The 198344-nt window shown below is 72.5% G+C and carries 184 protein-coding genes, 7 tRNA genes, 2 pseudogenes and 1 riboswitch; of the genes and pseudogenes, 138 read left to right on the top strand and 55 right to left on the bottom strand.

From position 1 onward, the window contains the following. Positions 1 to 914 precede the first annotated feature (914 nt). Positions 915 to 1901, top strand: a complete 987-nt coding sequence (locus tag ADL34_RS27015; RefSeq protein WP_234375115.1) for a hypothetical protein — start codon at positions 915 to 917, stop codon at positions 1899 to 1901. Then, positions 1898 to 3127, top strand: coding sequence for a type VII secretion-associated serine protease mycosin (gene mycP / locus ADL34_RS27010; protein WP_079034370.1), 1230 nt, complete (start codon positions 1898 to 1900; stop codon positions 3125 to 3127). The genes ADL34_RS27015 and mycP overlap by 4 nt, the downstream gene beginning before the upstream one ends. Before the next feature lie 3 nt (positions 3128 to 3130). On the opposite strand, the gene ADL34_RS27005 is transcribed toward mycP, so the two are convergent. Continuing rightward, positions 3131 to 3916 carry a hypothetical protein gene (locus ADL34_RS27005; protein WP_062671995.1) on the bottom strand — a complete coding sequence of 262 codons (786 nt, stop codon included), beginning with the start codon at positions 3914 to 3916 and terminating at the stop codon, positions 3131 to 3133. A gap of 72 nt (positions 3917 to 3988) precedes the next feature. Here ADL34_RS27005 and ADL34_RS27000 point away from each other — a divergent pair, with 72 nt between their 5' ends. Continuing rightward, positions 3989 to 4717: an SseB family protein gene (locus ADL34_RS27000; protein WP_062672002.1), complete on the top strand. Its 729-nt coding sequence runs from the start codon at positions 3989 to 3991 to the stop codon at positions 4715 to 4717. A gap of 17 nt (positions 4718 to 4734) precedes the next feature. On the opposite strand, the gene ADL34_RS26995 is transcribed toward ADL34_RS27000, so the two are convergent. Next, a complete protein-coding gene (locus ADL34_RS26995) occupies positions 4735 to 5112 on the bottom strand; it encodes a DUF1844 domain-containing protein (protein ID WP_062671993.1) in 378 nt (125 codons plus the stop codon). A gap of 334 nt (positions 5113 to 5446) precedes the next feature. Here ADL34_RS26995 and infC point away from each other — a divergent pair. The 10 genes and pseudogenes from infC (at position 5447) to ADL34_RS26945 (ending at position 16390) form a co-directional block, all read left to right on the top strand. Continuing rightward, a pseudogene (gene infC, locus ADL34_RS26990) lies at positions 5447 to 6128 on the top strand (translation initiation factor IF-3). A 109-nt stretch (positions 6129 to 6237) separates the two neighbouring features. Continuing rightward, positions 6238 to 6432 carry a 50S ribosomal protein L35 gene (rpmI, locus tag ADL34_RS26985; RefSeq protein ID WP_004933563.1) on the top strand — a complete coding sequence of 65 codons (195 nt, stop codon included), beginning with the start codon at positions 6238 to 6240 and terminating at the stop codon, positions 6430 to 6432. Between the two features lie 102 nt (positions 6433 to 6534). Continuing rightward, positions 6535 to 6918, top strand: a complete 384-nt coding sequence (gene rplT, locus ADL34_RS26980; protein WP_006141703.1) for a 50S ribosomal protein L20 — start codon at positions 6535 to 6537, stop codon at positions 6916 to 6918. A 181-nt stretch (positions 6919 to 7099) separates the two neighbouring features. Then, the gene (locus ADL34_RS26975) at positions 7100 to 7948 is read left to right on the top strand and encodes a TrmH family RNA methyltransferase (RefSeq protein ID WP_062671989.1); all 849 of its coding nucleotides are present in this window, start codon (positions 7100 to 7102) and stop codon (positions 7946 to 7948) included. 53 nt (positions 7949 to 8001) lie between these two features. Beyond that, a complete protein-coding gene (locus tag ADL34_RS26970) occupies positions 8002 to 9126 on the top strand; it encodes a sensor histidine kinase (RefSeq protein ID WP_062671988.1) in 1125 nt (374 codons plus the stop codon). Between the two features lie 146 nt (positions 9127 to 9272). Beyond that, positions 9273 to 10394: a phenylalanine--tRNA ligase subunit alpha gene (pheS, locus tag ADL34_RS26965; RefSeq protein WP_062671986.1), complete on the top strand. Its 1122-nt coding sequence runs from the start codon at positions 9273 to 9275 to the stop codon at positions 10392 to 10394. Beyond that, positions 10394 to 12907 (top strand): phenylalanine--tRNA ligase subunit beta, encoded by a 2514-nt coding sequence (pheT, locus tag ADL34_RS26960; protein ID WP_062671984.1) that lies wholly within the window; start codon positions 10394 to 10396, stop codon positions 12905 to 12907. Before pheS ends, pheT begins: the two co-directional genes overlap by 1 nt. A 190-nt stretch (positions 12908 to 13097) precedes the next feature. Further along, positions 13098 to 14138: a PP2C family protein-serine/threonine phosphatase gene (locus tag ADL34_RS26955; RefSeq protein ID WP_062672000.1), complete on the top strand. Its 1041-nt coding sequence runs from the start codon at positions 13098 to 13100 to the stop codon at positions 14136 to 14138. A gap of 258 nt (positions 14139 to 14396) precedes the next feature. Continuing rightward, positions 14397 to 15737 (top strand): hypothetical protein, encoded by a 1341-nt coding sequence (locus ADL34_RS26950; protein ID WP_062671982.1) that lies wholly within the window; start codon positions 14397 to 14399, stop codon positions 15735 to 15737. 77 nt (positions 15738 to 15814) lie between these two features. Further along, a complete protein-coding gene (locus ADL34_RS26945; RefSeq protein WP_079034368.1) occupies positions 15815 to 16390 on the top strand; it encodes an NUDIX hydrolase in 576 nt (191 codons plus the stop codon). An 8-nt stretch (positions 16391 to 16398) separates the two neighbouring features. Here the strand turns inward: ADL34_RS26945 and ADL34_RS26940 are convergent, their stop codons facing one another. Together ADL34_RS26940 and ADL34_RS26935 are read right to left on the bottom strand one after the other, a co-directional pair. Next, a complete protein-coding gene (locus tag ADL34_RS26940; RefSeq protein ID WP_062671979.1) occupies positions 16399 to 16656 on the bottom strand; it encodes a hypothetical protein in 258 nt (85 codons plus the stop codon). 285 nt (positions 16657 to 16941) lie between these two features. Continuing rightward, entirely contained in the window at positions 16942 to 17814 is an 873-nt protein-coding gene (locus ADL34_RS26935; protein WP_062671977.1) for a 3-hydroxybutyryl-CoA dehydrogenase, read from the bottom strand. 200 nt (positions 17815 to 18014) lie between these two features. Here ADL34_RS26935 and ADL34_RS26930 point away from each other — a divergent pair, with 200 nt between their 5' ends. Then, positions 18015 to 19277, top strand: a complete 1263-nt coding sequence (locus ADL34_RS26930; protein WP_199835639.1) for a glycoside hydrolase family 10 protein — start codon at positions 18015 to 18017, stop codon at positions 19275 to 19277. A gap of 87 nt (positions 19278 to 19364) precedes the next feature. On the opposite strand, the gene ADL34_RS26925 is transcribed toward ADL34_RS26930, so the two are convergent. After that, complete coding sequence (locus ADL34_RS26925) at positions 19365 to 19565, bottom strand: DUF1918 domain-containing protein (RefSeq protein ID WP_062671975.1); 201 nt, start codon at positions 19563 to 19565, stop codon at positions 19365 to 19367. A 95-nt stretch (positions 19566 to 19660) separates the two neighbouring features. After that, positions 19661 to 20596 carry a DMT family transporter gene (locus ADL34_RS26920; protein WP_062671973.1) on the bottom strand — a complete coding sequence of 312 codons (936 nt, stop codon included), beginning with the start codon at positions 20594 to 20596 and terminating at the stop codon, positions 19661 to 19663. Here ADL34_RS26920 and ADL34_RS26915 point away from each other — a divergent pair. From ADL34_RS26915 to ADL34_RS26905, 3 genes are all read left to right on the top strand, one after another. Then, positions 20595 to 22037, top strand: coding sequence for a PLP-dependent aminotransferase family protein (locus ADL34_RS26915; RefSeq protein WP_062671971.1), 1443 nt, complete (start codon positions 20595 to 20597; stop codon positions 22035 to 22037). The two genes, ADL34_RS26920 and ADL34_RS26915, sit on opposite strands and share 2 nt — an antisense overlap. Positions 22038 to 22112: 75 nt before the next feature. Next, positions 22113 to 22547, top strand: a complete 435-nt coding sequence (locus ADL34_RS26910) for a GNAT family N-acetyltransferase (protein WP_062671969.1) — start codon at positions 22113 to 22115, stop codon at positions 22545 to 22547. A gap of 130 nt (positions 22548 to 22677) precedes the next feature. Beyond that, complete coding sequence (locus ADL34_RS26905; protein ID WP_055622931.1) at positions 22678 to 23271, top strand: histidine phosphatase family protein; 594 nt, start codon at positions 22678 to 22680, stop codon at positions 23269 to 23271. Here the strand turns inward: ADL34_RS26905 and ADL34_RS26900 are convergent. Beyond that, the gene (locus ADL34_RS26900) at positions 23253 to 23696 is read right to left on the bottom strand and encodes a DUF6314 family protein (protein ID WP_062671967.1); all 444 of its coding nucleotides are present in this window, start codon (positions 23694 to 23696) and stop codon (positions 23253 to 23255) included. The genes ADL34_RS26905 and ADL34_RS26900 overlap by 19 nt on opposite strands. Positions 23697 to 23857: 161 nt before the next feature. Here ADL34_RS26900 and argC point away from each other — a divergent pair, with 161 nt between their 5' ends. Genes argC through ADL34_RS26875 form a run of 5 tightly spaced genes read left to right on the top strand, consistent with a single transcriptional unit; the run spans position 23858 to position 28697 of the window. Beyond that, the gene (argC, locus tag ADL34_RS26895) at positions 23858 to 24886 is read left to right on the top strand and encodes an N-acetyl-gamma-glutamyl-phosphate reductase (RefSeq protein ID WP_062671965.1); all 1029 of its coding nucleotides are present in this window, start codon (positions 23858 to 23860) and stop codon (positions 24884 to 24886) included. Then, positions 24883 to 26034 carry a bifunctional glutamate N-acetyltransferase/amino-acid acetyltransferase ArgJ gene (gene argJ / locus ADL34_RS26890; protein WP_062671963.1) on the top strand — a complete coding sequence of 384 codons (1152 nt, stop codon included), beginning with the start codon at positions 24883 to 24885 and terminating at the stop codon, positions 26032 to 26034. The genes argC and argJ overlap by 4 nt, the downstream gene beginning before the upstream one ends. Further along, entirely contained in the window at positions 26031 to 26942 is a 912-nt protein-coding gene (gene argB / locus ADL34_RS26885) for an acetylglutamate kinase (RefSeq protein ID WP_062671962.1), read from the top strand. The genes argJ and argB overlap by 4 nt, the downstream gene beginning before the upstream one ends. Beyond that, the gene (locus ADL34_RS26880) at positions 26939 to 28135 is read left to right on the top strand and encodes an acetylornithine transaminase (protein ID WP_062671960.1); all 1197 of its coding nucleotides are present in this window, start codon (positions 26939 to 26941) and stop codon (positions 28133 to 28135) included. The genes argB and ADL34_RS26880 overlap by 4 nt, the downstream gene beginning before the upstream one ends. Before the next feature lie 7 nt (positions 28136 to 28142). Continuing rightward, positions 28143 to 28697 carry an arginine repressor gene (locus ADL34_RS26875; protein ID WP_062671958.1) on the top strand — a complete coding sequence of 185 codons (555 nt, stop codon included), beginning with the start codon at positions 28143 to 28145 and terminating at the stop codon, positions 28695 to 28697. A gap of 20 nt (positions 28698 to 28717) precedes the next feature. Here ADL34_RS26875 and ADL34_RS26870 read toward each other — a convergent pair whose 3' ends face one another. The 6 genes and pseudogenes from ADL34_RS26870 to ADL34_RS26845 all read right to left on the bottom strand — a co-directional run. Next, positions 28718 to 29455 carry an FAD:protein FMN transferase gene (locus ADL34_RS26870; protein WP_062671955.1) on the bottom strand — a complete coding sequence of 246 codons (738 nt, stop codon included), beginning with the start codon at positions 29453 to 29455 and terminating at the stop codon, positions 28718 to 28720. 55 nt (positions 29456 to 29510) lie between these two features. Beyond that, positions 29511 to 30314, bottom strand: coding sequence for an FMN-binding protein (locus tag ADL34_RS26865; protein WP_062671954.1), 804 nt, complete (start codon positions 30312 to 30314; stop codon positions 29511 to 29513). A 46-nt stretch (positions 30315 to 30360) separates the two neighbouring features. Then, positions 30361 to 31743 carry a ferric reductase-like transmembrane domain-containing protein gene (locus ADL34_RS26860; RefSeq protein WP_062671952.1) on the bottom strand — a complete coding sequence of 461 codons (1383 nt, stop codon included), beginning with the start codon at positions 31741 to 31743 and terminating at the stop codon, positions 30361 to 30363. Between the two features lie 90 nt (positions 31744 to 31833). Then, positions 31834 to 32532 carry a L,D-transpeptidase family protein gene (locus ADL34_RS26855; RefSeq protein WP_062671950.1) on the bottom strand — a complete coding sequence of 233 codons (699 nt, stop codon included), beginning with the start codon at positions 32530 to 32532 and terminating at the stop codon, positions 31834 to 31836. A gap of 3 nt (positions 32533 to 32535) precedes the next feature. Further along, positions 32536 to 33123 carry a pyridoxamine 5'-phosphate oxidase family protein gene (locus ADL34_RS26850; protein ID WP_062671948.1) on the bottom strand — a complete coding sequence of 196 codons (588 nt, stop codon included), beginning with the start codon at positions 33121 to 33123 and terminating at the stop codon, positions 32536 to 32538. Positions 33124 to 33276: 153 nt separating this feature from the next. Further along, positions 33277 to 33711, bottom strand: a pseudogene (locus ADL34_RS26845) (hypothetical protein); the annotation flags it as partial. 268 nt (positions 33712 to 33979) lie between these two features. On the opposite strand from ADL34_RS26845, the gene argH reads away from it, so the two are divergent. From argH to ADL34_RS26825, 4 genes are all read left to right on the top strand, one after another. Further along, positions 33980 to 35410, top strand: a complete 1431-nt coding sequence (gene argH / locus ADL34_RS26840) for an argininosuccinate lyase (protein WP_062671944.1) — start codon at positions 33980 to 33982, stop codon at positions 35408 to 35410. 77 nt (positions 35411 to 35487) lie between these two features. Beyond that, positions 35488 to 36459: an aldo/keto reductase gene (locus tag ADL34_RS26835; protein ID WP_062671942.1), complete on the top strand. Its 972-nt coding sequence runs from the start codon at positions 35488 to 35490 to the stop codon at positions 36457 to 36459. A gap of 93 nt (positions 36460 to 36552) precedes the next feature. After that, positions 36553 to 37104, top strand: coding sequence for a TetR/AcrR family transcriptional regulator (locus ADL34_RS26830; protein ID WP_062671940.1), 552 nt, complete (start codon positions 36553 to 36555; stop codon positions 37102 to 37104). Beyond that, entirely contained in the window at positions 37101 to 38633 is a 1533-nt protein-coding gene (locus ADL34_RS26825; RefSeq protein WP_062671939.1) for an MFS transporter, read from the top strand. Before ADL34_RS26830 ends, ADL34_RS26825 begins: the two co-directional genes overlap by 4 nt. A 10-nt stretch (positions 38634 to 38643) precedes the next feature. Here the strand turns inward: ADL34_RS26825 and ADL34_RS26820 are convergent, their stop codons facing one another. Beyond that, complete coding sequence (locus ADL34_RS26820) at positions 38644 to 39318, bottom strand: lysophospholipid acyltransferase family protein (RefSeq protein WP_062671937.1); 675 nt, start codon at positions 39316 to 39318, stop codon at positions 38644 to 38646. 364 nt (positions 39319 to 39682) lie between these two features. On the opposite strand from ADL34_RS26820, the gene ADL34_RS26815 reads away from it, so the two are divergent. The 3 genes from ADL34_RS26815 to ADL34_RS26805 all read left to right on the top strand — a co-directional run bounded on the left by ADL34_RS26815 (position 39683) and on the right by ADL34_RS26805 (position 41985). Further along, positions 39683 to 40858, top strand: a complete 1176-nt coding sequence (locus tag ADL34_RS26815; RefSeq protein ID WP_062671935.1) for a glycerophosphodiester phosphodiesterase — start codon at positions 39683 to 39685, stop codon at positions 40856 to 40858. A 74-nt stretch (positions 40859 to 40932) separates the two neighbouring features. Next, positions 40933 to 41442, top strand: a complete 510-nt coding sequence (locus tag ADL34_RS26810) for an RNA polymerase sigma factor (RefSeq protein ID WP_062671932.1) — start codon at positions 40933 to 40935, stop codon at positions 41440 to 41442. A gap of 45 nt (positions 41443 to 41487) precedes the next feature. Then, on the top strand, positions 41488 to 41985 hold the full coding sequence (locus ADL34_RS26805) for a GNAT family N-acetyltransferase (RefSeq protein WP_062739823.1): 498 nt from the start codon (positions 41488 to 41490) through the stop codon (positions 41983 to 41985). Here ADL34_RS26805 and ADL34_RS26800 read toward each other — a convergent pair. Further along, positions 41975 to 42412 carry a hypothetical protein gene (locus ADL34_RS26800; RefSeq protein WP_062671919.1) on the bottom strand — a complete coding sequence of 146 codons (438 nt, stop codon included), beginning with the start codon at positions 42410 to 42412 and terminating at the stop codon, positions 41975 to 41977. The genes ADL34_RS26805 and ADL34_RS26800 overlap by 11 nt on opposite strands. Further along, positions 42393 to 42752 (bottom strand): hypothetical protein, encoded by a 360-nt coding sequence (locus tag ADL34_RS26795; protein ID WP_062671917.1) that lies wholly within the window; start codon positions 42750 to 42752, stop codon positions 42393 to 42395. Before ADL34_RS26795 ends, ADL34_RS26800 begins: the two co-directional genes overlap by 20 nt. Before the next feature lie 71 nt (positions 42753 to 42823). Between ADL34_RS26795 and ADL34_RS26790 the strand changes: the two genes are divergently transcribed. From ADL34_RS26790 to ADL34_RS26750, 9 genes are all read left to right on the top strand, one after another. Beyond that, complete coding sequence (locus tag ADL34_RS26790) at positions 42824 to 43471, top strand: HAD-IA family hydrolase (protein WP_062671915.1); 648 nt, start codon at positions 42824 to 42826, stop codon at positions 43469 to 43471. 376 nt (positions 43472 to 43847) lie between these two features. Next, on the top strand, positions 43848 to 44885 hold the full coding sequence (locus ADL34_RS26785; RefSeq protein WP_062671913.1) for a methionine ABC transporter ATP-binding protein: 1038 nt from the start codon (positions 43848 to 43850) through the stop codon (positions 44883 to 44885). Continuing rightward, a complete protein-coding gene (locus tag ADL34_RS26780) occupies positions 44882 to 45607 on the top strand; it encodes a methionine ABC transporter permease (protein WP_062671911.1) in 726 nt (241 codons plus the stop codon). The genes ADL34_RS26785 and ADL34_RS26780 overlap by 4 nt, the downstream gene beginning before the upstream one ends. Positions 45608 to 45683: 76 nt before the next feature. Further along, the gene (locus ADL34_RS26775) at positions 45684 to 46517 is read left to right on the top strand and encodes a MetQ/NlpA family ABC transporter substrate-binding protein (RefSeq protein ID WP_062671910.1); all 834 of its coding nucleotides are present in this window, start codon (positions 45684 to 45686) and stop codon (positions 46515 to 46517) included. A gap of 162 nt (positions 46518 to 46679) precedes the next feature. Further along, positions 46680 to 47318 carry a GNAT family N-acetyltransferase gene (locus ADL34_RS26770; protein WP_062671908.1) on the top strand — a complete coding sequence of 213 codons (639 nt, stop codon included), beginning with the start codon at positions 46680 to 46682 and terminating at the stop codon, positions 47316 to 47318. A 115-nt stretch (positions 47319 to 47433) separates the two neighbouring features. Then, entirely contained in the window at positions 47434 to 48645 is a 1212-nt protein-coding gene (cbiE, locus tag ADL34_RS26765; protein WP_062671906.1) for a precorrin-6y C5,15-methyltransferase (decarboxylating) subunit CbiE, read from the top strand. 368 nt (positions 48646 to 49013) lie between these two features. Then, positions 49014 to 52865: a nicotinate-nucleotide--dimethylbenzimidazole phosphoribosyltransferase gene (cobT, locus tag ADL34_RS26760; RefSeq protein ID WP_062739822.1), complete on the top strand. Its 3852-nt coding sequence runs from the start codon at positions 49014 to 49016 to the stop codon at positions 52863 to 52865. Between the two features lie 169 nt (positions 52866 to 53034). Next, positions 53035 to 54279: a uroporphyrinogen-III C-methyltransferase gene (cobA, locus tag ADL34_RS26755; protein ID WP_062674203.1), complete on the top strand. Its 1245-nt coding sequence runs from the start codon at positions 53035 to 53037 to the stop codon at positions 54277 to 54279. Between the two features lie 63 nt (positions 54280 to 54342). After that, positions 54343 to 55161: a TrmH family RNA methyltransferase gene (locus ADL34_RS26750; protein ID WP_062674205.1), complete on the top strand. Its 819-nt coding sequence runs from the start codon at positions 54343 to 54345 to the stop codon at positions 55159 to 55161. A 52-nt stretch (positions 55162 to 55213) separates the two neighbouring features. Here ADL34_RS26750 and ADL34_RS26745 read toward each other — a convergent pair whose 3' ends face one another. Beyond that, positions 55214 to 56626 (bottom strand): serine/threonine-protein kinase, encoded by a 1413-nt coding sequence (locus ADL34_RS26745; protein ID WP_062674207.1) that lies wholly within the window; start codon positions 56624 to 56626, stop codon positions 55214 to 55216. A 613-nt stretch (positions 56627 to 57239) separates the two neighbouring features. Here ADL34_RS26745 and ADL34_RS26740 point away from each other — a divergent pair. From ADL34_RS26740 to ADL34_RS26730, 3 genes are all read left to right on the top strand, one after another. Continuing rightward, positions 57240 to 57437, top strand: coding sequence for a hypothetical protein (locus tag ADL34_RS26740; RefSeq protein ID WP_062674209.1), 198 nt, complete (start codon positions 57240 to 57242; stop codon positions 57435 to 57437). Positions 57438 to 57655: 218 nt separating this feature from the next. Continuing rightward, complete coding sequence (locus tag ADL34_RS26735) at positions 57656 to 58600, top strand: phosphotransferase family protein (protein WP_062674211.1); 945 nt, start codon at positions 57656 to 57658, stop codon at positions 58598 to 58600. Positions 58601 to 58681: 81 nt separating this feature from the next. After that, positions 58682 to 58972: a zf-TFIIB domain-containing protein gene (locus ADL34_RS26730; protein WP_079034483.1), complete on the top strand. Its 291-nt coding sequence runs from the start codon at positions 58682 to 58684 to the stop codon at positions 58970 to 58972. 51 nt (positions 58973 to 59023) lie between these two features. On the opposite strand, the gene ADL34_RS26725 is transcribed toward ADL34_RS26730, so the two are convergent. The 5 genes from ADL34_RS26725 to ADL34_RS26705 all read right to left on the bottom strand — a co-directional run bounded on the left by ADL34_RS26725 (position 59024) and on the right by ADL34_RS26705 (position 59493). Next, a tRNA-Val gene (locus ADL34_RS26725) sits at positions 59024 to 59095 on the bottom strand. Between the two features lie 34 nt (positions 59096 to 59129). Beyond that, a tRNA-Val gene (locus ADL34_RS26720) sits at positions 59130 to 59201 on the bottom strand. Between the two features lie 34 nt (positions 59202 to 59235). Further along, positions 59236 to 59307: transfer RNA gene (locus tag ADL34_RS26715), tRNA-Val, on the bottom strand. Position 59308: 1 nt separating this feature from the next. Beyond that, a tRNA-Cys gene (locus tag ADL34_RS26710) sits at positions 59309 to 59382 on the bottom strand. Between the two features lie 38 nt (positions 59383 to 59420). Further along, positions 59421 to 59493: transfer RNA gene (locus tag ADL34_RS26705), tRNA-Gly, on the bottom strand. A 179-nt stretch (positions 59494 to 59672) separates the two neighbouring features. On the opposite strand from ADL34_RS26705, the gene ADL34_RS26700 reads away from it, so the two are divergent. From ADL34_RS26700 to ADL34_RS26690, 3 genes are read left to right on the top strand one after another with little or no spacing between them, the layout of a single operon-like run. After that, a complete protein-coding gene (locus ADL34_RS26700; RefSeq protein ID WP_062674216.1) occupies positions 59673 to 60719 on the top strand; it encodes a chorismate-binding protein in 1047 nt (348 codons plus the stop codon). Then, entirely contained in the window at positions 60716 to 61537 is an 822-nt protein-coding gene (locus ADL34_RS26695) for an aminotransferase class IV (RefSeq protein WP_062674218.1), read from the top strand. The genes ADL34_RS26700 and ADL34_RS26695 overlap by 4 nt, the downstream gene beginning before the upstream one ends. A gap of 49 nt (positions 61538 to 61586) precedes the next feature. Next, positions 61587 to 62411 (top strand): GNAT family N-acetyltransferase, encoded by an 825-nt coding sequence (locus ADL34_RS26690; protein ID WP_062674220.1) that lies wholly within the window; start codon positions 61587 to 61589, stop codon positions 62409 to 62411. 6 nt (positions 62412 to 62417) lie between these two features. Here ADL34_RS26690 and ADL34_RS26685 read toward each other — a convergent pair whose 3' ends face one another. Then, positions 62418 to 62942: a DsbA family protein gene (locus tag ADL34_RS26685; protein WP_062674221.1), complete on the bottom strand. Its 525-nt coding sequence runs from the start codon at positions 62940 to 62942 to the stop codon at positions 62418 to 62420. A gap of 178 nt (positions 62943 to 63120) precedes the next feature. Here ADL34_RS26685 and ADL34_RS26680 point away from each other — a divergent pair, with 178 nt between their 5' ends. Continuing rightward, the gene (locus ADL34_RS26680; RefSeq protein ID WP_062674223.1) at positions 63121 to 63564 is read left to right on the top strand and encodes a hypothetical protein; all 444 of its coding nucleotides are present in this window, start codon (positions 63121 to 63123) and stop codon (positions 63562 to 63564) included. 156 nt (positions 63565 to 63720) lie between these two features. Further along, complete coding sequence (locus ADL34_RS36445) at positions 63721 to 63873, top strand: hypothetical protein (protein WP_004002639.1); 153 nt, start codon at positions 63721 to 63723, stop codon at positions 63871 to 63873. A 61-nt stretch (positions 63874 to 63934) separates the two neighbouring features. Here ADL34_RS36445 and ADL34_RS26675 read toward each other — a convergent pair whose 3' ends face one another. Beyond that, positions 63935 to 64495, bottom strand: coding sequence for a CGNR zinc finger domain-containing protein (locus ADL34_RS26675; RefSeq protein ID WP_062674225.1), 561 nt, complete (start codon positions 64493 to 64495; stop codon positions 63935 to 63937). Positions 64496 to 64819: 324 nt separating this feature from the next. After that, a complete protein-coding gene (locus ADL34_RS26670; RefSeq protein ID WP_004002642.1) occupies positions 64820 to 65233 on the bottom strand; it encodes an SsgA family sporulation/cell division regulator in 414 nt (137 codons plus the stop codon). Between the two features lie 191 nt (positions 65234 to 65424). Between ADL34_RS26670 and ADL34_RS26665 the strand changes: the two genes are divergently transcribed. Further along, positions 65425 to 65883 (top strand): TIGR02611 family protein, encoded by a 459-nt coding sequence (locus ADL34_RS26665; RefSeq protein ID WP_062674227.1) that lies wholly within the window; start codon positions 65425 to 65427, stop codon positions 65881 to 65883. 85 nt (positions 65884 to 65968) lie between these two features. Next, positions 65969 to 66040, top strand: a tRNA-Val gene (locus ADL34_RS26660). A 374-nt stretch (positions 66041 to 66414) separates the two neighbouring features. Here ADL34_RS26660 and ADL34_RS26655 read toward each other — a convergent pair. Then, positions 66415 to 68808, bottom strand: a complete 2394-nt coding sequence (locus ADL34_RS26655; protein WP_199835638.1) for an SCO7613 C-terminal domain-containing membrane protein — start codon at positions 68806 to 68808, stop codon at positions 66415 to 66417. 104 nt (positions 68809 to 68912) lie between these two features. On the opposite strand from ADL34_RS26655, the gene ADL34_RS26650 reads away from it, so the two are divergent. Together ADL34_RS26650 and ADL34_RS26645 are read left to right on the top strand one after the other, a co-directional pair. Next, entirely contained in the window at positions 68913 to 69371 is a 459-nt protein-coding gene (locus tag ADL34_RS26650; RefSeq protein ID WP_062674231.1) for an SRPBCC family protein, read from the top strand. Positions 69372 to 69410: 39 nt separating this feature from the next. Then, positions 69411 to 69482 (top strand) — tRNA-Val (locus tag ADL34_RS26645). Positions 69483 to 69528: 46 nt separating this feature from the next. On the opposite strand, the gene ADL34_RS26640 is transcribed toward ADL34_RS26645, so the two are convergent. After that, the gene (locus tag ADL34_RS26640; protein ID WP_062674233.1) at positions 69529 to 70254 is read right to left on the bottom strand and encodes a 3'-5' exonuclease; all 726 of its coding nucleotides are present in this window, start codon (positions 70252 to 70254) and stop codon (positions 69529 to 69531) included. Between the two features lie 166 nt (positions 70255 to 70420). On the opposite strand from ADL34_RS26640, the gene ADL34_RS26635 reads away from it, so the two are divergent. The 3 genes from ADL34_RS26635 to thrS all read left to right on the top strand — a co-directional run bounded on the left by ADL34_RS26635 (position 70421) and on the right by thrS (position 74315). Beyond that, positions 70421 to 70987, top strand: coding sequence for a DUF4365 domain-containing protein (locus tag ADL34_RS26635; protein WP_062674235.1), 567 nt, complete (start codon positions 70421 to 70423; stop codon positions 70985 to 70987). Beyond that, positions 70984 to 72213, top strand: a complete 1230-nt coding sequence (locus tag ADL34_RS26630) for a hypothetical protein (RefSeq protein WP_062674236.1) — start codon at positions 70984 to 70986, stop codon at positions 72211 to 72213. The genes ADL34_RS26635 and ADL34_RS26630 overlap by 4 nt, the downstream gene beginning before the upstream one ends. Positions 72214 to 72338: 125 nt before the next feature. Next, entirely contained in the window at positions 72339 to 74315 is a 1977-nt protein-coding gene (thrS, locus tag ADL34_RS26625) for a threonine--tRNA ligase (protein ID WP_062674238.1), read from the top strand. A gap of 30 nt (positions 74316 to 74345) precedes the next feature. Here the strand turns inward: thrS and ADL34_RS26620 are convergent, their stop codons facing one another. Then, positions 74346 to 75005: a potassium channel family protein gene (locus ADL34_RS26620; protein WP_062674241.1), complete on the bottom strand. Its 660-nt coding sequence runs from the start codon at positions 75003 to 75005 to the stop codon at positions 74346 to 74348. 78 nt (positions 75006 to 75083) lie between these two features. On the opposite strand from ADL34_RS26620, the gene ADL34_RS26615 reads away from it, so the two are divergent. Further along, the gene (locus ADL34_RS26615; protein ID WP_062674243.1) at positions 75084 to 75632 is read left to right on the top strand and encodes an HIT family protein; all 549 of its coding nucleotides are present in this window, start codon (positions 75084 to 75086) and stop codon (positions 75630 to 75632) included. A 120-nt stretch (positions 75633 to 75752) separates the two neighbouring features. On the opposite strand, the gene ADL34_RS26610 is transcribed toward ADL34_RS26615, so the two are convergent. Then, positions 75753 to 77414, bottom strand: a complete 1662-nt coding sequence (locus ADL34_RS26610; RefSeq protein ID WP_062674245.1) for a hypothetical protein — start codon at positions 77412 to 77414, stop codon at positions 75753 to 75755. 321 nt (positions 77415 to 77735) lie between these two features. Further along, a complete protein-coding gene (locus ADL34_RS26605; RefSeq protein ID WP_062674246.1) occupies positions 77736 to 79934 on the bottom strand; it encodes an elongation factor G-like protein EF-G2 in 2199 nt (732 codons plus the stop codon). Between the two features lie 305 nt (positions 79935 to 80239). Here ADL34_RS26605 and pgsA point away from each other — a divergent pair, with 305 nt between their 5' ends. The 15 genes from pgsA (at position 80240) to relA (ending at position 95662) form a co-directional block, all read left to right on the top strand. Continuing rightward, positions 80240 to 80926, top strand: coding sequence for a phosphatidylinositol phosphate synthase (pgsA, locus tag ADL34_RS26600; protein ID WP_062674248.1), 687 nt, complete (start codon positions 80240 to 80242; stop codon positions 80924 to 80926). Then, the gene (locus ADL34_RS26595) at positions 80923 to 81831 is read left to right on the top strand and encodes a phosphatidylinositol mannoside acyltransferase (RefSeq protein WP_062674250.1); all 909 of its coding nucleotides are present in this window, start codon (positions 80923 to 80925) and stop codon (positions 81829 to 81831) included. The genes pgsA and ADL34_RS26595 overlap by 4 nt, the downstream gene beginning before the upstream one ends. Continuing rightward, positions 81828 to 83006, top strand: a complete 1179-nt coding sequence (locus ADL34_RS26590; RefSeq protein ID WP_062674252.1) for a glycosyltransferase family 4 protein — start codon at positions 81828 to 81830, stop codon at positions 83004 to 83006. The genes ADL34_RS26595 and ADL34_RS26590 overlap by 4 nt, the downstream gene beginning before the upstream one ends. Positions 83007 to 83342: 336 nt before the next feature. After that, a complete protein-coding gene (locus ADL34_RS26585; RefSeq protein ID WP_055623800.1) occupies positions 83343 to 83885 on the top strand; it encodes a hypothetical protein in 543 nt (180 codons plus the stop codon). 129 nt (positions 83886 to 84014) lie between these two features. After that, positions 84015 to 84920, top strand: a complete 906-nt coding sequence (pdxS, locus tag ADL34_RS26580; RefSeq protein WP_062674254.1) for a pyridoxal 5'-phosphate synthase lyase subunit PdxS — start codon at positions 84015 to 84017, stop codon at positions 84918 to 84920. Continuing rightward, positions 84920 to 85525, top strand: coding sequence for a pyridoxal 5'-phosphate synthase glutaminase subunit PdxT (gene pdxT / locus ADL34_RS26575; RefSeq protein WP_062674256.1), 606 nt, complete (start codon positions 84920 to 84922; stop codon positions 85523 to 85525). The genes pdxS and pdxT overlap by 1 nt, the downstream gene beginning before the upstream one ends. A gap of 48 nt (positions 85526 to 85573) precedes the next feature. Continuing rightward, complete coding sequence (locus ADL34_RS26570; protein WP_062674258.1) at positions 85574 to 86326, top strand: YebC/PmpR family DNA-binding transcriptional regulator; 753 nt, start codon at positions 85574 to 85576, stop codon at positions 86324 to 86326. Positions 86327 to 86438: 112 nt separating this feature from the next. Continuing rightward, positions 86439 to 86978 carry a crossover junction endodeoxyribonuclease RuvC gene (ruvC, locus tag ADL34_RS26565; RefSeq protein ID WP_062674259.1) on the top strand — a complete coding sequence of 180 codons (540 nt, stop codon included), beginning with the start codon at positions 86439 to 86441 and terminating at the stop codon, positions 86976 to 86978. Next, positions 86975 to 87580: a Holliday junction branch migration protein RuvA gene (gene ruvA / locus ADL34_RS26560; protein ID WP_062674261.1), complete on the top strand. Its 606-nt coding sequence runs from the start codon at positions 86975 to 86977 to the stop codon at positions 87578 to 87580. Before ruvC ends, ruvA begins: the two co-directional genes overlap by 4 nt. Before the next feature lie 73 nt (positions 87581 to 87653). Continuing rightward, positions 87654 to 88727 carry a Holliday junction branch migration DNA helicase RuvB gene (gene ruvB, locus ADL34_RS26555; RefSeq protein WP_062674263.1) on the top strand — a complete coding sequence of 358 codons (1074 nt, stop codon included), beginning with the start codon at positions 87654 to 87656 and terminating at the stop codon, positions 88725 to 88727. A gap of 174 nt (positions 88728 to 88901) precedes the next feature. Further along, on the top strand, positions 88902 to 89393 hold the full coding sequence (yajC, locus tag ADL34_RS26550) for a preprotein translocase subunit YajC (RefSeq protein WP_062674265.1): 492 nt from the start codon (positions 88902 to 88904) through the stop codon (positions 89391 to 89393). Between the two features lie 131 nt (positions 89394 to 89524). After that, entirely contained in the window at positions 89525 to 91243 is a 1719-nt protein-coding gene (secD, locus tag ADL34_RS26545) for a protein translocase subunit SecD (protein ID WP_079034486.1), read from the top strand. 1 nt (position 91244) lies between these two features. Further along, positions 91245 to 92369 carry a protein translocase subunit SecF gene (gene secF, locus ADL34_RS26540; RefSeq protein ID WP_062674269.1) on the top strand — a complete coding sequence of 375 codons (1125 nt, stop codon included), beginning with the start codon at positions 91245 to 91247 and terminating at the stop codon, positions 92367 to 92369. After that, positions 92366 to 92905 carry an adenine phosphoribosyltransferase gene (locus tag ADL34_RS26535; protein ID WP_062674271.1) on the top strand — a complete coding sequence of 180 codons (540 nt, stop codon included), beginning with the start codon at positions 92366 to 92368 and terminating at the stop codon, positions 92903 to 92905. The genes secF and ADL34_RS26535 overlap by 4 nt, the downstream gene beginning before the upstream one ends. A 225-nt stretch (positions 92906 to 93130) precedes the next feature. After that, positions 93131 to 95662: a GTP pyrophosphokinase gene (relA, locus tag ADL34_RS26530; protein ID WP_062674273.1), complete on the top strand. Its 2532-nt coding sequence runs from the start codon at positions 93131 to 93133 to the stop codon at positions 95660 to 95662. Between the two features lie 105 nt (positions 95663 to 95767). Here the strand turns inward: relA and ADL34_RS26525 are convergent, their stop codons facing one another. Further along, positions 95768 to 96997 (bottom strand): DUF349 domain-containing protein, encoded by a 1230-nt coding sequence (locus ADL34_RS26525; protein ID WP_062674275.1) that lies wholly within the window; start codon positions 96995 to 96997, stop codon positions 95768 to 95770. Positions 96998 to 97132: 135 nt separating this feature from the next. After that, a complete protein-coding gene (locus ADL34_RS26520) occupies positions 97133 to 97957 on the bottom strand; it encodes a peptidylprolyl isomerase (RefSeq protein ID WP_062674277.1) in 825 nt (274 codons plus the stop codon). A gap of 180 nt (positions 97958 to 98137) precedes the next feature. Between ADL34_RS26520 and ADL34_RS26515 the strand changes: the two genes are divergently transcribed. The 19 genes from ADL34_RS26515 to nusB all read left to right on the top strand — a co-directional run bounded on the left by ADL34_RS26515 (position 98138) and on the right by nusB (position 117599). Then, positions 98138 to 98851 carry an MBL fold metallo-hydrolase gene (locus tag ADL34_RS26515; protein ID WP_062674279.1) on the top strand — a complete coding sequence of 238 codons (714 nt, stop codon included), beginning with the start codon at positions 98138 to 98140 and terminating at the stop codon, positions 98849 to 98851. Positions 98852 to 98862: 11 nt separating this feature from the next. After that, positions 98863 to 100125 (top strand): histidine--tRNA ligase, encoded by a 1263-nt coding sequence (gene hisS / locus ADL34_RS26510; RefSeq protein WP_062674281.1) that lies wholly within the window; start codon positions 98863 to 98865, stop codon positions 100123 to 100125. A 197-nt stretch (positions 100126 to 100322) separates the two neighbouring features. After that, positions 100323 to 100979, top strand: a complete 657-nt coding sequence (locus tag ADL34_RS26505) for a vitamin K epoxide reductase family protein (protein WP_062674283.1) — start codon at positions 100323 to 100325, stop codon at positions 100977 to 100979. Between the two features lie 43 nt (positions 100980 to 101022). Further along, positions 101023 to 102378: a replication-associated recombination protein A gene (locus tag ADL34_RS26500; protein WP_062674284.1), complete on the top strand. Its 1356-nt coding sequence runs from the start codon at positions 101023 to 101025 to the stop codon at positions 102376 to 102378. Between the two features lie 291 nt (positions 102379 to 102669). Then, the gene (rpsD, locus tag ADL34_RS26495) at positions 102670 to 103284 is read left to right on the top strand and encodes a 30S ribosomal protein S4 (protein ID WP_062674288.1); all 615 of its coding nucleotides are present in this window, start codon (positions 102670 to 102672) and stop codon (positions 103282 to 103284) included. A gap of 199 nt (positions 103285 to 103483) precedes the next feature. Beyond that, on the top strand, positions 103484 to 103933 hold the full coding sequence (locus ADL34_RS26490; protein WP_179199199.1) for a DUF948 domain-containing protein: 450 nt from the start codon (positions 103484 to 103486) through the stop codon (positions 103931 to 103933). A gap of 8 nt (positions 103934 to 103941) precedes the next feature. Next, the gene (locus ADL34_RS26485) at positions 103942 to 104292 is read left to right on the top strand and encodes a hypothetical protein (RefSeq protein ID WP_062674292.1); all 351 of its coding nucleotides are present in this window, start codon (positions 103942 to 103944) and stop codon (positions 104290 to 104292) included. Beyond that, a complete protein-coding gene (alaS, locus tag ADL34_RS26480; RefSeq protein WP_062674293.1) occupies positions 104292 to 106964 on the top strand; it encodes an alanine--tRNA ligase in 2673 nt (890 codons plus the stop codon). The genes ADL34_RS26485 and alaS overlap by 1 nt, the downstream gene beginning before the upstream one ends. A 35-nt stretch (positions 106965 to 106999) precedes the next feature. Continuing rightward, entirely contained in the window at positions 107000 to 107464 is a 465-nt protein-coding gene (gene ruvX, locus ADL34_RS26475; protein ID WP_055623832.1) for a Holliday junction resolvase RuvX, read from the top strand. Between the two features lie 545 nt (positions 107465 to 108009). Then, positions 108010 to 109770 (top strand): endolytic transglycosylase MltG, encoded by a 1761-nt coding sequence (gene mltG / locus ADL34_RS26470; protein WP_062674295.1) that lies wholly within the window; start codon positions 108010 to 108012, stop codon positions 109768 to 109770. A gap of 29 nt (positions 109771 to 109799) precedes the next feature. Next, positions 109800 to 110636 carry a shikimate dehydrogenase gene (locus ADL34_RS26465; RefSeq protein WP_062674297.1) on the top strand — a complete coding sequence of 279 codons (837 nt, stop codon included), beginning with the start codon at positions 109800 to 109802 and terminating at the stop codon, positions 110634 to 110636. A 53-nt stretch (positions 110637 to 110689) separates the two neighbouring features. Beyond that, positions 110690 to 111031, top strand: coding sequence for a hypothetical protein (locus tag ADL34_RS26460; protein WP_062674299.1), 342 nt, complete (start codon positions 110690 to 110692; stop codon positions 111029 to 111031). A 193-nt stretch (positions 111032 to 111224) separates the two neighbouring features. Next, positions 111225 to 112409 carry a chorismate synthase gene (gene aroC / locus ADL34_RS26455; RefSeq protein ID WP_107115763.1) on the top strand — a complete coding sequence of 395 codons (1185 nt, stop codon included), beginning with the start codon at positions 111225 to 111227 and terminating at the stop codon, positions 112407 to 112409. Next, positions 112406 to 112924 (top strand): shikimate kinase, encoded by a 519-nt coding sequence (locus tag ADL34_RS26450; RefSeq protein WP_062674303.1) that lies wholly within the window; start codon positions 112406 to 112408, stop codon positions 112922 to 112924. Before aroC ends, ADL34_RS26450 begins: the two co-directional genes overlap by 4 nt. Then, on the top strand, positions 112921 to 114012 hold the full coding sequence (gene aroB / locus ADL34_RS26445; RefSeq protein WP_062674305.1) for a 3-dehydroquinate synthase: 1092 nt from the start codon (positions 112921 to 112923) through the stop codon (positions 114010 to 114012). The genes ADL34_RS26450 and aroB overlap by 4 nt, the downstream gene beginning before the upstream one ends. Before the next feature lie 168 nt (positions 114013 to 114180). Continuing rightward, complete coding sequence (locus ADL34_RS26440; RefSeq protein WP_079034491.1) at positions 114181 to 115044, top strand: Pro-rich N-terminal domain-containing protein; 864 nt, start codon at positions 114181 to 114183, stop codon at positions 115042 to 115044. Positions 115045 to 115437: 393 nt separating this feature from the next. Then, positions 115438 to 116544 (top strand): aminopeptidase P family protein, encoded by a 1107-nt coding sequence (locus ADL34_RS26435; protein WP_062674309.1) that lies wholly within the window; start codon positions 115438 to 115440, stop codon positions 116542 to 116544. 51 nt (positions 116545 to 116595) lie between these two features. Then, positions 116596 to 117162, top strand: coding sequence for an elongation factor P (efp, locus tag ADL34_RS26430; RefSeq protein ID WP_006131211.1), 567 nt, complete (start codon positions 116596 to 116598; stop codon positions 117160 to 117162). 2 nt (positions 117163 to 117164) lie between these two features. After that, entirely contained in the window at positions 117165 to 117599 is a 435-nt protein-coding gene (gene nusB, locus ADL34_RS26425) for a transcription antitermination factor NusB (protein WP_055623771.1), read from the top strand. Positions 117600 to 117790: 191 nt separating this feature from the next. Here nusB and bldD read toward each other — a convergent pair whose 3' ends face one another. Beyond that, a complete protein-coding gene (gene bldD / locus ADL34_RS26420; protein WP_004002691.1) occupies positions 117791 to 118294 on the bottom strand; it encodes a transcriptional regulator BldD in 504 nt (167 codons plus the stop codon). Positions 118295 to 118547: 253 nt separating this feature from the next. On the opposite strand from bldD, the gene pyrR reads away from it, so the two are divergent. From pyrR to ADL34_RS26350, 14 genes are all read left to right on the top strand, one after another. Beyond that, positions 118548 to 119120, top strand: a complete 573-nt coding sequence (pyrR, locus tag ADL34_RS26415) for a bifunctional pyr operon transcriptional regulator/uracil phosphoribosyltransferase PyrR (protein WP_062674310.1) — start codon at positions 118548 to 118550, stop codon at positions 119118 to 119120. 99 nt (positions 119121 to 119219) lie between these two features. Then, the gene (locus tag ADL34_RS26410) at positions 119220 to 120197 is read left to right on the top strand and encodes an aspartate carbamoyltransferase catalytic subunit (RefSeq protein WP_062674313.1); all 978 of its coding nucleotides are present in this window, start codon (positions 119220 to 119222) and stop codon (positions 120195 to 120197) included. 5 nt (positions 120198 to 120202) lie between these two features. Further along, positions 120203 to 121489, top strand: a complete 1287-nt coding sequence (locus ADL34_RS26405) for a dihydroorotase (protein ID WP_062674432.1) — start codon at positions 120203 to 120205, stop codon at positions 121487 to 121489. Next, entirely contained in the window at positions 121486 to 122067 is a 582-nt protein-coding gene (locus tag ADL34_RS26400; protein ID WP_062674315.1) for a hypothetical protein, read from the top strand. The genes ADL34_RS26405 and ADL34_RS26400 overlap by 4 nt, the downstream gene beginning before the upstream one ends. Next, positions 122064 to 123221 (top strand): glutamine-hydrolyzing carbamoyl-phosphate synthase small subunit, encoded by a 1158-nt coding sequence (gene carA / locus ADL34_RS26395; RefSeq protein WP_062674317.1) that lies wholly within the window; start codon positions 122064 to 122066, stop codon positions 123219 to 123221. The genes ADL34_RS26400 and carA overlap by 4 nt, the downstream gene beginning before the upstream one ends. Continuing rightward, positions 123214 to 126522, top strand: a complete 3309-nt coding sequence (gene carB / locus ADL34_RS26390) for a carbamoyl-phosphate synthase large subunit (protein WP_062674318.1) — start codon at positions 123214 to 123216, stop codon at positions 126520 to 126522. The genes carA and carB overlap by 8 nt, the downstream gene beginning before the upstream one ends. A 52-nt stretch (positions 126523 to 126574) precedes the next feature. Beyond that, a complete protein-coding gene (locus tag ADL34_RS26385; RefSeq protein WP_062674321.1) occupies positions 126575 to 127681 on the top strand; it encodes a quinone-dependent dihydroorotate dehydrogenase in 1107 nt (368 codons plus the stop codon). Beyond that, on the top strand, positions 127678 to 128517 hold the full coding sequence (pyrF, locus tag ADL34_RS26380; RefSeq protein ID WP_062674323.1) for an orotidine-5'-phosphate decarboxylase: 840 nt from the start codon (positions 127678 to 127680) through the stop codon (positions 128515 to 128517). Before ADL34_RS26385 ends, pyrF begins: the two co-directional genes overlap by 4 nt. Positions 128518 to 128804: 287 nt before the next feature. Further along, positions 128805 to 129128: an integration host factor gene (locus ADL34_RS26375; protein ID WP_003977346.1), complete on the top strand. Its 324-nt coding sequence runs from the start codon at positions 128805 to 128807 to the stop codon at positions 129126 to 129128. Between the two features lie 60 nt (positions 129129 to 129188). Beyond that, the gene (gmk, locus tag ADL34_RS26370; RefSeq protein WP_079034488.1) at positions 129189 to 129782 is read left to right on the top strand and encodes a guanylate kinase; all 594 of its coding nucleotides are present in this window, start codon (positions 129189 to 129191) and stop codon (positions 129780 to 129782) included. 50 nt (positions 129783 to 129832) lie between these two features. After that, on the top strand, positions 129833 to 130105 hold the full coding sequence (rpoZ, locus tag ADL34_RS26365) for a DNA-directed RNA polymerase subunit omega (RefSeq protein WP_003988945.1): 273 nt from the start codon (positions 129833 to 129835) through the stop codon (positions 130103 to 130105). Positions 130106 to 130210: 105 nt separating this feature from the next. After that, entirely contained in the window at positions 130211 to 131422 is a 1212-nt protein-coding gene (coaBC, locus tag ADL34_RS26360) for a bifunctional phosphopantothenoylcysteine decarboxylase/phosphopantothenate--cysteine ligase CoaBC (protein WP_062674327.1), read from the top strand. Positions 131423 to 131653: 231 nt separating this feature from the next. Next, entirely contained in the window at positions 131654 to 132862 is a 1209-nt protein-coding gene (gene metK / locus ADL34_RS26355) for a methionine adenosyltransferase (protein ID WP_062674329.1), read from the top strand. Positions 132863 to 133001: 139 nt separating this feature from the next. Beyond that, positions 133002 to 135152 (top strand): primosomal protein N', encoded by a 2151-nt coding sequence (locus tag ADL34_RS26350; RefSeq protein WP_062674331.1) that lies wholly within the window; start codon positions 133002 to 133004, stop codon positions 135150 to 135152. Positions 135153 to 135450: 298 nt separating this feature from the next. On the opposite strand, the gene ADL34_RS26345 is transcribed toward ADL34_RS26350, so the two are convergent. After that, the gene (locus ADL34_RS26345) at positions 135451 to 135993 is read right to left on the bottom strand and encodes a hypothetical protein (RefSeq protein ID WP_062674333.1); all 543 of its coding nucleotides are present in this window, start codon (positions 135991 to 135993) and stop codon (positions 135451 to 135453) included. 293 nt (positions 135994 to 136286) lie between these two features. On the opposite strand from ADL34_RS26345, the gene fmt reads away from it, so the two are divergent. Together fmt and ADL34_RS26335 are read left to right on the top strand one after the other, a co-directional pair. Beyond that, positions 136287 to 137219, top strand: a complete 933-nt coding sequence (gene fmt / locus ADL34_RS26340; RefSeq protein WP_062674335.1) for a methionyl-tRNA formyltransferase — start codon at positions 136287 to 136289, stop codon at positions 137217 to 137219. 75 nt (positions 137220 to 137294) lie between these two features. After that, positions 137295 to 138713, top strand: coding sequence for an RsmB/NOP family class I SAM-dependent RNA methyltransferase (locus tag ADL34_RS26335; RefSeq protein WP_062674337.1), 1419 nt, complete (start codon positions 137295 to 137297; stop codon positions 138711 to 138713). A 13-nt stretch (positions 138714 to 138726) separates the two neighbouring features. Here ADL34_RS26335 and ADL34_RS26330 read toward each other — a convergent pair whose 3' ends face one another. Further along, the gene (locus tag ADL34_RS26330) at positions 138727 to 140838 is read right to left on the bottom strand and encodes an MMPL family transporter (protein WP_062674339.1); all 2112 of its coding nucleotides are present in this window, start codon (positions 140836 to 140838) and stop codon (positions 138727 to 138729) included. Positions 140839 to 140972: 134 nt separating this feature from the next. Here ADL34_RS26330 and rpe point away from each other — a divergent pair, with 134 nt between their 5' ends. The 9 genes from rpe to ADL34_RS26285 all read left to right on the top strand — a co-directional run bounded on the left by rpe (position 140973) and on the right by ADL34_RS26285 (position 151029). Further along, a complete protein-coding gene (rpe, locus tag ADL34_RS26325) occupies positions 140973 to 141659 on the top strand; it encodes a ribulose-phosphate 3-epimerase (protein WP_062674341.1) in 687 nt (228 codons plus the stop codon). 79 nt (positions 141660 to 141738) lie between these two features. Beyond that, positions 141739 to 142782, top strand: coding sequence for a sugar-binding transcriptional regulator (locus ADL34_RS26320; protein WP_062674343.1), 1044 nt, complete (start codon positions 141739 to 141741; stop codon positions 142780 to 142782). Between the two features lie 71 nt (positions 142783 to 142853). Continuing rightward, positions 142854 to 143171, top strand: coding sequence for a barstar family protein (locus ADL34_RS26315; RefSeq protein ID WP_062674345.1), 318 nt, complete (start codon positions 142854 to 142856; stop codon positions 143169 to 143171). A gap of 128 nt (positions 143172 to 143299) precedes the next feature. Then, positions 143300 to 144742, top strand: coding sequence for a GuaB1 family IMP dehydrogenase-related protein (locus tag ADL34_RS26310; protein WP_062674434.1), 1443 nt, complete (start codon positions 143300 to 143302; stop codon positions 144740 to 144742). A gap of 307 nt (positions 144743 to 145049) precedes the next feature. After that, positions 145050 to 146522, top strand: coding sequence for an amino acid permease (locus ADL34_RS26305; RefSeq protein ID WP_062674347.1), 1473 nt, complete (start codon positions 145050 to 145052; stop codon positions 146520 to 146522). Between the two features lie 10 nt (positions 146523 to 146532). Beyond that, positions 146533 to 146985, top strand: coding sequence for an Lrp/AsnC family transcriptional regulator (locus tag ADL34_RS26300; RefSeq protein WP_062674348.1), 453 nt, complete (start codon positions 146533 to 146535; stop codon positions 146983 to 146985). A gap of 124 nt (positions 146986 to 147109) precedes the next feature. Next, complete coding sequence (locus ADL34_RS26295) at positions 147110 to 148300, top strand: MFS transporter (RefSeq protein ID WP_062674350.1); 1191 nt, start codon at positions 147110 to 147112, stop codon at positions 148298 to 148300. A 192-nt stretch (positions 148301 to 148492) separates the two neighbouring features. Continuing rightward, positions 148493 to 149281, top strand: coding sequence for a carbon-nitrogen hydrolase family protein (locus tag ADL34_RS26290; RefSeq protein ID WP_062674352.1), 789 nt, complete (start codon positions 148493 to 148495; stop codon positions 149279 to 149281). Positions 149282 to 149328: 47 nt separating this feature from the next. Continuing rightward, positions 149329 to 151029 (top strand): flavin monoamine oxidase family protein, encoded by a 1701-nt coding sequence (locus ADL34_RS26285; RefSeq protein WP_062674353.1) that lies wholly within the window; start codon positions 149329 to 149331, stop codon positions 151027 to 151029. Positions 151030 to 151034: 5 nt separating this feature from the next. Here ADL34_RS26285 and ADL34_RS26280 read toward each other — a convergent pair whose 3' ends face one another. Further along, positions 151035 to 151964 carry an LLM class F420-dependent oxidoreductase gene (locus ADL34_RS26280; protein WP_062674354.1) on the bottom strand — a complete coding sequence of 310 codons (930 nt, stop codon included), beginning with the start codon at positions 151962 to 151964 and terminating at the stop codon, positions 151035 to 151037. Positions 151965 to 152044: 80 nt separating this feature from the next. Then, on the bottom strand, positions 152045 to 152731 hold the full coding sequence (locus tag ADL34_RS26275) for a DUF5995 family protein (protein ID WP_062674357.1): 687 nt from the start codon (positions 152729 to 152731) through the stop codon (positions 152045 to 152047). Between the two features lie 173 nt (positions 152732 to 152904). On the opposite strand from ADL34_RS26275, the gene ADL34_RS26270 reads away from it, so the two are divergent. After that, entirely contained in the window at positions 152905 to 154029 is a 1125-nt protein-coding gene (locus ADL34_RS26270; RefSeq protein ID WP_062674358.1) for a glycoside hydrolase family 6 protein, read from the top strand. Here ADL34_RS26270 and ADL34_RS26265 read toward each other — a convergent pair. After that, complete coding sequence (locus ADL34_RS26265) at positions 154011 to 155420, bottom strand: uracil-xanthine permease family protein (RefSeq protein ID WP_062674360.1); 1410 nt, start codon at positions 155418 to 155420, stop codon at positions 154011 to 154013. The genes ADL34_RS26270 and ADL34_RS26265 overlap by 19 nt on opposite strands. Positions 155421 to 155563: 143 nt before the next feature. On the opposite strand from ADL34_RS26265, the gene ADL34_RS26260 reads away from it, so the two are divergent. Beyond that, positions 155564 to 156022, top strand: coding sequence for an acyl-CoA thioesterase (locus tag ADL34_RS26260; RefSeq protein WP_062674362.1), 459 nt, complete (start codon positions 155564 to 155566; stop codon positions 156020 to 156022). On the opposite strand, the gene ADL34_RS26255 is transcribed toward ADL34_RS26260, so the two are convergent. Continuing rightward, the gene (locus ADL34_RS26255; RefSeq protein ID WP_062674364.1) at positions 155982 to 157193 is read right to left on the bottom strand and encodes an MFS transporter; all 1212 of its coding nucleotides are present in this window, start codon (positions 157191 to 157193) and stop codon (positions 155982 to 155984) included. The genes ADL34_RS26260 and ADL34_RS26255 overlap by 41 nt on opposite strands. A gap of 129 nt (positions 157194 to 157322) precedes the next feature. Here ADL34_RS26255 and ADL34_RS26250 point away from each other — a divergent pair, with 129 nt between their 5' ends. Next, positions 157323 to 158522: an ROK family transcriptional regulator gene (locus ADL34_RS26250; protein WP_062674366.1), complete on the top strand. Its 1200-nt coding sequence runs from the start codon at positions 157323 to 157325 to the stop codon at positions 158520 to 158522. Here ADL34_RS26250 and ADL34_RS26245 read toward each other — a convergent pair. Beyond that, entirely contained in the window at positions 158519 to 159268 is a 750-nt protein-coding gene (locus ADL34_RS26245) for an SDR family oxidoreductase (RefSeq protein WP_062674368.1), read from the bottom strand. The genes ADL34_RS26250 and ADL34_RS26245 overlap by 4 nt on opposite strands. Positions 159269 to 159666: 398 nt before the next feature. Beyond that, positions 159667 to 159797: riboswitch (FMN riboswitch) on the top strand. A gap of 147 nt (positions 159798 to 159944) precedes the next feature. Here ADL34_RS26245 and ADL34_RS26240 point away from each other — a divergent pair. From ADL34_RS26240 to ADL34_RS26200, 9 genes are all read left to right on the top strand, one after another. Further along, the gene (locus ADL34_RS26240; RefSeq protein WP_062674370.1) at positions 159945 to 160562 is read left to right on the top strand and encodes a riboflavin synthase; all 618 of its coding nucleotides are present in this window, start codon (positions 159945 to 159947) and stop codon (positions 160560 to 160562) included. After that, positions 160559 to 161200, top strand: coding sequence for a nicotinamide mononucleotide transporter family protein (locus ADL34_RS26235; RefSeq protein WP_062674373.1), 642 nt, complete (start codon positions 160559 to 160561; stop codon positions 161198 to 161200). The genes ADL34_RS26240 and ADL34_RS26235 overlap by 4 nt, the downstream gene beginning before the upstream one ends. After that, entirely contained in the window at positions 161197 to 162561 is a 1365-nt protein-coding gene (locus ADL34_RS26230) for a bifunctional 3,4-dihydroxy-2-butanone-4-phosphate synthase/GTP cyclohydrolase II (RefSeq protein WP_062674375.1), read from the top strand. The genes ADL34_RS26235 and ADL34_RS26230 overlap by 4 nt, the downstream gene beginning before the upstream one ends. 25 nt (positions 162562 to 162586) lie before the next feature. Continuing rightward, the gene (gene ribH, locus ADL34_RS26225; RefSeq protein WP_062674377.1) at positions 162587 to 163072 is read left to right on the top strand and encodes a 6,7-dimethyl-8-ribityllumazine synthase; all 486 of its coding nucleotides are present in this window, start codon (positions 162587 to 162589) and stop codon (positions 163070 to 163072) included. A gap of 34 nt (positions 163073 to 163106) precedes the next feature. Next, positions 163107 to 163379 (top strand): phosphoribosyl-ATP diphosphatase, encoded by a 273-nt coding sequence (locus tag ADL34_RS26220; RefSeq protein WP_003988914.1) that lies wholly within the window; start codon positions 163107 to 163109, stop codon positions 163377 to 163379. A 48-nt stretch (positions 163380 to 163427) separates the two neighbouring features. After that, positions 163428 to 164279: an ATP phosphoribosyltransferase gene (gene hisG, locus ADL34_RS26215; RefSeq protein ID WP_062674379.1), complete on the top strand. Its 852-nt coding sequence runs from the start codon at positions 163428 to 163430 to the stop codon at positions 164277 to 164279. A gap of 32 nt (positions 164280 to 164311) precedes the next feature. Then, entirely contained in the window at positions 164312 to 164767 is a 456-nt protein-coding gene (locus ADL34_RS26210) for a PH domain-containing protein (protein WP_062674436.1), read from the top strand. A 265-nt stretch (positions 164768 to 165032) separates the two neighbouring features. Next, positions 165033 to 166358 (top strand): hemolysin family protein, encoded by a 1326-nt coding sequence (locus ADL34_RS26205; protein WP_062674381.1) that lies wholly within the window; start codon positions 165033 to 165035, stop codon positions 166356 to 166358. Then, the gene (locus tag ADL34_RS26200) at positions 166355 to 167443 is read left to right on the top strand and encodes a hemolysin family protein (RefSeq protein WP_062674383.1); all 1089 of its coding nucleotides are present in this window, start codon (positions 166355 to 166357) and stop codon (positions 167441 to 167443) included. The genes ADL34_RS26205 and ADL34_RS26200 overlap by 4 nt, the downstream gene beginning before the upstream one ends. A 24-nt stretch (positions 167444 to 167467) precedes the next feature. On the opposite strand, the gene ADL34_RS26195 is transcribed toward ADL34_RS26200, so the two are convergent. Further along, on the bottom strand, positions 167468 to 169327 hold the full coding sequence (locus ADL34_RS26195) for an AAA family ATPase (RefSeq protein ID WP_062674385.1): 1860 nt from the start codon (positions 169325 to 169327) through the stop codon (positions 167468 to 167470). A 430-nt stretch (positions 169328 to 169757) separates the two neighbouring features. Beyond that, a complete protein-coding gene (locus ADL34_RS26190; RefSeq protein ID WP_079034489.1) occupies positions 169758 to 170432 on the bottom strand; it encodes a uridine kinase family protein in 675 nt (224 codons plus the stop codon). Positions 170433 to 170626: 194 nt separating this feature from the next. Between ADL34_RS26190 and ADL34_RS26185 the strand changes: the two genes are divergently transcribed. The 5 genes from ADL34_RS26185 to ADL34_RS26170 all read left to right on the top strand — a co-directional run bounded on the left by ADL34_RS26185 (position 170627) and on the right by ADL34_RS26170 (position 175817). After that, complete coding sequence (locus ADL34_RS26185; RefSeq protein ID WP_199835637.1) at positions 170627 to 171580, top strand: hypothetical protein; 954 nt, start codon at positions 170627 to 170629, stop codon at positions 171578 to 171580. A 36-nt stretch (positions 171581 to 171616) separates the two neighbouring features. Continuing rightward, a complete protein-coding gene (locus tag ADL34_RS26180; RefSeq protein ID WP_062674389.1) occupies positions 171617 to 173158 on the top strand; it encodes an amino acid permease in 1542 nt (513 codons plus the stop codon). Positions 173159 to 173398: 240 nt separating this feature from the next. After that, positions 173399 to 174766: a peptidase C39 family protein gene (locus ADL34_RS26175; protein WP_062674390.1), complete on the top strand. Its 1368-nt coding sequence runs from the start codon at positions 173399 to 173401 to the stop codon at positions 174764 to 174766. Positions 174767 to 174869: 103 nt separating this feature from the next. Next, positions 174870 to 175010, top strand: a complete 141-nt coding sequence (locus tag ADL34_RS35845; protein WP_107115766.1) for an SCO1431 family membrane protein — start codon at positions 174870 to 174872, stop codon at positions 175008 to 175010. Between the two features lie 147 nt (positions 175011 to 175157). Further along, positions 175158 to 175817 carry a TetR/AcrR family transcriptional regulator gene (locus ADL34_RS26170; RefSeq protein ID WP_062674393.1) on the top strand — a complete coding sequence of 220 codons (660 nt, stop codon included), beginning with the start codon at positions 175158 to 175160 and terminating at the stop codon, positions 175815 to 175817. Positions 175818 to 175898: 81 nt separating this feature from the next. Here the strand turns inward: ADL34_RS26170 and ADL34_RS26165 are convergent, their stop codons facing one another. Beyond that, positions 175899 to 177137: a glycoside hydrolase family 18 protein gene (locus ADL34_RS26165; RefSeq protein WP_062674394.1), complete on the bottom strand. Its 1239-nt coding sequence runs from the start codon at positions 177135 to 177137 to the stop codon at positions 175899 to 175901. Between the two features lie 335 nt (positions 177138 to 177472). On the opposite strand from ADL34_RS26165, the gene ADL34_RS26160 reads away from it, so the two are divergent. Then, positions 177473 to 178645 (top strand): acyl-CoA dehydrogenase family protein, encoded by a 1173-nt coding sequence (locus ADL34_RS26160; RefSeq protein WP_062674395.1) that lies wholly within the window; start codon positions 177473 to 177475, stop codon positions 178643 to 178645. 425 nt (positions 178646 to 179070) lie between these two features. On the opposite strand, the gene ADL34_RS26155 is transcribed toward ADL34_RS26160, so the two are convergent. After that, entirely contained in the window at positions 179071 to 179508 is a 438-nt protein-coding gene (locus ADL34_RS26155; RefSeq protein WP_062674396.1) for a hypothetical protein, read from the bottom strand. A gap of 265 nt (positions 179509 to 179773) precedes the next feature. On the opposite strand from ADL34_RS26155, the gene ADL34_RS26150 reads away from it, so the two are divergent. The 4 genes from ADL34_RS26150 to fxsA all read left to right on the top strand — a co-directional run bounded on the left by ADL34_RS26150 (position 179774) and on the right by fxsA (position 183892). Then, positions 179774 to 180214: an Lrp/AsnC family transcriptional regulator gene (locus ADL34_RS26150; RefSeq protein WP_016434164.1), complete on the top strand. Its 441-nt coding sequence runs from the start codon at positions 179774 to 179776 to the stop codon at positions 180212 to 180214. A gap of 93 nt (positions 180215 to 180307) precedes the next feature. Continuing rightward, complete coding sequence (locus ADL34_RS26145; protein WP_062674401.1) at positions 180308 to 181912, top strand: amidohydrolase; 1605 nt, start codon at positions 180308 to 180310, stop codon at positions 181910 to 181912. Positions 181913 to 182459: 547 nt separating this feature from the next. Further along, positions 182460 to 183275: a polyprenol monophosphomannose synthase gene (locus tag ADL34_RS26140; protein WP_062674403.1), complete on the top strand. Its 816-nt coding sequence runs from the start codon at positions 182460 to 182462 to the stop codon at positions 183273 to 183275. A gap of 62 nt (positions 183276 to 183337) precedes the next feature. Then, on the top strand, positions 183338 to 183892 hold the full coding sequence (gene fxsA / locus ADL34_RS26135) for an FxsA family membrane protein (protein WP_062674405.1): 555 nt from the start codon (positions 183338 to 183340) through the stop codon (positions 183890 to 183892). Positions 183893 to 183988: 96 nt separating this feature from the next. Here fxsA and ADL34_RS26130 read toward each other — a convergent pair whose 3' ends face one another. The 4 genes from ADL34_RS26130 to ADL34_RS26115 all read right to left on the bottom strand — a co-directional run bounded on the left by ADL34_RS26130 (position 183989) and on the right by ADL34_RS26115 (position 187475). Then, entirely contained in the window at positions 183989 to 184363 is a 375-nt protein-coding gene (locus ADL34_RS26130) for an RNA polymerase-binding protein RbpA (protein ID WP_003977404.1), read from the bottom strand. A 277-nt stretch (positions 184364 to 184640) separates the two neighbouring features. Then, a complete protein-coding gene (locus ADL34_RS26125) occupies positions 184641 to 185999 on the bottom strand; it encodes an MFS transporter (RefSeq protein WP_062674407.1) in 1359 nt (452 codons plus the stop codon). A 55-nt stretch (positions 186000 to 186054) separates the two neighbouring features. Further along, complete coding sequence (locus tag ADL34_RS26120; RefSeq protein ID WP_062674409.1) at positions 186055 to 186825, bottom strand: glycerophosphodiester phosphodiesterase; 771 nt, start codon at positions 186823 to 186825, stop codon at positions 186055 to 186057. Continuing rightward, a complete protein-coding gene (locus tag ADL34_RS26115; protein WP_062674411.1) occupies positions 186822 to 187475 on the bottom strand; it encodes a YczE/YyaS/YitT family protein in 654 nt (217 codons plus the stop codon). Before ADL34_RS26115 ends, ADL34_RS26120 begins: the two co-directional genes overlap by 4 nt. Positions 187476 to 187574: 99 nt before the next feature. Between ADL34_RS26115 and ADL34_RS26110 the strand changes: the two genes are divergently transcribed. Further along, on the top strand, positions 187575 to 189074 hold the full coding sequence (locus tag ADL34_RS26110) for a PLP-dependent aminotransferase family protein (protein ID WP_062674413.1): 1500 nt from the start codon (positions 187575 to 187577) through the stop codon (positions 189072 to 189074). 45 nt (positions 189075 to 189119) lie between these two features. Here ADL34_RS26110 and ADL34_RS26105 read toward each other — a convergent pair whose 3' ends face one another. Together ADL34_RS26105 and ADL34_RS26100 are read right to left on the bottom strand one after the other, a co-directional pair. Further along, entirely contained in the window at positions 189120 to 190760 is a 1641-nt protein-coding gene (locus tag ADL34_RS26105; protein WP_062674415.1) for a hypothetical protein, read from the bottom strand. A gap of 41 nt (positions 190761 to 190801) precedes the next feature. Then, positions 190802 to 190996 carry a hypothetical protein gene (locus ADL34_RS26100; RefSeq protein WP_004002760.1) on the bottom strand — a complete coding sequence of 65 codons (195 nt, stop codon included), beginning with the start codon at positions 190994 to 190996 and terminating at the stop codon, positions 190802 to 190804. Positions 190997 to 191307: 311 nt separating this feature from the next. Here ADL34_RS26100 and ADL34_RS26095 point away from each other — a divergent pair, with 311 nt between their 5' ends. Then, positions 191308 to 191700 carry an ankyrin repeat domain-containing protein gene (locus ADL34_RS26095; protein WP_062674417.1) on the top strand — a complete coding sequence of 131 codons (393 nt, stop codon included), beginning with the start codon at positions 191308 to 191310 and terminating at the stop codon, positions 191698 to 191700. A 300-nt stretch (positions 191701 to 192000) separates the two neighbouring features. Next, on the top strand, positions 192001 to 193419 hold the full coding sequence (locus ADL34_RS26090) for a hypothetical protein (protein ID WP_062674419.1): 1419 nt from the start codon (positions 192001 to 192003) through the stop codon (positions 193417 to 193419). A gap of 442 nt (positions 193420 to 193861) precedes the next feature. On the opposite strand, the gene ADL34_RS26085 is transcribed toward ADL34_RS26090, so the two are convergent. Genes ADL34_RS26085 through ADL34_RS26065 form a run of 5 tightly spaced genes read right to left on the bottom strand, consistent with a single transcriptional unit; the run spans position 193862 to position 198277 of the window. Next, positions 193862 to 194728: a biotin-dependent carboxyltransferase family protein gene (locus ADL34_RS26085; RefSeq protein WP_062674421.1), complete on the bottom strand. Its 867-nt coding sequence runs from the start codon at positions 194726 to 194728 to the stop codon at positions 193862 to 193864. Then, the gene (locus tag ADL34_RS26080; RefSeq protein ID WP_062674424.1) at positions 194725 to 195342 is read right to left on the bottom strand and encodes a 5-oxoprolinase subunit B family protein; all 618 of its coding nucleotides are present in this window, start codon (positions 195340 to 195342) and stop codon (positions 194725 to 194727) included. Before ADL34_RS26080 ends, ADL34_RS26085 begins: the two co-directional genes overlap by 4 nt. Further along, a complete protein-coding gene (locus tag ADL34_RS26075; protein ID WP_062674426.1) occupies positions 195339 to 196097 on the bottom strand; it encodes a LamB/YcsF family protein in 759 nt (252 codons plus the stop codon). Before ADL34_RS26075 ends, ADL34_RS26080 begins: the two co-directional genes overlap by 4 nt. A 27-nt stretch (positions 196098 to 196124) precedes the next feature. After that, positions 196125 to 196964 (bottom strand): putative hydro-lyase, encoded by an 840-nt coding sequence (locus ADL34_RS26070; protein WP_062674428.1) that lies wholly within the window; start codon positions 196962 to 196964, stop codon positions 196125 to 196127. Continuing rightward, a complete protein-coding gene (locus ADL34_RS26065; RefSeq protein ID WP_062674430.1) occupies positions 196961 to 198277 on the bottom strand; it encodes an MFS transporter in 1317 nt (438 codons plus the stop codon). The genes ADL34_RS26070 and ADL34_RS26065 overlap by 4 nt, the downstream gene beginning before the upstream one ends. Between the last annotated feature and the right edge of the window lie 67 nt (positions 198278 to 198344).

Here is a 198344-nt window from a genome sequence, read left to right as displayed (position 1 = left end):
CCCCCCCGCCCCCCCCCACCCCCCCCCCCCGGCCGCCCCCGCCCCGGCCGGCGGCCCCTCCCCTCCCCACGGAACCCCCGGCCCCCTCGGACGACGCCCCGGTCCCCGCACCGCCGACCGGCGACAGCGCCCCGCCTCCGCCCCGCGCCTCGGCCCGCTTCCCGGACACCCCCCCGACGGCGGGCCGCCAGGACACCCCGCCGCCCCCTCGGGACGCCGGCCACCAGAGCGCGCCCGCGCAGTCCCCGGCCCACCCGGCCACCTCCCGCGTCGGCACCGGCGTTCCGCTGCCCGCCGAGGCCACCGACCGTGCCACCTCGCCGCCCGCCGCCCACCCACAGTCTCCGTCCCACCCGGGCACGTCCCTCCGTGGCGCCGGTGCGACGCCTTCCGGGCCGGAGCGCCGGGACACCCCGCCGCCCGCCGGCCACCCGAGCGCGCCCGCGCAGTCCTCGTCCCGTCGTGGCGCCGGTACGTCGCCTTCCGGGTCCGAGCGCCGGGACCCGTCGCCGACCGTCGGCTATCCGAGCGCGTCGGGGCAGTCTCCGTCCCAGCCGGGCACGTCCGGCCGTAACGCCGGTACGACGCCTGCCGGGTCCGAGCGCCGGGACCCGTCGCCGACCGTCGGCTATCCGAGCGCGCCCGCGCAGTCTCCGTCCCAGCCGGCGACGTCCGGCCGTGGCGCCGGTACGTCGCCTTCCGGGCCGGAGCGCCGGGACCCGTCGCCGACCGTCGGATACCCGAGCCCGCCCGCCCGCCCGGCCACGCCGCCCCCCGCCCGCCCCGCGCCCGGTGCAGCCTCCGGTCGGGCCGCCGGCCCTCGCCCGCCGGCGCCGCGGCAGCCCGAGTCGGGCGTTCAGCCTCGTCGTGCCCCTGCCGAGACGTCGGCCGAGACCACTTTCCGGCTCCGGCCCGTGCCCACCGAACCGGCCGCCGGAGGCACCGGCACCAGTACGCCCAGCCGGCCCGCGCCCGGCGCGTTCGGCGCGCCCCCCGTGCCTCCGCGGACCGCCTCCCCCGAGGCGTTCGCGCCCGACCCCTCTCTCTCCTGGAACGCGCCGACGCCCCCGCCCCCCGGCCGGCCCGTCGTGTCGTTCGGGGAGCCCGAGGGGTACGACGAGCGCGCCCGACCGCGCCCTCTCGGCCTGCGCGTCCGGCCCCGGATCGCCCTGGCCGCCGCCTGCGTCGTCCTCGGCCTCGGGCTCATCGGCGGCGCCCTGACCGGGAGCTGGCTGGTCGGCGAGCCCGGCGACGACGGAGTCCAGGGCACCTTCGCCGCGGCCGGGAGCCTGTGGCACAGCATCCCCGTCGACCGGCTGTTCCCGCCCACCGTGGACGGCAAGGGCGCCGGCCCCGGCGGCGCGGACCGGACCTGGACCCGGATCGCCGTGGCTCCCGACACCGGCTGCGCGAACGCCTTCGACCCGCTGCTGCGCAAGGCCCTCGCCCCGGCCGGCTGCCGCCGCCTGCTGCGCGCCACCTACCTCGACGCCACGCAGAGCCATGTCACCACCGTCGGCCTGCTGTTCACCAAGGCCGACCCGGCGACCATGCGCGCGCTCGACGCCCGCTTCACCCGGGACGGCCTCGACCGGCGCGCCGACCTCGTCCCGCGCCCCTACGCCCCCAAGGACACCCTGGCCGCCGGCTTCGGCGACGCGCAGCGGGCCTCCTGGACCGTCTCCGTGCTCACCGACGCGCCCGTCGTCGTCTACGCCGTCTCCGGCTGGGCCGACGACCGCGTGGTCGCCCGGCCCGAGCCCGCCGAGCAGGCCATGGGTTCCGGCGCCACCTCCGCCGTGGCCCAGGCCGGACTCGGCCACGAGGCGCGCGGCCTCGCCGACCGCGTCGAGCGCACCCTGCGCAGAAACGTCGGCCCGTCCGCGGAGCCGTCGTCATGACCGCCCCCGTGAACAAACCGGCGCCCACCGCCGTGACCAGAACCGTGAAGACCTTCCCGACCCGGCGCACCGCCCCCCTCGCGGCCCTGCTCGGCGCCTGCCTGGCCGTCCTGCCCGCCACCACCGCGCACGCCGACTCCATACGCGCCCAGCAGTGGGCCCTGGAGGCCATGCACACCCAGGAGGCCTGGCGCACCACCAAGGGCGCCGGCGTCACCGTCGCCGTGCTCGACACCGGCGTCGAGAACACCCACCCCGACCTCGCGGGCAACGTCCTCACCGGCAAGGACATGGTCGGCTTCGGTGCCAAGCGCGGCGACCGCGCCTGGGCCCGCCACGGCACCGCGATGGCCGGCATCATCGCCGGTCACGGACACGGCGAGGGCAACGGCGACGGCGTCCTGGGCATCGCCCCCGAAGCCAAGATCCTCCCCGTGCGGGTCATCCTCGAGGACGGCGACCCCGCCCGCGCCAAAGCCCGCAACACCCGCGGCAACGCCCTCGCCGAGGGCATCCGCTGGGCCGCCGACCACGGCGCCGACGTCATCAACCTCTCGCTCGGCGACGACTCCAAGTCCGCCCACCCCGAGGCCGGCGAGGACGAGGCCGTCCAGTACGCGCTGCGCAAGGGCGCCGTCGTCGTCGCCTCGGCGGGCAACGGCGGCGAGAAGGGCGACCACATCTCCTACCCGGCCGCCTACCCGGGTGTCATCGCCGCGACCGCCGTCGACCGCTACGGCACCCGCGCCTCCTTCTCCACCCGCCGCTGGTACGCCACCGTCAGCGCGCCCGGCGACAAGGTCGTCATCGCCGACCCCGACCGCAAGTACTACGAGGGCTGGGGCACGAGCGCGGCGGCCGCCTTCGTCTCCGGGGCGGTCGCCCTGATCAAGGCCGCCCACCCCGCACTGACCCCGGCCCAGGTGAAGAGGCTCCTGGAGGACACGGCCCGCAACGCCCCCACCTCGGGCCGTGACGACTCCCGCGGCTACGGCTTCGTCGACCCGGCCGCGGCCCTCGCCAAGGCCGCCCGGATGAAGCCGCGGCAGCTGAAGCCGGTCGCGCACGGCGAGGAGTACTTCGGCGCGGGCCCCGACGCGGCCACCTCCGACGACGGCCCGGCGGGCTGGACGGCGTGGCTCGCGGGCGGCACCGGAGTCGTCCTCCTCGGCGCGGCCGTCGCGATCTGGCGCGGCCGGCGCGGCCGCTTCGGCCTCGGGGCGTGACGCTCACTCCGCGGAGACATCCCTGGAGACACCCCTCCCGGAGAACACCGACACCGCGGCCACCGCCGCCGCCTCCACCACGGAGATCCCCCGCGGCCAGGTCGTATGGCCGTCCGACAGCACGGCCACCAGCAGCTCACGGCCCCCGGCCATCACCCGTCCGACGCTGTTGACGACCCACAGCCCGGTGGCCGTACGCGGCAGCCAGCCGTTCTTCAACGCCCACCCCGGGCCGTCGGCGGCCGCCCGCACACCCCAGCGCTGCCCCTCGGCGATCCGGCCCATCAGCGCCCGCGCACACGCCCGCGACGCCGCGCCCAGCTCCGAGTCCTCGCCGAACACCTGCCGCAGCAGCCGGAGCCGGTCGGCGGCCGTGGTGCGGGTCAGCCCCCACAGTCCGTCGTCGCCGCCCTCGGTCTCCGTGAGGCCGAACCTCCCGTTCGCGGCGTCGAGCCCCGCGGCTCCGCCGATCGCCCGCCACAGCCGGGACGCGGAGGCGTTGTCGCTGTGCTCGATCATCACGGCCGCGTCCGTCTGCTCCGCGGGCGTCAGCCCCCGCCCCTCGTCCTGGGCGCCCAGCAGCAGCGCGCACAGGATGTCGACCTTCACCACGCTCGCCGTGACGAAGGCGCCCCTCCCGTACGTGGCGCTCTCCCCGGACGCCAGGTCCAGCACCCCGGCCGACAGCCGGGCCCCGTCCGGGACGTCGACCGCCCGGAGGGCGCGCGCGAGCAGCGCGTCGCGGTCCACCGCGGGCCGTGCCGTCCCCTCCGCCGCAGCCTCCCTCATCCGCGGCCTCCTCGTGCCCCGGGCCCGGGCCCGCACACGCGTGGCGGGATCCCCCCGATAGGGTCGGTGACCGTGGTGAACAAGAACATTCCCGACTCCCCCTTCTCCGACGACGACGGCTCCGCCGACCCCGCGCTGAGCGCCGCGCTCGCCGCCTGGGCCGAGGACCGCTCCGCCGAGGGCCCGGTGCTGCGGGCGCTGAGCGAGGCCCGGCTGCTCGTCCCGGTCGTGGCCGTGCTCGGCGAGGTGGAGGAGGACGAGAAGGGGCTGCGCCGGGAGAAGACCAGCGACATGGCCGTCCCGACCCTGAAGGCCGGGAACCGCACCGCGCTGCCCGCGTTCACCTCCACCGAGTCCCTCGCCCGCTGGGACCCGGCCGCCCGCCCGGTCGCGGTCCCGCTGCGCTCGGCCCTGGAGGCCGCCGCGCACGAGAAGGCGGACACGATCGTCCTGGACCTGGCCGGTCCGGTGCCCTACGAGCTGACCGGCCGCTCCCTGCTGGCGCTGGCCGAGGGCCGGACGAGCACGGACCCGCTGGCCGACCCGGCCGTCCGGGACGCCGTACGGGCCGTCGTCGCCGCGGAGCCCGCAGTCCTGCGCGCCCACCTGGGGCCGGGCCGGGCCGACGGCACCCTGGCCCTCGTCATCGACGCGGCCGAGCCCGCGGAGGCGGCCCGCTCGGTCGCCGCGCGGCTGGCCGCCGACGAGACACTGAGGGCCCGCCTGGTGCGCGGTCTCGACCTGGCACTGCTGCCGGCCGGGACCACGCCGCCGGGCGAGCCCCTGTACGTACGCGGATGACCTGAGGACGGAACGGCTCAGCCGTAGACGGCGCCCGTGTACTTCTCGCCCGGCCCCTTGCCCGGCTCGTCGGGGACGACGGACGCCTCGCGGAAGGCGAGCTGCAGCGACTTCAGGCCGTCGCGCAGCGGGGCGGCGTGGAAGGAGCTGATCTCGGTCGTGCTCGCGTCCAGCAGGCCGGCGAGGGCGTGGATCAGCTTGCGGGCCTCGTCGAGGTCCTTGTACTTGTCGCCCTCCTCGGTCAGACCGAGCTTCACGGCGGCCGCGCTCATCAGGTTGACCGCGACCGTCACGATCACCTCGACCGCCGGCACCTCGGCGATGTCGCGGGTCATGGCGTCGAAGTCGGTGGAGCCGGAGGTCTCGGGGCTGTCCGAGGGGGAGGTGTCACTCATGCCCCACACGATAGGCCCCGGTGCGGGCCGGTTCGCGCCGCCCCCGGGTTGCTGCTAACCTTGTGTAACGACCGGCTGGAGACTCATGTCACCAGCCCACAAGTGGAGGCTCCGATCTCCCACCTGACCGTCCCCCGGGACGGCGGGTCACCCGGTCAGGCGGCCACCATCGTTCCGTACGGACGATGGAGCCGCCCGAATGGCGCCCCGCGGTATCGCGGCGGTGCTCCGGAAGTGCTTGGAGCCCCGCCTGTGATCGTCCGGGGCATTTTTTGTGCTTCGGCGCGGTTAGGTCTGTCTAACAGAGACATACGCGACGGTCCGCCAGACCGCCGTGTGGTGCTAACCGAGGAGGATCCATCAGCGCCGAGCCCCGCATCAACGACCGGATTCGCGTTCCCGAGGTGCGACTTGTCGGTCCCAGTGGCGAGCAGGTGGGCATCGTCCCCCTGGCCAAGGCACTGGAGCTTGCGCAGGAGTACGACCTGGACCTGGTCGAGGTCGCGGCGAACGCCCGTCCGCCCGTGTGCAAGCTCATGGACTACGGGAAGTTCAAGTACGAGTCGGCCATGAAGGCCCGTGAGGCGCGCAAGAACCAGGCGCACACGGTCATCAAGGAGATGAAGCTCCGGCCGAAGATCGACCCGCACGACTATGACACCAAGAAGGGTCACGTCGTCCGGTTCCTCAAGCAGGGCGACAAGGTCAAGATCACGATCATGTTCCGTGGTCGCGAGCAGTCCCGGCCCGAGCTGGGCTACCGACTGCTGCAGCGTCTCGCGGAGGACGTCCAGGACCTCGGTTTCGTCGAGTCGAACCCGAAGCAGGACGGCCGAAACATGATCATGGTTCTCGGTCCGCACAAGAAGAAGACCGAGGCGATGGCCGAGGCCCGCCAGGCGCAGGAAGCCCGCAAGGCAGACGCGAAGGCCAACCCCGGCAAGTCGCAGAACGCCGCGGAAACCGAGAACGCCGTGGAGTCCGAGGCTCCTGCCGAGGCCTCCGCCGAGGCGTGATCCCGGGGGACACCGTCCCCAGGACATAACCGACAAACGAGCGACGCTCCACCGTGCCCGGTTTCACGACCGGGCACCGGAGCGCCACCCACGAGGAGAGAACGGCGCTATGCCGAAGAACAAGTCGCACAGCGGTGCCAGCAAGCGCTTCAAGGTCACCGGCTCCGGCAAGGTGCTCCGTGAGCGCGCCGGCAAGCGCCACCTGCTCGAGCACAAGTCGTCCCGTGTGACGCGTCGCCTCACCGGCAACGCCGAGATGGCCCCGGGCGACGCCGCGAAGATCAAGAAGCTTCTCGGCAAGTGACGTACGCGGCGCTCCGCCTGAGCGCCGTACGTCTGGACCGGGACCCCATCGATTCCGGGCCGTGTGAGTCCAACCGCGGCCCCGCTACAAGGAGTTAAACAAGTGGCACGCGTCAAGCGGGCAGTCAACGCCCACAAGAAGCGCCGGGCGATCCTCGAGCAGGCCTCCGGCTACCGCGGTCAGCGTTCGCGCCTGTACCGCAAGGCCAAGGAGCAGGTCACCCACTCGCTGGTCTACAACTACAACGACCGCAAGAAGCGCAAGGGTGACTTCCGCCAGCTGTGGATCCAGCGCATCAACGCCGCTGCCCGCGCGAACGGCATCACGTACAACCGCTTCATCCAGGGTCTGAAGGCCGCGAACGTCGAGGTCGACCGCAAGATCCTGGCCGAGCTGGCCGTCAACGACGCCAACGCGTTCGCCGCGCTCGTCGAGGTCGCCCAGAAGGCGCTCCCGAGCGACGTCAACGCCCCGAAGGCGGCGTGACGCTGCGCTGGCTCTGAGCCGACGTGACCGGACCCGCAGGCTGTGACGCCTGCGGGTCCTGTCGTTGCCGTCCGGCCCGGCCCTCGGGTGCCGGCACGTCGTGGACGGTCGCCCAGCACCCCGCGCCCCCGAGGGGCGCGCCCGCACCCGGCGTCGACTACTTGTGAAGGTGAAGAAACGCATGCGTCCCCCCGCCCCCGAGCTGATCTCCCCCCGTTCCCAGCGTGTGCTCGCCGCGCGGCGCCTGGCGAAGCGGAACTTCCGGGGCAAGGAGCGGCTGTTCCTGGCCGAGGGGCCGCAGGCCGTGCGGGAGGCCGCCGCGTACGGCGACACGCTCGTCGAGCTGTTCGCCACCGTAGAGGCGGCCGAGCGGTACGCCGACATCGTCGGCGAGGCACGCACCGCCGGCGCCCGGGTGCACCTGGCCGACGAGCAGGTCATCGCCGACATCTCCACCACCGTGACGCCCCAGGGGCTCGTCGGGGTCTGCCGTTTCGTCGACACCCCCTTCGAGGACGTCCTCGCCGCCCGGCCCAAGCTGGTCGCCGTCCTCGCCCACGTCCGCGACCCCGGCAACGCCGGGACCGTGCTGCGCTGCGCCGACGCCGCGGGCGCCGAGGCCGTCGTCCTCACCGACGCCTCCGTCGACCTCTACAACCCCAAGGCCGTACGGGCCTCCGTCGGCAGCCTGTTCCATCTGCCGGTCGCCGTCGGTGTGCCCGTGGAGCGGGCCGTGGCCGGACTGAGGGACGCCGGGGTGCGGGTCCTCGCCGCGGACGGCGCGGGCGACCACGACCTCGACGCCGAGCTCGACGACGACGCCATGGGCGGGCCCACCGCCTGGGTGTTCGGCAACGAGGCGTGGGGGCTCCCGGAGGAGACCCGCGCGCTGGCGGACGCCGTCGTGCGCGTCCCCATCCACGGAAAGGCCGAGAGCCTGAACCTGGCCACCGCCGCGGCCGTATGTCTCTACGCGTCGGCCCGTGCACAGCGCGCCTCCGGAGGGTGCCGCTCCGTCACCGAGAGCTAGTAGGGTGACCAGCTCGGGGGCCCCTCAGCCGTCGTGAGAGGTGGGGTACGGGGATGAGTGTCGGCACGAGCAGCGCACCGGGGGCACAACGGGTGCGGCCGCCTGCCGAGGACGCCGCCGGCCCCGGCGTCGACCCCGACGACCTGCCCGACGGCCTCGTCGTCGCCGACGAGCACGGGCACGTGATCTGCTTCAACGCCGCCGCGGAACGCATCACCGCCGTCCCGGCCGCCACCGCCCTCGGACAGCGCCTGGAGACGGCGCTGCCGCTGGAGGACCTGGAGGGCCGGCGCTGGTGGCAGCTGACCGACCCCTACGGCGGCCTCGCCATCCGCAGCCGGCAGCCCGAGCGCAATCTGCTGCTGCCCGGCGGCCGCGAGGTGCTGGTCGCCGCCCGCTACGTCCGCGCCGAGCCGGCCGGGCCCGTCCGCCGGGTCGTCGTCTCGCTGCGCGACACCGAGGCCCGCCGCCGTACCGAACGCAGCCACGCCGAGCTGATCGCGACCGTCGCACACGAGCTGCGCTCGCCGCTCACCTCCGTCAAGGGCTTCACCGCGACCCTGCTCGCCAAGTGGGAACGCTTCACCGACGACCAGAAGCGGCTGATGCTGGAGACCGTCGACGCCGACGCCGACCGGGTGACCCGGCTCATCGCCGAACTGCTCGACATCTCCCGGATCGACAGCGGCCGCCTCGAGGTGCGCCGCCAGCCCGTCGACATCGGCGCGGCCGTCGGCCGGCACATCCAGGCGTACGTCGCCGCCGGGCAGCCCGCCGACCGGTTCCTGCTCCGCGTCGAGCAGCCGCTGCCCGCCCTGTGGGCCGACCCCGACAAGATCGACCAGGTGCTCAGCAACCTCATCGAAAATGCCGTGCGGCACGGCGACGGAACGGTCACCATTGACGTCACGGCCTCGCCGTCCCCCCGCGAGGGAGAGGACACCGGCACGTCGGTCACCGTGAGCGACGAAGGCCCCGGCATTCCGGAGGAGTCCATGAACCGCGTCTTCACCCGCTTCTGGCGGGGCAGCAAGCGCGGCGGCACCGGCCTCGGGCTCTACATCGTCAAGGGCATCGTCGAAGCCCACGGCGGCACCATCACGGTCGGGCGCGCCCCCGGGGGCGGCGCACTGTTCCGATTTACGTTGCCCGTGGCGGCACCGGCGTACCTCACCTGAGAGCCGGACCGGCCCCCACGGGCGCATTCGCTCACCTCAACCCCGTTAGACTCGGCCTTTGGCACCTTTGTGTCCCCATGACCGAGACGAGTTGTCCGCGAGTCGGTACGGGGCCATCCGCCAGCCAACCGGAAGCACGGGAAGAGATGTCGGCACCGAACAAGTCGTACGACCCTGTCGAGGTCGAGGCACTGAAACCAGAAGAGATCGAGCGCATGCGGGACGAGGCGCTCGCCGCCTTCGCCGCCGCGGACTCCCTCGACGCGCTCCAGGAGGCCAAGACCGCCCACATGGGCGGCGCCTCCCCGCTGGCCCTCGCCAACCGCGAGATCGGCGCCCTGCCCCCGCACGCCAAGGCCGACGCCGGCAAGCGCGTGGGCCAGGCCCGCGGCGCGGTGAACAAGGCGCTCGCCGCCCGCCAGGCCGAGCTGGAGGCCGAGCGCGACCAGCGCGTGCTGGTCGAGGAGGCCGTGGACGTCACGCTGCCCCACGACCGCGTGCCGGCCGGCGCCCGCCACCCGCTCACCACCCTGTCGGAGCGCATCGAGGACATCTTCGTGGCCATGGGCTACGAGGTCGCCGAGGGCCCGCAGGTCGAGGCCGAGTGGTTCAACTTCGACGCCCTGAACATCGGCCCGGACCACCCGGCCCGCGGCGAGGCCGACACGTTCTTCGTGGAGGGCCCCGACGGCGGCGCCGACTCGGGCGTGGTGCTGCGCACCCACACCTCGCCCGTGCAGATCCGCTCGCTGCTGGAGCGCGAGCTGCCGGTGTACGTGATCTGCCCCGGCCGCGTGTACCGCACCGACGAGCTGGACGCCACGCACACCCCCGTCTTCCACCAGGTCGAGCTGCTCGCCGTGGACGAGGGCCTGACCATGTCGGACCTCAAGGGCACCCTGGACCACATGGTCCAGTCGCTGTTCGGCGAGGGCATGAAGACCCGGCTGCGGCCGAACTTCTTCCCCTTCACCGAGCCCAGCGCCGAGATGGACATGCTCTGCTACGTCTGCAAGGGCGCGTCCGTCGGCAACCCCGACCGGCCCTGCCGCACCTGCTCGTCCGAGGGCTGGATCGAGCTCGGCGGCTGCGGCATGGTCAACCCGCGGGTGCTCACCGCCTGCGGCGTCGACCCGGAGAAGTACAGCGGCTTCGCCTTCGGGTTCGGCATCGAGCGGATGCTGATGTTCCGCCACAACGTCGAGGACATGCGAGACATGGTCGAGGGTGACGTCCGGTTCACCCGGCCGTTCGGGATGGAGATCTGATGCGGGTCCCGCTTTCTTGGCTGCGGGAGTACGTCGACCTGCCGGCCACCGAGACCGGCCGCGACGTGCAGGCCAAGCTCATTTCGGCCGGCCTCGAGGTCGAGACCGTCGAACAGCTCGGCGCCGACCTCAAGGGTCCGCTGGTCGTCGGTCAGGTGCTGACCATCGAGGAGCTGGAGGGCTTCAAGAAGCCGATCCGCTTCTGCACCGTCGACGTCGGCCAGGCCAACGGCACGGGCGAGCCCCAGGAGATCGTCTGCGGCGCCCGGAACTTCGCCGTCGGCGACAAGGTCGTCGTGGTCCTGCCCGGCGCCACCCTGCCCGGCGGCTTCTCCATCAGCGCCCGCAAGACCTACGGCAAGACGTCCCACGGCATGATCTGCTCCAGCGACGAGCTGGGCATGGGCGACGACGGCACCAAGGGCATCATCGTGCTGCCCCCGGAGACCGAGGTCGGCAAGGACGCCATCGAGCTGCTCGAACTGGTCGACGAGGTCCTGGACATCGCCGTCACCGCCAACCGCGGCGACTGCCTGTCCATCCGCGGCGTCGCCCGCGAGACCGCCATCGCCTACGGCCTGCCGCTGCGCGACCCCGCGCTGCTCGACGTGCCCGGCCCGAACGCCTTCGGCTACCCGGTGCAGGTCGCGGACCCGCTCGGCTGCGACCGCTTCACCGCCCGCACCGTGACCGGTGTGAGCCCCGAGGCGCGCTCGCCGATCTGGCTCCAGCGCCGGCTGCAGAAGGTCGGCATGCGCCCGATCTCGCTCGCCGTCGACATCACCAACTACGTGATGATGGAGCTCGGCCAGCCGCTGCACGCCTACGACCGGAGCCGCGTCCAGGGCGCCATCGGTGTCCGCCGGGCCGAGGAGGGCGAGAAGCTCGTCACCCTCGACGGCGTCGAGCGCACGCTCCACTCCGAGGACCTGGTCATCACCGACGAGCGCGGCCCCATCGGCCTCGCCGGCGTGATGGGCGGCGCCAACACCGAGATCGCCGATCACGACGACGTGGAGACCGCCTCCACCGAGATCGTCATCGAGGCCGCCCACTTCGACCAGGTGTCGATCGCCCGGACGGCCCGCCGGCACAAGCTGTCCTCCGAGGCGTCCCGGCGCTTCGAGCGCGGCGTCGACCCGGCCGCCGCCGCGGCCGCCGCGCAGCGCACCGTCGACCTGCTGGTGCTGCTCGCGGGCGGCACCGCCGAGGCCGGTGTCACCGAGGTCGTCACGCCGTCGGCGCCGCACACCATCACGGCCCCCGCCGACCACCCCGACAAGGTCGCGGGCGTCGAGTACGGCCGGGAGACCGTCGTGCGCCGGCTGCAGCAGATCGGCTGCGACGTGTACGGGCAGGACGAGCTGATCGTCACCGTGCCGTCCTGGCGTCCCGACCTGCTGGAGCCGAACGACCTCGCCGAGGAGGTCATCCGGCTGGAGGGCTACGAGAACCTGCCCTCCACCCTGCCGAAGCCGCCGTCCGGCCGCGGTCTGACGGCCCGCCAGCGGCTGCACCGCCGGGTCGGCCGCGCGCTGGCCGGAGCCGGCTACGTCGAGGCGCCGAACTACCCGTTCGTCAGCGAGCACGTCTTCGACCAGCTCGGCCTGGAGGCCGACGACCCGGCCCGCCGCGTCGTCAAGCTGGTCAACCCGCTCAACGACGAGGAGCCCGCGCTGCGCACGTCGCTGCTGCCGGGCCTGCTCGCCGCGCTGCGGCGCAACGACGGACGCGGTACGCACGACCTCGCGCTGTTCGAGACCGGCCTGGTCTTCCAGCCCCGCGACGGGCGGGCCGCCGCCGGCCACCTGCCCGTGGACCGGCGCCCGACCGACGAGGAACTGGCCGCGCTGGACGCCGTGCTGCCCGAGCAGCCCCGCCACGTGGCCGTCGTCCTCGCCGGTGCCCGCGAGCAGGCCGGCTGGTGGGGCGCCGGGCGTCCCGCCGGATGGGCCGACGCCGTCGAGGCCGCGCGCCTCGTCGCCCGTGAGGCGGGGGCCGCGCTGACGGTCCGCGCCGGCCAGTACGGACCGTGGCACCCGGGCCGCTGCGCCGCCCTGGTGATCACCGCGGACGGGACGGAGCGGGTCATCGGTCACGCCGGTGAACTGCACCCGCGGGTCCTGAAGGCACTCGGTCTGCCCGCGCGCACCTGCGCGATGGAGCTGGACCTGGACGCGCTGGAGCAGGTCGGCGACGACACGCCCCAGGCGCCCGCCATCTCGACGTTCCCCGTCGCCACGCAGGACGTCGCCCTGGTCGTCGACAAGCCGGTCCCGGCCGCCGAGGTCGAGGCCGCGCTGCGCGAGGGGGCCGGCGAACTGCTGGAGGGCATCCGGCTGTTCGACGTGTACGAGAACGAGGAGCAGCTCGGCGACGGCAAGAAGTCGCTGGCGTACGCCCTGCGCTTCCGCGCGGGTGACCGGACGCTGACGGTGGACGAGGCGTCGGCCGCGCGGGACGCCGCGGTGGCCCTCGCGGGCGAGCGCACCGGAGCGGTGCTGCGGGGCTAGGGCCTGTTTCGCCCCACCGCCGGGTGACTCCCTTGCGTCCCCCCGTGGACGTCAGGGGGTCACCTCACTCGATGGGGTGACTTCCCCGGGCGATCTCGTCGTTCCGGGGCATCTGCCGACAGAATCGGACCGGCCTTTCGAGGCCGGTCCGATTCTGCGTCGTCAGGGCCTTTCCTGGGGGGCCATGCGCATGTTCCGCATCAAGGCTCGGGTTCCCCGCACAGCGCCGGCCGTCGGGCTCCCCGCGGCCTGGGGCGCCACGGTGCTCACCTACGAACTGGCCTGTCCGCTCGCGCAACGCGAAGGACTGTGCGCCCGCGTCGTCTCCGGCGCCGTCCTCCTCGCCGTGGGCGCCGGCCTCCTCCTGCACACCCGGCGCACCCTGCTGCGGGAGCTGCGGCGGGCCCGGAGGGTCGCCGGTGCCGCGCAGAGCGTGCTGCTGCGCCCGCCGCCCGCCCGCGTCGCCGGGGTGCGGATCGCCGCCGGCCAGCTGTCCGCCGACCGGGGCGCCCGGGTCGGCGGCGACCTGTACGAGGTCGCCGCAACCGAACACGGCGTACGCGTGCTCATCGGGGACGTCCGCGGTCATGGCATCGGCGCCCTGGGCACGGTGGCGGCCGTCCTCGGCAGCTTCCGCGAGGCCGCCCACGACGAGCCCGACCTCGGCGGGGTGCTGCGCAGACTCGACCGCGCCCTGGCCCGGCACCTGGCCGAGCGGGCCCACGACGAGCCCGGCGAGGACTTCGTCACCGCGCTGCTCCTGGAGATCCGCCCGGACGGCGAGCTCAGCGCGCTCAACTGCGGGCACCCCTGGCCCTTCCTGCTGGGCGACGGCCGCGTCGAGCCCTTGGCTCGGGCCGACCCGCTCCCTCCGGTGGGCCCGTTCCCGCTCCCGGGCGACCTGGTGCCCGTGCGGTGCGGCGCGTTCCCGCCGGGCGACGTCCTCGTCCTGTACACGGACGGTGTCGAGGACGCACGGGACGCCGCCGGCCGGTTCTTTCCGCTCCACGCGACCCTGACCGGACTGGCGAGCCGTCTCCCGGCCGCTCCCGAGACCACGCTGCGCCTCCTCTTCTCCGCGCTCCTGCGGCACACCCGGGGCCGCCCGGCGGACGACGTGGCCCTCGTCGTCCTGCGCAACGACCGGGCGCGCGTGACCTGCGGCCCGCTCGGGGCAGGGGTCTCCGACGCGGAGGGCTCCGTCCCCGGCACACGGCCGGCCGCCACCTGACCCGCTCGGCGTCGGCGGCGCCGTCCGCCCCGCCACGGAGTGTCGGGCAGGCAGCCGGGCGGACGGCGCGGAAGCGGGCCGCCGCACTGTATGAGGGGGAGCCGGCGGCCCGGCCGGCCTCTTGCGAGGCATTTCAGTCAACCGGTAGGAAACTCTCCGCGACAGCGCGCGCACCCTACGGATTCGCGCACTCCGTTCACACCCCGTGTGAACCGGTTCGCACTAGTCTGTCGGCACCGAGCCACCCGGGGGGCATCCATGCAGCCCAACACTCTGCTCGACGCGATCCTCGACGAGGCGGGGATCTCGCACGCGGGGCTGGCCGCACACGTGAACCAGGCGGGGCGGGCGCGCGGGCTCGCCCTGAGATACGAACACACGGCCGTCGCAAGGTGGTTGAAGGGGCAGCGGCCGCGTGGGCAGGTCCCGGACCTGATCTGCGAGGTGCTCGCCGGACGGCTGCGCCGGACGGTCACGCTCGACGACATCGGGCTGGGCGTGCCCGGCGAGCAGTCGGTCGCGCACACCACCTCGCTGTCCGGCTTCGTCGAGCGGGCCACCGCCCTGTGGCGCTCCGACGAGCAGCAGCGCCCCCACATCCTGGGCGCCCCCGCGGTCACCGGCACCCCCGCCGTCATGCCGGTGTGGGAGTGGGAGAACCCGCCCGAGGACGTCGACGTCTCGCGCGGCGGCCGGCACCGGGTCACCGCCGCCGACATCGAGATGCTGCGGTCCGCGCGCGCCCACTACGAGCAGATGTACCGCAAGGCGGGCGGCATGGCGACGCGCACCAGGATCGTCGGCTTCCTCAACGCGGAGGCCGCCCCGCTGCTGCGCGGCAGCTACACCGACGCGACGGGCCGTCAGCTGCACCGCGCGACCGGCGGGCTGGTGGCCATCGCGGGGATCTGCGCGTACGACTCGGACGCGCACGGGCTGGCGCAGCGCTACTTCCACCAGGCGCTGCGGCTGGCGAAGGCCAGCGGGGACCGGGGACTCGGCGCCTATGTGATCGCGCTGCTCGTCAACCAGGCGCTGTTCATGCGGGAGTTCCGCCAGGCGGTGGCCTTCGCCGAGGCCGCGCTGCGGGCCGCCGGCAAGCACATCACCCCGGCGCTCGCCTCCGATCTGTACGCGATGCAGGCGAAGGCGTACGCCCACCTCGGGGACGGCACGAGCGCGTTGTCCTGCATCCGGCGTGCCGAGCAGGCCGCCGAACGCATCCGGCGCGGCTACGAACCCGACGAGACGGGCTATGTCCAGCCGGGCCTCGTCAACGTGCAGGTGGCGGAGGCCCTGCTGAGCCTCGGGGAGGTTGCGGCCGCGCGCGAGCACGCCGCGGCGGCCGTGGACAACCCCGCGCACGACCGGGGCCGGGTGCACCGGCTCGCCATGCTCAGCACGATCGAACTGCGCCAGGGCAACGCGGACAACGCCGTGGCCATCGCGGTGCAGATGGCCGAACAGGCGCGCGGAATGGAGTCGCAGCGGCTGCGCGACAGACTCCGGGCGGTGCGCGAACACCTGGTGCGCAGCGGCTGCGCGGGGACCTCCGAGGCCGCGGCACTCATCGACGGGGCACTGCGCGTACCGCTCTAGACCTCCGACCGCTTCCCGGCACAACTTCGGGTCGCTGCTGCGATATTGCCACTTACTCGACGGAAGGTGGCAGAACCGTGCAGTGGACGAAACAGAACGAACAAACTGTGTATGAAAACCGCTGGTTCACCGTCAACCTGGCAGACGTGGAGCTGCCCGACGGCCGGCACCTGGACCACTTCCTGATACGGCTGCGGCCGGTCGCCGTGGCCACCGTGGTCAACGAGGCCAACGAGGTCCTCCTGCTGTGGCGCCACCGTTTCATCACCGACAGCTGGGGGTGGGAACTCGCGGCGGGCGTCGTGGAGGACGGCGAGGACATCGCCGGCGCCGCCGCCCGCGAACTGGAGGAGGAGACCGGCTGGCGGCCGGGACCCCTGCACCACCTGATGAGCGTGGAGCCGTCCAACGGGCTCACCGACGCCCGGCACCACATCTACTGGGCCGAGGAGGGCGAGTACGTCGGGCATCCGGTGGACGACTTCGAGTCGGACCGCCGGGAGTGGGTCCCCCTCAAGCTCGTTCCCGACATGGTCGCCCGAGGGGAGGTCCCGGCCGCCAACATGGCGGCCGCGTTACTGCTGCTGCACCATCTCCGGCTGGGGCAGGACGTCCTGGGCCGGCGCACGGACCTGCCCTGGCGCGCCCCCTGAGGCGTGCTCTAGTGCCCGACGGCCTGCCAGACGGCCACGATCAGGGCGCCCACGGCGACGAGGGCGGCGACCGCGGGCAGCGGCCAGCGCGCGTGTTCCAGTGTCGTGATCCGGGAGCCGAGCTCGTCCAGCTCCTTGGCGCTCTCCTCGGTGCGGTGCGTCAGCAGAGTCAGCCCGCCCTCCACACGGGCGTAGGCGACGTCGAGCCGGCGTCGTAACTCTGCGAGTTCCCCCTGAACGGCGGGATGCTCGGGATCGGCGGTCACGTGTCCGCTCCTTTCCGCAGTCGTCTTCCATCCCTGGCGTGCGCAGCAAAGTGAACTCGCCTGGTGGACGCGTGGGGAGCGTGTGCGAACGGCATATGCGGGCCCGGCGCGCACACCGGGTGCGAAGCGCGCGGGCCCGGCACCTTTTCCGGTGCCGGGCCCGCGTGTCTGGCCGGAATCTGACGGTCAGTAATCAGCCGTCGGAGCGGAGGCCGTCAATCCGAGGCCGTCGATCCGAGGTCGTCGGGCGGCACCCGGTCATCGGCATCCGTCAGTCGGGGGACGTCAGTTGTATGCGTAGAAGCCCGAGCCGGTCTTCCGGCCGAGCCGGCCCGCGTCGACCATCCGCTGCAGCAGCGGGGGAGCGGCGTACAGCGGCTCCTTGTACTCCTCGTACATGCTCTGCGCGACGGACGCGACGGTGTCCAGACCGATCAGGTCGGACAGCTTCAGCGGGCCCATCGGGTGGGCGCAGCCCATCTCCATGCCGTTGTCGATGTCCTCACGGCTGGCGATGCCGGTCTCGAACATCCGGATCGCGGAGAGCAGATACGGGATGAGGAGGGCGTTCACCACGAAGCCCGAGCGGTCCTGGGCGCGGATGGCGTGCTTACCGAGCAGCTTCTCGGCGAAGTTCTGCGCGCGGGCGATCGTGCCCTCGGAGGTGGTGAGCGCGGGAATCAGCTCGACCAGCTTCTGCACCGGCGCCGGATTGAAGAAGTGGACACCGATGACCTGGTCCGGGCGCGAGGTGGCGACGGCCAGCTTCACCAGCGGGATCGAGGAGGTGTTGGAGGCGAGGATCGCGTCCGGCCGGGTCACGACCTGGTCGAGCACCTGAAAGATCTCCGTCTTCACCTGCTCGTTCTCGACGACGGCCTCGATCACCAGGTCCCGGTCGGCGAACTCGCCCAGGTCGGTGGTGAAGGACAGCCGCGCCACGGTCGCGTCCCTCTCCTCCTCGCTGATCTTGCCGCGTTCGGCGGCCTTGGCCAGGGAGTTGAGCAGCCGGGTGCGGCCGATCTCCAGGGCCTCGCCGGTGGTCTCGGCGACCTTCACGTCCAGCCCGGAGCGGGCGCAGACCTCGGCGATGCCCGCCCCCATCTGGCCGCAGCCCACGACACCTACGCGTGCAATATCTCCGGAGATGCCGGTCACATCGTCCCCTTCGCTGATCCACGACTGCGGCAGGTCCGCCGTGGTTCGGCGCCTGCTCCAAAAGGGCACGTTACCTTCGGCGCAGCTTGATCGATCGTTCGGGTGCCTCATGAAAGGCTGACGCCGGACCGGTCCTGTTCGTCCGGATCTGTCCTGGAACGGGGGTCCTTGACCGCGTCACCACGGGAGGTACGAAGACGATGCTGCACCGGAAGTCACCGCTGTCACGACGGGCGTTCACCGTCACCGCCCTGTCGGCACTCGTGGCGTCGGGCGGTGCCCTGACGGCGGGGACCGCCGTCGCGGGCGGCACCGACCGTGACCGACGCCACGCGGCCCGGGAGATGCGCGGGATGTGGCTGGCGACCGTGGCCAACCGCGACTGGCCCTCCCGGCAGGGCCTGAGCGCCCGGCAGCAGCGCACCGAACTCCTCGCCCACCTGGACACGGCCGTGAAGCGCCGGCTCAACACGGTGATCTTCCAGGTGCGCCCCACGGCGGACGCGCTGTGGCCGTCGCCGCACGAGCCCTGGTCGCAGGTTCTCACCGGCACCCAGGGCCGCGACCCCGGCTGGGACCCGCTGGGCACGGCCGTCACCGAGGCCCACAAGCGCGGACTCCAGCTGCACGCCTGGTTCAACCCGTACCGCATCGCCAACCACGGCGACCTCGGCCGGCTCGTCGCCTCCCACCCCGCCCGCAAGAACCCCGACTGGGTGGTGCCGTACGGCGGCCGCCTCTACTACAACCCCGGGCTCCCGGACGTCCGGGCGTTCGTGCAGCGGGCGATGCTCGACGCCGTCGAGCGGTACGCGGTCGACGCGGTCCACTTCGACGACTACTTCTACCCGTACCCGGTCGCCGGGCAGTCCTTCGACGACGACGACGCCTACGACGCGCACGGCGGCGCCTTCCCGGTCCGGGCGGCGTGGCGGCGGGACAACATCGACAGGCTGATCCGGGAGATGGCAGCGGCCGTCAAACGGATCAGGCCCGCCACCCAGTTCGGCGTCAGCCCGTTCGGGGTGTGGCGCAACGCCGCCACCGACTCCCGCGGCTCGGACACCCGCGCCGGGGTGCAGACGTACGACGACCTGCACGCGGACACCCGCACCTGGGTGCGCGAGGGCTGGATCGACTACATCTGCCCGCAGCTGTACTGGAACATCGGCCTGGCCGCCGCCGACTACGCGAAGCTCGTGCCGTGGTGGGCCGCGGTGGCGAAGGGCAGCCGGACGCGGCTGTACCTGGGGGAGGCGCTGTACAAGGCGGGTGACCCGGCGCAGCCCGCCGCCTGGCGGGACCCGGCGGAGCTGTCACGGCATCTGACGCTCGCCAAGAAGCACGCGCAGGTGCGCGGCCATGTCTTCTTCGCCGCCGAGGAGGTGGCGGCGGACCCGATCGGGGCCGTCTCCCGTGTGGTCGCGGACCACTACGGGCAGCGCGTGCCGCCCCCGGTGTGACCGGCCCGGCCGGCTGGTGCCGTGCCGGGCGCCGCGAGCCGGTGAACCTTTCCGGTCACGGCACTGGCGCCGGGCCGGCGCACACGGTCAGTGGGACATCTCCTGGTGACGGTGGCGGATCTCGGTGTCGGGGCCGGGGGAGCACAGTCCCTCGTGCCCGTCCTCGAAGCGGACGCGGTACGGAGGATTGCCCTCCGGGCCCAGGATCTCCACGATCTCGCCGACCTTGTCGTGCTGTCCGACCACCCTGCCGTGCTGGACAAGCTGGTCGCCCACGGTTGCGCGCATAGGTTGGGCCTCCTCAGCAGATGCCGGAGCAGCGGTCCGTGGCCTTGAGTCCACGGCGCCAGGCGGGAGCGGGAGGCGGGCCGGAACGGACCCGCTCAGCCACGTGCCCGCTGGGTCACGGCGATGCAGACGAGCACCGCCACGGCCGTGAGGGGGGCGGCCACCGTCAGGTGCTCGCCCAGCAGGAGCACCGACCACACCAGTGTGAGCAGGGGCTGCGCCAGCTGCAACTGGCTGGCCTTCGGGATGCCGATGGCGGCCATGCCCCGGTACCAGACGACCAGGCCGAGGAACTGCGACCCGGCCGCCACCCACACCAGCCCCGTCACGCCGTGCCAGGTCCAGTGGACGGGCTCGTGCGCCAGCGCCACCGCGGCGGCGGGCAGACCCAGCGGCAGGCACAGCACCAGCGCCCAGCCGATCACCTGCCAGCCCGGCATGGTCCGGGCCAGCCGGCCGCCCTCGGTGTAGCCGGCCGCGCACACCAGCAGCGCCGCGAACAGGTACAGGTCGGCCGTGGTCAGGGCGCCGCCGCTCTGCTGGACGGTGAAGGCGACCACGGCGGCGGCGCCCGCGAGCGCCGCCAGCCAGAAGGTCCGCGACGGGCGGGTGCCGACCCGCAGCGCGGAGAACAGGGCCGTCGTCAGCGGCAGCAGACCGACGACCACGGCGGCGTGCGCGGTGGTGGAGGACTGGAGCGCGAGCGTGGTGAGCAGCGGAAAGCCGAGGACGACGCCCGCCGCGACCACCGCGAGAGCCGCCCAGTCCCGGCGGGCGGGGAGCGGCACGCGCAGCGCCAGCAGACAGCCGCCCGCGATCAGCGCGGCCAGCACACTGCGCACGGCCACCAGCGACCACGGACCGAACCCCTCCAGACCCCAGACGGTGGCGGGAAAGGTCAGGGAGAAGGCGGCGACCCCGAGGCCGGCCTGGAGCGTGCCGCGGACGGCCGGGGTGGCCGGAGCGGCCGGGTCGGCGGAGCTGCTGACTGCTATCGGGCTCGGCGCGGTAGCGCTATTCTCGGTCCTCATGCAAGAGCGTAGCAGCGTGGGAGAGCTGGCGAATCAGTTGCGACGAGAGTTGGACCGCTACTCTCCTGGTGGAAAGCTGCCGTCGAGCAGGGCCCTCGTCGAGCGATTCCGGGTGAGCCCGGTGACCGTCTCCCGGGCCCTGGCCCAGCTGGCGGCCGAGGGGCTCGTCGTCACCCGGCCCGGCGCCGGCGCCTTCCGCGCCGAGCGGCCCGGACCGGCCGCCGCCACCGGGGACACCTCCTGGCAGGAGGTGACGCTCAGCGCGGACAGCGCCACCGAACTCGTGCCGCGCTCGGTGGACGCCTCGGGGGTGCTGGTCTCGCTGGCCGCCCCCTCGCACGGCGTCATCGAGTTCAACGGCGGTTATCTGCACCCCTCGCTCCAGCCCGAACGCGCGATGGCCGCCGCGCTGTCCCGCGCCGGACGTCGGCCCGGCGCCTGGGGACGCCCGCCCATGGAGGGCCTGCCGGAGCTGCGCGAGTGGTTCGCGCGCGGCATCGGCGGACCGGGCGGCCCGGTCACGGCCGCCGAGGTGCTGATCACCGCCGGCGGCCAGTCCGCCCTGACGACGGCGCTGAAGGCCCTCGCGCCCCCCGGGGCCCCGGTCCTGGTCGAGTCGCCCACCTACCCGGGCATGCTGGCGATCGCCCGCGCCGCCGGACTGCGCCCGGTCCCGGTGCCGGTCGACGCGGACGGCGTACGGCCCGCCCTGCTCGCGGACGCCTTCCGGGCCACCGGCGCCCGGGTGTTCGTGTGCCAGCCCCTGTTCCAGAACCCGACCGGCGCCCTGCTCGCGCCCGAGCGGCGCCGCGAGGTGCTGCGCATCGCCCGCGAGGCCGGCGCCTTCGTCGTCGAGGACGACTTCGTACGGCGGCTGGTGCACGAGGACGCCGGGCCGCTGCCGCGTCCGCTGGCCGCCGACGACACCGACGGCGTCGTCGTGCACGTGTGCTCGCTGACCAAGGCGACCTCGCCGAGCTTCAGGGTGAGCGCCCTCGCCGCCCGGGGCCCGGTGCTGGAGCGGTTGCGCGCGATCCAGGTCGTCGACAGCTTCTTCGTGCCGCGGCCGTTGCAGGAGGCGGCGGTGGAACTGGTCGGCTCGCCCGCCTGGCCCCGGCATCTGCGGGCCGTCGCAGCGGAACTGAGGGCGCGCCGGGACACCATGACCGCCGCCCTGCGGCTGTCCCTGCCCGAACTCGTCCTCCCGCACATCCCCTCCGGCGGCTACCACCTGTGGCTGCGCCTGCCCGACGGCACCGACGAGACGGCCCTGACCACGGCCGCCCTGCGCGCCGGAGTCGCGATCACACCCGGCCGCCCCTACTTCAGCGCCGAACCCCCGGCCCCGCACATCCGGTTGAGCTTCGCGGCCGTGGCGGGGGCGGGGGAGATCACGGAGGGCGTACGGCGTCTGCGGGCCGCCTGCGACGAGGCGCTGTGACCGCTGCGGTGCCGATCGGTCCCACCTGGTGAAAAACGCTCGACGGCGCCTGCCGGGCCCTGCGAATCTCGGCGCATGACCGACACCCCGCCCCTCGCCGAGGGCTACGAGATCTCCACCGACGCCGCACGCCTCGACCGCGAGCGGGTGCACCGCTGGCTGTCCACCGACGCCTACTGGGCGCTCGGACGGGCCCGGGAGAAGCAGGAGGAGGCGATCGACGGGTCGCTGAACTTCGCGGTGTACGACACGGCGTCGGGGGAGCAGGCCGCGTACGCCCGGGTCGTCACCGACCGGGCCACCTTCGCCTGGCTCTGCGACGTCTACGTCGACCCGTCGGTACGCGGCAAGGGCATCGGGACGGCCCTCGTCGGGGCGGTGCGCGAGCATCTGCGCCCGTACGGCGTCCGGCGGATCCTCCTTGCCACGCACGACGCCCACGGGGTGTACGCGAAGCTCGGGTTCGCCGCGCTGGAGACCCCGGGCCACTGGATGGCGCTGTACCTGTAACGGGCCGTGCGGCCCGTTTTGGGAGGATCCACCCGCCTGGTCCCGACCGCGCTGTGAGGGTGCGTCCACCGTCGGTGACATGGGAACGGTCCCTCTTGACCTGGTCACCTTCCCGTCACACCATCACCGCATGTCGCTTCGGGTCACGTTCGTCGCCGCCGCGCGCAGCTCGTCGCTGCTCGCCGAGCGCTTCCAGGACGACCGGCCGCTGGACCAGGCCGGCTGGGACGAGGTGCAACACGTCGCCCGCGACCTGCTGCCGCTGGCGGCAGCCGACCTGCGCTACTGCTCGCCCACCCCGCGCAGCCGTGCCACCGGCGACGCCCTCGGCTACGCCCCGCTGGTCCAGCTGGCCCTGCGGGACTGCGACATGGGCCGCTGGCGCGGGCTCACGCTGGGCGAGGCGATGGCCCGGGAGCCCGACGCGGTGGACGCCTGGCTCGCCGACCCGCGCGGCACCCCGCACGGCGGCGAGTCGCTGATCGCCTTCATCTCCCGGGTCGGCGGCTGGCTCGACACCCGGCCCGTGGAGGACGGCGACCGGATCGTCGCGGTGGCCGAGCCGTCCGTGATCCGTGCCGCGCTGGTCTACGCCCTGAAGGCGCCGCCGTCGACGTACTGGAACATCGATGTCAGACCGCTGTCGGCGACCACGGTCATCGGGCACGCCGGCCGCTGGAACCTGCGCCTGGAGGGCACCTCGGCTCAGACCACGCGCGCGTAGTCCGTGGTGAGGACCAGGTCCTTGGCCGGGCCGCGCACCCGCCACACGGTCCGCCAGTTCTCCGCGTCCCGGACCGTGAAGTCGCCCCGGTAGAGGTCCGCCGAGCACGGGTGGTCGGCGATGTGGCGGCCGTCGCGCAGGTCGAGGTCGTGGAACGGGCGACCGTCCGCGAACCGCACGTCGGCCGTGCCGGGCACGGCACCCGGCAGGAACCGCAGGGTGCGCTCCGCCGGCCGGGCCACCCCGCGCCACACGAACTCGCCGGACTCGTGGTGCAGCAGCCCGCCGTCCTCCAGCGGACCGAAAGCCGTCGTACCGGTGAAGGCGCCCTCGTCGCCGCTCGCGAGGTCGCGCACGGAACGCGCCACCCGCCACTCGCCGGCCAGATAGGCCAGCACCTCCGGCACCGGCCAGAACTCGCCCATCCCTGCCCTCTCTCCCGGCGCTCTCCAGGCACCTCGGGGTCCGCGGGACCCGTGGATGCTCGTCGTCCTCCCCATCCTGCCGCCCGGAAGCCGTCCCGAGGAACGCGATTGCATAAAACTGCGGCGATACGTATAGTCATGCCATCGAGGAGGAGGCATCCATGGCGGTACGTGCGGCAGTGGCCGGAGCGAGCGGATACGCGGGCGGGGAACTGCTGCGCCTGCTCCTGGCGCACCCCGAGGTCGAGATCGGCGTCCTGACCGGCAACAGCAACGCGGGACAACGGCTCGGGTCCCTCCAGCCGCATCTGCTGCCGCTCGCCGACCGGGTGCTGGCCCCCACCACGCCCGAGGCGCTGGCCGGGCACGACGTCGTCTTCCTCGCCCTGCCGCACGGACAGTCCGCCGCCGTCGCCGAGCAGCTCGGCCCCGACGTTCTGGTGGTCGACATGGGTGCCGACTTCCGGCTGAAGGACGCCGGCGACTGGGAGCGGTTCTACGGCTCCCCGCACGCCGGGACCTGGCCGTACGGCCTGCCCGAGCTGCCGGGCGGCCGCGCCGCGCTGGAAGGGTCCCGGCGTATCGCGGTCCCCGGCTGCTACCCGACCGCCGTCTCGCTGGCCCTCTTCCCCGCCTACGAGGCCGGCCTCGCCGAACCGGAGGCCGTGATCGTCGCCGCGTCCGGCACGTCCGGTGCCGGCAAGGCGCCCAAGCCCCACCTGCTGGGCAGCGAGGTCATGGGCTCCATGACGCCGTACGGCGTCGGCGGCGGGCACCGGCACACCCCCGAGATGATCCAGAACCTCAGCGCGGCCGCGGGGGAGCGGGTCTCCGTCTCCTTCACGCCGACCCTCGCGCCGATGCCCCGCGGCATCCTCGCCACGTGCAGCGCCCGCGCCAAGGACGGCGTGGGCGCCGGGGCGGTGCGCGCCGCGTACGAGAAGGCGTTCGCCGACGAGCCGTTCGTCCACCTCCTCCCCGAGGGGCAGTGGCCCGCCACCGCGTCGGTGTACGGCTCGAACGCCGTCCAGGTGCAGGTCGCGTACGACGCCGCCGCGGGCCGCGTCCTCGCGATCAGCGCCATCGACAACCTCACCAAGGGCACCGCGGGCGGTGCCGTCCAGAGCATGAACATCGCCCTGGGGCTCGACGAGAGCACCGGGCTTTCCACGATCGGAGTCGCGCCGTGAGTGTGACGGCAGCCAAGGGATTCACGGCGGCGGGCATCGCCGCCGGGATCAAGGAGAACGGCAACCCGGACCTGGCCCTCGTGGTCAACACCGGGCCCCGCCGAGCCGCCGCGGGCGTGTTCACCTCCAACCGCGTCAAGGCCGCACCCGTGCTGTGGTCCGAGCAGGTCCTCAAGGGCGGCCAGGTGTCGGCCGTCGTCCTCAACTCCGGCGGTGCCAACGCCTGCACCGGACCCAAGGGCTTCCAGGACACCCACGCCACCGCCGAGAAGGCCGCCGAGGTGCTCGGCCGGGGCGCCATCGAGATCGCCGTGTGCTCGACCGGCCTGATCGGCGTCCTGCTGCCCATGGACAAGCTGCTCCCCGGCATCGAGACCGCCGCCGGGCAGCTTTCCGAGCACGGCGGCGAGAAGGCCGCCATCGCCATCAAGACCACCGACACCGTCCACAAGACGTCCGTGGTCACGAAGGAGGGCTGGACCGTCGGCGGCATGGCCAAGGGCGCCGGCATGCTCGCCCCCGGCCTCGCCACCATGCTGGTCGTCCTCACCACGGACGCCGACCTCGACGACGCGGCGCTGGACAAGGCGCTGCGGGACGCGACCCGGGTCACCTTCGACCGGGTCGACTCCGACGGCTGCATGTCCACCAACGACACCGTGCTGCTGCTCTCCTCCGGTGCGTCCGGCGTCACCCCGGCCCACGAGGAGTTCGCCGAGGCGGTCCGGCAGGTCTGCGACGACCTCGGGCAGCAGCTCATCCGCGACGCCGAGGGCGCCAGCAAGGACATCAGGATCGAGGTGGTCAACGCCGCGACGGAGGACGACGCCGTCGAGGTGGGCCGCACCATCGCCCGCAACAACCTCCTGAAGTGCGCCGTCCACGGCGAGGACCCCAACTGGGGCCGGGTGCTGTCCGCGATCGGCACCACGAAGGCCGCCTTCGAGCCGGACCGGCTCAACGTCGCCATCAACGGCGTCTGGGTCTGCAAGAACGGCGGCGTCGGCGAGGACCGGGAGAAGGTCGACATGCGCTACCGCGAGGTGCACATCGTCGCCGACCTCGCGGCCGGCTCCGAGACCGCCACGATCTGGACCAACGACCTCACCGCGGACTACGTCCACGAGAACAGCGCGTACTCGTCATGAGCAACACGACGCGGAAGCACACCGCGCTCCCCAAGGCCCAGATCCTCATCGAGGCGCTGCCCTGGCTCGTCCGCCACAACGGCAGGACGGTCGTCATCAAGTTCGGCGGCAACGCCATGGTCGACGAGGACCTGAAGGCCGCGTTCGCCCAGGACGTCGTGTTCCTGCACCACGCCGGGCTCAAGCCGGTCGTCGTGCACGGCGGCGGCCCGCAGATCAGCGCCGCCCTCGACAGGCACGGCATCGTCAGCGAGTTCAAGGCCGGCCTGCGCGTCACCACCGAGGACGCCATGGACGTCGTACGGATGGTGCTCGCCGGGCAGGTCCAGCGCGAGCTGGTCAACCTGCTCAACCAGCACGGTCCGCTCGCCGTCGGTCTGACCGGCGAGGACGCGCACACCATCACCGCCACCAAGCACCAGCCCGAGATCGACGGCGAACCGGTCGACATCGGGCGGGTGGGCGAGATCACCGAGATCGACACGGGCGCGATCGAGGCCCTGCTCGCCGACGGCCGCATCCCGGTCGTCTCCTCCATCGCCCGCAGTCAGGACGACGGGCATGTCTACAACGTCAATGCTGATACGGCGGCTGCGGCACTCGCGGCTGCGCTGGGAGCGGAGACTCTCATGGTCCTCACGGACGTCGAGGGCCTCTACGAGGACTGGCCGGACAGCGACGAGGTGATCAGCCGCCTCACCGCATCCCAGCTGGAGAAACTGCTGCCAGAACTGAGCTCGGGCATGGTGCCGAAGATGGAGGGCTGCCTGCACGCCGTACGCAACGGCGTCACCACCGCCCGCGTCATCGACGGCCGGGTCCAGCACTCGATCCTGCTGGAGATCTTCACCGATGAGGGAATCGGCACGATGGTCGTGCCGGACGGGCCGGAGGGGGACGCGCAGTGACCGCCAACCAGGAGTACGCCCAGCGGTGGCAGGGTTCGCTCATGAACAACTACGGCACCCCGCGGCTCCCCCTGGTGCGCGGCGAGGGCCTGAAGGTCTGGGACGCCGAGGGCACGCGATACCTCGACTTCGTCGGCGGCATCGCCACCAACGCGCTCGGCCACGCCCACCCGGCGATCGTCGAGGCAGTCAGCCGGCAGATCGCCTCCCTCGGCCACATCTCCAACTTCTTCATGGCCGAGCCCACCGTCGCCCTCGCCGAACGGCTGCTCCAGCTCTTCGGCCGGGACGGCAGGGTCTTCTTCTGCAACTCCGGCGCCGAGGCCAACGAGGCCGCGTTCAAGCTGGGCCGGCTCACCGGCCGCACCCATGTCGTCGCCACCGACGGCGGCTTCCACGGCCGCACCATGGGCGCCCTCGCGCTGACCGGCCAGCCCGGCAAGCGCGACCCCTTCCTGCCGCTGCCCGGCGACGTCACCCATGTCCCCTACGGCGACGCGCAGGCCCTGGCCGCCGCCGTCACCGACGAGACGGCACTCGTGATCATCGAGCCCATCCAGGGCGAGAACGGCGTCGTCGTCCCGCCGCCGGGGTATCTGAAGGCCGCGCGGGCCATCACGGCCGCCACGGGCGCGCTGCTCGTCCTCGACGAGGTGCAGACCGGCATCGGCCGCACCGGCCACTGGTTCGCCTACCAGGCCCACGAGGGCGTCCTCCCGGACGTCGTCACCCTCGCCAAGCAGCTCGGCGGCGGACTGCCGCTCGGTGCCACCGTCGCCTTCGGACGGGCCGCGGACCTGCTCCGGCCCGGTCACCACGGCACGACCTTCGGCGGCAACCCGGTCGCCTGCGCCGCGGGCCTCGCCGTCCTGGACACCATCGCGGGGGAAGGGCTGCTGGAGAACGTCAAGCGGCAGAGCGAGAAACTGCGCGACGGCGTCGAGGCCCTCGGCCACCCGATGATCGACCATGTCCGGGGCGCGGGACTGCTCCTGGGTATCGTGCTCACCGGGCCGCACGCCGCCGGTGTGCAGCAGGCGGCCCAGGATGCCGGTCTCCTGGTGAACGCGCCCGCCCCCGATGTCGTACGGCTGATGCCGCCTCTGAACCTGGGGGACGACGAAGTGGAGGCGCTTCTTCAGGGCCTGCCCGGCATCCTGGACGTGGCCGCAGGGGACGGATCCGGAGAATGAGACGACGATGAGCCAGGCGCAGGACCACGGGCACAACGGGGCGAACGGGGCCCACGGGCCCGCCGTGCCGCAGACCCGCACCGCACGTCACCGCCGGATCGTGGACATTCTCAACCGGCAGCCGGTGCGGTCGCAGAGTCAGCTGGCGAAGCTGCTCGCCGACGACGGGCTGAGCGTCACCCAGGCGACGCTCTCCCGCGACCTCGACGAGCTGAACGCGGTCAAGATCCGCAACAACGACGGCGACCTCATCTACGCGGTGCCCAGCGAGGGCGGCTTCCGCACGCCCCGCGCCCCGCTCGGGGAGTCCGCCAAGGAGGAGCGGATGCGGCGGCTCTCGCAGGAGCTGCTGATCTCCGCGGAGGCCTCGGCGAACCTCGTGGTCCTGCGCACCCCTCCGGGGGCGGCCCAGTTCCTGGCCTCGGCCATCGACCAGGCCGAACTGCACGACATCCTCGGCACGATCGCCGGCGACGACACCCTGATGCTGATCAGCCGCAACCCCACGGGCGGCCAGGCGCTCGCCGACCACTTCCTGCGGCTGGCCCAGAACACCCACTGAGCCGGGGGCCGGAAGCCCCCTCAGCCCAGGCGGGCCGCCAGCCCGCCCGTGCAGCGCACCTCGTCGCCCGCGGTGATCAGCAGCGCCTCCACGTCCGGCAGCGACTCCAGCCAGGCCAGGCCCTCCCGCGACCCCATGGCGAAGGCCGCCGTCGCCCAGCAGTCCGCCCAGGTCAGCCGAGGAGCCGTCACCGTCACGGCCACCAGGTCCGTGACCGCCGAGCGGCCCGTGCGCGGGTCGACGATATGGGCGCCGCGCTCGGCCGTGCCGGAGGTGGCCACCGCCAGCTCGTCCAGGCCGGCCGCGGAGACCACCGCGGCGAGCCCCCCGGGACGCAGCGGATCGGCCACACCCACCCGCCACGGGCGGGGCCCCGGCAGGCCGAGCAGCTGCACATCGCCGCCGCCGTTCACGCTCACACCGGTCACCCCGGGGACCCCGGCGAGACTCCGCGCCGCGCGCTCGACCGACCAGCCCTTGACGATGCCCGTCGGGTCCACGCTCCCCGCGTACGACGTGCTGAACCAGCCGTCGCTCAACCGCTGCGCCTCGGCGCCGAGTTCGAGCACCTCGGCCACCTCCGGGTCGCAGGCGTCCAGCGTGATCTCCCCGCGCGCCAGCCGGGACACCTGGCTGTCGTCGCGGTACGTGCTGAACACCTCGTCCACCCGGTGCAGCCCGGCCACCGCCTCGTCCAGGGCCGACCGGACGGTGTCGGGATCCCCGCCGCGGACGTCGAAGGAGACGACCGTCCCCATGACCTCCTCCGCACGACGTACCGCGGCGGGAGCTGGTGTCGGTTCCACCACCGTGTCAGCCACCGGCCTGGTCCAGGGCCGACTGCAGGGACTCCTTGTACCCGGCGCTGGTGTAGGTCGCCCCGGACACCGCGTCGATGTCGGCGCTGCCGGCCGCCACGGCCGCCTGGTTGAGCTTCGGCACCGCGTTGGCGGTGACGGTGGTGCTCTGCCCGCCGCTCGGCGCCTTCACGGCCTCCGCCTTGGTGATCTTCCCGCCGCTGACCGTGACACGGACCTGGACCGGCCCGTACTGCGTCTGGGACACGGCCCCGGTCACGGTACGGGCCTGCGCGGCGCCCGAGCCCGACCCCTGCTCGCCCGGCCCCTGCCCGCCGGAGCCCTGCGAGCCCGAGCCCTGCCCGGCGCCCGCGGCGGCGTTGGCCTTGTCGATGGCCGACTGGAGGGACTGCTTGTACCCGGCGCTGGTGTACGTCGCCCCGGACACGGCGTCGATGTCGGCGCTCTGCGTCGCGACCGCCGCCTGGTTGAGCTTCGGCACCGCGTTCGCGGTGACCTGGTCGCTCTGGCCGCCCTTGGGAGCCTGGACGGCCTCCGCCTTCGTGATCTTTCCGCCGGCCACGGTCAGCCGGACCTGGACCGCGCCGTACTGGGTGCGCGCCGCGTCACCGGTGACCGTGCCCGACCCGGCGGCCTGCGCGCCGCCCTGCGGCGAGGCCGCGACCGGGGGCGCCGCGCCGCCGGCCGCCTGGGCGGACGCCGGGTCGGTCGCCGGCTTCAGCGACAGCAGCAGCACGATCCCCGACACGGTGGCCGCACCGGCCAGCACGAAACGCCGGATGGGGTGGCTCTTCCTCATGGCTTTCCACAGCTCCTGGAGTGGTGATGACTCGAAGTCCGGTCGCTCACATCTCGAACGACTCGTGGTGGATGCGGCGGGCGGGCACTCCGGCGCCGCGCAGCGCCTCGTACACGGACTGCGCGAACCCGGGCGGGCCGCAGAGGAAGACGTCGTGCTGGTCGATGTCCGGCAGCTTCTGCCGCAGCCGCTCCGCCGAGATGTCCGGACGCTCGCCGTCCGGGCTGTTGACCGCGTACATCAGCCGGGCACCGCGCTCGTCGGCGATGGCCGAGAGCTCGTCCCACAGCGCCAGGTCCTGGGTGCTGTTGGCCCGGTAGAGCAGGGTGATGTCGCCGGAGGCGCCCGGCAGCGTCTCGAACAGGGCCCGCATCGGCGTGATGCCGACACCGCCGGCCACCAGCAGCACCTTGCCGCGGCTGCGGCGCTGGGCCGTCAGGGCGCCGTAAGGGCCTTCCGCCCACACCTTGGTGCCGGGCTTCAGCTCGCGCAGCCGGGACGTGTGGTCGCCGATCGCCTTGACCGTGATCCGCAGCATGTCCGGGCGGGGCGCGGCCGACAGCGAGTACGGGTGGGAGCTGAAGCGCATGCCCGGCGCCTTGAACCGCCAGCGGAAGAAGTGGCCCGCCTCGGCGCCCATCCGGTGCAGCTTGCGCCCTCCGATCAGCACCGACACGATGCCGGGCGTCTCCTCGATGACGGCCTCGACGTACATCCGGTGCCGCAGGTTCAGGCGGACCGGGGTGATGACCCGGTACCAGAGCACCAGCGCGGTGACCGCGCCGTACAGCCCGTACCAGAAGGTCTTCGCGGTGGGCTCGACGGCGAACTCGTTGCCGGTGGTGATCTGGTGCCAGAACGTCAGGAACACCGCCGCGTACGTCAGCAGGTGGACGTGGTACCAGCTGTCGTAGGGGATGCGGCGCCGGATGCCGCCGATCGAGATGAACGCGATGACGAACAGCAGCCCGGTGCCGATGGCCGCCTTGCCCATGTCGGGCAGCGTGTTGACGGAGTCGATGGTCTGCTGGACGACGTCGCCGAGGGTCCGGCCGCTCTGCAGGGCGTAGGCCCACATCGTCAGGAAGACGTGCGCGATCACCAGGCAGACCGTGTAACGGCCGCTCATCGCGTGCCAGCGGGCGACCCGGTCCGAGCCGACCCGCCGCTCCAGCGCGGGCACCCGCGCCATCTGCAGGACGACCAGCGCCATCAGATAGCCGGCGAGAAGACCGGTGATGCGTCCGGCGGCGAGGATCTTCGCCGTGTTGTCCGCGAGGGACGGCGTGTTGTCCCACCACAGCCACAGCACCGCCGCCGCGCCCGCCCACAGGGCGACGACCAGCGGGACGGCCGGGGAGCGGCGCGGACGGATGCGGCGCATCGTCTGGCGTCGGGCGGCACGGCCGCCTGCGAGCGTGGTGGTCACGGTTCCTCCGGGGACGGGAGCAAGGGGGTTGACGTGGTCCCTTGGCCCAGAGATACGTGCGGGGAGGCCCGTGTGTTCAGCGGTTCCGGGTCAGTACCGGGTGATCGCGGTGGAGCCGGACGCGGTGCCGATCGCGATGTGCGGCTTGCGTCCGGGATCGGCCCATGCGAGGAGGCGTTTCATGGTGTCCCGCGGCACCGACACACAACCCGCCGTCGCTCCCCGCCCGTTGACATGAAGGAAGATCCCGGCGCCGCGCCCCTTCACCGGACGGGTGTAGTTGAAGCCGATGACGAGGGCGTGCGCGTAGCGGGAGCCGTAGGTGATCAGGTGCTCCGACTCGGCGGGCCGGCAGTCGCGGGCGAGTGGCTGGCTCCAGCGGTTGTACGCGCGCGAGTCGTTGTCCTGGCACCACCAGGAGTTCTCGCGGACCCGGCGGTAGGTGTACGCCGTCCCGGGCGGCGCGGCCTCGATGCCGAAGGCGTACGGCAGCCGGAACAGCCCGGTCGGCGTCGTGTTCGTGCCCTGCTTCCGGCGCGCCCCCTCGACCAGGCCCTTCGCCCCGAACCGCGCCGACGCCGAACCCGCCCGCACCCAGCGCCCGCCGACGCGGTCCCACCAGGTCAGCGTCCCCTTGGTGGAGCCGGTCCGCGGCGCGACGGCGGTGATCAGCTGGGTGCCGCCCCCGGTGTCGGCCATCCGGCCCGGCAGAGGACCCGGCGCTCCACCCGGCGCGGCGCCGAGCGCGAGGACGGACACGGACACGAGGGCGAGGGCGGCACGGCGCATGCCTCAGAAGCTAGAGGGAGGCAGCGGCAACGGCAGCCCGGGTAGTCCGTCCAGGCTGGTCGCGACGTACTCCTTCTTGGTGAAGTACGCGTCGAGCGAGGCGTCGTCCTCCCGGGAGAAGCGCTTTCCGTGCAGGTCGCGGTCCTCGTCGTACGTCATCAGGGGGACGGCGTACCCGCAGGTGTCCCGGATGTGCTCGGCGTGGACGACGACGACGGCGCGCAGGCCGTGCTGGGCCGGGTCGATGCCGGGGAAGTGCCCGAGCAGTTCGGGGAAGCGGGGGTCGTCGCGGAAGACGGCCTCGCCGCGGCCGTGCACGCGCACGATGTTCGGCGGCCCCTGGAAGGCGCACCACATGAGGGTGATCCGGCCGTTCTCCCGCAGGTGCGCGATCGTCTCGGCGTTGGAGCCCGCGAAGTCCAGGTAGGCCACCGTACGTTCGTCGAGGACCACGAAGGAGCCCTTCAGGCCCTTGGGGGAGAGGTTGACGGTGCCGTCGGCCGCGAGCGGCGCGGTGGCGGTGAAGAAGAGCGGCTGCTCCTCGATGAACGTGCGGAGTCTGCCGTCGATGCGTTCATATGTTTTACCCACGTCAACCGATTATGGGTGGCGTTCGTTCGGCTGTCTAAGGAATTCCCGTGCCGCCGTAGCGCCGCCGCCGCACCCCGCCCCCCGTGGGTCACCGTGGCCGCCCCGGCCGGCGTGCCAACGGGGCGGCCACGGCTGCCTGTCACGTCACCGGGTGAGCGTGCAGGCGGCGAACGCCTCCAGGCCGTCGGGCTTGGCTGCCGCGCGGCCGATGGCGGTCTCGATGCGGTTGAGGGCGGCGACGCGCTTGTCCTTGAGCGGGCCGAGGATGGCGTTCTGGACGAAGTCGGGGCCGCCCTGTCCGGCGGTGTCGGCGAGGCGCTGGTTGGCCTCGTCGATCTGGGTCCGGAGCTGGGCGAGGTTGCGGTCGACCTCGGCCTGGGCGGAGGCGGGGACGGCGGGCAGCTTCCCGGTGAGGTCGGGGCAGGTGATCGTGCCGGGACCGGCCAGGGTGCGGGCGGAGTCGGCGGCCCGTCCGTCCTCGCCGGCCAGGGCGAATCCGGCGATCACCGTGCCGGACAGCGCCACCGCGGCGGCGCCGCCGACGAACGCGACACGACGCTTGTTGTACATCGGAAGAGCCCTGGACATACGGATGCCTCACTCGGGTTCGGAGTGTCGTCGGGTGCGAACGCGGCGCCTGCGCTCGCCGGGAGATACGAGTAAGCGGTTACTCGTGTTCAACAGGAGCCCGCGCACTCCGCTCCGGTCCGGCTCGGATTGACGAATCATGCAGACCTCTGCATACTCATGCATGCCGATACGTGGTGAGCCATCCGGTGCCCACCAGCGTGGCGACGGCCCCTCGTGCACGCCAGGGCGGGCGACGCCACACCCAGACCTCCGAGGAGCACAGCGAGTGAGCAGCAACAGCGGTGACGTCCGGCTCTGGGGCGGCCGTTTCGCAGACGGTCCCGCCGAGGCCCTGGCCAAGCTGTCCGCCTCCGTCCACTTCGACTGGCGGCTGGCGCCCTACGACATCGCCGGGTCCCGTGCGCACGCGCGCGTGCTCCACGCGGCGGGACTGCTCACCGAGGACGAGCTGACCCGCATGATCGCCGGCCTCGACCAGCTGGAGGCCGACGTCGCCGACGGCTCGTTCGTGGGCACCGTCGCCGACGAGGACGTCCACACGGCCCTGGAGCGGGGCCTCCTGGAGCGCCTCGGCCCCGACCTCGGCGGCAAGCTGCGCGCGGGCCGGTCCCGCAACGACCAGGTCGCCACCCTCTTCCGGATGTACCTGCGCGACCACGCGCGGATCATCGGCGGCCTGATCGCCGACCTCCAGGACGCGCTGATCGGGCTGGCCGAGGCCCACCCGGACGTGGCCATGCCCGGCCGCACCCACCTCCAGCACGCCCAGCCGGTGCTCTTCGCCCACCACGTCCTCGCCCACGTGCAGGCCCTGTCCCGGGACGCCGAACGGCTGCGGCAGTGGGACGAGCGGACGGCGGTCTCGCCGTACGGCTCGGGCGCGCTCGCGGGCTCCTCGCTCGGCCTGGATCCGGAGGCGGTGGCCAGGGACCTCGGGTTCGAGCACGGCTCCGCCGCCAACTCGATCGACGGCACGGCCTCCCGTGACTTCGCCGCCGAGTTCGCCTTCATCACCGCGATGATCGGCGTGAACCTCTCCCGGATCGCGGAAGAGATCATCATCTGGAACACGAAGGAGTTCTCCTTCGTGACGCTGCACGACGCCTTCTCCACGGGCTCGTCGATCATGCCGCAGAAGAAGAACCCGGACATCGCCGAGCTCGCCCGGGGCAAGAGCGGCCGTCTCGTCGGCAACCTCACGGGTCTGATGGCCACGCTCAAGGCGCTCCCGCTGGCCTACAACCGCGACCTCCAGGAGGACAAGGAGCCGGTGTTCGACTCCTGCGACCAGCTGGAGGTCCTGCTCCCCGCCTTCACCGGCATGATGGCCACCCTCACGGTCAACCGCGCGCGCATGGAGGAACTGGCCCCGGCCGGCTTCTCCCTGGCCACCGACATCGCCGAGTGGCTGGTCAAGCAGGGCGTCCCCTTCCGGGTCGCCCACGAGGTCGCCGGCGAGTGCGTGAAGGTCGCCGAGGCCGAGGGCAAGGAGCTCGACGAGCTGACGGACGAGCAGTTCGCGAAGATCTCCGCCCATCTGACGCCCGAGGTGCGGACCGTGCTGAACGTGCCCGGCGCCCTGGCCTCCCGCAGCGGGCGGGGCGGCACCGCCCCGAGCGCGGTCGCCGTCCAGCTCGCCGAGGTCAAGGCCGACGTGGCCGCCCAGCACGCCTGGGCCACGGCCAAGAACGGCTGAGGCCCGCCCCGTGGGCCGGGGCGTCGCGGGTTACGTTGGTCGGGCAGCGGTACGCAGCCGACCGAACGGAGCCCGCGATGCCCTTCGCCCGACTGGCGACAGCGACGACCCCGACCTGCCACATCGGACTCGGCCTCGCCGCCGTCGGCCGCCCCGGCTACATCAACCTCGGCCGGGACGAGGACCTCGGAGCCGACCGCAGCGTCGAGGCGCTGCGCGCCCGCACCCACGAACTCCTCGACGCCGCCTACGCCCAGGGCGTGCGCTACTTCGACGCCGCCCGTTCCTACGGCCGTTCGGAGGAGTTCCTCGCCGGCTGGCTGACCGCCCGCCCGGACGTCGGCGACGTCGTCGTCGGCAGCAAGTGGGGCTACACCTACACCGCGGACTGGACGACGGACGCCGAGCGGCACGAGGTCAAGGACCACAGCCTCGCCACCTACGAGCGCCAGCGCTCCGAGACCGCCGCGCTGCTCGGCGACCGTCTGGACCTCTACCAGATCCACTCGGTCACCCCGGACAGTCCCGCGCTCACCGACAAGGAGCTGCACGCGCGCCTCGCGGAGGCCGCCGCCCAGGGCGTGACCGTCGGGTTCTCCACGAGCGGCCCGGCCCAGGCGGACGCCGTGCGCGCCGCCCTCGCCGTGACGGTCGACGGCGAACCCCTCTTCCGTACCGTCCAGTCGACGTACAACGTCCTGGAGACCTCGGTGGGCCCCGCCCTCGCCGAGGCGCACGACGCCGGGCTGACGGTGATCGTCAAGGAGGGCATGGCCAACGGGCGGCTCGCCGGCCCGGGCGCCCCCGAGGCGCTGCGGGCCGTGGCCACCGAGACGTCCCAGGGCTGCGACGCGGTCGCGCTCGCGTTCGTCCTGCGCCGGCCCTGGGCCGGAGTCGCCCTGTCGGGCGCGGCGACCACCGCGCAGCTGGCGTCCAACCTGCACGCCGCCGTGGTCGACCTGGACGAGGAGCGGCTGGCCCGGCTCACGTCCCTCGCGGAGGAGCCCGCCGCGTACTGGGAGAAGCGCGGCCGCCTGCCCTGGCACTGATCACTCGCTGCGGCGACCGGTGATGGGCCGCACGCGTGAGCCGCACGCGCCCTGAATGAGACATCGCTGTCTCACGTGCGCTACTCTCGTGTCATGGCTGTCGATCGTGACCACGTGCTGCGCAGTGCCGCGGCCCTGCTGACCCGCAAAGCCACCGCCACCATGGACGAGGTCGCCAAGGCCGCCGGGATCAGCCGCGCCACCCTGCACCGGCAGTTCGCGGGCCGTGACGCGCTCGTCCGCGCCCTGGAGTCGCTGGGCATCGCCGAGTGCGTGGCCGCCCTGGACGCGGCCGACCTCGACAACGGCTCCGCCTCGGACGCCGTACGCCGCCTCGTCCGCGCGATCGAGCCCGCCGCCGGACTCCTCGCCTTCCTCTACACCGAGAACCAGCTCTACGAGGGTGAGGAGATCAACCCCGGCTGGACCGCGATCGACGACCGCATCGCCGCCCTGTTCCGGCGCGGGCAGCTCGGCGGTGAGTTCCGCATCGACCTGACCCCGGCCTGGCTCACCGAGGCGCTGTTCGGCCTGATGGCCTCCGGCGCCTGGATGGTGCAGAGCGGCAAGGGAGCCCCCAGGGACTTCCACCACATGATCGTCGGGCTGCTGCTCGGCGGCGCACTCCGGAGAGAGGAATCATGACCAGCACCCTGCGGCCGGCGGAGACGACCGAGGCGGTGACCAGCCGTCCGGGCCGTTGGCTCGCGCTGTCCGTCCTCGTCCTCGCCGTGCTGCTGGTGGCCGTCGACGCGACCGTCCTCGGTCTCGCGACCCCCTACATCAGCGAGGACCTCCAGCCCTCCGGCACCCAGCTCCTGTGGATCGGCGACGTCTACTCGTTCGTGATCGCGGGCCTGCTCGTGTCGATGGGCAGCCTCGGCGACCGCATCGGCCGCAAGCGGATCCTGCTCGTCGGCGCCACGGCGTTCGGCGCGCTGTCCGTCCTCAACGCCTACGCCACGAGCCCCGAGATGCTGATCGCCGCCCGGGCCCTGCTCGGCGTCGCGGGCGCCACCCTGATGCCGGCGACCCTCGCCCTGATCCGCAACCTCTTCCACGACCCGCGCGAGCGCAGCCTCGCCATCGGCATCTGGGGCGCCACGGCGTCCGCGGGCACCGCCGTCGGCCCGATAGCCGGCGGATTCCTGCTCGAACACTTCTGGTGGGGTTCGGTCTTCCTGATCAACCTGCCCGTGATGGTGGTCCTGGTCGTCGTCGGCGTCCGGCTGCTGCCCGAGTCCCGCGACCCGGCCCCGGGCCCCTGGGACCTGCCCAGCGTCCTGCTGTCCCTGCTCGGCATGATCGGGGTCGTCTACGCCGTCAAGGAGGCCGCCGCGCACGGCTTCACCTGGCTCACGCTCGCCGCGGGCCTGGCGGGCGCCGGCGCCCTGTACGGCTTCGTCCGGCGCCAGCTCACTCTGCCGGCACCGCTGCTCGACATGCGGCTGTTCCGCCACCGGGGCTTCAGCGGTGCCGTCCTGGCCGACCTGCTCACCATCCTCGGCCTGTCCGGCCTGGTGTTCTTCCTGTCGCAGTTCCTGCAGTTGGTGCAGGGCAGGGGACCCCTCGAAGCCGGTCTGGCGGAACTTCCCGCGGCGATCGGCGCCGTGGTCGCCGGGCTGGTCGCGGGACGCGCGGCCCGCCGCTTCTCGGTCCGGGCCGTCGTCTCGGCCGGCCTCGCCGCGATCGGCGTGGCGCTCGCCGTGCTCACGGTGATCGACCGCGGCACGGGCTACCCCCTGCTGGGCGCGGCCCTCCTCGTGGTGGGCGTCGGCGCGGGCTTCTCCTTCACTGTGACGTCCGACGTGATCCTGTCCTCCGTGCCGAAGGAACAGGCGGGCGCCGCGTCGGCGGTGTCGGAGACGGCGTACGAACTCGGCGCGGCCCTCGGCATCGCGGTGCTCGGCTCGATCGTCACCGGCGTCTACCGGGGCTTCACCGGTCCGGCCGGCACCCCGGCCGCGGCCCACGAGTCCCTCGGCGGCGCGGTGGAGGCGGCGGCGGGCCTGCCCGCCCGGACCTCCGAGGCGATGCTGGACGCGGCCCGCACCGCCTTCGTGGACGGCCTCGCCCTGGCGGCGGGCGCCGGAGCGGCCGTCCTGCTGGCGGCGGCGGTGGCGGCCTGGTTCCTGCTGCGCGGTCAGCGACTGGACGACTCGGCGTCGCGGTGAGCCCCGAGGGTCACGCCGCTTCCTTGGCCTTGCTGGCGTACATGTCCACGTACTCCTGGCCGGACAGCCGCATGACCTCGGCCATCACGGAGTCGGTCACCGCCCGCAGCACATAGCGGTCGCGGTCCATGCCCTCGTACCGGGAGAACTCCATCGCCTCGCCGAAGCGCACGGTCACCTTGCCCGGGCGGGGCATGCCGGCGCCGTTCGGCTGGAGCTTGTCCGTGCCGATCATGGCGAAGGGCACGACCGGCGCGCCCGTCATCAGCGTCAGGCGGGCGATGCCGGTGCGGCCCCGGTACAGCCGCCCGTCGGGGGAGCGCGTGCCCTCGGGGTAGATGCCGAAGACCTTGCCCTCCTCCAGGATCCGGCGCCCTGTCATCAGCGCGGCGACACCGCCGCGGCCGCCGTCCCGGTCCACCGGGATCATGCCGACGCCCGTGAAGAACCAGGCCATGAGGCGGCCCTTGAGGCCCTTGCCGGTGACGTACTCGTCCTTGCCGATGAAGTAGACCTGCCGGTCGCACACCAGCGGAAGGATCATCGAGTCGATGAACGTGAGGTGGTTGCCGGCCAGGATGACCGGACCGTCGCCAGGGATGTGCTCCACGCCCTCCACCTGTGGGCGGAACATCAGGCGCATGATCGGTCCGAGCACTGCCTTGATGAGCGCGAAGCGGGACAACGGGCCCTCCGGTGTCAAGGGATTCATCTATGTCTGTGCAGGTGAGGACGATACTCGCGGTCACCGCGATCACGCACATCGGGTACGCCGACTTCACCCAGGTCTTACTCGCCGTTGACCTGCGTTCACCTGCGGTGACGCGGCGCCGATGGGCCGTAACGCGGCCGCAACGGTGTGACGGACGTCGCTCGGGCGACGCATTCCGGGTTCCCCGCCCGGGCGTGGCGAATCCGACGCCCCGTCACCTCGTAGCCCTCACACGCCATCCCGTGTCACCCGTGTGTTCGGCCCGGGGTCTCCCCTCTGTCATGGACGCGCACCTACGATCGGCGCGCACCGACGCATCGAGGCAGGAAGGGCGCTCATGGGAACCCAGGACAACGAGCAGACCGCCACCACCGGACGGCGGACTCTTCTCGGCGCGGCCGTACTCGGGGCGGGAGGCGTCCTCGGGCTCTCCGCTCAGGCGGCCGCCGCCGGCGGCGGGCACGGCGGAGGCGGCGGGCACGGCGGGGGACTGAAGAGCCTGCCGAAGCCGACGGTCATCGGACACCGCGGCGCCAGCGGCTACCGGCCCGAGCACACCCTCGGCTCCTACCAGCTGGCCCTCGACCTCGGCGCCGACATCGTCGAGGCCGGCGACCTCGTCCCCACCCGGGACGGGCACCTCGTCTGCCGGCACGAGCCGGAGATCGGCGGCACCACCGACGTCGCGAGCCACCCCGAGTTCGCCGGCCGCAGGAAGACCAAGTCGCTCGACGGCGTCCCGACGACCGGCTGGTTCACCGAGGACTTCACGCTGGCCGAGCTGAAGACCCTGCGGGCGACCGAGCGCATCCCGGCCAACCGCCCGCACAACACCCTCTACGACGGCCGCTGGGAGATCCCCACCTTCGAGGAGGTCCTCGCCTGGCAGGACGAGCAGACCCGCAGGCGGGGCAGGCAGGTCTGGATCTACCCCGAGCTCAAGCACCCCACCTACTTCCGCGAGCAGGGCCTCGGCCTGGAGGAGCGGGTTGCGGGGGTGCTGCGCCGGCACGGCAAGGACCGCAAGGACTCGCCCGTCATCCTCCAGTCCTTCGAGCCCACCTGCATCCAGCGCATGGACAAGCTCGTCGGCAACCCGCTCGTCGTCCTGCTCTCCGGCGCGGACACCCGCCCCTGGGACTTCGGGACGACGGGCGACCCGCGCACCACCGCCGACCTGGTCACCCCGGCCGGGCTGCGGGAGATCGCCTCCTACGCCCAGGGCATCGGCCCCACGCTGGACCTCGTCATCCCCAAGGACGCGGCCGGGAGGCTCACCACCCCCACCACCCTGGTCCGGGACGCGCACCGGGCGGGCCTCCTCCTGCACCCCTACACGATGCGCAACGAGAACCCGTTCCTGCCCGCCGAGTTCCGCAAGGGCACCGACCCGGACGCCTACGGCGACGTCTTCGGCGCCTACCGCGTGTACTTCGCCACCGGGATCGACGGGGTCTTCACCGACAACCCCGACACCGGCCTGCTGGCCCGCCAGGACTTCGTCAACCGCTGAGGCGCGGGCCCCGGTTGGGGTGAGCCGCGGCCGCCCGGGCAACCCCGCGCCCGGCCGGCCGCGTCGTGCCGCACATGAGGGACGACCTGGTGACCACCCTGCGCCCGCTGCTCGCCGCCGAGGCCCGGGCCGAGGCGTCCGCCTCCGGAGCCGAGCCCGCCGACCTGGAACAGGCGGTGTGGCTGCGCCTCCTGGAACACCTCGACGCGGACGGCCCGCCCGCCGACCCGCACGCCTGGCTGCGCCGCGCCGTCCGCGCGGAGTCCCGCCGCTGCCGCCGTACGGCCCGGCACGAACGGCCCTACGAGCGCGAGCCCGTCGCCGACACCGACCGGCACGACCCCGAGGGTCTGGCGCTGGCCGCCGCCCGCCGCCGCGCCCTGCGCGACGTGGTCCGCCGGCTGCCCGGCCGCTGCCCCCGTCTGCTGGAGGCGCTGCTGTCCCCGGACGACCCGACCTACCGCGAGATCGCGGGGGAGTTGGGTATCTCACAGGGCAGTCTCGGCCCGGAACGTTCCAGATGCCTGGGATGTCTCCGACGATTGCTCACGCCGGAGGTTGCGGCCCGCGGTGCGCGGGGATAGGAGTGAGGGACTACCGGTGATCAGGTGAGCGGGAGGCGTGCGCACATGGGCATGAGCGTGACCATCTCTGCGGCGACCGAGCAGGACGCTGAGCAGATCTTCAGGCTGCAGTACCTGTGCTTCCAGAGCGAAGCCGCGCTGTACGGCAACTACCGCATCGCCCCGCTGTTCCAGAGCCTGGACTCGGTCCGGGCCGAGGTCGCCGCGGACTGCGTCTTCGTGGCCCGTCTCGGCGAGGAGGTCGTCGGCTCGGTCCGCGGCCATGTCACCGAGGACGGCGCCGCCGCCATCGGCAAGCTCTGCGTCCACCCCCGTCTCCAGGGCCACGGCATCGGCGCCCGGCTGCTGCGCGCGGCCGAGGCCGCCCTCGCCGAGCAGCGCGGCGCCAAGCGGTTCCGCCTGGAGGCCGGTCACCGCAGCGAGGGCAACCTCCGCCTCTACCGCAAGGTGGGCTACGCGACGGTGGGCACCGCCCAGGGCGCCGACGGCGTCCCGATGATCGTCCTGGAGAAGGAGGCGGGCGCCTTCGCCACTACGGCGTGACGGCGCGGGCCCCGCGGAGCCAGTACAGGGCCGACAGCGGCAGCAGGACCGGGATGAAGAGATAGCCCATGCCGTAGTCGGACCAGACGGTCGCGTCGGGGAACGCCGAGGGCTCCACCAGGGTCCAGGTGCCGACGACGAGGACGCCCACGAGCTCGGCGGCGCAGCACACCAGCGCCGCCCTGCGGGCCCGTTCCCCGCCCCGCACCAGCGTGTACGTGATGAAGCCGTACACCACGCCGGCCACCGCGGACAGCGTGTAGGCGAGCGGCGCCCGGCCGAAGTCCGTCGCGATCTGGTACGCCGAGCGCGACACCGCGCCGACCACCATCACGCCGTACAGCCAGACCAGCAGCACGCCGGGCCCGCTGATCAGCCGCGCCGGCCTGTCCTCGGTGGTGGCCACCTCAGCCTCCCCAGATGTCATAGAGCCGCACCTCCAGCACGGCCAGCACCACGCCGCCCGCGGCGACCGTCACCGAGCCCCACTTGGACCGCTCCGCCAGCGACATGAAGCCCGCCGCCGGCACGCACGCGAACGCGCCCAGCAGATACGCCACGAAGATCGTCGTGCCCTGCTCCGGCTTCTCGCCCCGCGCCAGCAGCACGATCCCGACGACCAGCTGCACCAGCGCCAGCACCGTCACGACGGCCATGCCGATGAAGTGCCAGTCCTTCGTCGGCTGGTCACGGTGGGCGGCCCAGCCGCACCACGCGGCGAGCAGCAGCGCGGCGACACCGGTCACCAGCATCAGGGCAGCGAACATGCCGGTGAGCCTATTACGGGCCAAAAGACCTGATGCGGCCGCCCCCGGACAGCGGTCGTAGGGTCGGGGCCATGAAGATCCGTGCACATGCCCTCCTGTTCGACAACGACGGCACCCTCGTCTCCTCCCTCGCCTCCGTGGACCGCTGCTGGACGCGCTGGGCCGCGGAGTACGGCGTCACGGAGGCGTTCGGCAGGATCGAGCTGCACGGGCGCCCCGCCGTCGAGATAGTCGCCGACCTGCTGCCCGCCGCACGCGTCCCCGAGGCACTCGCCCGGATCGAGGCGCTGGAGGTCGAGGACGTGCCGAACGACGGCGTCCACCTGCTGCCCGGCACCCGGGCCTTCCTCGACGCGCTGCCCGCCGACCGCTGGGCCGTCGTCACCTCCGCCACCCGCCGGCTCGCCGAGGCCCGGCTCGACGCCGTCGGCATCCAGCCCAAGACGATGGTGACCGCCGACGACATCACGCGCGGCAAGCCGGACCCCGAGCCCTATCTGCTCGCCGCCCGTGAGCTGGGCGTCGATCCGGCCGACTGCGTCGTCTTCGAGGACGCCCCCGCGGGTCTCGCGGCCGGCCGGGCCGCCGGCATGACCACCGTGGCGTTGACCACAACCCACCGGGCCGACGAGCTGGATGCCGACCTCGTGGTGAAGGACCTATCGGCCCTGTCCGCGCTGGTCGGCGAGGGCTTCGTCGAGGTTTCCGGCCGCGCCTGACTCCTGTCCGCCGCTGTCCAGCATGCGGACAGCGGCGGCAGGTAAGGACCGTACGTCTGCTTTACTGATCGCATGACCACCACGAGCAGCCGCATTCCCGCGACCGAGGCGCCCCTGACGCCCGGTGCTCGTTGTATGTGTCGAATGTGCGCCTTCTAGAGGGCCCCCGCACCAACCGAGCCTCGCGCCCCGAAGCGAGCCCGCTCAGGTCCGCCCGTCCCGGGTTCCAGGACTGAGCCACGCCCCGCGCACACGTTCTCCGCGTTCCCCTTTTTACGGTTTCACGGAACCGTGCTGCGTCCGGCTGCCTTCGACCACGTATGCCCCGTGCCCGGCGACCACGACGCGCCGCGCACTCGACAGTGACGGAACTCCAGTGATCACCACTTCGGGCCTCACCAAGGTCTACCGCTCGCGCGGCCGCGAGGTCACCGCCCTCGACGGCGTCGACCTGCACGTCCGCGAGGGCGAGGTGTACGGCGTCATCGGCCAGTCCGGCGCCGGCAAGTCCTCGCTCATCCGCTGCGTCAACCTGCTCGAACGCCCCACCGCCGGCACCGTGACCGTCGCCGGTCAGGACCTCACCGCCCTGGCCGGGCGCGGACCCCGGGCCGGCAAGGAGCTGCGGCGGGCGCGCAGCCGTATCGGCATGGTCTTCCAGCACTTCAACCTGCTGTCCTCGCGGACCGTCCAGGACAACGTCGAGCTGCCGCTCGAAATCCTCGGCACGTCCGGGAAGGAACGTTCCCGCAAGGCGCTGGGACTGCTCGACCTGGTGGGCCTCGCCGACAAGGCGAAGTCCTACCCGGCCCAGCTCTCCGGCGGCCAGAAGCAGCGCGTCGGCATCGCCCGCGCCCTGGCCGGCGACCCCAAGGTGCTGCTCTCCGACGAGGCAACCAGCGCCCTCGACCCGGAGACCACCCGCTCGATCCTCCAGCTGCTGCGCGACCTCAACCGGCAGCTGGGCCTGACCGTCCTGCTCATCACGCACGAGATGGACGTCGTGAAGTCGATCTGCGACTCCGCCGCCCTCATGGAGCGCGGCCGGATCGTCGAGTCCGGCACCGTCGGCGAACTGCTCGCCACCCCCGGCTCCCAACTGGCCTCCGCCCTCTTCCCGGTGGGCGGCGAGGCCTCCGCCGACGACCGCACCGTCGTCGACGTCACCTTCCACGGCGAGGCCGCCACCCAGCCGGTCATCTCCCAGCTCTCGCGCACCTACAACATCGACATATCGATCCTGGGTGCCGCGATCGACACCGTCGGCGGCCTCCAGGTCGGCCGGATGCGCATCGAACTGCCCGGCCGCTACGAGGACAACGTCGTACCGATCGGCTTCCTGCGCGAACAGGGACTCGAGATCGACGTCCTGGGCCAGGAGCCCGTACTGCTGAAGGAAGGTGCCCGGCTGTGACCTGGTCCGAGATGCAGCCCCTGCTGGAGCAGGCGTGCTGGGACACCCTCTACATGGTCGGCTGGTCCACCGTCATCGCAGTCGTCGGCGGGCTCCCGCTCGGCGTCCTGCTCGTCCTCACCGACCGTGCCGGACTCCTCCAGAACGTCCTGGCCAACAAGGTCATCGGGCAGATCGTGAACGTCGCCCGCTCGATGCCCTTCATCATCCTGATGGTCGCGCTGATGAGCTTCACGCGCTGGGTCACCGGCACGACCATCGGCCGCGAGGCCGCCATCGTGCCGCTCGCCATCGGCGCCATCCCGTTCTTCGCGCGCCTGGTCGAGACGGCCGTCCGCGAGGTGGACGGCGGACTCGTCGAGGCCGTGCAGGCGATGGGCGGCAACACCTGGACCGTCGTGCGCAAGGTCCTCGTCCCCGAGTCGCTGCCGTCCCTCATCGCCAGCACCACGACCACGATCGTCGCCCTCATCGGCTACTCCGCCATGGCCGGCACGGTCGGCGCCGGCGGCCTCGGTGACATCGCCATCCGCTACGGCTTCCAGCGCTTCGAGAGCGAGCTGATGTGGATCACGGTGGCGATCCTCGCCGTCGTCATCTCCCTCATCCAGGCCGCAGGCGACTTCGCCGCCCGCTCCCTGCACCACCGGGGCGGCCGCGCCGGGCCCGCGCCGAAGCTGCGCCTGCTGAAGGCCGCCACCGCCACGAGCAAGACCGTCTAGGCCCCCTGCTCGCACCCCCCTGAACTCCCCGGGCACCCATGCCGGGGTCGCACCACCCCTAGGAAAGGCACTTTTCGTGCGTAACACCGCCAAGATCACCACCGCCGCCCTCGCCGTCGGAGCCCTCACCCTCGGCCTCTCCGCCTGCGGCTCGGACAAGGACTCCGATTCCGACGCGAACGCCCCGCTGAAGGTCGCCGCCACGCCGACCCCGCAGGGCGAGATCCTCACCTACATCAAGGACAACCTCGCGAAGAAGGCCGGCCTCGAACTCGAGGTCAAGGAGTTCACCGACTACGTGACGCCGAACACGGCCGTCCAGCAGGGCGAGGTCGACGCCAACTACTTCCAGCACCAGCCGTACCTGGACGACTTCAACAAGAAGAACGGCACCGACGTCGTCGCCGTGCCGAACGCCACGGTGCACCTGGAGCCCCTCGGCGTCTACTCGCAGGGCGTCAAGAAGCTCGCGGACCTGAAGAAGGGCGCCACGGTCGCCCTCCCGAACGACACCACCAACGAGGCCCGCGCGCTCAAGCTGCTGGAGGCCAACGGCCTGATCGAGCTCAAGGCGGGCGTGGGCTACGAGGCGACCCCCAAGGACATCGCCTCCAACCCGAAGAACCTGAACTTCAAGGAGCTGGAGGCGGCCCAGCTGCCCCGCTCCCTCGCCGACGTCGACGCCGCCGTGATCAACGGCAACTACGCGCTCGAGGCCGACCTCAGCCCCGCCAAGGACGCCATCGCGGCCGAGTCCCCCAAGGACAACCCGTACGGCAACTTCCTCGCGGTGAAGAAGGGCAACGAGGACGACCCGCGCGTCGAGAAGCTCGCGAAGCTGCTCACCTCGCCCGAGGTGAAGAAGTTCATCGAGGACAAGTACAACGGCGCCGTCGTCGCCGCCTTCTGAGCCGTCGGAGCGTCATCTGACGGGGCGTTCGACGCGTATCGCCCACCACGGGGTCCCCACCTCCATCGGGTGTGGACCCCGTGGTGCGGTTCAGTGCTTTCATGCTGCATGCTGGGCAGTTCGCAGGCCCTGAAGGTTTTTCCGACGGTTACGGAGCGGCGCATGACTGGCACCTTCCCCACCATCTCCATCAGCACGGAGCGGTTGGTGCTGCGTCCCCTCGACGAGGACGACGTGCCCGCACTCGCCGAGATGATGAACGACGAACAGGTGGGCGCATGGACGGACGTGCCCCAGCCGTTCACCGAGGACCGCGCGCGCACCTGGATCACCGAGTACGCCCCCGCCGAACGGGAGGCCGGCCGCGGACTCGACCTCGCCGTCACCGAGTTCCTCACCCAGCGCCTGGTCGGCATCGTCCAACTGGCCAAGACCAACTGGCACGTACGCGCCACCGAACTCTCCTACATCGTCGCCCCCTGGGCCCGCGGCGAGGGCTACGCCTCCGAGGCCGCCCTCGCCACCGCCCAATGGCTGTTCACCGACCAGAAGTTCGAGCGCATCGAGCTGCGCACGGCCGCCGACAACACCGCCTCCCAGCAGGTCGCCCAGAAGATCGGCTGCATCAGCGAGGGCGTCCTGCGCAACGCCTGCATAGCCCACGTGCGCACCGAGGACGGCACCTGGACCGACGTGCGCACCGACTTCATCGTCTGGAGCCTCCTGCCCGAGGACCTCGACGGCGCCGGGGACCACCTGGCCGGATCCGACGGCTTCACCTCCTACGGCGAGTGGAACTGACCGGGACCCGGCCCCCCGGGCCCGGGCGGCGGCCGCGCCACGACCAGGTACCCTCACGAGGCCCGGTCCCCGGGCTCCCCATGACGACCTGCGCGCACCCAGGAGACTGACGACGATGGCCGACCGCGTCACGGTGATCGGCTGGGACGGCTCGCCGCTGACCGCCGCGGCACGATCCGCCCTCGGTGCGGCCACCCTCGTGGCCGGCGCCGCCCACCATCTGGCGCTCCCTGAAGTGCCGCCCGCCGCCGAGCGCATCCGCCTGGGCAGCGTCGCCCTCGCCGCCCGCCGCATCGCGGGCCACCGGGGCACCGCGGTCGTGCTCGCCGACGGCGACCCCGGTTTCTTCGGCGTCGTACGCACGCTGCGCGCCCCCGAGTTCGGCCTCGAGGTCGAGGTCGTCCCCGCCGTCTCCTCCGTCGCCTCGGCCTTCGCCCGCGCCGGAATGCCCTGGGACGACGCACAGGTGGTCGTGGCACATCCGCGCACCCTGCGACGCGCGGTGAATGTGTGCCGCGCCCACACCAAGGTCGCCGTGCTGACCTCGCCGGGCGCCGGCCCCGCCGAACTCGGCCTGCTCCTGGAGGGCGTCCACCGCACCTTCGTGATCTGCGAGGAACTGGGCACCGACCGTGAGCAGGTCACCGTCGTCACCTCCGACAAGGCCGCCGACCACACCTGGCGCGACCCCAACGTCGTGATCGTCGCCGGCGGCACCACCCCCGCGCCCGACGGCATCGGCTGGATCGCCGGGCGCGACCCGTCCACCGGCCCCCGCGGCTGGACCCTGCCCGCCCAGGCCTACGGCGGCCTCATGGGCGAGGGCGAGCTCGAACCGCTGCGCGCGGCCCAGCTCGCCCGGCTCGGCCCGCGCGTCGGCGACCTCGTCTGGGACATCGGCTGCGGCAGCGGCGCCTTCGCCACCGAGGCCGCACGGGCCGGCGCCGCCGTCATCGCCGTCGACAGCGACCCGCGGGCCTGCGAGCGCACCGAGGCCAACGCGCGCGCCTTCGGCGTCCAGACCCAGATCGTCCACGGCACCGCGCCGCACGTCCTGGAGGACCTCCCCGAACCGGACGTCGTGCGCGTCGGCGGCGGGGGAGCGGCCGTCGTCTCCGCGGTGGCCGACCGGCGCCCTCAGCGCATCGTCACCCACGCCGCCACCCGCGACGCCGCCGAACTCATCGGCCGCGACCTCATGGAGCACGGCTACGACGTCGAGTGCGCCCTGCTGCAGTCCGTCGAACTCGACACGCGGGCCTGGACGGAACGCGAGCGGAGCGTCGCGTTCCTGCTCAGCGGGGTTCTCCCCGATCGCTCGGTGTGACCGTCCGACCATCCCCGTGATCCTGTTGTCGTACCGCTCGCGGTAGGCTGGCCGACTGTTGTACCGCATGCGGGCGCCCGGCAGTTCGTCGGCCAATGTCCGGAAAAACGCTCCCGGTTCGGGGCGGGTGTGGTACGGCGAAACCGGAGGACGCGCAACGTGGCGCAGTCCACAGCGGCCCGTCGCGGATCAGCCTGTCGCGACGGCCCAACGGCCAGGACAATGCCACTCAATGGCTTTGTCGCCTTTTTTGGGCGGGTCGTTCGTGCCGCTGGGCTCGGACGCTCGTTCTTCATGGCGGGGGCGGTCGGTGCGCCGTCCCCGGTGAGCAGGTCGTGGAAGCACTAACCGATGGGCGAGGGGTACGCATGACCGACACCGGCCAGGTCCCGGGCGAGGGACTGCCGGAGAGCGCAGGCATGGTGGAGCAGCCGGGCGTCCCCGGGGCGCCGGATGCGTACAGCTACCTCTCCGAGACTCCCGCCGAGGAAGAAGACCTGCTCCTGCCCGGCTCCCAGGGCGCCTGGGGCAACGAGGTCGCCCCGCCCGCCCCGGAGCCGGTCGTCGAGGCCGTGCACGAGCCCGACGCGCACGAGCTCTCCGGCCGCGACAGCGGCTCCGTCGACCTGACCGGCGTGCGGCTGCCCGGACCCTCGGCGCCGGCGCCCACGGCCCCCACGACGCCGATCCCCCCGATCACGCCCCGGCGCCCCCTGCACCTGGGCCCGCCCATCCCGGACGCCTCCGCCAGCCCGGTCCGTTCGCTGGCCGACCGGGGTGCCGTCGGCATGCCGGCCCGGCAGCCGGGCCACGCCGTCCCCGAGTACGCCGAGACGCAGGCCCCGCCGCAGGCGGCCGCCTGGGGGGCGCCCGCCCCCGCCCAGGTCGGCACGGAGGCCCAGGCTGCCGAAACGGTTGTCCCGGCCGCCGAGCCCGTCGGGGCCGCGCAGGCGGTCGTGGCGCGCGTCGCCACCGAGGCCGGTGCCGCCACGGGCGTCCCGCAGGCCGCCGAGGCCGGTGCCGTCGCACAGGTGGCCGAGGGCCAGACGCCCGTCGCCCAGGACGGGACGTACGGCGCACCCGAGCCGTCGCCCGAGCACGCCGCGGCCGTCCCCGGCCAGGCCGGTGCCCCGGCCCCGGTCGCCCACGAGCCCCAGGGCCCCCACGAGAACGCCGCCGCTTCGGCCATGACCGGCGGGAACGCGCAGGACGCCGCCGAGCCCCAGGCCGTCGCCGCCACCCCGCAGGACGCTCGGCCCGGCGAGCCCGCGCAGGTCCCGGCCGGTCCCGAAGTGTCCGAAGCTCCCGAGGCCCAGCAGGGCGCCGAGACGCCGGTGCCGGAGGCCGCGCCCGTCGCCGCCGAGCCGGCGGAGCCCGAGGCCGTCGCGCCTGATGCCGTGATGTCCGAGGCCGCCGCGCCCGCGGACGCCCGGCCCGTCGCCGAGTCGGCGCCCGCGGCAGCGGTCCAGGAGGCCCTGGCTCAGGAAACCCCGGTTCCGGAAGCCCCGGCTCAGGAAATCCCGGTTCCGGCAGCCCCCGCCCCCGTCGCCGAGGCCCCCGAGCCCGCCCCGCATGACGTCGAGGCGCCGGCCGGCGTAGCGGCCCCCGTGGCGGAGGCCGCCGAGGCACAGCCCCAGCCCGAACCGGCCCAGACCCCCGAGCCCGCCCCGGAGCCCCTGGCCGAGACGTACGCCCCGGAGCCCGTGGCCGAGGCGCACACCCCCGAGCCCGCCCAGGCGCTCCCGCCCCAGGTCCAGCCCTCGGAGGACGTCCCCGCCGAAGCGCCGGACGTATCGGACGTTCCGGAACAGGCCGAGCCGCGGCCCGCCGCGACCGCCGTACCGGAGCAGCCCGAGCCGGAAGCCCTCGCCGAGGCCCCCGAACCGGCCGCCCAGGCCCCCGCCGCCGAGGAGGCCGCCGTGCCACCGAGCGAGCCCGGCCCGGCCGAGCAGCCGGCCCAGATCCCGGACGCCGTGGCGGCCCAGCCCGAGCAGCCGCTGCCTGAGGCCCCCGAGGCCGTCCCCGCGGAGGCCGTCCAGCCGCTCGCGGCGGCCGCCGCCCCCGAGCCGGTGACAGTCGAGCAGTACGCGGCCGAGCAGTACGCGGCCGAGCAGTACGTCGCCGAACCGGCCGGCCCGCAGCTCAGGCAGGCCGCCGGGCCGGACGACGTCCTGGCCGTGATGCCCGGTGCCGTCCCCCAGGAGCCCCCGCCCGGCCAGCCCCTCGGCCAGTTCGTCCCGGTCGAGGGCACCGTGCCGACCACCCCGCACCTCGCGCCCACCCCGCCGCAGCCGCTGGTCCTGCCCACCGAGGAGTCCCCGGCCCCCGCCGCCGAGGTGCCCGCCCCCCGCGAGGCCGACCCCGGGCTCGTCCAGCACGCCGACGACCTGGACACCCGGGTCGCCGACGAGGACCGGGCCGACGAGGAGGCGCGGGCAGAAGAGGCGCAGGACGCCCCGGCCGAGGAGGAGCCGCACCGGCCCGGCGGCCCCGCCGCACCCGCGTACGACGACGCCGAGCGCGAGGCCGTCCTCAAGGTGATGCGCGAGCGCCGCGACATCCGCAACGGCTTCCGCAGCGACCCCATCCCGCACGAGGTGCTGCTCCGGGTCCTGGAGGCCGCCCACACGGCGCCCTCGGTCGGCCACTCCCAGCCCTGGGACTTCGTCGTCATCCGCTCGTCGGAGACCCGGCGCACCGTGCACGAACTGGCCATGCGCCAGCGCGAGGCATACGCCAAGTCCCTGCCCAAGGGCCGTGCGAAGCAGTTCAAGGAACTGAAGATCGAGGCCATCCTCGACACCCCGGTCAACATCGTCGTCACCGCCGACCCCACGCGCGGCGGCCGCCACACCCTCGGCCGGCACACCCAGCCGCAGATGGCGCCGTACTCCGCCGCCCTCGCCGTCGAGAACCTGTGGCTCGCCGCCCGCGCCGAGGGCCTCGGCGTCGGCTGGGTCAGCTTCTTCGACGAGCGCGAGATGGTCCGCGCCCTCGGCCTGCCCGAGCACCTGGAGGTCATCGCCTACCTCTGCGTCGGGTACGTCGACGAGTTCCCGGACGAGCCCGAGCTGCTCCAGGCGGGCTGGTCCAAGCGCCGCCCGCTGTCCTGGGTCGTCCACGAGGAGACGTACGGCCGCCGCGCCCTGCCCGGCGAGGAGCCGCACGACCTGCTCGCCGAGACCGTCTCCCAGATCCGGCCGCTGGACGCCAAGGCGCTCGGCGAGGCGTGGGAGCGGCAGAAGCGCATGACCAAGCCGGCCGGCGCGCTGGGCATGCTGGAGATCATCTCCGCGCAGCTGTCCGGCCTGTCCCGGCAGTGCCCGCCCCCGATCCCGGAGCCCGCGGCCGTCGCGATCTTCGCCGGTGACCACGGCGTGCACGCCCAGGGCGTCACCCCGTGGCCGCAGGAGGTCACGGCCCAGATGGTGGCCAACTTCCTCGGTGGCGGCGCCGTCTGCAACGCCTTCGCCGCCCAGGTCGGCGCCGAGGTCTGCGTGGTCGACGTGGGCGTGGCCGCCGATCTCCCGGCCACCCCGGGCCTGCTGCCCCGCAAGGTCCGCGCCGGCACCGCCGACATGACGACCGGCCCCGCGATGACCCGCGAGGAGGCCAAGCAGGCGGTCGAGGTCGGCATCGAGACCGCCCGCGACCTGGTGGCGGCCGGCAACAAGGCGCTGCTGACCGGTGAGATGGGCATCGCCAACACCACGGCGTCCGCCGCGCTGATCTCCCTCTACACGGGCACCGACCCGGCCGAGGTCACCGGCCGCGGCACCGGCATCAACGACGAGACGCTGGCCCGCAAGACCGAGGTCGTCCGGCGCGCCCTGGAGTTCCACCAGCCCGACCCGGCCGACCCGATCGGGGTCCTCGCCGCGATCGGCGGTCTGGAGCACGCCGCGCTCGTCGGCCTGCTCCTCGGCGGCGCCTCCCTGCGCACGCCGGTGATCCTGGACGGCGTGAGCGCCGGCGCCGCCGCCCTGGTGGCCCGCGCGATCGCCCCCGAGGTGCTGGCCGCGTGCATCGCGGGCCACCGCAGCGCCGAGCCCGGACATGTGGCCGCTCTGAACAAGCTGGGCCTGCGCCCCCTGGTCGACCTCGACCTGCGGCTCGGCGAGGGCACGGGCGCGCTCCTGGCCCTCCCGCTGGTCCAGAGCACGGCCCGGGCGATGCACGAGGTGGCGACGTTCGACTCGGCGGGCGTCACCGAGAAGTAGCCGGGTGCCTGGGGACCCGGAGCCGCGCGCCCCGGGTCCCCTCGCCCTGCGCGCGGCGGCCCACAGGCCGCCCAGCCCTCGGACACCCGAACCGCCGTTGCCGTCCGCAGCATAAAATCCGCACGTCAGGGCATCGCCCCGCCGCCACCCCCAAGGGAGCCGTACCCTCATGGCCGAACACCCCGCCTATCCCGTAGGCCTGCGCCTCACCGGTCGCCGGGTCGTCGTCCTCGGCGGTGGCCAGGTCGCCCAGCGCCGCCTCCCGGCGCTCGTCGCTGCGGGCGCCGACATCCGGCTGGTGTCCCCGGAGGCGACGCCGTCGGTCGAGGCGATGGTGGACGCGGGGGAGATCACCTGGCACCGGCGCCGCTACGAGGAGGGCGACCTCGCGGACGCCTGGTACGCCCTGATCGCCACCAGCGACCCGGAGGCCAACACGGCCGCCTCCGCCGAGGCCGAGCGGCACCGCGTGTGGTGCGTCCGCTCCGACGACGCCGACGCCGCGACGGCGTGGACGCCGGCCACCGGGCACAGCGAGGGCGTCACCGTCGCCGTGCTCACCACCGAGGCGCGCGGCCGCGACCCCCGGCACACCGCCGCCATCCGGGACGCCGTCGTCGAGGGCCTGCGCGACGGCACCCTCGTCGCCCCGCACCACCGCACCCGTAAGCCCGGCGTCGCCCTCGTCGGCGGCGGCCCCGGCGACCCCGACCTGATCACCGTGCGCGGCCGCCGGCTGCTCGCCGAGGCGGACGTGGTCATCGCCGACCACCTCGGCCCGCGCGACCTCCTCGCCGAACTGCCGCCGAGCGTCGAGGTCATCGACGCGGCGAAGCTGCCGTACGGCCGGTTCATGGCCCAGGAGGCCATCAACGAAGCGCTGATCGAGCACGCCCGGCAGGGCAAGTCGGTGGTACGGCTCAAGGGCGGCGACCCGTTCGTCTACGGCCGTGGCATGGAGGAGGTCATCGCGCTCGCGGAGGCAGGCATCCCGTGCACGGTCGTGCCCGGCATCTCCAGCTCGATCTCCGTGCCGGGCGCCGCCGGCATCCCCGTGACGCACCGGGGCGTGGCCCATGAGTTCACGGTGGTCAGCGGCCATGTCGCCCCCGACGACGAGCGGTCCCTGGTGGACTGGCCGTCGCTCGCCAGGCTCACCGGCACGCTCGTGATCCTCATGGGCGTCGGCACCCTCGGCAAGGTCGCCGAGACGCTCATCGCGCACGGCAAGTCCCCGGACACCCCGGTGGCCCTGGTCCAGGAGGGCACGACGGCCGGGCAGCGCCGGGTCGACGCGACGCTCGCCACGGCCGGCGCCGCGGTGGTCGAGCACGAGGTGAAGCCGCCCGCCGTCATCGTCATCGGCGAGGTCGTGAAGGCGGGCCCGGCCCCCACAGCCCGAGCCATTCCGTAACCCGGGGTAACAGACCCTCTCCGCACCGTTGGCACCGCACCCAGGACAAGGCAGTATCACTCTGTGGCCGATCTCATCACCGTCGACGACCCCGACGACCCGCGTCTGCGCGACTACACGGGCCTGACCGACGTCGACCTGCGCCGCCGCCGCGAACCCGCCGAGGGCCTGTTCATCGCCGAGGGCGAGAAGGTCATCAGACGGGCCAAGGAAGCCGGCTACGAGATGCGCTCGATGCTGCTGTCGGCCAAGTGGATCGACGTCATGCGGGACGTCATCGACGAACTCCCGGCACCGGTCTACGCGGTCAGCCCCGACCTCGCCGAACAGGTCACCGGCTACCACGTGCACCGCGGTGCGCTGGCGTCCATGCAGCGCAAGCCGCTGCCCGGCGCCACCGACCTGCTCCACAACGCCCGCCGGGTCGTCGTCATGGAGTCGGTGAACGACCACACCAACATCGGCGCGATCTTCCGCTCCGCCGCGGCTCTCGGCATGGACGCCGTGCTGCTCTCCCCGGACTGCGCCGACCCGCTGTACCGCCGCAGCGTCAAGGTCTCGATGGGCGCGGTCTTCTCCGTGCCGTACGCCCGTCTGGAGACCTGGCCCAAGGCGCTGGAGACGGTCCGCGAGGCCGGCTTCTCCCTGCTCGCGCTCACCCCGGACGAGAAGGCGAAGTCCCTCGACGAGGCCGCCCCGCACCGGATGGACCGGGTCGCCCTGATGCTCGGCGCCGAGGGCGGCGGCCTGTCCACGCAGGCCCTGGTCGCCGCCGACGAATGGGTCCGCATCCCCATGTCGCACGGTGTCGACTCCCTCAACGTGGGCGCCGCGGCCGCCGTCGCCTTCTACGCGGTGGCCACGGGCCGCCCCGAGGTCTAGGGGGCGTCTTGCCGATCAGGCCGGGCTCCCGGTCACAGCACTAGCCGCGCACCTACTCCTGCTCCGGGATCTGGAACTCCGAGGAGTACCGCTCGTCCATCGTCCCGTGGTCCGGCGCCACCCGCTCCTGCGTGGGACGCCCGCCGCCGGTGCCGCCGAGGCCCCGGTCCGGACCCTGGCAGCCCTGGGCGGCCGCGATGCCGAGCGCGACGAGCAGCGTCACCACGACGAACACGAACAGCCGCTGCCGCAGCAACTGCGGATTGGCGGGCCTGCGCCCGGTCCCGGTGTTCCGCGGAGCCGTACGGCCGGTGCCGCCGCGCGTAGCGGGCCGGCCGCCGTTGCGGGAGGTGCCGCGCGGCGCGGGCGTCGGACGGGACCCCGCGCGGGACGCGGAACCGCCGGATCCCGCGCGGGACGCGGAACCACCGCCGGTCCTCGGCGCGGAACCGTCCCGGGCGGGCCCGGGCACCCGGCCCGCACCGCCGCCGCGCGGCCCGGCCGCGCCCCGGGGCGGGGGAGTGCCCGGCGAGCGCCGCTGCACCCGCTGCGGTTCCGGATACGTGTCGGCGAGCCGTCCGGTGGCCCGGTCCGCCTCGGCGGCGCGCTGCGCCGGAGGACGCACGTCCCCGAGCCCCTGCGCCTCCCGCGCGGCGATCTCCTTCAGGCGCAGCGACAGCTGGAGGGTGCTGGGCCTTTCCCCGGGGTCCTTCGCCAGACAGGCGCGCACGAGCGGGGCGAGGGCGTCCGGCACCCCGTGCAGCTGCGCCTCCTCGTGCACGACGCGGTACAGCATCACCTCGGAACTGCCGTGCCCGAACGGGGAGTCACCCATGGACGCGTACGCGAGCGTGGCGCCCAGGGAGAAGACGTCCGTGGCCGGGGTGACGGCGGCGCCCCGCACCTGCTCCGGGGCGAGGAAGCCGGGCGAGCCGACCGCCGTGCCCACGTGCGTGAGGGTCGAGGCGCCGGTGGCCCAGGCGATGCCGAAGTCGATGATCCGCGGTCCCTTCGGGGACAGCAGGATGTTGGACGGCTTCAGATCCCGGTGTACGACCCCGGCCTCGTGGACCGCGACCAGCCCCTCGGACAGGGCGGCCCCCACGGCGGCGACCTCCGCGGCCCCGAGCGGGCCCTCGTCGGCGACCTTGTCGTGCAGGGAGGGGCCGGGCACGTACTGCGTGGCGAACCAGGGACGCTCCGCCTCCAGATCGGCGGCCACCAGCCGGGCCGTGCACCCGCCCCGAATGCGTCGTGCCGCCGAGACCTCCCGCGCGAACCTGGAGCGGAACTCCTGGTCCTCCGCCAGGTCGGGCCGGATCACCTTGAGCGCGACCCGCTGCCCCTTCTTGTCGGAGCCCAGGTACACGACGCCCATTCCGCCCGCGCCCAGCCGTCTGTGAAGCCTGAACGATCCGACGACGCGCGGGTCCTCGCGCCTCAGGCGCATCATCGCCATGTTCATCCCCGCTGCCCGGTCCGTGTGACGTGCCACAGCTTACGTTTCCACGGGCCGCCGCGCGCAGAGGCCGCGCCCTCTCGGCCCGGTGGATTGTCGGGTGCGGACCGCGAAGGTGAAAGGCGGTCAGAGTGCTGACGGGTCAAGCGACTTCACCACCCCCAGCGAGTCAACCCGTAACAAGGCCAGGGAGGTTGGGTCCGCCGAGGGGAGGGACAGGACGAGGGAGGCGGGCGGGCGGGACGCCGGCCGTACCCCGCCACCGGCGGCGGGCGGGGACGGGCGTGCCCCGAAGATCACGGCCCTGTCGTCCGGCACCGAGTGAGAGAAGTCACCCGGTGGGGCCTGCCGGAGTCCTGGGGGGCACCCCGGAGAAAACGGGCGGACCGGACGTCCCCTCCGGGAAGACCCCGAGACCCGCACGCCGGTCTCCACCCAGGGGAGTACTCCGCCCGCGAGGGCTCATCCTCCGGGAGGCCCGCCAATCGGTACGAGGGCATGACGTGCGGAAGGGGACGCGCCCCTAGATTTGAGGTCAAGCGGCGGGTGCAGCACTCGTCCCCCGAGGTCAGACGCCCGCCGCTGTATACGAGATCCGACACAGGTCAGGAGAGGGACCATGGCCCAGACGGCACCGCGGGCACTGCTCCGCACCCAGGCGCGCTTCCTGCCGCGCCCCCGCCGCCAGGGCCGCCGCCACCCGCTGGTGGCGACGCTCATGGCCCTTCCCCTGGCGGCCCTGCTCCTCCTCGTCTTCGACGGGTGGGAGACCGTGGCCACACAGGCGTCGTCCGTGGGTGTGATGCTGGGGCGCTGAGCGGCGACCCCAGGCCCGGAAGAGCGGTCCGGGCGGGGACATCCATCCATGAAACCCCGTGGGGACGGGGGTGCGGCGGACGGCACAGATGCCGGCGCAGCTGGGGAGCTGCGCCGGCATTGCTCTGTCCGGCCCCGGCTCGCTCCGGCACCGGCTCTGTCCAGCACTCGCGGCGGACGCGTACGCTCACCCCAGCCGACCCGCCTCCGAGGGACCCCGTGACGCCGAACCGCCTCCTGCCCGACCTCGCCGCGCACGCCGAGGCCACGGCGCACACCCTCGCCCCGGCCTGCGGCTCCTGCATGGCCGTCACCCTCGCCGACCGCCCCGACGCCACGGTCGTCCGACACGCCGACACCGTGGCCAAGGCCCACCCCCCGGACAGCGTCCCGGCCGATCTCGTCCCCCGCCTCACCGCCGCCGCGCGGCTCCCCGGCCTCCTCCTGCCCCCGCTCACCCCCGCGCCCGCCGACCTGCACGGCCGACTCGTCAGCTACTGGCCGTACGGCCGCCCCGTGGACCCGGCCGACCCCGACGCGGCGCCCTGGGAGGACGCGGCCGCGCTGCTCGCCGGACTGCACCGCGCACCCGCCCCGGCCGGCCTGCCCGCGATGCGGGGCCCGGTGAAGGCCGCCCGCGCCGTGAAGCGGCTCCGCTCCGCCACCGCCGCCCCGCGCGCAGCGGCCACCGCCGTCCTGCGCGCCTGGGACACCGTCCCGGCCTGGGCCCGCGCCGAGGCCCCGCAGCCGGTGCCGGGCGCCCTGTGCCACGGCGACTTCCACCTCGGCCAGCTCGTCCGGCACCCGGCGCCGGACGGCCCGTGGCTGCTGATCGACGTAGACGACCTCGGCACCGGCGTGCCCGCCTGGGACCTGGGCCGCCCCGCCGCCTGGTACGCCTGCGGGCTGCTCCCGCCCGACGAGTGGAGCCGCTTCCTGGCGGCCTACCGGGCCGCCGGCGGCACCGCCGTCCCCGCCGCGGGCGACCCCTGGCCCGCGCTGGACGTCCCGGCCCGCGCTCTCACCGTGCAGACCGCGGCCAGGGCGATCACCAAGGCGCAGGAGGAGGGCCGCCCGCTCGACGAGGCCGAGCAGTGCCTGGTGGACGCCTGTGACCGAATGGTGCCTGTCCCGCCCGAGTTGGCCCAGGGTTCCCCGAAGTAGGGTGCAACCGACCGCAGCCGGGCAGAGTCTGTCCTGGCGAGACGCGAAGCAGGACCGACCGGCGAGGAGTTGAGCCGAACGATGCAGTGTCCGAAGTGCCATGCGCCGATGCACACCTACAACCGCAACGGCGTCCAGATCGAGCAGTGCAGCGGCTGCCGCGGGATCTTCCTGGACTACGGCGAGCTGGAGGCCCTGACCCGCCTGGAGTCCCAGTGGACCCAGCCGGCCCCGCCGCCCCCGGCCGCTCCGCAGTCCTACCCGGCCGCCGCCCCGCAGGCCCCGGCTTGGGGTGCCCCGCACGGCGGTCACGGCGCCCAGTACGGCCACCGCCGCCACAAGAGCTTCGGCCACATGCTGTTCTCCAGCTGAGCCGCCGGGCCACGAAGAAGCCCCCGGTCGACGACCGGGGGCTTCGGTGTGTGGACGATACTGGGATTGAACCAGTGACCTCTTCCGTGTCAGGGAAGCGCTCTCCCGCTGAGCTAATCGTCCTCGGGACCACGGCCCGGGGGCCGTGGGCACTGCGTGCGCGATACTGGGATTGAACCAGTGACCTCTTCCGTGTCAGGGAAGCGCTCTCCCGCTGAGCTAATCGCGCGGGTCAGACCTTCGATGATCGGTCGAAGATCCAGTGGACGATACTGGGATTGAACCAGTGACCTCTTCCGTGTCAGGGAAGCGCTCTCCCGCTGAGCTAATCGTCCTTGGAGGTGGAGACGGGATTTGAACCCGTGTAGACGGCTTTGCAGGCCGTTGCCTCGCCTCTCGGCCACTCCACCAGGAGTGAGGGGGTCGGGAAGATCCCCTTGTTCCTTCGAGCGGACGACGAGGCTCGAACTCGCGACCTCAACCTTGGCAAGGTTGCGCTCTACCAACTGAGCTACGTCCGCTTGTCGTTTCCGTCCCGCTCGCGCGGCCCGGCGACGAGTTGAACTCTAGCGGATTCCGGGGCCAGCACAAAAACGCGTTTGCGCAGCGTGCTGCGCCTCACCTGCTCGGCGAGCCGGGGGACCGTGCGGAACGGACGGGGCCAGGTCGCCGCGGCGGCACCGGTCATAGACTCGACGGCGTGCACGACCTCCCGCCTCTCGCCCGATTCGGCGACCGCGTCGCCACCGGTCTCCTGGACGTCACCAGTGACCCCGCGGCCCTCGACTCCAGCGGCTTCTGGGCCGTATGCGCCGACTTCGAGGGCGCTCTGACCTGCGCCCGCTTCCGGGACGTACGGCGGGAGGAGGTGCCCGCCCCGGTGCCGGGTGCCTGGACCGGACCGGCGGCCGGTGACTGGACGTCATCTCTCGACCGCGCGGCGTACACGGCCGGTGTGCGGCGCATCCGCGAGCACATCGCGGCCGGCGAGGTCTACCAGGCCAACCTCTGCCGTGTGCTGAGCGCGCCCGTCGGGGCGGACGCCGACGTCGACGCGCTGACCGCCCTCCTCGCGCGCGGCAACCCCGCGCCGTACGCCGGAACGATTCGGCTGCCCGGGCACGGTGTGGAGATCGCCACCGCCTCGCCCGAGCTGTTCCTGCGCCGCGACGGGCGTGTCGTGGAGTCCGGACCGATCAAGGGCACCGGCCGCACCGAGGCGGACCTCCTGGACAAGGACTACGCCGAGAACGTGATGATCGTCGACCTGGTGCGCAACGACATCGGCCGGGTCTGCGCGACCGGCTCGGTCTCCGTCCCCGATCTGTGCGCCGTGGAGAAGCACCCGGGCCTCGTGCACCTGGTCTCCACCGTCCGCGGCGAACTGCGCCCCGGCGCGGGCTGGCCCGAACTCCTCGGCGCCGCCTTCCCGCCCGGCTCGGTCACCGGCGCGCCCAAGTCCAGCGCGCTGCGGATCATCGACGCGCTGGAGACGGCACCGCGCGGACCGTACTGCGGAGGGATCGGCTGGGTCGACGCCGACCGCGGCACCGGCGAGCTCGCCGTCGGCATACGGACCTTCTGGATCGACCGGGAGGCGGGCGCGCTGCGTTTCGGCACCGGCGCTGGGATCACCTGGGGGTCGGACCCGGAAGGGGAGTGGCGGGAGACCGAGCTGAAGGCGTCCCGGCTGCTCGCGGTAGCGTCGGGCACGTACGAGGTGAGTGGAGAGGGACTGCAACCGTGAAGATCTGGCTCGACGGCGGGCTGAAGGACATCGAGACCGCCCGCGTCTCCGTCTTCGACCACGGTCTGACCGTGGGCGACGGCATCTTCGAGACCGTGAAGGCGGTGGACGGCCGGCTGTTCGCGCTGACCCGGCACCTCGACCGGCTGACGCGCTCGGCGCTGGGGCTCGGCCTGCCCGCCCCCGACCACGACGAGGTGCGCCGCGCGTGCGCCGCCGTCCTGGAGGCCAACCCGATGCCGCTCGGCCGGCTGCGCATCACCTACACCGGCGGGCAGGGCCCGCTCGGCTCCGACCGCGGCGAGCACGGCCCCACGCTCGTCGTCGCCCTCGGCGAGACCAGCCGCCGCCCCGACACCACCGCCGTGATCACGGTGCCCTGGACCCGCAACGAGCGGGGCGCGCTCACCGGCCTGAAGACCACCTCGTACGCCGAGAACGTCGTCGCCCTCGCCCGTGCCCACGAACACGGCGCGTCCGAGGCCCTGTTCGCCAACACCGTCGGGCAGCTCTGCGAGGGCACCGGCTCCAACGTGTTCGTCGTCCTGGACGGCGAGATCCACACGCCGCCGGTCGCGTCGGGCTGCCTCGCGGGCATCACCCGCGCCCTCACCGTCGAGTGGACCGGCGCCAAGGAGACCGACCTGCCGCTGGACGTGCTGGAGCGGGCCGACGAGGTCTTCCTCACCTCCACCCTGCGGGACGTGCAGGCCGTGCACCGCGTCGACGACCGCGAACTGCCGGGCGCGCCGGGACCGGTGACCGCCAAGGCCATGCGGATCTTCGAGGAGCGCTCCGGCGACGATCTCGACCCGTGACCGGGAATTCGGCTGCCGCCGGCCCGGTCCGCTGGGTAGAACTCACCTGATGACCACGACCCTGCGGCCGACCGAGCCGCTTCAGCACCACACCGACGGAACCCGTTCGCGCCGCTACCAGGTGTGTGTGAACGGGCGCCCCGTGGGCGTCCTCCTCCTGGGCACGCACCCCGTCTTCGGCGAGGGCGTGGCCCGGATAACGGAACTGCGCATCGAGGAGGCCGACCGGCGGCGCGGCCGGGCCACCGTCGCCGCTCTCGCCGCGGAGGAGGTGGCGCGGGGCTGGGGCTGCCACCGCATCGAGGTGACGGTCCCCGGGGACGCCGTACCGGCGCTGCGCCTGGTGACCGCCCTCGGGTACCTCCTGCGCAACCGCGGCATGGCCAAGGCGCTCGGCGACGCCCCGCCCCCGCTCCCGGAGGGCACCCGGGCGCGGCCCATGACCGGGCCCGAGTTCGAGACATGGCTGGTCAAGAGCGACGAGGACTACGTCCGCAGCTGGGTCGAGCGCGGCGTCCCCGAGGACGAGGCGCGGGTGAAGTCGCAGCGGGACCACGAGGCACTCCTGCCCCAGGGCCTGCGCACGCCGGGCGCCTCCATCGACGTCCTGGAGCACGAGGGGACACCGGTGGGCACCGTCTGGGTCGGCACCCGGCAGGGCCGTGCCTACGTGTACGACGTCGAGACGCGTCCGGAGCACCGGGGCCGGGGCCACGGCCGCTCGCTGATGCTCCAGGCCGAGGGCCGGGCGATCGCCGCCGGGCACCGGTTGCTCGGCCTCAACGTCTTCGCGGGCAACACCGCGGCAGAGCGGCTGTACGACTCGCTCGGTTACGAGACGACGGTGTACGCCCTGTACAAGGCGCTGCTGTAGCGGCCGTCAGGCCCCCGCCTGCTCCGCCAGCAGCCGGTCCACGATCTCCTCGACGCGCTCGCGCAGCCCCTCCTGGCTCTTGCCGCCGTCGAGGCGCTCGCCGTCGATCACATAGGTGGGGGTGCCGGTCACGCCGATCGCCTTGCCCTCGGCCTGGTCGGCGTCGACGATCAGGATGTGCCGGCCGTCGATCAGCGCGGTGTCGAACTCCTCCGCGTCCAGGCCCAGTTCCCGGGCCACCTCCATCAGGAAGGGCTCGCCCTGGCGGTCCAGCTCCTCGACCCGGCCGAGCACCGCCTCGATGTACGGCCACCCCTGCCCCTGCTCAAGCGCCTCCTCGGCGGCCTGCGCCGCGGCGAAGGCGTGCTTGTGCTTCTCCAGCGGGAAGTGCCGCAGCCGCAGCTCCAGCCGGTCGCCGTAGCGGGCGCGCAGGGCGCGCAGATCGTCGAGGGCGCTGCGGCAGTCGGGGCACTGGAGCTCGCACCAGAAGTCGAGGACGACGGCGGCGCGGTCGGGAGAGGAGTCGTTCATGGTCCCAGTCTCCCAGCCGCGCACCAGGCGGCCCAATCCGGCCCGCGACCGGCACCTCCGGAGGAGACGACCCGGAGATCTCCCTGATCTCGGTGCGAGCCGTGGCCGCGCGGGGTGGCGACGGTGCAGGATGGAAGGGACGAAAGCCCTGTCGGACGCAGCCCGCCTGGAGGACCGGATGATTGCCGAGACCGTCTGTTCCGCCGTCGCCGCGGCCGGCCTGGGCATCGCGGCGGTCACGGCGTACCGCAAGCGTTACCTCTCGGCCACGCGCATCGCGGCCTACGCGCTGGTGCCCCTGGGGCTGGTGATGACCGGCGTTGTGGAGTGGCTGGCCGACACCGCCTTCAGCCCGACGGCCTGGGCGGGCTTCGGGGTCCTCGGGGTGGCCTGGGTGCTGTTCGCGAGCACCCGTGCGGTGGAGCGCCGCCGCGGCGGCACCCGCAAGGAGCGCAAGGAGGCCCGCGCGGCCGAGCGCCGCGAGGCGGTGGCCCCGGCGGCCTCCGCGCCCTCGCTGGGGGAGGGGGCCAAGCCGTCGAAGCGGCCCACGACCGGCCCCCGCGCCGAGCCCGCCGACGACTTCAGCGACATCGAGGCCATCCTGAAGAAGCACGGCATCTGACCAGGGGACACCCGGGCGGAAGCGACACAGTGGGTCGCCCTGCGGCCCTGAACGATCACGATTCGGACCGGACCTCACGGATTACGGCGAACACCCGCTCATTCCGGGCGCGTTGATCGCGAAGCGGGCCTGATCTGCGCCATCATCGCCCGCGAGATGCTGGACACGACACAGAGCGAGGCCGCGCCACCTCAGGACGAGCCTCGTGGGTGCCTCTTCGCCCTTTCCCAGCCACCGCTGATGATCTTCCTTGCGGTGATCGGGTGTCTGCTGCTCATGGCTGCGCTGCACGATCTGCTGCTGCTCTGAGCCGTACCCGCGGTCCCCGGCGCCACCCGCCGGGGCCCGCGTCGACACTCCGTCCGGCGTCTCAGCCGGTGGCCTCCTTGCGGCGCGCCCGGTAGGCGGCCACGTGCAGGCGGTTGCCGCAGGTACGGCTGTCGCAGTACCGGCGGGAACGGTTGCGCGAGAGATCCACGAAGGCGTGCCGGCAGTCCGGTGCCTCGCAGCGGCGCAGCCGCTCCTGCTCCCCGGCCACCACGAAGAAGGCCAGCGCCATGCCGCAGTCCGCCGCGAGATGGTCCGCCACGGACGCGCCGGGGGCGAAGTAGTGCACGTGCCAGCCGTGCCCGTCGTGATCGGTGAGGCGCGGTGTGGTGCCCGCGGCCGCCACGAGCTCGTTGATCAGCCCGGCCGCGGCCCTCGGGTCCGCCGCCGCGAAGATCGACGCGAACCGTCCGCGCACCTTGCGCACCGCCGACAGGTCGAACTCCGACAGCACCCCGACATCGCTGATGTCGTGCTTTCGCACGAAGTCACCAAGGCTCGTGATGTCCGACAGCCCGTCCTCGGCGCCGTCCTCGTCCGGCGCGGTGTTCACCAGATCCACCACGACATCGAGTGCGCACCGGGCGTCATGGGTGATCAGCACGTTCTGCTCCCTGGCCTGGGGTGGGCGTGGGCGCCCGCCGATGCTGGCCGATGGTAGTGGCTCACACGCCAGGCACACCGCCCTCGTCCGCACATGGCTTCGAATACAACGCCCGGGGAGCGCTCATGGTTCCCAGGGCGGCTCCGGACCGGCCGCCGGGCCCTCAGGCGGCGCACCACGGCCCCCGGACCGCTCAGGGGCCCCGAGACACCGGCGCCGCCCTCGCGACAGCGAGGACGGCGCCGGTGGCCTGCCTATGCGGTTGTTCTGGCCCGAGCCGTCACCCCGAGTCGACGGCGCCGGGCGGCTTGCGGGGATCTCGCCCTAGCTTTCCGCCAGGATGTGCGAGAGCTCCTGGTCGAGGTCGAAGTGACGGTGTTCCGTACCGGGGGGCACGGCGGCGTCCGTCCGCTTCAGGAAGGACTCCAGGGCTCGCGCGGGGGCCTCGAGCAGTGCCTCGCCCTCGGGAGAGCTCAGGGCGATGCAGACGACCCCCTGACCATGACTGCGCGACGGCCAGACACGGACGTCGCCGGTACCGGTGGGCCGGTGGAGGCCCTCGGCGAGGAGGTCGCGGGCGAACACCCACTCGACGGTCTCCTCGGCTCCGGTGTGGAAGGTGGCGTGCACGGCGTAGGGGTCGGCCGTGTCGTACCGCAGGCCTGCGGGGACAGGCAGGGAGGACTCGCTCGACACAACGAGGCGCAGGTGCAGCTCGCAGCTGACCGTGGTGTTCATAAGCGCCAGGGCCTTTCGCTCAGTGTGCGCTCGGGGATTCGCACGTCGGCGAAATCGACATGCCACCTACGGTGCCGTTGTAAACCCCTCTGAGTGTTTTGCGTGGGATTACGTAACTCTTCCGGCCGAGAACCCGTTCGTGCGGTACGACCATTTCGGTGACCGGATTCGGTCCGGTAGGGTTTGGCCGCATGAATACGGGGAGTGACGAGTCCGGAGGAGCCGTCGTGGCGTCCGAAGGGGCCCAGGTGAGCAAGGCGCGGGACGACGGCGAGCGGGCCCTGGGCTCGCGGGCGCCCGAGTTCGTCAAGGAGCGGCGCCTGCTGCACCTGAGCTGGCAGGTGGGCGTCTTCATCATCGGCCTGGCGGTCGTGGTCGCGGGCATCATCATGCTGCCGCTGCCCGGGCCCGGCTGGGTCGTGATCTTCGGCGGCATGGCCATCTGGGCGACCGAGTTCGTCTGGGCCCAGCTGGTGCTGCGCTGGACCAAGCGCAAGGTCACCGAGGCGGCGCAGAAAGCGCTCGACCCGAAGGTGCGCCGACGCAACATCGTCCTGACCTCGATCGGCCTGGTGATCATCGCCGTGCTGGTCGGGATCTACGTGTGGAAGTTCGGCGTCGCCATGCCGTGGAAGATCAAGGACCAGTGAGCGCGCGGGGTGCGGATGCCCTCCGGGCCGGCTCCGGGGCGGTCACCCGCACCCCCTGACATGGGGTAATGTTCTTCCTGCGCCGGGGCGATTAGCTCAGTGGGAGAGCGCTTCGTTCACACCGAAGAGGTCACTGGTTCGAACCCAGTATCGCCCACCCGGATCCGACGGCCCGCCTGTGAGACCACAGGCGGGCCGTCGGCGTGAGTGGACACGGCTGCAGCCGCGCGCACCGGACGGTGACGATCCGTTACATGGGGTGAGGTGCCGAGGGGGCACCGAAAGGATCAACGAGACCGTCGCGCTCTTCAAGAAGAAGTATCCGAAGATCAGGTCAAGACGGACTTTCGGCCGTACCCGGACTTCCGGGAGAACTTCAACACCCGGACGTCCGGCGGGAATTCGCCGGACGCCTTCCGGAATGCGATCGGATTACCGCGCCAATAGGACGCGAGCAATGTGCTGCTCGATCTTCGTCGGCAGGTCGAGGCGGGAGGGGGGACCGCGCGGGCGCGCGGTCCCCCCTCTTCGTCAGCGCATGGTGCCCAGGAACTCCCGCACCCGCCGGGCGTCCCGCAGACGCTGTTCGTACGTCGCCCCGACGGCCAGCAGCAGGAGGCCGGCGAGCGCGGGCGGCACCCAGCGGGGGAGCGCGTCGGTCACCTGGACGATGTACGGGGCGAGTTCGTGCAGGGCGTCCAGGGCGAGCACCGTCCCGCCCAGCAGGAGCGGCGCCTGCAGATGGTGACGGGCGCCCAGCAGGGTGACCGCCAGCGCGGCCACGCCCAGCAGGAGGGGGCGCGCCCAGTGCGTGTCGCCCCAGGCGGCCAGCAGGCTCGGCACGAGCGTCGCGGCGAGCCCGGGACCGTACGCCGTCCAGGACGAGACCTGCCCGTCGCGGCGCCTGCCGAGGGCGCCGACGACCAGGGCCGGAACGGTGACCGGCAGCGTGTACGCCTCCGGCGTGCCGACGTCCCACGCCGCCAGGCGCACCCACGCGGCCAGCACGAACAGCGCGGTGCCCGCGAAGGCGACCGGACGGCGGCCGGGGCGCAGCGCGGTCCCGGACGCGATCACCCCGCACAGGGCCAGCACGAGGGCCAGCATCGGCAGGTCGCCGGAGGCGACGGCCAGGCCGAAGGCGAGCAGCGCGGCCGCCGCACCCGTGACCTCGACCGGGACCGTCGCCCGGACGGTGTCCCCGAGCCGGGCCGCGAGCAGGGCCGCCGCCACCGGGACCACCAGGACCAGCACGGCGGTCTCCTGAGGCCGCCGACCCGCCGCGGCCCCCGTCGCGCAGGCGAGCGCGGTCGCGTACACGAGGGCGGCCGGGGCGGTGACCGGCGCGAGCCGCGGCGTCCAGGAGGCCGCCGCGAAGAGCGCGGTGAGGGCGCCCGTCACGGCGAGGGTCGCACCCTGGCCGGCCAGGGACAGCAGGACGAGAGGCAGGGTGGTCAGCGGCGCGAGCACCGTCGCCGTCAGATGGAGCGGCGAGGGCCGCTCGGGCGTCCGGGGCCAGGTGGCCGCCGCGAGCACCCCGGCGGTGAGGCACCCGAGCGCCGCCAGGCCCACGACGTACGGGACGTCGAGCACCGACGGCAGCACCAGGGCCGTCGCCCAGCCGAGGACCAGCGCACCGCTCAGGGCGCGGACGCGCCCCACCGCCTCCCGCGCCAGGACCAGGACGCCGGCGACCGCCACCAGGACGACCGGCACCGTCTCGGAGTACGGCGGCCACGGCGCGTCGGCGGTGACCGCCGCGCGCAGGCCGCCGGGCGCCCCGGACCACACCCGCTCGATCCAGGCGGCCGGACCCATGAGGGCGACCCCCAGCAGCGGCAGCGTCCACAGCAGCGCCAGCCCCTGTACGGCGGCGGAGGCGTGGACCAGGCCCTGCCGCACCGCCCCCGGCAGCCGGGTCGACCGTGCCACGGCGAGCAGCGCGATCCCGCAGGCCAGATACGCCGGGACCGTCCACACGGCGGGCAGCACGGGCCGGACCGTACCGCCGGCCGCGGCGACCGTGAGCAGCCCGGCGGCGACCGCGAGACCGCCCGCCTGCCGCCCGGCCGACGGATGCCGGGCCGCCGCCAGCGCGACGCCCGCCGCGAGCAGGAGGAGCGCCGCCGCACGGGCGGCGGCGCCCGGGCCGGTGGCCGTCCACGACAGCCAGCCGGCGGCCCACGCCCCCGCGACACCCAGTCCGTAGGCGCCGACGACGGCGGTCGCCCGGACGGGCCCGGCGGACCCGCGCAGCGTCACCGCCACATCGCAGGCGGCCGTCATCAGCAGGGCGAGGGTGACTCCGTACGGACCCGCGTCGACAGCCACCGCCCCCAGCAGCAGCGGCAGTTGCGCGGCCACGAGGGCCGCGGGCACGGGCAGCCGCAGCGCCGAGGCGCGCGGCAGCAGCCCGTACGCCGCCCACAGAGCCGCGAGCGCCGCCGACGCGACGGCGGCGTACGCCGTGGTGTCCGTGCCGGACAGTGCCGCCTCGTGCAGGGCGTACGCGTCCAGCACGGTCAGCGCGAGCCCGAGGCCCGCCACCGACTCGGCCGTCGAGCGCAGCCCCCGCTTGAGCAGCGGCACCGGCGCGGCGAGCACCGCCACCGTGACGGCGCCCAGCACCAGCGCACGCCCCGCGATGCCGAGTTCACCCCAGCTGACCAGGGTGAACGCGATCGCCGCGACGGTCAGCAGGACACCGCCGAGCAGCAGCAGGACGTTCTGCACGCGGGGCGCCGAGGCCTCCGGGCGGGGCGGGGCGACGGATGTGGTGGGCGCGGGGGCCGGCGGTACGGCCGCGTGGAGAGCCGTGACCAGCCAGGCCCGCCGGTGCAGCAACTGGGCCCGGCGGGCGTCCAGTCGGCGCAGCTCCAGATCCAGGAGCCGCAACTCCTCGGCCGGTGGCGGAATGTGCGTCATGGCCGGAGTGTGCTCCGCGTCACGCCCGCCCGGCATGAGTGCCGGTACTCAGAGGACGTACTCAGATCCCGTGCGGACCCGGTCCCACGGGGCACACTGCGCCCATGGACTGGAGTCACTACCGCTTCCGCAGCCTGTGGGAGCTGCCCGCGCCGCCCGCCGTCGTCCACGAGGTGCTGGAGCGGGCCGAGGACTATCCGCGCTGGTGGCCGCAGGTCCGCGAGGTGCGCCGGATCGACGACACCACCGGCGTGATCACCGTACGGTCCCTCCTGCCCTACGACCTCACGTTCACGGCCCGCGAGGTGCGGCGCGACCGCGCGGCCGGCGTCCTGGAGATCGCCATCTCCGGTGACCTCGACGGCTGGGCGCGCTGGACGATCACCCCGCACGGCGCCGGGTGCCTGGCCCGCTACGAGCAGGTCGTCGACGTGAACAAACCGCTGCTGCGCAGGTTCGCGGTGCCGGGCCGGCCGGTCTTCCGGGCCAACCACCGGCTGATGATGCGCGCGGGCCGCCGCGGCCTGCTGGCGCTCCTGGCCGGGCGTCGGCAAGCGGTTTGAAGGAACCGCGCGGGGACCTGTATTGTTCACTGCGTTCCCGGGCGATTAGCTCAGTGGGAGAGCGCTTCGTTCACACCGAAGAGGTCACTGGTTCGAACCCAGTATCGCCCACCGGGAGAAAGCCGGTCCGCGTCACGCGGGCCGGCTTTTCCGCTGTTCAGGCCGCCGCCGGCAGGTCCGGGCGCAGGGGCCAGGCCGGGTCCACCGACTCCTCCGTGCCGCTGCGCGCGAACCACGCCTGCAGGCCGCGCGCCTGTGCCGCGTGCCACACCTCCTGCAGGGTGTGCAGCTCCGCCGGGGACAGCCGTTCCAGGCGGGCCGCGAAGCGGCGGCCCACCGCGCGGACGACCTCCAGCGACGCCAGAGCGTCGGCCGCCGCGTCGTGCGCGTCCGCCAGTTCGACCTCGTAGTGCGCGCACAGGTCGGTCAGGGTGCGGCGCCCCTTGCGGTAGCGGTCGAGGTGCTTGTCGAGGACGCGCGGGTCGAGCACCGTCAGCGACGCAGTCTCGAACCAGCGGGACAGCGACGAGGCGCGGTGCCGCCGCAACTCGCGGTCCAGCAGCGTCAGATCGAACGGCGCGTTCATCACCACCAGCGGCCGGCCCGCCGTGGCCTGCACCGCCAGCTCCTCGGCTATCTCCTGCATGACCGGCGCCGGCCAGCGGCCGTTGCGCTGGAGGTGATCCTCCGTCAGCCCGTGCACCGCCGTCGCCGCCTCCGGCACCGGGACACCCGGGTTCACCAGCCAGCGCGTCACCCGGGGCCGGGTCCCCGGGGCGTCCTGGACGACGACGGCCGCCGAAACGATCCGGTCGGTCTCGACGTCCACACCTGTCGTCTCCGTGTCGAATGCCGCCAGCGGGCCCTCGTACCAGCACGCCATAACGCTCAACCCCTTGTCCATCCACGGCAGCTGACGTCCCGTCTTCTGCCCGTTTGGTGATACCCGGGCCGTTTGCGGCGTACGCCGGAAGGACACAACAGGAGTGCGGGTCTTTGCAGTTCAGCGGCCCGCCACGGGGATTCATCTGCCTGGAAGGCTGTTCGTCATGGCGATTGCGCAGCCCGAGCGGGGCGGGCTGCTGCCCGAACGGACGGGCCTCTCTCGCGGTTCACTCGCCACCACCGCGTGCATGGAGACGCTGCAGGTGGGCTATCTGCACGCGGTCGCGGCGGCGGCGGGATGCTCGCTGTCCCAGCCGTTCCCGGACAACGGCATCGACTGGCACGTCAGCCACAGCGCGCCCGGCCACACCGTCGACGACGAGGTCACCATCAAGGTGCAGCTGAAGGCGACGTACCAGGTGGCACCCGATCCGCCCGGCCGCTTCTTCTCCTTCACGCTCGACAACGCCCATCTGGCGAAGCTCGCCCGCACCCCGGTCTCGGTGCACAAGATCCTCGTCGTGATGATCGTGCCCCGGTCCCAGGAGCAGTGGCTGCGCGCCGGACACGACCGGCTCGACCTGCGGCACTGCTGCTACTGGGTCAACCTCGCCGGTCACGCGATCACCGGCCGGCGCCGCACCACCGTGCGGATACCGACCTCCCGCATCTTCGACGACCGGGCGCTCTGCGAGATCATGACGCGGGTCGGGACCGGAGGCAGACCATGACGCACCGCCCGCTCCAGGAGCCCGCCCGTCCGGTCCGGCCCCACCCCGTCGACGCCGCCTGGGAGCGGCCCCCCGAGCCCGGCGACGTCGACCCCGCGGTCCTCGGCGCCCTGCTGCGCCGGCACGGCTGGCAGCGGCGTGGGGGACCGGCCGGCCGCTACGGCCGCTGGACCCCGCCCGGCCCCGCCGGCGGCGGCACCAGCCTGCTCGTCCCGGAGTCCCGCGCCTTCCCCGACAGCGACGACCTGCTCGCCGAGGCGCTGACCGCGCTGTCCCGCAGCGGCACCCCCGCCGCTCGCGAGGTGCTGGTCTGCCTCGCCGTGCCCAGCGACGAGATCCGCTGGTGGCGGGACGCGCCCGCCGGCCCGTCCGGAGCCGCGCCCTGGACCGCCGAGGAGGAGCTGCGCACCGCCGCCCGCCGCACCCTGCTCGCCGCCGCCCTCGCCACCCGCGCGCGGGCCGGATACCACGGCGCCCGGCACCGCCGTGCGGCCGTCGGCCTGCTGGAGGACGTCCTCGTCGGCTCCGCGTCCGACGGCCGCGGCCTCACCGCCTTCGTTCCCGTCGCCACCGGCCGCCCGCTCGCCGTACGGCTCCACCACGCCCTGTACGCGGCCCGCGAGGCCGTCGACTACCAGCGGGCCACCGGCGGCATGGACGCCTTCGACGGAGCGGTCGAGGCGGGCGTCAGCCGGGAGCTGGTCGAGGGCCTGATCGCCCTGGTGCGCGGCACGGAGGGCGCGCGCGTCGCCGTGGCGTGGGCACCCGCCGCCGGTGTCCCCGAGGACTGCGCGGCCGACGGCGAGCCCGTCGAGTTCTCGCCCGGCGACCTGCCCGTCCTGCGTGCGGCCGCGGCCCGCTATCTGCGCGAGGAGCCGTCCGTGCCGGTCCGGATCACCGGAGCCGTCGTACGGATGCGCCGGACCGGCACCCGCGGCGAGGGCACCGTCCGGCTGCGCGTCATCGCGGGCGCCGAGGTGTCGCACGTCCGGCTGACCCTGGACGAGGAGGCGTACCGCATCGCCGGGCGCGCGCACCTCGTGGGACTGCCGGTGCGGGTGCGCGGCCGGCTGGAGAGCCGGGGCGGTTTCCGCAGGCTGGCCGGTGCCTCGGAGGTGGTCCCCGTCCAGGTCGACGACGTTGAGCGGGACCGGCTGATGAAGGCGCTCCAGGAGGACCTGGACTTCTTCGAAGAGGTGTGCGCGGGCGACGACACCGGCGGCTGACGAGGCCCGGAGCCGGAGGGGGCCGCGACAACCGTTTCGCGATCGATGGTCACGGGTCGGTACGATCGCAGTCATGCGCGCGCTCCTGGTATGGCGCCGCACCCACCTTCAGTCAGGAGAGACCGGTGTCAGACGTCCGTGTGATCATCCAACGCGATTCCGAGCGGGAAGAGCGCGTGGTGACGACGGGCACTACGGCCGCCGACCTCTTCGCCGGCGAGCGCTCCGTCATCGCCGCGCGCGTGGGCGGCGAGCTCAAGGACCTGTCGTACGTGCTCTCCGACGGCGAGGAGGTCGAGGGCGTCGAGATCTCCTCCGAGGACGGTCTGAACATCCTGCGCCACTCCACCGCGCACGTGATGGCCCAGGCGGTGCAGGAGCTCTTCCCCGAGGCCAAGCTGGGCATCGGCCCGCCGGTCAAGGACGGCTTCTACTACGACTTCGACGTCGAGAGGCCCTTCCACCCCGATGACCTCAAGGCCATCGAGAAGAAGATGCAGGAGATCCAGAAGCGCGGGCAGAAGTTCTCCCGCCGCGTGGTCACCGAGGAGGCGGCCCGCGAGGAGCTCGCCGACGAGCCGTACAAGCTGGAGCTGATCGGCCTCAAGGGCTCCGCGTCGCACGACGACGGCGCGGACGTCGAGGTCGGCGCCGGCGAGCTGACGATCTACGACAACCTGGACGCCAAGACCGGCGAGCTGTGCTGGAAGGACCTGTGCCGCGGTCCCCACCTGCCGTCGACCCGCGCGATCCCCGCGTTCAAGCTCATGCGCAACGCGGCCGCCTACTGGCGCGGCAGCGAGAAGAACCCGATGCTCCAGCGCATCTACGGCACCGCCTGGCCGACCAAGGACGAGCTCAAGGCGCACCTGGAGTTCCTCGCCGAGGCCGAGAAGCGCGACCACCGCAAGCTCGGCAGCGAGCTCGACCTGTTCTCGATCCCCGAGCAGATCGGCTCCGGCCTCGCCGTCTTCCACCCCAAGGGCGGCGTCATCCGCCGGGTCATGGAGGACTACTCGCGCCGCCGGCACGAGGAGGAGGGCTACGAGTTCGTCTACACCCCGCACGCGACGAAGGGGAAGCTCTTCGAGACCTCGGGCCACCTGGACTGGTACGCCGACGGCATGTACCCGCCCATGCAGCTCGACGAGGGCGTGGACTACTACCTCAAGCCCATGAACTGCCCGATGCACAACCTGATCTTCGACGCGCGCGGCCGTTCCTACCGTGAACTGCCCCTGCGCCTCTTCGAGTTCGGGACCGTGTACCGGTACGAGAAGTCGGGCGTCGTGCACGGCCTCACGCGCGCCCGCGGCTTCACCCAGGACGACGCGCACATCTACTGCACCCGCGAGCAGATGTCCGAGGAGCTCGACAAGACCCTCACCTTCGTCCTGAACCTTCTGCGGGACTACGGCCTGACCGACTTCTACCTGGAGCTGTCCACCAAGGACCCGGAGAAGTTCGTCGGCACCGACGAGGCGTGGGAGGAGGCCACCGAGACGCTGCGCCAGGTCGCCGAGAAGCAGAACCTGGAACTGGTCGCCGACCCGGGCGGCGCCGCCTTCTACGGCCCGAAGATCTCCGTCCAGACCAAGGACGCCATCGGCCGCACCTGGCAGATGTCGACGATCCAGCTCGACTTCAACCTGCCGGAGCGCTTCGACCTGGAGTACACCTCCGCCGACGGCTCCAAGCAGCGTCCGGTCATGATCCACCGTGCGCTGTTCGGCTCGATCGAGCGGTTCTTCGCGGTGCTCCTGGAGCACTACGCGGGTGCCTTCCCGGCGTGGCTCGCGCCCGTCCAGGCGCTCGGCATCCCGATCGGCGACGCGCACATCGAGTACCTGGAGAAGTTCGCCGCCGCCGCGAAGAAGCAGGGTCTGCGCGTCGAGGTCGACTCGTCCTCGGACCGTATGCAGAAGAAGATCCGCAACGCCCAGAAGCAGAAGGTGCCCTTCATGGTCATCGCGGGCGACGAGGACATGACGAACAACGCCGTCTCCTTCCGCTACCGCGACGGCTCCCAGGAGAACGGCATCCCGTTCGACGAGGCCATCGCCAAGATCGCGAAGGTCGTCGAGGAGCGGGCGCAGGTCTGATCCACCGGCTCCACGAGGCCCCCGGGAAGCTCAGCTGCCCGGGGGCCTCTTGTCGCTCTCGCGGGCGAAGACCTGGAGCAGCCACGAGGAGAACGACCCGGTCACCGCGCCCAGCAGGGCCAGTCCGCCGGCCATCATGCCGATCGCGATCGTCCGGCCCCCGAAGGTCACCGGTGTGATGTCGCCGTACCCGACCGTGCTGAGGGTCGCCGCCGCCCACCACACAGCGTCGCCGAAGGTCCGCATGGTGGCACCGGGCGCCCCGCGTTCCAGATGGTAGACGGCCAGGGCCCCGGCGAAGCCGAGCAGCAGCGTGGACAGGCTCGCGTAGGCGATCACCCGCGCGTGCAGGGACAGCCGTGGCTCTCCCTGCCGGTGCTGGATCGCGTCGTAGAGCGGCACGATCCGCAGCGGCCGCAGCAGCGGCAGCAGGACCACGACCGTGTGCAGGATGTGCGTCCTGACGTAGCGCGGGAAGCGCTCCCCGCTGAGCCGCTGGCGCACCACGTACTCGCCGGCGAACAGCAGCCACAGCGCTGCCATCGTGTACACGCACACGTCCTTCCAGAACGGCGGCATGCTCACCGCGAGGACGCGGGCGGCGTAGGCGGCCAGGAAGAGCAGCGACGCCAGGAACAGCGGGACCTCGCTGCGCTGCTCCCAGCGGGCGGAGGGGTTGTCGTCGTCCACCGGCCCAGCTTGGCCGGTGGCCGCCGCCCGGGCGCCCCGGCGACACGCCGGGAACGGCCGAAGCCATATGCTGCACGCATGACGAGTGAGCCGGAGCAGCAGTGGGGAGTGGGCATCCAGGACGCGTTCCAGCGCCTGTGGACGCCCCATCGGATGGCCTACATCCAGGGTGAGAACAAGCCGACCGGTCCCGGAGCGGACGACGGCTGCCCCTTCTGCTCGATCCCGGCCAAATCCGACGAGGACGGACTTGTGGTCCGGCGCGGCGAACAGGTGTACGCCGTCCTCAACCTGTACCCGTACAACGGCGGGCACCTGATGGTCGTGCCCTACCGCCACGTCGCCGACTACACGGACCTCACCGAGCCGGAGACCGCCGAGCTGGGGGCCCTGACCAAGCAGGCGATGACGGCCCTGCGCACCGCGTCGGGCGCCCACGGCTTCAACATCGGCATGAACCAGGGCACGGTCGCCGGTGCCGGGATCGCCGCCCACCTCCACCAGCACATCGTGCCGCGCTGGGGCGGGGACACGAACTTCATGCCGGTCGTCGGGCACACCCGGGTGCTGCCGCAGCTGCTCGCGGACACCCGCAAGATGCTGGCCGAGGTCTGGCCGACGGCTTGACCGCGAGGGCATGAGGGGGCCGGGTCCCGGCCCCCTGCGCCTGTCCCCGGTGGCCCGACGCCGCGCAACGCCTACGCGCCGCAGCGCCGACGCGCCGTACCGACCGACGCCTCGTAGCGCCTACGCGTCGTAGACGTCCGCCTTGCGGGGCGACGGGTCCTGGACGGCCGTGCTGAGGAAGGCAGAGCGCGCACCGAACTTCTCGGTGTCCACGCCGTTCTCGGCGAGCACCCTGATCGCCGAGGCGTGCACGGCCCGCAGCACAGGGGTGGCGGCGCGCAGCGCGTCGTCGGCCATGAAGCGGTGCCGCCACGGCTGGTCCGCCCAGGCGTGCCGGAGCCCGAACGGCTCGGGCAGGGCGATCGTCCCGCCCAGCCAGTTCAGCGCCGGGGGATACCAGGACAGCGGGGCCCGCACCGCCAGCCGCACCACCTCGTCGGTGCCGACCAGCGGCAGCTTCACCGAGCGGGTCTCCCACGGCTTCAGCGACTTGGTGACCTCCTTGGTCGGGGCCTCGGGCTTCTCCTGGAAGAGCCCGTTGACCGGACCGAGGGCGTGGCCCGTGACCTCGATGCGCAGCGTCTCGTGCAGCACGGTCACGGTGATCAGCATGGTGATGACCAGCTGGCCGTCCCACAGGGTCCACTGGACGCCCAGGTAGTGCCGGTCACCGCTGCCGAACTGCTGCTTGTTGCAGATCTCCTGTATCGCGTGCGGCTTGACCTGGTACGCCTCCACGTCCGTGCCCTCCGGGCGGGACACCGCCGAGGCACCCTCGGCGATCGGCGTCACGACCCAGTGGCGTATCGAGGGCTTCGGGAAACCGCCCGTGTTCAGCGGGCCGCGCTCCAGCACGCTCAGCTGGTCGTGGATCGCGCGGATCACGTCCCAGCTGCGGAAGGGGTGGATCTCGCGGTCCTGCTGAGCCGGCACCAGCTCCTCGGCCAGCTGCCAGCTGCCCCAGCGGGTGCCCATGCCGAGTATGCCCTTCGGCCCGGCGTAGAAGACGGAGTTGGACTGCTGCTCGGCGCTGAGCTTGGCCAGCGACTGGCGCAGACGCTCGGCCTGGGTCTCGTTGGGACTGGCCGGCACCGCCTCCGGCACCTTCGCGCCGACGCTGCTGCCCGCGAGCAGGCTGTCCCAGCGCTCCCGCAGGTCCCGCGCGGTGCGCTCGCACACCTGCTTGGCCCAGAACCAGCCGAGGACCGGCATCACCACGGAGGCGCGCGCGTACCACGCCCAGAGGCCGGTGAACGGCATCTTGAGCAGGAACAGCACGGCCAGCGCGCCCATCGCGACGAGGAGCACGGAGGCGAGCGCCCCGCCCCGCTTGGCGTCCCGCTTGACGATGGTGGTGCGCAGCGTGAAGACCAGCAGCCACACCAGGAGGCCGGGCAGGAACAGCAGACCGCAGACCACCATGATCGTGGTGAGCGTCCGGTCGCGGGCCTTGCGGATGTTGTTGGCGGCCAGGCAGTGCTCGACCACGACCTGCGGCTCGGTGCCGAAGGACTGGATCAGCGGCTTGCGGCCGTCGCCGAGCATGCGGTCGACCACGGCACGCGAGAACGCCTCACCGAGATTCGGACGGAAGATCTTCGCCCAGGCGCGGCCCGCCTTGACATCCGTCTTGTGCCACTCGTTGTCGGCCTTCTTGATGTCCTCGTACGGGTTGTCGCGATAGGCCGCCGAGGCCAGCGCGAAGGTCGCCGTCTGCCCCTCACCGGCCGTGCGCGGCACCTGCGGACCGAAGATGTCCGCGTAACCGCCTTCAACGGTCATTCCCGCCCCCACTCGCCGCACTGTCGCTCCTGCGGCCTTCCCGACTTCCGTACGGCGCACACCTGTTGATCGCCCGCCGATCGATGATCAGCGTATCCCCAGCCACCGACATCCGTCGGCGGACGGCCGAAGCCGCCCGCCGACGGGGTGGGGTCCCGCTCACGGCGTCCGGAAGGCTCCGGCGCGCGTCGTGACACGGCGCGCGCCGACGGAGCGACCGGGCGGCGCCGGGCGCGCGCCTTGCGGCCACGCTCCGGACGAGTCGAGCCGACGCTCCGGACGACGAGTCGTGGCGACCTTCCGGACGAGGAGATCCGTGCCCTAGGAGGCCACCCGCACCTCCTCCCTGACCCTCTCCGCGATCTGCTGCGGCATCGGCTCGTGCCGCGCGTACCGCCGGCTGAACCGTGCCGTGCCGTGCGACAGCGACCGCAGATCGATGGCGTACCGGCCGATCTCGATCTCGGGCACCTCGGCCTTGATCACCGTGCGCCCGCCGCTGGTCTGCTCGGTGCCGAGGACGCGGCCCCGCCGCCCGGACAGGTCGCTCATCACGGCCCCGACGTAGTCGTCGCCGACCAGCACGGACACCTCCGCCACCGGCTCCAGCAGGTGGATCTTCGTCTCGCCCGCGGCCTCGCGCAGCGCGAGCGCGCCGGCCGTCTGGAAGGCCGCGTCGGAGGAGTCGACCGAGTGCGCCTTGCCGTCGCGCAGGGTGACCCGGACGTCGACGAGGGGATGACCGGCCGCGACCCCCTTGGCCGCCTGGGCCCGCACGCCCTTCTCCACGGACGGGATGAACTGGCGCGGCACCGCGCCGCCGACGACCTTGTCCACGAACTCGATGCCCGAACCGCCGGGCAGCGGCTCGACCTCGATCTCGCAGATGGCGTACTGCCCGTGACCGCCGGACTGCTTCACATGCCGCCCGCGGCCCGCCGCCCTACCCGCGAACGTCTCCCGCAGCGACACCTTGTACGGCACCACGTCGACCTGCACCCCGTACCGGCTGCGCAGCCGCTCCAGCGCGACGTCGGCGTGCGCCTCGCCCAGGGCCCACAGCACCACCTGGTGGGTGGCCTGGTTCTGCTCCAGGCGCATGGTCGGGTCCTCCGCGACCAGCCGGGCCAGGCCCTGCGACAGCTTGTCCTCGTCGGCCTTGCTGTGCGCCTGGATGGCCAGCGGCAGCAGCGGGTCCGGCATCTGCCAGGGCTCCATCAGCAGCGGGTCGTCCTTCGACGACAGCGTGTCCCCGGTCTCCGCGCGGCTCAGTTTCGCCACGCACGCCAGATCGCCCGCGATGCAGTGGCCGAGGGTGCGCTGCTGCTTGCCGAAGGGCGCGGACAGGGCGCCGACGCGCTCGTCGACGTCGTGGTCCTCGTGGCCCCGGTCCTCCATGCCGTGCCCGGAGACGTGCACCGTCTCGTCGGGCCGCAGCGTGCCGGAGAAGACGCGCACCAGCGAGATCCGGCCGACGTAGGGGTCGGACGCGGTCTTCACGACCTCGGCGACCAGCGGACCGTCCGGGTCGCACGGCCTCACCTCGCGCGGCCGGCCGTCGAGCGTGGTCACCGCCGGCGCCGGCCGCTCCAGCGGAGTCGGGAAGCCACGGGTGATGAGCTCCAGCACCTCGACGGTGCCGAGACCCTGCCGGGCGCCCTCGGCGGCCGGGGCGGCCGCGAGAACCGGGAAGAACGTCCCGCGCGCGATGGCCCGCTCCAGATCCTCGATGAGCGTCTTGACGTCGATCTGCTCGCCGCCGAGATAGCGGTCCATGAGGGTCTCGTCCTCGCTCTCCGCGATGACCCCCTCGATCAGCCGGTTGCGCGCCTCCTCGATCAGCGGCAGCTCGTCGCCGCCCGGCTCGGACTCCTTGCGCTCGCCGGTGGAGTAGTCGAAGAGCCGCTGCGTCAGCAGGCCGATCAGCCCGGTCACCGGCGCGTGCCCGTCCGGGCCCGGCTCCCCGTGCAGCGGCAGATACAGCGGCAGCACGGCGTCGGGGTCGTCGCCACCGAACGCCTCCGCGCAGATCCGCGTCATCTCCTCGTAGTTCGCCCGCGCCGCCTCCAGATGCGTCACGACGATCGCGCGCGGCATGCCGACGGCCGCGCACTCGTCCCACACCATGCGCGTGGAGCCGTCGACGCCGTCCGAGGCCGAGACGACGAAGAGGGCCGCGTCCGCCGCACGCAGACCGGCCCTGAGTTCCCCGACGAAGTCGGCGTAGCCGGGGGTGTCCAGCAGGTTGATCTTGATGCCGTCCCATTCGACGGGCACCAGGGAGAGCTGTACCGAGCGGTGCTGCCGGTGCTCGATCTCGTCGTAGTCGGAGACGGTGCCGCCGTCCTCCACCCGGCCCGCCCGGTTCACCGCTCCCGCCGTCAGCGCGAGGGCCTCGACCAGAGTCGTCTTGCCCGAACCGCTGTGGCCGACCAGCACCACATTCCGTACGGACGTGGGGTGGTCGGCCGCCGTAGCCCTGCCGGCGGCTCCGGGGTGTGCGTTCGCCTTGTCGCCCATGATCCTGCCTCCCGTGCACGGTGAGGTCACTGTGGGCGCGGACGTACGCTCCCTCTCCCGGACCCGGGGCCCGGAAGGCGCCCCCAGCGACGGCGGCTGCGACGACGCCCGCGGTCCTTCGAGCTTTCCACTCACCGCACGGCGCGTCCATACGACGGACGCGACCGCGCCCGCGGCCCCGGCCCGGCGTGCCGCGGGACCCGAGGACGAGTGCCCGGCGGCCGCCCGCACGCGCGCGTGGCTACGATGGGCCAGCCGGTGGCCAGCAAGGGCCCCACGGCGCCACACCGACCCTCGGGAAGGCCATGCTGAACAAGTACGCGCGTGCTTTCTTCACGCGTGTTCTCACGCCGTTCGCCTCATTTCTGATCAGAAGGGGCGTCAGCCCCGACACCGTCACCCTGATCGGGACCGCCGGCGTGGTCGCGGGCGCGCTGGTCTTCTACCCCATGGGCGAGTTCTTCTGGGGCACGGTCGTGATCACGCTGTTCGTGTTCTCCGACCTCGTCGACGGCAACATGGCGCGCCAGCTCGGCCGCTCCAGCCGCTGGGGCGCCTTCCTCGACTCCACCCTGGACCGGGTCGCCGACGGCGCGATCTTCGGCGGCTTCGCCCTCTGGTACGCCGGGGGCGGCGACGACCTCGTGCTGTGCGCGGTGTCGATCTTCTGCCTGGCCAGCGGCCAGGTGGTGTCGTACACCAAGGCCCGCGGCGAGTCGATCGGCCTGCCGGTCGCGGTCAACGGCCTGGTCGAGCGCGCCGAGCGCCTGGTGATCTCGCTGGTCGCGGCCGGTTTCGCCGGACTGCACAAGTTCGGCGTGCCCGGCATCCAGTACCTGCTGCCGGTGGCGCTGTGGATCGTCGCCGTGGGCAGCCTCGTCACGCTGATCCAGCGGGTCGTCACCGTCCGCCGGGAGTCCGCCGAGGTCGAGGCCGCCGAGGCGCGGGACAAGCCGGAGAGCGCCTCGCACGGGAGCGAGGCCGCCACGTGAGCGCCCAGGACCGGCTCACCGACGCGCTGTACGGGCTCGGCTGGGGCACCGTGAAGAAGCTCCCCGAGCCGGCCGCCGTGCGCCTCGGCCGCACCATCGCCGACCTGGCGTGGAAGAAGCGGGGCAAGGGCGTCCAGCGGCTGGAGAGCAACTACGCGCGCGTGGTGCCCGACGCGAGCCCGCAGCGCCTGGCCGAGCTCTCGCGCGCGGGCATGCGCTCGTACCTGCGCTACTGGATGGAGTCCTTCCGGCTCCCCGCCTGGAGCGAGGACCGGGTGCGCGAGGGATTCGCCCCCAAGGACGTCCACCACCTCACCGACGGGCTGGCCGCCGGGAAGGGCGTGATACTGGCCCTGCCCCACCTGGCCAACTGGGACCTGGCAGGTGCCTGGGTCACCACCGAACTGAAGACACCGTTCACGACCGTCGCCGAGCGCCTCAAGCCCGAGACGCTTTTCGACCGCTTCGTCGCCTACCGCGAGGGCCTCGGCATGGAGGTCCTGCCGCACAGCGGCGGCAGCGCCTTCGGCACGCTGGCGCGCAGGCTGCGCGACGGCGGCCTGGTCTGCCTGGTCGCCGACCGCGACCTGTCCTCCTCCGGCGTCGAGGTCGACTTCTTCGGCGCCACGGCCCGGATGCCCGCCGGACCGGCCCTGCTCGCCCAGCAGACCGGGGCGCTGCTCCTGCCCGTGACGCTCTGGTACGACGACTCGCCCGTCATGCAGGGCCGCGTCCACCCGCCGGTCGAGGTGCCCGAGTCAGGCGACCGCGCCGAGAAGACGTCTGTCATGACACAGGCGCTGGCCGACGCCTTCGCCACGGGTATCGCGGAACATCCGGAGGACTGGCACATGCTCCAGCGCTTGTGGCTCGCCGACCTGGATCCCACGAAGGGGACCTCGTGAGAATCGGCATCGTCTGCCCGTACTCCTGGGACGTGCCCGGAGGCGTCCAGTTCCACATCCGGGACCTCGCCGAGTACTTCATCCGGCAGGGGCACGAGGTGTCGGTGCTGGCGCCGGCCGACGACGACACCCCGCTGCCGCCGTACGTCGTCTCGGCGGGCCGGGCCGTCCCGGTGCCGTACAACGGCTCGGTCGCCCGGCTGAACTTCGGCTTTCTCTCCGCCGCGCGGGTGCGCCGCTGGCTGCACGACGGACGGTTCGACGTCATCCACATCCACGAGCCCACGTCGCCGTCGCTCGGCCTGCTGACCTGCTGGGCGGCCTCGGGGCCGATCGTCGCCACCTTCCACACGTCCAACCCGCGCTCGCGCGCGATGATCGCGGCGTACGCCATCCTCCAGGCCGCCCTGGAGAAGATCAGCGCCCGGATCGCGGTGAGCGAGTACGCCCGCCGGACGCTGGTGGAGCACCTGGGCGGTGACGCGGTCGTCATCCCCAACGGCGTCGACGTCGACTTCTTCGCCCGGGCCGAGCCCAACCCCGACTGGCAGGGCGACACCATCGGCTTCATCGGCCGTATCGACGAGCCCCGCAAGGGCCTCCCGGTCCTGATGCGGGCCCTGCCGAAGATCCTCGCCGCCCGCCCGGGGACCCGGCTCCTGGTGGCCGGCCGGGGCGACGAGGAGGAGGCGGTCGAGGACCTGCCCGCCGAGCTGCGCTCCCGCGTCGAGTTCCTCGGCATGGTCAGCGACGAGGACAAGGCCCGGCTGCTGCGCAGCGTCGACCTGTACGTGGCCCCGAACACCGGCGGCGAGAGCTTCGGCATCATCCTGGTCGAGGCCCTGTCGGCGGGCGCCCCCGTCCTCGCCTCCGACCTCGACGCCTTCGCCCAGGTCCTGGACCAGGGCGCGGCCGGGGAGCTCTTCGCCAACGAGGATGCGGACGCCCTGGCCGACGCCGCCGTACGCCTCCTGGGCGACCCCGCCCGGCGGGCCGGGCTCCAGAAGCGGGGCAGCGCCCACGTGCGCCGCTTCGACTGGTCGACGGTCGGCGCGGACATCATGTCGGTCTACGAGACGGTGACGGCGGGCGCGGCGGCGGTGGCCACCGACGACGACTCCGGCACGGGCGCGGTGGGCGGCCTGCGGGCCCGCCTGGGACTGGCACGCGACTGAGGGGCTCCTGGAGGGATGGGGCGCCACGTACAGGGGGCCCGGGTTCCCACGCAGGCATGTCGCCCGCGACCTCCGGGAGGCTCCCATAGGCGCCGGCCCCGGCGGGCGGCACACGTGGACCTGACCGCGCGGTCAGCCCCTGGAGCGCGGGGCTGACCATCGGGGCCCCCGGCGTTGCGGCAGGACTGGCCGGGCGGCTCGCGGGCGGCCCCGTGCGCGGGACGGCGTTCACGGCGCGGCGAGGGCAGGGCTGCGGCGGGACCGACCGGTCTCCCGGAAGCCACCGAGGGCGCCCCGCGCGCGGGGCGTCAGGGGCGGCGCCGCTAGTCTGCGGCCGTGACCGCGACACTCATCTGGATCCTCGTCGTCCTCGTGGCGATCGGCCTCTATCTCAGCTGGACCGCCGGCCGGCTGGACCGGCTGCACGCCCGGATCGACGCGGCCCGCGCCGCGCTCGACGCCCAGCTGCTGCGCCGGGCCTCCGTCGCCCAGGAGCTGGCCACCTCCGGCGTCCTGGACCCTGCCGCATCGATCGTGCTGTACGAGGCCGCGCACGCGGCCCGGCAGGCCGAGGAGGAGCAGCGGGAGGTCGCCGAGAGCGAGCTGAGCCAGGCCCTGCGCGCCGTGTTCGCCGAGACCCAGCAGGTGGAGGCGGTCCGCGAGGCGCCCGGCGGCGAGGCGGCGGCCCGCGAGCTGACCGAGGCCGTCCGCAGGGTGCCGATGGCCCGCCGCTTCCACAACGACGCCGTCCGCGCGGCCCGCGCGCTGCGCCGGCACCGCAAGGTCCGCTGGTTCCGCCTGGCCGGGCACGCCCCCTTCCCGCTGGCCTTCGAGATGGACGACGAGCCGCCCGCCGCCCTGGTCGAGCGGGCCTCCTGACCGGGTCGCGCCTCCCCGCGGGACGGCAAAACGAGCCACCGGCTCATCATTGGCCCTTGCTGTGGACTGGTCCGCTGCCGTTTCCTCGATGCTCGCAGCAACCCTTCTCCACCCGTTGTGAGGTCACCCGTGTCCATCTCCGAAAACCAGGCTCCCGAGACCGGCACCGCCCGTGTGAAGCGCGGCATGGCCGAGCAGCTCAAGGGCGGCGTGATCATGGACGTCGTCACGCCGGAGCAGGCGAAGATCGCCGAGGACGCGGGCGCGGTCGCCGTCATGGCCCTGGAGCGGGTGCCCGCCGACATCCGCAAGGACGGCGGCGTGGCGCGGATGTCCGACCCGGACATGATCGAGGGCATCATCGACGCCGTCTCGATCCCCGTCATGGCCAAGTCCCGCATCGGCCACTTCGTCGAGGCCCAGGTCCTGCAGTCCCTCGGCGTCGACTACATCGACGAGTCCGAGGTCCTCACCCCGGCCGACGAGGTCAACCACTCCGACAAGTGGGCCTTCACCACCCCGTTCGTCTGCGGTGCGACCAACCTCGGTGAGGCCCTGCGCCGGATCGCCGAGGGCGCGGCCATGATCCGGTCCAAGGGCGAGGCCGGCACCGGCAACGTCGTCGAGGCCGTCCGCCACCTGCGCCAGATCAAGAACGAGATCGCCCGCCTGCGCGGCTACGACAACAACGAGCTGTACGCCGCCGCCAAGGAGCTGCGCGCCCCGTACGAGCTGGTCAAGGAGGTCGCCGAGCTCGGCAAGCTCCCGGTCGTGCTGTTCTCCGCCGGTGGTGTCGCCACCCCCGCCGACGCCGCGCTGATGCGCCAGCTCGGCGCCGAGGGCGTCTTCGTCGGCTCCGGCATCTTCAAGTCCGGCGACCCGGCCAAGCGCGCCGCCGCGATCGTGAAGGCCACCACCTTCTACGACGACCCCAAGATCATCGCGGACGCGTCCCGCAACCTCGGCGAGGCCATGGTCGGCATCAACTGCGACACCCTGCCCGAGACCGAGCGCTACGCGAACCGGGGCTGGTGATGACCTCACCCGTCATCGGAGTGCTCGCGCTCCAGGGCGACGTGCGCGAGCATCTCGTCGCCCTGGCCGCGGCCGACGCCGTGGCCAGGCCGGTGCGCCGCCCCGAGGAACTGGCCGAGGTCGACGGCCTGGTCATCCCCGGCGGGGAGTCCACCACGATCTCCAAGCTCGCCGTGCTCTTCGGGCTGATGGAGCCTCTCCGCGCGCGCGTGCGCGACGGCATGCCCGTCTACGGCACCTGCGCCGGGATGATCATGCTCGCCGACAAGATCCTCGACCCGCGCTCGGGCCAGGAGACCGTCGGCGGCATCGACATGATCGTCCGCCGCAACGCCTTCGGGCGCCAGAACGAGTCGTTCGAGGCGGCCGTCGACGTCAAGGAGATCCCGGGCGACCCCGTGGAGGGCGTCTTCATCCGGGCCCCCTGGGTCGAGTCCGTGGGCGCCGGCGCCGAGGTGCTCGCCGAGCACGACGGCCACATCGTGGCCGTCCGCCAGGGCAACGCGCTCGCCACGTCGTTCCACCCGGAGCTGACCGGCGACCACCGCGTGCACGGGCTGTTCGTCGAGATGGTGCGCGCGTACCGGACGTCCGGGTCCTTGTAGGATTCCTGCGTTCGTTGCAGTGATGGGTTACGCGAAGGAGACAGGCAGATGTCCGGCCACTCTAAATGGGCTACGACGAAGCACAAGAAGGCCGTGATCGACGCCAAGCGCGGCAAGCTCTTCGCGAAGCTGATCAAGAACATCGAGGTCGCGGCCCGGATGGGCGGCGTCGACATCGAGGGCAACCCGACGCTCTACGACGCCATTCAGAAGGCCAAGAAGCAGTCGGTCCCGAACAAGAACATCGACTCCGCGGTCAAGCGCGGCGGCGGCCTCGAGGCCGGCGGTGCCGACTACGAGACGATCATGTACGAGGGCTACGGCCCGAACGGCGTCGCGGTGCTCATCGAGTGCCTCACCGACAACCGCAACCGCGCCGCCTCCGACGTCCGGGTCGCGATGACCCGCAACGGCGGCTCCATGGCCGACCCGGGCTCGGTGTCGTACCTGTTCAACCGCAAGGGCGTGGTCATCGTCCCCAAGGGCGAGCTGACCGAGGACGACGTCCTCGGCGCCGTCCTCGACGCGGGCGCCGAGGAGGTCAACGACCTCGGTGAGTCCTTCGAGGTGCTGAGCGAGGCCACCGACCTCGTCGCGGTCCGCACCGCGCTCCAGGACGCCGGCATCGACTACGAGTCCGCCGACGCCAACTTCGTCCCGACGATGCAGATCGAGCTGGACGAGGAGGGCGCCAGGAAGATCTTCAAGCTGATCGACGCCCTCGAGGACAGCGACGACGTGCAGAACGTCTTCGCCAACTTCGACGTCAGCGACGAGATCATGGAGAAGGTCGACGCCTGACGCGGGCGCGAGCCGCGCGCGATCGACGGGCCGACGGGACACACCCGTCGGCCCGTCGCATTGTCAGCGGCACCCGATAGCCTGCACAAACAGGTGAGCGAAGGGAGGGGCGGTGCGCGTACTCGGGGTGGACCCCGGACTGACCCGCTGCGGCGTGGGAGTCGTCGAGGGGGTCGCGGGCCGGCCGCTGACCATGCTGGGCGTCGGAGTCGTCCGCACACCCGCGGACGCCGAGCTGGGCCACCGCCTGGTCGCCGTCGAGCAGGGCATCGAGCAGTGGCTGGACGAGCACCGGCCCGAATTCGTCGCCGTGGAACGGGTGTTCAGCCAGCACAACGTCCGGACCGTCATGGGCACCGCCCAGGCCAGCGCCGTCGCCATGCTCTGCGCCGCCCGCCGCGGCATCCCCGTCGCCCTGCACACGCCCAGCGAGGTCAAGGCCGCCGTCACCGGCTCGGGCCGCGCCGACAAGGCACAGGTCGGCGCCATGGTCACCCGGCTGCTGCGGCTCAGCGCCCCGCCCAAGCCGGCCGACGCCGCCGACGCCCTGGCCCTCGCCATCTGCCACATCTGGCGCGCCCCCGCGCAGAACCGGCTCCAGCAGGCCGTCGCCCTGCACACCGCCACCGCATCGAAAGGCCGTACGGCATGATCGCCTTCGTCAGCGGCACCGTCGCCGCCCTCGCCCCGGACACCGCGGTCGTCGAGGTCGGCGGCGTCGGCATGGCCGTCCAGTGCACCCCGAACACGCTGTCCACGCTGCGTATGGGCCAGCCCGCCAAGCTGCACACGTCCCTCGTGGTGCGCGAGGACTCCCTGACGCTCTACGGCTTCGCCGACGACGACGAGCGGCAGACCTTCGAGCTTCTGCAGACCGCGAGCGGCGTCGGTCCCCGCCTCGCCCAGGCCATGCTCGCCGTGCACACGCCCGACGCGCTGCGCCGGGCCGTGGCCACCGCCGACGAGAAGGCCCTCACCGCCGTCCCCGGCATCGGCAAGAAGGGTGCCCAGAAACTCCTCCTGGAGCTCAAGGACCGCCTCGGCGAACCGATCGGCGCGCCCGCCGTCGGTGCCCCCGTCACCCAGGGCTGGCGCGACCAGCTGCACGCCGCCCTGATCGGCCTCGGCTACGCGACCCGCGAGGCCGACGAGGCCGTGAGCGCCGTCGCCCCGCAGGCCGAGGCCGCCGAGGGCGCCCCGGAGGTCGGCCGCCTGCTGAAGGCGGCGCTGCAGACCCTGAACAGAGCGCGCTGACCGCCCCACCCGACGACACCGGCGTACGCCAGACCCGCGTACGCCCTCCACCGCGACCCGCGAGGCACACGCAATGAACTGGGACGACGACACCACCGGCACCCCCGCCCCCGAGCGGCTGGTGGGCTCGGTCGCCGACCGCGAGGACCAGGCCGTCGAGGCCGCGCTGCGCCCCAAGGACCTGGACGAGTTCATCGGCCAGGAGAAGGTCCGCGAGCAGCTCGACCTGGTGCTGCGCGCCGCCCGCGCGCGTGGCGCCACCGCCGACCACGTGCTGCTCTCCGGCGCCCCCGGCCTCGGCAAGACCACCCTGTCCATGATCATCGCGGCGGAGATGGGCGCCCCCATCCGCATCACCTCCGGCCCCGCCATCCAGCACGCCGGCGACCTCGCCGCGATCCTCTCCTCCCTCCAGGAGGGCGAGGTCCTCTTCCTCGACGAGATCCACCGCATGTCCCGGCCCGCCGAGGAGATGCTGTACATGGCCATGGAGGACTTCCGCGTCGACGTGATCGTCGGCAAGGGCCCCGGCGCCACCGCGATCCCGCTGGAGCTGCCGCCGTTCACCCTGGTCGGCGCCACCACCCGCGCCGGCCTGCTGCCGCCCCCGCTGCGCGACCGTTTCGGCTTCACCGCGCACATGGAGTTCTACGAGCCCGCCGAGCTGGAGCGCGTCATCCACCGCTCGGCGAGCCTGCTCGACGTCGAGATCGGCGCCGACGGCGCCGCCGAGATCGCGGGACGCTCCCGCGGCACGCCCCGGATCGCCAACCGCCTGCTGCGCCGCGTCCGGGACTACGCGCAGGTCAAGGCGGACGGGATCATCACCCAGGACATCGCGGCGGCCGCCCTCGCCGTCTACGAGGTCGACGCCCGCGGCCTGGACCGCCTCGACCGCGCCGTCCTGGAGGCGCTGCTGAAGCTCTTCGGCGGCGGACCGGTCGGCCTGTCCACGCTCGCCGTCGCCGTCGGGGAGGAACGTGAGACCGTGGAGGAGGTGGCCGAACCCTTCCTCGTCCGGGAGGGGCTGCTCGCCCGCACTCCCCGCGGCCGGGTCGCCACACCCGCGGCATGGTCGCATCTCGGCCTCACCCCGCCCCGCACGTCGCCTGCTGGAAACGGACAAGGGGACTTGTTCGGGGCGTGACGCCCCGCTCACGGCGAGCTCTGTGGCCGGAGCAGGAACCCCGGTGCCATGCTGAGCGTTGTTCCCTGCGCGGAGACTCGCTTAGACTCCGCCGATGCCGCCCTTGTCGGCGGCAGACAATCCCCCAACCATCAGGCCGCTCACACCGCGGTCGTGTGAAGGAAGTTCCGACCCGTGAGTCTCGTGACCCTCCTCCCGTTCATCGTGCTCATCGGGGCCATGTTCCTGATGACCCGGTCGGCCAAGAAGAAGCAGCAGCAGGCCGCCGACATGCGGAACCAGATGCAGCCCGGATCCGGTGTCCGCACCATCGGTGGCATGTACGGCACCGTCAAGGAGGTCAGCGACGACACCGTCCTCCTCGACGCGGGCCCGGGCGTGGAGCTTCTCTTCGCCAAGAACGCCATCGGTGCCGTCCTCTCCGACGACGAGTACAACCGCATCGTCCACGGCATCGAGCACGACCTGAAGTCCGACGTCGTCCCCGACGACGCCTCCTCCCTCACCGAGACCGACGAGCCCGCTGCCGCCTCCGACGAGAAGTCCGTCGACCTCGGCAAGAAGGACGAGAGCGACGAGACCGAGGAGCCGTCCGAGACCGTGGCCGCGGAGGCCAAGACGGAGGACGCGCCGAAGAAGTCCGAGGGCGACGCCGACGCGAAGTAGCCACGTTCCGGGGCGCGCGGGCGACGCCTGCGCGCCCCCGGGCGTGCGGAGCTCGCACGGTATCCCGACACCATGTCATGGCTGCCCGCCCGTAGACCGGTGCGAGGCGGCCCGAGAGGGAGTACGAGAAGGTGGCAGCACCTAAGAAGGGCCGTAAGGCGAGCGCCCAGAGCAAGCCAGGGCGCTCGCTGGCCCTCATCCTGATCGCCATCGTGGCGCTCACCGGAGGGATGTTCGCCTCGGGGCACACCACTCCGCGACTCGGCATCGACCTGGCCGGCGGCACGAGCATCACGCTCCGTGCGGAAGCCGAACCCGGCCAGGAATCCGCGATCAACAAGACCAACATGGACACGGCGGTCCAGATCATGGAGCGCCGCGTCAACGGTCTTGGTGTCTCGGAGGCCGAGGTACAGACCCAGGGCGACAAGAACATCATCGTCAACATCCCCAAGGGCACGAACTCCAAGCAGGCCCGGGATCAGGTCGGTACCACCGCCAAGCTCTACTTCCGCCCCGTCCTCCAGCGCGAGGCCTCCGGCGGCGCCGCGCAGCCGGAGCCCAGCGCGTCCCCCAGCGGCTCCCCGAGCGCGTCCCCCAGCGGCTCCTCGAAGGCGACGGACCCGGAGAAGTCCACCGGCTCCGCCACTCCCTCCGCGACGGCCACCACCCAGGGCCGCGCCGTCACCGACGGCCTGAAGGCGGACGACAAGCCCTCCCCGTCGGCGAGCGCGGACGGTGACGTCGCCAAGCTCCAGGCCGCGTACACGGCGCTCGACTGCTCCAAGCCCGCCCAGCGCGCCCAGGCAGGCAAGGACGCGAAGCCCGGCGACACCACGGTCGCCTGTGGCAAGGACGGCGACGTCTGGACGAAGTTCCTGCTCGGCCCGGTCGCGGTCGACGGCACCGAGGTCAAGGACGCCAAGGCGTCCTTCGACACCACGCGCGCCGCCGGCTGGCAGGTCGACATGACCTTCAACGGCAGCGGCTCCAAGAAGTTCTCGAACATCACCGGTGAGCTGGCCAAGCAGAGCTCCCCGCAGAACGAGTTCGCGATCGTCCTCGACGACGAGGTGGTCTCCCACCCCTACGTCCAGCAGGCCATCACCGGCGGCAACGCGCAGATCTCCGGAAGCTTCACGCAGGAGGAGGCCAAGAGCCTCGCCAACATGCTGTCCTACGGCGCCCTGCCGCTCACGTTCAGCGAGGACAGCGTCACCACGGTGACCGCCGCCCTCGGTGGCGAGCAGCTTCACGCCGGCCTCATCGCCGGAGCCATCGGTCTCGCCCTCGTCGTGATCTACCTGCTGGTCTACTACCGCGGCCTGTCGGTCATCGCGATCCTGTCGCTGCTGGTCTCCGCGGCCCTGACCTACACGATCATGTCGCTGCTCGGCCCCACCATCGGCTTCGCGCTGAACCTGCCGGCCGTCTGCGGCGCCATCGTCGCCATCGGCATCACCGCGGACTCGTTCATCGTGTACTTCGAACGCGTCCGTGACGAGATCCGGGAAGGCCGTACGCTGCGCCCCGCCGTCGAGCGTGCCTGGCCGCGCGCCCGGCGCACCATCCTGGTCTCCGACTTCGTGTCGTTCCTCGCCGCCGCGGTGCTCTTCATCGTGACCGTCGGCAAGGTGCAGGGCTTCGCGTTCACGCTGGGTCTGACCACCCTGCTCGACGTGGTCGTGGTGTTCCTCTTCACCAAGCCGCTGCTGACGCTCCTGGCCCGCACGAAGTTCTACGGAGGCGGCCACCCGTGGTCCGGCCTCGATCCCAAGCGACTGGGCGCCCGGCCTCCGCTGCGCCGCACCCGCCGCCCCTCCGCCCCCATCGAGACGAAGGAGGCGTGAGATGTCGAAGCTCGGCAACCTCGGCGCCCGACTGCACCGTGGCGAGGTCGGCTACGACTTCGTCCGCAACCGCAAGATCTGGTACGGCATCTCGATCCTGATCACCATCACGGCCATCGTCGGCCTGGCGGTGCGCGGCCTGAACATGGGCATCGAGTTCCAGGGCGGCGCGGTCTTCAACACTCCGAAGACCACCGTCTCGGTGGCCCAGGCCCAGGAGTACGCGGAAGAGGCCTCCGGCCACGACGCGATCGTCCAGAAGCTCGGCAGCGGCGAGAAGGCCACGCTGCGCATCCAGGTCGCGGGCATCGACACCAAGCAGGCCGACAAGGTCTCGGCGGAGCTCGCGGACAAGCTCGGCGTCTCCGAGAACGACGTCACCGGCGAGCTGGTCGGCCCGAGCTGGGGCGAGCAGATCGCCAACAAGGCCTGGCAGGGCCTCGGCATCTTCCTGTTCCTGGTCGTGATCTACCTGGCGATCGCGTTCGAGTGGCGGATGGCCGTCGCCGCGTTCGTCGCCCTGATCCACGACATCACCATCACCGTCGGCATCTACGCCCTCGTCGGCTTCGAGGTCACGCCCGGCACGGTGATCGGTCTGCTGACCATCCTCGGTTACTCGCTCTACGACACGGTCGTCGTCTTCGACAGCCTCAAGGAGCAGACGAAGGACATCACCAAGCAGACCCGCTGGACGTACAGCGAGATCGCCAACCGGTCGATCAACGGCACCCTGGTCCGCTCCATCAACACCACGGTGGTCGCGCTGCTGCCGGTGGCGGGCCTGCTGTTCATCGGCGGCGGCTTCCTCGGCGCCGGCATGCTCAACGACATCTCCCTGTCGCTGTTCGTCGGCCTCGCGGCCGGTGCGTACTCCTCGATCTTCATCGCCACCCCGCTCGTCGCCGACCTCAAGGAGCGCGAGCCGCAGATGAAGGCCCTGAAGAAGCGGGTGCTCGCCAAGCGGGCCCAGACCGCCGCGCAGGGCCCGGCCACGGACGTCGAGACCGACGACGAGGTGTACGACGACGGACCGGAGGACGCCGCCCCTGCGGTCGTCGGCCCCCGCAACCAGCCCGCGTCCCGCAACCGCGGCCGCAACCGCCCCTCGGGGAAGCGCCGGTGACCGACATCAGCGAGCTGCTGCTGAGCCGCATCCGGGACGTGGCGGACTACCCGGAGCCGGGCGTGATGTTCAAGGACATCACCCCGCTCCTGGCGGACCCGGCGGCCTTCACGGCCCTCACCGACGCGCTCGCCGAGGTCGCGACGCGGACCGGCGCCACCAAGGTCGTCGGCCTGGAGGCCCGCGGCTTCATCCTCGGAGCGCCGGTGGCCGTCCGGGCCGGCGTCGGCTTCATCCCCGTCCGCAAGGCGGGCAAGCTCCCCGGAGCGACGCTCAGCCAGGCGTACGACCTGGAGTACGGCTCGGCCGAGATCGAGATCCACGCCGAGGACCTCACCGCGAACGACCGCGTCCTGATCGTCGACGACGTCCTGGCGACCGGCGGCACCGCCGAGGCCTCGGTCCAGCTGATCCGCCGGGCCGGCGCCGAGGTGTCCGGCCTCGCCGTGCTGATGGAGCTGGGCTTCCTCTCCGGCCGGGCCCGGCTGGAGCCGGTGCTGGAGGGCGCCCCGCTGACCTCGCTCCTCACGGTCTGACCCCGCGCGGCATCCGATGCCCCGTGCCCGCCCCGGCGGACACGGGGCATCGCCGTACGGTGACCAGGGCGGGTGACCGGCGTCCCGGAATCCACGGGAGACCTCTCGTGTTTCCCGGGTAGACGGCCCTCACACCGGCCTGAAGGCGATCCTGCGGCGCAGGCTCGCTACCATGGGGTCTCCGGAGCCTGACCGGGGGACCCGGATCGCGCACGAGGAGTCCTCTTGCCAGACGAGGCCCAGCACCTGACCGCAGCGAAGCCCGAGTCCGCCTCGGCCGCCGCGGCTAAGCCCGCGCCCAGCGCACCGCACGCCAAGAACGACTCGCGCGGGACGGTCGAGCACGCCCAGTCGGCCCCGGTCGACAAGCCGGCCGAGCAGGCGCGTCCCAAGCCGGCCCCGCCCGAGCGCTCCACCCCTCCGGTCCGCCCGAACACCGGCCAGCCCGCGCGCTCCGGCTCCTCCAACCGCGTCCGGGCCCGGCTCGCCCGCCTCGGCGTCCAGCGCTCCAACCCGTACAACCCGGTCCTGGAGCCCCTGCTGCGCATAGTCCGCGGCAACGACCCGAAGATCGAGACCGCCACCCTCCGCCAGATCGAGAAGGCGTACCAGGTCGCGGAGCGCTGGCACCGTGGCCAGAAGCGCAAGAGCGGCGACCCGTACATCACGCACCCGCTGGCGGTCACCACCATCCTCGCCGAGCTCGGCATGGATCCGGCCACCCTCATGGCGGGCCTGCTGCACGACACGGTCGAGGACACCGAGTACGGCCTCGACCAGCTGCGCCGCGACTTCGGCGACTCCGTCGCGCTGCTCGTCGACGGCGTCACCAAGCTGGACAAGGTCAAGTTCGGCGAGGCCGCGCAGGCCGAGACCGTGCGCAAGATGGTCGTCGCCATGGCCAAGGACCCCCGCGTCCTGGTCATCAAGCTCGCCGACCGCCTGCACAACATGCGCACCATGCGCTACCTCAAGCGCGAGAAGCAGGAGAAGAAGGCGCGCGAGACCCTCGAGATCTACGCGCCGCTCGCCCACCGCCTCGGCATGAACACCATCAAGTGGGAGCTGGAGGACCTCGCCTTCGCGATCCTCTACCCCAAGATGTACGACGAGATCGTACGGCTGGTGGCGGAGCGTGCACCGAAGCGCGACGAGTACCTGGCCATAGTGACCGACGAGGTGCAGCAGGACCTGCGCGCGGCCCGTATCAAGGCGACCGTCACCGGCCGCCCGAAGCACTACTACAGCGTCTACCAGAAGATGATCGTCCGCGGCCGTGACTTCGCGGAGATCTACGACCTGGTGGGCATCCGTGTCCTCGTCGACACGGTCCGCGACTGCTACGCCGCCCTCGGCACCGTGCACGCGCGATGGAACCCGGTCCCCGGCCGGTTCAAGGACTACATCGCGATGCCGAAGTTCAACATGTACCAGTCGCTGCACACGACGGTCATCGGCCCCAACGGCAAGCCGGTCGAACTCCAGATCCGCACCTTCGACATGCACCGCCGCGCCGAGTACGGCATCGCCGCGCACTGGAAGTACAAGCAGGAGGCCGTCGCCGGCGCCTCCAAGATCCGTACCGACGCCCCGAAGACGTCCGGCAAGGGCAAGGACGACCACCTCAACGACATGGCGTGGCTGCGCCAGCTGCTGGACTGGCAGAAGGAGACCGAGGACCCGGGCGAGTTCCTGGAGTCCCTGCGCTTCGACCTGTCCCGCAACGAGGTCTTCGTCTTCACGCCCAAGGGCGACGTGATAGCGCTGCCGGCCGGGGCCACCCCCGTCGACTTCGCGTACGCCGTCCACACCGAGGTCGGCCACCGCACCATAGGAGCGCGGGTCAACGGCAGGCTCGTACCGCTCGAATCGACCCTGGACAACGGCGACCTGGTCGAGGTCTTCACGTCCAAGGCGGCCGGCGCGGGCCCGTCCCGCGACTGGCTGGGCTTCGTGAAGTCGCCGCGCGCCCGGAACAAGATCCGCGCCTGGTTCTCCAAGGAGCGCCGCGACGAGGCGATCGAGCAGGGCAAGGACGCCATCGTGCGGGCCATGCGCAAGCAGAACCTGCCGATCCAGCGCATCCTCACCGGCGACTCGCTGGTCACGCTCGCCCACGAGATGCGCTACGCGGACATCTCCGCGCTGTACGCGGCGATCGGCGAGGGCCATGTCTCCGCGCAGAACATCGTGCAGAAGCTGGTCCAGGCGCTCGGCGGCGAGGAGGCGGCCACCGAGGAGATCGACGAGTCGGTCCCGCCGACCCGCAGCCGCCGCAAGCGCCGCTCCAGCGCCGACCCGGGCGTCATCGTCAAGGGCGTCGAGGACGTGTGGGTCAAGCTGGCCCGCTGCTGCACGCCGGTGCCCGGCGACCCGATCATCGGGTTCGTGACCCGCGGCAGCGGGGTGTCCGTGCACCGCAGCGACTGCGTGAACGTCGACTCGCTGTCCCGCGAGCCCGAGCGCATCCTCGAGGTCGAGTGGGCGCCGACGCAGTCCTCGGTGTTCCTGGTCGCCATCCAGGTCGAGGCCCTGGACCGCTCCCGGCTGCTGTCGGACGTCACCCGCGTCCTGTCGGACCAGCACGTCAACATCCTGTCGGCGGCCGTGCAGACCTCCCGCGACCGCGTCGCCACCTCCCGCTTCACCTTCGAGATGGGCGACCCGAAGCACCTGGGCCACGTCCTGAAGGCCGTCAGGGGAGTGGAGGGCGTCTACGACGTCTACCGCGTGACGTCGGCGCGCAACCGGTCGTGACAGTTGTCGAGTGACGCGAGAGGGGCTCCCGTACGCGATGTACGGGAGCCCCTCTTTCGCTTCGGCCCGGGCGGGCGTCGGATCAGCTCGGCCCGGGCGATGGCATCAGCCGCCGAACTCGTGCAGACCCTTCAGGGCCGTGTCCAGCAGCGCCTGACGGCCCTCCAGCTCACGCTCCAGCTTCTCGGCCTTCGCGTTGTTGCCCTGGGCGCGGGCCTGCTCGATCTGGCCCTTCAGCTTGTCCACGGCGGCCTGGAGCTGACCGGTCAGCCCCTCGGCACGCACACGCGCCTCCGGGTTGGTCCGGCGCCACTCGGCCTCCTCGGCCTCCTGGATGGCCCGCTCCACGGCGTGCATGCGGCCCTCGACCTTCGGCCGGGCGTCGCGCGGCACATGGCCGATGGCCTCCCAGCGCTCGTTGATCGAGCGGAAGGCGGCGCGCGCGCCCTTCAGGTCGCCGATCGGCAGCAGCTTCTCGGCCTCCTCGGCCAGCTCCTCCTTCAGCTTGAGGTTCTCCGCCTGCTCGGCGTCGCGCTCGGCGAACACCGAGCTGCGGGCGGCGAAGAAGACGTCCTGGGCGCCGCGGAAGCGGTTCCACAGGTCGTCCTCGTGCTCACGCTGGGCCCGTCCGGCGGCCTTCCACTCGGCCATCAGCTCGCGGTAGCGCGCGGCCGTCGGACCCCAGTCCGTCGAACCGGACAGCGACTCCGCCTCGGCGACCAGGCGCTCCTTGATCCGGCGGGCGTCCTCGCGCTGCGCGTCCAGCTGCGCGAAGTGCGCCTTGCGCCGCTTGGAGAAAGCCGAGCGGGCGTGCGAGAAGCGGTGCCACAGCTCGTCGTCCGACTTGCGATCCAGCCGCGGCAGGCTCTTCCACGTGTCGACCAGGGCCCGCAGCCGCTCACCGGCGGCCCGCCACTGGTCGGACTGCGCCAGCTCCTCCGCCTCGATGACCAGCGCCTCCTTGCGGTGGCGCGCCTCGTCGGACTGCTTCGCCCGCTGCTGCTTGCGCTCCTCGCGGCGCTTCTCGACCAGCTCCACGAGCTTGTCGAGCCGCACCCGCAGGGCGTCCAGGTCGCCGACCGCGTGGTGCGCGTCCACCTGCTCGCGGATGTGGTCGATCGCCGCCTGGGCGTCCTTCGCCGACAGGTCGGTGGTCTTCACTCGCTTCTCGAGGAGGCCGATCTCGACAACCAGGCCCTCGTACTTGCGCTCGAAATAGGCCAGCGCCTCCTCGGGGGAGCCTGCCTGCCAGGAACCGACGACCTGCTCGCCGTCGGCCGTACGCACGTACACGGTCCCCGTCTCGTCGACGCGGCCCCACGGGTCGCTGCTCACAGCGCCTCCTCCACATGATGCCTGCGAGGGGCTGGTGTCCCCCCGGGCATCGTCCACAGTTTCGTCACGGCCAACATAGGCGACCGGCGGGTTGCCTGTCCGCATCCCGCGCGACCGAAATTACGCAGTTGAGGCTCAGGATTTCGTGACCGTCGCCTTGTCGATCACGACCGTCGCGTTGGGTGCGCCGTCCCCGGCCCCGGTGCTCTCACCGGCCTTCGCGATCTTCTCCAGCACCTTCATGCCGGAATCGGAAACGGTACCGAACGGTGTGTAGCTGGGCGGAAGCTGACTGTCCTGGTAGACGAGGAAGAACTGGCTGCCGCCGCTGTGCTTCTGGCCGGTGTTGGCCATCGCCACGGTGCCCGCGGGATACACGTTGTCCTTGAGGCTCTTGTCCTTGAGGTTCTCGTCCGGAATCGTGTAGCCGGGGCCGCCGGTGCCGGTGCCCGTCGGGTCGCCGCACTGCAGCACGTAGATGCCGTTCGTGGTGAGCCGGTGGCACTTGGAGTGGTCGAAGTAGCCCTTGCCGGCGAGGAAGTCGAACGAGTTGACGGTGTGCGGCGCTGCCGACGCCTTCAGATCGATGTCTATGTCGCCGCACGTCGTCGCGAGTTTCATCGTGTACTTCGCCGACTTGTCGACAGTGAGCTCCGGCTCCTTCTTCCAGGTCGCCGTCCTCACCTTGCCCTCGGCGGGCTTCTCGCACGGGTCCGGCGCCTTGCTGGGCGCGCTCTGGGTCGGCGTGACCTCGGAGCCCGCGTTCTGCTTGGTGTCGTCGTCGCCCTTGAGGACACCCGTCGTGTACAGCGCGACGCTGCCGATGACGACCACCGCGAGCACCGACGCGATCACCGAGTTGCGCATGCGCGACTTGCGACGGGCGTCCGTACGCCGCTGCTGCTGCCGCAAGAACTTCTCCCGGGCGAGCTGACGCCGCCGCTGTTCCTGGCTGACCACCGGGTTCTCTCCTCATGCGTCGTGTGTGTCGACCGGTACACATGTGCTCAGTGAGTCGACCGTCTGCGTGTGACCCGTACCGTATATGGGTTCGCTGAGTGTTCGGCAGCGCCGGTAGGCTCTGACCACAGGCGGAGTCCGCCGACAAACCACTCGTGTCGACACAAACGAAGGACGATCGTGCTCATTGCCGGGTTCCCCGCCGGGGCCTGGGGGACGAACTGTTATCTCGTCGCCCCCGCCCCCGGTGAGGAGTGCGTGATCATCGACCCGGGCCACGAAGCGGCCCCCGGAGTCGAGGAAGCACTGAAGAAGCATCGGCTCAAGCCCGTCGCCGTCGTCCTCACCCACGGCCACCTCGACCACGTGGCCTCGGTCGTCCCGGTGTGCGGTGCGCACGACGTACCGGCCTGGATCCACCCCGAGGACCGGTACATGATGAGCGACCCCGAGAAGGCGCTCGGCCGGTCCATCGGCGCGCAGCTCATGGGCGAGCTGACCGTAGGGGAACCGGACGACGTCAAGGAGCTGACCGACGGTGCCACGCTGGAGCTGGCGGGGATGGAGCTCACCGTCGCCCACGCGCCGGGCCATACCAAGGGGTCGGTGACCTTCGGCCTGCCCGAGGCGGCGGACATCCCGCCGATCCTCTTCTCGGGCGACCTGCTGTTCGCCGGCTCCATCGGACGCACCGACCTGCCCGGCGGTGACATGGCCGAGATCCTCGACTCGCTGGCCCGCGTGTGCCTGCCGCTCGACGACTCGACCGTGGTGCTGTCCGGCCACGGCCCCCAGACGACCATCGGCCAGGAGCGCGCCACCAACCCGTATCTGCGGCAGGTGGCCGCCGGCCCGGGAGCGAACACCGAGCGCGCTCCCCGACGAGGAATGTGACGAGACCTTCCGTGAGCACCTTCAAGGCCCCCAAGGGCACGTACGACCTGCTGCCGCCCGACTCCGCGAAGTACCTCGCGGTGCGCGAGGCGATCGCCGCGCCCCTGCGCAACTCCGGCTACGGCTACATCGAGACGCCCGGCTTCGAGAGCGTCGAGCTGTTCGCGCGCGGTGTCGGCGAGTCCACCGACATCGTGACCAAGGAGATGTACGCCTTCGAGACCAAGGGCGGCGACAGGCTCGCCCTGCGCCCCGAGGGCACGGCCTCCGTGCTGCGCGCCGCCCTGGAGGCCAACCTGCACAAGGCGGGCAACCTCCCGGTCAAGCTCTGGTACTCCGGCTCCTACTACCGCTACGAGCGCCCCCAGAAGGGCCGCTACCGGCACTTCTCCCAGGTCGGAGCCGAGGCGATCGGTGCCGAGGACCCGGCGCTGGACGCCGAGCTGATCATCCTGGCCGACCAGGCGTACCGCTCCCTGGGCCTGCGGAACTTCCGCATCCTGCTGAACTCCCTGGGCGACAAGGAGTGCCGCCCGGTGTACCGCGCCGCGCTCCAGGACTTCCTGCGCGGCCTGGACCTCGACGAGGACACCCTGCGCCGCGCGGACATCAACCCGCTGCGCGTCCTCGACGACAAGCGCGAGTCGGTCCAGAAGCAGCTCGGCGACGCCCCGCTGCTGCGCGACTACCTGTGCGACGCCTGCAAGGCGTACCACGAGGAGGTCCGCGAGCTGATCACGGCCGCGGGCGTCGTCTTCGAGGACGACCCCAAACTGGTGCGCGGCCTGGACTACTACACCCGCACGACCTTCGAGTTCGTGCACGACGGTCTGGGCTCCCAGTCCGCGGTGGGCGGCGGAGGCCGGTACGACGGCCTGTCCGAGATGATCGGCGGCCCCGCGCTGCCGTCCGTCGGCTGGGCCCTCGGCGTCGACCGCACGGTCCTCGCCCTGGAGGCGGAAGGCGTCGAGCTCGAACTGCCCTCCACGACCAGCGTGTTCGCGGTGCCGCTCGGCGAGGAGGCCCGCCGGGTGCTGTTCACCAAGGTCACCGAGCTGCGCAAGCTCGGCATCGCGACGGACTTCTCCTACGGCGCCAAGGGCCTCAAGGGCGCCATGAAGAACGCCAACCGCAGCGGCGCCCGGTACACGATCGTCGCCGGTGAGCGCGACCTCGCCGAGGGCGTCGTCCAGCTCAAGGACATGGAGTCCGGCGAGCAGATCGCGGTCGGCGTCAACGAGATCGTCGCCGAGCTGGAATCCCGTCTGGGCTGATTCCGCGAGCCGTCGGGAAGGAGGGGGACCGTCCGGGTCCCCCTCCTTTTCCCTGTTCCGGGGGTGTCCGGAACCGAACGCATGGCGCCGCTCACCCGTACTTCCTTATGCGCAGCGAACGGTGGGGACGCGTGCGTGTGCGGCACAATGTGCCCTGTCCGGGGAAACTCCAAGTCTCAAGTGACGGAATCGGCGTGATGAGCAAGACGACAGTCAAGGACGTCTCCACCGAGCCCGAGTCGGAGCCCGCACCGTCCGCCGCGCGGTCGGTCGGCGGCAGCCGGGCGCTCGCCCTGCTGCTGGTGATCACCGGTGCCGCGGGCCTGCTCGCCGCCTGGGTCATCACGATCGACAAGTTCAAGCTGCTCGAGGCCAAGGTCGAGGGGAAGACGTTCACCCCCGGATGCAGCCTGAACCCCGTCGTCTCCTGCGGCAGCGTCATGGAGTCCAAGCAGGCCGCGGTCTTCGGCTTCCCCAACCCGATGCTGGGCCTCGTCGCCTACGGCATCGTGATCTGCGTCGGCATGAGCCTGCTCGGCCGCGCCCGCTTCCCGCGCTGGTACTGGCTCACCTTCAACGCCGGCACCCTCTTCGGCGTCGTCTTCTGCGCCTGGCTGATGTTCCAGTCCCTGTACCGGATCAACGCCCTGTGCCTGTGGTGCAGCCTCGCGTGGGTCGCCACGATCGTCATGTTCTGGTACGTCACCTCGTTCAACGTCCGCAACGGCCTGCTCCCCGCGCCGAACTGGCTGAAGAGTTTCTTCGGCGAGTTCACCTGGGTCATGCCCGTCCTGCACATCGGGATCATCGGCATGCTGATCCTCACCCGCTGGTGGGACTTCTGGACGAGCTGACAGCCCTGAGGGGATTGTCAGTGCGGTGATTTAGGGTTTCCTCGTGGAGCCCGATCTGTTCACCGCCGCAGCCGAAGAACGCCAGGAGAAGGACCCGACGAGCAGTCCCCTGGCGGTCCGCATGCGCCCGCGCACCCTCGACGAGGTCGTGGGCCAGCAGCACCTGCTCAAGCCGGGCTCCCCGCTGCGCAGGCTCGTCGGCGAGGGTGCCGGGGGACCGGCCGGGCCCTCCTCGGTGATCCTCTGGGGCCCGCCCGGCACCGGCAAGACCACCCTGGCCTACGTCGTCTCCAAGGCCACCAACAAGCGCTTCGTCGAGCTGTCCGCCATCACCGCAGGGGTCAAGGAGGTCCGCGCGGTCATCGACGGCGCCCGCCGCGCCACCGGCGGCTACGGCCAGGAGACCGTCCTCTTCCTGGACGAGATCCACCGCTTCAGCAAGGCCCAGCAGGACTCCCTCCTGCCCGCCGTGGAGAACCGCTGGGTGACCCTGATCGCGGCCACCACCGAGAACCCCTACTTCTCGGTCATCTCGCCGCTGCTCTCCCGCTCCCTGCTGCTCACGCTCGAACCCCTCACCGACGACGACGTCCGCGGCCTGCTCCGCCGCGCGCTGAGCGACGAGCGCGGCCTGAAGGACGCCGTCGCGCTCCCCGAGGACACCGAGGACCACCTGCTGCGCATCGCGGGCGGCGACGCCCGCCGCGCCCTGACCGCCCTGGAGGCCGCGGCCGGGGCCGCCCTCGACCAGGACGAGAGCGAGATCAGCCTCCAGACCCTGGAGCAGACCGTCGACCGGGCCGCCGTGAAGTACGACCGCGACGGCGACCAGCACTACGACGTGGCCAGCGCCCTGATCAAGTCGATCCGCGGCTCCGACGTGGACGCCGCCCTGCACTACCTGGCCCGGATGATCGAGGCCGGCGAGGATCCCCGCTTCATCGCCCGGCGCCTGATGATCTCGGCCAGCGAGGACATCGGGCTCGCCGACCCCAACGCCCTGCCGATCGCCGTCGCCGCCGCCCAGGCCGTCGCCATGATCGGCTTCCCGGAGGCCGCGCTCACGCTCAGCCACGCCACCATCGCCCTCGCGCTCGCCCCGAAGTCCAACGCCGCGACCACCGCGATCGGTGCCGCCCTGGACGACGTGCGCAAGGGCCTGGCCGGCGCGGTGCCGCCCCACCTGCGCGACGGGCACTACAAGGGCGCGGCCAAGCTAGGGCACGCGCAGGGGTACGTGTACCCGCACGACCTGGCGGAGGGCATCGCCGAGCAGCAGTACGCACCCGACGCCCTCAAGGACCGCGAGTACTACACCCCGACCCGGCACGGCGCCGAGGCGCGGTACGCGGACGCCGTGGAGTGGACCAGGAAGCACCTCGGTCGCAAGCGGTCCTGAGCACCCTGTAAACTGCCTCGAAGCGCTGTGTCCCGTGCTGTCAGAACGGGACGGTCAGCCGGAACCCCAGCGGGTTCCAGGAGCGTCGCGCACCGATCGAATGGTGTCGCGGGCAGCCCACCACCCTCCGTCGCACGACGGGACCGGTCGGTGGGCCACTCGCGTGCTGCACGTTGTGCCCAGACCAGGGAGCGGCTGCCCACCCTGTCCGCGAGGGCGAGGAGGGTTTCCCCGGCTGCGGATGCGACCTCCCTCAACCCTGACGAGCCGAACACCGAGAAATGAGAGATCGTGGCGAACCAGTCCCGCCCCAAGGTCAAGAAGTCGCGTGCCCTCGGCATCGCGCTGACCCCGAAGGCCGTCAAGTACTTCGAGGCCCGTCCCTACCCGCCGGGTGAGCACGGCCGCGGCCGCAAGCAGAACTCGGACTACAAGGTCCGTCTGCTGGAGAAGCAGCGTCTGCGCGCGCAGTACGACGTGTCCGAGCGTCAGCTCGTCCGCGCCTACGAGCGTGCCTCCAAGGTTCAGGGCAAGACCGGTGAGGCCCTGATCATCGAGCTCGAGCGCCGTCTCGACGCCCTGGTCCTGCGTTCGGGCATCGCCCGCACCATCTACCAGGCCCGTCAGATGGTCGTCCACGGCCACATCGAGGTCAACGGCCAGAAGGTCGACAAGCCCTCCTTCCGCGTCAAGCCCGACGACGTCGTGATGGTCCGTGAGCGCAGCCGCGAGAAGACCCTCTTCTCCATCGCCCGCGAGGGTGGCTTCGCCCCCGAGGGTGAGACCCCGCGCTACCTCCAGGTGAACCTCAAGGCCCTGGCGTTCCGCCTGGACCGCGAGCCGAACCGCAAGGAGATCCCGGTGATCTGCGACGAGCAGCTCGTCGTCGAGTACTACGCCCGCTGATCCTCCGGCGGTCGTAGCACCCAGTGCACCGGAGCCCGTCGTCTCCCCACCTCGGTGGGGCGGCGGCGGGCTTTCGCGTCCACGGCGACTCGGCCGTGCGCCGGGCGTAATCCGGTACGGCGGCACATCACCGGCGCGATAGGCTCGGTGCACGACTTTTTCGATGCAGACCGATGCAGAGGCACGTATCAGGGAGCGGGTGCACACAGTGTCCGGTGGAGAGGTTGCCGGGATTCTGGTGGCGGTCTTCTGGGCGATCCTGGTCTCCTTCCTCGCCGTGGCGCTGGCGAGGCTGGCCCAGACGCTGAAGGCGACCACCAAGCTGGTCGCGGACGTGACCGACCAGGCCGTGCCGCTCCTCGCAGACGCCTCGTCGGCGGTGCGCTCCGCGCAGACCCAGATCGACCGGGTCGACGCGATCGCCTCCGACGTGCAGGAGGTCACGTCGAACGCCTCCGCGCTGTCGACCACCGTCGCCTCCACCTTCGGCGGCCCCCTCGTCAAGGTCGCGGCCTTCGGCTACGGCGTGCGCCGGGCCCTCGGCCGCAAGGACGGCGAGCCCGCCAAGGCCCCCAGGCGCACCGTGATCGTCGGCCGTACCGTGCCGGCCGCGCGGCGCGAGAAGCGAAACCGCGGGAAGAGGGACTGAGGCCCAGCATGTTCCGCCGTACGTTCTGGTTCGGCACGGGCGTCGCCGCCGGTGTCTGGGCCACCACCAAGGTCAACCGGAAGCTGAAGCAGCTGACCCCCGAGAGCCTCGCCGCGACCGCGGCGAACAAGGCGCTGGAGGCCGGTCACCGCATCAAGGACCGTGCTGTGGGCTTCGCCCTCGACGTCCGGGACAACATGGCCCAGCGGGAGGCCGAGCTCCAGGAGGCCCTGGGCATCGACGAGCGCCCCGAACTCCCCGCATCCCGGCGGTACACCGCCATCGAGAACCACAAGCAGCCGAAGTCGTACGTCATCGACAGCACGACGTACACGAACAACCGGAATGAGGACCACTGATGGAGTCGGCCGAGATTCGCCGCCGCTGGCTGAGCTTCTTCGAGGAGCGCGGGCACACCGTCGTCCCTTCGGCGTCGCTCATCGCGGACGACCCGACTCTGCTCCTCGTCCCGGCCGGCATGGTGCCCTTCAAGCCCTACTTCCTGGGTGAGGTCAAGCCGCCCTTCTCGCGCGCCACCAGCGTGCAGAAGTGCGTGCGCACGCCCGACATCGAAGAGGTCGGCAAGACCACCCGCCACGGCACGTTCTTCCAGATGTGCGGCAACTTCTCCTTCGGCGACTACTTCAAGGAAGGCGCCATCACCTACGCCTGGGAGCTGCTCACCACGCCCCAGGACAAGGGTGGTTACGGCCTCGACCCGGAGAAGCTCTGGATCACCGTCTACAAGGACGACGACGAGGCCGAGCGCATCTGGCACGAGGTCGTCGGCGTGCCGAAGGAGCGCATCCAGCGCCTCGGCATGAAGGACAACTACTGGTCGATGGGCGTCCCCGGACCCTGCGGCCCCTGCTCCGAGATCAACTACGACCGCGGCCCCGAGTTCGGCGTCGAGGGCGGCCCCGCCGTCAACGACGAGCGGTACGTGGAGATCTGGAACCTCGTCTTCATGCAGTACGAGCGCGGCGAGGGCATCGGCAAGGACAACTTCGAGATCCTCGGCGAGCTGCCGAGCAAGAACATCGACACGGGCCTCGGCCTGGAGCGCCTCGCCATGATTCTGCAGGGCGTGCAGAACATGTACGAGATCGACACCTCCATGGCCGTCATCAGGAAGGCCACCGAGCTGACCGGCGTGGCCTACGGCGACGCCCACGAGTCGGACGTCTCCCTGCGCGTGGTCACCGACCACATGCGCACGTCCGTCATGCTCATCGGCGACGGCGTCACCCCCGGCAACGAGGGCCGCGGCTACGTGCTGCGCCGCATCATGCGCCGCGCCATCCGCAACATGCGCCTGCTCGGCGCCACCGGCCCGGTCGTCCTGGACCTCATCGACACCGTCATCGCGATGATGGGCCAGCAGTACCCCGAGCTCGTCACCGACCGCGAGCGCATCGAGAAGGTCGCCGTCGCCGAGGAGAACGCCTTCCTCAAGACGCTGAAGGCCGGCACCAACATCCTCGACACCGCCGTCACCGAGACCAAGGCCGCCGGCGGCAAGGTCCTCGCCGGCGACAAGGCGTTCCTGCTCCACGACACCTGGGGCTTCCCGATCGACCTCACCCTGGAGATGGCCGCCGAGCAGGGCCTCTCCGTGGACGAGGACGGCTTCCGCCGCCTGATGAAGGAGCAGCGGGAGCGCGCCAAGGCGGACGCCCAGGCCAAGAAGACCGGCCACGCCGGCGCGGGCGCCTACCGCGAGATCGCCGACAAGACCGGTGCGACCGACTTCATCGGCTACACCGAGACCGAGGGCGAGTCCACCGTCGTCGGCATCCTGGTCGACGGCGTCTCCTCGCCGGCCGCCTCCGAGGGCGACGAGGTCGAGATCGTCCTCGACCGCACCCCGTTCTACGCCGAGGGCGGCGGCCAGATCGGCGACACCGGCCGCGTCAGGACCGACAACGGTGCCGTCATCGAGATCCGCGACTGCCAGAAGCCCGTCCCGGGCGTCTACGTCCACAAGGGCGTCGTCCAGGTCGGCGAGGTCACCGTCGGTGCCCGCGCCCACGCCGCCATCGACGCCCGCCGCCGTACGGCCATCGCCCGTGCCCACTCGGCCACGCACCTCACGCACCAGGCCCTGCGTGACGCCCTCGGCCCGACCGCCGCCCAGGCCGGTTCCGAGAACCAGCCCGGCCGCTTCCGCTTCGACTTCGGCTCGCCGTCCGCCGTCCCGACGGCCGTGATGACCGACGTCGAGCAGAAGATCAACGAGGTGCTCGCCCGCGACCTGGACGTGCGCGCCGACGTCATGGGCATCGACGAGGCCAAGAAGCAGGGTGCCATCGCCGAGTTCGGCGAGAAGTACGGCGAGCGGGTCCGTGTGGTGACCATCGGCGACTTCTCCAAGGAGCTGTGCGGCGGCACGCACGTCCACAACACCGCCCAGCTCGGCCTGGTCAAGCTGCTCGGCGAGTCGTCCATCGGCTCCGGCGTCCGCCGGATCGAGGCCCTGGTCGGCGTCGACGCCTACAACTTCCTGGCCCGTGAGCACACGGTCGTCGCCCAGCTCCAGGAGCTGATCAAGGGCCGTCCGGAGGAGCTCCCGGAGAAGGTTTCCGCCATGCTCGGCAAGCTGAAGGACGCCGAGAAGGAGATCGAGAAGTTCCGCGCCGAGAAGGTGCTCCAGGCCGCCGCCGGGCTCGCCGGGTCCGCCAAGGACGTCCGCGGGGTCGCGGTCGTCACCGGCCAGGTCCCGGACGGCACCACCGCCGACGACCTGCGCAAGCTCGTCCTCGACGTCCGCGGCCGCATCCAGGGCGGACGCGCCGCCGTGGTCGCCCTGTTCACCGTGACCAACGGCAAGCCGCTGACGGTCATCGCCACCAACGACGCCGCCCGCGAGCGCGGCCTCAAGGCCGGTGACCTGGTCCGTACGGCCGCCAAGACCCTCGGCGGCGGCGGTGGCGGCAAGCCGGACGTGGCCCAGGGCGGTGGCCAGAACCCGGCCGCGGTCGGCGAGGCCGTCGACGCGGTCGAGCGGCTCGTGGCGGACACCGCCAAGTGAGCCACGACACACAGGCGAGCGGTGACGGCCGGGGCATGCGCCGCGGCCGCCGCCTCGCCGTCGACGTGGGCGACGCCCGGATCGGCGTCGCCTCGTGCGACCCGGACGGCATCCTCGCCACCCCCGTGGAGACCGTGCCGGGCCGGGACGTCCCGGCCGCGCAGCGCCGGCTGCGGCAGCTCGTCGAGGAGTACGAGCCGATCGAGGTCGTCGTCGGGCTGCCCCGTTCCCTCAAGGGCGGCGAGGGCCCGGCCGCGGTGAAGGTCCGGGGCTTCGCCCAGGAACTCGCCCGCATGATCGCGCCCGTTCCGGTCAGACTCGTCGATGAGAGGATGACGACCGTGACGGCCAGTCAGGGACTGCGCGCCTCGGGCGTGAAGTCCAAGAAGGGCCGTTCCGTCATCGACCAGGCGGCCGCGGTGATCATCCTGCAGCAGGCGCTCGAATCCGAACGGGTGTCAGGCAAAGCACCCGGCGAGGGCGTCGAAGTGGTTATCTGATCGCGATACGGTAACGTTCCGCGCGATACGGCGGCGGTCGAACAGCCGCTGTCCTTACGGAGACCGGACGGCATCTGAGCCCGATCGCTCAGGGACCGACCGTCTCGCGGTTCCAGGAACCGGTCACCCGCACCCCGGCCAGCCGGCCGGGCCCGCCGCCCACGGCGGCGCCGAGGTGACCGGCCCCGGTCACCGCGTGGAGGAGGTGCGATCGGTGACCACGCTTCAGGTGCGTGGACGGACCCACACGGGCCGGGCGGGACAGGCCGGCCCGTGGCCCGTGCGTGGCCCGGTGCCGGTCGGATCACGAGTTCTAGGGGCGCACATCCACCAGGCAATGCTGCGGCGAGACGTGTCCGGACGCGCGGGGTGCACGGTCACGTCTGTCATGAACGGTGCTACGGCACCAGGCCCTGACTCCGTCGGGCGACACCACGGAGCCCACCTGCCGCGACGGGCCGACGGCTACGGCCACCTCACCCGAGAGGAGGAAGGCACGCACGGCCCCGCCCCCCACGGCGGACTCCGGCGTGCCGACCGCTCCGATGACTGAATACGGCCGGGGCGACGGCTCCGATCGCTGGCAGGACGATCCGCTCGGCGGGGACGGCCGGTGGAACGCCCAGCAGGGTGATCAACAGGGATACGGGCAGCAGCAGTACGCCGACCCGCAGCACCAGCAGTACGGTCAGCAGCAGTACGACCCGCAGCAGTACGCCGACCAGCAGTACTACGCACAGCAGGCGCAGCAGCAGTACGGCGAGTGGAACGACGGGCAGCACACCGGGTACGGCCAGCAGCAGTACCCGCAGGAGCAGTACCCCCAGCAGTACACGGACCAGGGACAGCAGCAGGGTCACGGTCAGCACACGGGGCACGGGCAGCAGCAGGGTCACGGTCAGCATGCGGGGCACGCGCAGCAGCAGTCGTACGACGGCGGCTGGGCCATGGGCGGTCACCAGCAGCCGTCGTACGGCGACCCGGACCCGTACGGGCAGCAGCAGGCCGCCTACGGGGGAGGCCAGCCCGACTACTACGGCACGCAGGACGCCTATCCGCCCCCGCAGCCGCCCACCCGGCGGGCCGCCGAGCCCGAGCCGGACACCGGCTGGGACCCTGGCCCCGACCAGGGCGAACACGCCTTCTTCGCGGGCGGCGACCAGGACGATGACGACGACACCGACGAGCGTGACGACCGGTCGGGGCGCGGCGGCAAGAAACCGAAGAAACGTCGCAGCGGACCGGCCTGCCTGGTCCTCGCCCTGATCTTCGCGGGCGCGGTCGGCGGCGTCGGCTACTTCGGCTACCAGTTCTACCAGGACCGTTTCGGCCCGGCGCCCGACTACGCGGGCGACGGCAACGGCGAACAGGTCACGGTCGTCATCCCGAAAGGCGCGGGCGGCTATGTCATCGGGCAGAAGCTGAAGGCGGCCGGCGTCATCCAGAGCGTGGACGCGTTCGTGTCCGCGCAGAACGACCATGCGAACGGCAAGTCCATCCAGGACGGCGTCTACACGATGCAGAAGCAGATGTCGGCGGCCAGCGCCGTCGAGCTGATGCTCAGCCCCAAGAGCCGGTCCAACCTGATCATCGCCGAGGGCTCCCGGAACGCCGCCGTGTACGCGCTGATCGACAAGCGCCTCGGGGTCGCGGACGGCACCACGGCCGAGGTCGCGAAGAAGCAGTACAAGAAGCTCGGCCTGCCCGACTGGGCGCTGGACCACCCCAATGTGAAGGACCCCCTGGAGGGGTTCCTCTACCCGTCCAGCTACGCGGCCAGCAAGGGCCAGAAGCCGGCGACCGTGCTGAAGGAGATGGTCGACCGGGCCACGAAGAAGTACGAGGAGATGGGGCTGGAGAAGAAGGCCGCGGGCCTCGGGCTCGACGGCCCCTGGGAGGTGCTCACCGTGGCCAGCCTGGCCCAGGCCGAGGGCACCAGCCACGACGACTACCGCAAGATGGCCGAGGTCGTCTACAACCGCCTCAAGCCCGGGAACCCCGAGACCTACGGGTCCCTGGAGTTCGACTCCACGTACAACTACATCAAGAACCAGAGCAAGATCGACCTGAGCATCGCCGAGCTGCGGCGCTACGACAACCCGTACAACACGTACTTCGTCAAGGGCCTGCCGCCCGGTCCCATCGACAACCCGGGTGAGGATGCGCTCAAGGGCGCGCTGAACCCGACGAAGGACGGCTGGTACTACTTCATCTCGCTGGACGGCAAGACCAGCAAGTTCACCAAGACGCTGAAGGACCACGAGAAGCTGGTCGAGCAGTTCAACGCGTCGAGGAAGAAGAGCTAGGGATCACGGACGCAGTGAACGATTCCGCGATGGCCGCGACGGGCGGGCGGTGCCGGGCGGCGGTGCTCGGTTCCCCCATCGGGCACTCCCTGTCCCCGGTGCTGCACCGGGCCGCCTACGCCGAACTGGGGCTCACCGGCTGGTCGTACGACCGCTTCGACGTCGACGAGGCCGCCCTGCCCGGCTTCCTCGCCGAGCTCGGTCCCGAGTGGGCCGGGCTGTCGCTGACCATGCCGTTGAAGCGGGCCGTGATCCCGCTGCTCGACGAGATCAGCGAGACCGCCGCCTCGGTCGAGGCCGTCAACACCGTCGTCGTGACCGGGGACGGCCGCCGCGTCGGCGACAACACCGACATCCCCGGCATGGTCGCCGCCCTGCGCGAGCGCGGCATCGAGGAGGTCGGCTCGGCCGCCGTGCTCGGCGCCGGCGCCACCGCGTCCTCGGCGCTGGCCGCCCTGGCCCGCGTCTGCACCGGCGAGGTCGTGGCCTACGTCCGCAGCGAGGCGCGCGCCGCCGAGATGCGGCAGTGGGGCGAGCGGCTCGGCGTCGAGGTCCGCACGGCGGACTGGGCCGACGCCGCCGAGGCGCTGCGTGCCCCCCTGGTGATCGCGACGACTCCCGCGGGCACCACCGACGCTCTCGCCCATGCCGTGCCCGAGCGTCCCGCCACCCTCTTCGACGTGCTCTACGACCCCTGGCCCACCGCGCTCGCGGCCCGCTGGTCGATGTTCGGCGGGGCCGTCGTCAGCGGCCTCGACCTGCTGGTGCACCAGGCGGTGCTCCAAGTGGAGCAGATGACCGGCCGCGCCCCGGCGCCGCTGGAGGCGATGCGAAAAGCGGGGGAGCGCGCCCTCGCGGCCCGCTAAGATCGGCGAGTTCCGCAGGGGGCGGAGCAGTTTTCACAGGGGAGCACGACACCGTGTCCACAGGCGTGCCGCTCGCGTCCGTCAAGAGCGAGATATTCGAGACCGTCCTCCAGTTCATGCCGGACTGGATCCAGATTCCCGTCCTGGTCCTGATCGTGCTCGCCGTGGTGGGGTCCTGGGTCTACAAGGGCAAGCGCAAGCTCGACCAGCGGCGGGCGCGGCGCCTGGGCCGTACGTCCACCCCGGTGCCCCAGCCGTCGCAGGCCAGGGGTGCCGACTTCCTCGGCCCCTACGCCCCGCAGCAGCAGCCGCCGCAGCCCGCGGGACAGCCGAGCGGCGCCGACTTCCTCGGCTCCTACGCCCCGCCACGGAGCCAGGGCGAGCCCTCCGCCTGACCGCGTCCTCGGCCGCGGGACGCCCACCGGCCGTCCACCGGCCGTCCGCCAGATGGACCGGCGGCCGGTGGCCGGGCCCGGACGTGGGAGGATCGGAGGTGGCGGGCCCGGGCCGCGCACCTGGCCGCCGTCGCGGTACGCGCCGACGCGCGTACCCACCGCAGTACCAGGGCGCGAGCATCGAGGAGCACCGTTGAGCAGGTTGCGCTGGCTGACCGCGGGGGAGTCCCACGGCCCCGCACTCGTCGCGACGCTGGAGGGCCTTCCCGCCGGCGTGCCGATCACCACGGAGATGGTGGCGGACCACCTGGCCCGGCGCCGCCTCGGTTATGGGCGCGGTGCGCGGATGAAGTTCGAGCGCGACGAGGTCACCTTCCTCGGCGGCGTCCGGCACGGCCTCACCCTCGGCTCCCCGGTCGCGATCATGGTGGGCAACACCGAGTGGCCCAAGTGGGAGCAGGTCATGGCGGCCGACCCGGTCGACCCGGAGATCCTGGCCGGGCTCGCCCGCAACGCCCCGCTGACCCGGCCCCGCCCCGGCCACGCCGACCTCGCCGGGATGCAGAAGTACGGCTTCGACGAGGCCCGCCCGATCCTGGAGCGCGCCTCGGCCCGCGAGACCGCCGCCCGGGTGGCGCTCGGCGCGGTGGCCCGGTCGTACCTCAAGGAGACGGCCGGCATCGAGATCGTCAGCCACGTCGTCGAGCTCTGCTCCGTCAAGGCCCCGCAGGGCGTCTACCCGACCCCGGCCGACGTCGAGCGGCTGGACGCCGACCCGCTGCGCTGCCTGGACGCCGACACCTCCAAGGCGATGGTCGCGGAGGTCGACCAGGCCCACAAGGACGGCGACACCCTCGGCGGTGTCGTCGAGGTGCTCGCCTACGACGTGCCGGTGGGCCTCGGCTCGCATGTCCACTGGGACCGCAAGCTGGACGCCCGGCTCGCCGGTGCCCTCATGGGCATCCAGGCCATCAAGGGCGTCGAGCTCGGCGACGGCTTCGAGCTGGCCCGCGTGCCGGGCTCGAAGGCCCACGACGAGATCGTGCGGACCGAGGACGGCATCCGGCGCACCTCCGGCCGCTCCGGCGGCACCGAGGGCGGTCTCACCACCGGTGAGCTGCTGCGGGTCCGCGCCGCGATGAAGCCGATCGCCACGGTGCCGCGCGCCCTGAAGACCGTCGACGTCACCACCGGCGAGGCCGCCCAGGCCCACCACCAGCGCTCCGACGTCTCCGCGGTCCCGGCCGCCGGCATCGTCGCCGAGGCTATGGTGGCGCTGGTCCTCGCGGACGCGGTCGCGGAGAAGTTCGGCGGCGACTCGGTCGCCGAGACGCGCCGCAACGTCCGCTCGTACCTCGACCACCTGGCGATCCGATGAGCGGGGCGCCCGTGGTGGTGCTGGTCGGGCCGATGGGCGTGGGCAAGTCCACCGTCGGCGGGCTCATGGCGGACCGGCTCGGCGTCGGCTACCGCGACACCGACGACGACATCGTGGCCGAGCAGGGCCGGACCATCTCCGAGATCTTCGTCGACGACGGCGAGCCCGCCTTCCGGGAGATCGAGAAGCAGGCGGTGAGCCGGGCGCTCGAGGAGCACGACGGCGTCCTGGCGCTCGGCGGCGGCGCGATCCTCGACGCCGGCACCCGCGCCCTGCTCGCCGGACAGCGGGTCGTCTACCTCTCGATGGACGTCGAGGAGGCCGTGAAGCGCACCGGCCTCAACGCCGCCCGCCCGCTGCTCGCGGTCAACCCGCGCAAGCAGTGGCGCGAGCTGATGGAGGCCCGCCGCCATCTGTACGAGGAGGTCGCGACGGCCGTCGTGGCCACCGACGGCCGTACCCCCGAAGAAGTGACCCGAGCCGCGCTGGACGCACTGGAGTTGAAGGACGCATGACCGAGGCAGTGACGCGGATCCAGGTCGGCGGCAGCGCGGGCAGCGACCCGTACGAGGTCCTGGTGGGCCGTCAGCTCCTCGGTGAGCTGGGCGGGTTGATCGGCGACCGGGTCAAACGGGTCGCGGTCATCCACCCGGAGGCGCTGGCCGAGACCGGTGAGGCGCTGCGGGCCGACCTGGCCGGCCAGGGCTTCGAGACGGTCGCCATCCAGGTCCCGAACGCGGAGGAGGCCAAGACCGCCGAGGTCGCCGCCTACTGCTGGAAGGCTCTCGGGCAGTCCGGCTTCACCCGCTCCGACGTCGTCGTCGGCGTCGGCGGCGGTGCCACGACGGACCTCGCCGGCTTCGTCGCCGCCACCTGGCTGCGCGGAGTGCGCTGGATCGCCGTCCCGACGACCGTGCTGGCCATGGTGGACGCGGCGGTCGGCGGCAAGACCGGCATCAACACCGCCGAGGGCAAGAACCTCGTCGGCGCCTTCCACCCGCCCGCCGGAGTCCTGTGCGACCTGGCGGCACTGGAGTCCCTGCCCGTCCACGACTACGTCTCCGGGCTCGCGGAGATCATCAAGGCGGGCTTCATCGCAGACCCGGCGATCCTGGACCTCATCGAGGCGGACCCGCAGGCCGCGCGCACCCCGGCCGGCCCGCACACCGCCGAGCTGATCGAGCGCTCCATCCGGGTCAAGGCGGAGGTCGTCTCCTCGGACCTGAGGGAGTCGGGCCTGCGGGAGATCCTCAACTACGGCCACACGCTCGGCCACGCCATCGAGAAGAACGAGCGCTACAAGTGGCGGCACGGTGCCGCGGTCGCCGTCGGCATGCACTTCGCCGCCGAACTCGGGCGCCTCGCGGGCCGGTTGGACGACGCGACCGCCGACCGGCACCGCGCGATCCTCGAATCGGTCGGCCTGCCGCTGCACTACCGCTACGACCAGTGGCCCAAGCTGCTGGAGACCATGAAGGTCGACAAGAAGTCCCGCGGTGACCTGTTGCGCTTCATCGTCCTGGACGGCCTGGCCAAGCCGACCGTCCTGGAGGGACCCGACCCGGCCGTCCTGCTCGCCGCCTACGGCGAGGTCGGCCAGTAAGTCCACGGACGCACGATTGTGTCCGATTCGCCTGTGGCGACGGGCACTTCGGACCGCCCCCGGCCGTTCACCAAACGACGGCCGGGGGCGGTACCGTTCGGTAGGGAGCGGGGCCGGGCCCCGCTGCCAGCGCCAATGGCCATGGACGACGAGACGGAGTGGCACCGGATGCAGCACGCAGTGGGTTCTCCGCTGCCGCCGCCCCACCAGCCGGGACACGGCTGGTCGCCGGCCGCGCACCACCCCGGAGCGCAGGGAGCACCGCAGGGGTCCGCACCGCACCAGGGGCCCGCCCCCGTGCCCCCACCACCCTCGGCGCCGGGCTTCGCACCCCCGGGACCCGCGGCGCCCGCCCCGCAGCACGGCGGTTACGGCCCGCCGGCGCCCGAGTCCACCGGCCATGTGCCGCTGCCGCCCGGCGGCCCCGTCGCCATGCCGAGCGCCCCGCCCGCCATCACGGCCCCCGACCCGGCGTCCACGACCCTCGCGGTGCTGCTCATCGGCCCGGCCGGAGCGGGCAAGACGAGCGTCGCCAAGTACTGGGCGGACCACCGCAGGGTCCCCACCGCGCACATCAGCCTCGACGACGTCCGCGAATGGGTCCGCTCGGGCTTCGCCGACCCCCAGTCCGGCTGGAACGACCACTCCGAGGCCCAGTACCGCCTCGCCCGCCGCACCTGCGGCTTCGCCGCGCGCAACTTCCTGGCCAACGGGATCTCCTGCATCCTCGACGACGCGGTCTTCCCCGACCGCCCCGTCGTCGGCCTCGGCGGCTGGAAGCGGCACGTGGGCCCCGGGCTCCTGCCGGTCGTCCTCCTCCCGGGCCTGGAGATCGTCCTGGAGCGCAACGCGGAGCGCTCGGGCAACCGCCGCCTCACCGACGAGGAGGTCGCCCGCATCCACGGCCGCATGGCCGGCTGGTACGGCTCGGGCCTCCCCATCATCGACAACTCCCAACTGGACGTCCCCCAGACAGCCCAGCTCCTCGACGAGGTCCTGGCCCGCTCCATCGCCAGCCCCCCACCCTGGTGACCAGCCACCGACAACCCCGAACGAAACCCTGAGCCCCACCCCCGAAGGGGCGCGGGGAACTGCGCGCTCAACCCCCACCGGCGGAAGGCCACCCGGCGAGGCCCGCCACCCCCATGAGGGGCGCGGGGAACTGCGCGAACACCCCCCACCGGCGGAAGGTCATCCGACGAGGCCCGCCACCTCATGAGGGGCGCGGGGAACGGCGCGCTCAACCCCCACCGACGGAAGGCCACCCGGCGACATCCGCCACCCCCTCAGGGGCGCGGGGAACTGCGCGAGCACCCCCACCGGCCAGGAGGCCACACACGACGGTCACCCCTCGAAGCCGCAGGGAACCGCCCACTCAGCGGCCCCCAACCGGCGCCAACCCCGCGGAGCTCTTACGCTCGGGTCATGTCAGAGGTGTACGCCACCCGCCGCTCCCGCCTGAGGGACCGCTGCCAAGCCAGCGGCAGCGCCACCGCGCTGCTCTCCCGCCCCGCCAACGTCCGCTACCTCGCGGGCGCCGCCCCGCGGGGCGCCGTGCTGCTCCTCGGCAAGACCGACGACCTGCTCGTGTGCGCCGAGCCTCCCGACGAGCGCCCGCACGAGGGCCGCCCCGACGAGGCGCTGCTGATCCACACCCTCGCCCGCCCCGGCGGTGACGCCGCCGTAGCCGCCGCCGGCCTCGCCGCGACCCAGGGTGCCGACTCGCTGGCCGTGGAGGAGCACCACCTCACCGTGGCCCGGCACCGGGCCGTCCAGTCGGCGGCGCCACAGCTGCGCCTCGCCGGCATCGGCACGGCCGTGGAACAGCTCCGGGTCGTCAAGGACGAGGAGGAGATCTCCTGTCTCCGGATCGGCGCGGAGATCGCCGACCAGGCCCTCGGCGAACTCCTCGAGTCCATCCTCGTAGGCCGCACCGAACGCCACCTCGCGCTGGAACTGGAGCGCCGTCTCGTCGACCACGGTGCCGACGGCCCCGCCTTCCCCACGGCCGTCGCCACCGGCCCCCACTCCGGCCGCCGTGCGCACCGGCCCACCGACCGCAGGGTCGAGGAGGGCGATTTCCTCTCCGTCTGCCTGGGCGCGACGTACCGCGGCTACCGCTGCGAGATCGGCCGTACCTTCGTGATCGGCACGTCTCCCGCGGACTGGCAGATCGAGCTGTACGACCTCGTCTTCGCCGCTCAGCGGGCCGGACGGGAGAGTCTGACGCCGGGCACCGCCTACCGTGACGTGGACCGGGCCGCCCGCCAGGTCCTGGACTCCGCCGGGCATCATGAGGGCCTGCCGTCGCTCATGGGCCACGGTGTCGGACTCGAAATCGACGAGGACCCGCAGTTGGCCCCCTCGGCCATGGGTAAACTGGACGCTTGCGTGCCGGTCACCGTCGAACCGGGGGTCCACCTCCCGGGCCGGGGCGGCGTCCGGATCGATGACACGCTCGTCGTCCGCCCCGAGGCGGACGGCGGACCCGAGCTACTCACCATCACGACCAAGGAGCTGCTCGCCCTGTAGGCAGGTGCGTGCGCCGGGGTCGTCCACGTCAGTCCAGGAGATTCCGCAACCGTGGCTTCCACGAACGACCTCAAGAACGGCATGGTGCTCAAGCTCGAAGGCGGCCAGCTCTGGTCCGTCGTCGAGTTCCAGCACGTCAAGCCCGGCAAGGGCCCGGCCTTCGTGCGCACCAAGCTCAAGAACGTGCTGTCCGGGAAGGTCGTCGACAAGACCTTCAACGCCGGCGTGAAGGTCGAGACGGCCACCGTCGACAAGCGCGACATGCAGTTCTCCTACATGGACGGCGACTACTTCGTCTTCATGGACATGGAGACCTACGACCAGCTCATGGTCGACCGCAAGGCCGTCGGCGACGCCGCCAACTTCCTGGTCGAGGGCTTCACCGCCACCGTCGCGCAGCACGAGGGCGAGGTGCTCTTCGTCGAGCTGCCGGCCGCCGTCGAGCTGACGATCCAGGAGACCGAGCCGGGCGTCCAGGGCGACCGCTCCACCGGTGGCACCAAGCCCGCCACCCTGGAGACCGGCCACCAGATCCAGGTCCCGCTCTTCATCACCACCGGTGAGAAGATCAAGGTCGACACCCGCACGAGCGACTACCTCGGCCGGGTGAACAGCTAACCGTGGCTGCCCGCAACACGGCCCGTAAGCGCGCCTTCCAGATCCTCTTCGAGGGCGACCAGCGCGGCGTCGGCGTCCTCACCGTCCTCGCGGACTGGGTCCGGCTCTCCCGGGAGGACACCCGGCAGCCGCCGGTCAGCGAGTACACGATGCAGCTGGTCGAGGGGTACGCGGAGCGCGCCCGGCGGATCGACGAGCTGATCGCGCAGTACTCGGTCGGCTGGACGCTCGACCGCATGCCGGTGGTGGACCGGAACATCCTGCGCCTCGGCGCGTACGAACTGATCTGGGTCGACGAGACGCCGGACGCGGTCGTGCTGGATGAGATGGTCCAGCTGGCGAAGGAGTTCTCCACGGACGAGTCGCCGTCGTTCGTGAACGGCCTGCTCGGCCGGTTCAAGGACCTGAAGCCCTCGCTGCGTCGCGAGGACGCGTAGGTCCCGGATCAGGCGGACATGCCGAAGGGCCCGCAGCACGCGCGCTGCGGGCCCTTCGGCATGTCCGGGTCACATGACCCCCGGATGGCCCCCTCCGGGCCGCAGAAAGCCGCCGGGGCGCCCGGAACCGTTCGGTTCCGGCCACCCCGGCGGCACGTTTCTGCTGAGAGAACCCAACCCAGGGGACGTGCTCAGCTCTCCTCGGCGTGGGAGACCGCGCGGCGCGCGTCCGCGTCGAGGACACCCCAGCTGATCAGCTGCTCCGTGAGGACCGAGGGGGACTGGTCGTAGATGACGGCGAGTGTGCGCAGGTCGTCCTGGCGGATCGACAGCACCTTGCCGTTGTAGTCACCGCGCTGCGACTGGATCGTCGCCGCGTACCGCTGGAGCGGACCCGCCTTCTCGGCCGGCACGTGGGCCAGCCGCTCCAGGTCCAGGACCAGCTTCGGCGGCGGCTCGGCGGCCCCGCCCGGCGTCGTCCCCGGCAGCAGCTCCTGCACCGGCACGCCGTAGAAATCCGCCAGCTCTGCGAGCCGCTGCACGGTCACGGCGCGGTCGCCGCGCTCGTACGAACCGACCACGACGGCCTTCCAGCGTCCCTGGGACTTCTCCTCGACACCGTGGAGGGAAAGGCCCTGCTGGGTGCGGATGGCCCGGAGCTTGGCCCCGAGCTGTTTGGCGTATTCGCTGGACATATGGCTCCCCGGCACTGGGTCGACGCGACTGGGCTGGCTTCCCTGCCGCGCGGTTGGTAACTCACTGTGAGGTTACGCAGCGTTACTCTCGTGCGTCAAGCCGAATGGTCCACACCGACGCTTCCGCTTCCGCCGTGGCCGATTGGGCCAGGGGGGTGACAGGGGGTGTACCGGCGGCCTGCTACCGTGGATGGCGCAAACCAGACGTCCTTTAAGGTCCGTCCCGTGAGGCGGAGAAGGAGGTCCCTTTCGTATGGACAGGCAGCAGGACACCTCAGCGTCCGACGCCCGGCCCGTGCTTGAAGGCCCTGACATCGCGCGGGTGTTGACCCGCATCGCCCACGAGATCGTCGAACGCGCCAAGGGCGCAGACGACGTGGTGCTCCTCGGCATCCCCACCCGGGGCGTCTTCCTCGCCCGGCGGCTCGCCGCCAAGCTGGAGGAGATCACCGAGCGCAAGATCCCGGTCGGTTCGCTCGACATCACCATGTACCGGGACGATCTGCGCATGCACCCGCCGCGTGCGCTGGCCCGCACCGAGATCCCCGGTGACGGCCTCGACGGCCGCCTCGTCGTCCTCGTCGACGACGTCCTCTTCTCCGGCCGTACCATCCGCGCCGCCCTCGACGCCCTGAACGACATCGGCCGCCCGCGCGCGGTCCAGCTCGCCGTTCTCGTCGACCGCGGCCATCGCGAGCTCCCCATCAGGGCCGACTACGTCGGCAAGAACCTCCCCACGTCGTTGCGGGAGACGGTCAAGGTCCAGCTCGCCGAGGAGGACGGTCGCGACACCGTGCTGCTCGGTGCCAAGCAGACCCCCCAGTAGCGCCGGACGGCGTACGGCGCCGCCGTACGCCCGCCCAGTGCGCCCAGGCGCACCCGTCTGCCCGAAATCCTTCATGAACTGCCTTACGGAGCCTGACAGATGCAGCGTCATCTCATCTCGGCCGCCGACCTCACCCGTGACGACGCCGTCCTGATCCTCGACACCGCCGAGGAGATGGCCCGGGTCGCCGACCGGCCGATCAAGAAGCTGCCGACCCTGCGCGGCCGCACCGTCGTCAACCTCTTCTTCGAGGACTCCACGCGCACGCGCATCTCCTTCGAGGCCGCCGAGAAGCGCCTGTCCGCGGACGTCATCAACTTCAGCGCCAAGGGCTCCAGCGTGTCCAAGGGCGAGTCCCTGAAGGACACCGCCCAGACCCTGGAGGCCATGGGCGTGGACGCCGTCGTCATCCGGCACGGGGCCTCCGGGGCGCCGTACCGCCTGGCCACCTCCGGCTGGATCGACGCCCACGTCATCAACGCCGGCGACGGCACCCACCAGCACCCGACCCAGGCCCTGCTCGACGCCTTCACGATGCGGCGCCGGCTCGTCGGCCGGGACGCCGGGCTCGGCCGTGACCTCGACGGGCGGCGCATCACGATCGTCGGCGACGTCCTGCACAGCCGGGTCGCCCGCTCCAACGTCGACCTGCTGCACACGCTCGGCGCCGAGGTCACCCTGGTCGCCCCGCCCACCCTGGTGCCGGTCGGCGTCGAGACCTGGCCCTGCGAGGTGTCGTACGACCTCGACGCCGTGCTCCCCAAGTCGGACGCCGTGATGATGCTGCGCGTGCAGCGCGAGCGCATGAACGCCGCCTTCTTCCCGACCGAGCGCGAGTACTCGCGGCGCTACGGCCTCGACGGCGACCGCATGGCCCGGATGCCGGAGCACGCCATCGTGATGCACCCCGGCCCGATGGTCCGCGGCATGGAGATCACCGCGGAGGTCGCCGACTCCGACCGCTGCACCGTCGTCGAGCAGGTCGCAAACGGAGTCTCCATCCGCATGGCCGTGCTCTACCTGCTGCTCGGCGGCAACGAGCCGGCCGTCACCCACACCCGCACCGAGGAGAAGTGAAGAAGATGAGCAAGACCCTGATCCGTGGTGCGAAGGTGCTCGGCGGCGAGCCGCAGGACGTGCTGATCGACGGCGGGACCATCGCCGAGGTCGGCACCGGCCTGAGCGCCGAGGGCGCCGAGGTCGTCGAGGCCGGCGGCAAGGTGCTCCTGCCGGGCCTGGTCGACCTGCACACCCATCTGCGCGAGCCCGGCCGCGAGGACTCCGAGACCGTCCTGACCGGCACCCGCGCGGCGGCCTCCGGCGGCTACACGGCCGTCTTCGCCATGGCCAACACCTTCCCCGTCGCCGACACCGCCGGCGTGGTCGAGCAGGTCTACCGGCTCGGCCAGGAGCACGGCTACTGCGACGTGCAGCCCATCGGCGCCGTCACCGTCGGCCTGGAGGGCAGGAAGCTCGCCGAGCTCGGCGCCATGCACGAGTCGGCCGCCGGCGTCACCGTCTTCTCCGACGACGGCAAGTGCGTCGACGACGCCGTGATCATGCGCCGCGCCCTGGAGTACGTGAAGGCCTTCGGCGGCGTCGTCGCCCAGCACGCGCAGGAGCCCCGGCTGACCGAGGGCGCCCAGATGAACGAGGGCGTCGTCTCCGCCGAGCTGGGCCTCGGCGGCTGGCCGGCGGTGGCCGAGGAGTCGATCATCGCCCGGGACGTCCTGCTCGCCGAGCACGTCGGCTCCCGCGTCCACATCTGCCACCTGTCGACCGCCGGCTCCGTCGAGATCGTCCGCTGGGCCAAGTCCCGGGGCATCGACGTCACCGCCGAGGTCACCCCGCACCACCTCCTCCTCACCGACGAGCTGGTGCGCACCTACAACCCGGTCTACAAGGTGAACCCGCCGCTGCGCACCGAGCGGGACGTGCTGGCGCTGCGCGAGGCGCTCGCCGACGGCACGATCGACATCGTCGCCACGGACCACGCCCCGCACCCGCACGAGGACAAGGACTGCGAGTGGGCTGCCGCCGCCATGGGCATGGTCGGCCTGGAGACCGCGCTGTCGGTGGTGCAGGAGACCATGGTGGACACCGGGCTCCTCACCTGGGCCGGGGTCGCCGAGCGCATGTCCGTGAAGCCCGCCGAGATCGGGCAGGCCAAGGGCCACGGCCGGCCCGTCTCGGCTGGTGAGCCCGCCAACCTCACGCTCGTCGACACGGCATACCGTGGGTCCGTGGACCCCGCGGGCTTCGCCTCGCGCAGCCGGAACACCCCGTACGAGGGGCGTGAGCTGCCGGGCCGTGTCACGCACACCTGGCTCCGGGGCAAGGCCACGCTCGTCGACGGGAAGCTCACGTGACACCTGCAACACTCCTCGCAGCCGGATTCGCCGCGGACCAGAAGTCGGCCGAGGTCACCGACTGGGCGGCCCGCGTCGGCTGGGTCGTCGGACTCGGCCTCTTCGTGGCGCTCGTCTACTGGCTGATGCGCGAGGGCTGGAAGTGGCGCGGCACGCTCCAGAGCGACCTGCCCGCGCTGCCCAGCGCGCCGGACGACCCGGGCCCGGCGAGACTGAGCATGAGCGGCCGCTATCACGGCTCCACCACCGCCGGTCAGTGGCTGGACCGCATCGTGGCGCACGGCCTGGGCACCCGCAGCCGGGCCGAGCTCACCCTGACGGACGCGGGACTGGACGTCGTACGCCCCGGCGCGGCTGACTTCTTCGTCCCCGTGGACCGGCTGCGCGGGGCCCGGCTCGACAAGGGCATCGCCGGCAAGGTCCTCACGGAGGGCGGCCTGCTCGTGGTGACCTGGGCGCACGGCGACCGGCTGATCGACTCCGGGTTCCGCTCGGACCACGCGGCGGAGCACACCGCGTGGGTCGACGCCCTCAACTCCATGACCAACGACACCAGCACGGAAGGCGCCGAACGATGACCACCTCCACAAGGGGAGCCGGCAAGGTTCCCGCGGTACTCGTCCTGGAGGACGGCCGGATCTTCCGCGGCCGCGCCTACGGGGCCGTGGGGGTGACCTTCGGCGAGGCCGTGTTCTCCACCGGCATGACCGGCTACCAGGAGACCCTGACCGACCCGTCGTACCACCGCCAGGTGGTCGTGATGACCGCCCCGCACGTCGGCAACACCGGCGTCAACGACGAGGACCCCGAGAGCAAGCGCATCTGGGTCGCCGGGTACGTCGTCCGCGACCCCGCCCGCACCCCGTCCAACTGGCGCTCCCGCCGCTCCCTGGACGACGAGCTGCGCGCCCAGGGCGTCGTCGGCATCTCCGGCATCGACACCCGCGCCCTCACCCGCCACCTGCGCGAGCGCGGCGCCATGCGCGTCGGCATCTTCTCCGGCAACGCCCTGCCCGACGAGGGCACCATGCTCGCCGAGGTCCGCCAGGCCCCCGAGATGGAGGGCGCCGACCTCGCCGCCGAGGTCGCCACCAAGGAGGCGTACGTCGTCCCCGCGATCGGCGAGAAGAAGTTCACCGTCGCCGCCGTCGACCTCGGGATCAAGGGCATGACCCCGCACCGGATGGCAGAGCGCGGCATCGAGGTGCACGTGCTGCCCGCCACGGCCACCGTCGAGGACGTCTACGCCGTCAACCCGGACGGTGTCTTCTTCTCCAACGGCCCCGGGGACCCGGCCACGGCCGACCACGCCGTCTCCGTCATGCGGGGCGTGCTGGAGCGCAAGACGCCGCTCTTCGGCATCTGCTTCGGCAACCAGATCCTGGGCCGCGCGCTGGGCTTCGGCACGTACAAGCTCAAGTACGGTCACCGCGGCATCAACCAGCCGGTGCAGGACCGTACGACCGGCAAGGTCGAGGTCACCGCGCACAATCACGGCTTCGCCGTCGACGCCCCGCTCGACAAGGTCTCCGACACCCCCTACGGCCGCGCCGAGGTCTCCCACGTCTGCCTGAACGACAACGTGGTGGAGGGGCTCCAGCTGCTCGACCAGCCGGCCTTCAGCGTCCAGTACCACCCCGAAGCCGCAGCCGGTCCGCACGACGCCGCGTACCTGTTCGACCGCTTCACCTCTCTGATGAACACAGTCCTGATGGAGGGCCAGCGTGCCTAAGCGCACCGATATCCAGTCCGTCCTGGTCATCGGCTCCGGCCCGATCGTCATCGGCCAGGCCGCCGAGTTCGACTACTCCGGCACGCAGGCGTGCCGCGTGCTCAAGGCCGAGGGCCTGCGCGTCATCCTGGTCAACTCCAACCCGGCGACGATCATGACCGACCCGGAGATCGCCGACGCCACGTACGTCGAGCCGATCACGCCGGAGTTCGTCGAGAAGATCATCGCCAAGGAGCGCCCGGACGCGCTGCTCCCGACCCTGGGCGGCCAGACCGCCCTCAACACGGCCATCTCGCTGCACGAGGCCGGCACCCTGGAGAAGTACGGCGTCGAGCTGATCGGCGCCAACGTCGAGGCCATCAACAAGGGCGAGGACCGCGACCTCTTCAAGGAGGTCGTCGAGGAGGTCCGCAAGAAGATCGGGCACGGCGAGTCCGCCCGCTCGGTGATCTGCCACTCCATGGACGACGTCCTCGCCGGCGTCGAGACCCTCGGCGGCTACCCGGTCGTCGTCCGCCCGTCCTTCACCATGGGCGGCGCCGGCTCCGGCTTCGCGCACGACGAGGAGGAGCTGCGCCGCATCGCCGGCCAGGGCCTCACGCTCTCCCCGACCACCGAGGTGCTCCTGGAGGAGTCCATCCTCGGCTGGAAGGAGTACGAGCTGGAGCTGATGCGCGACAAGCACGACAACGTCGTGGTCGTCTGCTCCATCGAGAACTTCGACCCGATGGGCGTGCACACCGGCGACTCCATCACCGTCGCCCCGGCGATGACGCTCACCGACCGCGAGTACCAGACCCTGCGGGACGTCGGCATCGCCGTGATCCGCGAGGTCGGCGTCGACACCGGCGGCTGCAACATCCAGTTCGCGGTGAACCCCGAGGACGGCCGGGTCATCGTCATCGAGATGAACCCGCGCGTGTCCCGCTCGTCGGCGCTCGCGTCCAAGGCGACCGGCTTCCCCATCGCCAAGATCGCCGCCAAGCTGGCCGTCGGCTACACGCTCGACGAGATCCCGAACGACATCACGCAGGAGACCCCGGCCTCCTTCGAGCCGACCCTCGACTACGTGGTCGTGAAGGCCCCGCGCTTCGCCTTCGAGAAGTTCCCGAGCGCCGACTCCACCCTCACCACCACCATGAAGTCGGTCGGCGAGGCCATGGCCATCGGCCGCAACTTCACCGAGGCGTTCCAGAAGGCGCTGCGCTCGCTGGAGAAGAAGGGCAGCCAGTTCACCTTCGTCGGCGAGCCCGGCGACAAGGACGAGCTGCTGCGCGAGGCGGTCCGGCCCACCGACGGCCGTATCAACGCGGTCATGGGGGCCATCCGCGCGGGCGCCACGCCCGAGGAGGTGTTCGACGCCACGAAGATCGACCCGTGGTTCGTCGACCAGCTCTTCCTCATCAAGGAGATCGCCGACGAGCTGGGCGCGGCCGCCGAGCTGACCCCGGACCTGCTGGCCGAGGCCAAGCGGCACGGCTTCTCCGACGTGCAGATCGCCGAGATCCGCGGCCTGCGCGAGGACGTCGTCCGCGAGGTGCGGCACGCGCTCGGCATCCGCCCGGTCTACAAGACGGTCGACACCTGCGCCGCCGAGTTCGCCGCGAAGACCCCGTACTTCTACTCGTCCTACGACGAGGAGACCGAGGTCGCGCCGCGCGAGAAGCCGGCCGTCATCATCCTGGGCTCCGGCCCCAACCGCATCGGTCAGGGCATCGAGTTCGACTACTCCTGCGTCCACGCCTCCTTCGCGCTCAGCGACGCCGGCTACGAGACCGTGATGGTCAACTGCAACCCGGAGACCGTCTCCACGGACTACGACACCTCCGACCGGCTGTACTTCGAGCCGCTGACGCTGGAGGACGTGCTGGAGATCGTCCACGCCGAGCGGCAGGCCGGCCCGGTCGCCGGTGTGGTGGTCCAGCTCGGCGGGCAGACCCCGCTGGGCCTGTCGCAGGCGCTGAAGGACAACGGCGTGCCGATCGTCGGCACGTCCCCCGAGGCCATCCACGCCGCCGAGGACCGCGGGGCGTTCGGCCGCGTCCTCGCCGAGGCGGGCCTGCCCGCCCCGAAGCACGGCACCGCCACCACCTTCGCCGAGGCCAAGGCCATCGCCGACGAGATCGGCTACCCGGTCCTGGTGCGCCCGTCGTACGTCCTCGGCGGTCGCGGCATGGAGATCGTCTACGACGAGACCCGGCTGGAGTCCTACATCGCCGAGTCCACCGAGATCAGCCCGTCCCGGCCGGTCCTGGTCGACCGGTTCCTCGACGACGCCATCGAGATCGACGTCGACGCCCTGTACGACGGCACCGAGCTCTACCTCGGCGGCGTCATGGAGCACATCGAGGAGGCCGGCATCCACTCCGGCGACTCGGCGTGCGCGCTGCCGCCGATCACGCTGGGCGGCTTCGACATCAAGCGCCTGCGCGCCTCCACCGAGGCCATCGCCAAGGGCGTCGGGGTGCGCGGCCTGATCAACATCCAGTTCGCGATGGCCGGGGACATCCTGTACGTCCTGGAGGCCAACCCGCGCGCGTCCCGTACGGTCCCCTTCACCTCGAAGGCGACCGCGGTGCCGCTGGCCAAGGCCGCCGCCCGGATCTCCCTGGGCGCGACCATCGCCGAGCTGCGCGCCGAGGGCCTGCTCCCGGCGAACGGCGACGGCGGCGAGCTGCCGCTCGACGCGCCGATCTCCGTCAAGGAGGCCGTCATGCCGTGGTCGCGCTTCCGCGACATCCACGGGCGCGGCGTCGACACGGTCCTCGGCCCGGAGATGCGCTCCACCGGCGAGGTCATGGGCATCGACAGCGTCTTCGGCACGGCGTACGCCAAGTCGCAGGCCGGCGCGTACGGCCCGCTGCCCACCAAGGGCCGCGCGTTCATCTCGGTCGCCAACCGCGACAAGCGCTCGATGATCTTCCCGGCGCGCGAGCTGGTCGCCCACGGCTTCGAGCTGATGGCCACCTCCGGCACCGCCGAGGTCCTCAAGCGCAACGGCATCAACGCCACCGTCGTGCGCAAGCAGTCCGAGGGCACCGGCCCGAACGGTGAGAAGACCATCGTCCAGCTCATCCACGACGGCGAGGTCGACCTCATCGTCAACACCCCGTACGGCACCGGCGGCCGCCTCGACGGCTACGAGATCCGTACGGCGGCCGTGGCGCGCTCGGTGCCGTGCCTGACGACGGTCCAGGCGCTCGCCGCCGCCGTCCAGGGCATCGACGCCCTCAACCACGGGGACGTGGGCGTCCGCTCGCTCCAGGAACACGCCGAACACCTGACCGCGGCCCGCGACTAGCAGCCGACGAGGGGGACACCGGGAACGGTGTCCCCCTCTTCATGAGGGAATCATGTACAAGATCTTCTTCACCTGCTTCTTCCAGCGGATGGACCCGGAGCAGGCCCACCACCTGGCCTTCCGGTGGATCCGCCTCGCCGCCCGCATTCCCGTCCTGCGCACCTTCGTCGCCGCCGCGCTCGCGCCCCGTTACAAGGAGCTGCGCACCGAGGCCCTGGGGCTGCGCATGCACGGCCCGTTCGGGCTGGCCGCGGGCTTCGACAAGAACGCCGTCGCGATCGACGGCATGGCGATGACCGGCTTCGACCACGTCGAGATCGGCACGGTCACCGGGGAGCCCCAGCCGGGCAACCCCAAGAAGCGGCTGTTCCGGCTCGTGCCGGACCGCGCGCTGATCAACCGCATGGGGTTCAACAACGACGGCTCGCTGGCCGTGGCCGCCCGTCTGGCGTCCCGTACGCCGGTCTTCCGGACCGTCGTGGGCGTCAACATCGGCAAGACCAAGGTCGTGCCCGAGGCCGAGGCCGTCGGCGACTACGTGAAGTCGGCCGAGCGGCTGGCGCCGTACGCCGACTACCTGGTGGTCAACGTCTCGTCGCCCAACACCCCCGGTCTGCGCAACCTGCAGGCCACCGAGTCGCTGCGGCCCCTGCTGACGGCCGTGCGCGAGGCCGCCGACCGTGTGGTGCCCGCCCGCCGGGTGCCGCTGCTCGTCAAGATCGCGCCGGACCTGGCCGACGAGGACGTGGACGCCGTGGCCGACCTCGCCGTCGAGCTGGGCCTGGACGGCATCATCGCGACGAACACCACCATCGCGCGCGAGGGACTCGGCCTGACGTCCGACCCCGCCCTGGTCGAGGAGACGGGCGGGCTCTCCGGAGCGCCGCTGAAGGCACGCTCGCTGGAGGTGCTCAGGCGCCTGTACGCGCGCGTGGGCGACCGGATCACCCTCGTGGGCGTCGGCGGCATCGAGAACGCCGAGGACGCCTGGCAGCGCATCCTGGCGGGCGCCACCCTGGTCCAGGGCTACAGCGCCTTCGTCTACGAGGGCCCCTTCTGGGCCCGCGCCATCCACAAGGGCCTCGCCGCGCGCCTGCGCACCAGCCCGTACGCCACCCTCGCCGACGCGGTCGGCGCCGACGTGAGGAAGACGGTATGACCGAGCCCTTCGGCAGTCGACTGCGCCGTGCGATGGACGAGCGCGGCCCCCTGTGCGTGGGCATCGACCCGCACGCCTCCCTGCTCGCCGAGTGGGGCCTTAACGACGACGTGGCCGGCCTGGAGCGGTTCAGCCGCACGGTCGTCGAGGCGACGGCCGACCGGGTCGCCGTGCTCAAGCCGCAGAGCGCGTTCTTCGAGCGCTTCGGCTCCCGCGGGGTCGCGGTCCTGGAGAAGTCGGTGGAGGAGGCGCGGGCGGCCGGCGCGCTCGTCGTCATGGACGCCAAGCGCGGCGACATCGGCTCCACGATGGCCGCGTACGCGGAGTCCTTCCTGCGCAAGGACGCGCCGCTGTTCTCCGACGCGCTGACCGTCTCGCCGTACCTCGGCTACGGCTCGCTGTCCCCGGCGGTGGCGCTGGCCCGGGAGAGCGGCACCGGTCTGTTCGTGCTCGCCCTCACCTCCAACCCCGAGGGCGGCGAGATCCAGCACGCGGTCCGCGCGGACGGCCGGGACGTCGCCGCGACGATGCTCGCCCACCTCGCCGCGGAGAACGCGGGGGAGGAGCCGCTGGGCTCCTTCGGGGCGGTCGTCGGCGCCACGCTGGGTGACCTGTCGTCCTACGACCTCGCGATCAACGGCCCGCTGCTCGCACCCGGCATCGGCGCCCAGGGAGCCACGCCCGCGGATCTCCCCAGGGTGTTCGGTGCCGCGGTGCGCAACGTCGTCCCGAACGTCAGCCGCGGTGTGCTGCGGCACGGCCCCGACGTCGTGACCCTGCGTGACGCCGCGTCACGCTTCGCCGACGAGATCCGCGAGGCGGTCGCGGGCGCCTGAGGGCCGCCGACGGCATCGATGTCGGCCGCGCAGTCCTCCGGCGGGTGGTCCGCGGCCGACTTGAGTCTGGATACATCCTCAAATCCAGGGCAGTATGTCTTAAATGTCTGGCCTGACGGAGGCTGACCAGGACTTTTCCGCTGTTCTCGCTGACTCTTGCGGACTTGCCCGCTAGTCTCCGACGAGAGTCAGTGGGCAAGCGTGTTGCTCGTGGCTCACCAGGTGTGGGGCGACTAGGTTCCTCACCGGTCCGTATCCGACAGTTCGACATCCGAGGTGACGTAGGCGTGGCTCTTCCGCCCCTTACCCCTGAACAGCGCGCAGCCGCGCTCGAAAAGGCCGCCGCGGCTCGCCGGGAGCGGGCCGAGGTCAAGAATCGACTCAAGCACTCCGGCGCCTCCCTTCACGAGGTCATCAAGCAGGGCCAGGAGAACGACGTCATCGGCAAGATGAAGGTCTCCGCACTGCTCGAGTCCCTGCCGGGCGTGGGCAAGGTCCGCGCCAAGCAGATCATGGAGCGACTCGGCATCTCCGAGAGCCGCCGCGTGCGGGGTCTCGGCTCGAACCAGATCGCCTCCCTTGAGCGTGAGTTCGGCAGCACCGGCTCCTGAGTCCCGGCTCCCCGGGACCTCGGGTCCCGGGCGGTCCGCGATTGCTGGAATAATCGCTGCATGGCTGTAACACCCCGGGGGACGACCCCCGAGCCCCCGGACGCACGTCCGCGGCTGACCGTGCTCTCCGGCCCCTCGGGGGTCGGCAAGAGCACGGTCGTCGCTCATATGCGCAAAGAACACCCCGAGGTCTGGCTCTCCGTGTCGGCGACGACGCGCAAGCCCCGCCCCGGCGAGCAGCACGGAGTCCACTACTTCTTCGTCACCGACGAGGAGATGGACAAGCTGATCGCCAACGGCGAGCTGCTGGAGTGGGCCGAGTTCGCCGGCAACCGCTACGGCACACCGCGCGCGGCCGTGCTGGAGCGGCTCGACGCGGGCGAGTCGGTGCTCCTGGAGATCGACCTCCAGGGCGCCCGGCAGGTCCGTGAGTCGATGGCCGAGGCCCACCTGGTGTTCCTCGCCCCTCCCTCCTGGGAGGAGCTGGTGCGCAGGCTCACCGGGCGGGGCACCGAGCCGCCCGAGGTGATCGAGCGCCGGCTGGACGCGGCGAAGATCGAGCTGGCGGCCGAGCCCGAGTTCGATGTGACCTTGGTCAACACCTCCGTCGAGGACGTGGCGCGCGAGCTGCTAGCCTTGATGGACGTTGTGTGATCGTGTCCGATCGCATGACTGAATCTTTCCCATCCATCGGAAGGTAGAGCGTGTCCTCTTCCATCTCCGCGCCCGAGGGCATCATCAACCCGCCGATCGACGAGCTCCTCGAGGCCACCGACTCGAAGTACAGCCTCGTGATCTACGCGGCCAAGCGGGCCCGCCAGATCAACGCGTACTACTCGCAGCTCGGCGAGGGCCTCCTCGAGTACGTCGGTCCGCTCGTCGACACGCACGTCCACGAGAAGCCGCTCTCGATCGCCCTGCGGGAGATCAACGCGGGTCTGCTGACGTCCGAGGCCGTCGAGGGCCCGGCGCAGTAAGTACGATCTTCAGCTTGACGCTGACTTTTCCACAGGCCCGGCGGCGCGTCCGCCGGGCCTGTGGTGTGTAGTGGAGTCGTACGCAGCCGAGCGCGGGGAGAGACGGTGGACAAGCCGAAGGTCGTTCTGGGGGTCAGCGGCGGCATCGCCGCCTACAAGGCCTGTGAGCTGCTGCGCAGACTCACCGAGTCCGGCCATGACGTACGCGTCGTGCCGACCGCCTCCGCCCTGCACTTCGTCGGCGCCGCCACCTGGTCCGCCCTGTCCGGCAACCCGGTCTCCACGGAGGTCTGGGACGACGTCCACGAGGTGCCGCACGTCCGCATCGGCCAGCACGCCGATCTCGTCGTCGTCGCCCCCGCCACGGCCGACATGCTCGCCAAGGCCGCCCACGGCCTCGCGGACGACCTGCTGACCAACACGCTGCTCACCGCCCGGTGCCCGGTCGTGTTCGCGCCCGCCATGCACACCGAGATGTGGGAGCACCCGGCCACCCAGGAGAACGTGGCGACCCTGCGCCGGCGCGGCGCCGTCGTCATCGAGCCCGCCGTCGGCCGGCTCACCGGCGTCGACACCGGCAAGGGCCGGCTGCCCGACCCCGGGGAGATCTTCGAGGTCTGCCGCCGGGTGCTGGCCCGGGGCGTCACCGAGCCCGACCTCGCGGGCCGGCACGTCGTGGTGAGCGCGGGCGGCACCCGTGAGCCCCTCGACCCCGTGCGCTTCCTCGGCAACCGCTCCTCCGGCAAGCAGGGTTACGCGCTCGCCCGCACCGCCGCCGCGCGGGGCGCCCGCGTCACCCTGGTCGCCGCCAACACGCAGATGCCCGACCCGGCCGGCGTCGACGTGGTGCCGGTCGGCACGGCCGTGCAGCTGCGGGAGGCCGTCGTCAAGGCCGCCGCCGACGCGGACGCCGTGGTCATGGCCGCGGCCGTCGCCGACTTCCGCCCGGCCACGTACGCCACCGGGAAGATCAAGAAGAAGGACGGCCAGGAGCCCGAGCCGATCGTGCTGGTGCGCAATCCGGACATCCTGGCGGAGATCGCGGGAGACCGGGCTCGGGAGGGTCAGGTGGTCGTCGGCTTCGCCGCGGAGACGGACGACGTCCTCGCCAACGGACGCCGCAAGCTGGAGCGCAAGGGCTGCGACCTCCTCGTGGTCAACGAGGTGGGCGAGCGCAAGACCTTCGGCTCCGAGGAGAACGAGGCGGTCGTGCTGGGCGCCGACGGCACCGAGACCCCCATACCGCACGGGCCGAAGGAGGCCCTCGCCGACATCGTGTGGGACCTCGTGGCGCGGCGTCTGGACGGTGCCGTCTGACCCGCCCGGAAGCGCGTCCGGCTGCCGCCCGATTCGGGCGTGGCGCCTCTGGCCACCGCCGTGTGCGATTGGCAGAATGCCCGTGCCGCAGGTCACAGCCCTCCCGAGAGGCGAGACAGGGGGGTCCGTGACCGGGCACGACAGATAAACTGTCCGCGGACGACGCCGGGCGCAGCCCCCGTCCCGTCCACCAATGATCAGCCAGCAGCCGCTGCAACCCCAGGGAGCGTTGTGTCCCGTCGCCTGTTCACCTCGGAGTCCGTGACCGAGGGTCACCCCGACAAGATCGCTGACCAGATCAGCGACACCATTCTCGACGCACTGCTGCGCGAGGACCCCTCGTCCCGCGTCGCCGTCGAGACGCTGATCACGACCGGCCTGGTGCACGTGGCCGGAGAGGTCACGACCAAGACGTACGCGGACATCGCGACGCTGGTCCGCAACAAGATCCTCGAGATCGGCTACGACTCCTCGAAGAAGGGCTTCGACGGCGCCTCCTGCGGTGTCTCCGTCTCCATCGGCTCGCAGTCGCCCGACATCGCGCAGGGCGTCGACGCGGCCTACGAGGCCCGCGTCGAGGGCGACGAGGACGAGCTGGACCGCCAGGGCGCCGGTGACCAGGGCCTGATGTTCGGCTACGCCACCGACGAGACGCCTACCCTGATGCCGCTGCCGATCTTCCTGGCGCACCGGCTGTCCAAGCGCCTCTCCGAGGTCCGCAAGAACGGCACCATCCCCTACCTGCGCCCCGACGGCAAGACGCAGGTCACCATCGAGTACGACGGCGACAAGGCCGTCCGCCTCGACACCGTGGTCGTCTCCTCGCAGCACGCCTCGGACATCGACCTCGACTCGCTGCTGGGTCCCGACATCCAGGAGTTCGTGGTCGAGCCCGAGCTGAAGGCCCTCCTCGACGACGGCATCAAGCTCGACACCGAGAACTACCGCCTGCTGGTCAACCCCACCGGCCGCTTCGAGATCGGCGGCCCGATGGGTGACGCCGGCCTCACCGGCCGCAAGATCATCATCGACACGTACGGCGGCATGGCCCGCCACGGCGGCGGCGCGTTCTCCGGCAAGGACCCGTCCAAGGTGGACCGCTCGGCCGCCTACGCGATGCGCTGGGTCGCCAAGAACGTCGTGGCGGCCGGCCTGGCCTCCCGCTGCGAGGTGCAGGTCGCGTACGCGATCGGCAAGGCCGAGCCGGTCGGCCTGTTCGTCGAGACCTTCGGCACCGCCAAGGTCGACGCCGAGCGGATCGAGAGGGCCATCGACGAGGTCTTCGACCTGCGTCCGGCCGCGATCATCCGCGACCTGGACCTGCTCCGCCCGATCTACGCCAAGACGGCGGCGTACGGCCACTTCGGCCGCGAGCTCCCCGAGTTCACCTGGGAGCGCACGGACCGCGTGGACGCGCTCCGCAAGGCCGCCGGGGTGTAGGCAGGCCCGTAGTTTCGTCACGCCGAGGCCCGGTGCCCTTCTCTGGGGACCGGGCCTCGGCCTGTGCGCGGGAGCGGCCCTCTCCAGGAGTGACCGGGGGCGGCGCCGGATGTCAGTGGCGTTTGGTAGGAATGCAGGCGTGAGCAGCGAGGACGAGCAGCCGGGAGGCGGCACCGACGGGGCGCCGCCCGAGCAGCTTGCCCTCATCCGCGAGAGCGTGCGCAAGGCCAAGGTGCCCCGCGCCAAGCCCCGGACCTGGCGCGGCGCCCGGCTCGCCAAGGAGCTGCCCGTGGCGCGGGTGCTCGTCGACAAGGGCGTGCTGCACCTCGACCGCTACTTCGACTACGCCGTACCCGAGGAGCTGGACGAGCAGGCCCAGCCCGGGGTCCGGGTCCGGGTGCGGTTCGGCGCCGGGGCCCATCAGGTGCGCGAGGGGCGCCGCGAGGGCGGCGGGCTGCGGGACGGGTTCATCGTCGAGCGCCTCGCCGAGAGCGACTACCAGGGTCCGCTGGCCGCGCTCGCCCAGGTCGTCTCGCCGGAGCGCGTCCTCGACCCCGAGCTGCTCGCCCTCGCACGTGCCGTCGCCGACCGGTACGCCGGCAGCCTCGCCGATGTCCTGCAGCTGGCCGTCCCGCCCCGCCATGCCCGCGCCGAGGCCCGCACCCTGCCGCCGCCCCCACCGCCGCCCCCGGCCCCGGACCCCGGCCCCTGGCAGCGCTACGAGCACGGGCCGCGCTTCCTGGAGGCGCTGGCGTCCGGACGCTCACCGCGAGCGGTGTGGACCGCGTTGCCCGGACCGCAGTGGGCCCAGGAGATCGCCCTCGCGGTGCGCGCGACCCTGGCCTCCGGGCGCGGTGCGCTGGTCGTCGTGCCGTCCGGCCGGTCGGCCGCACGGGTGGACGCCGCGCTCACCGAGGCCCTGGGGGAGGGGCAGCACGCGCTGCTCACCGCCGACGCGGGCCAGGAGCGCCGCTATCTCGAGTGGCTGGCCGTGCGCCGCGGTTCCGTCCGGGCCGTGGTCGGTACCCGGGCCGCGATGTTCGCCCCGGTGCACGACCTCGGCCTCGTGGTGATCTGGGACGACGGCGACTCCAGCCACAGCGACGACAACGCCCCCTTCCCGCATGTGCGGGAGGTGCTGGAGCTGCGTGCCGCGGGCGGCAAGTGCGGGTTCCTGCTCGGGAGCTGGGGCTGCACGGTGGAGGCGGCGCAGCTCGTCCGCAGCGAGTGGGCCGTCCCGCTCACCGCGGACCGCGAGCGCGCCCGGCGGCTCACCCCGCTGGTGCGGACCGTCGGCGACGGCGACCTCGCCCGCGACGAGGCCGCCCGCGCCGCCCGGCTGCCGTCCCTGGCCTGGCAGGCCGCCCGCGAGGGACTGCGGCACGGCCCCGTCCTCGTGCAGGTCCCCCGGCGCGGTTACGTCCCCCGGCTCGCCTGCGACCGGTGCCGGGAGCCCGCCCGGTGCCGGCAGTGCGCGGGCCCGCTGGAGGCGAGCGGTGGTGGCGGTGCCCTGTCCTGCGCATGGTGCGGGCAGGACAGCCCCGACTGGCACTGCCCCGAGTGCGGCGGGTTCCGGCTGCGGGCCCAGGTCGTCGGTGCGCGCCGGACCGCCGAGGAACTGGGGCGGGCGTTCCCGGCCGTGCCCGTGCGCACCTCGGGGCGGGAGCATGTGCTGGACACCGTGCCGGGGGCGCCCGCGCTGGTCGTGAGCACACCGGGCGCGGAGCCGGTGGCCGAGGGCGGGTACGCGGCGGCGCTGCTGCTGGACGGCTGGGCGATGCTCGGCCGGGCCGACCTGCGGTCCGGTGAGGAGGCGCTGCGGCGCTGGATCACCGCCTCCGCGCTGGTCCGGCCGCAGGAGGCGGGCGGCACCGTGGTGATCGTCGCCGAGGCGACACTCCGTCCGGTGCAGGCGCTGGTGCGCTGGGACCCGGTGGGGTTCGCCGTGCGGGAGCTGGCCGAGCGCGCCGAGCTGGGCTTCCCGCCCGTGTCGCGGATGGCGGCGGTGTCCGGGTCGCCGGGCGCCCTCGCGGAGTTCCTCGCGGGCGTCGAGCTGCCGGGCGACGCGGAGGTGCTGGGCCCGGTGCCGCTGCCGGTCACCCCGGCGGGCCGCCCCCGACGCCCCGGCGGCCCCCCGCCCGGCGAGCAGTGGGACCGCGCCCTGATCCGGGTGCCCCCCGGCAGCGGCGCCGCCCTGGCGACGGCCCTGAAGTCGGCCCGAGCGGCCCGGATGGCCCGCGGCGGAGGCGAGACGGTGCTGGTACGGATCGATCCGCTGGACATCGGCTGAGGGACGGGGCCCGGCCCGCCTGGACTCGTCTGAGTGCCCGGCGCCCGTGGGCACGGTCGGAAGGCCGGTGGGACTGGGCTGGTGTGGATCGACGTGCTGGGCATCGGCTGAACGCTGCGGGCTGCAGGGCTCGTGCGGGGCCGCCCGGAGAGGCGGCGAGCATGCGCGTTCGTGCGCGTGAGCCGTTGCCGTCGGCCGGGCGGGCGCGCGTCCGGTGCCGGTGTGGCGCCCACCCCCTCCGGTCAGGAAAGGGTCTGCCCTCCCGGGTGCGCTCCGGGAGGGCAGAGTCGAGGGGGTGTCAGCCGTTGCGCGGGCCGGGGAAGGCCGTGGGGCGGGCCTCGTCGCGCAGGGCGGGGCTGCCGGCCGTCGGCTGGGTCGGCATCGAGCGGGCGGCGGGGACCGTCGGCACCGTCGGCAGGGCGGTGGAGACGTTGACCGTGCGGGCGCCGGCCGGCTCGGCCGTGCGCTCCGCCTCGGCCGCGGCCTGGGCGGCGGCGCGGCGTGCGCCGTAGCGGCGGTGGACGGCCTGCTTGGTGACACCGAGGGCGGAACCGACCGCGTCCCAGGAGAAGCCCAGCGAGCGGTCGAAGTCGACGGCCGCCGTGACCAGGGTCTCGACGCTGTCCCGCAGCTCCTGGGCGAGGCGGACCGTCGGGGCGGGGGCGCGCCCGTAGACGACGAAGCCCGTGGAGGGGCCGGAGCGGCGCGGGCGGTAGACGTTGCCCAGCTGGGCGGTGAGGGTACGCAGTGCGTCCACCTGCCGGCGGACCCGCTCGATGTCCCGCACCAGCAAGTGCAGGCTGGCCCGAGCCTGGGCGTCGTGGGTTGCGTGGTCGGCCATGAACAAGCCTCTCGAACCGGCGTGAAAAGGGGCGGGCCGCCATGTCGGCGTATGCGGCCCGAAGGGGTCAACTCTTTCTTGACCAACGCGGCAGCGCGCCGCTGGTCACGCTGTGGGGGCGTGTGGGCATATGCCTACGCCCGGCGGAGGGGTGCGCGCCGCGGGCGACGGCAGGCGGGACCGCTTCCCGAACCCTTCCCGAACGGCCTGTGCTCCGGCGTGAGTCAGCGGCCTCCGCACCCATAGACTGGTGCGTCGCCCAGCCGCCCCCGCCCGAGAGGCCCCGCCCACCCATGAAGCTCGTCTTCGCCGGCACCCCCGAGGTCGCCGTTCCCGCTCTGGACGCTCTGATCGCCTCCGGGCGGCACGAGGTGGCCGCCGTCGTCACGCGGCCCGACGCGCAGGCCGGCCGAGGGCGGCGGATGGTCGCGAGCCCCGTGGCCGAACGCGCCGCCGAGGCCGGGATCGAGGTGCTCAAGCCCGCCAAGCCGCGCGACCCCGAGTTCCTGGAGCGGCTGCGCGAGATCGCGCCCGACTGCTGCCCCGTCGTCGCCTACGGCGCGCTCCTGCCGCGCGTCGCCCTCGACGTGCCCGCCCACGGCTGGGTCAACCTGCACTTCTCGCTGCTGCCCGCCTGGCGCGGCGCCGCTCCCGTACAGCACTCCATCATGGCCGGCGACGAGATCACCGGCGCGTCCACCTTCCTCATCGAGGAGGGCCTGGACTCCGGGCCGGTCTACGGGACGGTCACCGAGGAGATCCGCCCCACAGACACCAGCGGCGACCTGCTGACCCGTCTCGCCTTCGCCGGTGCGGGGCTGCTCGCCGCCACCATGGACGGCATCGAGGACGGCACCCTGAAGGCCGTGCCGCAGCCCGCCGACGGCGTCAGCCTCGCCCCCAAGGTCAACGTCGAGGACGCCCACGTCGACTGGACGGCCCCCTCCCTGCGCGTCGACCGCGTGGTGCGCGGCTGCACGCCCGCGCCGGGCGCCTGGACCACGTTCCGCGGTGAGCGCCTGAAGCTCATCCAGGTGCAGCCGGTGCCGGGCCGGGACGACCTCGCCCCCGGCGAGCTCGCCGCCGGGAAGAACAACGTGTACGTCGGGACCGGCTCGTACGCCGTCGAGCTGCTGTGGGTGCAGGCGCAGGGCAAGAAGCCCATGCGGGCGGCGGACTGGGCGCGCGGCGCGCGCATCGCCCTGGGCGAGCGGGTCGGGGCCTGACCGCGGGCACGCCGGGGCCGTGACGGGACGTAGGCTGGACGTATCTCTCGTCCAGCAATCCGGAGCACCTTTTTCGTGAGCGACACCTCTCGTCGGCCCCGCAGGCCCGGCAAGCCCTACCGTCGGCCCCAGAAGGACCCCGTCCGCATCCTCGCGTTCGAGGCGCTGCGCGCCGTGGACGAGCGGGACGCGTACGCCAACCTCGTGCTGCCGCCGCTGCTGCGCAAGGCGCGCGAGAAGGGCGACTTCGACGGCCGGGACGCCGCGCTCGCGACCGAGCTGGTCTACGGGACCCTGCGCCGGCAGGGCACGTACGACGCCGTCATCGCGGCCTGCGTGGACCGGCCGCTGCGTGAGGTCGACCCGCCGGTGCTCGACGTCCTCAGCCTGGGCACCCACCAGCTCCTCGGGACGCGCATCCCCACCCACGCGGCCGTGTCCGCCTCGGTGGAGCTGGCCCGGGTCGTGCTCGGCGACGGGCGGGCCAAGTTCGTCAACGCCGTGCTGCGCAAGGTGGCCCAGGACGACCTGGACGGATGGATCCAGCGGGTCGCCCCGCCCTACGACGACGATCCCGAGGACCATCTCTCCGTCGTGCACTCGCACCCCCGCTGGGTCGTCTCGGCGCTGTGGGACTCGCTCGGCGGCGGCCGCGCCGGCATCGAGCGCCTGCTGGAGGCCGACAACGAACGGCCCGAGGTGACGCTGGTCGCGCGCCCGGGGCGGGCCACCACCGAGGAACTGCTGGCCGAGGACGCCGCCGTGCCGGGGCGCTGGTCCCCGTACGCCGTGCGGCTCGCCGAGGGCGGGGAGCCCGGCGCGATCGAGGCCGTGCGCGACGGGCGCGCGGGCGTGCAGGACGAGGGCAGTCAGCTCGTCGCACTCGCCCTGGCCAACGCGCCGCTGGAGGGCCCCGACCGGCGCTGGCTCGACGGGTGCGCCGGACCCGGCGGGAAGGCGGCGCTGCTCGGCGCGATGGCCGCCGAGCGGGGCGCGCTGCTGGTCGCCTCCGAGAAGCAGCCGCACCGGGCGGGGCTGGTGGCCCGGGCGCTGGCCGGCAACCCGGGGCCGTACCAGGTGATCGCCGCCGACGGGACGCGGCCCGCGTGGCGGCCGGGCAGCTTCGACCGGGTGCTGGTGGACGTGCCGTGCACCGGTCTTGGCGCGCTGCGGCGCCGGCCCGAGGCGCGGTGGCGCCGGCGGCCCGAGGACCTGGACGGCTTCGGGCCGCTGCAGCGGGGGCTCTTGCGCAGCGCGCTGGACGCCGTGCGGGTGGGCGGGGTCGTCGGGTACGCCACCTGCTCCCCGCACCTCGCGGAGACCCGTGCGGTCGTGGACGACGTCCTCAAGCAGCGCTCCGGCGTCGAGCTGATCGACGCGCGCGGTCTGCTGCCGGGCGTGCCCGAGCTGGGGGAGGGGCCCGACGTGCAGCTGTGGCCCCATGTGCACGGCACGGACGCGATGTATCTGGCGCTGATGCGGCGCGTGGCCTGACCCGCACTCCGCCTCACTCGCGCGCGGGCGGCGGGGCCGCCGGTTCCAGCCGGTTCGGCCACCACACCGCCGGGCCCACGTCCAGGAACAGCGAGGTCACCAGGACCGAGCGCACGATGAACGTGTCCAGGAGCACGCCGAGGGCCACCGTGAAGCCGATCTCGGCGAAGGCGACCATGGGCAGGGTGCCGAGGGCGGCGAACGTGCCCGCGAGGACCAGACCGGCCGAGGTGATGACCGCGCCCGTCGCGGCGAGGCCCGTGACCACGCCGGGGCGGGTGCCCTGGTGGGTGGCCTCCTCGCGGATACGGGTGGTGAGGAAGATGTTGTAGTCGATGCCGAGGGCCACGAGGAAGACGAAGACGAAGAGCGGGAAGTCCGTCGCCTCGCCCGCGTAGTCGAAGACGTGGCGGAACGCCAGCGCGCTGATGCCGAGGGCGGCCGTGAACGACAGGATCACCGTCCCCACGAGCAGCAGCGGCGCGATCAGCGCCCGCAGCAGGACGCTGAGGATCAGCAGAACGACGACCAGCACCAGCGGGATGATCAGGATGTTGTCGTGGGTGGTCGCCCGGTCCGCGTCCAGCAGCGCCGCCGTGCCACCCCCCACCTTCGCGTCGGCGTCCGGCACGGCGTGCACGGCGTCCCGGACCCGTTCGACGGTCTGTTTGGCGGCCTCGCTGTCGGCCGGGGAGCTCATCGTCGCCTCGAAGAGCACCTTGCCGTCCCAGGAGGGTTTCGTGCCCGGCGGCAGCCCGAGCGACGTGGGCACGACACCCTCGGTCTCCGCCACCGCACGGCCCACCTGCACGGCCTGCGCCTTGTCGCTGACGATGACCAGCGGGTCGCCGCTGCCCGCCGGGAAGTACCGGGCCGAGACCTGTTGTCCTGCGATCGAGTCCGGCTTGTCCGTGAACGCGTCGGCGTTGCTCAGTCCCTCCGCGCGCAGCTGGATCAGGCCGAGCGAGCAGATCGCGAGGGCGATGGCCGTGGCGACCCAGGTCGCGCGCGGCCGGTGGGAGATACGCCGGCCGAGCCGGGCCCAGACGCCCCGGTCGTCGGGATTCTCGGAGCCGAGGCGCGGGATCACGGGCCAGAAGATCCAGCGGCCGAAGACGACCAGCAGGGCGGGGAACAGGCTCATCATCGCGAGCAGCGCGACCGCGACACCGATCGCCGCCACCGGGCCGAGGCCGCTGGTGGAGTTCATCTCCGCCGCGAGCAGCACCAGCATGCTCACCACGACGGTCGCGCCGGACGCGATCACCGCCGGGCCCGCCCGGTGCAGGGCGCGCGCCATCGCCTCGTGGCGGTCGTCGTGGCGGCGCAGTTCCTCCCGGTAGCGGGCAACGAGCAGCAGGGCGTAGTCGGTCCCGGCGCCGAACACGAGCACCGTCAGGATGCCCGCGCTCTGGCCGTTCACGGTCAGGCCCCCGTGCCGCGCGAGCAGGTAGATGAGGGCCTGGGCGGTGAACAGGGCGACGATCACGGAGACCAGCGGGACCAGCAGCAGGGACGGACTCCGGTACGTGATCAGCAGCATCACGATGACGACCGTCATCGCCGCGAACAGCAGCGTGGAGTCGATGCCCTCGAACGCGTCGGCGAAGTCCGCCGAGGTGCCGCCGGGGCCCGTGATGTGCACGGCGAGCCCGGCGCCGCCGTCCCCGACCACGTCCCGGATGGAGTCGACGGCCGGCGCGATGCGCTGCCAGCCGTCCTCGTCCATGGTGATCGGCACCAGGACCTGGGCCGCGCGCGGGTCGGTCTCCCGGTCGAAGACCGGACCGCGGGTCTCGGCGCCCCGGATGCCGTGGTCGGTCAGCCGCTTGAGTTCGGCGACGTCCTCGGCGATCTCCGCGCGGTCCCGGGCCGTCAGACCGCCGTCACGGGCGTAGACCACGACCGCGGGGATCTGCTCGGGCCGGAAGTTCTCGGACAGGTGAAGGACCTGGGTGGACTCGGCGGAGCCCGGCAGCCAGGAGGCCGCGTCGTTGTCCTGGGCGTCCGTCAGTTTCTGGGCCAGCGGGGCCGTCACGAACAGCACCACCAGCCAGAGGACCAGCACGACCCACTTCGCACGCCGTCCGCACACCAGGTGCGCCACGCCTCGCGTCCCGGTCATGGGCACCCCCGCAGTCGTCCGACGACCCGGTCGGGTGCCCAGCATGGCACCGGCGGCCCGCTCCCGGCATACGCCGATCGTCTGAGGTCTGGACCGGGGGTAACAATCGCGCCGGGGCATGGCAGGCTTGGGTCATGGCCGCGCAGATCAACCCCAGCATCCTGTCCGCCGATTTCGCCCGCCTCGCGGACGAGGCGAAGGCGGTCGAGGGAGCCGACTACCTCCACGTCGACGTCATGGACAACCATTTCGTCCCGAACCTCACGCTCGGCGTGCCGGTCGTAGAGTCACTGGCCCGTGCGACGGACACACCGCTGGACTGCCATCTGATGATCGAGGCGCCCGATCGCTGGGCGCCGCAGTACGTCGAGGCAGGTGCATCCTCGGTCACCTTCCATGTCGAGGCCGCCGCCGCTCCCGTCCGGCTGGCGCGGGAGATCAGGGCCAAGGGCGCCCGTGCCTCCATGGCGCTCAGGCCGGCGACGCCCATCGAGCCCTACGAGGACCTGCTCCCCGAGCTCGACATGCTGCTGATCATGACCGTCGAGCCCGGCTTCGGCGGGCAGGCGTTCCTCGACATCATGCTTCCGAAGATCCGCCGGACCCGCGAGTTGATCAGCAAGCACGGTCTGCAGCTCTGGCTCCAGGTCGACGGCGGCGTGTCGGAGTCCACGATCGAGCGATGCGCCGAGGCGGGCGCCGATGTGTTCGTCGCCGGTTCGGCGGTCTACGGGGCCGACGACCCGGCGGAAGCGGTCCGCGCGCTGCGGGCCCGGGCCGACGAGGTCACCAGGACGGCCGCCTGGGCGTGCGGCCACTGAACCAAGGGAACGTGAACGCCCGCCCATCGGGGCGGATCAAGTGCGCCGGATCTGCAAGGATGAACGGCGAATCCAGAGTGTGAACAGCAGTGAGGAGATCGCCGTGTCGGGTATGTCGGCGGGCCGGTCAGCCATGCGGATGGGACCCGCTGAGCTGGTGCAGGCGGCGGCCATGGCCCGCCGCTTCTACCTCGAGGGGAAGTCCAAGATCCAGATCGCGGAGGAGTTCGGCGTCAGCCGCTTCAAGGTGGCCCGGGTCCTGGAGACCGCTCTCGAACGGGATCTGGTGCGCATCGAGATCCGCGTGCCGGCCGAACTGGACGCCGAGCGCTCGGACGCGCTGCGCGCCCGGTACGGCCTGCGGCACGCCGTGGTCGTGGAGTCCCCGGCCGACGCCGAGGAGACGCCCGACCCGGAGAACCTGGGAGAGGTGGCCGCCGACCTGCTCGGCGAGCTGGTCGACGAGGGGGACGTGCTGGGCCTGGCCTGGGGCCGGTCCACCATCCACATGGCCGCCGCCCTCAGCAGGCTGCCCCCGTGCACGGTGGTCCAGCTGACGGGCGTGTACGACGCCGGGACCGCCGAGCGCGGCTCGGTGGAGGCCGTCCGGCGGGCCGCGCAGGTCTCCGGCGGCGACGCGCACCCCATCTACGCGCCGATGCTGCTGCCGGACGCGGCCACCGCGAAGGCGCTGCGGCACCAGACGGGGATCGCCCGGGCCTTCGAGTACTTCGACAAGGTCACGGTCGCCTGCGTATCCATCGGCTCCTGGGAGCCGGGCATCTCGACGGTGCACGACATGCTCAGCGACGAGGAGCGGGCGCACTACGCCTCGCTCGGCGTCGCCGCCGAGATGTCCGCGCACCTCTTCGACGCCCAGGGACGCCGCGTCGGCCGGGACCTCGGCGAGCGGTGCATCACCGTCAAGGCCGACCAGCTCCGCCGTATCCCCGAGGTCGTCGCGATCGCGGGCGGAGCGCGCAAGGCGGCCGCGATCGACGCGGTGCTGCGCTCGGGACTCGTCACCAGCCTGGTGACGGACACCTCCGCGGCGGACGTGCTGATGACGGCCGGCCCGGCGCCGAAGCCGGCGCTCAGCAGGTCGGACCCGGACGGGAACTGACAGTACGTCGGAGAGGGGGCGGCCCGGTGCCGCCCCCTCTCCGCATCGACGGACATCGGAGCGGCACGCGTATGACGGAGCTCGTGGTCACGCTGGACCTCGACGGGGTCACCGACAAGGCGGCGCTGATGGACCGCTGCGCCGAGGCCCTGCGGCTGCCGGACTGGTTCGGGCGCAACTGGGACGCGCTGGCGGACTCCCTGTCCGACCGCACCGTCTGGCCCGAGGACGCCCGGGAGCGGGGCATGTGGCTCGTCGTACGGAACTGGCGGGCGTACGCCGAAGCGCGCCCCGACGAATGGCGGGTGGCGCGGGACGTGCTCACCGGGGCGGCGGACGGCACCCGGGACCTCACTGTGCTGCTCGACCTCGGAGGTTCCTCCAAGTAGGCATCCTGCCTGCTTGGACGATGTGACCGTTCAGGGCGTTCCGGTCAGCATGGGACAATGAAGTACGTGCTCTTCCCCCTGGCTGTCCTGTCCGGGGGCCACCTCTGATCGACTGGGATGTGCAGCACGTGCGTTTCCTCAACGACATCCAGCCCGCGTACGACCTGACGTACGACGACGTCTTCATGGTCCCGAGCCGCAGCGCGGTCGGCTCGCGGCAGGGCGTGGACCTCAGCTCCCCGGACGGCACGGGCACCACCATCCCGCTGGTCGTCGCCAACATGACCGCCATCGCCGGCCGCCGCATGGCCGAGACGGTGGCGCGGCGCGGCGGCCTGGTCGTCATCCCGCAGGACATCCCGATCGAGGTCGTCACGGACGTCGTCTCCTGGGTGAAGAGCCGCCACCACGTGCTCGACACCCCGATCGTGCTGGCCCCCCACCAGACCGTCGCCGACGCGCTGGCCCTGCTGCCCAAGCGCGCCCACAACGCGGGTGTGGTCGTCGACGAGGACCGGCGGCCGGTCGGCGTCGTCACCGACAGCGACCTGTCCGGCGTGGACCGCTTCACGCAGCTCGAAGTCGTCATGTCCCGCGACCTGCTGCTCCTGGACGCGGACATCGACCCGCGCGAGGCCTTCAACAAGCTCGACGCCCACAACCGGCGCTACGCCCCCGCCGTCGACGCCGACGGCCGTCTCGCGGGCATCCTGACCCGCAAGGGCGCCCTGCGCGCCACCCTGTACACCCCGGCCGTCGACGCCGCCGGCAAGCTGCGCATAGCGGCCGCCGTGGGCATCAACGGCGACGTGGCCGGCAAGGCCAAGCAGCTGCTCCACGCGGGCGTGGACACCCTGGTCATCGACACCGCGCACGGGCATCAGGAGTCGATGATCGCCGCCATCAGGACCGTGCGGGCGCTCGACCCGCAGGTGCCGATCGCCGCGGGCAACATCGTGGCCGCGGAGGGCGTGCGCGACCTGATCGAGGCCGGTGCGGACATCATCAAGGTCGGGGTCGGCCCCGGCGCCATGTGCACCACCCGCATGATGACCGGCGTCGGCCGCCCGCAGTTCTCCGCCGTCATGGAGTGCGCGGCCGAGGCGAGGAAGTACGGCAAGCACGTGTGGGCCGACGGCGGTGTCCGGCACCCGCGCGACGTCGCCATGGCGCTCGCCGCCGGCGCGTCCAACGTGATGATCGGGTCCTGGTTCGCGGGCACCTTCGAGTCACCGGGCGACCTGCAGCAGGACTCCAGCGGGCGGCTCTACAAGGAGTCGTTCGGCATGGCCTCCGCGCGGGCCGTGGCCAACCGCACGTCGGAGGAGTCGGCGTACGACCGGGCCCGCAAGGCGCTGTTCGAGGAGGGCATCTCCACCTCGCGCATGTTCCTCGACCCGGACCGTCCCGGCGTGGAGGACCTGATCGACTCGATCATCGCGGGCGTGCGGTCCTCCTGCACCTACGCGGGCGCCGCCTCGCTGGAGGAGTTCGCCGAGAAGGCCGTCGTCGGCGTCCAGAGCGCGGCCGGCTACGCCGAGGGCAAGCCGCTGCACGCCAGCTGGAGCTGACGTCTCGTCAAGGACGGCCCCTGTTCTCCCGCACGCCGGGAGGGCGGGGGCCGTTTCGTGCACCGCTCCGGATTCCCCGCCGTGTGCAACGGTCGAAAGCCCCGCCGCAACGAAACCCCACCGAGTCGCCGGAGACGCAATGATCTTGCGGGTATGCGCAAGGTTGCTGCATTTCACCCGCAACGTCGATGCTCGTAGGCTGTCGCCTCGTACGTGGCGTGGCAGGGACCCCGCTCGGTGGGTCCCCGCCCTGAGGGGATGCCGCCGGTCCCTGTCGCCCTGACCGGCAGCGACAAGGAGCCAGCGCGTGCTCGACCAAGGCGCACCCCCGCAGGACAGAGACCGGACGGCCGCCGCCGCCCCCCGTGGCACCGGCGCGCGCCTGATGCGCCGCAAGCCCGTGGAACACCTGGTCGCCGAGGGTGGCCAGGGCGAGGGAGGGTCCCTGCGGCGCTCCCTCGGCCTGTGGCAGCTCACCATGATCAGCATCGGTGCCACCCTCGGCACCGGCATCTTCGTCGTCCTCGGCGACGCGGTCCCGGAGGCCGGCCCCGCGGTCACCCTGGCCTTCGTGATCGCCGGTCTCACGGCCCTCTTCTCGGCCCTGTCCTACGCCGAACTGGCGGGCAGCATCCCCGTCGCCGGCTCGTCGTACTCGTATGCGTACGCAACGATGGGCGAGCTGGTCGCCTGGATCTGCGGCTGGTGCCTGGTCCTGGAGTACGGCGTCTCCGTGGCCGCCGTCGCCGTCGGCTGGGGCGAGTACCTGAACGAACTGCTCGACGGGACGATAGGCGTCACCATCCCGTCCGTGCTGTCCTCCGCCCCCGGCGAGGGCGGTGTCATCAACCTGCCCGCGCTGATCGTCGTCCTGCTGGCGATGGTGTTCCTGCTCGGCGGCGTCCGCGAGTCCGCCCGCGCCAACACGATCATGGTCGCGGTCAAGATCGCCGCGCTGGTGCTCTTCTGCGCGGTCGGCTTCACCGGCTTCAAGTCCGGCAACTACGCCGACTTCATGCCGCTCGGCATGGCCGGGGTCAGCGCCGCCGGCGCCACCCTGTTCTTCTCCTACATCGGCTTCGACGCCGCCTCCACCGCGGGCGAGGAGGCCAAGGACCCCAAGAAGGACCTGCCGCGGGCGATCATGCTCTCGCTGATCATCGTGACCGCGCTGTACGTCCTCGTCGCCGGGGTCGCCGTCGGCGCCTGGAACTGGACCAAGTTCGAGGGCTCCCAGGCCTCCCTCGCCGCGATCATGAACGATGTCAGCGGCCAGACCTTCTGGGGCACGCTGCTCGCCCTCGGCGCGGTCATCTCCATCGCCAGCGTGGTCCTCACCGTCCTCTACGGCCAGACCCGCGTCCTGTTCGCCATGTCCCGCGACGGCCTCGTCCCCAAGGCCCTCGGCAAGGTGCACCCGAAGACCGGCGCCCCCCGCCTCAACACGGTGATCGTGTCGCTGTTCTGCGGCGCGCTGGCCGCCCTCATCCCGCTGGGCAAGCTGGTCGACGCCACCAGCATCGGCACGCTCTTCGCCTTCGCGCTGGTCAACATCGCGGTGATCGTGCTGCGCAGGAAGCGGCCGGAGCTGGAGCGCACGTTCCGGGTGCCGTTCGGGCCGGTGCTGCCGGCACTGGGCTTCCTGTTCTGCGTGTACAACATGGTCAGCCTCGACACCGTCACCTGGGTCGTCTTCGGGTGCTGGATGGCCGCCGGTCTCGTGTTCTACTTCCTCTACGGGTATCGCCGTTCCCGTCTCGCCGTACCTGAAGTGAAGTGAACCGCCCGCAGTGCTGAACGATCTCGACGAACGCATCGTGCACGCCCTCGCCGAGGACGCCCGCCGCTCCTACGCCGACATCGGGCACCTGGTCGGCCTGTCCGCGCCCGCCGTGAAGCGGCGCGTGGACCGGCTGCGGGCCACCGGGGCCATCACCGGCTTCACGGTCCGCGTCGACCCGTCCGCGCTCGGCTGGGAGACGGAGGGGTTCGTCGAGATCTACTGCCGGCACAACACCTCGCCGGAGACGATCCGGCGAGGTCTTGAGCCGTACCAGGAGGTCGTGGCCGCGTCGACCGTCACCGGCGACGCGGACGCCGTGGTGCAGGTCTTCGCCTCCGACATGCGGCACTTCGAACGGGTCCTGGAGCGGATCGCAGGCGAGCCGTTCGTGGAGCGCACCAAGTCGGTGCTGGTGCTCTCCCCGCTGCTGCGCCGCTTCTCGTCCGGATCGCCCGCCTGAGAGCCGCCCCGGCGCCTATCATCGGTGTCATGACCTGGCGACATTGATCCACCAGCCGTGCCTCCCGAGGTCCGCCCCGGACGCCGTACCCCCGGTGTCCGAGACGTCCCTGCGGGAAGGCCCCATGACACTCTCACCCACGCGTGTGCCCACGACCGGCGTCCGGCGCCTGACGGCCACGCTGTACGGCTACGCGTTCCTCGACGACTTCGTCCTGCTCTACCCGGTGTACGCGCTGCTCTTCGCCGACACCGGCCTGCCGCTCTGGCAGATCTCCTCGCTCTTCGCCCTGTGGTCGCTCACGGCTGTGCTCCTCGAGGTGCCGTCGGGCGTCTGGGCCGACACGGTCTCCCGGCGTCGGCTGCTGTGGATCGGCCCGTTGCTCACCGCCGCCGGCTTCGCGCTGTGGGTGACCGTGCCGTCGTACGCCGCCTTCGCCGTCGGATTCGTGCTGTGGGGCGCGGGCGGGGCGCTCGGCTCCGGCGCGCTGGAGGCCCTCGTCTACGACGAACTGGACCGGCGTGCCGCCGCCGGCCGGTACGCGCGCGTCATGGGCCGGGCCCGTGCCGCGCGTCTGCTGGGCACCGTCGCCTCCCTCGGCCTCGCCGGGCCCGTGCTCGCCTGGGGCGGGTATCCGGCCGTCGGCGCCGCGAGCGTCCTGGCGTGCCTGGTGACCGCCGCGGTGGCCACCTTGTTCCCCGAGCGGCGTGAGCGGCCGGCCGCCGGCCACAGCGGCTGGACCGGGACGCTGAGGTCCGGGCTCGCCGAGGTGCGCGGCGACCGGGCCGTGCGCGGCGCGCTGTTGCTGGTCCCGGCCGTCGCCGCCGTGTGGGGCGCGCTGGACGAGTACGTCCCGCTGCTGGTCCACGACATCGGGGTCTCCGAGTCGGCCGTGCCGTACCTGGTCATGCTGGTCTGGGCGGCCGTCACCGTCGGCAGCCTCCTGGCCGGACCGGCCGAACGCCTCGGCACCAGGGGACTGGCGGCGCTGCTCGCGGGTGCGGCCCTCGCGCTGGCCGTCGGCGCGGCGTCCGGCACCCTGCCCGGGATCGTCCTGGTCGGCGTCGCCTTCGCCGGCTTCCAGCTGGCCGAGGTGCTCGCCGACGTCCGTCTCCAGCACCGCATCGAGGAGTCCTGCCGGGCCACGCTCACCTCGGTGGCGAGCCTGGGCACCGAGCTCGCCACGATCGCCGCGTTCGGCGTGTACGCCCTGCTCGGCACGGATCTCGCCCACGGCACCGTGTTCGCGGCGCTGGCGGTGCCGTATCTGGTGACGGCGGCCGCGCTGACCAGGGCCCGGAGCGCTCCGGCGTGACGGATGGAGGGTGCGGGGACGGCCCTCGCGCGGTACCCGCACCCTCGGCGCGCAACGAATCGCCGCGAAGCCGTCCTCGAACGCAACGAACCGCTCACCGGCGCGCAACGGCTCCTTCTTGTCCCTGTCGGCCGGCCGACCGTACCTTCTTCATGGCCCCCACAACCACCCCTTTCGCCCCGGTGAGGACACATGCGCACCGCCCTGCTCCAGAGCTCCGGCCACCCCGGCTCCACCGTCGAGAACCTCAAGGTGCTCGACGAGGCCGCGGGCCGTGCCGCCGCCGCGGGCGCCGGGCTGCTGGTGACGCCGGAGATGTTCCTCACCGGGTACGCGATCGGCGACGACATCGCCCGGCTCGCCGAACCCGCCGACGGCGCGTACGCCGACGCGGTCGCCGAGACCGCCGCCCGGCACGGGCTCGCGATCGCCTACGGCTACCCCGAGCGGGCCGGCGACACCGTGTACAACTCCGCGCAGCTGATTGCCGCCGACGGCACCCGGCTCGCCGGCTACCGCAAGACGCACCTCTTCGGCTGCTTCGAGCGCGACCACTTCACGCCGGGCGACCGGCAGGTCGTCCAGGCCGAGGTCGACGGCGTCCGGGTCGGCATCCTGATCTGCTACGACGTCGAGTTCCCGGAGAACGTCCGCGCCCACGCGCTGGCCGGCACCGAGCTGCTGATCGTCCCGACCGCGCAGATGCACCCGTTCCAGTTCGTCGCGGAGTCGATGATCCCGGTGCGGGCCTTCGAGAACCAGATGTACGTCGCGTACGTCAACCGGGTCGGCCAGGAAGGGGAGTTCGAGTTCGTGGGCCTCTCCACGCTCGCCGGCCCCGACGGGATCGCCCGCACCCGCGCGGGCCGCGCCGAGGACCTCGTCCTCGCCGACGTCGACCCCGCCCTCGTCGCAGCCTCCCGCGAGGCCAACCCGTATCTGACGGACCGCCGCCCCGGTCTGTACGGGTCCCTCGTCTGAACCTCCCCGCTCTTCCCCCAGCCGTAGTCGCAAGGAGTCCGTACCCCATGACGTCCACCGTGCCCAACGCCGTCGAGCACGCCGACGAGCAGCAGCCGCCGATCACCATGTTCGGCCCGGACTTCCCCTACGCGTACGACGACTTCCTGAACCACCCGGCCGGCCTCGGCCAGATACCCGCCACCGAGCACGGCACCGAGGTCGCCGTCATCGGCGGTGGCCTGTCCGGCATCGTCGCCGCCTACGAGCTGATGAAGATGGGCCTCAAGCCCGTCGTCTACGAGGCCGACCAGATCGGCGGCCGGCTGCGCACCGTCGGCTTCGACGGCCCCAGCACCGAGGGCCTGACCGCCGAGATGGGCGCGATGCGCTTCCCGCCCTCCTCCACCGCGCTCCAGCACTACATCGACCTGGTGGGCCTGGAGACCCGGCCCTTTCCCAACCCCCTGTCGGAGGCGACCCCGTCGACCGTCGTCGACCTCAAGGGCGAGTCGCACTACGCCGAGACGATCGACGACCTGCCGCAGGTCTACCGCGACGTCGCCGCCGCCTGGAACAAGTGCCTGGAGGAGGGCGCCGACTTCTCCGACATGAACCAGGCCATGCGCGAGCGGGACGTGCCGCGCATCCGCGAGATCTGGGCCAAGCTCGTCGAGAAGCTCGACAACCAGACCTTCTACGGCTTCCTGTGCGACTCCGAGGCCTTCAAGTCCTTCCGGCACCGTGAGATCTTCGGCCAGGTCGGCTTCGGCACCGGCGGCTGGGACACCGACTTCCCGAACTCCATCCTGGAGATCCTGCGCGTCGTCTACACCGAGGCCGACGACCACCACCGCGGCATCGTCGGCGGCTCCCAGCAGCTGCCGCTGCGCCTGTGGGAGCGCGAGCCGCAGAAGATCGTCCACTGGCCGTACGGGACCTCCCTGAAGTCCCTGCACGGTGACGGCGCGCCCCGCCCGGCCGTGACCCGGCTGCACCGCGCCGCGGGCAACCGCATCACCGTGACCGACGCGAGCGGCGACATCCGCACCTACCGTGCGGCGATCTTCACCGCCCAGTCCTGGATGCTGCTGTCCAAGATCGCCTGCGACGACTCGCTCTTCCCGATCGACCACTGGACGGCCATCGAGCGCACCCACTACATGGAGAGCTCGAAGCTGTTCGTCCCCGTGGACCGGCCGTTCTGGCTGGACAAGGATGAGGAGACCGGGCGGGACGTCATGTCGATGACGCTCACCGACCGGATGACGCGCGGCACCTACCTGCTGGACGACGGCCCGGACAAGCCCGCCGTCATCTGCCTCTCCTACACCTGGTGCGACGACAGCCTGAAGTGGCTGCCGCTGTCCGCTCAGGAGCGGATGGAGGTCATGCTGAAGTCGCTCGGCGAGATCTACCCGAAGGTCGACATCCGGAAGCACATCATCGGCAACCCGGTGACCGTCTCCTGGGAGAACGAGCCCTACTTCATGGGCGCCTTCAAGGCCAACCTGCCCGGCCACTACCGCTACCAGCGGCGCCTGTTCACCCACTTCATGCAGGACCGGCTGCCCGAGGACAAGCGGGGCATCTTCCTCGCCGGCGACGACATCTCCTGGACCGCCGGCTGGGCCGAGGGCGCCGTCCAGACCGCGCTGAACGCGGTGTGGGGCGTCATGCACCACCTGGGCGGCACCACGGACGCCACCAACCCGGGTCCGGGCGACGTCTACGACGAGATCGCCCCCGTCGAGCTGCCGGAGGACTGACCCGCTCAGAGCCCGGCGGCCCGCACCTTCTCGTACACCTGCGCGGCGGCGTCCTTGAGCTCCTGGGCGTCGCGCGTGTTCGTCTGGAGGTCGAGCAGGACCTCGTCGACGCCGACCTCGGCGTACGCGGCGAGGTCCGCCACGATCTGGTCCGCGCTGCCCTGGAAGGGCTGGCGGTCGTCGCCGTCGTAGGGCGTGGCGGAGTACAGGGCGTTGACCCGGGGCACCCGCTCGATCGGCCGGGTCCGCCCGCGCTCGGCGGCGAGCTCCTGCAGCCGCCGCCACCCGGCGGCGTACGCGTCCACGTCCATGGCGACCGGGATCCAGCCGTCGGCCAGGTCCACGACCCGCCCGAGGGCCCGGTCGCCGGCCGCGGCGACCAGGACCGGGATCGGGCGGGCCGGCTTGGGGCCCACCACGGCCGCGTCGATCTTCGCCGTCCGGCCCTCGAAGGACACCGGGTCCGGGCCCCACACGGCCCGGCAGACCTCGACGACCTCCTCCAGCAGGCCGCCGCGCCGGCCGTACGGTCCGATGGAGGCGGCGGCGAACTCGTCGGTCGACCAGCCCGTGCCCAGTCCCGCGACGACCCGTCCGCCGCTCGCCGCGTCCAGCGTGGCGAGGGCCTTGGCCAGCTGGACCGCGCCGTGCAGCGGGGCGACCACGATGCCGGTGCCGAGGCGGACCCGTTCGGTGACCGCCGCGGCCAGGGTCAGCGTGACCAGCGGATGGGCCATCCCGCGGTACCAGTCCGGCCAGGGCAGCCCCGGCACGCCGTACAGGCCCTGGGTCGGTGACTCGGGGACCAGCAGCCGCTCGTAGACCCAGACGCTGTCGTAGCCGGTCCGCTCGGCGGCGCGGGCCACGTCCGTCACGTCCTCGGCCAGGTCGTACTGCCGGAGTTGAGGAAGACCGAGTCCGAGGCGGATGGGCATGGCGACGAGCTCCTTCGCGATCGGCGGACCCCCACCGGCCAACGTACTGAAGGCCCGGGGAACCGCCACTCGGCGGCCGCTCAGTCGCGCAGCGGTGTCAGCAGCATGCGCCCGGCCAGACCCACGGCTGCGTCCAGCCGCTCGGTGAACTCCACGGCCAGCTCGGGGAGCCGGCGCAGCGCCCACAGGGCACGCGCCGCCGACCAGGTGGCGTCCCGCGCCCGCTCCAGACTCCAGGAGCCCAGCAGATGGGTGAGCGGGTCCGCGATCTGGAACAGGTCGGGACCCGGCATCAGCTCCTCGCGGATGTGCTCCTCCAGCGAGATGAGCAGATCACCCACGCGGTCGAACTCGTCCTCCAGGTCGGTGGGTTCGCAGCCGAGGCTACGGCAGGCGTCCACCACGGCGAGCGCCAGATCGTGCCCGATGTGCGCGTTGATGCCCGCGAGCGCGAACTGCAGCGGCCGTACGCCCGGATGGCGGCGCATCTGGAACAGGGGCCGCCAGCAGGCGGGCGGACGCCGGGCCTCCTCCGCCGTCTCCACGGCCGCGAGGTACCGTTCCGCGAACCGCACGTCCAGGGTGATCGCGGCGCGCGCGTCGGGGAACCGCCCGGCGTCGATGTGCCGGTCGACCGCCTCGGTGACGGTGAGGTAGACGCGGTTGAAGACGGCGACCCCGTCGCGCTCGGGCAGCCTCGCGTCGAGGGCGCGCATACGGGAGAGGACGGCGTCCACGGGTGTGGTGACTTGTTCGCATTGCGCCATGGGGGCAGATTCCCAGCTTTAGGCTGACCGGAGTGACGGCGGGCCCGGCGCTTCCCCAGAACGGGGGAACGCGCCCGCCGTGGGGGAGGGGGAGCAGGACGGTGCCAGGCACACGCGCCCAGCGACGTGCGTCACGCAGGGCCGCGCGCAGGAGGACCGGACGGCGCGGCGCCATGGTCGCGGCGGCCTCGGTCGTGGTGGCCGTCGGGACGACCACCGGGCTCATCTCCGCCCTCGATGGCGGGCCGGACCCCGCGCGGGCCGGGCCGTCCGAGAAGACGCGTTCCGTGCGCCTCGACGCGCTGCCCGTCGCGCCCTCCGCGTCGCCGTCGCCCACCGCGTCCCTCTCCGCCTCGGCCTCGCCGAGCCCCCGGCGGACGGCGTCCGCGACGCCCACGAAGACCCCGGAGCGGACGCCCCGCGCGGCCTCGGTCTCCACCCGGCTCTACCGGCACCCGGACTCCCAGGTGCAGGAGTGGGTCCGCGACCACCCCGGCGACCCCCGGCACGCCGTCATCCAGGCGCGGATCGCCGCCCAGCCGGCCGCCGTGTGGTTCGCCGACTTCACGCCGGGCACCATCACCGCCCGGGTCCGCGCGGTCACCTCGGCCGGCGCGGCGCAGAACCGCACCCCGGTGGTCGTGCCGTACGTGATCCCGGACCGCGACTGCGGCGGGTACTCCGAGGGCGGGGCGCCCGACCTGGCCGCGTACGACGCGTGGATCGACCGGTTCGCGGCCGGGCTGGGCTCCGGTGACGTCGTCGTCGTCCTGGAGCCGGACTCCGTCGCCCAGTCCGAGTGCCTCTCCGAGGGGGAGCGCGCCGCGCGCTTCGCGTCCCTGGCCCGGGCCGGCCGGGTCATCAAGTCCGCCGACCCCCGGGCCCGCGTGTACTACGACGCCGGGCATTCCGGCTGGCACTCGCCGGCCACGCAGGCGGGATGGCTGCGGCAGGCGGGCGCCGCCTCGTCCGCGTCCTCCGACGGCGTCTTCAGCAACGTCTCCAACTTCCACACCACGGCCGCCGAGATCGCCTACGACCAGCGGGTCCTCGACGCGCTCGGCGGAGGGCCGGGCCTGGGCGCCGTCATCGACACCAGCCGCAACGGCGCCGGCGCCCCGCCGGACGGCGAGTGGTGCGACCCGTCGGGCCGCAAGCTGGGCCGGGCGCCGACCCTCGCGACCGGCGAGGCCCGGATCGACGGCTACCTGTGGGTGAAGCTGCCGGGGGAGTCGGACGGCTGCAAGGGAGAGCCCGGCAGCTTCACCGCCTCCTACGCCTACGAGCTGGCGCGCTGAGGCCCCTCGCCGGCGCCGCTTCCCTCGTCGTACGACGAGGTGCCCTCGTCGAGCAGCGGCTGCTGCGTCTTGAGGTGGGCGGGGGCGAACGCCCGCAGCGCGTGGTAGCCGGTGATGACGACGAGCGTGCCCAGCGCGATGCCGCTCAGCTCGAAGGTGTCGGTGATCTCCAGCGTCACGTTGCCGACGCCGATGATGATGCCCGCCGCGGCCGGCACCAGGTTGAGCGGGTTGCGCAGGTCGACCTCGGCGTTGATCCAGATCTGCGCGCCGAGCAGGCCGATCATGCCGTACAGGATGACGGTGATACCGCCGAGGACGCCGCCGGGGACGGCGGCCACGACCGCGCCGAACTTGGGGCAGAGCCCGAAGAGGAGGGCGAAGCCGGCGGCGGCCCAGTAGGCGGCGGTCGAGTAGACGCGGGTCGCGGCCATCACGCCGATGTTCTCGGAGTACGTCGTGTTGGGCGGGCCGCCGACGGCGGTGGACAGCACCGAGGCGGCGCCGTCCGCGGAGATCGCGGTGCCCAGCCTGTCGTCGAGGTTGTCGCCGGTCATCTCGCCGACGGCCTTGACGTGCCCGGCGTTCTCGGCGACCAGAGCGATGACCACGGGCAGCGCGACGAGGATCGCGGACCACTGGAACGACGGGCCGTGCAGCTCGGGCAGGCCGATCCAGTCCGCCTTCGAGACCCCGGACAGGTCGAGCCGCCAGTGGTCGGTGAGCTTGCCGCTCGCGTCCACCGAGTGGATCCGGCCGAAGACCCGGTCGAACACCCAGGACAGGGCGTACCCGAGGACCAGACCCAGGAAGATCGCGATCCGGGACCAGAAACCGCGCAGGCAGACCACGGCCAGACCGGTGAACAGCATCACCAGCAGGGCCGTCCACTGGTCCTGCGGCCAGTACGTGGAGGCCGTCACCGGGGCGAGGTTGAAGCCGATCAGCATGACCACCGCGCCCGTCACGACGGGCGGCATCGCGATGTGGATGATGCGGGCCCCGAACCGCTGCACGGCGAGACCGACCAGGAACAGCGCCGCGCCGACCACGAGGACCGCGCCGGTCACGACCGCGCTCGACCCGCCGTCCGCCCGGATGACGGCCGCGACGCCCACGAAGGACAGCGAGCAGCCGAGGTAGCTGGGCACCCGGCCGCGCGTCGCCAGCAGGAAGATCACCGTGGCGACGCCGGACATCATGATCGCCAGGTTGGGGTCGAGCCCCATGAGGACCGGTGCCACGAAGCTGGCGCCGAACATCGCGACCACGTGCTGGGCGCCGAGCCCGACCGTGCGCGGCCAGGACAGCCGCTCGTCCGGGCGGACCACCGCGCCGGGCGCCGGAGTGCGTCCGTCTCCGTGCAGTTTCCAGCGGACGCCGAGATCCATGGTGCGGTTTCGCTTTCGTCGTGCGAACGAGGGTCCGGACCATTGTCGGGTACACGGACCGGGCCGCCGACCCGGGGCCACCTCGGCTTCTGAGCGTCCGCTTAGGATGGCAGGGTCCTGTCGTACGTCCCAGGAGTCCCGCCGTGACCGCCGAAGCCCTGCCCCTGTCCGCCCCGTCCCACGGCCGGCTCGTGCCCGTCACCGTGCACTTCGACGACCTCGACGCGCTCGGGCTGCTGCACAACGCCCGCTACCCGCTGATGGTGGAGCGGGCCTGGACCGAGCTGTGGCAGGAGCACGGGTTCCGCTTCGAGGGCGACTGGGTGGCCGCCGGAGACGCGTGCAACGCGGTCAAGGAACTGCGCATCACCTACGAGACCCCGGTGACCAGGCCCGGCGCCTACGCCGTGCACCTGTGGCTGGAGCGGCTGGGCACCACCGGGCTGACGTACGGCTTCCGCTTCTGCTCGGCCGACGGTGCCGTGACCTACGCGCACGGCAGCCGGGTGCTGGTCCGGCTCGACGCCCGGACGCTGCGCCCGGCGCCGTGGAGCGAGGAGTTCAGGGCCGCGGGCCGGGAACTGCTGCGTCCGGCCGGCTGATCTTGGGACGGTCGCGGTCGGCGGTGCGCAGGACGCCCGCGAACACCGCGAGCCCCGAGGCGAGCAGGGTGACCAGGCAGAACGACACCACGAGGCTGGTGAGCTGGGCGAGCCCGCCGATCGCGCTGGGGGCGACCAGCCCCGAGGTGTAGGTGATGGTCGCGACGCCCGCGATGGCCAGCGAGGGGTTCGAGCCGCTGCGGCCCGCCGCCGCGAAGCACAGCGGCACGACCACCGCGATCCCGAGACCCAGCAGCGCGAACCCGGTCATCGCCAGGGCCGGGGAGTCCGAGACGACGACCATCAGCCCGCCGAGCGTGGCGAGGACGCCGCTGGCCCGGACCGTGCGCACCGAGCCGAAGCGGTCCACCACCCGGTCGCCGGCGATCCGGGCGATCGCCATCGTGAGCGTGAAGCCCGTGGTGCACGCGGCCGCAAGCCCCGCCGAGGTGTCCAGCTGGTCCCGCAGGTACACCGCCGACCAGTCCAGGCTCGCCCCCTCCGCGAAGACCGCGCAGAACCCGACGGCCCCGATGAGCAGGGCGGACCGGGGCGGCAGCGCGAACCGGGGCGGCGGGTCCTCGTCCTCGGCGGGCTGGAGGTCCAGCACCCACCGGCAGGCCGCCACCCCGAGCACGGTCAGCACCGCCGCCGCCAGCGCGTGGTGCAGCCGGGCGTCCGAGCCCAGGTGCGCCGCGAGAGTGCCGGCCGCGGAGCCGACCAGGGCGCCGGCGCTCCACATGCCGTGCAGCCCGGACATGATCGAACGGCCGAGGCGGCCCTCCACCTCGACGCCGAGGGCGTTCATCGCCACGTCCGCCATGCCCGCCGTGGCGCCGAACGCGAACAGAGCCAGGCACAGGGCCGGAAGGTTGGGTGCCAGCGAGGGCAGGGTCAGGGCGAGTGTCCACAGCGCCATCAGGCCGCGCAGCGCGTTGCGGGCGCCGAAGCGATGGGTGACCCGGCCCGCGAGCGGCATGGCGAGGGAGGCGCCGAGCGCCGGGAACGCCAGCGCGAGACCGAGCTGGCCGGCGCTGACCCCCGCGTGGTCCTGGATCCACGGCACCCGGGTCGCGAACGACCCGGTGACGGCGCCGTGCGCGGCGAAGACGGCGGCCACGGCGTACCGGGCGCGCCTGACCTCCCGCAGGTCGTAGACCTTCCCACCCATGAAGTGACCCCCTCCTGGCCCCCGCCTCCGCGCGGTCCGGCCGTAAACTATCAGGAACCCTGCCTGATAGATAGAGTGCCGGGGTGCCCGCCGCCGCGCGCGGCCCCGCCGATCTGGAAGGATCCCGGCATGCCCGCATCCCCGAGCACCGCCCGGGCCATCAACGACCGGCTCGCCCTGCGCCTGCTGCAGCAGGAGGGCCCGCTGACGGCCGGCCAGTTGAAGCAGCTGACCGGGCTGTCCCGGCCGTCCGTGGCCGACCTCGTCGAGCGCCTCACGGGCGCCGGCCTGATCACCGTCGTCGGCGAGGCGGGCGAGCAGCGGCGCGGCCCGAACGCCCGGCTGTACGGCATCGTCGCCGACCGCGCCCATCTCGCCGCGCTGGACGTCCGCACCGAGGGCGTCTCCGTGGCCGTGTCCGACCTGATCGGCACCGTGCTCGCCGAGGCGTCCGTGCCCATCGGCGACGACACCGGGACGGGCCCCGCCGTGGAGCGGGCGGTGGCTCTGGTCGAGCGGGCCGTGAAGGAGGCCGGCGCGGACCGGCCGCACACCGTGGGCATCGGCGCCCCCGGCCTGATCGACCCGGCCAGCGGCGAACTGCGCGACTCCTCCGGCCTGCCCCAGTGGCACCGCGGCCTCGTCGCGACCCTCCAGGAGCGGTTCCCCGACGCGCGCGTCAGCGTCGAGAACGAGACCAACCTCGCCGCCCTCGCAGAACAGCGCGACGGCGCGGCCCGCGACCGCGACACCTTCGTCCTGCTGTGGCTCGGACACGGCACCGGCGCCGCCGTCGTCCTCGACGGGGCGCTGCGCCGCGGGGCGTCCGGCGGCACCGGCGAGATCGGCTTCCTGCCGGTGCCGGGCACCACGGGACTGCCGTCGGCGACGGACTGCGCGGGGGGCTTCCACTCCCTGGCGGGCTCGGCGGCGATCGCACGGCTCGCTGCGGAGCACGGCTTCCGTGCCGGAGACACCCACGCACCGGCCGCCGCCCGGCTGGTGGGGGAGGCGGTGGCGCGGGCCGGCGAGGCCGACGGCGAGGCGGCCCGGCTCTTCCTCGGCGTCCTCGCGGACCGGCTCGCGCTCGGCGTGGCCTCGGTCGTCGCCGTCCTCGACCCGGGCTGTGTGGTCCTCGGCGGCGAGGTCGGACAGGCCGGCGGCCCGCCGCTCGCCGCCCTGGTCGAGGAGCGGGTCCGGCGCATGTCCCCGCTGGCGGTCGCGGTCCGCCCGAGCGCCCTCGGCGGGACGGCGGTCCTGCGCGGAGCCCTCCTGACAGCCCGCGACCGCGCCCAGGAGATCCTGTTCGCGCCGTCGGGGCGTCTCTAGGAACGGTGACCGGAGCGCCGGTCCAGGTACTCCTCGAACGTCCCCTTGCCCACCGCGTGTTCGGGCGCGAGGTGGCCGCCGGAGCGGAACGCGCCGTACGCCCGGCCCCACAGCGGCACGCTCACGACGAGACGCCGGCGGCCTGTGGCCTTCAGGTAGGAGCGGGCCAGCGAGTCGAAGGTCCGCACCTCCGGGCCGCCGATGTCCGTCACACGCCCGGCGGGCTCGCCCTCGGCCAGTTCTGCCAGCCGCTCCGCGACCTCGGCGACCTCGATCGGCTGGTCCTTCACCCGGGCCGGCAGCAGCACGACCGGCAGCTTGGCCAGGGCGCCCAGCATCCGTGCGAGCAGATCGTGGAACTGGGTCGCGCGCAGCACGGTCCAGCCCAGCCCCGACTCCTCGACCAGCCGCTCCACGGCGAGCTTGCTGCGGTAGTAGCCGAACGGCACCCGGTCCACACCGACGATCGAGATGTAGACCAGGTGGCGCACCCCGGCCCCGCGCGCGGCGGCGATCAGATGCCGCGCCGCGTCCTCGTCGCCGCCGTTCGGTGAGCTCGCGCAGTGCACGACCGTGTCCACGCCCGCCATCGCGGTGTCCAGACCGGGCCCGCCCTTGCGCAGGTCGACGGCGTACGGCTGCGCGTGCCGGCTGAGCACCCGCACCTCGTGCCCGTCCGCCCGCAGCCGCTCGGTGACGATCCGGCCGAGCGTCCCCGTCCCGCCGGTCACCAGCATCGTGCTCATCGTGTTCAGCCCTTCGTTCGCACCGTGGACGCTCCTGTTCTCGGAGCATCCCTCGTCGTCCCTGACGGAGCATCCCGGGGATATGTGACATCCGGCGGACGGAGACGGAAGGGGAGCGCTTGGGGAGACCCGGCGGCGGGCAAGGGCCGTCGTCACCGCCGCCGGGCGCTCTCGTGGGTGCGGCAGGGCGCCGAGCCCCGCCGCGCACCGCTGACAGTAAAGAGGACTAGACCATAGCGTCAATAGGTATGGACCAATCGCAGAACTCCACCGGCACAGGGGAGTTGAGGGCATCGCGGCCCGCCTGGAAAGGCCGGCGACGCGTCCTGTGAGCCACTCCACACCCTTCGCCCGGATGGACGCCCACCGGTCGTGGCACACTGGGCGTGTACCAGAAGCAGCGCACTCCGGGGTCGGTGAAAGTCCGAACCGGCGGTTACAGTCCGCGACCCGGTCGCCTCCAGCGACCGGTTGACCAGGTGAAATTCCTGGACCGACGGTTAAAGTCCGGATGGGAGGCAGTGCGCGGCGGGCGAGCCTGTGTGCGCGCCGCCGTACCGGTTCGTCCATGGGGCGGACCCTCGTCCGGCGTCGCTCCCGGTGTTCTCGCTCGTACATTCTGTCGTCATCGACAGCCCCGGAGTCCGTGCCCCTATGAGGCAGGAGGACCCGGGAAGTGTTCACCGGAATCGTCGAAGAGCTGGGCCACGTCACGGCCATCGAGACCCTCGGCGACGCCTGTCGCTTCCGACTGCGCGGCCCCGTCGTCACCGACGGCGCCAAGCACGGCGACTCCATCGCGGTCAACGGCGTCTGCCTGACGGTCGTCGACCACGAGGGCGACGAGTTCACCGCCGACGTCATGGCCGAGACCCTCAAGCGCTCCAGCCTGGGCGCCCTGACCGTGGGCTCCCGCGTCAACCTGGAGCGGCCGACCGCCGTGGGCGACCGCCTCGGCGGGCACATCGTCCAGGGACACGTCGACGGCACCGGCCAGGTCCTTCAGCGCACCCCCTCCGAGCACTGGGAGATCGTGAAGATCTCCCTCCCCGCGGACCTCTCCCGCTACGTCGTGGAGAAGGGGTCCATCACGGTCGACGGCATCAGCCTCACCGTCGTCGACGCCGGAGCCGACTTCTTCACCGTCAGCCTCATCCCGACCACCCTCGACCTGACCACGCTCGGCCACAAGCAGCCCGGCGACCCGGTCAACCTCGAGGTCGACGTCATCGCCAAGTACGTCGAGCGGATGCTGGGCGACCGCCTCTCCTCCGAAGGGACGGCCACCCGGTGAACTCGCTGAACTCCGAGGCGTTCACGCTGTTCGGCCAGCACATCCTCTGGTCGGACATGATCGGCAACCTCTTCGGCCTGGCCGCCCTCGCCCTCGGCTGGCGGCGCTCCCTGTGGACCTGGCCCGTGCAGTTCCTCGCCGGGCTGATCCTCTTCGGCGCCTTCTTCGGGCACCTCACCGGCAGCGCCGGCAAGCAGGCCGTCGTCATGGTCGTCGCCCTGTACGGCTGGTGGCAGTGGCAGCGTGGCAAGGGCCGCGGCGAGGACGGCCACATCGCCGTCCGGTTCGCCACCTGGCGCGAGCGCGCGGCCATGCTCGGCGCGGCCGCGGTCGGCACCGTCGGAGTCGCCCTGCTGTTCAAGGCGTACCCGACCCTGTCCTGGGACCCCTGGCCCGACGCCTACATCTTCGTCGGCACCGTCGTCGCCATGTACGCCCAGGCACGCGGCATGGTCGAGTTCTGGTTCGCCTGGCTCCTCGTCGACCTCGTCGGCGTCCCCCTCAACTTCGCCAACGGCTACGCCTTCTCCGGCTTCGTCTACGTCATCTACGGCGCACTCGTCCTGTGGGGCATGCGCGACTGGTGGCTGCGCTCCCGCAACGACGCGCGGCCCGTCCTGGAAGGAGCGCCGGCATGACCGCGGCACCGATTCTGTACAGCGCCGAGAGCGCCGAGGACCTGCGACTCGACCCGATCGAGCGGGCCGTCGCCGACATCGCGGCCGGCCGCCCCGTCGTGGTCGTCGACGACGAGGACCGCGAGAACGAGGGCGACCTCGTCATCGCGGCCGAACACGCGACACCCGAGATCGTCGCCTTCATGATGAGCGAGTGCCGCGGACTGATCTGCGCGCCCATGGAGCCCGACGAGCTCGACCGGCTCGAACTGCCGCAGATGGTGGCGGACAACACCGAGTCGATGAAGACGGCGTTCACCGTCTCCGTCGACGCCTCCGGCGAGCACGGCGTGACCACCGGCATCTCGGCCTCCGACCGGTCCACCACCCTCCAGCTCCTCGCGAGCGGCACCGCACAGCCCTCGGACCTCGTCCGCCCCGGCCACATCTTCCCGCTGCGCGCCCGGCCCGGCGGCGTCCTCGTCCGCAACGGGCACACCGAGGCCGCCGTCGACCTCGCCCGGCTCGCCGGACTGCGCCCGGCCGGCGCCATCGTGGAGATCGCCGGCGAGGACGGCGAGATGCTGCGGCTGCCCGAGCTGATCCCGTTCGCCCGCAAGCACGGCCTGACGATCGTCTCCATCGCCGACCTCGTCGCCTACCGCCGCGAGGCCGAGCACCCGAAGCCCGTGGAACCCACCGCCCCCGACGAGGACCGGCTCGCCGCCGACTCCACCGTCCGGCGCGAGGCCGAGGTCCGTCTCCCCACCGCCCACGGCACGTTCACGGCCTACGGCTACCGCTCCACCGTCGACGGCGTCGAGCATGTCGCCCTCGTCCACGGCGAGATCGGCGACGGCGAGGACGTCGTGGTCCGCGTCCACTCCGAATGCCTCACCGGTGACGTCTTCGGCTCCCAGCGCTGCGACTGCGGCCCCCAGTTGGAGGCCGCGCTGGACCGGATCCAGGAGGAGGGCCGCGGCGTCGTCGTCTACCTGCGCGGCCACGAGGGCCGGGGCATCGGCCTGATGTCCAAACTGCGCGCCTACGAACTCCAGGAGCGCGGCCGCGACACCCTCGACGCCAACCTCGAACTCGGCCTCCCCGCCGACGCCCGCGACTACGGCGCCGGCGCGCGCATCCTCGCCGACCTCGGCGTGCGCAGCGTGCGGCTGCTGACCAACAACCCCGACAAGTCCGCCGCGCTGCTCGCCCACGGCATCCGGGTCGGCGAGCGCGAGCCGATGCCCGTCCAGGCGGGCGAGCACAACCTGCGGTACCTGCGCACCAAGCGCGACCGGATGGGGCACGACCTGCCCTGGCTGGACCCGGAGCCCGCGGTCCCCGCCCCGTCCACCCTGTCCACCTGCACCAGTCAGTAAGACCACACCGAGGAGTCGAGAGAACGTGAGCGGCAAGGGCGCACCGGACCTGTCCGTACGCAATGTGGGTGACCTGCGGGTCGCCGTCATCGCGGCACAGTGGCACGAGAAGGTGATGGACGGACTGGTCGACGGCGCGCTGCGCGCCCTGCACGACCTGGGGATCGACGAGCCGACCCTGCTCAGGGTCCCCGGCAGCTGGGAGCTCCCGGTCGTCGCCAAGGTCCTCGCGGGCCGCGGCTACGACGCGATCGTGGCCCTGGGTGTCGTCATCCGCGGCGGCACCCCCCACTTCGAGTACGTGTGCCAGGGCGTGACCCAGGGCCTCACCCAGGTCTCGGTCGACACCGGCGTCCCCGTCGGGTTCGGCGTGCTGACCTGCGACACCGAGGAGCAGGCCCTCGACCGGGCCGGCATCGAGGGCTCCAGCGAGGACAAGGGGCACGAGGCGGTGACCGCGGCCGTGGCGACGGCGGCGACCCTGCGCTCAGTATCCGAACCCTGGCGCTGACGAACGGCACATGTGGCATAGGCTGAGCGTCACCATGTCCAAGAAGACGTTCGAGGAGCTCTTCACCGAGCTCCAGCACAAGGCCGCCCAGGGCGATCCCGCCACTTCCCGCACCGCCGAACTCGTCGAGAAGGGCGTCCACGCCATCGGCAAGAAGGTCGTCGAGGAGGCCGCCGAGGTCTGGATGGCCGCCGAGTACGAGGGCAAGGAAGCCGCCGCCGAGGAGATCTCGCAGCTGCTCTACCACGTCCAGGTGATGATGGTCGCCCGCGGGATCTCCCTGGACGACGTCTACGCCCATCTCTGAGCACGACCACCCCACTCCACCGCCAAGCGAACGAAGGAAGCCGACCTCATGCTGCGCATCGCCGTCCCCAACAAGGGTTCACTCTCCGGCCCTGCGGCGGACATGCTGCATGAGGCCGGCTACCAGCAGCGGCGGGAGTCCAAGGAGCTGCGGATCGTCGACCCGGTCAACGAGGTCGAGTTCTTCTACCTCCGCCCCCGCGACATCGCGATCTACGTCGCCTCCGGCCAGCTCGACATCGGCATCACCGGCCGCGACCTGCTGATCGACTCGGGCGCCGAGGCCGAGGAGATCCTTCCGCTCGGCTTCGCCCGCTCCACGTTCCGCTTCGCCACCAAGCCGGGCACCGTCGGCGGCGACCTGGCGGACCTCAAGGGCAAGACGATCGCCACCTCCTACGAGGGCATCGTCGCCAAGTACCTCGCCGACCACGGCATCGACGCCTCCGTCGTGCACCTCGACGGCGCCGTCGAGACCGCCATCCAGCTCGGCGTCGCCCAGGTCATCGCGGACGTCGTCGAGACCGGCACCTCGCTGCGCAACGCCGGCCTGGAGGTCGTCGGCGAGCCGATCATGAAGTCCGAGGCCGCCGTCATCCGTCGTACCGGCGCGGACGCCGAGGACCCCAAGGTGCAGCAGTTCCTGCGCCGCCTCCAGGGCGTCCTGGTCGCCCGGACGTACGTGATGATGGACTACGACTGCCGCGTCGAGCAGCTGGAGAAGGCCGTCGCCCTCACGCCCGGCCTGGAGTCGCCGACGGTCTCACCGCTGCACAACGAGGGCTGGGTCGCCGTCCGTGCCATGGTCCCGGCCCGCGAGGCCCAGCGGATCATGGACGACCTGTACGACATCGGCGCCCGCGCCATCCTGACGACGGCCATCCACGCCTGCCGCCTCTGACCCGCACCGAGATGTCCTCCGAGAGCCCCGTCATGTCCGAGCTGCCCACCCTCCCCGTCACCTTCCGGCCGGGCCGCACCCGCGCCATCCTGCTCAGCGCGGGCGTGGCGATCTTCGTCGTCATCACGGCGGTCGCGCTGCTGCTGGACAAGCTCGGCCCGGGGGAGCGGCTCAGCTTCGTCCTCACCGGCGCCCTCATGTTCGCCGTGCTCGCCCAGCTGGCACGCGTCCGCGTGGTCGCCGACGAGGCGGGTGTCACCGTGGTGAACATCGCATCCCGGCGCCGGCTCGCCTGGGCCGAGATCGTCCAGGTGAACCTGCGGCCCGGCGACCCCTGGGTGTTCCTCAACCTCAGCGACGGCACCAGCCTGCCCGCGCTCGGCATCCAGCCCGGTATCGCCAAGGAGAAGGCCATCGCCGACGCCCGTGCCCTGCGCGCCCTCGCCGAGGCCCGGTCCGTCCAGGACCCCGAGGGCCGTCAGGGCTGACCGACATCCGTCGCGGCCGGCCCGGCCCCTGTCAGGGTCCGCCCGACACCCATCAGGGCGCACTCGGGGGCGCTCGCCCTGCCGCAAGTGCCCCGGTCTTGATTAATCTGTTGGCGGAGGCGTTCTCACGACGCCTCCGCCTCTCGTGGGTCCGACCGGTCCTTCGAAGGCCCCTCCTACCCGAGGAGTGATTCCCTCCAGCGATGGACGGATCGTCCTGTAGTACCTGCGCCGCCCGCCCCCGACATACCGGGGCGGCGGCATCATGAGTACCCCCCTGCTGCTCCTGGCAGCCGCGTTCCTCCTCATCCTTGCCAACGGCTTCTTCGTGGCCGCCGAGTTCGGCCTGGTCACCGTCGAGGCCACGGACGCCGAGAAGGCCGCCGCCGAGGGCGACCGACGGGCCCATCGGGTCGTCGCCTCCCTCCGGGAACTGTCCTTCCAGCTCTCCGGCACCCAGCTCGGCATCACCATCACCTCCCTGGTCGTCGGCATGCTCGCCGAACCGGCCCTGGCCCAGCTGCTGGGCGGCCCGTTCGGCGCGATCGGCGTCCCCGAGGGGGCGGTGTCCGGTGTCGCCGTGGTCGTCGGCATGCTGCTGGCCTCGGCCGTGCAGATGGTGATCGGCGAGCTCGTGCCCAAGAACTGGGCGGTGTCGCGGCCCCTTCAGGTCGCGCGCTTCGTCGCCGGACCCCAGCACGTCTTCGCCCGGCTGTTCCGCCCGGTGATCGCCGCGCTGAACTCCGTCGCCAACCGTCTCGTGCGGGCCATGGGCATCGAGCCCGCCGAGGAGCTGGCGTCCGCCCGCACCCCCGGCGAGCTGGTCTCCCTGGCCCGCCACTCCGCACAGGCAGGCGCCCTGGAGCAGGACACCGCGGACCTGTTCGTCCGCACCCTGTCCCTCGGCGAGCTGACCGCGCAGCACGTGATGACCCCCCGGGTGAAGGTCAGCGCGCTCCAGTCGTCGGCCACGGCCGAGGACGTGGTGAACCTCACCCGCGCCACCGGCCTGTCCCGCTTCCCGGTCTACCGGGAGCGGATCGACGAGATCGTCGGCATGGTCCATCTGAAGGACGCGCTCGCGATCCGTTCGAGCGACCGGCTGCGCACCCCCGTCGGCCGGATCGCCCGCCCGGCCCTGCTGGTCCCCGAGACCCTGCCGGTCCAGCCGCTCCTCGCCCGGCTGCGCAGCGAGCAGCCCATCGCCGTCGTCGTCGACGAGTACGGCGGCACAGCGGGCGTGGTGACGCTGGAGGACATCGTCGAGGAGATCGTCGGCGAGGTCCGGGACGAGCACGACGGGCAGGACCTGCCCGAGCTCGCCGCGGCGCCGCCCGAGGACGGCCGGCCCGCCTGGGACGCCGACGGCAGCTGCCGGGTCGACATCCTCCTGCGGATAGGTCTCGACGTGCCCGAGGGGCCGTACGAGACCGTCGCGGGCCTGGTCGCCGACCTGCTCGGACGGATCCCGGCCGTCGGTGACAGGGCGGAGCTGCCCGGCTGGCGGCTGTCCGTGCGCCGGGTCGGGCACTACCGGGCCGAACGGGTCCGGCTGGTGCGCACCGGGGCCGTCGTGGAGGTCACCCGATGAGCGTGCTCCAACTTCTCTTCGCGGCGCTGCTCGTGCTCGCCAACGGCTTCTTCGTGGGAGCCGAGTTCGCCCTGGTCTCGGTCCGCCGCAGCCAGGTCGAACCGCTCGGCACGGCCCGCGCCCGCCAGGTGCTGTACGGCCTGGAGCACCTGCCGCAGATGATGGCCGCCGCCCAGTTCGGCATCACCGTCTGCTCCCTGACGCTCGGCGCGGTCGCCGAGCCGACGGTGGCGCATCTGCTGGAGCCGGTGTTCGAGTGGGTGCGCCTGCCGGACGGCATGATCCATCCGCTCACCTATGTCATCGCGCTCGCCGCCGTGGTCTTCTTCCACCTGGTCATCGGCGAGATGGTGCCGAAGAACCTGGCCATGGCGGCACCGGAGAAGGTCGCGCTGTGGCTGAGCCCCGGCCTGGTGTACTTCGCCCGCTTCTGCCGGCCGATCACCGTCGCTCTCGGCGCGGTCGCGCGGGCCATCCTGCGGCTGTTCCACGTGGAGCCGAAGGACGAGGTCGAGGCGGTGTTCACCAGCGAGCAGCTGAACCGGCTCGTGGAGGACTCCGGCCAGGCCGGACTGCTCGACCCCGAGGAGCAGGAGCGCCTGGAGGACGCCCTGGAGCTGGGTTCGCGCCCGGTGACGGACGTCCTGCTCCGGCGCGAGTCGCTGGTCACGGTCAGCCCCTCGGTCACCCCCGGCCGGATCGTCGCCCTCACCGCCCGCACCGGCTACTCCCGGTTCCCGGTCGCGGCCGAGAACGGCGCCTTCATGGGCTATCTGCACGTGAAGGACGTCCTGGACCTGGAGGAGTCCGACCGGGCGGTGCCGCAGCACCTGTGGCGCTCGATGACGACCCTGCGCTCCGAACTGCCCCTGGACGACGCCCTGACGGTGATGCGCCGGGCCGCCACCCATCTGGCCCAGGTGGCCGACGCGTCCGGCCGGGTCCTCGGTCTGGTCGCCCTGGAGGACGTGCTGGAGCTGCTGGTGGGCGAGGTCCGCGACCCGGCCCACCGGGAGCTGCCGGAGGTCCGGGTGACCGGCCCCCGGCTGAGCACGGGTGAGCCGGAGGGAGCCCTGGCCGGCTGAGCCGGCCGTACGCCGCGGGACCTGTCAGCGCGCCGACGGGTCCTGCGGCCCCCGCCCCGACAGCACCTCGCCGTACGCCTGCATCAGATCGGGCAGCCGCAGCGTGGCCAGTTCCTCCCGGGTCAGCGCGCCCGGGTAGGACGACAGCCGCAGGTCCCGGTAGGCGCAGCTTTTCTCGTACAGCGTGCGCAGGAACCGCCCGTTGCCCAGCTCGTCGATCCACCCCTGGTCGACCACGTGCCCGGCGATGGACCGCAGCTCGTCCAGCGCCTCCTCGTCCCAGAGGTCGCCGTTCTCGGCGGCGAGCACCTCGCCGATCGCGGTCAGCTCCAGCGGGCGGTAGGAGGGGAAGTCGACGCGGGTGGTGAACCGGGAGGACAGCCCGGGGTTGGCGGCCAGCAGCCGGTCCATGCCCTCGGGATAGCCGGCGAGGATCACGACCAGGTGGTCCCGGTTGTCCTCGGCCCGCTTCAGCAGCACCTGCAGGGCCTCGTCGCCGTAGGCGTCGCCCTTGCCGTATCCCGTGTTGGACAGCGAGTACGCCTCGTCCACGAACAGGACGCCGCCGAGCGCGGAGTCGATGAGTTCGTTGGCCTTCACGGCGGTCTGGCCCAGGTACTCGCCGACCAGGTCGGCCCGCTGGGCCTCCACGAGGTGGTCGCCGCCGAGCAGCCCCAGCGCGTAGAAGACCCGGCCCAGGATCCGGGCGACGGTGGTCTTGCCGGTGCCGGAGGGACCGGAGAAGACGAAGTGCCGTTTCGGCGGCTGTACCGGCAGGCCCTGCCCGGCCCGCAGCCGCGCCATGTTCAGCTGCGCGGACAGCGCCTTGACCTGGCGTTTGACCGGCTCCAGCCCCACCATGCGCTCGAGTTCGGCCAGCGCCTCCTCGAGTAACGCGGGGTCGGTCGGACCGGCGGGCAGTGGCTGTGACGACACGGCCGCCTTCTCCCGCACCGCCGGGTCCGCCACCGACGGCAGCGGACCGGTGGGTGGCTCGGGGTCCGGCAGCCTCAGGTCGCGGCCCTCGACGCCGAACAGCGGGTCGAGCCCGTCCGAGCCGTCGACGTCCTGCCCGAACCCGGCCAGCGTGATCGCGGCCAGGTCCGCGTTGTCGTCGTACCCGTCGCCCTCGGCGATGGCGGCGAGCCGGGCGGAGGTGTCCATGAAGGCCGGGTCGACGCGGTGCACCGCCCGGTACAGGGGGAGCGCCGCCGCCGAGCGGCCGGTGCCCTCGTGCGCGCGGGCCAGCCAGTACCGCAGCTCCTTGCGCTGCGGCTGCTCGCTGCGGCACCGCATCAGCGCGGCCGACAGCAGCGGTTCGGCCTGCCCGTACATCTCCAGCCGCACCCGCGCCATGCCGCCGAACAGGCCGGCCTCGATGCCCAGCATCGGATCGTCGAGCAGCGGGTCGGTGTGCCGGACGAGCTGCTCCCAGTCCTTGACCAGATAGGCCCGGCAGGCGTGCAGGAAGCGGACCTGGTGGTCGGTGTCCACGGGCGGCAGCCCGGCGAGCGCGCGGTCCAGTTCGGGGACATGCCGTCCGTCCAGCCAGTGCGAGGCGTGGGCCAGCAGCAGATCGCGCGGGCTCTCCAGCACCGGCTGCACCCACCAGCCCAGCCAGTACCAGGAGTTGAGCGTACGGCGGTGCCGGGCGCGCTGTTCCCCGAAGCGGTCCCGGTGCCGGAACATCCGCAGCAGCGCGGTCGTCGTGTCGACCCGCAGCGCGTGCAGGCCGAGCCAGCCGTCGGCCATCCCGGGATCGATCCGCACCGCGGTGCGGAACTCCTCCTCCGCCTGCGGATACGCCCCCATCGTGTACGCGTCCACACCTCGCAGCCAGGCGAGGTCGGCCGGGGCCTCGGGGCCCTGCGTGCCGAAGTCCATCACGTCCCCCACAAACCGTGCCCCCCGTCGGTTGGCCGACCGCTCGCCCCCGCCCGCCGGTATCGAACCGCCGTACCGCGGACCGGAGTTGCCACGGTGCGCAGAGCAGCCGTCCGTAGGTCGCACCAGGGGCATCGTACCTGCGAGGGCGTGGCGCGCCCCAGGGTGCCGCACAGGCCGTCGGGGGAGGTGGGAGCACATCGGGAGCGCGCGGGGCGGTGACCGAGGGTGATCGGATCACCCCCCTCGGCGCCCGGGAAACGGCGTCCGGGCAGAACGAAGCCCCCGATCACGGGGGAACAACCGGGGGCTTCGCGTCTGGAGAGCGGTTTCTCATGACCGCACATTCAGAACGTAAGACCTGTACGGCCCCTGGGTCAAGCCGAGTTGGGGCACTCTGGGAAGCCGCCGAGGAGCCGTCTTCACAAGTTCAGCACATTGCAGATGGGCCGTCACCGTGGGTGACCGAGTGGTCCGCGCCAGCGGTCACGGCAGGCCCGGAAGTCACCTCGTACCCCTCGGGTCCCTGGTGGACCAGGAGGTCCGCGAAGGGCCGGGACGGGTCCTCGGCGAAGTGCGCGCGTTCCGCCCCGACCCAGCCGTCCCAGAACTCCCGCTGCTCCTCCCCGTCGCGGGCGCGGCCGCGGGCCCACGCCTCCCCGGACGGCAGCTCCATCCACAGCAGCCGGGCCAGGTACGGCCGCAGGGCGCGCCGGCCCGCGCCCACCCCCTCCAGGACGACCACCGGCTCGGGCGGCAGGGCGACCGGGGGCCCGAAGCGGCGCGCCCGCCAGTCGTAGGGGGTGTAGCGGGCGGTCCCGCCACGCGTGAACGGCTCGATCACCTGGGCGGTCAGCCGCGCCGTCCAGTCGAACAGCTCGTCGTGACTGGCGATGTCGTCGAGGTGCAGGACCGGGGCGTCCCCAAGGGAGCGCGCCAACTCGGCGGCGAACGTGGACTTTCCGGAGCCGGCGTGCCCGTCGACGGCGATCAGGCGGACCGGACCGCAGGAGGGTGGCAGCCGGCGCAGCCGGGAGGCGAGCTCGTGAATCGTTCTTCCCGAAGTCGAAGTCGGAGGGAGTGCTGGTGCGACGCGTCGGCACATTCTAGTGGGCGGCCGGAACCGAGTCCGGATCGTGATGGGAAAACGTGTCGCTTTGAACTACTCCATGTTTTCTCCATTCCCGTCGAAAAACTCCGGCCACCGCCGTGAAATCCATGTTCCGGAGGCGGGCGACGCTGAGTAGGGTGCCTGGTGCGCAACGGTGAGGTGTCACAACGGGGGATGGGCTGGGACAGATGACCGCTGGGTTATTCGAGGGGCAGTACGTGTGGCATCCGGCGGCCGACGACCGGGTGCTCGCGCGCGTTTGCGTCGAGGTGCGGGCCGGCCGATATCTGGGCGCCCGCGAGGCTTTGGCGGAAACCCGGGGCGACTTCGCGCTGCGGGCCCACCGCTCGCTGGTGCTCGCCTCGGAGGCCGCCGACTCCGATCTCGTGGAGCGCTGGCTGGCCGAGGAGCCCGGCCCGGAGGCGAAGCTGCTGTGGGCGCGCGTCGCGGTGGTGCGGGCACTGCGCGCGGCCGACGCCCACGACCCGCGGGCAGAGGCGCTGGAGCGCATCGCGCTGGCCGCCTGCGACCGGGCCGCGCGGGCCGACCCCGCCGACCCCACGCCCTGGGTGGCCAAGCTGGCGATGGCCCGCCTCCACCGACTGCGCGACACGGCGCCGAGGGGTCTGCTCACCGCGCCCCCCGGGCCCTGGCGCCTCTTCGCCCACGTCCTGTCGCTTGACCCCTGGCACCGCGAGGCCCACCACCGCTTCCTCGCCTGCTTCTTCCCCCGCCACGGCGGCTCCGTGACCGCCGCCTGGGACGTGGCCGCCTTCCTCGGCCAGCGGGCCCCGGCCGGCTCGGCCCTTGGGCTGCTGCCCCTGGTCGCCCTCGTCGAGTGCTACGACCCCACCCGGCTGCTCGCCGACCGCGTCTGGGAGCAGCCGCAGTGGCGTGCCACGGCGGTCGCCCTGCACCGCGACTGGCTGCCCACGGTGGCCGACTACGCCTTCACCCCGGTCCTCGACCTCGCGTATCTCGCGCACGCCCTGGTCATGGCCCGGCGTGCGGAGGAGGCGCGGACGGCGTTCACGGCCATGGGGCCGTACGCCTCGCGCATGCCCTGGGCCGTCTTCGGCGACCCGGCCGACGAGCTGTCCCGGGCGCGCCGCGTCTGCGGTCTGCCCGTCCCCGGCGCCTGACGGCCTCCACCCCCCACCGAGAGGAAGGCCAGAACCGTGTCCTCACGGATACCGGCCCCGCGTGCCCGGGCACGCCGGGCAGCGGATCCGATCGCGCTGGACGACGACGCGACCCTGCACGCGATGGGTTATCCGAGGAAACTCACACGTCGTTTTCAGGCGTTCGACAATTTCGCCATCTCCTTCACCGTCATCAACGTGGTCGCCGGAATCTTCTCCGGTTTCGGATTCGGCCTTGCCGCGGGCGGTCCCGCAATTCTCGTCTTCGGCTGGATCGGTGTGTCCGTCATGGTGCTCTTCGTGGGGGCATCGATGGCGGAGGTCGCCTCGGCCTATCCGACGAGCGGCGCCCTGTATTTCTCCGCGGGGAAGCTCGCCCGTCGGCACAAAGGCGCCTGGTCCTGGTACACGGGCTGGCTCAACTTCGTCGGCCAGGTCGGCGGCACGGCCGCCACCGGGTACGCCGCCGCCACCTTCCTGCAAGCCCTGATCGCCCTACAGTGGCCCGGCTACGAGCCGACCGGCCACCGGACGGTGCTGCTCACGGCCCTGATCATCGTGGCGCAGGGGCTCGCCAACACCTACACCGTGCAGCTGGTCGCCGTGCTGAACCGGATCTCCGTGTGGTGGCTGCTCTGCGGGCTGGTCGTCATCGTGACCGCCCTCGTCACCGTGCCCGACCGGCACCAGCCGGCGTCGTTCGTCACCTATTTCGCGAACAACACCGGTTTCACGAGCGGTCTTTACGGCGGCATGCTCGGGCTTCTGGTCACCAGCTGGACCTTCACCGGCTTCGACGGCAGCTTCCACATGTCCGAGGAAACGGTCCGCGCGACCGTCAACGCGCCGAAAGGGATCACCCGTTCGATAGCGTCCTCGGCGCTGGCGGGTCTCGTCCTGATGTGCGCCCTCGTCCACAGCGTGCGGGACTACCACCGGGTGGCCGCCGCCGACGCCCCCGCCGTGCGCCTCCTGACGGACGCGGTCGGCCTGGCCGCCGCGAAGGCGCTGCTGATCATCGTGATCGGCGCGATGCTGTTCTGCGGACTGGCCAACCTCACCAGCAACGCCCGGCAGATCTTCGCCTTCTCCCGGGACGGCGCGATGCCGGGGTCCCGCTGGTGGCACTCGGTCTCCCCGCGCACCCGTACCCCGGTCAACGCGGTCTGGCTCGCCGTCGGCTGCTCGCTGGTGCTGGTCCTGCCCGGCTGGTGGTCGCACACCGCGTTCACCGCCGTCGTCAGCGTCAACGTCGTCGGGCTCTTCCTCGCCTACGGCATCCCGATCCTGCTGCGGCTGCGGCTCGGTGACGCCTTCGAGCCGGGCCCGTGGAATCTGGGCCGCTGGGGCCGCCCGGTCGGGACGGTCGCGGTGGGCTGGATCGTGCTCAGCAGCGCCCTGTTCATGCTGCCGCACGCCGCGCCGGTCACCGTGACCTCGTTCAACTACGCGCCGGTCGTCCTCGCGGCCGTCCTGGGCGTGGCCACGCTGTGGTGGTTCACCTCGGCGCGGCGCCGCTTCCACGGTCCCGTGAGCTACGGGCGCCCCGACGAGGTGGCCGCCATGGATCTCGTCTGAGGGCGCGTCCCGCGGCTTCGGCGTACACCGGTACGGCGTACGCGCGGGCCGCGGGACGGCCGCCCCGGCATACGGACGCGAAGGGGATCTTCGCGGGCAATCGCAGGTCATGCCAGTGGTCGAGACCAATATTGGCAGGCGCGCCCGGGGCCGAAGTGCTGGCAGACGCCGCCCGGGGCGGCCATAGTTGGCGCACACCCGTGCACCCCACGCGACTCGACACCTGGGGGTCTCCCGCCCATGAGCACAGCCGAGCAACCGTCCCGCAGAATCGTTCTGGCGGCCGCGGTGGCCGCAGCCGTCACCGGCACCGCGGGATCCGCGGCCGCCGCCGGTACCGCCGTCGAGGCCGGCGCCGACACCGACCGCTCCGCCGCCCGCCAGGTCGACTACCGCGCCTGGACGTCGTACACCGACTGGCGAGGCGGCACCGCCGCGGGCACCCGCGCCCTCGCGGGCTCCCGCCCCGGCCTGGTGATCGGCACGCCGGAGGGCACGACCGAGTACACCGACCCGCACACCGGCACGAAGGCCCGCTGGGAGTACGCGACCTGGACGTCCCCCGTCCACCGGCTCGCCGTCCCGGCGACCGAGGTGATCGCGTCCTGGAACGCGCACACGCCCGCCGGGAGCTGGCTCCAGATCGAACTCAAGGGCACCTACTCCGACGGCACGGCCACCCCCTGGTACGTGATGGGCCGCTGGGCGGCCGGCGACCAGGACATCCGGCGCACCTCGGTCGACGACCAGAGCGACGGCCGCAGCAGCATCTGGACGGACACCTTCGCGATCGACGACCCGGCGACCGGGCTGCGCCTCGCCTCGTACCGGCTGCGGCTGACCCTCCACCGCGAGCCCGGCACCAAGGTCACCCCGAAGGTCTGGCGGGCCGGTGCGATGGGCTCCGACGTCCCGGACCGCTTCACCGTTCCCGCGTCGAAACCCGGCCTCGCCCGCGAGCTGACCGTCCCGCGCTACTCCCAGGAAATCCACGTCGGCCAGTACCCGGAGTACGACAACGGCGGCGAGGCGTGGTGCAGCCCCACCTCCTCGCAGATGATCATCGAGTACTGGGGTGGCAGGCTCACCCGCGAGCAACTGTCCTGGGTCGACCCGGCGTACACCGACCCGCAGGTCTGCCACGCCGCCCGCTTCACGTACGACCACCAGTACGAGGGCTGCGGGAACTGGCCGTTCAACGCCGCCTACGCGGCCACCTTCGACGGGCTCCAGGGCGTCGTCACCCGGCTCGGCTCGCTGACCGACCTGGAGACACTGATCGCCGCAGGTATCCCGGCCATAACGTCCCAGTCCTTCCTCAAGGAGGAGCTGACCGGCGCGGGGTACGGCACCGCCGGGCACCTCATGACCGTCGTCGGATTCACCGCCGACGGCGACGTGATCGCCAACGACCCCAACTCGCCGACCAACGAGGCCGTGCGCCGCGTCTACAAGCGGCGGGAGTTCGAGAACATCTGGCTCCGGACAAAGCGCTACAACGCGAGCGGCAAGGTCGTCTCGGGCACCGGCGGCGTCTGCTACCTCTACTTCCCGGCACGGCCGACGCCCCGCCAGCGCGCGGCGCTCGCCGCCGTGGGCGTGCGCTGACGCCGCACGGCGCGACGGTGACAGGGCTCCGGGCGACCGGGGCCCTGTCCCTGTGAGCAACGTCTCGGCCGCACCGGCCGCCGACGGTGGCAAGGTGGGGCATATGACCGCGCACTCCACCTCGGCGGGCCGCGTCCGCACCGGCGGACCCCGGGAAGACGGCCCCAAGATCCTCGAACACCTCATGGGCTGGACCCTCGTCGTGGTGCTCGCGATGCTCGTCACCCAGCTCGGACTGCTGTGAGCTGACCCACATCGGGCCACCGGGCCGGACATATACCGACCCTGCCGTGAGCGGACCCGTCAGCCTCGATCACACTCGAACAAGCAGCTGGCGCCCGTCTGCCATACTGCCGGATGTCCCGCCGCCCGTTGGATAACAGGGTCGAAATTGAATATTAGTCAGCAGCGCGACGCGGCCCGTCCCAGGGCCCGCGGCACCGAACGCTCCATGGCGCGCCGTGCCGAACTCATCGCCATCGGGCGGAAGCTGTTCGCCGACACGTCGTACGACGCGCTCTCCATGGACGACATCGCCCGGCAGGCCCATGTGGCCAAGGGGCTCATCTACTACTACTTCCAGTCCAAGCGCGGCTACTACCTCGCGATCATCCAGGACTCCGTGGCCGACCTGGTCACCTTCGCGGCCAGCGGCGGCGAACTGGAGGCCGTCGACCGGGTGCACCGCACCATCGACAGCTATCTGCGCTACGCCGAGCACAACCAGGCCGCCTACCGCACCATCGTCAGCGGCGGCGTCGGCTTCGACACCGAGGTGCACTCCGTCCGGGACGGCGTGCGCGAGGCGATCGTCGCCACCATCGCGGAGGGCGCGTACGGCCGCACCGACATCGCCCCGCTCGCCCGCATGGGCCTGCTGGCCTGGGTGTGCAGCGTGGAGGGTGCCACCCTCGACTGGATCGACCGCCCCGAGCTGTCCCGCGACATCATGCGCGAACTGCTCGTGAAGACCCTGGGCGGCGCCCTGCGCGCCGTCGAGGAACTCGACCCCGCCTACCGCGCCCCGCACCCGGCCCGCCGCGAGCCCTGACCCACGCGACACGGGGCGGGGGCTCGTGGTCCCCCGCCCCCAGCCCCCGTGGGACCGGTCACCCGTCCTCGGCGGGACCGGTCACCTGATGGCCTTGATCAGTTCGCCGTCGGCCGTGTCGCCGCTCAGCTCCCAGAAGAAGGTGCCGCCGAGGCCCTGCTGGTCCTTGTAGGTCATCTTCGTCCCGACCGTTGCCGGGGTGTCGTAGCTCCACCACTGGTCACCGCACTTGGCGTACGCGGTACCGCCCACCGTGCCGGTCGCCGGGCACCGGGACCTCAGCACCTTGTAGTCCTCGATGCCCGCCTCGTAGGTGCCGGGCGCCGCGCCCGTCGCGGTGCCGCCGGGCCCCGCCTGGGTGACGCCGGTCCAGCCGCGGCCGTAGAAGCCGATGCCGAGCAGCAGCTTGGACGACGGGACGCCGAGGCCCTTGAGCTTCGCGATGGTCGCCGACGTGTGGAACTCCGCCTTCGGGATGCCGGAGTACGAGGTCAGCGCCGAGTGCGGAGCCGTGGGGCCGGCCGCGTCCCAGGCGCCGAAGAAGTCGTACGTCATCGGGTTGTACCAGTCGACGTACTGCGCCGCGCCCGCGTAGTCCGCCGCCTCGATCTTGCCGCCGCTGGTGGCGTCCGCCGTGATCGCCGCCGTGACGAGGTTGCCGGAACCGAACTTCGCCCGCACGGCGGACATCAGGTTCCTGAAGGCGTCGCGGCCGCTGGTGTCACACGTGGCACCGCAGGCGTTCGGGTACTCCCAGTCGATGTCGATGCCGTCGAAGACGTCGGCCCACTTCGAGTTCTCGACCAGGTCGTAGCAGGACTGCGCGAACGCGGCCGGGTTGCGGGCGGCCTCGCCGAAGCCGGTCGACCAGGTCCAGCCGCCGAAGGACCACAGGACCTTCAGGCCCGGGTGCTTCTTCTTGAGCTCGCGCAGCTGGTTGAACGTCCCGCGCAGCGGCTGGTCCCAGGTGTCGGCGACGCCGTCCACCGACTCGTCCGCGGTGTAGGTGCGCTCGGTCGCGGCGTAGGAGTCGCCCATCGCGCACTTGCCGCCGGTGACGTTGCCGAAGGCGTAGTTGATGTGGGTGAGCCTGTCCGCCGAACCGGACGTCTCGATGTTCTTGACGTAGTACTTGCGGTCGTACGTGCCCCATTCGGTGAAGTAGCCGACGACCTTGGAGCCGGCGGAGAGCTTCGGTGCCGAGGCGGGCTCGGCGCCGGCCGGGCCGGCGCCGGCGAGCATTCCGGCGCCGAGCACCGCCGCGCAGGCGGCGGACACGAGCGCGAGGAGCCGGGGGCGTGGGGGGTGCGGAATGTGCATCGGGGTGCATCCTCCGTGGGGGGAGAGGGGAGCTGGGCCGATTGGCATGAACGCGATGATGAACCGCCCCGTCAAGGTAGGAGGACTAGACCAGTACGTCAATGGTTCGGACCAATTCGCGCGGCGATAACGTGCTGGACACGTTGTGGAGTGAGCGGTCGTTAACTGGTGACGGCATGCGTCCGATCGGGCATACTCACAGCGCACAGCCGCTGGTCAGCAGCCTCCGAGACCCGGAGTTCGCGAGCATCGGACTGGCCCCCGATAGACCTGGCGGAGCCGCCGCACCCAAGGCGACACGTCCGCCGACGTGCCCGACAGGGAGGATCGTCGCCATGCCCGACCGCGCCCCGCAGACGGTGGACCGTCAACTGCCCACGGACGAGGCCCGGGATCTGATCTCGCTCGTCCGCGACATCGCGCAGCGCGAGATCGCCCCGAGGGCGGCCGAGGAGGAGGACGCGGGACGCTTCCCGCGCGAGGTCTTCACCCTGCTCTCCGAGTCCGGCCTGCTCGGCCTGCCCTACGACAGCGAGTACGGCGGCGGTGAGCAGCCCTACGAGGTCTACCTCCAGGTCCTGGAGGAACTGGCCGCGGCCCGCCTCACCGTCGGGCTCGGCGTCAGTGTGCACACCCTGGCCTCCTACGCGCTCGCCACCTACGGCAGCAAGGAGCAGCAGGTCGAGCACCTGCCCGCGATGCTCGGCGGCGGCCTCCTCGGCGCCTACTGCCTCTCCGAGCCCGCGTCGGGGTCCGACGCGGCCTCCCTGCGCACCCGGGCCGTCCGCGACGGCGACGACTGGGTGATCACCGGCACCAAGGCGTGGATCACGCACGGCGGCATCGCCGACTTCTACACCGTCATGGCCCGTACCGGCGACGAGGGTCCGCGCGGCATCAGCGCGTTCCTGGTGCCCGGCGACGCCGACGGCGTCGCCGCGGCGCCGCCCGAGAAGAAGATGGGCATGAAGGGCTCGCCCACCGCCCAGGTGCACTTCGACGGGGTCCGGGTCGGTGACCACCGGCGCCTCGGCGAGGAGGGCCAGGGCTTCGCCATCGCCCTGTCCGCCCTCGACTCGGGGCGGCTCGGCATCGCGGCCTGCGCGATCGGCGTGGCCCAGGCGGCGCTGGACGAGGCCGTCACGTACGCGACCGAGCGCCGCCAGTTCGGCAAGCCGATCGCCGACTTCCAGGGCCTGCGCTTCATGCTCGCCGACATGGCCACCCAGATCGAGGCCGGCCGCGCGCTGTACCTGGCGGCGGCCCGGCTGAAGGACGCGGGCCGGCCGTTCGCCAAGCAGGCGGCCATGGCGAAGCTGCACTGCACCGACACCGCCATGAAGGTCACCACCGACGCCGTCCAGGTCCTCGGCGGCTACGGCTACACCGCGGACTTCCCGGCCGAGCGGTACATGCGCGAGGCCAAGGTCCTGCAGATCGTCGAGGGCACCAACCAGATTCAGCGGATGGTCATCGCACGTCACCTAGCGGGTCCCGAGTCACGCTGAACTGACCACGCTTGACCTGCGGCGCCGCGAGCCGGATCCACTCCGGGTCGTGGTGCCCGGGCAGCGTCCGGCCGCGGTCCGCCCACGTGCGCATCAGGTCGCGGTAGATGGGCGGGTCCGGCTGCTGCGGCGGCGCCGGCGGCTGAAGCGTTCCTGCGGGACGCGGCACGAAGACGCGTCGCTGGGGCCCGGTCGCGGAGTAGGTGGGGGGCATACCCGGGCAACGCGGAGGCCGCCGGACAAGTCACCGCTGTCGTGAATCGGGCGTGAGTTCGCGGACGCACCCGCGCGGCGCACGGGCCGTTTTGGATCAACGTGCTTGCCCGGTGCGGTGGTTGAGGGTTCCGGGCGCGCAACTCCCGCACCACGGCGGGCAGTACGGTGCGTGGTGCGGGAATCGAAGAGGACCGGACGCGGCCCGGCGCTCAGGCGGCGTGGCGCCGCATGACGGGCACCCGCATGGGCCGCGAGCCAGGGCCGCCGACGTGCGAGAAGGGCTGGGTCCGCCAGTCGAGCCCCTGGGGGAGCGTCAACAGCAGGGCGGTGTCCTGCTCCTGGGGCTCCGCCGACTCGTCCGCGGAGCGGGCCTCGGAGGCGAGGCGGCCGGTCCCCGCGCACACGGTGAGACCGAACGGGTTCCACGGCGAGGCGCACAGCGCGTGCTCCGGCAGGACCTCCTCGTCCGCCAGCAGTGCGATGGGCTGCGCGCAGTCCGGGCAGATCACCCGGTACATCTCGAAGGTGTCGTACGCGTCGAGTTCGTCGTCCTCCAGGGCGTCGGGTTCGACACCCTCCGGAGCGGGCTCGACGACAAGCTGCCTGCGCTTGGGCGCGGTACGACCGGGACGCTTAAGACTCTGCATGGGATTCTCCCCCTCGGGCTGGGCCGTGAAGGCGCTGCGGCCTCGACCACAGCAAGCACTTCCCTCCGGGTCACGGCGTTAATCACGGCGACATCACGGAGCCTGTTCGACGCCTGTGGCCTTCGTCACATGCCGCCCGCAGGTGCCCACGACGGCCGGTTTGTCCCCCGCCGACCCGAGGGAACCCCGCGCCGACATCACGAACCGGCCATGACCTGGGCTGCCGAGGTATCCGAGGAGATCACGATCCCTGTAGGTTCATGCCATGGAGGAGCTGGACCGACAGATCGTGCAGCTGCTCGTCAAGGACGGGCGGATGAGCTACACCGACCTGGGCAAGGCCACCGGCCTGTCCACGTCGGCCGTGCACCAGCGGGTGCGCCGCCTGGAGCAGCGCGGCGTCATCCGCGGCTATGCCGCGGTCGTGGATCCGGAGGCCGTGGGACTGCCCATGACCGCCTTCATCTCGGTGAAACCCTTCGACCCCAGCGCCCCCGACGACATCGCGGACCGGCTCGCGGGCGTGCCCGAGATCGAGGCCTGCCACAGCGTGGCGGGCGACGAGAACTACATCCTCAAGGTCCGGGTGGCCACCCCGCACGAGCTGGAGGAGCTGCTCGCCCGGCTGCGGTCGCTGGCGGGCGTTTCGACCCGTACGACCGTGGTGCTGTCCACGCCGTACGAGGCACGGCCGCCGAGGGTCTGACCGACGCCGTACGAGGCGCGGTCGCCGAGGATCTGACCGACGTCTGGGCGACCCCGGTCCGAGGACGGCCGGGCGAAGCGCGAGACTGTTCCCATGAGTGAGTCCACCGCCCAGCCGCAGACCGTCCTCCTCCGCCGGGGGGAGGTCCACAGCCCCGCCGACCCCTTCGCCACCGCGATGGTCGTGGAGCGCGGCCAGATCGCCTGGGTCGGTTCCGAGGGGGCCGCCGACGCCTTCGCGGACGGCGTGGACGAGGTCGTCGACCTGGACGGCGCGCTGGTCACCCCCGCGTTCACCGACGCGCACGTGCACACCACCGCGACCGGCCTCGCGCTGACCGGGCTCGACCTGTCCGGCGCCCCCTCCCTGGAGGCCGCCCTCGCCCTGGTGCGGGACTTCGCCGCCGCCCGCCCGGGCGACCGCGTCCTGCTCGGGCACGGCTGGGACGCCGCCCGCTGGCCCGGCGGCCGCCCCCCGACGCGCGCGGAGCTCGACGCGGCCACCGGCGGCCGCCCCCTGTACCTCTCCCGCATCGACGTCCACTCGGCCGTCGTCACGACCGCCCTGCTCGAGATGACGCCGGGCGCCTCCGGCGCACCCGACGCCCCGCTGGTCGCCGACGCCCACCACGCCGTCCGCGCGACCGCGCTGGCCGCCCTGACCGACGCCCAGCGCACCGAGGCCCAGCGCGCCGCCCTCGCGCACGCCGCGTCCCTCGGCATCGGCACCGTCCACGAGTGCGGTGGGCCCGACATCTCCTCCGAGGACGACTTCACCGGCCTGCTCCGGCTCGCCGCTCAGGAGCCGGGCCCCCGCGTCGTGGGCTACTGGGCCGAACAGGACGTCGACAAGGCCCGTGAGCTCGGCGCCGCCGGCGCGGCCGGCGACCTGTTCGCCGACGGCGCCCTCGGCTCCCACACCGCCTGCCTGCACGAGCCCTACCGCGACGCCGGGCACACCGGCACCGCCTACCTGGACGCGGCCGCCGTCGCCGCCCATGTGGTCGCCTGCACCGAGGCGGGCCTCCAGGCGGGCTTCCACGCGATCGGGGACGCCGCCGTGACCGCCGTGGTCGACGGGATCCGCGCGGCCGCCGACAAGGTCGGCCTCGCCCGTGTCCGTGCCGCCCGCCACCGGATCGAGCACGCCGAGATGCTCACCCCCGAGACCGTCGCCGCCTTCGCGGAGCTGGGCCTGACCGCCTCCGTGCAGCCGGTGTTCGACGCCCTGTGGGGCGGCGAGGACGGCATGTACGCCCAGCGCCTGGGCGCCGAACGCGCCCGTACCCTCAACCCGTTCGCGGCCCTCCTGCGGGCCGGCGTGCCGCTCGCGTTCGGCTCGGACAGCCCGGTCACGCCCCTGGACCCCTGGGGCACGGTCCGCGCCGCCGCCTTCCACCGCACGCCGGAGCACCGGGTGTCGGTGCGCGCCGCGTTCACCGCGCACACGCGGGGCGGCTGGCGCGCCGTCGGCCGCGACGACGCGGGCATCCTGGTGCCGGGCGCGCCCGCGGACTACGCGGTGTGGCGCGCCGGTGCCCTGTTCGTCCAGGCGCCGGACGACCGGGTCGCGCGCTGGTCGACCGACCCGCGCTCCGGCACGCCCGGCCTTCCCGACCTCTCCCCGGGCCGTGACCTGCCCGTCTGTCTGCGCACGGTGATCGGCGGACGCACGGTCTTCGTACGGCCGGGCGAGTGATCTACCGGGGTGGCGCGTGCGGGCCGGGCCCGCGCCGGTGCGTCGTACGACCTGGGAATCCTCGGCGCTGACCTGGGACGCTTCCGAGAAGCCGCAGGTCGCACCACTGTTGACAGCCGGAGGTCCGGGGCCGGTAGGTTCGGCGGCGTCCACCACCGGACGCCCGAGCAGACCACCGGGGAACTTCCGGGAAACGGTCGCAACGCCGCTGGGTCAGGGACGGTGTGCCGCACCGGCGCACCGCCACTGGGAGCCAGGCTCAGCGCCGGCGCGGCGACGACGGATCGTTCCGGCCTGCCGGGGAGGTGTGACCCGGGTGGGGCCCGGGCGCTCAGTAGACAACGGCTTCAGGTCGACCCGCAGCCGGCGGGTCCCAGGTCGGCCCGAAGGGCGCCGGGCCCCCATCCGCAGACGGCCGCGCACCGCCGTCCTGCGCGCGAAGGCCCCACGCGCGGACATCCCACGGCGCCGTACGCCCGTGCTGTCACGTCGGCGCAGGCCGCGCCCACTATGGTGGTCCTCTGCGTACGGACATGAAGGGGCAGCAGTGAACGACGGCGACGGGACCCTCGCGGCACAGGACCGGGGGAGACAGTTCGGGCCGCTCGGCACGGCATTGGTGATCATCCCGACCTACAACGAGGCGGAGAACATCAAGAGCATCGTCGGCCGGGTCCGCGAAGCGGTCCCCGACGCGCACGTGCTCGTGGCCGACGACAACAGCCCCGACGGCACGGGCAAGCTGGCGGACGAGCTGGCCGCCCAGGACGATCATGTCCAGGTCCTGCACCGCAAGGGCAAGGAGGGCCTCGGCGCGGCCTATCTCGCGGGCTTCCGCTGGGGCCTGGAGCACGGCTACGGCGTGCTGATCGAGATGGACGCCGACGGCTCCCACCAGCCCGAGGAGCTTCCGCGCCTGCTGACCGCGCTCAAGGGGGCCGATCTGGTCCTCGGTTCGCGCTGGGTACCGGGCGGCCGGGTGGTGAACTGGCCCAAGTCCCGCGAGTTCATCTCGCGCGGCGGCAGCCTCTACTCCCGTCTCGCCCTGGACCTGCCCCTGCGGGACATCACCGGCGGCTACCGCGCCTTCCGCCGCGAGACGCTGGAAGGGCTCGGTCTCGACGACGTCGCGTCCCAGGGCTACTGCTTCCAGGTCGACCTGGCCCGCCGTGCCGTCAAGGCCGGCTACCACGTCGTCGAGGTCCCGATCACCTTCGTGGAGCGCGAACTCGGCGACTCCAAGATGAGCCGCGACATCCTGGTCGAGGCGCTGTGGCGGGTCACGACCTGGGGTGCGCGGGAGCGGGCGGGCAAGCTCCTGAACCGGGGGAAGCAGCCGGCGCCCAAGGGGCGGCGGCCGTAGGCACGGGCCGCCCGGTCCGCCCTCTTATACCGCTCTGAACCGGGCCCAGGCACACTGGACGCATGACGACTGGCGCACCGCCCCCCACCGCACCCGCCCGGCCCCGGCGCTCCCGTCTGCGCGGATTCCTGCCGCTGGGCATCGCGGCGTGGCTGGTGCTGGAGATCTGGCTGCTCACGGTGGTCGCCGGCGAGGCCGGCGGGCTCACGGTCTTCCTGCTGCTGGTCGCCGGGCTGGTGCTCGGCTCCGTGGTCGTGAAGCGGGCGGGCCGGCGCGCCTTCCAGGCACTCAACGAGGCGCTGCAGCGCGGCGGCACCCCGGAGCGTGGCGGTGGCAACGGGCTGATGATGCTGGGCGGCCTGCTGATCATGCTGCCGGGTCTGATTTCCGACGCGCTCGGGCTGCTCCTGCTCATCCCGCCGGTGCAGAAGGTGGTGGGCCGCTTCGCGGAGCGGACCTTCGACCGCAAGCTGCGTGAGGCGGGGGCCGGGTCCTTCGGCGACGCCTTCCAGCAGGCGCGCATCCACCGCCCCGACGGCAAGGTCGTCCAGGGCGAGGTCATCCGCGAGCGGCCCGGGGACGAGCCCGAGGAGCCCCGCCCGCCGCTGACCCGCTAGCGCCGACTGCCGGGGCGACGCGACTGCCAGGGCAACGCACAAAACCGCAGGTGCCGAAGGGCACCTGCGGTGTATGTGCGCTCGTAGCCGGGTCCGCTATGCGGACTTGCGGCTGTCCCGGGGATGAACGGCGATGTTCATCGCCCCTGAACGGAGAACGGCGAGACGCTCCTCGAGGACCTCTTCGAGTTCCTCGCGGGTACGCCGCTCCATCAACATGTCCCAATGCGTACGCGCGGGCTTGGCCTTCTTCTCTTCAGGGCCGTCGCCGTCGACGAGGAGTGCCTGGGCTCCGCAGACCTTGCACTCCCACTCCGGCGGAATCTCCGCCTCGACCGAGAAGGGCATCTCGAACCGGTGCCCCTTCTCGCATGCGTACTCCACGGCCTGGCGCGGGGCCAGGTCGATGCCGCGGTCCGTCTCGTAGCTGGTCACCACGAGGCGCGTGCCGCGAAGAGCTCGCTCACTCATGAATCGTGCCTCCCGGGCTTGTCGCCCACAGGACAGGTGTCGCTGTCGTCGTCATCCGGTCAACGTCCGGTCGGCGGTAAAGATTCCCGTTCCGAGCAGGTTCCGGGTCATGCGTCGCCGTCGTAGCCGCAGCCTTGCTGACCAATGTCGTACCCACCGGCGCCCGGTTTGTCACATCTGTGAGGAGATGTGACCCAGCGTTTCGGCATCTTTGACGCGCAGTAACGGTACGCCTGGTAGGCCAAACGCGTACACTACCGCCCTTTCACTCCGAACGCTAAATCGTGGACGGGACGCGGTTGCCCGCGTCGCTGATCGCCCGCCGTACGGGTACCCGCGCGAGCAGGATGAATCCGATCACGAAGAAGGCCACCAGCGAGATGATCGCGTCCCGGTAGCTCCCGGTCAGCTGGTAGGTCAGGCCGAACAGCAGCGGGCCGAGCCAGCTCATGCCCCGGTCGCTCATCTCGTACGCCGAGAAGTACTCGGCCTCCTTGCCTGGCGGCACCAGATGGGAGAACAGGGACCGCGACAGCGCCTGGCTGCCTCCCAGGACCAGGCCGATCCCGGCCGCCAGCACGAAGAACCACACCGGGGCCCCGGCCGGCAGGAAGTACCCGGCGGCCAGGGTGACCGTCCAGGCGACCAGCGATCCGAGGATCGTCCGCTTCGCGCCGTAGATCCGTGCCAGGCGTCCCATGGTCAGCGCGCCGGCGACCGCGAGGACCTGCACCAGCAGCACCGCCCCGATCAGGGTGGACTGGCTCAGCCCGAGCTCCTTGGAGCCGTAGACCGACGCCTGGGTGATCACCGTCTGGATGCCGTCGTTGTAGACCAGATAGGCCAGCAGGAAGGCGAGCGTCAACGGGTGCCGGCGCATGTCGCGCAGGGTCGCGGCGAGCTGCCGGAAGCCCGAGGCGGTGCCGTGCCCGGCGGCCCGTTCGGCGGCCTGCCCCCGGTCGCGCAGCCGCAGCAGCGGGACCAGCGCGAACCCGCCCCACCACAGGCCGGCCGAGGCGAGGCAGATGCGAACCGCCATGCCCTCGGTGACCCCGAACGCGTCGTGCCCCAGATACAGGGCGAGGTTCACGACGAGCATCAGCGAACCCGCCGCGTAGCCGAACGCCCAGCCCCGGGAGGAGACCGCGTCCCGTTCCTCGGGGGCGGCGATCTGCGGCAGGTAGGAGTTGTAGAGCATCATCGCGACGGACTGGGCGGCGTTCGCCACCACGAGCAGCAGGCCGCCGAGCAGATAGCGGTCCCCGTCCAGCAGGAACATCGCCGTGGTCGCCGCCGCGCCCGTGTAGGCGGCGGCCGCCAGGAGCGGCTTCTTGCGCCCCGTACGGTCGGCGGCCGCCCCGACCAGCGGCATCACCAGCACGGCCACGACGACCGACAGGGACACCGAGTACGCGAAGAACGACCCCGCGCGCACGGGGATGCCCAGCGGATGGACGAAGCCGTCCGCGTCCGCCGCCGCCTCGGCGACGGACGTCAGGTACGGGCCGAGGAACACGGTGAGCACGCTCGTCGAGTAGACGGAGCACGCCCAGTCGTAGAAGTACCAGCCGCGCTGTTCGCGGCGCCGTCCGGCGGCCTCGTCGGCCACCCCCGTGCGCACGGTCTCGATGCCCACCCCGTGCCCTCGCTTCCCCGTGGAGATCCGCGCGAGGGCGGAGCCAGGACGGGGGTCAGACCCAGACGCCCCGGTCCTCCATGACCTTGCGCAACGTGTCGATGTGATCGGTCATGATGCCATCCACTCCCAGATCCAGGAGCCGGTGCATCCCCTCCGGATCGTTGATCGTCCACACATGCACCTGCAGCCCGCGCGCGTGGGCCGTCCGTACGAAGCGGTGGTCGACCACCTGGATGCCGGACTGGGCCTCGGGAACCTGGGCCGCCACCGCCGAGCGGCGCAGCGCCGCGGGCACGCCCCAGGAGCGCAGCCGCAGATTGAGCACTCCCCGGGTCCCGTACGACGTCGCGAGGCGCGGGCCCGCCAGACGCTGGGCGCGGACCACGCGCGCCTCGGAGAAGGAACCGACGCAGACGCGGTCCCAGGCGTTCGCGCGCTCCACCAGCTCAAGGAAGGGGTGGAGCGCGGGCTCCGCCTTGAGGTCGACGTTCCAGCGCACCTCGGGGAACGTCTCCAGCAGCTCCTCGAACAGCGGCACCGGCTCCAGGCCCGCCACGCGGGCCTGCCGCACCTCCGCCCACGGCAGGTCCGCGATCCGGCCCGCGCCGTCCGTCACCCGGTCCAGCGTGGCGTCGTGGAAGGCGACGAGCCGGCCGTCGCGCGTGGTGTGGACGTCGGTCTCGATGTACCGGTAGCCCTGTTCCACGGCCCGCCGGAACTGCAGCGCCGTGTTCTCCAGGCCGTCCGCCGTGCCGCCCCGGTGGGCGAAGGGGATCGGGCCGGGGTGGTCGAGGTAGGGGTGGCGTATCCGCGTGGTGCTCACGGACGCAGTATCGCCCCTTCGGGTCGCCCGGCGGCAACGACCGTGCTTCCGCCGGACGGCGCCGGGACGGCGAACACCCGCAGGAAGAACTGGGCCAGCGGACCGATGGACAGCGCGTACAGGATCGTGCCGACGCCGACGGTCCCGCCCAGCGCGAAGCCCGACGCCACGACCGCGACCTCGACGGCCGTGCGCATCAGCCGGATGGAGCGCCCGGTCCGCCGGTGCAGGCCGGTCATCAGGCCGTCGCGCGGGCCCGGACCGAACCGGGCGGCGATGTAGAGGCCGGTGGCCACGCCGTTCAGGACGATGCCGGCCACCAGGAGCGGGATCCGCGCGGCGAGGCTGTGCGTCTCGGGCAGCAGGGCGAGGGTCCCGTCCATCGCCAGGCCGACCGCGAACACGTTGGAGACGGTGCCGAGGCCGGGGCGCTGGCGCAGGGGGATCCACAGCAGCAGCACGATCGCGCCGACGATGATCGAGACCACCCCGATGGTCAGTCCGGTGCGCTCGGAGAGACCCTGGTGGAGTACGCCCCAGGGCTCCAGGCCGAGACCCGCGCCGACCAGCAGCGCCGAGCTCACCCCGTACAGGGCGAGCCCGGCGTACAGCTGCGAAAGCCGTCGTGCGAGATGCCGCTGCCTGGACAATGTCGCCCCCTGGTGGTGGTAGTGGCCTGCCACATGACACCCTGTGGCTTGGGATGCAACGCCATCCATGGCCAATTCGAAGTAGGTGGACTGGAAATCATGGCGCAGTGGACTTCAGCGGTGGGTGCCGCGCAGCTCGCCCGACTCCTCACCTCGCAGCAGGACCGCCCCGCGGGACCCGGTACCCGGCGTCCGCCCGCCTACCGGGCGCTGGCCGACGGCATCCGGCTGCTCGTCCTCGAAGGCCGCGTCCCCGTCGCCGCCCGGCTGCCCGCCGAACGCGAACTCGCCCTCGCGCTGTCCGTGAGCCGTACGACCGTGGCCGCCGCCTACGAGGCGCTGCGCGGCGAGGGCTTCCTTGAGTCGCGGCGCGGGGCCGGCAGCTGGACGGCCGTGCCGGCCGGCAACCCGCTGCCCGCGCGCGGGCTGGAGCCGCTGCCGCCCGAGGCGCTCGGCTCCATCATCGACCTGGGCTGCGCGGCGCTTCCCGCCCCCGAGCCCTGGCTGACCCGTGCCGTCCAGGGCGCCCTGGAGGAACTGCCGCCGTACGCCCACACCCACGGCGACTATCCCGCCGGGCTGCCCGCGATGCGGGCGATGATCGCCGACCGGTACACCGCGCGCGGCATCCCGACCATGCCCGAGCAGATCATGGTGACGACCGGGGCCATGGGCGCGATCGACGCGATCTGCCAGATGTTCGGCGGGCGCGGCGAGCGGATCGCGGTGGAGTCGCCGTCGTACGCCAACATCCTCCAGCTGATGAGGGAGGCCGGCGCCCGGCTCGTGCCCGTCGCCATGGCGGAGGGGCTGGCCGGCTGGGACATGGACCGCTGGCGGCAGGTCCTGCGGGACGCGGCGCCGCGGCTCGCCTACGTCGTCGCCGACTTCCACAACCCGACCGGCGCCCTCGCCGACGAGGACCAGCGCCGCCGGCTGGTGGACACCGCCCGGTCCGCGGGGACCGTCCTGGTCGCCGACGAGACCATGAGCGAGCTGTGGCTCGACCCGGAGCTGGAGATGCCCCGGCCCGTGTGCGCGTTCGATCCCGCCGGATCGACCGTCATCACCGTCGGCTCGGCCAGCAAGGCCTTCTGGGCCGGCATGCGGATCGGCTGGGTGCGGGCCGCCCCGGACGTCATCCGCAGCCTCGTGGCCGCCCGGGCCTACGCCGACCTGGGCACGCCCGTGCTGGAACAGCTCGCCGTGAACTGGCTGTTCGGCACCGGCGGCTGGGAGCAGGCCGTGGCGGCGCGGCGCGGGCAGGCCCGGGAGAACCGGGACGCGCTCGTGGCCGCCGTCCGCCGCGAACTGCCCGGCTGGGAGTTCGAGGTGCCGCGCGGCGGCCTCACCCTGTGGGTCCGCACGGGCGGCCTGTCGGGGTCGCGGCTCGCGGAGGCGGGGGAGCGCGTCGGCGTCAGGGTGCCGTCCGGGCCCCGCTTCGGGGTGGACGGCGCCTTCGAGGGCTATGTCCGGCTGCCGTTCACCGTGGGCGGCGCGGTCGCCGAGGAGGCCGCGACCCGGCTGGCCGCGGCGGCCCGGCTGGTGGAGAGCGGGGGCACCGGCGGGGGCGAGTCGGTGCGGCCGTTCGTGGCCTGACCCTGGCCCTGCCCGGGCCGGCGCCCGTTCGTGGCGGAGTCGGGGTCAGGACGTCTCGGCCACCACGGCCTCGACCGGGACCGGCTCCGGCTCGGCCTCCGGCTCGGTCTTCGTCAGCCGGGGCGACGGCTCGGCCTCCATCGGGGTGGTGCGCTCCGGCAGCAGGTCCAGCACGGCCTGCCGGTGCGCCTCGCTCGTCGCGTCGTCGTACGGGTCCGGAGTGGCCGGCACCTGGAGTCGGTGGACCTGGCCGGTGCCCAGGCGGGCGTAGCCGCGGCCGGGCGGGGTCTCGGAGACCGGCGTGGTGTGCGGGGGAGCGCCGAGGACGGACTCGAGCTGCTCCGCCGTCGCCGCGCCGAGCACGACACGCGCGCGCGTGTGCTGGCGTACGGCGTCGCCGAGGGCGTCCAGTGCGTCCCACTGCTCGGCCACGACCACCGTGATCCCGGCGGCGCGGCCGTGCCGCAGGGGCACCTGGAGCAGGGACTGGGGGTCCTTGCGGCCGTCGGCGGCGGCCAGGTGCGTGAAGACGGTCGGGCGGTCGAGGAGGACCCACAGCGGGCGCTTGGTGTCCTCGGGCGGCGGGTTGCCGGCCTGCCGGGCCCGGTTGACGGCGATCAGGCGCCGTTCCGTCTCGGTCGCCACCCATTCGATGCTGGCCACCGCCCCGGCCAGCCCGCACTCGACGGCGAGGACGCCGTCCCGGCCGGTCAGGCAGGCGTACTCGCCGGTGCCGCCGCCCTCCACGATGACCACGTCACCGTGCTGGAGGGCCTGGAGCGCGATCGAGCGCAGCAGGGTGGACGTGCCGCTGCCGGGCTGGCCGACGGCGAGCAGATGCGGCTCGGTGGACCGCAGACCGGTGCGCCACACCACCGGCGGGACGTCGCGCTGCTGCGCGCCGTGGGTGAGCGGCAGCGTGCGGCGGACCAGGGTGGCGTCGGTGAAGCCCAGCACGGTCTCGCCCGGCGCCGTGACGAAGCGCTGGGCGGCGATGTCCGTGGGCAGCGGGGCGAGCGCCGAGACCGTCAGCTCGTTGCCCTGCTCGTCCCAGTCGAAATGGTACTCGCGGCCACGGCCCGCCTTGGAGGTCAGCAGGTGCTCGATGCGGAGACGGGCCTGCGCCTCCCCGTCGGTGAAGTAGGCCGGATAGCGGACCAGCAGCCGGGCCACCCGGCCGGTGCCGTCGAACTCGTGCTCGGGCAGGGCCTTCTCCCAGTCGCCGCCGCGGGAGTACAGCGGCTCGGGGTCGTCGGGAGCGGAGAAGTACGGGACGAGCGCCTCGTACAGCGTCTTCAGCCGCTCCGTCCGGGACGCGTCCGGCCCCTCGGGAGCCGCCGGTTCGCGGTCCCTGCCCTGCCAGGCTGCCGCCGCCATCACAGTGATGACGGCGAGCAGCGGCCCGTACGGAACCAGCGCGACGACCAGGATCACCGAGGCCACCAGGAAGAGCAGCGGACCGCGTCTGTCCTTGGGGGTCTCGGCCCACCTGCGCCGTCCGGCGGCAGCCAGCCGGCGCAGTCCGCGGGTGATCGTGATCAGCGGGTGGAGGACGTCGGAGGCGCTGTCGCCCGCCGTCCGGGCCAGCTCCCGGCTTCGGGCGAACTGCGTCCGGGCCAGCTCTCGGCTCCGGGCGAACTGTGCGCTGCCGGTGCTCAGGATGCGGGGGAGGGGGCGGCGGGCCACTGCTGTCTCCTACGAGTGCGTACGGGCGGGAGGGGGCGGCGTCAGAATTGGATGCCGCCCAGAAGGCTCGCCAGGCTCTCGCCGCCTGCCTTGATGCTCGGGGCGATGGCCGTGCTTGCCAGGTAGAAGCCGAACAGGGCCGAGATCAGGGCGTGCGACGCCTTCAGTCCGTCCTTGCGGAAGAAGATGAAGACGACGATGCCGAGCAGTACGACGCCTGAGATGGAGAGGATCATCTGAGTGCTCCTGGTTTGTGGGGACAGTCACCATGAGTACTTCCAGGCTCACAGGATGTATCCATACGATAAAAGGTGCAACTGGGTGAAATTCGGCGGATTTCCCCCGGTCGGCGGAGTGTCCTTGGCTCGATGAGCTGGGCTCCCGCGCCCCACTGTGTCTGCGATGATCTTTGCCGCGGACGCATCGGGTCATGTGCCGCGCGAGCCAGTACGCTGGCGAATCACCCGTACGGCCGCGCTCCGCTCGCCGGCCGTACCCTGCTCCCCGCAGAACCCAGTCCCCGTGCACGCAGGAAGGCGGTCCGGTCATGAGCGAAGCCCCCGACCCCGAGGTCGTGGAGCTGGCGACCAAGATCTTCGATCTGGCCCGGCAGGGGGAGACCGAGCAGCTCGTGGCGTACGTCGACGCGGGCGTTCCGGCCAACCTCACCAACGACCGCGGCGACTCCCTCGTGATGCTCGCCGCCTACCACGGGCACGCCGACGCCGTACGCGCCCTCCTCGCGCGCGGGGCCGAGGCCGACCGCGTCAACGACCGAGGCCAGACACCACTCGCCGGAGCGGTCTTCAAGGGCGAGACCGAGGTGATCAAGGTCCTCGTCGAGGCGGGCGCCGATCCGGCCGCGGGCACGCCGTCCGCCGCCGACACCGCCCGGATGTTCGGCAGGGCCGAACTGCTCGAGCTGTTCGGCGCACACTGATCCGAGGGCTCTGACCAGCGCAGACACGGAAAACGGGGGAGGCGGTACAGGGCCGCCGTAATTTCGGTCGCGGCAGACGGAAGTGCCGAGTCATCATGACGTCGTGATTCACGGACGCGAGGGCTGGGCAGGTGTTGCCGCACCGCGCGGGCCGTGATCGGTCCGCATGGGCCACCGACGAGAGGCAGAGGAAGATGGTCTACAGCAAGCAGGAAACGGCGGGCGCCCCGACGTGTTGTCACGCGGCCAGGTGAAGCAAGATCCCCGGTTGCGTCGACGCTTGATGTGAGGCTGTTTCCCATGTTCGAACCGGTCATAGCGCCCAGCGGTACGCTGCTCGGCCTGCTCCAGCGGGGCCGCGGCGACGGAACGCTGCACGCGCTCACCGCACCGCGCTCCGAGGCGCTCGCGGCCCTCGACCAGTGCGTGCTGCACGACCCCCGGCACGACTGGCAGGTGGAGAACCGCTCCCTCTACTACGCCCGGCTCTACCTCGACCTGAACGGCGAGCTCGACACGATCGAGGCCCACCTCTTCGACGTCGAGGACACCCTCGACACCGAGGAGTCACGCACCGGGCTCGCCCTCGCCGTCCTGGGCCATCTCGCGTCCTACGGCCGCAGGGACGCCCTCGAACTGCTCCGCAGGTACGCCGCCTCGGGCGCGAACTGGGCGTGGGCCCTGGACGAACTGGCGCTCAGGGACGACGACGCCGGCCTGCGCGCCCTCGCAGCCCCCGTCCTGGCGCGCTTCCCGGCCGATCCGGAGGGCGACGCCGAGCTGGCCGTCGCCGTCCGCGACGCCTTCGAGCCCCGGCCCTGGCGGCTGTGGGCCGACGATCCCCGCCCGTCGATCGCCACGCGCGTGCGTGCCGCGCACGAGACGGGCTCCTTCGACCGCTGGCAGCGCCAGATGAGCCCCACCGGGCCACGCCCGGGATGGAGCGTGCAGGCGGTCTTCGACTGGGCCCAGCAGGGCCTCGAACGCGGCGCCGCGCTGCACGTGCCCGCCGCCCGGTGCCTGTCGGCCGTCGCCGGGCCCGAGGACCGGCCGCAGATCCTCGCGGCGGCCCGGGACGGCGGCGACGGAGCCCGCTGCACCGCCTTGCGCTACCTCGCCGACACCGGCGACCCCGACGTGCTCGACCTCGTCGAGGCCGCCGTCGTCACCGGCCCACCGGTCGTCGTCGAGGCCGCCCTCGACGCATTCGAACGCATGCGCGGCGTGGTCGCCGTCGACCGCGCGCGCGGCTGGGCCCGGCGGCCCGACGCGCTGGGCGCCGCGGCCGGCCGCGTGCTCGCCTGCCGGGGCGGCGCCCAGGACAAGGACCTCGTCCTCGCGGCCCTGCGGGAGGCCGTCCGGGGGGAGGGCCCCGACGCCCCCACGCTGTGGACCCTCGTGGACGGCGCCGGACGACTCGGCATCGCCTGCGCCGCCCCCGTCCTGCGCCACATCTACCGGGAGACCGCCTCCTCCCATCTGCGCGGCCGCACCGCCCGCGCCCTCGCCGCCACCGACCCCTCCTTCGCGGCCGGCTTCGCCGTCGAATGCCTCTGGGACTGCGAGGAGAACACCCGCGAGATCGCCGCCCGGCACGCCGAGACCGGCGACACCCGGGTCGTGGAGCGCCTGCGCCGCCTGGCCGCCGATCCGGCGGAGGAGGACGAGGTGCAGACGGCCGTACGCAGCCGGATCGGGCCGGACACGGCCCTGGGCTGACGCCCCGGGGGCGGTGCCGTCCTGGCATGGGCGGACCTGCGTCGCCGCACCTCGGGCCGGTCCCCGGCTGCCCGATCCGGGGTGCTCCCGGGACGTGGTCGGCACGCGGCGCGAGTGCCCGCGCTCGCCGCCGGACCGGTCGGAGGCCCCCCGCTTCGCCGCCGGGCGTCCGGCGCGCCCGGGTTGCGCCCGCTGGCCGGGACCGCCTTGAGACGCGGCTCCTGCCCGGTCCGGCGCGCCGACGGCTGCTCCGGGACGCCAGGTACGAACCTGGGCGGCGGACGGCGCATCCGTCGGTTGGTGTCCGGAGCAGTGCGGTCCGCCGGGGCATCGCCGCCGGTCGGGGCCCGCAGGCCGTGCCGGGCGCCGAGCGGGCGCAGCGCCGCTGGGCTCCTCCGGCACGCGGGGTGCCACCCCTCGGCGGCCCAGCCCCCGGCAGGGCTCAGCGGCGGACCGCGAGAAAGCGGATCGGGGTGCCCGGGCGGGCCTGGGCGGCGGCTGGGAGGTCGGGGGTGCGGACCACCGCGATCACCGGGTAGCCGCCCGTGGTCGGGTGGTCGGCGAGGAAGACGAGGGGACGGCCGTCGGGCGGCACCTGGACCGCGCCCAGGACCATGCCCTCGCTGGGCAGTTCACGCGTGATCGCCCGGTCGAGGGCCGGTCCCTCGGTGCGCAGCCCGATGCGGTTGCTCGCGGGGGAGACCCGGTAGACGCGGGATGTGAGGACCCGTACCGCCTCCGGGGAGAACCAGTCCGCGCGCGGGCCGAGCGTGACGCGCAGGACCAGTTCCGTGGGGGGCGCCGGCTGGGGGGCGACGTCCACACGCGCGTGCGGCCCCGCCGGGCGGCCCAGGGGCAGCACCGCGCCGTCCGTGAGGGGCGACGGACCCAGGCCCGACAGCAGGTCCGTCGAGCGGCTGCCCAGCACCGGCTCGACGGCGACGCCCCCGGAGACGGCCACATAGGTGCGAACGCCCGCCGTGGCGGGCCCGACGTCCAGCAGGGCACCCGCCGGCACCCGCACCGGAGCGCCCCAGGCGACCGGACGGCCGTCCACCGTGACCCGGCAGGGCGCGCCCGTGGCCGCGACGGCGACCGTGGAACGGGGCCGCACCGTACAGCCGTCGAGGGTCGTCTCCAGGACGGCGGCGTCGACGGGGTTGCCGACCAGTCGGTTCGCGAGCCCCGCCGCGGGCGGGTCCAGGGCACCCGAGCGCGGCACGCCGAGGTGCGCGTGACCGGGACGGCCGAGATCCTGCACGGTGGTCAGGGCACCGGCGCGGACGACGGAGAGCGCGTGATCGGTCATGAGTAGTCCACCGGGACGAACCGCACCCGCGTCCCCGGCGCCAGCAGCGCCGCCGGCATCCGCGTGTGGTCCCACAGGACCGCGTCCGTGGTGCCGATCAACTGCCAGCCGCCCGGCGAGGAACGCGGGTACACGCCCGTGTACGGGCCCGCCAGGGCCACCGCGCCCGCGGGGACGGCCGTGCGCGGGGTCGCCCGGCGTGGGACGTCGTACCGCCGTGGCAGCCCGGTCAGATAGCCGAAGCCGGGTGCGAACCCGCAGAAGGCGACGCTGAATTCGGTGCCCGCGTGGATACGGGCCACCTCGTCCGGCGGCACCCCCCAATGCGCGGCGACATCGGCCAGGTCGGGTCCGTCGTAGCGCACGGGGAGCTGCACGACGTCACGCGCGTGTGCCGGGGCGGGAGGGACGTCGGACAGGGCGAGTTCGGCGGCGAGGCGGTCGGGGTCGGTCAGGCCGTCGAGCAGGACCGTACGTGCAGCGGGGACGATCTCCCGTACCGCCAGCAAGCCTTCGGCGCGGCGGCGCAGCAGCTCCGCGTGCAGGGCGCGGGCCTCCTCGCCCGAGGACACCTCCACCAGCAGCGCGTCGTCGCCGACGGGGAGCGTCCTCATGCGAAGGCCTCCACCCGGACACCCGACGCCTCCAGCCGCTCCCGCACCCGGCGGGCCAGTTCGACGGCGCCGGGGGTGTCGCCGTGCAGGCACAGCGACCGCGCGCGTACCTCCACCCGCGTCCCCGCGTGGGAGATGACCTCGCCCGCGCGGGCCAGCCCCAGCGAGCGTTCCACGACGGCCTCCGGGTCGGTGACCACGGCACCGTCCCGGCCGCGCGGGACGAGCGTGCCCTGCTCGGTGTACGCCCGGTCCGCGAACGCCTCGGTGACCGTGGGCAGTCCGGCCTTGTCCGCCAGCTCCAGCAGCCGTGAGCCGGGCAGGCCGAGCACGGGCAGGGCGGCGTCGGCGAGGAGCACGCCGTCGACGACCGCGCCCGCCTGCTCCTCGTCGTGCACGACCCGGTTGTAGAGGGCGCCGTGCGGTTTCACGTACGCCACGCGCGCGCCCGCGGCCCGCGCGAAGACCTCCAGCGCCCCGATCTGGTACGCCACTTCGGCCGTCAGCTCGGCGGGCGGCACGTCCATCGCGCGCCGTCCGAACCCCGCGAGGTCCCGGTAGGAGACCTGGGCGCCGATCCGCACCCCGCGCGCGGCCGCCTGCTCGCACACGCGCCGCATGGTGGCCGCGTCCCCGGCGTGGAAGCCGCAGGCCACGTTGGCACTGGTGACGACCGACAAGAGCCGCTCGTCGTCGGTGAGCTGCCAGCGGCCGAAGCCCTCGCCCAGGTCGGCGTTGAGATCGATCGAGGTCATGAGGCGCTCGTTTCTCCGGTCCCGTGGTCAGGCGACGATGCGGTACTGCTCGTCGCGGGCGTCGGTCAGGAACATCTGACCTGGTGCGTGCGTGAGGGCGAACGGCGGGCGCGAGGCCATCACCGCGGCCTGCGGAGTCACCCCGCAGGCCCAGAACATGGGGATGTCGTCGGGCTCCAGGTCCACCGGGTCGCCGAAGTCGGGGCGGCCCAGGTCCGCTATGCCGAGCGCCGACGGGTCGCCGCAGTGGACGGGACCGCCGTGCACCGCGGGGAGCAGTCCCGTCTCCCGCAGCGCGGCCGCCACGTGCCGCGGGGGCACCGGCCGCATCGACACCACCATCGGCCCGCGCAGCCGCCCCGCGGGACGGCACGGGCGACCGGTGACGTACATCGGGACGTTGCGGCCCTGCTCGACATGGCGGATCGGGACGCCCGCGTCACCGAGCGCCGACTCGAACGTGAAGCTGCACCCGATCAGGAACGACACCAGATCGCCGCGCCAGTGGGCGCGTACGTCCGTCGGCTCGTCCACCAGCTCCCCGTCCCGCCAGACCCGGTAGCGCGGCAGGTCGGTGCGCAGATCCGCCCCGTCCGCCAGGACCGTCGTCCAGGAACCGGCGTCCGTGACGTCGAGCACCGGGCAGGGCTTCGGATTGCGCTGGCAGAACAGCAGCATGTCGTAGGCCCAGTCGGCGGGTACGGAGATGAGGTTGGCCTGCGTGTGGCCGGCCACGACCCCCGCGGTGGGGCCCGTCAGCCCGGCCCGGAAGCGGGCGCGGGCCTCCGCGGGGCTCCACGCGTGCGCGTGCGGCTCGCGGAGGGTGACCGGCGAGTCGTCGACGCCGGGCGAGGCGGTGCGGTTCACACCAGCTCCTTCCCGCGCGTCTCCGGCAGTCCGAGCAGGGCCAGCGCCGCGATGCCGTAGCCGATCGCGCCGAACACCAGCGCGCCGCCCACTCCCCAGCTGTCGGCGAGGAAGCCCACCATGGTGGGGAAGACGGCACCCACCGCGCGGCCCGTGTTGTACGTGAAGCCCTGTCCTGTACCGCGCACGGCCGTCGGGTACAGCTCGCTCAGATACGAGCCGAAGCCGCTGAAGATGGCCGACATGCAGAACCCGAGCGGGAAACCGAGCACCAGCAGCGTGGTGTTGGCGCCGGCCGGGATGTTCGCGTACGCCAGGATGCAGACGGCGGACAGGAGCGCGAACAGCCAGATGTTGCGGCGGCGGCCCAGCAGGTCCGTGAGGTAGCCGCCGGTCAGATAGCCGGCGAAGGCACCCGAGATGAGGAAGGTCAGATAGCCGCCGGTGCCGACGACCGACAGTTCCCGCTCGGTCTTCAGGTAGGTCGGCACCCAGGTGGCCAGCGTGTAGTAGCCGCCCTGGACGCCCGTGGAGAGCAGGCCCGCGAAGAGCGTGACCCGCAGCAGTCCCGGCTTGAAGATCGCGGTGAACGAGCCCTTCTGCGCGCTCTGTTCGCGTACGGCGACGGCCTCGGGGGCGTCGTGCACGCGGCGGCGCATCCAGATGACGAGCAGCGCGGGCAGGGCGCCCGTCCAGAACATCACCCGCCAGGCCAGGTCGTCGCCGACGAACGAGAACACCAGGGTGTACGTGACCGCCGCGAGGGCCCAGCCGACGGCCCAGGAGCTCTGGATCGCCCCCAGGGTCCGGCCGCGGTGCCGGGCGCTCGCGTACTCGGCGACCAGGATGGCGCCGACCGCCCACTCGCCGCCGAAGCCGAGACCCTGGAGGGCGCGGAAGACCAGCAGCCACTCGTAGCTGGGGGCGAATCCGCAGGCCACGGTGAACACCGCGTAGGTGACGACGGTGACCATCAGGGCCTTGACCCGGCCGATCCGGTCGGCCAGCACGCCCGCGAGGGCGCCGCCTATCGCGGAGACGACCAGTGTGACGGTGGTGAAGAGACCGGTCTGGCCGCTGTCCAGACCGAAGTACGCGGCGAGCGCCACCATGCTGAGCGGCAGGGTGAAGTAGTCATATGAATCCAGGGCATAGCCGCCGAAAGCGCCCGCGAAGGCGCGGCGCCCGCGCGGTCCCAGAGCGCGCAGCCAGCCGAACGCGCCGTCACCGCCCTCGTGCCCGGCGGTGGCGGCCGGGTGGGGAGCGCCCGGGGAGACGGTCTTCGAGGTCTGCGGTGGAGGGGTAGTGCTCATGGGCACCTCGCAGTGAAGGGAGGGTGGGGACGGGGGTGACGCCGGGCTTAGGGGGGATGGGGGAAGC

The organism is Streptomyces sp. NRRL WC-3605 (genome assembly GCF_001509795.1).
GTDB classification, from domain to species: Bacteria; Actinomycetota; Actinomycetes; order Streptomycetales; family Streptomycetaceae; genus Streptomyces; species Streptomyces viridochromogenes.
Note: the sequence above shows the minus strand (reverse complement) of the source record. Positions and strands in the feature narration are given on the sequence as shown.

Bases quoted from the DNA above. Each gene is read 5' to 3' on its own strand.
- ADL34_RS26315 (WP_062674345.1), top strand. From the start codon at position 142,854: ATGACGGAGCTCGTGGTCACGCTGGACCTCGACGGGGTCACCGACAAG.
- ADL34_RS26100 (WP_004002760.1), bottom strand. From the start codon at position 190,996: ATGATCCTCTCCATCTCAGGCGTCGTACTGCTCGGCATCGTCGTCTTC.
- pyrR (WP_062674310.1), top strand. From the start codon at position 118,548: ATGGACAGGCAGCAGGACACCTCAGCGTCCGACGCCCGGCCCGTGCTT.
- ADL34_RS26450 (WP_062674303.1), top strand. From the start codon at position 112,406: ATGAGCGGGGCGCCCGTGGTGGTGCTGGTCGGGCCGATGGGCGTGGGC.
- ADL34_RS27005 (WP_062671995.1), bottom strand. From the start codon at position 3,916: ATGAGGGAGGCTGCGGCGGAGGGGACGGCACGGCCCGCGGTGGACCGC.
- fxsA (WP_062674405.1), top strand. From the start codon at position 183,338: ATGACGACTGGCGCACCGCCCCCCACCGCACCCGCCCGGCCCCGGCGC.
- ADL34_RS26975 (WP_062671989.1), top strand. From the start codon at position 7,100: ATGCGTCCCCCCGCCCCCGAGCTGATCTCCCCCCGTTCCCAGCGTGTG.
- mltG (WP_062674295.1), top strand. From the start codon at position 108,010: ATGACTGAATACGGCCGGGGCGACGGCTCCGATCGCTGGCAGGACGAT.
- ADL34_RS26745 (WP_062674207.1), bottom strand. From the start codon at position 56,626: ATGAACATGGCGATGATGCGCCTGAGGCGCGAGGACCCGCGCGTCGTC.
- mycP (WP_079034370.1), top strand. From the start codon at position 1,898: ATGACCGCCCCCGTGAACAAACCGGCGCCCACCGCCGTGACCAGAACC.
- ADL34_RS26830 (WP_062671940.1), top strand. From the start codon at position 36,553: ATGGCTGTCGATCGTGACCACGTGCTGCGCAGTGCCGCGGCCCTGCTG.
- ADL34_RS26155 (WP_062674396.1), bottom strand. From the start codon at position 179,508: ATGCAGAGTCTTAAGCGTCCCGGTCGTACCGCGCCCAAGCGCAGGCAG.
- ADL34_RS26485 (WP_062674292.1), top strand. From the start codon at position 103,942: ATGTTCCGCCGTACGTTCTGGTTCGGCACGGGCGTCGCCGCCGGTGTC.
- argC (WP_062671965.1), top strand. From the start codon at position 23,858: ATGGCGGTACGTGCGGCAGTGGCCGGAGCGAGCGGATACGCGGGCGGG.
- ADL34_RS26130 (WP_003977404.1), bottom strand. From the start codon at position 184,363: ATGAGTGAGCGAGCTCTTCGCGGCACGCGCCTCGTGGTGACCAGCTAC.
- ADL34_RS26200 (WP_062674383.1), top strand. From the start codon at position 166,355: ATGAGCGTGCTCCAACTTCTCTTCGCGGCGCTGCTCGTGCTCGCCAAC.
- ADL34_RS26815 (WP_062671935.1), top strand. From the start codon at position 39,683: ATGGGAACCCAGGACAACGAGCAGACCGCCACCACCGGACGGCGGACT.
- ADL34_RS26910 (WP_062671969.1), top strand. From the start codon at position 22,113: ATGACCGACACCCCGCCCCTCGCCGAGGGCTACGAGATCTCCACCGAC.
- ADL34_RS26290 (WP_062674352.1), top strand. From the start codon at position 148,493: ATGCGCACCGCCCTGCTCCAGAGCTCCGGCCACCCCGGCTCCACCGTC.
- alaS (WP_062674293.1), top strand. From the start codon at position 104,292: ATGGAGTCGGCCGAGATTCGCCGCCGCTGGCTGAGCTTCTTCGAGGAG.
- ADL34_RS26205 (WP_062674381.1), top strand. From the start codon at position 165,033: ATGAGTACCCCCCTGCTGCTCCTGGCAGCCGCGTTCCTCCTCATCCTT.
- ADL34_RS26875 (WP_062671958.1), top strand. From the start codon at position 28,143: ATGAGCCAGGCGCAGGACCACGGGCACAACGGGGCGAACGGGGCCCAC.
- ADL34_RS26685 (WP_062674221.1), bottom strand. From the start codon at position 62,942: ATGAACGACTCCTCTCCCGACCGCGCCGCCGTCGTCCTCGACTTCTGG.
- ADL34_RS26800 (WP_062671919.1), bottom strand. From the start codon at position 42,412: ATGACATCTGGGGAGGCTGAGGTGGCCACCACCGAGGACAGGCCGGCG.
- ADL34_RS26915 (WP_062671971.1), top strand. From the start codon at position 20,595: ATGCAAGAGCGTAGCAGCGTGGGAGAGCTGGCGAATCAGTTGCGACGA.
- ADL34_RS26190 (WP_079034489.1), bottom strand. From the start codon at position 170,432: ATGTGCCGACGCGTCGCACCAGCACTCCCTCCGACTTCGACTTCGGGA.
- ADL34_RS26410 (WP_062674313.1), top strand. From the start codon at position 119,220: ATGCAGCGTCATCTCATCTCGGCCGCCGACCTCACCCGTGACGACGCC.
- ADL34_RS36445 (WP_004002639.1), top strand. From the start codon at position 63,721: ATGCTGGACACGACACAGAGCGAGGCCGCGCCACCTCAGGACGAGCCT.
- ADL34_RS26680 (WP_062674223.1), top strand. From the start codon at position 63,121: ATGATTGCCGAGACCGTCTGTTCCGCCGTCGCCGCGGCCGGCCTGGGC.
- ADL34_RS26825 (WP_062671939.1), top strand. From the start codon at position 37,101: ATGACCAGCACCCTGCGGCCGGCGGAGACGACCGAGGCGGTGACCAGC.
- ADL34_RS26220 (WP_003988914.1), top strand. From the start codon at position 163,107: ATGTCCAAGAAGACGTTCGAGGAGCTCTTCACCGAGCTCCAGCACAAG.
- ADL34_RS26095 (WP_062674417.1), top strand. From the start codon at position 191,308: ATGAGCGAAGCCCCCGACCCCGAGGTCGTGGAGCTGGCGACCAAGATC.
- ADL34_RS26230 (WP_062674375.1), top strand. From the start codon at position 161,197: ATGACCGCGGCACCGATTCTGTACAGCGCCGAGAGCGCCGAGGACCTG.
- ADL34_RS26655 (WP_199835638.1), bottom strand. From the start codon at position 68,808: ATGACGCACATTCCGCCACCGGCCGAGGAGTTGCGGCTCCTGGATCTG.
- ADL34_RS26330 (WP_062674339.1), bottom strand. From the start codon at position 140,838: ATGACCGGGACGCGAGGCGTGGCGCACCTGGTGTGCGGACGGCGTGCG.
- pyrF (WP_062674323.1), top strand. From the start codon at position 127,678: ATGACCGAGCCCTTCGGCAGTCGACTGCGCCGTGCGATGGACGAGCGC.
- ADL34_RS26865 (WP_062671954.1), bottom strand. From the start codon at position 30,314: ATGAGGAAGAGCCACCCCATCCGGCGTTTCGTGCTGGCCGGTGCGGCC.
- ADL34_RS35845 (WP_107115766.1), top strand. From the start codon at position 174,870: ATGACCGCGCACTCCACCTCGGCGGGCCGCGTCCGCACCGGCGGACCC.
- hisG (WP_062674379.1), top strand. From the start codon at position 163,428: ATGCTGCGCATCGCCGTCCCCAACAAGGGTTCACTCTCCGGCCCTGCG.
- ADL34_RS26835 (WP_062671942.1), top strand. From the start codon at position 35,488: ATGCCCTTCGCCCGACTGGCGACAGCGACGACCCCGACCTGCCACATC.
- ADL34_RS26605 (WP_062674246.1), bottom strand. From the start codon at position 79,934: ATGGGCGACAAGGCGAACGCACACCCCGGAGCCGCCGGCAGGGCTACG.
- ADL34_RS26175 (WP_062674390.1), top strand. From the start codon at position 173,399: ATGAGCACAGCCGAGCAACCGTCCCGCAGAATCGTTCTGGCGGCCGCG.
- fmt (WP_062674335.1), top strand. From the start codon at position 136,287: ATGAAGCTCGTCTTCGCCGGCACCCCCGAGGTCGCCGTTCCCGCTCTG.
- cobA (WP_062674203.1), top strand. From the start codon at position 53,035: ATGGCCGAACACCCCGCCTATCCCGTAGGCCTGCGCCTCACCGGTCGC.
- ADL34_RS26440 (WP_079034491.1), top strand. From the start codon at position 114,181: ATGCAGCACGCAGTGGGTTCTCCGCTGCCGCCGCCCCACCAGCCGGGA.
- ADL34_RS26275 (WP_062674357.1), bottom strand. From the start codon at position 152,731: ATGGCGCAATGCGAACAAGTCACCACACCCGTGGACGCCGTCCTCTCC.
- cbiE (WP_062671906.1), top strand. From the start codon at position 47,434: ATGGCCGACCGCGTCACGGTGATCGGCTGGGACGGCTCGCCGCTGACC.
- ADL34_RS26650 (WP_062674231.1), top strand. From the start codon at position 68,913: ATGGACTGGAGTCACTACCGCTTCCGCAGCCTGTGGGAGCTGCCCGCG.
- ADL34_RS26160 (WP_062674395.1), top strand. From the start codon at position 177,473: ATGCCCGACCGCGCCCCGCAGACGGTGGACCGTCAACTGCCCACGGAC.
- ADL34_RS26615 (WP_062674243.1), top strand. From the start codon at position 75,084: ATGACGAGTGAGCCGGAGCAGCAGTGGGGAGTGGGCATCCAGGACGCG.
- ADL34_RS26920 (WP_062671973.1), bottom strand. From the start codon at position 20,596: ATGAGGACCGAGAATAGCGCTACCGCGCCGAGCCCGATAGCAGTCAGC.
- ADL34_RS26930 (WP_199835639.1), top strand. From the start codon at position 18,015: ATGCTGCACCGGAAGTCACCGCTGTCACGACGGGCGTTCACCGTCACC.
- ADL34_RS26805 (WP_062739823.1), top strand. From the start codon at position 41,488: ATGGGCATGAGCGTGACCATCTCTGCGGCGACCGAGCAGGACGCTGAG.
- ADL34_RS26465 (WP_062674297.1), top strand. From the start codon at position 109,800: ATGGCCGCGACGGGCGGGCGGTGCCGGGCGGCGGTGCTCGGTTCCCCC.
- ADL34_RS26970 (WP_062671988.1), top strand. From the start codon at position 8,002: ATGAGTGTCGGCACGAGCAGCGCACCGGGGGCACAACGGGTGCGGCCG.
- ADL34_RS26665 (WP_062674227.1), top strand. From the start codon at position 65,425: ATGAATACGGGGAGTGACGAGTCCGGAGGAGCCGTCGTGGCGTCCGAA.
- ADL34_RS26150 (WP_016434164.1), top strand. From the start codon at position 179,774: ATGGAGGAGCTGGACCGACAGATCGTGCAGCTGCTCGTCAAGGACGGG.
- ADL34_RS26795 (WP_062671917.1), bottom strand. From the start codon at position 42,752: ATGTTCGCTGCCCTGATGCTGGTGACCGGTGTCGCCGCGCTGCTGCTC.
- ADL34_RS26670 (WP_004002642.1), bottom strand. From the start codon at position 65,233: ATGAACACCACGGTCAGCTGCGAGCTGCACCTGCGCCTCGTTGTGTCG.
- ruvX (WP_055623832.1), top strand. From the start codon at position 107,000: ATGCGCCGCGGCCGCCGCCTCGCCGTCGACGTGGGCGACGCCCGGATC.
- pgsA (WP_062674248.1), top strand. From the start codon at position 80,240: ATGCTGAACAAGTACGCGCGTGCTTTCTTCACGCGTGTTCTCACGCCG.
- pdxT (WP_062674256.1), top strand. From the start codon at position 84,920: ATGACCTCACCCGTCATCGGAGTGCTCGCGCTCCAGGGCGACGTGCGC.
- ADL34_RS26870 (WP_062671955.1), bottom strand. From the start codon at position 29,455: ATGGGGACGGTCGTCTCCTTCGACGTCCGCGGCGGGGATCCCGACACC.
- carA (WP_062674317.1), top strand. From the start codon at position 122,064: ATGACCACCTCCACAAGGGGAGCCGGCAAGGTTCCCGCGGTACTCGTC.
- ADL34_RS26210 (WP_062674436.1), top strand. From the start codon at position 164,312: ATGTCCGAGCTGCCCACCCTCCCCGTCACCTTCCGGCCGGGCCGCACC.
- cobT (WP_062739822.1), top strand. From the start codon at position 49,014: ATGACCGACACCGGCCAGGTCCCGGGCGAGGGACTGCCGGAGAGCGCA.
- ADL34_RS26740 (WP_062674209.1), top strand. From the start codon at position 57,240: ATGGCCCAGACGGCACCGCGGGCACTGCTCCGCACCCAGGCGCGCTTC.
- secF (WP_062674269.1), top strand. From the start codon at position 91,245: ATGTCGAAGCTCGGCAACCTCGGCGCCCGACTGCACCGTGGCGAGGTC.
- ADL34_RS26285 (WP_062674353.1), top strand. From the start codon at position 149,329: ATGACGTCCACCGTGCCCAACGCCGTCGAGCACGCCGACGAGCAGCAG.
- ADL34_RS26295 (WP_062674350.1), top strand. From the start codon at position 147,110: ATGACACTCTCACCCACGCGTGTGCCCACGACCGGCGTCCGGCGCCTG.
- ADL34_RS26110 (WP_062674413.1), top strand. From the start codon at position 187,575: ATGGCGCAGTGGACTTCAGCGGTGGGTGCCGCGCAGCTCGCCCGACTC.
- ADL34_RS26385 (WP_062674321.1), top strand. From the start codon at position 126,575: ATGTACAAGATCTTCTTCACCTGCTTCTTCCAGCGGATGGACCCGGAG.
- ADL34_RS26185 (WP_199835637.1), top strand. From the start codon at position 170,627: ATGACCGCTGGGTTATTCGAGGGGCAGTACGTGTGGCATCCGGCGGCC.
- ADL34_RS26635 (WP_062674235.1), top strand. From the start codon at position 70,421: ATGGCGATTGCGCAGCCCGAGCGGGGCGGGCTGCTGCCCGAACGGACG.
- ADL34_RS26640 (WP_062674233.1), bottom strand. From the start codon at position 70,254: ATGGCGTGCTGGTACGAGGGCCCGCTGGCGGCATTCGACACGGAGACG.
- ADL34_RS26165 (WP_062674394.1), bottom strand. From the start codon at position 177,137: ATGCACATTCCGCACCCCCCACGCCCCCGGCTCCTCGCGCTCGTGTCC.
- argB (WP_062671962.1), top strand. From the start codon at position 26,031: ATGAGCAACACGACGCGGAAGCACACCGCGCTCCCCAAGGCCCAGATC.
- ADL34_RS26505 (WP_062674283.1), top strand. From the start codon at position 100,323: ATGAGCAAGACGACAGTCAAGGACGTCTCCACCGAGCCCGAGTCGGAG.
- ADL34_RS26995 (WP_062671993.1), bottom strand. From the start codon at position 5,112: ATGAGTGACACCTCCCCCTCGGACAGCCCCGAGACCTCCGGCTCCACC.
- ADL34_RS26255 (WP_062674364.1), bottom strand. From the start codon at position 157,193: ATGGGTGGGAAGGTCTACGACCTGCGGGAGGTCAGGCGCGCCCGGTAC.
- ADL34_RS26265 (WP_062674360.1), bottom strand. From the start codon at position 155,420: ATGGATCTCGGCGTCCGCTGGAAACTGCACGGAGACGGACGCACTCCG.
- ADL34_RS26085 (WP_062674421.1), bottom strand. From the start codon at position 194,728: ATGACCGATCACGCGCTCTCCGTCGTCCGCGCCGGTGCCCTGACCACC.
- ADL34_RS26770 (WP_062671908.1), top strand. From the start codon at position 46,680: ATGACTGGCACCTTCCCCACCATCTCCATCAGCACGGAGCGGTTGGTG.
- ADL34_RS26245 (WP_062674368.1), bottom strand. From the start codon at position 159,268: ATGAGCACGATGCTGGTGACCGGCGGGACGGGGACGCTCGGCCGGATC.
- ADL34_RS26250 (WP_062674366.1), top strand. From the start codon at position 157,323: ATGCCCGCATCCCCGAGCACCGCCCGGGCCATCAACGACCGGCTCGCC.
- ADL34_RS26570 (WP_062674258.1), top strand. From the start codon at position 85,574: ATGTCCGGCCACTCTAAATGGGCTACGACGAAGCACAAGAAGGCCGTG.
- ADL34_RS26270 (WP_062674358.1), top strand. From the start codon at position 152,905: ATGGTCGCGGCGGCCTCGGTCGTGGTGGCCGTCGGGACGACCACCGGG.
- ADL34_RS26080 (WP_062674424.1), bottom strand. From the start codon at position 195,342: ATGAGGACGCTCCCCGTCGGCGACGACGCGCTGCTGGTGGAGGTGTCC.
- ADL34_RS26900 (WP_062671967.1), bottom strand. From the start codon at position 23,696: ATGGGCGAGTTCTGGCCGGTGCCGGAGGTGCTGGCCTATCTGGCCGGC.
- gmk (WP_079034488.1), top strand. From the start codon at position 129,189: ATGGCTGTAACACCCCGGGGGACGACCCCCGAGCCCCCGGACGCACGT.
- ADL34_RS26855 (WP_062671950.1), bottom strand. From the start codon at position 32,532: ATGCGCCGTGCCGCCCTCGCCCTCGTGTCCGTGTCCGTCCTCGCGCTC.
- ADL34_RS26065 (WP_062674430.1), bottom strand. From the start codon at position 198,277: ATGAGCACTACCCCTCCACCGCAGACCTCGAAGACCGTCTCCCCGGGC.
- ADL34_RS26950 (WP_062671982.1), top strand. From the start codon at position 14,397: ATGCAGCCCAACACTCTGCTCGACGCGATCCTCGACGAGGCGGGGATC.
- ADL34_RS26690 (WP_062674220.1), top strand. From the start codon at position 61,587: ATGACCACGACCCTGCGGCCGACCGAGCCGCTTCAGCACCACACCGAC.
- pheT (WP_062671984.1), top strand. From the start codon at position 10,394: ATGCGGGTCCCGCTTTCTTGGCTGCGGGAGTACGTCGACCTGCCGGCC.
- ADL34_RS26090 (WP_062674419.1), top strand. From the start codon at position 192,001: ATGTTCGAACCGGTCATAGCGCCCAGCGGTACGCTGCTCGGCCTGCTC.
- ruvA (WP_062674261.1), top strand. From the start codon at position 86,975: ATGATCGCCTTCGTCAGCGGCACCGTCGCCGCCCTCGCCCCGGACACC.
- ADL34_RS26925 (WP_062671975.1), bottom strand. From the start codon at position 19,565: ATGCGCGCAACCGTGGGCGACCAGCTTGTCCAGCACGGCAGGGTGGTC.
- ruvB (WP_062674263.1), top strand. From the start codon at position 87,654: ATGAACTGGGACGACGACACCACCGGCACCCCCGCCCCCGAGCGGCTG.
- ADL34_RS26435 (WP_062674309.1), top strand. From the start codon at position 115,438: ATGTCAGAGGTGTACGCCACCCGCCGCTCCCGCCTGAGGGACCGCTGC.
- ADL34_RS26345 (WP_062674333.1), bottom strand. From the start codon at position 135,993: ATGGCCGACCACGCAACCCACGACGCCCAGGCTCGGGCCAGCCTGCAC.
- ADL34_RS26195 (WP_062674385.1), bottom strand. From the start codon at position 169,327: ATGGACTTCGGCACGCAGGGCCCCGAGGCCCCGGCCGACCTCGCCTGG.
- ADL34_RS26730 (WP_079034483.1), top strand. From the start codon at position 58,682: ATGCAGTGTCCGAAGTGCCATGCGCCGATGCACACCTACAACCGCAAC.
- ADL34_RS26075 (WP_062674426.1), bottom strand. From the start codon at position 196,097: ATGACCTCGATCGATCTCAACGCCGACCTGGGCGAGGGCTTCGGCCGC.
- ADL34_RS26280 (WP_062674354.1), bottom strand. From the start codon at position 151,964: ATGCCCATCCGCCTCGGACTCGGTCTTCCTCAACTCCGGCAGTACGAC.
- ADL34_RS26630 (WP_062674236.1), top strand. From the start codon at position 70,984: ATGACGCACCGCCCGCTCCAGGAGCCCGCCCGTCCGGTCCGGCCCCAC.
- rpe (WP_062674341.1), top strand. From the start codon at position 140,973: ATGGCCGCGCAGATCAACCCCAGCATCCTGTCCGCCGATTTCGCCCGC.
- ADL34_RS26810 (WP_062671932.1), top strand. From the start codon at position 40,933: ATGAGGGACGACCTGGTGACCACCCTGCGCCCGCTGCTCGCCGCCGAG.
- ADL34_RS26145 (WP_062674401.1), top strand. From the start codon at position 180,308: ATGAGTGAGTCCACCGCCCAGCCGCAGACCGTCCTCCTCCGCCGGGGG.
- ADL34_RS26610 (WP_062674245.1), bottom strand. From the start codon at position 77,414: ATGACCGTTGAAGGCGGTTACGCGGACATCTTCGGTCCGCAGGTGCCG.
- bldD (WP_004002691.1), bottom strand. From the start codon at position 118,294: ATGTCCAGCGAATACGCCAAACAGCTCGGGGCCAAGCTCCGGGCCATC.
- ADL34_RS26405 (WP_062674432.1), top strand. From the start codon at position 120,203: ATGAGCAAGACCCTGATCCGTGGTGCGAAGGTGCTCGGCGGCGAGCCG.
- rpmI (WP_004933563.1), top strand. From the start codon at position 6,238: ATGCCGAAGAACAAGTCGCACAGCGGTGCCAGCAAGCGCTTCAAGGTC.
- ADL34_RS26790 (WP_062671915.1), top strand. From the start codon at position 42,824: ATGAAGATCCGTGCACATGCCCTCCTGTTCGACAACGACGGCACCCTC.
- ADL34_RS26955 (WP_062672000.1), top strand. From the start codon at position 13,098: ATGTTCCGCATCAAGGCTCGGGTTCCCCGCACAGCGCCGGCCGTCGGG.
- ADL34_RS26905 (WP_055622931.1), top strand. From the start codon at position 22,678: ATGTCGCTTCGGGTCACGTTCGTCGCCGCCGCGCGCAGCTCGTCGCTG.
- aroB (WP_062674305.1), top strand. From the start codon at position 112,921: ATGACCGAGGCAGTGACGCGGATCCAGGTCGGCGGCAGCGCGGGCAGC.
- pheS (WP_062671986.1), top strand. From the start codon at position 9,273: ATGTCGGCACCGAACAAGTCGTACGACCCTGTCGAGGTCGAGGCACTG.